This is a genomic window from Flagellimonas sp. (assembly GCF_965215805.1).
Taxonomy (GTDB): Bacteria; Bacteroidota; Bacteroidia; order Flavobacteriales; family Flavobacteriaceae; genus Flagellimonas.
This window is the reverse complement of the sequence record NZ_OZ244124.1, coordinates 412,501-643,186: the sequence shown is the minus strand read 5'-3', so window position 1 is coordinate 643,186 and position 230,686 is coordinate 412,501. Positions and strand designations below refer to the sequence as shown.

Here is a 230,686-nt window from a genome sequence, read left to right as displayed (position 1 = left end):
TTAATGAATAGGCCATTTGAATTGAAGGATTTTTATTCGAACGTTGTAATTCATGCAAAAAAGACCATTTAACCAAGTGAAGATTCTTTACGAAACTGATAGATTAAAACTTGAAATTGAATTTGAAACCATCTTTCTGAAAGACAAATTAACAGGTGAGATTTTAATGGAAGACGATTTCTATGGCGACCCAAGTTGTGGACTAATTGATAAGAACAACGAATGGGCGATTGTAGCTGGAGAGCATTTGACGATATGGACACCAAAAAAATGGAAAAGAATAGATGACGAGAACCTAAAATGGATACACTCTATTCGCACAAAGAATTTGAAAATGGTTGAAGTTTTAACTGATCCTTGGAGCGGAAACTCCGCAATTTGGGAAATCAACGTTCAGACTTTCGCATTTAAGAAGATTAGAGACTACAACGACAATAGGGGCCAAGAATATTCAGATAATATGACCTGGTAAAATGAAAAATAATAAAGCCCCCGCTCCCGAGCCCTCTACTCCCGCAAGATCACCCAGTCAAGCTGGGTGGAAGTACATGTTGTGGTATTCCAAGCTTAATTTGTTTAATTTGGTTGGGTGAGACTACAAGTTGAAAACTGGAGGTAACGGTGCTAAACTAAAGAAAATTATTATCCAATTCTCCAAGGATGAAACAAACGATTCACTCTAACTACTCCGTTCCTTATATGAGAATATTTGTTTACACTTTATTATTGATTGCAACACTTCTTAGTTGTGTCGCAAAGCATAAACCAGTTGATAAAATCACATACAATTTTCAGTTTTATAATTACGAAAATCACCAAGTTGATAACAAAGGTGTCACCGATATTGAGAATATAATTAGAGAATTTAGGAATTTTCCATGGGAAGATCAGGTCGAAAAAATGAACCTTCCAGATGTCAAATCAAACCCAACAATTGGTATAAAGGATCATATAAACGACTACGACTTTGGTATAACCGCATATCCTGATAACCAAGGATTTGGTTACATGATTTATTATTCGTTTAAAGTTAAAGGAGTATGGAATGATAGCTTTAGAGAGGGTTATACTGTTGAGAGTGTTGAGGAAGCACTAAAGTTGTTTTTTGAAAGAAGACATGATGAACTGCTAAAATTTTTATTAGAGAATTCTAAAAAGGAAGTTGGAATTCCAATATTTTAATGAATTTCTAAACCCGAGCCCTCTCGCTCCCGCAAGATCACCCAGTCAAGCAGGGTGTAAGTACATCTTGTGGCATTCTTGGTTTACTTTGTTTAATTTGGTGGGATGGAACCACCAGTTTTAAGTTGGCGGTAACATTGAGTTTGGGACACTCGAACTGACGTATATGGGCACCTCAGAACATTAGAGCTGTTGGGTTCTGATCCATCCAGCTTCGGGCAGTTCAAATTCATCTACTTTCATGATCACCCGCTCCCCCTGCTGGTATTTATATTTCAGCAAGGTGCAATTGGCATTTTGTTCCAAATAGAACATCCTTACCCGTTTGGGCAAGGGAAGTCTTTTTTGTTCGCACTCTCTGTTCAGGCGGTTTTGGCCTATTTCCAATAGGAGCCTTTTTATGGCGTACTTGTCCATATGTTTGAAGGTTGTATTTCTCATATTGGATAAAATCCATAAAATTGGAAATAATCCAAGCAAATATATTTAATTTTTAGCACAGGATATGTTAAATTGAAAGGAAAAATGGGGCATGTGTTACGGTACTCGAGTGGTTAGGAAAGCGCAAGAACTGGAGGTCTTTTACAACGTTACCAAATTACTGGGAGAAGAGCAGTTGGAGCTGGATCTGCAATACTTCCATGCCAATGGCTGGAGCCACCCCCTCATGTGGGTCATCCCACAGGAAAAACCCAACAGGATCACCCCTGCCATGTGGGGCATAATGCCCTCCAAGAACAAAGGGGCCGATTTTAAGGAGTACTTTAAAAACTACAAGACCTTTGGGGGCCTCAATGCCAAATCTGAAAAACTCTTTGATCATTTCATCTACCGATATTCTTGGGAGCAAAAACGGTGCATTATTCCCGTAGACGGTTTTTTTGAACCCCATACCACTCCGGTAAAAGTCAAGGGCAAACCCTTTAAGGTGCCGTTCTATTTTAAGCGCAAAAACGATGACCCCATTAGCCTGGCAGGCATCTACACCACCACTTCGGATGGATGGAACACCTTTACTGTCCTGACCAAGGACGCAACCCCAATGTTTGAACAGATCCACAACGAAAAAAAGAGGAGGCCTGTGATCATAGATGACGAAAACTTGGATTCTTGGCTTATGGACGATATGGATCTGGACGATGTGCAGCAGATGATCGAGGATGATCTTTGGGAAGGCGAGCTGGAAGCTTATCCGATTACCAAGGATCTGTACTCCAGAACCATCGACTCCAATAGGGATGAGATCATTGAGAGGGTGGACTATGAAGAGATTGAAATATCGTATTGACAGCTCAATATCCACACTATTTGGTGTTACGGCATTCTTAGTTTGCTTTGATTAACTTGGTAGGAGTATTTAGGTTGAGTTAATGCATTATAAAACAGAACATTATGAAAAGAAGGTTTTTTTTGGAAAAGTGTATGTGGAGCGCTGGGGTTTTGTCTGCTTCACCTTTTGTAACCTATGGTTACAATTTCCTGGATGATGGAAGCGCATCAAATACAAGTGATCTAAAATTATCATTGGCGCAGTGGTCTTTGCATCGGCAATTTCAAAATGGGAACCTCAATGCTATGGACTTTGCCAGTATTTCCAATGACACCTATGGGATAAACGCCGTGGAGTATGTAAACGGTTTTTACAAGGATTCGGGGGAAGATGAGCGCTTTTGGGCAAACATGAAAGAACGAGCGGACAAGGCAGGCGTGAGCAGTTTGCTGATCATGGTAGATGAAGAGGGTGACCTTGGCGCGGCGAAAGAAAAGGAAAGGATAAAAGCGGTAGAGAACCATTATAAATGGGTCAATGCGGCTAAAATTTTGGGATGCCATTCCATCAGGGTCAATGCCTTTGGTGCTAGCGATAGAGATGCCTTTAAATCATCTATGACAGATGGCCTTGGACGCTTGGCCGACTATGCCGCCAAGGAGAACATCAACATTGTAATAGAAAATCATGGCCTGTACAGCTCGGATGCCCAATTAATAACAGAAATTTTAAAACAGGTCGGCACGCCAAATGTGGGAACCCTACCGGACTTTGGAAATTGGTGTCTTACCGCCAAATGGGGAAGTACCAAAGGGGATTGTGATAAAGCCTACGACATCTATCAAGGTGTAACCGAATTCTTGCCGTTTGCCAAAGGGGTCAGTGCCAAGTCCTATAATTTTGATAATCAGGGAGAACATCCTTCCATAGATTACTACAAGATGCTCAAAATTGTAAAAGACTTTGGATGGGACGGGCACATTGGCATTGAATACGAAGGCGATGCTCCTGAACATGAGGGTATACTACTTACCAAGGCATTGATAGAAAAAGCTTGGAAAAGCTTGGATTAGGGAATGCCGCCACCCCATAATGACTATGTCATCTGGCTTTCTAAGATGGCTTTCTGTGATAGGTATAGTTGCAAATGCATCAATAATACGCTATATTGCACCAATAGTATTACATTAAACGATATGGCTACAGTTAGAAAATCCATCACCTTTACGCATCAACAAGATTTGTGGATCAAACAGCAGATTGAGAAAGGAGACTATACCAACGATAGTGAATACCTACGGGATCTGGTTCGCAGAGATCAAGCCAATCAGCAAAAGTTGGAGGAGTTACGGGCAGCAATTCAAACGGGTTTGGATAGTGGTGTGAGTGATAAAACGGTTGAGGAAATTTGGAAGGAAGCAGAGGAGCGTCATGCCAAAAAGAATTCCTGAATTTCGATTGACCAAAGCCGCGGAATTGGATATTGCTTCAATAGCAGAATACACCATTTATAAATTCGGGATGGGTCAGGCGCGTAAATATCGAGATGGACTCATTGAAACCTTTATATTGCTGGCATCCAATCCCAAATTAGGTTTGACCTTTTTTCTAGGGAATCAAGTTGGGTTAAAAAGATTTCGCTTTGAGTCGCATATGATTTTCTACAAGGAAACTGCAACGGGAATTTTAATTGTAAGAGTACTTGGAGGTGTGATGGATTTTAAAAGACATTTTTAGGGTTCAGCTACATATAGTTCTATGGCCTTAACATAATTGATGGCTCCGTCCATGGTCATGTCATGGATAAACCCATCCAGTTTAGGGTGATTTTTCTGGATCCAACTGACCAAGGAATCCCGCTCTTTTTGCCAAATTCCCCAATCGGCTCCTGCGCATTCCCCAGATTCAATTTTTGAGATTTTTCCGGAATCAAAAGAGATATTGAACTGACAGGTCAGGGGATTGTTCTTTAAAAACTTATAACGCACGGATTCCGAAGCAACGTTGACTATGACTTTATTGTCCACTTCATCCAATTGAACTATGTCATAGGAGGTTTTAAATATAGAATCCCATTTAAAAAATTCATAGAAACTTTCATGGGTATAAGGGGTTACATAATCCCCAGATGTTATAGTGAGGGTGTCATTGATCAATGCTTTAATTTTTTGGTAATTGCCTTCCTCAAAAGCCTGGTAATACTGGGTGACCATCTCTTTACGTATCGGTTTCTTCTGGTTGCAGCTTGCTGATAATAGCAAGAGGGATAGGATAACAAGGGTGTTTTTCATTAGGAAGTATTCGGAGGTTAAGATAAGGTTTTTATTGCTCGGCAGCTTCAAGATTTTAGGCTTGCAAATTGGCGTATCTTTATAACAAGCTAGGTATTAATCAATCCCATCATGAAATTGACCTCCATCGCCCTTTGTTTGGTAACTCTCCTCTCGTTCGGGTGTAAAAATCAATCATCTGGAAAAACTGCAATTGTTGAAGAAACTATTGAAAATGGCAACCAACCCATGGTTAGTTTCACTTTTGATGATGGAATTACCGCGGATTTGGCGGGGTATCCGTTTAAGGAATGGAACCAGATGCTGCTGTCCCATCTGGAAAAGGAGGGTCTCAGGGCCACTTTTTTTGTCACGGGACAGAACAAATTGGATGAAAAAGGCCAGTTCCTTCTCAAAAGCTGGGACGATAAGGAACATCAAATTGCCAATCACACCTTTTCCCATCCCAACTTTAATGCGGATGCCAATACGGCCCAAATGTTTACTGATCAATTGCTACGCACAGATTCTGTTATTTCAAAATTTGGGAACAGTTCCAAGTTGTTCCGATTTCCATATCTGAAGGAAGGTCAGAACCCCGATAAGGTGGACAGCATTAGAAATATCCTTGCCCAAAACGGCTATCGAAATGGGTATGTCACCATTGATGCGTCGGATTGGTATGTCAACAGCCGTTTGATCAAAAAAATCAAGAGCAATGGAGTTTCAAATACACAGCTTGACGCTTTTCGCGACTTTTATGTACAGCACATCCTAGAGCGGGCCGAGTATTACGAAAAGCTGTCCTTTGAAATGAATGGAAGGCATATTAAGCATACATTGTTGCTTCACCATAACCTGACATCGGCTCTCTTTCTTGGGGATTTGATTGAGGCCTTTAAGGCCAAAGGTTGGAAGGTTGTGAACTCGTACATGGCATTTGAAGACCCCGTTTATGGGCGAATACCAAGTCCAGATTTTGCTGGTGAAAGTTTGATCTGGTCTTTGGCCAAACAATCGGGCAAATACGAAGACCGATTGAGATATCCCGCAGAGGATAGTCGCTATGAAAAGGAAAAAATGGACCAATTGGATTTGTGATGGTAAAGTTGTCTTTTAAACTTATTGTGCTTGTTGCTACTGGACTGATCTTTGCGTTGTCATGCCCTCAAAAACCTACCAAAACTGTTGAGGTGAGAGGTGTTTATGGGAATCCCAAACCCCTTTGGGACAAAGGATATAAGTTAAATGAGCTTGGGGTCAATGCCATTTTTGTCCATAGTGGCGCCATTGATCAAGCCATGGTGGAAAGAGCCAAATCCGAAGGGGCAAAGGTATATGCGGAGTTTGCCACTTTAAATGGGAAAAATTATGTGGAAAGCCACCCCGACGCTTGGGCCATCAATGAAAAGGGTGAAAAAGTTGAGGCGGCTACCTGGTTTATGGGCGTGTGTCCTACCGAGCCCGGTTTTCGGGAATATCGCTTTAATCAGCTAAGGGATTTGCTATCCAATTTTGACCTTGATGGAATTTGGATGGACTATGTGCATTGGCACGCGCAATTTGAAGACCCCGAACCCATTTTGCCCGAAACCTGTTTTAATGACCACTGCCTCAATGAATTTTCATCATACACTGGCCTGCAAATACCTGAAGGAACAACCTCCGAAAAGGCACAATGGATTTTAACCCAACATGATAAGGAATGGCGCAATTGGAGGTGCAAAGTCATTCACGATTGGGCCGTGGAAATGAAGAAAATCGTTAAGGAAGCCAATCCCAATGCACTCTTGGGGCTTTACCACTGCCCCTGGGATGATGAAGAATATAATGGTGCCAGGCGCCGAAATCTGGGGTTGGATTATGATTTGTTAAGGGAAACTATTGATGTGTTTTCTCCCATGGTTTACCATGGAAGAATGCATCGAGACCCCAATTGGGTGGAAGAAAATATTAGCTGGTTCAGCAACCGATTGAACATTGAGAAGGGAGCTTATCCCAAAGTATGGCCTATTGTTCAAGCGCATGATGACCCAGGTATTATCTCCAAAGAGGAATTTGAAACCGTTCTTTTGGGTGGACTGGCAGGGGAGTCCACAGGAGTGATGATGTTTACTACAAATTCCGTTGCCAAAGATGAAGCCAAAACAGCAGTTATGAGGAAAGTTTATCGGAATCTTTCTGAAGAATGAAATGACGAAGTATTGAAAATATAATCAATCAACTGTGAAACAAGAAATCCTAATTTTACAAAGTTCTCCAAGGGTTGAGGTCGTGTTTACTGAACATGACTTGGAAGTTAGAAAATCTGGCTCAGTTTTAATCAAAAAGACGAGCTACACGGAAATAAAAAAGGTGGAGTTTATCAAAGGCAATGTCCCTTGGATTACTGGAATACTTACAATGGTGATAGACCTTATAACTGGGCATGGTGTTGGTCACTGGAAAAGAGGAAAGGGAACATTGGAATTGTCTACAAATGCCCACTCCTATTCCATCGGACTTGTTAACTACGACAGGGAACAAACCCGAATGGCGGTTGAACGGATAAACAATAAACTTAAAACAAATTGAAGCTACCCATCTTGTGGATTTTTATAATTTACCGGTAGGAACTAGCTTTAAACATTAACTGGATCTGCCCTAACCAAAACATGTCCACAGCCGAGAAAAACATATCCGACCAAATTGATCATCTGTTCAGACATGAGTACGGTAAACTTGTCTCTGTGTTGACCAAAACCTTTGGTACATCCCATATCCAACTTGCAGAGGACGTAGTGCAGGAAGCCATGTTGGAAGCCCTGAATCAATGGAACTACAACGGAGTCCCGGAAAATCCTGTGGGCTGGATTTACAAGGTGGCCAAATACAAAGCGGTAAATGTCCTGAACCGTGAAAAGTATAAGCGGAAATACGCCTCAGATATCTCCCAACGACTGCAATCCGAATGGACGTTAAAGCCGGCTTTGGAACATATTTTTACGGATAAAGAAGTTGCGGATGACCAGTTACGCATGATTTTTACCTGTTGCCACCCATCCATCTCATCGGACTCCCAAGTGGCCCTCACCCTTAAAACCCTGTGCGGATTCAGTATTCCTGAAATAGCCAAGGCGTTCTTGACCCATGAGGAGAACATCAACAAGAGATTGGTTAGGGCGCGAAAAACCATAAAGGAGGCGAACATCCCATTTGAAGTACCAACTGGAAAAGCACTTGAAAAGCGATTGTCCAGCGTTCTTGAGACCATTTATCTCTTGTTCAATGAGGGTTATAATGCCTCTTCGGGGAATAGCCCTATCCGATATGAGCTTTGTGAGGAAGCCGTCCGATTGGCAGAAATTATTGCCTCCAACCCGAATACAAGATCGTCCAACACTTATGCTTTATTGGCTTTGATGAGTTTGAATATGTCCAGGTTCAAATCAAGGGTGGATGAATTTGACAACGTTTTGGATTTGGAGCATCAGGACCGAAGCGATTGGGACAGGGCTCTTATAAAAAAGGGCTTGTATTTTTTGGAAATGGCCACCCAACAAAACGAAGTTTCCATTTACCATATTCTGGCCACCATTTCCGCCCAACATTGCACGGCGGTGGACTACAAATCCACAGACTGGGCAGGTATTTTGGAGTTGTACGATATGCTTGTCCAAATAGATAAATCACCTATTGTGCTACTCAACCGTGCTGTGGTGTTGTCCAAAACCAGTCACCCAAAGGAAGCATTGGAACAGCTCAACCAAATAGGTGATACCCAAACTTTCCATACGTACTTGCCATATTATACAACCAGGGCAGAGCTTCATTTTCAGAATAAGGAGCCGCAAAAAGCCATAGATATCTTAAATGAGGCCCTGAAATTACCGTTGGATGAAAACAGTAAGTCCCTGATAAACATTAAGTTGATAGAGTATTCCAGAAAAAGTTAGTTTTTTTCCGAATACGATGTCCTTTTTGCTTTTCTTCATTTGACTATGGGGTGTACAACCATTTTTTAATGTTTTAAAAAAATAGATCATGCAAGAATTTATGATTTTCATCAAAACCAAAGGAGACCATCTGGAGGGTTTGTCCCCAGAAGAGCAGCAGGCCCATGTTCAAAAGATTGGACAATATATTGGCGGGCTCATGGAGTCCAAAAAGTTGAAAGGCGCCCAGCCTTTGGATATGGATGGTGCCATTATCCATGGGAATAAAGGGACTTTTAAGGATGGTCCTTTTAATGAATCCAAGGAAGTTATAGTAGGGTACTTCCATATTTTGGCCGAAAACCTGGACGAAGCGGTTACCATAGCCAAAGCCAATCCCATGTTTCATGATGCCGAGGGAACCATAGAGGTGAGACCTATCAAACAAATGGAAGGTATAAACTAAAATTGGGATAGGATGCATTCAGATATACAACAAAACACACCAGAGTATAACGGACATTGTGCTTTTGCAGTCAGTACCGGAAAAACAGACGTGAAGGGAGGAAAACACAGCCTGACCATTGAGGGGAAGGAATACCTTTTCTCAAACCCTATAGCCAAATTTTTATTCAAACTGCTTCCCAATCGCATTGAAAAGGCGGACGCTAACTGGAAAAATAAGTAGGACAATAAATACTAACAAGGAGTAATCCGTAGGTTATTAGTCGATAAAGTAAGAGCGATTTGGAGAGTATCTAAATCGCTTTTCGCTTGATACGATATTTTGCGTTTTAATTGAATGGATAGTATAAGTCAAATTAATGTGGTAAGCACCGTTAGCTTGAGGGATTAAAAAGGACAATTCATTATTTGGTCGAAAATCTTGGGTTCCAAAGCTAAAAATTGGCTATTCTTGCCGCCACTAAAGGACTAGTCAGATGAAAACCTTCTTTTTGTATGTGTTCAGTGTTTTACTGTTGATGTTATTAGGTTCGTGCAGTACCGATGCTGTTAATGAAATTCAGGACCCTGATGGGCAGTCCGGAGAGGAAGAACCAGGTAATGGTGATGGGCCGGGAGATACTACGGAACAAGAAGGCTATTTACTTTATTATATGAATTATCCCTTAGGGATAAATCCTCCAGACCTGTTAAAAAAGGTGCAGATAGAGTATGATGCGGAAAACAGAATTGTAGGACGAGTTGGGGGAATTTATGACGCACAAGTGGATCCTGCGGTAGGGTTTAAATATTCCTTTTCTGAAAAAGTGGTGGATGAAATCTCGCATGTTGATAACACGATTATAGTGGAAAGAAAGAGCTTGGATTCGGAAATAATGGTGCCTGCTTTCAAAAGCACCTTTATCTTGGATGAAGAGGATAAGATCATTCAGAAAATAATCGAGGATTCAGAACTAAATACTAAGGACACATTGGATTTTGAATATGATCCATTGGGCAGAATCCAGCGGTTGGTATCCCGCGACATGTTGCTTCAAAAAGAAGTGGTTTTTTATTTCAACGCAGTTTCTAACTTGGATAGCATTGTTACCCGCGAATATGATGTGGAGGAGGATGAATCCACCATAACGAAAGAAGAATTTGGAGATTACGATTTCACTGAAAATCCGTTGGGACATCTAAATCTATTTGAAGAAACCTTCACCAGGTCCCTATCAAGAAACAATTATACCCATTATTTCATTTGTCAGTGGAAACCAAGTTCCGGAAGTTGTTGGGAAAGAAGATGGACCTTAAAGAATGACGATTCTGGAAGGGTGAGATTTGATCAATTCTGATGATTTATTGATATGTTGAAGTTCATTTAATCTTTTTATCTTTACATCGTAAATCGGTAATAAACGATATATGCGTTTCATAACAAGTTTCGAAATCGTAAGACAGGCTCTGAAAGATTTTACCAATGAGATTGATCTACCCAGTAACAAAGTAATCAATCAAATACCATTGGATCAGCTGATTCAAAAATTGGATTTGTCTTCATGTATAAAAAAAGGAGGGCTTGAAGGGCAAGGCTTAAAAGACTTTTTGTCCACATTTCTGAGCTATCAAACCAGGTTGCATCATTCCGGTTATTTGGGTCACCAATGTGCTGCTCCGCATTATGCTGCGGCTTTGGGAGGTTTTGTCAACAACTTCACCAATAATGTGCCCTCTATCTATGAAATGGGCCCAAGTTCGGTGGCCTTGGAGGTTTTTTTGGTCAATTGGATGTTGGAAAAGGTGGGATGGAAACCAACTCCCTTGACCGCACTTAGCCGAATGGCGGAGGAAACTTTTGGTGGAGGGGTATTGGTCAATGGAGGGTCTATTGCCAACCTCACCGCATTGATTATGGCAAGGACCTTGGCGGCACAGGAGGTTTGGCAAGAAGGAAACCCAGATGGACTTTCTATTTTATTACCCTCAGAAAGTCATTATTCGCTGACCAAGGCTGCTGGAATTTTGGGGATAGGCAAGAAGGCCATCCACTTTGTGGATGTTGATGGGCGTGGAGCGGTTATTCCGGATAGTTTACCGAGCATTTTCAAAAAGATTCAGGAAATGGGGCACTTGCCTATTGCGCTGGTGGCCAATGCCTGTAATACTCCAGTAGGCATTTATGACCCCTTGGACGAAATCGCAGATTTTTGCCAAGAGCAAAAGCTTTGGCTACATATAGACGGCGCCCATGGTGCCAGTGCGCTTTTGTCCAAAACACACCAGCATAAATTAAAAGGGGTTGAACGGGCCGATTCCCTAGTGTGGGATGCCCATAAGTTGCTCCAAGTGCCATCGCTTTGCGCCGCTTTGCTGGTCAAGAACCATAAACATTTGGATCAGGCCATGCCGGTGGGAGACAATGCCAGTTATTTGTTTCATGATAAGGAACAACCTGGTTTGGATACCCTCCACCGAACCATTGAAACCACCAAACCTGGCTTAGGCGAACGGTTGTTTTTTGTGTTGGGCTCGATTGGGCAAGACGGAATGGCAGATTTTATAGATCGGCAATACCAACTTGCTTTGGATGCTTATCACTACCTGCAAAGCCTTGCTGATTTTGAGTGCCCCGTAGAACCGGAGAGCAACATCCTTTGTTTTCAATATACGGGAGCGGTGTTTGATTCCCTTTTTCTTCGGAAAAAGCTATTGGACGCTGGAGAATTTTATCTGACCACTACCTTGTTCAAAGGCACACGCTACCTAAGATTGGTTTTTATGAGCCCGAATACCGAGCTAAAGCATATTGAACATCTTGTAAGCTCCATCCGGGAAATAGCCGCTAAGATTTGACTTCTAGAGCGGCTGCCTCGGTTGCCGTAAAATGGGTATCAATGCTTGGATTGGGATGCACATCCGTATGACCCGAAGGCCATTCAATTTTAAGGGAATCAATAGCAGTGGACTGCCCTAATCCAAAATGCAGTTCATAATCATTCTGACTGGCATAACCGGTCACTGGGTACATCCAGCGGTATTGCACTTTTTCATCGGAAAACAGGGATACCTTGGCTCCAATCCCAAATCGGTTGCTTTGTGTTCCCTTCAGCCTCAGGCTTACCCAATGACTACCTTCGGTTGTATTTTTATAAAAACGGTTCACTTGGTCACTGCTGCCCCAATTGGCCACAAAAATGTCGAGGTCGCCATCGCGGTCAAAATCGGCATGGGCTGCCCCTGCAGATGTATCCGCATGTTGCAACAAATGCCCACTAAAATCCTGTTCAAAGTTTCCATCCCCTTTGTTCACATAGAAAAAATTGAACATTTCTGGCCGATATGTTCCATTGGCTACATAAAGGTCCAGATCGCCATCATTGTCATAGTCACCCCAAGTATGCCCCTTGGATGCCCCGCCCATTTGTTGGGAAACCGGCCCCTCCATCACAGGACTTAGATTTCCAGAACCGTCATTGTTGTAGAGAAAATTCTTTTTATCAAAATTGGCCAAAAAGAGGTCCAAGTCCCCATCATCATCATAGTCGGCCCAAGAAACCCCGTAAGAATAGCCTACATCCTGGACCAAATGCCCCTTTTCTACTTTTTGAAATTCCCAATTTCCCAGATTCACATAGTAGTCGTTTGCAGCTTGGGCATTCGCAATATAAAATTCTGGGAGTGCATCCCCATTGGCGTCCCCGCAGGCGCATGCACGCGCGCGACCTGTTCCTTCGGACAGCACATGCTCTTCCATAAACACAAAATTCCCATCTCCTAAATTTTTATACACTCGGTTGGGACCTTTACCGGAGGCCACAATAAAAACATCCAAGTCCCCATCGCTCTCAATATCTGCCCAACAAGCCATGGAGGCTCGGATTCCTTCCTCGGTCAGGGGATGCTTGGTGATTCGGGTAAAGCCTAGATTGTCAATGTTGTTGAAAAGGAAATTGGGCTCATCATCCCGGCCCACCACGTAGAGATCCAAATCCCCATCGTTGTCATAGTCCACCCAATTGGCTCCTTGGGCGCTCCCGCCGTGTCGTACCAATTCCGAAAACACTTTGATGTCAAATCCGCCCTCGGTCATCTTTTTGAAGGTTCCATTCCCATTGTTTCTATAGAGTGCATTCCATTGCCCACTGGAGTTGGAGACATAAAGGTCGGGATCACCGTCGCCATCATAATCGCCCCAAGCTACCCCACGGGAAAGTCCACCATCAGTAGCGATTCTACCTTCGGTAATTTCCTCAAAAATGGAAAGGGATCGTTCTTTTTTTGTTCCTTCAGATGTTTCGGAACAGCCCATGAGAAGTACAGGAATGCTGGCCGCAAGCAGCAGTTTTAGGTTGGATGACATAGTTAAATCGTTTATTGCTTATAAACGAAAATAATGTTAATTGGCATGCAGGTTTTATAAGCTTATGTTAATTTTAAAGCGAATCAAAAAGTTTCATCGGATGAGGTTAAAGCAATTTTTGATGGTATGTTCCTTTTGTGCAGTCTTTGGTGGATTTGCGCAAGACGAAAGTTATCCAACCGAAAAATGGGGTGAGGATGTGGGCTTGATCAAACCCGAAAGCGTGGTCTTTGATGCTGGGAATGAATGCTGGTATGTCTCCAACGGACAACAATTTGCGCCAGGAACGGATGGTTTTATCTCCAAGTTTAACACAGATGGAGAGCTGGAGGAGCTTAAATGGGTGAGCAATTTAAGCCGACCCACAGGAATGGCTATCCATAACAACCAACTTTGGGTAGCCGATGTAAACCAACTTAAAGTCATCGAAATTGCAAGTGGAAAAGTGGTGAAAAGCTACTCGGAACCCATTAAAAATTCAGGATTAAATGACGTGGCCATCAATTCGCGAGGTGAGGTCTATGTCACTGCTTCCTTCATCCATTCCGTGTTCAAGGTAGAAGGAGATTCCCTGAAGCCTTGGGTCCAAGACGAAGAACAATTGCAATGGGCCAATGGCATTTATACCCTAGATCAGGAAGTTTTGGTGGGGGGAACCCACTTGGCTAGCATCGATATAAAAACGAAAGCCATCCGTAAAAAAGAAACAAACCCACCCATTGTTGATATGGATGGATTGTGGCCTGACGGCCAAGGGGGTTATTTCCTAAGCACGGTGGAAGGTACTGCCCTTTGGCATTTGGATGCCCAGGGAAAATCCACGCGCTTGGATCAAGGGGGCGACTATTTTGGCGACCTTCAGTATGTAAAGGAAACCGCCACCCTGTATGTTCCAAGGGGAAACCATGCAGCGCAGCGGTATTATTTGGAGGTGGTTACTTTAGATAAACCCTAGCCTTTATTTCCACTCGGCCTTGGCCTTCTCCAGATCTGCTCTGAACTCTGGATTTTCCCACATGGCCACCAGCATACGGTGCGCCAGCACCCTTGCAGCTTCCTCGTCACTGGGATAATGGATGCCCATGATTTCGCGCGATTCGCCTACTTCGTAGGCCAGCTCCAAAAATTCGACTCTCTTGTTCGGAATCAGTTCGCTCCAGGTGAAGGCTTGAATATATGCCCATAAAGTGTGCCCACTGGCAAAAGATGGGGTACGCATACGGGCCAAAGGTTGTAAATAAGGTTCCAAATGGTAAGGACGGGCGCGACGCAGGTGGTATTTAACGGTAAACTCCATAATGCGCATGTCCTTGGTAACTCCCTGCAACAATTTGGCGGTATGTGGGTAGTTTTCCGGGTTACAACTTTCACCCATTACGGTTCGGCCTTCATAAAAAAGGTCTTCCATATTGCTTTGATACCGTTCATGGTTTTTTAGCACCGCTATGTGCGGCCAATAGCCAATGGGAGCCAGGAAATTAACGGAGCGATCTACCTGCGCTTGACTTCGTTTTTTCTGCCAGTCCAACAGAAAATCCAGCTCGGCTCGGGTCTGATCCGAAGAGTTGGCCGGGTACTGTACGCTTTTTTTAAGGGTTTCCACCTGGGCGGGCGAGAGGTAGGCCGGGGCGGCCATGGTATAGATCAAACTACCGCTGCTATATTCTGATGCTGGAAAGCTGATCTTGTCCAGCTTTGCATGTTCAGGTTGGGTTTGGTGCTCAATTTTTGCAAGGTTTTGTAGTGGGCCTTTGCAGGTTCCAAGGGTGCGATCTGCCCCCAGGTAAGAGTTAAGCCCAACAAGGCCAAAAAGAGTGTCGTTTTTTGAATCATGGAATAGGTTTTTAGTTATAAATCGTTAATAAGCGATAAACGAATTTAACCAAAACACCGAAACAAAAATGGGATTTAACAGCAAATTAATAGTTGGGATTACAGTTTTAGAAAACCACGAAACTCGTCCAGCAGCGGTTTGTTCAAGGTGTAAAAGGTGAACTTTTCATGGCTCTCCGTTAGGAAAAGGCCAGCCTCCTTTAGAATCTTTACGTGTTGGGAAATGGTGCTCTGGGAATAATCGAACATTTGTACCAGATCTTTGTTACAGGTAACATTGTCCACCCCCTCGCCACAGTTTTTGGTGCTGAGATAGCGTACCAGCGCCACACGGAGCGGATGCGCCAAGGCGTTGGCCACCACGGCGGTTTTGCGATCCGTATCGTTAATATATTTGCTGGTAATCTCTGCCCTGATCCTCATCTGTATCGTTTACTGCAAATATACAATATTGTTAGGGCTATTCTTTCGGGATGATGTACGGTTCAAAGAATCGTTCCAGATGGCGGATATGGGTGTACGTCTGGGAAACAAAGACACAGTGTTTGGGATTTCGGGAATGAATGCGAAAAGAAAGGGTAAGCTGGTCTGCATCCATATGTAGGTGGCCTTGATCCAAGGGACTTGGAAGGTGCAACATGCTGCCCAGATAAAATTCCTGCTGCATGGGCGGGGTAAACCCAAAATCAAAATTGAAGATCAGATTGTCTACAACTACCATCTGGGGAATTCCTTTACGGGCTCTTTTATTGATCACAATACGGCTGTTTTGTTTGTACACTTGGTTTAGCGGCCTATGGACAAGGCTGTTCAATATGGTATGGGTGCCAAAGGTAATTTCCAGGGAAGCATGGAGACTTTTATGTAGAAAGTCATGGATGGTGGGCAAGATAGGCTTTTGCATAGTAGATTTTTTAATGCTAAATGATGAATTTTAAGTTCTCAGTTCTCAGTCTTTAGTTAACGGCTAACAGTTGACAGTTGACAGTTTTGGGATTTGGGTTTTGGAATTTCTAGTTATGGGTTCAGAAGTCAGAAATCAGTGTTCAGATTATGGACTTTTAACCTTCGACTTTCAACTGTATAGGGAGGTTGGATTGTTGGATTTTTAGAATTGGGGTGGTAACAAGGTAAGAAAAATTCCAGTAAAAACACTCTAAAGTGCTTTTTTTGATTGTTTGATTCCCCCAAATTGGGATATGGCAAAAAAACTTTCCCAAGACGAAAAGGAATTTCTGAAAACACTAGGGAAACGGATTAGGCAAATCCGAAAAAGTCAAAACTTAACCCAGCAGGATTTAGGTTTTCAAGCTCAGGTTCATGACAATCTTGTGGGAAGAGTAGAAAGAGGGGAAATGGGGACTAATGTTTTGAATCTTTACAAATTAGCTAAAGTCTTAAATGTAGATCTAAATGAGTTTTTGGAGTTTAATGAATGATAATAAATCTTCTTGTTTGCAACTTTGAGATATGTCAAAGCGTGAACGAAAAAAGGAAATTCCGGCTTTTTGTATAGAATTGGGCAAGCACCTTAGAGCTCTGCGAACAGAAAATGATGTGAGTATTGAAGAAATTGCCTTTAAAGCAGGGATTGATGCCCAAAATCTGCGGAAATACGAGTTGGGAAAACAGGAAATGAAAATCTCCATGTTAAAGAGAATCGCGGACGCTTTTGAGATGACTACTTCCGAGTTATTGGCTTTTGACAAATGAGTTGAGTTTTAACAAATCGGTGGGCAACCCTTCCACAATTAGATGTTTTTTGAACACCATCCAAAGCATTTGAATTGAAGTATCTTTATACAAACGTTAGCGGCAATTGTTAGTTCAAAATTAGAATGATCAAAAATTTATCTACTACTCAAAGATTATTAGCAGAATTTATGAGTGAACTTTCGGAGGAAGCATACAGTGCCGGATGGATGATGGGATTGGAATTTGCTCTTTGGAAAGCAGCTAATGGACACTTGAAGCAGTATGGAAGATTAATTTTTGATGATAAAATAATTGAAAGATTGAATCTACTCTCTTCTGAAGCAGAGGGCTGGATATTTTTTGATGACGAACAAGAAGAAACATTTGTCACACTAGATGAATGGAAAGAAATGATTAAAAGCCGCAAAACAAGCTAAATGCCCCTCCGCTATCGCAAGATCACCCAGTAAAGCTGGATGCAAGCACATCTCGTGGTTTCCTAGTCATAAATATAGGCCACCAGTTAAAAACTGGAGGTAGCATTAGAAGTATCTTTATTCAAACGTTTTAAATAATATAAGACAAAAATGCGAATTGATAGAATAATTGGAATTTTGTTGCTGTCGCTTCTTTTAATTTCAACAACCGCGATATCAAAAAAACTGATTAAATGGAATTTCAATGATTACAATAAATTGACTTACCAATACAATCAAACAATAACAACCGATATCGAATTTTTTCCTGATACTCAAAAAGTGCTAATGACAGGAAATTTGATAGTAAGCATTAAGGATAAGGAACACGCAGATGTTATTATTACAGATATTAAGCAAATGACCCTAACTGCTGATTCACTTGGAGTATATGAAGTGACGGATACAATTAAAATGCCTAATCAGGTTTTGTTTCAAGATTTAACGGCGGAAGGAAATATTGATGGAGATATTCAACAATCAGGTGTAATGTTGGCCCGAACATTATTCCCAATCACAAATAAAAAAATGAAAATTGGTGATTCCGTTGATTTAAAAATGTCTATGCCATTCAATATGATGGGCACAAACCTAAATGTAAAAGGATATAATCGAGTAGAGTATACGAATAGTAATAATGGAATTGAAAAACTAAATACGGAAATCGATGTTTCCGACTTCACAATTCCAGAAGAAATAAAGCAAGAGTATGTTTGCTATTTAAAAGGTAACTCAAATTTTAGCTTTGATTCCAAAAAAGGCATATTCAAAAATGGCACTATAAATATGAATATGGGAATGGGAATGAAAGTTGTCGATTCAACATCGGCTGAAAGAACTACCAAAATGATGATGGAAATGATGACTGAAATTAATCTAAGGTTAATTAAAACCGATTAATGTGCTCCGCTACCGCAAGATTACCCAGTCAAGCTGGGTGCAAGCACTTCTTGTGGTGCTACCCTAACAAATACCTTCCCAATCAGAAGGCAAGAGTCATAGCGCTTCCGTTAAAAATGCAATCATGGCTTTTACCCCCTCCCTATAGTTGCCCAATCTTAGGTTTTCATTGGGGCTATGTTGGTTATTGTCGCTATTAACCGTGGTCACAAGCACAGCAGGAATACCCAAGGTGGTTACAAAAGGCGAAATGGGGATAGATCCACCTCCCATCCTAATCCGTATGGGGTCCACCGCATATGCTCTATTATAGGCCCTTTGGAGCCATTGGCCCACTTCTGTATTAAAATCGGTTTGAAAAGAATGGTAAAACACTTTATGGGTAAACGTTGCGATTTTATCATATTTCATTCGTTCCGCATCCGTAGGTTCCTGGCCTATAACATAATAGCCCTGCTCTTCTATGTGTTTTTGTACCAATCTAATAAGTCGCTGCGGGTCTGATCCCTGAACCAGCCTCATATCCAATTCGGCTATGGCATGGCTGGGTACAATGGTCCGGGTCTGCTCCCGTACCCATCCAGATTCCATCCCCAGAATATTGAGTGATGGGTATTGGATGGCCTCTTGATAATAGCGCCCAACTTTGTCAGGCTTAACTATTTTGAGCCTGTTTTTAATCTCGGTCTCATCATCAGGGACGGATTTCAGTATTTTTTCCGTGACCGCATCAATATGGACACCGTCATAAAATCCAGGAATGGTAACCCTCCCGTCATCGTCTTTCATGGAAGCCAGCAACTTTGATAACCGCAGAGCCGGATTGGGTGCATAATTGCCGTAATGGCCACTATGTTGCGGTACTATTGGGCCATAGGTGGTCAATTGCATTTGTGCAATTCCCCTTGCTCCAAACACGAGGGTGGGTTTGTTGGAATTATGGACTGGCCCATCAAGAATGATCAACATATCTGCACGTAGCAAGTCCGAGTTGTCCTTTACCGCTTGCGGAAGGTGCGGAGAACCTAATTCCTCCTCAAAATCCATGATCACCTTCATATTGAAATTGGGTTCAATATTTAGGGATTCAATGGCGTCCAAAGCAGCGAGAAACATGGCAACAGGTCCTTTGGCATCGGAAGCGGCGCGGGCAAATACCCTCCAGTCATCCTCGTAGTTCTCTATGTTCTCCCAAGGGATTTGTTCCCAATCGCCTTTTTCATTTTGTTGCTTCAGTACTGGTACCCAAGGGCTTTCCTGAAACCATTTTGTGCTATCAACGGGCTGGCCGTCCAGCTGCAGGTATATAAGGACGGTTTTTTGCGCTGCTTTTGCTTTTCGTTCTGCCAGCAGAAGCGGCACATAATCCGTTTGGATCCTAGTGGTCGTGAAGTTTCTACTTTGAAAAGCATTTTCGCACCATTGCACATTCAATTCAATGTCTTCCGGATAATTGGCATCTGAAGGGATGGAGAGCAAATCCCTATAAATGGGAAAAGAAGCTTTTGTGAATTTGGAAGCAAGTTCTTCCAGTTCTGCTGTTTCCAATTGTTGCGAAAACAAGCCGTTTACGCTAAAAAATGCCAATACAAATAGCAATTTCCTCATGACGTATCCTTTGAAGCTAAAAGTAAAGATTTTTAGTTCGCTAAAAGGTTTTGGGTAAGATCTAAATGAGCAGATCATGGCGAGGCTGTGTAGGTTCTCGATACATCCCGAATTTTATTCGGGACACTCGAACTGACGTTTTGGTGGTAGCCTTGTGGAACGCTACTACCTCTGTAATTGATAAATAACGTAGGGTGCAACAGCTATCCAAACAAGGACCAAAATCCAAACGCGTCCTTGGAAAATATTGTAATCATGGAGAAGTTTTTCCCAAGGATGTCCTACAATGTAATGACCAAATAAAAACTCAAATAGCACAGTTAGCAATAACCATAGCAATCCAATCCATATGGCTTGAATGGTAGATGTTGGCGGCCACATTTTAAAAATTGCCCAAACGTAGACACCCAGCAAGAGAATCATTGTGGCAGAAGATGCCTGGTGGGCTTGGAGTTCACCTAAACGACTTGCCAAAAATTTCTCCCTGAACAATCCATTGGCAATTGCAATAAGAACCATCGGAAACCAGGCTAAAATATAGGTGCGCATTTACTTGGTATTTGGTAAAAACCTTCTTCAAGCTAATTGATGATAAACTTAATACGTATGAGCATGAGTTTTAATGACTTTTATCACTAACCTGAATAACCGCTAATTCCAATGGAATGGCATTCCCCCGTTGTAAGATTAAGCCGAATTTCAAAAAAGCAATTCCCGCCATCAAACACAAAAATTACCTCCTTTTTCCAATCTGTGCCCATGCTATCGCAGAATCCGTTGATCCAAATCTCTTTTTCCCCTTTCTCGTTGACATAGGGCACATATTGGATTTTGTAGTGGCGCAAGTTCAATATTTTATACTTTTTGAAGTGTTTCCTGTTCTCACCACTTTTTTTTAATCCATCATTGTATGTCCGGATGCAGTCTTTCATCATTGAATTGACCCTTGTCATTTCAGAGGTTGAAATTGTAGTGGGAGCGGCGGATTTTGGCAAGTAAATGAGCAAATCTATTAGATTTTCATGGGCCTCCTTGTCATTTAAAACCACATAATCAGATTGGCCATGGCAGATGCCAAGGTTCAAGAGGAGTAGGAATAACGCCAAGATGTTTTTCACATGAATAATTTATAAATTAAAACAACATTTTCCGCTCTGCAAGATCACTTTGTTTATTTGATAAACGGAAAGCTTCAGTTTTAAACTGGCTATGGTTTGCCCAATGCTCGAACTAAACCTTTTTGACGATTCACTGTCCAAGAATAAACTTGAACCAAAAAATCATGAGGCAATTTTTAATAATTCTGACAGCTATTTGCTGTTTTTCTTGTGAGGTTGCAACACACGAAAATCAAGAGAACAAGGTGGTGAGCGTTGTAAAAAAGATGAACAGTGCGCTGGCAACACATGATCTGGGTAGCCTAGTGGCTTGCTACTCCGAGGATATGGATTGGGAAAACTCCTTTGGATGGACCATAAGGGAAAAGGAAATGCTCAAAACCTATTTTGGGGACTGGCTATTCCTCAGATACCCCGAACTTGATAGTGCCAGGCTTCGGTTAAAATTTGAGGTGGACCATATTGACAATACTACGGCCTGGGTGGATGTGCTCCAAGAAATCTATTCTGAAGATTTGAGCATGGTGGTAAGAAGGTATAGGCAATCACATTTACTGATCAACAAAAATGGCAACTGGCTAATTAAGAAATCAAGACTTTGGTTGCCCATTCCCAATGATGATCCTCCCATAGCTTTTTTGACTTCCAAATCTTACTTCGAGTAGACTGAAGATTTCAAACTTTTGTCTCTTTTCCCGTTACAGACTTATATCCTGTAATGCTGCCAGTTTGAACAACTGGATACCATGCTCTTGGGGAGCCAAATGCACCAAAATTTTACTCCTAGGGTCAGATGTGTTATAATTTAGCAAGAAAACAAGGAATAATACTACAAATTCCGTATATTGATAAATCAACCTTAGAACACATGAACCATCTTAAAAACCAAATATATGGATCTGTAGGAATCCTTGTATTGGCAGCCCTGCTTGTATTGGTGATCTTGTTTAAAGAAGGCTTTTGGGCTTAGCGTACGGTTTCTTTCGCAAAAAGTGCTAACCTTCTTTTTTGATTCTCCAGGGAGGATTTAATCTATTTTCCCCACCATAAAACAGAATCAATTGATTGCCGTCTGGATCTTTTAATCGGGCTTCCCTCCAAAGCCAACGTTGATCGGTGGGCTTTGAGTCAAATGCTATGCCTTTTTGTATCAAACCATTAACATAGGTATCCAAATCTTCGCACTCAAAATATACATAGATTCCATCGCCACTAGGTAACTGTTCTGTCTGGTGAATGGAGAAGGTGGAGTTTCCATCCGGACATTCAAATCGGGCATAGTGGGGCAAGGCTTCTACAATCAATTTTAATCCCAAGGTCTTATAAAAAGGAACGGACTTGGATAAATCCAAGGAAGGAACGGTAATTTGGTTTAAGTTCATAGGTAGGTGGACTTTTTATCTTATTTTCAAAGTCCAAATAAAAATACGACCAATATCGGTTTAACCCTCATCAAAAACCATTTTCAATCTTGTTATGGCCTTAAAACTTAAATGGAATTCGGAGCGAATACTAAGCCTCACGGCCATGGTCATTAGTTTTATAACCCTCATTATTTTCATTTATCAGACCAATTTAATGAGTCGGCAAAATTACTTGTCCATCTTACCTTATCTGTCCCTTTCAATTTCTAACAGCTCGGCAGATGACCACTATAGTCTTTCGTTGAAAAATTACGGTGTTGGTCCGGCCATTTTGGAAAATGTAACCATCAAACATAAAGGAGCGTCTTTTGACTTGGCCGATTTTGATAATGAAGTGCTCTCTTTTTTACAAACCAGAATGCCGGAATTGGATAGTATAAAGGCGGTTTCTTATTCAACTTTGGATAAAGGGATGGCAATCCCCGTGAACGCCTCCTATACTATTGTGGAGGTCAAAAACTCTAGGAAAGATTATCTGCTCTTGCGGAACAGTTTAAACCATTTGTTGGAGGAAGGCTTGTATTTTGAAATCATTTATAGGTCCATACAGAATGAACGCTGGAGGATTACCAATGATACCGAAGGCCCTGAAAAACTAGATTGACCAAAACAGGCAACTTCTACTTATGAGGCTCGCTGCTCATTCACCTGTGAAATGAGGTGCTTCAGCATATTTTCCACAGGCGGCTTTTCATAGACCCCGTCAATTCCCGACTTTTTGGAAAGTGCCTGGACTTCATCGTTAATAAATCCGGTTAGTCCAAAAATGGGGATTTCAATGCCCTTATTCCGAATTTCCTTGGCCAGATCATACCCGCTTATTCCAGGCATGTTGATATCCGTAAAGATCAAATCTGGATTTATGGCCTCTACCTGATCAAGTAAGGCCTCGCCATCTTCAAGCATGGTAATGTTCCCACCAATTTTACTGAATACGACTTCGGAAAGGGTTCGCATCAAGATATCATCATCAACCACCACAATGTTTAGTTGTTCATCTTGTGAAGGTAATTCTTGCTCGTCAAATTGATTGGAAATTGGTTCCAAGGTCCCCAACTCGCGGATGGGGAGTTCAATGGTAAAGCAGGAACCGACCCCCACCTTACTGGTCACGGTTATTTCTGCTTGGTGGGCATCCACAATCTTCTTGACGATCATTAGCCCCAATCCTGTACTTTTTTCACCAGCCGTGGACTTTACCGAGGTTTTGGCAAAGGGATCGAACAAAGTGATAATTTCGTTTTTAGGAATGCCTTGTCCTTCATCCTCGAGGGAAATCACTAGATGGTCATCTTTTTGATGGGCCTTCAAATGGATTGAGGTACCCTCATGTGAAAACTTGATGGCGTTGGTGATCAGATTATTGAAGACTTGGTTCATCTTGTTGCGGTCAAAAGCTGTTTGAAGGCCATTGACTTGAATATCGCCAATGAGACTGATCTTCTTGTTGTTGGCAAATACTTGGTTGAACTGGATGCTGTTTTCCAGAAAATGACCTACATCCACCATTTCCTCTTCAAGATCCATATTTCCCGACTCAATTTTGCTGACATCCAAAAATTCATTGACCAGATTTTGGGCAAATTTGGTGGAAACGAAAATGTTTTCCAGTTCCTGGATTTTGGCAGGGTCTTTAAGGACAGGCTCCAATTCGTTTAGAAGGGATTTGGAATAAAATTCGATAATTGCCAGGGGATTTCTAATATCATGTGCCGCTATGCCCAGGAATTTATTTTTGAGTTGGTTCAGCGTATCCAGCTCCTGATACTGCTGTTCCAAGGTTCTTTTTTGATTGTAGAGGGTGACAAAAATGTCCACTTTGGCCGCAACAATCTCGGGATCTAAGGGTTTGTACAGATAGTCCACCGCACCTTCGGAATACCCTTTGATCACGTACTCTTTCTCTTTGTTGATAGCAGTGGCAAAGATGACCGGCACATTTTGGGTGCTCTTTTTGCTCCTAAATATTTCCACAAACTCAAAGCCGTTCATCTCTGGCATTTGAACATCTGTGATGACCAATGCAAATTCGTGCTTTCGTGCCAATTTCAAAGCCTCATTTCCGCTTGTGGCCGAAATAATCTCTCGGTCCTCCCTTTCAATAATCTGTTCCAGGGAATATAAATTTTCCACTAGATCATCTACAATAAGAATTTTTGCTTTGTCCATTTTTAAAAGTATTTGGCGGCTGTTTTATAAAGTTCTTTGGTGGTTACAATGTGGTCTACCCTGTCCAAGCTATCAATAACCGCACTTGGCATTGTTTTGGCAAAAGCCTCTGTCGGATTTTGCACAATGATTTTTCCCTTTCTACGGGATACGCATTTGGCGCCATCTGCACCATCCGAATTGGCACCACTCACAATTATGGCAATCAATCGATCCTTAAGGTTATATGAAAAGGATTCCAGGGATACATCTGCGGAAGGTCTGGAGAACATTACTTTTTCGCTGAGGTCCAAGCTCAAGGTCATGTTTTTTTCCAGCATACAGTGGTATCCCGCAGGGGCAATGTAAATGACTCCCTTTTCCAAGGGAATCCCATGCTCAATTGCTTTTACCATTACTTTGAGTTTTTGATTTAAATACTTGACCAGCAAATCCTGAGGGCCTGTTTTTCTGTGCAGAATCACTACGATGGCGGCTTTCAGGTTTTTTTGGCTAACATGCATTAAAAACTTTTCCAGCACCTCAATGGCGCCGGTAGAACCACAAAAAAGTACCACCTTGATGGTGTTATGGCTATCTTTTTTTTCTATATATCTTGAGCTTGCCATTTACAATTTCCAGTTCATTTAAAACCGTTGAAAAAACGGCGCTCTCCTTCACTCCCAAAATCAGATAACCACGAGGTACAAGACTATCAATAAACAGGCGTAGCACTTTGTTTTGCTGCGCTGTAGTCAGATAGATAAAAACATTGCGACACATGATCATATGCATTTGATTGAAGGAAGTGCCGTTGATTAGGTTGTGCTTGGTAAATACCATGTTCTTTCCCAATTCCCTGTTCATTTTTGCCTTACCGTAGTTGGCGACATAATAATCCGACAGGGACAAGGCTCCACCCGCCCTGATATAATTGGCGGAATAGTCCTTCATTTCCTTCAGCTCATAAATTCCCTTTTTGGCCTGGGCCAGCACTTCGGAATTAATGTCCGTGCAATACTGGACTGTTCTTCCCAGTAGTTGCTGTTCCTTTAGCAATATGGCTAGACTTAGGGGTTCTTGGCCTGTTGAGCATCCTGCGTGCCAGATGTTGATCCTGGGATAGGTTTCCAGTACACTGAATACTTCGTCCTTAAGGAATTTGAACACTTCAAAATCACGGAACATTTCTGTGGTATTTACCGAGATTTCGTTCAGTAACTCTTCATCACTCAATTGCTGATTGGCCAGATAGTACTTGAAAGCCGTAAAGGAATCGCATGATTTTAGCTGCATGAGGCGCGTTACCCGCCTGCGCAATGACTCCAGAGCGTAGCCCGAAAAATCGATGCCATAAAGCTTGTCGGACAATTGTATAAAATCGTCCAGTTCATTTTCTGATATTTCTAACAACGCTTCCATTAATTATACAGCCAAACCCTCAATAGGGACATTAGTTTTTCCACATCCAAGGGTTTCGACATATAATCACTTACCCCTGCTTCCAGACATTTTTCCCGGTCTCCTTTCATGGCTTTGGCGGTCAGTGCAATTATGGGAAGTTTGGTGTGCCCCATTGCCCTAATCTTCTTGGTTGCCTCGTACCCATCCATAACGGGCATCATGATATCCATGAGTACGGCATCAAATTCGCCGTTCTTTACTTCATCCACAGCTTCCGCGCCGTTGGTGGCTACGGTTACCACTACCTCTGCCTCTTCCAAAACCGTTTCCAGGGCATAGATGTTCCTCATGTCATCATCCACAACCAGGATCCTTTTTCCTTTTATGATGTCTTCTGACCCAAATTCCTTGGGAGGCAAGACTTGATAATCGGTTTGGGTGGCGTTGAGCATATTCATAAAGAGTTCGGTTTCTTCAGAAAGGCGGTCATAGGATTTTGTGGTCTTCAACACAACCGATGTGTCCTTGTGGCGCTCAATCTGCTTCAATTCTTTTTTTGTCAGTTCGCGACCGGTAAATACAATGACCGGAACCTCTTTTTTCTGCATTTTTAGCTCACTCAGGAGTTCAATGCCATCTATATCAGGTAAACCAAGGTCCAATACGACCAAATCGGGATGCTCACTTTTGAACAACTTTCTGGCATCCTTGGCATTTTTCGCGGCAACGGCATCCAGTCGTTTGCTTTTGATCATCTCCTGCAGTGCTTGATTGTTCAATTCATCGTCTTCAATGATCAGTACTTTTTTAACGTCATTGGTTGCAATGGATTCGGAAATACGGGAAAAGGTTTGCTCCAGGGTATCGAGCGCAATGGGCTTCACCAAATATTCCACAGCTCCCATTTCCAGACCAAGTTTGGTCTTGTCAATACCGGAAATGACATGTACAGGGATGTGGGCGTGTGCTGCGCTGGCTTTTAGTTTTTTCAGTACTGTCCAACCATCCATCACAGGCAACTGCATATCTAGGATTATGGCCTTTGGGTTGTATACCTCCACGTGTTGGAGGGCCTTGTCGCCTTGATCGGTGACCACCACTTTGAAACCATTTTCCCTAGCTTGATCTAAAAGTACCTTGGCAAATTGGAGGTCATCTTCCACAACCAGTATGGTATTGTCACCTGCTTGTAACTGTTCGCGATCATCTGCAATAACCGCTTCCAACTTCTTTCCTAGCGCTTTTTTCTTGTTCCCCGATGCGGTTTTTTCATCCGCTTCTTGGATTTCCAAAACCTTGGGGTTTTCCTGTTCGGTTGATTGTGCTTCGGGTTCCTTGTTCTCAGGAGTTACTTGTTGAACTACTTCCGAACAGTCGAAGGGAAGGAACAGTGTGAAAACGGAACCTTTTCCAACTTCACTTTCCACAAAAATTTCTCCACCTAAGAGCTTTACTAATTCTTTGGAAATGCTTAAACCTAGACCGGTTCCTCCGTATTTTCTTTGTGTGGTGCCGTCCTCTTGTACAAATGCTTCAAAAACCGATCCCAATTTTTCTTTCGCTATTCCAATCCCGGTATCTGTCACAGAAATTTGCAACACCTGTTCTTGTTTCAAAAGGGAGGGACTTGTGAATTTTGGAAGTGTTTTGCTCTTTTTAAAGTCTAGGGTTACAGTTCCTTCTTCTTCGGTGAATTTAAAGGCATTGCTCAGTAAATTTTTGACCACCTGGTTCAACCTTTGTTTATCCGTTGTAAAGGTCTCTGGAAGTGATTTGTCTATGTTTAAAACAAAATCAACCCCTTTGTCCTGTGCTATGGCAACAAAGGTTTTTTTACTTTCCTCGGCATATGCTCTAAGGTCTTCGGATTCAATTTCCAACTCAATTTTACCGGATTCCACTTTGGCCAGATCCAATACCTCATTGATCAAGCTAAGCAGGTCTTCTCCAGATTTATTGATAATTTGGGCAAACTCAATTTGTTTTTCAGTAAGATTCTCTGTTTTGTTGTCTTGCAACAATTTGGAGAGAATGATGACACTATTGAGTGGCGTTCTAAGCTCATGGGACATATTGGCCAAAAACTCCGATTTGTACCTACCACTTTTTTCAAGTTCTTCAGATTTGAGGACCAAGGCTGCTTGAGCCTGTTCCAGAGCCGCATTTTTTTCAACCGTGTACAGATGTTGTTCTTCCAGTTGTTGTGCCTTCTCCTCCAATAGCACATTGGCTTTTTCCAATTCTTCCTGCTGTTGCCGCAGTTCTTCTTCCGATGCCTGCAACTGGTTGGCCTGTTTGGTGAGTTCTTCATTGGAAACCCGCAATTCTTCTTCTTGGGCTTCCACAATCTCCTTTTGTTTTTGTACTTCGAACTGAATCTCTTTTTGTTCCGTGATATCAACAGCTATTTTAAGGACTTTATAGGGTTGGCCCTCCACATCTAGAATGGGATTGTAAGAACCTTGAATCCAGATGGTCTTGTTGTCCTTTCCTCGGCGTTCAAACTCTCCTTGTTTAAACTCCCCTTGCTTCAGTTCCTTCCAGAAACCTTTGTATTCACTGGATTTGGAATAGGTGTTGCCCACAAACATTTTGTGGTGTTTCCCCTGGATTTCATCCAAAGTGTATCCCATTAGATTAAGGAATAGTTCGTTGGCAGAAAGTACATGTCCGTCCAAATCAAATTCAATGGCCGCATTGGAACGGTTGATAGCGGAAATTTGATTGTTGATCTCTATGGAGAGTTCATCTGTTTTTATTTGTTGCTCTTTTTGTTTGGTGATGTCCACTGCAACTTTTAGCACTTTATAGGGCTCACCCTCAACATCAAAGATTGGATTGTATGACCCTTGTATCCAAACAGAGTGCTTTTCCCTTCCCCAACGTTCAAATTCTCCTTGTTTGAACTCTCCTTTTTTAAGTTCCTCCCAAAACCTTTTATATTCTTTGGATTTGGCATATTCAGGTTCTACGAATATTTCATGGTGTTTGCCTTTTATCTCGTCTAAACTATAGCCCATAAGGTCTAGAAAAAGGGAATTGGCGGTAAGGATGTTTCCGTCAAGATCAAATTCGATGGCCGCATTGGAACGATTGATGGCAGATATTTGATTGTTGATCTCAATGGAAAGCTCCTCGGTTTTGGCTCGTTCAACCACACCTTTGATGATGATTCCAATGGAAGAACAGATTTCCTTCACAAACTCCTGTTGCGCATCACTGAAACTACCTACGGTCCCAAACTCCATTACCCCAATAACTTCCCTGTTGTGTTTTATTGGAATTATAGTGATTTCCTTTGGGGTGGTCTTACCGGAACTCGAATTCACCTCTATATAATCTTCTGGAACATCCTTTATGGTTATTTGCTCTCCCTCAAGGGCACATTGACCAACCAAACCTTCGCCAAACTTTAAAGTTTCGGGAAGCTCCTTGGTATTTTTAAAAGCGTAGCTCCCATATAGTTTTAATTCGTCCAAATCACAGTCAAAAAGACCTTGGTTTAGATAAAAGGTCCCCACGGAGGCTTCCAGTAGTTTGCTGATCACCCCGCTCAAGATGGCTGTAAGTGCATCAATGTCCTGAACCCCCTTGGTTACGTCATATACTTTGGAAATAGCAGTTTTTATCCAATGCTGTTTTTCTATTTCTTGAGTCCTTTTTTCAATTTCTTCCTGTTGCCGGGTCTCTTCGGATAGATCGCGCATAATGCCCGCAAGGGTAACCTCAGTCCCAATCTGGATTTCAGCAATGGAAACATTGATGTTGAACAGGGTACCGTCTTTTTTTCTGGCCAATACCTTTTGATCCTTGCCTATTAGTTTGGCATTTTTGCTGCCCTTACTGCAGTCCGTAGTGTCCTCCGTATTATGGACAAAATCGTCTGAGAGCAACACATCAATGTGCTTTCCTTTAATTTCCTCTTCGGTATATTGGAACAAGGACTCTGCCGCAGGATTGAAGGATTGTATAATCTGATTGGCATCCATAGTGAAGATGCATTCTGCTGCGGTTTTGATTATGGCCCTGTTTTGAGCAAAATGCGTACTATCTCTTGCTGTTTTTTTTAGATTCCTAAAAACCAAAAGACCGGAAACCAACAGCAGGGTGGTTAAGCCAAGGATCAGCAGCCGGTACATGGGCAAGGACTGGATATCATAACTGGATACAAGCCAGGTTATTAAGATTGAAGACCATAACATGGTCGCCAGTAGTACAGCTGTCGATTTAAAAGTATTGGTAAACGTATCCTTTACCGTTTCCCTTATAATAGTTGCATTCATACGAATTATAAATAAAGACTACAATTAATGTAAGTGTTTACCTACAACGTATTTTTTGAACCATTTGTATGTATGGACTGGAAAGTTTTTGGATGGTGAAGTCATCTTTCTGCAGATACAGCGCTAATATCCAGAACTTATGACCTGGGAACCCGTGATTGCAGTGCACGGATTAAATTTGCGAAAAGTGCAAAAAAAGCACCCTTTTTCAAGAGTGCTTTCTGTGTTTAATAGGTTGTGGTACCTCTAGATATTCCTTCAATACGTTCAGGACAGGCTTCGATTCATTTTGTTGCACAAAAAAAAGCACCCTTTTCTAAGAGTGCTTTCTGTATCTACCACTTTGTGGTACCTCCAGGAATCGAACCAGGGACACACGGATTTTCAGTCCGTTGCTCTACCAACTGAGCTAAGGTACCCTCCAAGCCTTTTGCAAAGGCGGGTGCAAATATAATTTCAAAATTAGGATATACAAACAAAAAGGGGAAAAAAGGCAGGTGTTTTTTTTCAATTTTTCATCTTTGCAATATGAACTTGGTCATCGACATTGGTAACACCCTTATAAAGTATGCCGTTTTTGAAAATCGCACACTCTTGTTCGACCAAGCTTCCGAATCAAAACTGTTCCTGTCCAAAGTAAAAGAACTCTTCGAGCAATTTCCCAAGATTAACCAAGCGTTAATATCTTCCGTAGGGGAACTGGAGCATAAAGAATCCGATTTGCTTTCCCTTTTTTGCAAGGTACACGTGCTGTCCCATGATTCTAAAGTACCTTTTAAAAATAGCTATGCCACACCGCATACCCTTGGAATGGATCGTGTGGCCTTGGCCACGGCGGCCTTCTATAAAAATCCCAGGAAGAACACCCTGGTCGTGGATGCGGGAACCTGCATTACCTATGACATGATCAATGACTCTGGAGAGTATGTTGGAGGTGCCATTTCTCCTGGAATACGAATGCGATATAGGGCCATGAACAACCAAACAGCGGCACTTCCGTTGTTGGAACCAAACGAAATTCTGGACTTTATTGGCAACTCAACCGAAACCAGCATGCACAGCGGTGTAATCAATGGGATTTCACAAGAAATTGATGGAGTAATTGACCAGTACCGATCTCGCTTTCAAGATTTAACAGTTATTTTAACAGGAGGCGACTTCCATTTTTTTGCTAAACGGCTAAAAAATACCATATTTGCGAATTCTAAATTTCTCTTGGAGGGGCTAAACTACTTGCTGGAATACAACAAACGCTAGATGGTTAAGAAATTTTTGATTGCATTATTTTGCGTAGCTGCACACGGCATTTTTGCGCAAAACGCCACCATATCACCTTACTCTTATTTTGGTATTGGGGACCTTAGGAACAGTGGTTCTGTGGAAAACCAAATGATGGGGAGAATTAGTTTGTATGCGGATAGTATCCACTTGAACCTTAACAATCCAGCTGCTTATTCCAAGTTAAGGCTTACCACTTATACTGCAGGGATTTCCCGTAGCAGGTTCACCCTAAAGGACAGTCAGGAAAAGCAGAATGCCAACGTCACCAATTTGGATTATTTGGCCATTGGTTTCCCTATTGGAAATAAAGTAGGGGCAGGATTTGGAATTATGCCATTGTCTTCTGTGGGTTATGAGCTTACCGATGAAACTACCAACAATGATGGTCAGGCTGTTACCAATGTATTCACTGGAGACGGCGGACTAAACCGAATATTCTTCTCCATTGGATTTGAACCCATTAAAAACCTGAGTATTGGGGTCACGGGAAATTTCAATTTTGGAACCTTGGAATATCAACGTATCCAAAGTGTGGAAGGGGTTCAGTTTGGGACTTTGGACCGAAGGGAATCTCGGATCAACGGATTGGATTTCAACTATGCGGCCACTTATACCCCTACCATTAAGAACAAGTATACCCTGTACACTTCTGTTTTGGTCAATACCCAGGGCAACCTTGCCTCGGAGAATTCGGCCAGGTTGGGTTCGTTCTCCTTGGTCAATGGTCAGGAAATTGAGGTAATCGATGTGAATTTGCATGAAAACAATCTTAAAAACACGGAATTGAAAATACCTACCAAAACTACCTTGGGTCTAGGTTTTGGAGAGAATAAGAAATGGTTTATTGGAGGGGAATACAGTTTTCAGCAGTTTAGTGATTTCAAGAATGACTTTCTTGGGATAGAAAATGTATCGTACTTGGATGCAAGTAGTTTTGCACTGGGTGGATATTGGGTGCCGGATTATAGGGCTCTTGGAGGGTACCATAAAAGAATAACCTATAGGGCAGGTGTTCGTTATGAAGTCAGCGGCTTGGAAGTTAATGGGCAAGAGATCAATGATTTTGGCATAAATTTTGGATTTGGGTTACCGTTGGGCAATAGTTTCTCCAATGTCAACTTAGGATTTGAGCTTGGAAAACGGGGCACAACAGATGCGAACCTGATTGAAGAGGGCTACTTTAAAGTCAACGTTGGTCTGTCCTTAAATGACAAATGGTTCCTTAAAAGAAAAATAAATTGATGGGGATTTTATTTTGATATCTGCAAAATACCTATGATATCTGCTCCTTTAAGATATTTTTTTCATGAAAATTTGTACATTAACCACTTTAAAATTAGTAAGATGACGAAGAAACACTACTTAACGATGATAGCGGTACTTATGTCGATGGGATTAAGTATGGCTCAAGCACAGAATCCAGAGTGCATGACCAATCTTTCCATTTACGCAGAGCACGCTAAGGTTAAAAATTATGATGCCGCATACGAACCATGGAAAATGGTGTATGAAAGTTGCCCTGACATCAACAAGGCCAATTTCTCCTACGGCGAAAAAATACTTTCCCATAAAATCAAGAATTCTTCTGGGGCAGACAAGGATGGGTATATCCAAGATTTGATGTCCCTATATGACAATAGCCTTAAATATTTCCCAACCAAGTTTAGCAAAGCTGGTGTGGCTATTGATAAAGCCCTGTTGTCTTACGACAATAAAATGGCCTCCGATACGCAGTTGTACGACATGTTGGACAAAGCGTTTAAAGAAGACCGAAAAAACTTCAAAAACCCAAAAGCCCTTTATCTATACTTCTCTACTTTGGTTGACTTGCACAAAGCAGGTTCCAAAGAACTTCAAGAGGTGTTTGACAATTACGATGATGTAACTGAAAAGGTTGAGGCCGAAAACAAAAAATTGACGGATGCTTTGAGCAAATTGTTGGAAAAAGAAGATGCAGGTACGGCATTGACTTCCAAAGAAAAGCGCCGTAAAAAAGTATATGAGACCAATTCCAAGTCATACGGTCAAATTGCTTCCAGTATCGATACCAAATTAGGGGATTTGGCAAATTGCGAAAATTTGATTCCCCTTTACGAAAAGAATTATGACGCCAAGAAGGGCGATGTAAACTGGGTAAAACGTGCCGTTGGTAGAATGTTCTCCAAAGAATGTACGGACGATCCCATGTTCAGAAAATTATTTGAGGCCCAATTGGCATTGGATCCTTCTGCAGATGCCTATATGTATGGTGGTGTGTTGAAGCAAAAAGCTGGGGATAACAAAGGAGCTATTGATGACTTTAACAAGGCTGTGGAATTGGAGACGGACCCATATCGAAAATCCAATATCCTTTATAAGATTGCCACTACGGTTAGAAGAAGTAGCAAATCCCAGGCAAGGAACTACGCCCAGAAAGCAATCAATGCCAACCCAGCTAATGGGAAGGCGTATTTGTTGATTGCCAATTTGTATGCAACCAGTGCAAATGCTTGTGGTAGTACTCCTTTTGAGAAAAGAGCAATCTATTGGAGAGCTGCAGAAATGGCTAGAAAAGCTGGACGTGTGGATCCATCTTTGAGCAGACGTGCTGGTAAATCGGCTGCTAGTTATACGGAACGGGCTCCCACCAAAGAGATGATATTTAGCTCTGGAATGGCTGGTAAAACAGTTAGTTTCAGTTGCTGGGTTGGAGGTAGCGTAAGAGTGCCTAATCTATAGTGTGATTCGAAAATCAAGAAATATTTTAAAGTGTTTTGCCACGGTTTTTACCGTGGCAATCCTTTTTATGTCCTGTGGGGACAACTATGAAAGGGTTGGGGAAGAAGCCGTAAAACCAATTTATCCGCAAGGAATCGCGCAAAATCTGACCCTCACCTATACAGAGACTCCCAAAGAAATGGGAACCCAAGATCAAGATAGCTCGCGGGTCATTGCTATTCTGACAAGTCCTGTTTATGAGGACTTCGATAACCAAGTTTTTAAATTTCGTACCTTTCCTAATGGGCTTCAAGTTGACTTTTTTGACGATAACAATCAGAAGAGTGTTATTACCGCCGATTATGGAATTGTGTATACCCAAACCAACCTGATTGACTTACAGGGCAATGTGGTTCTGGAAAGTCATGATGGGAAGAAATTGGAGGCCCCACAAATGTTTTTTGACCGATCCAACAATTGGATATTTACAGAGGAGGAGTTCACTTTCACTAATCCTGAGGACGGTTCCATAATGAACGGGGAAGGAATGGATTTCAATAGAAACCGAAGTTATTTTAAGGCCCATAAGACCTTTGGTCTAATGACTATAAAAGAAAAAGAACTGGATGATTAAGATTTTAAGATATACCGAATACCTGTATTTGGCCGTTGCCATTGTTTCCATTTACAAGGTGGCCACCTTGTGGAGCGTGGAGCCCAAAGAGACCTATATATTTATTTTTTTCGCGGTGGTTTCCATTGCCATGTTTCTTTTTAGGAGAAAGTACCGCAAACGCTTTGAGCAACGAAAACAAGATAACCAACAGTAATATTGTTTGGACCCTTCGCTGATCATAATAGTATTGTCTTTACTGTTTTCGGCTTTTTTTTCCGGAATGGAAATCGCGTTTGTTTCCGCCAACCGGATCCATATTGAAATTGAGAAAAAACAGGAAGGTTTTTTTGCCAAGGTACTTACCTGGCTAACCGATAAGCCATCCAAATTTATTGCCACCATGCTCATTGGTAACAATATTGCCTTGGTGGTCTACGGGCTTTTTATGGGCGATAGGCTTATGGAATGGTTTCAAACCCTGTTGCCCACAACAAGTGGGTTTCTGAATGCTTTGTTGACGGACTTTAGCCTGCTTTCCCAAACCATTATTTCCACTTTCATCATATTGATCACCGCAGAGTTTCTACCCAAGGTGCTCTTTCAGATCTATTCCAACACTTTATTGAAGTTCTTTGCCATTCCCGCATATTTCTTTTATGTACTGTTCTCTTTTATTTCCTGGTTTGTGATCAAAGTGTCGGATTTCATATTACGGGTCTTTTTCAAAACCGATGGGGACGAGGTACAACTGACTTTTACCAAATTGGAACTTGGGGATTACATTACCGAACAAATGGAAACGGTGGAGGAAGAAGATGAAGTGGATTCAGAAATCCAGATTTTTCAGAAAGCACTGGAATTTTCCAATGTAAAGGCAAGGGAGGCCATGGTTCCCAGAACCGAAATTATGGCGGTGGAGTTGGATGAGACTCCAAAGAATCTGGCCAAACTGTTTTCGGAAACGGGATATTCCAAAATTCTGGTCTATAAAGAAAGCATAGATGAGATTATAGGGTATATACATTCCTATGAACTCTTCAAAAAGCCCAAAACCATCAAAAGTATCTTGCTTCCCGTGGAATTTGTCCCGGAAACCATGTTGATTCAGGATATCCTCAATGTACTCACCAAAAAAAGGAAGAGTATGGCCGTCGTTTTGGACGAATATGGGGGCACATCAGGGATTATGACGGTGGAGGACATTATTGAGGAACTGTTTGGCGAGATTGAGGATGAGCATGATAGTACAGACTTGCATGAAGAACAGCTTAGCGAGAACGTTTACAAGTTCTCTGCCCGGCTGGAGGTGGACTACATCAACGAAAACTATAAACTGGAACTTCCCGTAAGTGAGGAGTACGAAACATTGGGTGGACTCATCATGAATGGAACGGGAGAGATTCCGGAACAAGATTCGGAGGTGAAAATCGATAATTTCTCATTCAAGATATTGGAAGTGTCCAATACCAAGATCGATTTGGTCAACCTACAGGTTTTCCCTGAAGATTAACAATTTCCAAGCTTTTTTAAGCTTTCCTATTTGAAAAGAAAATGGTATTTTCGCCCACTGAAAATACTGAATTCACCTAAACTTTTTGGATTGAAGTGAAAATTAGGGGTTTTGGTACCAGATGAAGTTTTTTTAGCATTGCATAGCGGCGCTACGGAAGAAGAAAAAGACAAAATATGGTGCCCAAACAGCAATTTTTTAACCAATTGGAAAAAGCTTAGGGGAGTTCGCAGAAAACAAGCAGTAAAATGGCAATATTAGAGAATATTAGGAAACGAACAACTGTGCTGATTTTGATTATCGGTATGGCCCTGTTCGCCTTTGTAATATCAGGAGTCTTTACCAGCAATGATTTTGCAGGGGGTGCCAAAGTAGGCTCCGCGGTGGCTGAGATTAATGGGGAGAGTATTTCCATTGACGACTTTAGAAAAGAAGTAGAGTCTGCTTCAAGACGTTTTGGCCCTACTTTTTCCAATACACAATTGGTGAACCAGGTGTACGAGCAGCAAGTAAGAAGCACCATTTTGGATCAGCAGTTCAAGGATCTTGGAATTGATGTGGAGAGCGATCAGATCATTGAGTTCGTTAGGACATCCGGTTATGCCCAAATCCCAGAATTCCAGGATGAGAATGGGATTTTCAATGCCGAAGTATTCCGAAGTGCCGTTGCCAACTGGAGTGTAAATGATCCCTTGCGTTACGATGCTTGGTTGCAGGATGAGGCACGTATCATTCAATCCGCCAAAGAACGTTTATATTTTAACTTGATCAAAGGAGGTGTGGGAGCCACACTTGCCGAGGGGGAGTTTGATTACAAAATGGCCAACGAGAAGGTGGACATCCAGTACGTACGTGTACCTTATACTGCTATTGCCGATAGTACCATCCAAGTCACAAAGGATGATATCCAAACGTACATCAACAACCATCAGGATCAATTCAAACAAGAAAAAGCCAGGGATATCCGCTTTGTTTATTTTGAGGAAAAGCCTTCCTTGGGAGATGAGAATCAGGTGAAAGAGGATATCACCAATTTAATTGAGGACAAGGTGACCAACGCTGCAGATACCACCTATGTAGAAAAGCAATTTTCCAATACAGATGACATTGCAGCTTTCTTGGATAGAAATTCCGATACCAAATACGATAGCATTTTCAAAACCAAAAGTGAATTGCCATCCATTGCAGCCGACACTTTAATGGGATTGTCCATTGGCGAGGTGTACGGGCCATATCGTGATGGTGATTTCTTTAGGGTGACCAAAGTGTTGGACAAGAAGGCCGAAGGAGCCGTAAAGTCCAGCCACATTCTTTACGCCTATGAAGGTGCTGAAAGAGCTGGGGCAGATATCACAAGAACTAAGGAGGAAGCAGAGGAAGAAGCCAAGAAAATGTTGGTGGAAGCCCAAAAGGCGGATGCTAATTTTGCAGCGCTTGCCAGGGAACATTCAGATGACCCAACAGCGGTTCAGCGTTCAGGTGATATTGGGTACTTCAGACAAACTGATCTTGGGTTGGCCGAAAATTATAGAAACTTTCTTTTTGAGCACGACTTGGATGAAATTGGAATGGTGGAAACACCATTTGGATTCCACATCATTAAGATTGATGACAAGCAAGATTTGCTCCAGGTTGCGACCCTTTCCCGTGAGGTAGCTCCGTCTGAGGAAACCATAAACACCTTGTTCACCGATGCCACCAAATTTGAAATGGCGGCCATTGATGCCGAGCCCGAAGCCTTTAGCGATATTGCTACAGAAAGCAGCTATGTAGTTAGACCGGTTAACAAAATCAAGGAATTGGATGAAAACCTACCTGGACTTTCCGCCCAACGGGGAATTGTTCAGTGGGCTTTTAACGATGATACCAAGGTGGGAGACATTAGACGTTTCAACATCAACAACGGTTATGCCGTAGTCCAGGTAACCAAGAAATACAAGGAAGGATTAATGACTCCAGAGGATGCTTCTGCCACAGCTTTACCGCTTATCAGAAAAGAGCGTAAGGCGGAGCAAATCATCTCCGCACATTCCAATATGGATTTGGATGCCTTTGCTTCGGCGAGCAACATAGCCAAGTCCAATGCCTCAGCATTGACCATGAAGTCGCCGACCCTACCTGGAGCCGGAAGGGAGCCATTGGTGGTGGGTACTGCCTTTGCCTTGGACCAAGGTGCAACCTCAGGTCTTATTAAAGGAGAAACAGGAGTATTTATGATCCAAGTGACGAAGAAAGAAGAAGCTCCCAACGTGGATAACTTTAGCACTTATGCCAAAACATTACGCACCAATGCAGCCAATAGGGTAAACGGAGCGGTGTACAACGCACTTAAAGATGGTGCCGATATTGAGGACAAACGCGCTACTTTTTATTAGTAGGTAAGCAAATAATACAGCATAAAAAAGCCTCCCTTTATGGGAGGCTTTTTGTTTCGTTTTATTCATGGGTTCGCCATTAAACATAATTTAACTGTGTTCAACCTACATCCACAGCTTGTTGATCGGGAATTCCAATAAAAATAACTGATGTCACTTCGAGCGCAGTCGAGAAGTCGATATGACTCGAATTTTAAGTAGGTCTCGACTGCGCTCGACCTGACATAAAATTTTAAGCGGTTGAATGTTAGCGGATAACTAGTATCTTATTTCAACTCAAGTTGTTTTGATAGATACTCTGGACGGCACAAAAAAAGAGGTTGTCCATTTGAACAACCTCTTCTGGGAAAGCCCTCATCAAAAATGGCTTCCTCGCTACACTTTAATGTTCATCTTCTGCCAAACCGGTTCGCTTATAACCGGCGAATTGGTAAATTGTACCCGGGTCATCTGAAAATTCGGCTTCAAAGTATATGCTGTCTACGACATTTCCGCCTGTTGACTCCACAGCATCTTTCAGGATAGTGCCTTTGGTAATATTGACATTAACCTCATAATCGTCAACATTACTCTCTAAATCTGACCCTGAAAATGTCATAGCTTCCATGTCAACCGAGCTTTTTACCTTAAATGACCAAGTGTGCGAATGATCGTCAATCCAAAGGGAGGACTCATCTGCGCTGTTGGCTGTGGTAATCAGTTGATATCCCAAACCGTAGATATCCTCATCATCTACTAAAAACTTTATGTACCAATCTCCTGTCATTTCGGATAGATTTGATTTGCCGGGTACATAATCCTCATGTTTGTCGCAGGACAAAGCCAAAACCCCTACTGAAAATATAAACAAGGCCTTTAGAATTTTACTTTTATATATGTTTTTCATTTTTTTAAAATCAAAATTGAACTTGAGTTAGCTGTACATGGAATACACCATTGCCGAAATTTCCTGTTCCTGTGAATGTTATTTCCTTATTTTCTGAGTCAACTTGAAAATCTGTAATGTCAACGGTGTTTCCCCAAATTGGAAAGACAGCTTGACCAACTGTGAAATCGTTAGATGGTATGTCATTTGCTGTTATCACAGCACCTCGCGCAGCATAACCTGGGCCATAACCACGACCAAAATCATAATAACCCCCGAGGGCATGTGAAATTTCATAGGTATCTGTTCCATCATCTGTTTGCCAAATCAGGACATAGTTCATATCCGTATATTGGGGAAGGAAGTCAAAATCTGGTGCTCTTTGTACGTTAGCCAAATAGAGTCCTTCTATACTGTTGACCAAATCCCCGGTATTTGCAACCCAAACATTTCGAATGGCAGTTCCATCAAAACCATCATCGTTTTGAGCTGAATAGGTTACTAAATAGTTGTCGGGAACTGAAGTATCTACACCATCCGCTCCCTGATAAGTCCCACTGGCGGAAGTTACGACTTCAACGGAGCTTCCACCGGCGTCGGCTGTGGCTCCTGGATCTTCAAAGGTTGAATCAAAAGGGACAAGTAACTCCGCGTCCCCATTCATGGTAATTATTGGGAAAAAAGTAAGTCTGGAGACATTACCAGTTTCCATATCCGATGAGCAAGAAAATAACAGTCCTGCTATTGCCATAATAATTGATAATCTATTTTTCATCTTCTTTTCTTTTTTAATTAGCATACCATACTTCTTCCGTCAAAGGAATTTGGGCAGGAGTATTTGGGTTACGTTGGGCTTCATCCAATGGAAAAAGGAATCGCTTTGGGAAAAGCCCTCCTGTAGTTCCTTCTACGGAGTAGGTGAATTCTCCGGGGACGTAATTATTGTCATCACCAGCTACAGGACTTATTTGGGGATATCCGGTCCGATTATGTTCAATAAAGGCCTCAAATCCGCTACCTGGATAGAGAGAAATCCATTTTTGGGTAATAATGGCTTTGATATTTACCTCTTCATCGTTGCTGTTGGGGTAGGCATAATTTGTGGCCAGCATATCGTTACCGTCCAAACCAAACTGAGCAAATGCGGCCAAGACACCTTCTTCATAAAAGTCCTGTGCTTCAGTTCCTTCGGAATATCTTTCGTAGGCCTCAGCTTGGAGGAACTTGCTTTCAGCCTCAGAAATGAAGTAGAAGGGGTCAGTAGCATGGAGTACAACCACAGAGGCATCTCCAGAACCATCATCAAAATCGCCTTGCAATTGGAATGTATTACCGTCATAGAATTCCGCCAATCTTGGATCCGTGGCGGTCTCTAAAAAAGACCCCATGGTGTTACTTGCTCTTAAATTGGTACCCACATTAAGCTGTCTTTTTTCATTTTCATATAGGGGATTGCTTCTGCTGGCCTCATCCACAAATTGGGTAATTGCTGCGGATTCTTCCAAGAAACTGGCTCCAGAATTGATCAATTCCGTAACTCCGGAAGACGCAACTGTTGGGCGTGCATTGGTTTGTCTTAAATACAGACGCAGCAATAAAGTGTTGGCAAATTGAGTCCATTTTTCCATATCTCCTTCAAAAAGAAGATCTGTTTCTCCTGGGACATTGTCCAAAGGAGAATCGGCCAAATTTTTAGAAAGTGCCTGTTTTAAGTCGGCGACCATTAGGTCATAAACTTCTTCTGCAGACTGGAAAGTTGGCGCTAGAATTGCCGTGTTATTGGCATCAGTATAGGGCACCGAACCGTAGAAGTCAATCAGCAACTGAAATGCATAGGCTTCTAAGGTAGAGGCGATCAAATAGTAATTCCAATTGGCTTCTGTATCTGCATTTGCTTTAATGTTTCTGATATCGGTTAGTGCATCATAGATTTGAGACCAACCATCATTAAACAAGGTACTCGAATTGGTAACTGAGTAGTTATCATAAATACGGTATTGATTGGCTACCGCACTCTGGGTCCAAAATTGGCTCCAAAAGCCCCCAGGAATGGCAAAATATGTTCCTGCTGCCGCAGCAATTCCTGTTTGCGCAGTGGGCAGCTCAGCTGCCATGGGTATTTGTTCAGGGGTTAATAGGTCAGGGTCAACGTTTACATCCAGATCATGGTCACAGGAAATTAAACTTACAATTCCGGTGAACAGTAAAAGAGTATAAATGAAATATGTTTTTTTCATGGATTTGTTTTTAAAATGAGAATTTAACGCGGGCCCCGTAGGCACGTTGGGCTGGGTTGGTGGCGAACTCCCCAAATTCACTTCGAATACCCCTACCGTAAGAAGTAGTTTCGGGATCAACGTAGGTATTATCACTTGGAGTCCACAAAAAGAGGTTTTTACCATAGAGCGATAGGGACATTCCAGTTAGCCCAACAGATTGAACAAACTTGGAAGGGAAACTATAGGTTAGTGCAGCTGAGCGCAATCTGATGAAAGTTTTATCAATGATATGCTCGCTTTGTATAGCCTGATTTTGACTTGCATTATAAAAGGCGGTCACATCTTCATAATCCACATAGGTGGTGTTTTCTTCATAACCTGTTACATTGCCTTGTTCATCGGTAACGGCTACTACGGAATTGGGAAGAATGAACGGATTTCGATCATTATAGGTGGTTTCCTGTCCGTTCCCAACAAAATAACTCAACCTTTTGGTGTAGGAGTACATCTTGCCACCCTGTTTCCAATCCCAATTTGCGGATAACCTAAACCCTTTGTATTCAAATGAATTCTGAAGTCCCATGATAAAATCACGCTGTGAGGTTCCAAGGAAATGCTCGTCTCCATCATAGGTATAGTATCCTGTGTTTGGATCGGCAATAAGTTCACCATCATCTGTGGTTTCAGGAGCAGGGCCATAGAATACACCTAAGGGTTGTCCTTCTTGAGCATAAAAGTTGATGTCATACGCGGAATATATTGAAATCTTCTTTTTAACCTCATCACCATTCTCATCAAATTCCTGCTCTCCGTGAACTTTTGTGACTTCACTTTCATTTTTAGCGAAAGTATAGGTTAAGCTCCATTCAAAATCTTTGGTACGGATGGGCTTGGCGTTAAATGCCAGTTCTACACCCTTGTTCTGAAGATCCACAAAATTTCCGGTAATCTGACTGTAACCCGTGGAACGAGGAACATCCAAATTAACAATAAGATCTTTGGTGTCACGCTGATACACGGAGACGTCCAAGCCCAGTCGATTATTAAAGAATTGGGTTTCTAGTCCAAACTCCAGTTCATCGGTAATTTCAGGCTTAAGATTTTGGTTTTCTATTCTACCAAAAACCTCGTAACTGTTCAATCCTGCGAAAGGATATTCTATGGAACCAAAATACCCTGCGTTTACAGCTTGCCCTGCGGTGGAATATACTTGATAGAGCCCGGTATCGTTGCCAATTCGCGCATATCCACCTCTGAGTTTAACAAAACTTGAATTCGTATCAACGACTACTGCAGCCAAGGAGGCTGAGGGGTAAAAATAGGAGTTGTTTTCTATGGGTAGCGTGGACGAATTGTCGTTCCGTGCTGTGAGAGTTAAAAAATAGCGATTCATGAAACCTAATTCTGCACTACCATATAGCCCAAATACCCTTCGGAGATAATTGTTTTGTCCAAGGGATGGGGTTGATGCTGAATTGCTCAACTCATAAAAATTAGGCAAGTCCAAATCGGTTACCACAACTGAAAGGGCATCTCCGCTCCGTTGATTATAGTTAAAACCTGCAAGAACGTTCAAGTTCAAATCTTCAGTAAGATCCTTGTTGAAATTTAAGTTCAGATAGGTATCCAGCTCCTTATTTGAATATTTATATTCACCTACTGCACCTACAACTTCATTAGAACCTGCCAGATTTTGAGGAGCACCTTCGATATAGGAAATTATTGCTCCTGTTCGCTTTATGTATTCATTGTCTACATCCCCGCCTATTTGGAAAATTAGGTTGAAGTTATCATGGAGTTCATAGTTAAGATTTACATTTCCAAAGAAGCGATTCTTTAAAGACCGCACTTTGTTACTTTCTAAAGAAACATAGGGATTGGCAGCATATGGAGTATAGAAATAACTAGGCGTGTTGAAAATGTTGGATTGATCTTCCATATCAACAATGCTAATGTCGTTGGGCATTTGAATTATTTCCTGCATTAATGACTTACCAAATGCGGCGTCATCACCTTGACCGGAAGGTATGGCCCATTGATCCTTGTTGGTGAAGTTGGCACTGGCCTTAATAGCCAACTTATCTACTTTTAAACCGGTGTTCAGTCCAAAGTTGCCCTTTTTAAAAGAGTCTGAATCTGTTGGGAATATCCCATCTGAATCCACCCGAGAGTAAGTGAAGGCCAGATTGGCATTTTCGTCACCGCCACTTATGGTTATGGAGTTGGTGTAGGTGTGTCCTATGTCAAAGAACTCCCTTACATTATCTTCCAATGGAACGTAAGGTTTGATTAACTGGGTATTGTCCACAATACGACTCCAAGCTCTTATTTCCCCATCAAATGGAGCCCCCCACGAGCCATTTTCATTACTCGCGGCAAAGGGACCTTCCCCGGAGACATTGGAATATGAATGTCCAGACCAACCCGTGCCAAATTGTTGTTGTTTATCCACCAATTTGCCAACTTCATTAAAGTCGATCGAGGAACTTACATCAACTTTAATCCTGCCTTTACCTGTTTTGGTTGTAATAATGATAGCACCATTGGCAGCACGCGATCCATAAAGAGCGGTAGCGGCGGCACCTTTGAGAAAGTTGATGCTTTCAATATTGTTGGGGTCCAAATCCACAACTCCGGAACCTACATCAAAGGAACTTGTGGTTATAATAGAACCGTTGGCCCTATCAAGAACAGGAGAACCGTTTATTACATAGAGAGGGGTGTTACTTCCTGTAATAGACCCAAAACCACGGGAGATTACCTTAGCAGATGCACCTGGTTGAGCTGGCGCTGAAATATCAACACCTGGAACTGATCCTGAAAGTGATTCCAGCGGATTTGTGTTTACAACTTCCGTTAAATCCTCGGCGCTAACTTTTGTAGCCGCGTAACCTAAGGAACGTGCTTGTTTTTTAATACCAAAGGCGCCCACTACCACAACTTCCTGAAGAGCTTCGGCATCCTCTTCCATTTGGACAATGATGGTGTTGCTTGCTCCCACAGCAACGCTCACATCTTTTTGACCCAAATAGGAGAATACCAAGGTTTGACCTTCGCTGGCAGTGATAGCGTAATTACCATCAAAATCGGATTGGGTACCTGTGCCCGTTCCAGTAACGACAATGTTGACACCTGGGAGAGGTAATCCAAGTTGGTCCGTAACTGTTCCTGTCACGGTTTTTTCCTGTGCCAGTGTGGTCGTGATCATACCGACCAAAAACACCAGCAACATCCATAGAGTTTTAGATTTCATAAAAAATAATTAAGAGTTAGTTCAATGCAACCGGTCAAACAGGAGTTCAACTTTGTATTTGTCAGCTAATTCAAATAATCCTCATGGAAATAAATGGGGAAGAAAAGTTTTGGCTCCTGTTTTTCGAAGATTGCCGAGCAAAAAAACGAATTGAAAACACGGACTTTGTTAACCCTTAAAAACCTTTACACAATTGCCGAACGAGATTTACAGGCTGATCCCTGAATCAAAAATTCAGCTAAATGAGGATACATCGGGATAGGTTAAAGAGGTAGATGGAGCGGGTTGGATTTACAGCGTATGGATTGATTTGCTTGATCTTCCTAAAGATGGTATGGTAATTCGGGAGATGGTAGTTGATGACTTGCTAAGCCACCTTGCCCATAAATTCTGAAGGCGTGGAATGGGTAATTTTTCTGAAAGCTTTGTAAAAGGAAACCCGGTTGTTAAATCCGCATTGATATGCCACCTCAGAAATAGAGGGAGCAGTATGTTCCGTTTGGGCCATTAGCTTCCTTTTGGCTTCTTCAATTCTAAACCTATTGACATATTCATAAAAATTTAGACCAAAATTCTCATTGATTACTTGTGAGGCATGATGACGGGAAATATCCAATAATTTGGCAATATCATCCAACCTTAATTCCTGATTTAAATAGGGTTTTTGGGTCAACATCAGATGTTCCAGTTTGTTCTTTAGTTCATGGGAAAAGGCCTTGGAAAGCCCTGTTTTTTCATATTTGTGATTTCCCCCCAAAGACCATAGGTGCTGTGGCGTCCTTTGATTTATGGATCCAACCCGCCAGGGCCTTATATAAAAAGTAATGGTGAGCAAAAGCAAGGGAACAAACTGCACGTAGCTCATCACAATATAAAACTCCTCTTTGGAACTGCCCCAACCGTAGTAGGTCAGAAAGGCATTATAGGACAGCAGCACCACAAAAAGCAATGCCATTTTCTGCTCTTTTCGATTTTTCTTCCTTTTCCATAGCGATATAATTATGATCAGTAGTACTTGAAATAGGAAGAATAAAAAAGTAAAATCCCAAGAAGGTACCATAGAATCTGAATTTTTACCATTTAAGTTTCAATGGAAAATTCTGAAAATCCATGATGTTTATACTGCCCAAATTGACGAATGCCCTATTTCAGTTTACGGATGAGGTTTTTTGAAAGGTATTTGCCTTTTTTAAACGGTTCGGAGGTACGTTGGAATTGGACTCCCAATTGGAAAGGTGAACTACTTAGAGCACCATCTCTGAATACGGAAGCACTGTACGGAAATCTTTGTTCTTAAAGTACAGTTGATCTTCCTGGCCACCTGTAACCAAAACAAAATCACCGCCCCAGGCACCCAGACTTTTGATGGATTTAGAATAATCGGGGAACAATCTGTTTTTGACTGTGGGTACTTTTAGTACTTCCGACAAGGTTTGTTCATGCAAATCCATCAGCGCCTCAAACTCCGCAAGGGTACCGCAAGTCACCATGTTTTTGGTAATATGGGTCAAATCATGCGCCAATTGAGCCTTGTCAAATTCAAGCGAACGATAGTTGGCAATGGCATCCCTACTGTTTTGTTTTTCATTGAGATAGACGAAAAAAAGATTTTCTTTAAAGGGAGGATCAAACCGAACTTCTTGAACGCTGGGGTGGTTGTCTTTAAGATGGTATAACAAAGGGGAGTTGTGCTGTGCACATGCAATATCGTAGCCACTGCCTCCAAAAGTGCTATGCAATAAGTCGTGGGCATCCACCATGGCCCATTGGGCTATATTGTTGATTAAGGTGGAGGAGGTGCCGAGCCCCCAATCTCTTGGAAAGCTCAAGAAGGTTTCCAAACTCCAGCCTTGGCCATCAGCCAAAAAATTTGGATTTAAGGATTTTGCAACGGTAAGGATTTCCGACAATCGATTGGCCATTTTTTCATCTGAAGTTGTCCTTAGCTTAAGATTTGGAACCTCAAATTCGGCTTCAAACCAAAGCTGTTTATCGATATCGAAACTCTTCCATTCTAAAGAAGGACTGTTGGATGGAACAATCGTAAGCGATTGTCCAAACTTAGTGGGCACGGCAAGTCCAACAGCTCCGTCTAGAATAGCATACTCCCCGGAGAGCAACAGTTTTCCATTGCTATAAAATTCTTGTTGCATTATTGCGACTGGATCTTTTCCAAGGCTTCCTTAACGGCTGCATTGGTAACTGTATGGTCCTTAAAATACTGAACAAGCTGTTGTTTTTCACTTTCTGTGGCGCCCATTTGGTTAAGCATGTTCATCAAGTGCATTTTCATATGCCCTTTTTGTATCCCCGTGGTGACCAAGGATCGCAACGCGGCAAAATTTTGGGCCAGTCCAGCTACCGCGACCACCTGCATCAGTTCCTGGGCAGAAGGTTCGCCAAGAATTTCCAAGGCTAGTTTAACCATGGGATGAAGCGAAGTAAGCCCGCCCACGGTGCCCAAAGCCAAAGGCAATTCAATCCAGAATGAAAAGATACCATCTTCAATTTTGGCATGCGTCAAACTGGAATAATGTCCGTCTTTGGCTGCATAGGCATGTACTCCAGCTTCTATGGCCCTAAAGTCGTTTCCAGTGGCCAGAACCACTGCGTCCACTCCGTTCATGATGCCCTTGTTGTGCGTAACTGCCCTGTGCGGTTCCACCTTGGCAATCTCCACGGCACGAACTATTTTTTGGGCAAATTCTTGCCCAGAAATCCCAGCTTGATCCAAGTCGGATACGGGACAGCTTACCTCTGCTTTTACCAAACATTGGGGAACATAATTGGAAAGGATGCTCATGACCACTTCCACTTCTGCTTCCTCGGGGGTAAATGCAGCATACGTTTTGGCTTCGGATTTTAAGGTCTTGGCAAACTGCTCCAAGCAGGAGTTGATGAAATTGGCACCCATGGCATCCAGGGTCTCAAAAGTGCAGTGCAGTTGATGGTATCCCTTAAGCTTGTCGTCCAGACTTCGGAGTTCAATATCGTTTATCCCACCGCCGCGCTTTTCCATGTTTTTGGTGATTGCGGAAACACCGCTGATCAGCTTGGGTTTAAGCTGTGCAAAAAATGATGGTAGTTTCTCCGTGTCGCCATGAAACATAAAATGGACCTGACCCACTTTTTCAGTACCGATAATTTCGGATGTAAAACCACCACGGCTCAACCAAAACTTAGCGGCATTGCTCGCTGCTGCGACCACCGAACTTTCCTCAATGACCATGGGAATGGCGTAGAAGTTTCCATTGAGCAAAAAATTGGGAGCCACGGCAAATGGAAGGTAATAGTTGGATAAGGTATTTTCGATAAATTCATCATGCACCTTTTGAACCTTGGGGTCTTCGTTCCAGTATTGTTCCAACAGTGCTTTTGCAGCGATGGGGTCATTAGTGTACTGTTCCGCGATCCAGTCGATTTTTTCGCTTTTGGAAAGTTTGGAAAATCCTTCAACAGGAGTATTCATGGTGCTTGGTTAAAGGATTCAAATATAAGGATAATCCGATTTTAGGCTAGGAATTGGATCAAATCGGAAAGATTTCCGGTGTTAAGTGTAAACACATAGTTTATTAATTGATAAAATATTAGTAAACTTGACGGTTTGTAATCAATTATCAGTATTCATGGGAAACAAATTCCTAATTTACATTTTTACCCTCGGATTTTTAACATTTTCGCAAGCCCAAAAAAAGAAAATAACCCTTGAAGATATCTGGCAAGGATCCTTTAGAACAGAATATATGGATGCGCTCCGCTCCATGAAAAATGGAACGGACTATACGGTTCTTAACTTCAACAGATCCCCAAGATCCAGTAGTTTGGATAAATACAATTATGAAACCTCAGAAAAGGTGGAAACCATTGTAGCCTCCTCTGGTGATGTTCCCTTTTTCAGTTCCTATACCTTTAGTAAGGATGAGTCCAAAGTTTTATTGGCCACGGAAATAGAGCCCATTTTTAGACATTCACGTCTGGGCATCTATTATGTATATGACGTAGGAGCAAAAAGCATCACCAAGATTTCCGATCAAAAAATTCAGGAGCCTTTGCTATCTCCAGATGGGTCAGCTGTGGCCTATGTCTACAACAATAATATTTATGTGTTTGACCTAACTTCCAAATCCACCAAGCAAATTACTTCGGATGGGAGTAAGGGAACCATTATCAATGGCGTTACCGATTGGGTTTATGAGGAAGAGTTTGCCTTTGTAAGGGCTTTTGCATGGAATAGTAATGGGAGCCAGATTGCCTTCCTTCGATTTGATGAGACCAATGTTCCACATTTTTCAATGGATGTTTTTGGACAGAATCTGTATCCGTTTCAATATGAATTCAAATATCCTAAAGCAGGAGAGGAAAATGCCACGGTAAGTCTTCACATGTATGATGCTGCCTCAGGAAATACCTCCAATGTGGATTTGGGCGACGCCTATTACATTCCAAGGATCAAATGGAAAAACAATCCCGATGAGTTGAGTGTCCAGACCCTCAATAGACATCAGAACGATTTGAAGATGTATACGGTAAACGCGACGAATAACTCGGTTGGTCTTTTGTTGGAAGAAAAAGATGCAGCTTATGTGGATATCACGGATGATCTTACCTTTTTACCGGATGACAGTTTTATCTGGACGAGCGAGAAAGATGGTTATAACCATATCTATTTATACGGAAAAGACGGGAAGTTAAAAAACCAAGTGACCCAGGGCCCTTGGGAGGTAACGGCCTATTACGGGTATGATGAAAAACGAAAGCGAATTTACTACCAATCCTCGGAAAATGGTTCTATAAATCGAGGGGTGTACAGTATTGGGTCGAACGGAAAGAAAAAGAAGGCGTTGAGTGCCAAAGAAGGCACCAATGGAGCGGCCTTTAGTACTAACTTCACCTATTATATCAATACGTATTCCAGTGCCACCACTCCATATCAATTTACATTGCACCAAGCATCGGATGGGAAACTGCTTAAAACGATCAAGGACAATAACGCTCTTGACCAAAAGTTGGAAGGTTATGAACTGAGTCCAAAGGAGTTTTCGACTATTGGTATCAACGGAAATGATCTGAACATGTGGATGATCAAACCCGCCGATTTTGATCCCAATAAAAAGTACCCACTCTTGATGTTCCAATATAGTGGTCCCGGATCCCAGCAAGTTGCCAATAGATGGTTGGGAAGTAACGACTACTGGCACGAAATGTTGGCATCCGAAGGCTATATTGTGGCTTGTGTGGATGGCAGGGGAACCGGATTAAAAGGGCGCGACTTTAAAAAAGTCACCTATATGAATCTGGTAAAATATGAGACCGAGGATCAGATAGCGGTGGCCAAGAAACTGAGTGAACGCCCATACATTGATGAAAACCGTACCGGTATCTGGGGTTGGAGCTATGGAGGTCACATGAGTACCAACTGCTTGCTGAAAGGGAATGATGTTTTTGAAATGGCCATTGCAGTTGCACCGGTTACTTCATGGCGATTCTACGACACCATTTACACCGAGCGCTTTATGCGTACCCCAGCCGAAAATCCTGGGGGATATGACGACAACTCACCTTTTAACTACCCTGAATTGTTAAAGGGAAAATACCTCTTGGTCCATGGCTCAGGCGATGACAATGTGCATGTGCAAAACTCCATGCGTATGATCGAGGCCTTGGTGCAGGCGAACAAGGATTTTGAATGGGCCATTTACCCGGATAAAAATCATGGAATCTACGGGGGTAATACCCGACTCCATCTCTTTAGTAAGATGACCAAGTTCGTCAAAGAAAATTTGTAACCAAACTATCTAATATATGTCAGATGTTGTAAAACCGGCTAGCGAAAAGCAGCTCTTTGGGCACCCACAAGGCCTATTCTACCTGTTTTTTGCTGAGCTGTGGGAACGCTTTAGTTTCTATGGAATGCGTGCATTGCTCACGCTCTATATGGTTAATGTAATATTCGAGGCCCTGTCCACCAGGGATTATGCCGCTGCTGCAGTTTATGCTTCTTATGGCTCCTTGGTTTACGCTTCCACAGTTATTGGGGGTAAGATTTCAGATTCCATTCTAGGAATGCGGGCATCCATTTTTTTAGGTGGAATTTTGATGGCCTTAGGGCACTTTGTGTTGGCCATTGAACATAATATAGCCTTCTTCCTGGCCCTCGCTTTGATTATTGTTGGAAATGGCTTTTTTAAACCCAACATATCCACCTTTGTAGGAACGTTGTATAAGGATGGGGATCCCCGAAAGGATTCTGGGTTCACCATATTTTATATGGGAATAAATATTGGGGGATTTGTTTCCCCTTTGCTCTGTGGCTGGCTTGGAGAAACTTATGGATGGCACTACGGATTCGGTCTTGCCGGAATAGGCATGTTAACAGGGCTGCTCTTCTTCTGGAGCGGTATTAAAAAGAATGTATTTGGTGATGGAGGGAGACCACCCAGTGTTGAGGTTTATGAAAAGAAAGTGATGGGAATACCCCAAAAACACTTGATTCCCATTTTGGCCTTTTTGTCCGCACCTTTGATTGCATTTTTACTGCACTCCTACAAGTCATTGGGAGCCGAAGGAACAGCTTTTGCCGATACCAATATTGTAAACCTCTTGTTTTATCTGGTGGGGATTGTCGTACTGATATATATGGCAACCATCATGGTCAAATCAACAGTGGATGAGCGCAAAAAGCTCTTTATGGCCTTGCTGATTACTTTCTTTATGACCATTTTTTGGGGCTTTCATGAACTGCACGGCAGTGTGATTACCTTGTTTGCAGCTCGAAATGTGGACTTGACCTTGATCAATGCGAGTCAAACGAATGCCCTTAACTCCATGTTTATTGTGATTTTGTCCATCCCTATTTCCATCATGTGGACTTATATGGCCAAAAAGAAAATCAATCCAAGAACCCCGTACAAATTTGGAATGGGACTGGTGTTGGCAGGTTTGGCCTTTTATGTGGTGTCCTTAAGTGGGGGTAGTGCAGATGAAAATGGGATGGTTCCATTTTCCTATTTGCTCTGGCTATATTTTATTATTTCTGTAGGGGAACTTTTCATGTCCCCTGTGGGATTATCAAAAATCACCGATTTATCGCCTAAACGAATTGTGGCCTTTATGATGGGTGTTTGGTTTCTTTCATCAGCTTACGCCTTCCAGATTGTTGGGTTCATCTCCAAACAATTGGCTATAGAAAGTACGGATAGCAATGTGGGAGGTCTCGAAACCTTGGATGTCTATTTGGATGGATTCCGATTGATAGCCATTTATGCATTAGTGGCTGGTGCAGTGGTATTGCTGTTTGGCCCTTTGATGAAACGCTTGATGGGCAACGTCCATTAATCTTTATCAAAATTGAAAACATAAAATCCCTTTTCACTGGTACTGTGAAAGGGGATTTCTTTTTGTGCACAGGTCGTTTTCCATTGCTCCACATAACTCCTGTAGTTGCTACCATCTGCCAAGACCACTTTGGGTTGGACAGAATCCAAGAGTCGACCCAAATGTACTTTAGGGGATTGGGTGAGCACGATATAGTCAACGCCACTTTTTGCAGGATAGCTGCCAAAGCTGTCCATCACAAAAATTCTATTTTGGTTGAGGCGATAACTGTTTTTTAATGCATGAACTTTGGAGGATGCAATGCGCTCTGCAATTTTGAAATTGTCAATCCACATAGGTTGGAGAAGTGTATCACTCGTATGGATTTTTAAGCTGTCTCTCTGTTGATGGAGTAGTAAACTCTGTTTGGTTTGATGAGCCAAGATCAAGCTTTGGGCGGAATTGGATTGCCATTGGCTCCAAATAACACATAGCTGCATTGATAATATGCTGATGCCCAGAAACCAAATGTTTTTGACTCTGGGTTTGGATAGCGTTTGTACCAACGCAATGATAAGAACATACCCCAAGACCATCTGAATTTGGTCAAATGGAATATCCCTGATAACAAATCCTTCTTGTTTTCCCACCCATTCCACTATGGCATTCATGGTTCCAATTAAAAAATTATAAGCCTCGACCACTTGATGGGACAGGGTGTGGGTCAAGGACAGAACGATGACAAGAATTCCCATACCCAGCAACAGCCCTAGAAAGGGCACCACCAACAGATTGGAAACAAAGAATAAGGCAGGAAATTGATGAAAATAATAGAGGCTTATTGGCAGAACACCCAATTGGGCCGCAATACTGACGGACATAAGTTGCCAGGACTTTTGTAAGATAACGTTTTCTGGAGACCAAAACCGTTGCAATTTGGGATACAGCCAAACAATGGCAAATACGGCAGCATAGCTCATTTGAAATCCTACCTGGAATAGAAACAAAGGCTTGATCAACAAGATAAAGAACATGGAAAGGGCCAAGATGTTAAAGGCATTGGTTGGACGGTTTAGGTGCATGGCATAGGCCACAAAGGAAAACATAGTAACCGCTCGAACAATAGAGGGTGATAATCCTGCAATAAAGGCATACATCCAGAGAAAAAGAACCACCGCGATTAACTTAAGGGTTTTCCCTTTCGGGAGTCTTTCCAAGGGCGACAGTAAAAATTGAAACAAAAAGAGCAGGATGCCCACATGTAGTCCAGAAACAGCCAAAATATGTACCGCTCCAGCATCCCTGTAACTTTTGTAGGTGTCCTCAGATATGTCGTCGCGCTGACCAAGTACCAAGGCCTGGATCACGCTTAATTCTTCCTTTCCAAATTGCTCTTGTTTTAAGTTGGAAATAATTCTATTCCTAAAGCGGGAGGCTATTCCGTATAGCGTAGAGGAGGGATTTTCCTGAATCCTAAATTGATTGGGCTCTGCTCGAATTTGATATCGGATTCCTTGTTTGGCCAAATAATCTTGGTAATCAAAGCTGTTGGGGTTTAAAGGGGGACGGATGGTTTCCGCCTTTCCCCAAAGCGCAAGCTTGTCATCAACCCTTAGCTGCTTGGCAGTGGAATCCAAAGGCAGTGTAAGCAGCAGTTTCCCTCTTGACTTGCTCCCATCCAACGAATGCACCTTGGTTATATATCGCTGGGAATAGGAGTTCGGCTTTAGGACTTCCTGAATCTTTAATTCCCATAAGCTTGCGACATCTTCCTTGGGATTTTCAGACTTTTCTTCCCATGTGCTGGACGTTGAAATAGTTACCGTAAAAATTCCGAGAACTATTGTGGTTATTGCAGTAAGGCATTCAAAAAAGGGGAAAGCACGACGTTTCTGCTTTTTGGAACTAAAATAGAGGAAGGGGAGTAGTGAGAGAAGAAGAATCAGAGCCCAATTAGGTCTAATATTCCAATAAAATCCCATCACAATGCCCACGATTAGGCAGAGTGTCAACTTAATGGACACAAAATTAAATTGCTGCATTTACAATATCCTCATGGCCTTGACAAAGGCGTGGTTCCAATACCCTTCCCTAAGGGAAGAAACTATGACTCCACGTGAGGTTGTAGCGTGAATAAATTTGATTTCGTTTCGGTTGACATCGACCACCAATCCCACATGATTGATACGTTTGCCGCTTTTGCCGGTCTTAAAATAAAGAAGATCTCCTTTTTGCACCTGGCCTACCTTAATTCGTTTTCCATGTTCCGCCATCTGGTACGATACCCTAGGAAACTCGATATCGTTTTCCTTGAGTGAAACAAACACCAACCCTGAGCAATCCATGCCTTTTTGAGTGGTTCCCCCAAATTTGTAACGGGTGCCCGAAAAGGTCATCGCCGTAGCAATGATACTTTGCGCTTTGGTATTTTTTCGTTCTTCTTTTCTGGAGATTTTGGGTGGTGCAGCTTCCTCGATTGAACCTTCGACCGTAATGGTAGGAGTTCTATTTTTACTATAAGTTCGCTTCTTTTTTGCCCCACAACCAAGCAGGAACAAAAGGGTAAGAATGCAAAGGACGTTTCGTAACATGTTAAGTAGGTTTGTGACTTGTGGCCATAAATTAAGCATTTTCAATGATTAATTGGGCCGCCAATTGACTGGCACCTTTTCCACCTAGTTTTTTCCGAAGCATCTGATAGTCATCCAAAATAGCTTCACGTTTCTGTCCTTCAACAATCTTGCCAAGCTCCTGTTTAAGGTTGGCTGTTGTTAAATCATTTTGTATCAGTTCTTTGACAACTTCTTTGTCCATGATCAGGTTGACCAGGGAAATATAATCCAACGTAATGATTCGCTTGGCAATTTGGTACGAAATCCAATTCCCTTTATAACAAACCACCTGGGGAACGCCAAAAAGTGCCGTTTCCAAAGTGGCGGTTCCACTGGTAACCAAAGCTGCATGGGAGTATTTTAACAGGGCATAGGTCTGGTTGGAAACATACCCCACTTTGTTTTCATTTCGATAAGAGGCATAGAAATCCTGTGGTAAACTGGGGGCGCCTGCGATCACAAATTGATACTCTGGGAAATCCTTGGTCACCGAAAGCATGATTGCCAACATTTTTTGGATTTCTTGCTTTCTACTCCCAGGAAGCAGGGCTATGATGGGTTTATCAAAATCCAGAGAATTTTGCGAGCGAAATTCCTGTTCTTCAGGAATATCTGTGCTTTCAATGGCATCAATTAGGGGATGCCCTACAAAGTGAACAGGATAGCCGTGTTTTTTTTCGTAAAAATCCTTTTCAAAAGGGAGAATTACGTGCATTTGATCAATATCCCGTTTAATTTTCTTGATTCTGCCTTCCCTCGAGGCCCAGATTTGGGGGGAGATATAGTAATTGGTTCTAAAACCGTTAGCCTTGGCCCATTTTGCAATGCGAAGGTTAAATCCCGAAAAATCAATGAAAACCACGACATCGGGATTAAATTTTCCGATATCCTCCTTGCAAAAAGAGATGTTCTTGAAGATGGTGGGAATGTTCTTGATAACCTCTAAAAACCCCATAAAAGCCATGTCTTTGTAGTGCTTGGCCAATGTGCCGCCCGCTTGTTCCATCAAATCACCGCCCCAGCATCTGATCTGGGCACTGGCATCCTTTTGCCTAATGGCCTTGATCAAATTTGAACCATGTAGGTCTCCAGATGCTTCCCCTGCAATGATGTAGTACTTCATCCTAAAAATTCATTTTCAAGGGTCAAGATCATTTGAAAAATTTAAAGTACATGATGAGCAGGGCTGTAAGTAGGGTTGCCACCATAACACCCCTGGCCCTATGATCCCTCTTAAGTCGCAAAAACCCAAAAAAGGCCACCAAATTCAAAATAGCGCCCAATGCAAGCAAACTGCCCATATGTCCTTGGGAAATAGCGGCTTCAAAGGTTTCAGCAATTCCAAGGTCGGAAAAAATCAAAATGTATCCCAGGGTTCCAAAGGTATTGGCAATAATACCCACAACAAACCCGATCAAAACTTCTTTTCTGCTATTCATTTAAACTCCAATTGTTTACTTGTGGAATGGCATGGTGGGCGGTAAGGTCAAACTGTGTAGGAACCACGGAAACGTAGCCCTGCGAAAGTGCCCACTCATCAGTGTCTTGTCCCTTGTCCAAAAGCTCAAATTCCCCGGAAAGCCAATAATAATCCTTGCCAGTGGGGCTTGTACGTTTGTCAAACTGTTCTTTCCAATTGGCCCTGGCCTGTCTGCACACCTTGATGCCATTGGGTTCTTTATCGGTTTTAGGAAAATTCACATTAAGTACGGTACCCTTGGGAATTCCATGAAGCAATGCCTCGGTCACAATTTTTTTGACGGACTTGCTGGTGTATTCAAAATTCGCTTCCCAGGAATAATCGCAGAGTGAAAAACCAATGGCTGGAATCCCTTCAATGCCTGCCTCAATGGCAGCACTCATGGTTCCCGAATAAATAACATTGATGGACGCATTGGAACCGTGATTGATACCGCTAACACAAATATCTGGTTTTCTGTCCAGCAATTCTTGGAGGGCCAATTTCACGCAATCTGCAGGGGTTCCACTACAACTGTACTCCAAGGGAGCGCCTTCTTTTTGGTCAATGATGACCTGTTTGGAATATAAGGTGCTATCAATGGTAATGGCATGTCCCATGCCGGATTGGGGGCTATCTGGGGCAACCACCACAACCTCTCCTATTTCCTTCATAACACTGATCAATGATCGAAGCCCGGGGGCAGTAATTCCATCATCATTTGTGACCAGGATGAGCGGTTTATCCATTTTATATAATTAATAAGGTAAAAATACGTTTTTCATTAGGATATGAAGCTCTAGGTGTTTAACAAAAAATTAAACGGACTTGACCAGACTGGCACGGTTTTTTCAGTATCTTAGGGAATTCATACAAGTAGAAACGGAGGATGAAGTGATGATTTTATGGTTGGTTAGCCAACTAGTTTCGTTCCCAATTAAACAACCTTTTTATGAAAAAGAATTTCACCTTAGCTCTTTTGGTAATTCTTGTGGCAGTAGCCTCCTGTAGTTTTACAAGCAAATCTTTTGAAAACGACGACAAGGACAAATTGTTGTTGGATTTAATTACCTACGTCTTGGAAAGGGGCCATTATGAGCCCAAAAACCTAAATGATAGTTTTTCGTCCAATGTTTTTGATGACTTTGTAGATATTCTAGATCCAACAAAGCGCTACTTTTTGGCAAGCGATATTCGGGAGTTCGAAAAGTATAGATTTCAAATTGATGACGAAATTAAAAATACCGACATCACTTTCTTCAACATTGTATACCAACGTTTGATGAAGCGTATGGGGGAAGCAAAGGATATTTACAAGGAGGTATTGTCCCAGCCCTTTGATTATTCCATTGAGGAAACCATCAATATTGATTACAAAGATCAGGATTACGCTGCCAACAGAAAGCAGTTGAAGGAACGCTGGAGAAAGCAATTGAAGTACAACACCTTGGCAGTTTTTGACGGAAAGGTCGAAAACGGAATCACCGATGCCGGGGAGCAGGTAAACAATGCCAATCTATTGACCTATAGCAGCATTACTTCTGCAGTAAATAGGGATGAATTGGAGGCTGATGCCAGGGAAAACACAAAAAATACCTTGGACGAGTTTTTTGATTTTATCGATGACTTGGAACGTAAAGACTGGTTTGTACAGTACATCAACACCATTGTAGATGAATTTGACCCGCACACTTTCTATTTTGCTCCTGATGACAAAGAGAAGTTTGATATTGGAATGTCTGGAAAGTTTGAAGGAATAGGTGCCCGGTTGCAAAAGAAGCCCGAAGGTGCCAGAATCATGGAAATCATTTCAGGTGGACCCGTTTGGAGAGATCAAAGCCTCGAAGTTGGAGATGAAATCCTTAAAGTGGGCCAAGATGGCGAAGAACCCATTGATATTGTGGGAATGCGTTTGGACGATGCCATCAAATTGATCAAAGGGCCTAAAGGCACTGTTGTTGACCTGACCGTTAGACGTGTGGATGGAACTATTGAAGTAGTTTCAGTAACAAGGGATGTGGTGCTCTTGGAAGAATCATATGCTAAATCTGCTACCGTTAAAAGAGAAGATCACAAATATGGATTGATCAATCTGCCCAAGTTCTATGTGGATTTTGAGGACTATACCGAAAGAAACGCCGCAACGGATGTTGCCAAAGAGGTAGATAGACTTCGGGAAGCTGGGGTTGAAGGTATTGTGCTTGACCTTAGGGATAATGGTGGAGGTTCCCTTAAGACCGTTGTGGAAATGGCGGGACTTTTTATCAAGGATGGTCCTATTGTGCAAGTAAGGTCTTCAGGACAAAGAAAAGAAGTACATGAAGATAAGGATGAGCGCATTCAATGGGATGGCCCATTGGTTATCTTGGTGAATGAGTTGTCCGCATCCGCATCAGAGATTTTGGCAGCGGCCATGCAGGATTATAAGCGTGCGGTTGTAATTGGAAGCAAGCAGACGTTTGGTAAGGGAACCGTGCAAAATGTGATTCCTTTGGATAATATTGTTCGTAGCAATGAGCACGGAGATTTAGGTGCCATAAAACTTACTACACAGAAATTCTACAGAATCAATGGAGGTTCTACCCAATTGGAAGGGGTGAAAAGTGATATTGTGGTTCCAGACCGTTACAGCTATATCGATCTAGGAGAGAGAGATCAGGAAAATCCATTAGGCTGGGATAAGATATCTCCTGCCGATTATGAAATCTGGGATGGTTATATCGATTTTGAAACTGCAGTGGCCAATAGTAAAAAACGAATGGCTGAAAATCCACAGATCAAGTTGATCGAGGAAAATGCCAAATGGCTGAAAGAGCAACAGGACGAAATCATCGTTTCCTTGAATTATGATGTTTACAAGGTTAAGGAAGGTGAAGCCAAGAAGCGTTCGGACCATTTCAAGAGCCTTAGGGAATATGATTCCAAACTCACATTTGAATCTTTGAAATACGAAACGGAATTGTTTACCCAAGACTCCGTATTGCGTGAAAAAAGAAATCGTTGGCACAAGGACTTGGCTAGGGATATTTATGTAGAGGAGGCCATTAATGTACTTCGGGACCTACAGTTGAACAATATCAAAAGTAGTGAGCGAAAATTGGCCAGTGTAAAAGGATAGAAAACAATTCTAACGATATGAAAACCGACTTCTTGAAGTCGGTTTTTTTATTTCTGTGGGTTACTTGGCAAAGCTACAGCTGAAGGCCATAGATTCTGGATTCCTCCTCCCAAGGATGATACCCTTGACCCACATAATGAAATCCATGTTTTTCATAATATCCAATATGTTCCGTGCAGAGATAAATGTGCTGGAAGCCCCCTTTGCGTGCATCTTCTTTTGCTTTTTCAATCAGCATTGTGGGGTAGCCCTTTCCCCTATGTTTCTCCTCAATGAACAATGCACATATCCAAGGGTATAAGTCCATTCTACTGATAAAATCATTGCTGATTAGTCCAGCGCAACCTATGGTTTCTCCATTATTTTCCAACAAATACCATTGTGGTAATGGATTGGGGGAATCAATACAACTGCTAATGGAATCTTGATATACCTCTGGTGGAACACTTTTCCAAGTCTGTTGGAAATAGGAGATAACATGTTCCAAGTTTTCTGGATTTTCACGAACTGAAATTAATTTCATGCTTGTTTGAATTTTGATGGTTTCGCATTGGGATATAAATACGATAAATTACCCTTGCTCCTTTCAAATTTATACCAATCTTTGACTAATTGATTAATTGGGAATGGCAATGAAAAACAAAACCATCTATACGCTTCTCTTTATAACCTGTGTGGTGGGGTTTTGGGTGTTTGAGAATTTTTATACCCCAGACACCTATTCCAATCCTGAAAGTGACAGTGATGGTCCGCTAATAGATAAGCTCTTTTTGCCTCAGTCCACTACGGATGAGGTGGTGCAACATGATTATTTTATGCTTTCCTATAGCGAGCCACATGAACAGGCGGAGTGGGTGGCCTATCCTTTGCAAAGAAGTCATCTTACGCATGATGACCGCCAAAGACCTTATTTTATTGAAGACCCCAAAGTGAAAACCAAATCGGCGGATTGGAGAAATTATAAAGGTTCCGGTTACGACCGCGGACATCTTTGTCCGGCTGGAGATAGACGGTTTTCCGAATATGCTTACAATGAAACCTTTTATACTAGCAACATTAGTCCCCAAAATCGGGATTTTAATGCAGGGGTATGGAACCGTTTGGAACAACAAGTAAGACAATGGTGTAAAAAACGAGGAGATTTAGTGGTTATAACGGGAGGAGTTTTGGAAAAAGGCCTGGAAGAAATTGGGGAGGAGGATGTGGACGTTCCTGAGGCCTTCTTCAAAGTGGTCATAAAGAAAAGTAAGGCTGGGGACGAATTCCTCGCCTTTCTCATACCGCATAGGGAAAGCCAAAAACCCTTGAATCAATTTCTGATTTCCATAGATGAGCTTGAAAAACGTTCGGGGATAAATTTCTTCGTTAATCAACCCAAGGAATGGCAAGACAAACTGGAAACAGATATCAATGCTTCAGGCTGGGATTTTTAGATACCGTCCTTTAATCGGTTGGAATCCAATTTCAGGAAAATAAACAACAGCATCGTAAAGAAGATAAGCCCTGAACCTCCATAACTGAAAAAGGGTAGTGGAACTCCTATGGTTGGCAAAAGTCCAATGACCATCCCAATGTTGATAAAATAATGAATCAGCAGAATGGAAATGACCCCATACCCGTACATGCGACTAAAATCATTTTTTTGCCGCTCCGCAATATAAATTAACCGTAAAAAGAAAATGGAAAATATGAGAATTACCGAAGCGGTTCCCAAAAACCCCCATTCTTCCCCAACAGAGCTAAAAATATAGTCCGTATGCTGCTCGGGAACAAAGTCTCCCTTGGTACGGGTGCCTTCCAAAAACCCCTTTCCAAAGAACCCACCGGATTCAATGGCTTTTTCGGATTGGTACGTATTGTAGCCAATAGTCTTTCGGATTTCTTCCAATTTTTGCTCATCCTTTTCCAAACGCAGCCAAAGGGCAAAACGGTCTCGGTGCCGCTGTTCAAAAACGTTGTCAAAGACAAACCGAACAGAAAAGGAAAACAGAACCGCGGCTGCCATGATGCCAATAAATGGGAGTATCGGAATTTTGGTAGATTTTTTCTTGAACCCAAAAATGAGGATGGTGAGCATAACCAAACCAATGGAAACCCAAACGGTTCCGTACATTAAGGTGGTGGCAAATAAAATGACCATGACCAGAAGAATTCCCAAATAGTAAAGCGGAAAACCTTCCCTGAAAAGCACAAAAAAGAGCGAAAAGTAAATTAGGGAACTCCCGGGATCTGGCTGGGGTAAAATCAGTAGTGCTGGTAAAAGGATAATCACCAAGGCATACAGTTGATGCCTTCTATTTTTGATGTCGGTCTGAATATCACTCAAGTATTTAGCCAAGGCCAAGGCCGTTGTCATTTTGGCCAATTCCGAAGGTTGCAGGTTAAAAAAGCCCAAATCGTACCAAGAAGTTGCGCCGGCAATGGTTTTACCAAAGACAAAAAGCCCTAACAAGAGTACAATGGAGGCAATATAGAAGATGGAGGCGAATCGTTCAAAAAAGTTGGTTTCTATAAACAGTACGAAGACAATGCCCACACCCGCCAGACCCATAAAAAATAGCTGCTTGCCATACAAGGTTGAAAAATCGAAAATGGAAAGATCGGGATCACTTAATGTAGTGGAGTAAATGTTGACCCAACCCATGAAAACCAAAAGTGCATAGAGAAAAACGGTAAGCCAATCCAATCTGCCAAACAGCCCCCTTCTACCAAACATACTCGTTTATCTTGAACGGTTCCCCACTTAAAGGTTTGGCATACTCGTGCTCCAAGGTCTTTTCGAGCATACGTTTTTCCAAATCCTTGCGGGTAATTTCCCCTTTGAGATATTTTTCAATCAATAACGAAGCAATATGTCCGGCATACCTAGCTCCATAATACCCATTTTCAATATATACGGCCAGGGCAATTTTGGGGTTTTCCACGGGGGCAAAGGCCACAAACACCGAATTATCCGTAAGCTGCACTTTTTCGCCGTTAATTCGGGTAAAGTTTTCCACAGTCCCGGTCTTACCTGCAATATTGACGCCTGGTACCTGAATCCATTTGGCAGTCCCGTATTTGTAAACGTTGGACATACCTTCGATAACGGGATCAAAATGTTTTCGGTCTATGGTGGTATAATGCGGTTCGGTGTATTTGGGATCAATCGCTCCTGAAGAACCAACACTTTTCAGAATGTGGGGCGTGTAATAATACCCTCGATTGGAAATGGCTGCGGTCATGTTGGCCAATTGAAGAGGAGTGGCTGCAACTTCCCCTTGCCCTATACTGTTGGATATGATAGTGGATGAAGCCCATCCGCCGTCACCGTACCATCTATCATAAAAGGCCTTTCCTGGAATCCTACCAGGTCTACCCGTTGGCAGATCCGTGCCCAAATAATTCCCCAGACCAAAACTTTCAATGTGCTTTTCCCAAACATCCATCCCCTCGTCCGTAGTTGGGAACTTGTCATAGATTTTTCGGAACGTTCCCGCAAAATAGGCATTGCAAGATTCCTGAATCCCCAATATCATATTGCGCACCCCGCCTCCACAATGGCATCCCTTTTTCTGGTTTCCAACATAAAACCCATTATAACATCGGAACTTGGTACTGGGTTCTATTACACCTTCTTGAAGTGCTACCAACGCATTTAATGTTTTGAATGGAGATCCAGGTTCCTTTTCAAACGAAATGGAACGATCAAATAGCGGTTTGGAAATGGAATCGTAATGGAGCTTACTGTAATTTTTGGAGCGTTGCCTGCCCACTAATAAGGATGGGTCATAAGTGGGTCCGGAAATCATGGCCAGAATCTCCCCGGTTTTAGGTTCTATGGCTACAATTCCACCGCGTTTGCCATGCATCAACCGCTCTCCGTATTCTTGCAATTTTTTGTCAAGGGTGATTCTAATTTCCTTCCCTTGTTCGGGCAAGGTGTCCAGTTTTCCGCCTTTATAGGGGCCGATATCTCGATTAAATCGGTCTTTTTGGATGTGTTTTACCCCTTTTCTTCCCCGCAATAATTCTTCGTATTGTTTTTCAACCCCGGTTTGGCCCTTTAGTTCACCCGCTACGTAGTACGGATTTCGATCCAAATCCCATTCATTTACCTCACTGATATAACCCAAAACATTGGCAGCTCCAGAAGTTGTATAGTAGCGAAGGGAACGTTTTTGGATATAGAAGCCTTCAAAGTGCCTCATTTTTTCTTGTAGGCGGGCATAATCTTCTTTGGACAATTGCGGAACGAGCACCGAAGGAAGTCGGGGGGAATAAGTTCTGGCCTTCTTCATTTTTTTGACAAATTCGGCTTTGTCTATAGCCAGGAGATTGCAGAACTCCAAGGTGTCCAAAGGTTTTACCTCTCTGGGGATGACCATGACATCATAGGCAGCCTGGTTTCCTACCATGAGTTCCCCATTGCGGTCGTAGATATATCCCCGTTCGGGATAATCGTATATTTTTTTAATGGCAGGGTCGTCCAAAATTTGGTCTGGGGAAAAGCGAAACAGTTGTAAATAGGAGAGTCTACCAATGAAGGTAAATCCAATGATTACAATGATGGAAGATAAGAGTAGCTTTTTCATTTAAAACCCGATTTGCCCTTGCATCTTTTATTTCAACGGAACAACCACAATTTTATTCGCTTTGTGGGCTAAAAAGTGAACTAAAGAGGGCACATATTATCAAAGTTACAATACCTGTGGCAAAAACCTTTTTCAAAATGAGAAGGAAATGGGACAGACTCATGATTTCAAATGAGAAAAAGACCACTTGATGGATCAACACCAATAGCCCCAAGAATGTCAATCGCTGAATTTTGGTGGTATTCCTGAAACTGAAATTCTGAAACTCGTAGTTGACACCAAAGCAGAATCGCATGATCACAGGCCTAACATAGGCTACGGTAACCGATGCAATGGAATGCAAGGCCAGGGTATCAGAGAAGAAATCAATCATAAAGCCGAGCAAAAAGGCGGTCAGCATAAATATGGCCCTGTTGCTTTTAATGGGATACCAATAAAAGAAAATGACATAGACCAAGGGATTGATGAACCCAAGAAAATTCAGGGTGTTGAAAATCAGCACTTGCGTTAGCACAAGTAAAACAAAACGAAGTCCGTTAATAAACAAGGTACTATTCATTCTGTGTTCTAGCTTCTAGTTCCTGTATTTCCTCCTTGTTTTTGTTGATGATCAGATACACATTTTTGATGTTGGACATGTCGTTGAACAGTTCCACATCAATATGATAAAAACTCCTGGAATTGTCCAGATCGTACTTTTTGATGACACCAATAGGAATGTTTTCGGGGAAAATACTGGACATGGCCCCTGTAACAATGGTATCGCCCACCACTAAGGGAACCAATCTTGGAATGTCTACCAATTGTACCACATTATAATCGCCTACATCCCAAGTAAGGGAACCAAAATAATTGGTGTTCTTGATTTTTGCGTTGATGTTGGACTTGGTGTTGAGCACACTTTGAACCGTGGAGAATTTATTGGATGTATTTTCAACAATGCCCAAAATGCCCTTGGTTGTTATTACGCCCATATCCGTGGCAGTCCCATGATTTTTTCCTTTGTCTATAGTGAGATAGTTACGTGGGGACGAAAAACTATTCTTGATTACGTTGGCACTGATTACTTCATAGCTTGTGGAAATGGAATCAGGAAAAATGGGATTGGTCAGGGTAGCATTGTTGAAGAGTAACCGTCGCAATTCCTCATTTTCTTCCACCAAACGCTGATTTTCCTCCCGCAACCCAAAATAGGCCGAAATATTGGCAGCCGTTCCATAGATATTACCACTTACCCATTTGGAGGAGTTAAAAAATCTGGATTGGTGATAGGAATGTGAACGTATGGTCAAGACCAGTGAAATGACCATGAGGAAGCCATAAAGAAACGCATTTCTGTAACTTAAAATAAAATTGATGATGCGCTGCATGCAACTGTCTCGTTACGAAAGTCCACAAACTTTCAAAATGGGTTGCCGTTTGGGACTCCGGCTACTTGATCAATATACTTTTATAGCGTTCTAGGTTTTTAAGCGCAATACCTGTACCTCGAACCACTGCCCTTAAAGGATCTTCTGCAATATAAACAGGTAAGTCGGTTTTTTGGGATAATCTTCTGTCCAGACCCCTTAGCATAGATCCACCTCCAGCTAGGTAAATCCCTGTATTGTAGATATCAGCTGCCAGTTCTGGTGGTGTTTGCGACAAGGTTTCCATAACAGCATCTTCCACGCGCAGGATACTCTTGTCCAAAGCCTTGGCAATTTCCCTGTAGGAAACTTGAACCTGTTTTGGTTTTCCGGTCAACAGGTCTCTTCCTTGAATGGATTTGTCATCCGGAGGGGACTTTAAGTCTTCAGTTGCCGAACCGATTTCAATTTTGATGGCCTCGGCTGTGCTTTCCCCTACATACAGGTTGTGTTGGGTGCGCATGTAATAGATGATATCATTGGTGAATACATCCCCTGCAATCTTCACCGATTTATCGCATACAATTCCGCCCAAGGCAATTACGGCAATTTCGGTGGTACCACCGCCTATATCCACAATCATGTTTCCTTTGGGCTGCATAATATCCAAACCAATACCAATGGCAGCGGCCATGGGTTCATGAATCAAATACACTTCTTTGCCATTTACACGTTCTGCCGATTCGCGAACCGCCCGCATTTCCACTTCGGTAATACCGGATGGAATGCAGATGACCATTCGCAAAGCTGGGGGGAACCACTTTTTCTTTAGTGCCGGAATGTTTTTGATGAACATATTGATCATCTTTTCCGAAGCATCAAAATCGGCGATTACTCCATCTTTAAGAGGCCTAATGGTCTTGATATTCTCATGGGTTTTACCCTGCATCATGTTGGCTTCCCTTCCTACGGCAATAATCTTGCCCGAAACCCGATCACGGGCCACAATAGAGGGGCTGTCCACGACTACTTTATCCAAATGTATGATGAGGGTGTTTGCAGTACCGAGGTCAATGGCGATTTCCTCGGTCATGAAATCAAAAAATCCCATAGAAAACGTTGGTTTTTCGGATTAACGGTAAATTTTATCGGCTAATGTACTAAAATTAATGTTTAAAATGCCGAGTGCCTGTCATTACCATGGCCAGTCCATTTTCATTGCAATAATCTATGCTCAATTGATCCTTAATGGAGCCTCCAGGTTGGATTACACTTTTGATGCCTGCTTTATGGGCAATCTCCACACAATCCGGGAAAGGAAAGAAGGCATCACTGGCCATTACCGCCCCTTCCAAATCAAAATTGAACGACTTGGCCTTGTGGATGGCTTGGTTCAGGGCATCAACCCTTGAGGTCTGGCCGGTTCCACTAGCACAAAGTTGCTTGTTTTTGGCCAAGACTATAGTGTTGCTTTTGGTGTGCTTACAGAGCTTGGAAGCGAATATAAGGTCTTCAATTTCTTGTGCTGATGGCTGTAGGGTGGTAACGGGATTCAATCCGTCCGCCGTATCGGTCTTAAAATCCTTATCCTGTACCAAAACGCCATTAAGGCAGGTTCGTACCAACTTTTCTGGAAGTGCAACCTCATTTTGAATCAAGATAATTCTATTTTTCTTCCCTTTCAGGATTTCCAAGGCCTCATCCGAATAGCTTGGTGCTATGACCACTTCACAGAACAGCTTGTGTATTTCCTCTGCAGTAGCTGAATCAATCTCTACGTTGGAAATCAAAATCCCCCCAAAGGCCGAAACGGGATCTCCCGCAAGCGCGTCCACATAAGCTTGTTTAATGGTGCTTCGGGTGGCAAGGCCACAGGCATTGTTGTGTTTAAGAATGGCAAAAGTAGGGTCATCATTTTGGAACTCTCCCATCAAATTCACCGCTGCATCCACATCCAGCAAATTGTTATACGAAAGCTCCTTACCATGAAGTTTGGAGAACATGGCCTCGAAATCTCCAAAGAAGACCCCTTGCTGATGCGGGTTCTCCCCGTAGCGTAGCACTTTTCCATTTTGCTCACTGATTTTTAAAGCGGTTTCATTGCCATTTGCATTGAAATAATTGAAAATGGCCGAATCGTAATGGGAAGACACATTAAAGGCCTTTGTTGCAAACCGCTTTCTGTCTTCCAGCGATGTGTTACCATTCCCTTCTGAAATCACGTTTAAGAAATCTTCATAGTCCTCCATGGAAGACACACAGAGCACATCTTTGTAATTTTTCGCTGCTGCACGGATGAGGGAAATACCTCCAATGTCAATTTTTTCAATTATATCTTGTTCCAAAGCTCCACTGGCCACTGTTTTTTCAAACGGATATAAGTCAACAATAACAATGTCCAGCTGGGGAATATCATATTCAGTCATTTGTGCCACATCCCCGTCGTTGTCCTGGCGATTCAGGATTCCCCCAAATACCTTGGGGTGTAAGGTTTTTACCCGTCCACCCAAAATGGAAGGATAGTCCGTGACTTCTTCTATCGGCACCACATTTATCCCTAAATCCTTGATAAATTTCTCGGTTCCCCCTGTGGAGTAGAGCGCAACTCCCAGTTCGTCAAGTTTTCTAACAATGGGTTCCAATCCGTCTTTGTGAAACACGGAAATAAGGGCGGCTGAAGCTTTTTTGGTGGTAGTCATTTTGTGTCTTAAAAATCAATTTCTTAAGCACACAAAAGTAATTTTTTTGTCAGTAAAATGTGAGCTGTGTTATCAACAAAATGGCACTAGTTTTAAAGAATTTGTGATACTTTTTCGTTCACAAATTCCAAAAACCGTTCATCTTCCTCCGAAAAGGGGTCCGGGGTGTTGGAATCAATATCGATTTGGCCAATATTCTCCCCGTTTAAGAACAGCGGAACAACAATTTCAGCCTTTACCGTAATACTGCAGGCAATGTAATTGTCTTGTGCGGCCACATCGGGCACAACAAAGTTCTGGTTGCTTACGGCCACTTGCCCACAAATACCTTTGCCAAAAGGGATTATGGTATGATCTGTAGGTTCTCCCGCATAGGGGCCCAATTTAAGCTCCTCTTTGTCGCCATTTCTAAAGTAAAATCCAACCCAGTCGTAATAGGAGATGGAATCCCTTAGTAAATCACAAACTGAGGCAAGACGCTCATCCACGGTTTTCTCAGAGTGGTCCAATATGGAAACTACTTTAGGTTTTAAATCGGCAAGCATATTTTAGTTTTTGCAAATGTATTTTAAACTGAACTTTTAGGTCGATTTTCAACATGAAAATTACACTTGGACCTCGCTAAAATTTAGTTAAGGATCGGCCAGAAATCCATGAACAACTAAAATATTTGGTAATTTTGTTCTCGTGAAAGTGCTTTTTCAACAAATAGCATCGGTTTGCATGGCAATGTTGGTATTGCTTTCCACGGTCTCATGGACTGTGGATAAGCATCTTTGCATGGGTAGGGTAATGGACATTTCCCTATTTACGGAGGCCGATGATTGCGACATGGAAAAGGCAATGGTTGCCATGGGAAATGAAACCAAGGGCCATGACTGTTGTGATGATGAATCTTTCACCATTTCCGGTCAGGATGATCTAAAACTTACTTTGACGGACTTGGAGTTGGAACAGCAAGTTTTTCTGCTTGCTTTTACCTACACTTTTCTTAATCCCGCGGCTTCGCTTGAGGAACGTTGTGTACCGCACAAAGGTTATCCGCCTCCTTTAATAACCCGGGATATCCATCTTTTGGACCAAGTCTTCTTGATTTGATGTTTTAAACAATTTGCAGTTACCCGTCTCAGAAATATGAGTCGGGAAGGTTGATTTATTTCAATAACAAATGTTTAAAATATCAAATGAAACACATATTAAAATTAATGCTTTGGCTACCACTGGCCATGACCGCTCAAGATAAGATTGAGGGGATGGTCATGGAAGCCAATGCGGAAAACAGACATATTGGGCTAGCTGGTGCCAATGTGTACTGGATGGATTCCCCCCTAGGAACCATTACCAAGGAAGATGGAACTTTTAGCATTCCCTATTCCCCCGATTATAACAAATTGATCATAAGTTTTGTTGGTTTTCAATCGGATACGCTGACCATTAACGAACCCAAAATGGTGCATCATTGGTTGCGGCCTTCCAACCAATTGGATGAGGTGGTTGTGGAGAAAGAACGGGATGCTGTTCAGAAAGCCTATTTTGCGCCTCAGAACGTGGTCACGGTAAACAGTGCAGAACTGCTCAAGGCTGCATGTTGCAACCTGTCTGAAAGTTTTGAGACCAATCCGGCCATCGATGTCAATTTCAACGATGCGTTGACGGGGACAAAGCAAATACAGATGTTGGGATTGACTAGTCCCTATCTGTTGATTACCCAGGAGAACATCCCTATGGTTCGTGGAGCTTCGCAAGCTTTTGGGCTTACCTTCACCCCAGGGACCTGGGTGGAGAGTATCCAGATTACCAAGGGTGCGGGAAGTGTGGTTAATGGCTATGAAAGTATTTCGGGCCAGATCAATACAGAATTGCAAAAACCCCTTACCGATACCCCCATATTTGCCAATGGCTATGCCAATCTAAATGGGAGATTGGAGCTGAACACCCATTTGAATACCAAATTGTCTGACAAATGGAGTACCGGACTGTATATTCACGGCAATAGACGGGATATAGAGGTGGATAACAATGATGATGGGTTTTTGGACAATCCGTTGGCCAATCAGATCAACATCATGAACCGATGGCAATATCAAAACCCGGAAACGGGATGGATTAGCTTTTTGAACGTACGATATCTTAATGATGAAAAACAAATTGGCCAAGAGGATTTTAATCCAGATACTGACCGATTTACGACCAACGCCTGGGGCAGTGAAATTGACACCAAACGGTTTGATGGATCGTTGAAATTGGGATATGTTTTCCCCGATTTGCCCTATCAGAGCTTTGGATTTCAAGCTTCATATAGTAATCATCAGCAGGATTCCTACTACGGGTTTAATGTGTACAATATTGATCATACGAGTATTTATTCGAATTTGCTGTTCAATTCCATTATTGATAATACCAAGAACAAGTTCACCGCTGGTTTGACATTCGCCTACGATGGCTATGATGAACTGGTAAACACTCAAAATTTTGAGCGCGTGGACCGTTCCGCAGGTGCATTTTTGGAATATGCCTACACCAATTTGGAGAAGTTGAGTTTTACAGCTGGACTTCGGGTGGATACCCACAATAGATTGGGCAATTTTGTAACTCCCCGTCTTCATGTAAGGTACACGCCTTGGGAGAAAGGGAGTCTAAGGGGTTCTTTTGGTATTGGAAGAAGGGCAGCCAACATTTTTGCTGAAAATCAGCGTATGTTCGCTTCCTCCCGAGCAATCCTGTTACAGGGCAATGGTGGTCCAGTTTATGGATTTGACCCTGAAAAGGCCGTTAATTATGGTGTTAGTTTTCTACAGGGATTTACCCTGTTTGAAAGACCAGGTAATTTCTCTGTGGATTTTTATAGGACGGATTTTGACAACCAAATTGTAGTGGATTGGGAAAATCCTAGGGAAGTAACCTTTTCCAATTTGGACGGAAAAAGTTTTGCCAACAGTCTTCAGGTGGAGTTGAACCATGAACTGTTGCCTAGATTTGAAGTGCGTACAGCTTACAAGTTCTATGATGTAAAAACAGATTACCAAACTGGAAGATTGCAAAAACCCTTGCAGGCGCGACATCGTTTTTTTACCAATTTAGGCTATACAACCGAACCAACGGAGAATGGCTCCCAATGGCGCTTTGATTATACCTTGCATACCTTGGGAGAGCAAAGACTGCCCAATACATCCGCAAATCCTATGGAATTTCAGTTGGGGGATTTCGCTGAGGGGTATAGTCTTATGAATGCCCAGGTGACCAAGGTGTTTTCCAAGAAATTTGAAGTGTATGTTGGCGGCGAGAATTTGGCAAACATCAGACAGGACAATCCGGTTTTGGGTTCGCAAGATCCATTTGGAACGAACTTTGACACGACCATTGTATACGCCCCTATTTTTGGTCGAATGGTATATGCGGGCTTTAGATTTAAATCATAATAACTAAATTGAAATAAGATGAAAAATAGAATTTTGATAATTGTTTGCTTGTTGATCTCCACCTTAGGGATGGCTCAGGACAAAAACAAAAAAGTGGTTCTGGACGTCAATGGTAAATGCGAAATGTGTAAAATGCGCATTGAAAAGGCAGCTCTGGAAGTACCTGGAGTAAAATTTGCGAGCTGGGACATACCCACCCACCAACTTTCTTTGGTAATGGACGAGAGAAAGACCGATGCCATGAAGATTAAAACGGCTTTGGTGGAAGCAGGCCATGACACCAAGGAATTGAAGGCAACCCAAGAAGCCTATGATAAAATTCACCCATGTTGCAAGTATAGGGAAGACAATACGGATGATAGCAAGAAACACAATGAAGGTTAGATGGATCAAAAACTTGGGATAGCCGGTATGACCTGTGAAGGTTGCGTGGCTTCCGTTACGGAGAAATTATCAAAAGTGAAAGGTGTAGAGGCCGTTGAGGTGGATTTGACATCGGCTTCAGCCCATTTATCCACTCTGCATCATATTGATATATCCGAATTTAGGGCGGTACTTCCAGACAAGTATAAAATCACGGAGGGAGTAATTCATTCTGATTCAGTTGAAGTTCAAGAAGAAAAGTCAAAATGGGCCCAGTTACAACCCTTATTCTTGATTTTTGCCTACCTCTTTGGAGCAGCAATTTTGCTCCATGCAAGGGATTGGAACACCAATGAAGCCATGTTGGACTTTATGGGCTTGTTCTACATTGTCTTTAGCTTTTTCAAGTTTTTGGATTTGAAGGGTTTTCCAGAAAGTTTTGCCATGTACGACCCCTTGGCAAGGGCGGTGCCATTTTATGGATGGCTTTACCCATTTATTGAACTTGGTTTGGGGCTGCTATTTTTGATGCGATTGGAATTACAATTTGCTCTGATTGCCACGATTGTGATACTTGGGATAACAACTTTTGGGGTCACCAAAACCTTGTTGGACAAAAAGAGCATCCGATGTGCGTGCTTGGGTACCGCATTAAAACTTCCCATGACCGAGGCCACCTTTATTGAAAATGCCATCATGTTGATCATGGCGTTTTGGATGCTGTTGGCTTAAAAGTAAGTAAAGGCCTCTTTTGGGTATAGCAATGCTATCCGTTCAAGAGGCCTTTTTTCAACCTATTTGAGTTTAATGACAAATGCTTTGGTGTCTAAAAGTTTTGGCTTCAGACTTTCAGGAATCGAAATCACCAAGCGATCTTCCACTTTTTTGGTTTTTAATGAAGTGTTTGTTTCAAGCAATTTTGCCCTTAGTCTTTTTTGAACCTTACCTAGAGGAAAACTGATTTCCGAGGTTAAATCGGTTTCCCCTTTCTGAACCAAATAAATCAAATATATGGTGCCATCTGGTTTAGAGGTTACACAGATTTGACCAAACTTGTATGGATCTAAGGCACGGGTTCCATAAATGGCTTCGCTATTTACTTCCATCCAATCTCCCATTTCTTTGAGCATGGTATAGGCACCTTCATCCCAAGTGCCTGCTGGGCTTGGGGCAATGTTCAAGAGTAGATTGCCACCTTTGGCCACTATATCCACCAGTAGATGAACAGCTTCCCTGCCAGACATGTATTTGGCGTTGAAGCTATAGGACCAACTTCCACCGGCAATGATACAGGATTCCCAAGGATAGGGCAGCGGTTTGTGCGGAACTCTATTTTCAGGGGTCAAATAATTCTGATTTTTTCCATGTACGGCTCGGTCAACCACAATCAATCCAGGTTGTTTTTCCCTGGCTTTGACCACTAATTCGTCCATTTTTATGTCTTGGTTCACAATGCGGTGTTTCAGATAACCATTGTCGTTATTGGTGAGCTGTTGGTCATACCAAGTGGTTATGGCCGATTTTGGGGTTTTGGCTACCCAACCGCCATCCAGCCAAAGGATATCTACCTTGCCATAATCGGTTAATAGCTCCAAAATCTGATTGTGTGTGAAATCAACATACTCTTGCCATTTTTTTGGGTTGGCTTCAGGTTCGTAGTTCACATTCCGATCTCTTGGTGGATAATAGGGGTCCCAGTACGAAGGAACGTGCCAGTCCGGCTTTGAAAAATAGGCTCCTGTCCACAATCCTTCGTTTCTAAAGGAATCAAAGATTTCTTTAGTGATGTTTGCCTTCGGGTTTTTGGAAAATGGAACATCGGGTGCCGTTATCTTATAATTGGTGTATTTGGAATCGAACATGGAAAAACCGTCGTGGTGTTTCGTAGTGAAAACCACATATTTCATTCCAGCTTGCTTGGCTGCTTTCGCCCATTTATTGGGGTCAAAATCCACTGGATTGAAGGTCTTTCTTAAGTCTTCGTATTCTTGTTTATAGGTAAAATAATCTTGTGGGTTTGATCCTTTTGTTCGTTTACACCAACCATATTCTTCGGGACAAAGTGACCAAGATTCCACAATCCCCCACTGGCTATAAGTGCCCCAGTGCATGAGCAAACCAAATTTTAAATCTTGCCAAGCTTCCAATTTATCCAAGACCAAGGGGTCTGTTTCGGGAACGTACCGCTCATCCTCATAAACAGCCTGGGCTTGTAGTTGGGTTCCAATGGAAATACATGCCATCAACAGCAACAGTGGCATGGTAATAGTTTTTCTTGTCATGGTATGGTCTTAGTCAATAATAATCTCATCGGCAAATACCCAAGAGGGTAATCCAGCGGCATGATGCCAGTACGGAGTAGGGGTATTTGGGGCAATTACTTTAATGTATCTCAGGTTTGTAGAGTCAAAATCAAGATCAAAGTATTGGATGTCGTTAACCTTACTTTTTTTGTTTAGCGGCTTTGGATTTGCCAGTGTTCCAAGAGAAACGAAGTTTTCGTTATCCATAGATCCCAAATAGCGTACTTCGGATGGAAAAAACACCACGTGATTGGTCACTTGCAGAAAAGCCATGGAAATGCTGCTAACGGATTGGATTTTTCCCAAGTCCACCACCACTTCCATGTTATTACCTTCGTAGCCCAGCCAATTGGCATAAAAACTACTACCGCCCAATGCGCCATCAGTGAGCACCATGGGGTCTTCTCCGGCGTATTTCTTGGGTTGGGTAAGGGTAACCACCTGTTTTCCTTTGGCCTTGTTGGGTTTCTTGGCCATTTCCAAGGCGGACAGGTAATTGGCTCCATACTCATTTACCGTGAAACCCATTTCGTTCATCAGAGTGATGTCGTTTGCTTTGGCGGTCTTGCTAAAGTTGTCCAATAATAACGCAACTGCTGGATTTATGGATTCCACCCCGTTGGCATCAGCAACCGTAAGGCTCAGATCCGTGGTCAGGTTTTTTCTGCTGGCTTCCAGAACCGCATAATCAATCCCCATGCGGGCCAGCTTAACCCGATTTATAACTTCTGGTTTTTGGGATACCGCTTCCTCAGCAGCATCAAAAAGGGCCACGTATTCTTTTAAGAGTTCAGGATTCAGATAAGAACCAAATGCTTCAGAGGGATCACCGTATAGAAAGAGGAAAAAATCCGGAACCTCTTGCAATTGGTCATGAATCTTATTGACATATTCTCGTACGAATGGCGCTGCTTCTTCATAATATCCATCTGTAAACTCCTCGAGCAAGGCCTGAAAATCAAGATTTGGATCCCAAAGTAGTTTTGCAGTCATATACGAGCGAAGCTCGAACAACTCACTGGGGTTATTGCTGTGTTGCTCAAATACCCACTGGGCATTGTTGTCCCGAAACAATTGAATGTTGGGTTGTAAGGTTCGAATGTTCGGGAAGGGTGCCAAAAAGTTGGTGAATTGGGTGGTATAATCCCAAATACGGATGTTGTCGGTCAATTTTCCCCAACCGATAAGGTCATTGGCAAAATCCTCACATTTGTCCGCAATGGGGCCACTACGATCGCACTCAATGGAGCACAAAGTGATCAACACATTTTCCTCTGGTTTTGATTTTGGGGGTTTACGGGTATGTTGATAGGCCAGGGTGGATATGGTCTTTTCCGGAAAGGCCTTGGCCACCTCGTTTACAAACCGAATCATGGTACCGGCAGGGCTTCCCTCAGCTTCGTCCACTTTACTGCAAATGGGACATTGGCAATACTGCTGATTGTCATCCTGACTCACCGATAAAACAGCAGCATTGGGGTGTCTTTCAAAAAGAGCCGCCACCGAATCTTTTACAATCTCCAAAACGGTCTCATTGGTCAGACAAAGCTGGGTAGGTAATCTTTTATCCCCTCTTAGGGCATAATATTCCGGGTGCTCCTCGTAAAAAACCTCCTCGGGCATAAACTTATGAAACGTATGTACCCGTGCAGAAGGCACATAGGTCGGAAACGCCTCATAGGTCACCTTTTGCTGGTCAGCGAATTCATGGTTTTGGTAAAACAACCTTGAATGGACGGTTCGAGTGGTAATTTCCGGAGTATAGGAATAATCAATGGGATCTAATGAAATGGTCTTCATTTCCGGAATTTTTGCAACTCCGGGTGCGTACCATTTACAGTCCAAGAATTTTTCCAAAAACTCATAAACGGCATTTTGGGTAGCAGCGTCAGAACCGCCACTGATGTATAAATTCCCGTTTTCAGTCTGGATTTTGATTTGATGGTATTCCAAGGATTCTTCCTTGATATTGCCCACATAGATTTTCTTCTTTGTCGTTTGGGAATTTTCATCCACAAGATTTATTTGGGCTCCGCTAATTAGTAGTAGATATTCCTGAAGTTTTTCCGCAGACTTATGCTGGCTCCCTGTGGAGTCGCCCGTGTAGACTATCTCGTACTCAGAACTGCCGTTCTTGGACAGGGTAATTTTATCAGTATTACAGGCCGAGAACAGAATAGTTAGACCTAGGATGATGAAATGGAATTTTGTTGGCATTGGCTTTATTGTGAGGTTATTTTATGGATGCTTCGTACATGGCTTTCAGAAGGCTGTTGGAATCTTTGGTGTCGTTGCCCAATTGCCAAAACATAATGCCTCCCAATTGTTTTTGCAATGCATATTCCGTCTTTAAGCGAACGGAAACAGTATCGTCATAGCTAATAAAAATGCTATCCGTGGCATTGTAGAGATAAGGTGCCTTGGCTATGGGATCCCAATATCTTTTGTACTGGGTATCTGGCTCAAATTCGCTTCTGATCTGCCTATAGGCACTCCATCCAATATGGGCTCCTGTGTTGGACTGGTATAAACCATTGTTTGTTGGCGGAACACCTTTCCAAGCGCGGCCATAAAACGCAGAACCGATGACCATCTGTTCTGCTTTAACGCCTTGCTGTAAACAATAATCAACAATGCGCTCCGCAGACCTGGGGTCAAGACTGGTAATGCCTCTTTCCCTTAATTGTTCTCTACGCTCATTCATATACTCCCAAGCAAAGGTTTCTTTAACATCCGCTTCAGTAATGAGGCCCAACGGGGTATGATGTCCGGTAAAGGGGGAACTTCCTCCGACTTGATCATAGGTCATGATATTCATATAATCCACATGCTTCATTACCTCCAGTAATTCCACATTGTTGTAGTATCGTTGCCAACCCGCAGAGGCAAACGTTAAGGTTTGTTTGCGGTCTAGGGTGTTCAATCCTTCCCGAAGCTCTTTCATCAACAAGGTGAAATTTTGCTTGTCTTCGGGTCGCGCTCCTGTTCCCGCGGCAGGAATGGCGGGATATTCCCAATCCATATCCAGTCCGTCCAATGCATAGGCTTTGTTAAAGGCAACTGCACTTTCCACAAACTTTTTGCGGTTTTCCGGGGTATGAGCCATGTCTGAAAAACCATCGGCGCCCCATCCGCCACAGGCGATCATTACTTTAATGTGGGGGTGTTTTTCACGTTGGGCTACCAAGGCTTTGAGTTTTTCGCCAGATTCAGCGTTTCTAAACTTCATTTCTCCATCGATCACATTGGTAAATGAGAATATGATGTGGGTGAGTTGATCCAACGGAAGCTGGTCAGGTTGGTAGTCCGCTTCTGGGACATAGTAGCCCATGACCACGATTGAATCGGTTTCTTCCAGTGGTTCGGAACAACCCACTAAACCAACCGCTAATATGACGGCTAGAATGGAGTTTAATAATTGGGAGAATTTCATTTTTAAGTATAGGTTTAGAAACTAAAAATTAGTCATTTATCGGTAGCTAACAGAAAGAATTAGACCGAGAGCGTTGGTACATATATCAACAACAGATTTGAGGCTATTGTGAAGCTCGGATCAATGGTGAAAGTTGGGCATCGCAGCTACATGCAGTTGACGACAAAACATAAATTTTAACAGGCTGAATTGTAAGGATTTGCATTTTTATGACACTTCTCAAAAGGTGCTATGAAAATTTTTGGTTCCCTTCTTTTGTTCATGGCTATCTGTACCATGAACATGTCTTATGCCCAGACCTGTTGTTCGGGAGGTGTTCCGCTGTCCAATAATCTGGGTTTGCCCAATGAAGGCAAAGGGGCATTTACCTTGGGTATTAGCTATGACTACAATAATCTTAACACCTTAAATGCTGGCTCCGATAGGTTGGATGATGATTCCCGGCTACGTATTACCAATTCTGTCTTGGTCAGTGCAGGATATGCTTTTACGGATAGATTATCCGTTGAATCGCTTTTGACATGGGTAAATCAGTTGCGGACGATTTCCCAATTTGGAAACGAAACGGACACCGAAACCAGGGGTATTGGCGATGGGGTTTTTTTGGTAAAATATGCGTTTCCTGATTTGGTGGGGGAGAAGTCAAACATTAGTATTGGAGGAGGGATTAAGATTCCCTTTGGACGATCCGATTTTACTACCCCAGAAGGTATCCAGCTTACAGCGGACTTACAGCTGGGAAGTGGCGCATGGGACTTTGTGGGCCTGGTATCTTTTTCAAAGAATCCAGCTTTTAGGGAATCGGCTACCCTATCTGCCAATTTTACTATGAGATTTACTGGGGTAAACAAGGATTATTTGAATGGCACTTCCACCTACGAATTCGGAAATGAGATTCAGGGCAATGCGGGTTATTCAGACCAATTTTTATGGCTCAACACCATTTTTGAACCTTCATTGGTTGTCAAATACCGGAAGGCCTTTGTGGATAAAATCAATGCCTCCGACTTACCCAATACGGGTGGGGAATGGATTTTTATCCGACCAGAAATTTCCGCTGCGCTTTCACCTTCCTTGGCCTTGGTGTCCAAAGTTGAAATACCGGTCCACAGTTTTGTGGAGGGAACACAACTGACGCCTACCTTGAGAGTTACTGCGGGGATTTTTGTCACATTAAAACGAAAGAACAACACGATACTCAACAACTAAAAAATACTTGCTATGAAACGAATATTGATTTTTTTGGTGTTGTTTGCGATGTATGGCTGCAGCTCGGCCGAGCAGACAAACTCGGGTGGTACGGATGACACTCCTACAAATAATTCCTCTCCGTGGAGTATTCCTGTACAGGAAGTTTTGGATGGAGGCCCGGGAAAGGACGGAATTCCAGCCCTGGAGAATCCTAATCTGATCACAGCGGATCAAACCGAGATACTACAAAACAATGATTTGGTGTTGGCCTTTAAAAATGGGGATGAGGTAAGGGCATATCCGCATATTATATTGGATTGGCACGAGATTATAAACGATAATATCGGGGATGTTTCCATGGCAGTGACCTTTTGCCCCTTGACCGGCACAGGAATAGGCTGGGGAAGAATGTTGGAAGGTACTGAAACTACTTTTGGGGTTTCAGGACTGTTATACAACACCAACCTTATTCCTTACGACCGCTTGTCCGACAGCAATTGGTCCCAAATATTGAACGAATCCGTAAATGGAACCTTAATTGGCAGTAAACCAGAATTGTATCAACTGTTGGAAACCGATTGGGGAACTTTAAAACAGATGTTTCCGGAAGTTAGGGTTGTGAGCACCAATACTGGTTTTTCCAGAACCTATGGGGTGTCACCCTATGGGAACTACAACACGGATCACGACTTTTTCCTGTTTCCCGTGGATAGAGATCCTCGATTACCATCCAAAGAAAAAGTCTTAGCCATTTTGAATGGAAATCGGGCCAAGGCGTATCAGTTTTCTGATTTCCAGTCCGAAAATGTTATAAGGGACTTGTATGGTGGCAATGAACTGTTATTGGTGGGCAATCAAAGTTTTATAACGGTATTTGCTTTGGATGAGGATACGGTCAACCTGGAATTTGAGTATGCGTTTGCTGTTGGAAATGGCGCTATTGTACTTACGGACAATGAGGGGAATGAATGGAATGTTTTTGGCGAAGCCGTTTCAGGACCAAGGCAGGGTGAGCGTTTAGGACAGGTTGATGCCATGATGGCACAGTGGTTTTCCATCCCTGCATTTTATCAGACCCAGTTATATAGTGAATAAAAAAAGCCCCAAAATTTTGGGGCTTTTCCTATTTATGGTTTCGGAATTTTTACATCATTCCTGGCATTCCGCCGCCACCTCCCATTGGAGGCATGGCTGGGGCATCTTCCTTGATGTCGGTCAATGAACATTCCGTGGTCAATATCATTCCTGAAACAGATGCCGCATTTTCCAATGCAATACGGGTTACTTTTTTAGGATCGATGATACCTGCTTTCATCATCTCCACATATTGGTCAGACTTGGCATCGTAACCGAAGTCACCTTTACCGTCCATTACTTTGGCAACAACAACTGAACCTTCGCCACCTGCGTTTTCAACAATCGTACGCAATGGGGATTCAATGGCACGTGCTACAATTTGCAATCCAGTTTCCTCATCGGCATTTACAGAATCAACTTTGGCAAGTACAGACTTGGCTCTAACCAAGGCAACACCTCCACCAGCAACGATTCCTTCTTCCACAGCAGCTCTTGTGGCGTGCAAAGCATCATCCACACGATCTTTTTTCTCCTTCATTTCAACCTCAGAAGCGGCACCTACATAAAGTACGGCAACCCCACCAGCCAATTTGGCCAAACGTTCTTGAAGTTTTTCCTTGTCGTAATCCGAAGTAGTGGTTTCAATTTGTGATTTGATCTGATTCACACGGGTTTTGATATTGTCTGTGTCTCCAGAACCGTTCACTATAGTAGTGTTGTCTTTGTCAATAGTGATTCGCTCACAAGAACCTAGCATCTCCAAAGAGGCATTTTCCAAAGAGAATCCTCTTTCCTCAGAAATAACGGTACCATTGGTTAGGATGGCGATGTCTTCCAACATGGCCTTTCTTCGGTCACCGAAACCAGGTGCTTTAACAGCTGCGATTTTCAAGGAACCTCTCAATTTGTTCACCACTAAAGTAGCCAATGCTTCTCCATCAACGTCCTCAGCTATGATCAATAGGGGCTTTCCAGATTGGGCAACAGGCTCCAATACAGGAAGCAAATCCTTCATGGAAGAGATTTTCTTGTCGAACAACAAAATGTATGGGTTCTCCAAATCGGCAATCATCTTTTCAGAGTCGGTAACGAAGTAAGGAGAAAGGTATCCGCGATCAAACTGCATTCCTTCCACAACATCAACGTAGGTATCAGTACCCTTGGCTTCCTCCACGGTGATAACACCTTCTTTACCCACTTTTTCAAACGCTTGGGCGATAAGGTCACCGATGGCTCCGTCATTGTTGGCAGAGATGGCGGCAACTTGCTTAATTTTTTCAGAGGAGTCCCCTACTTTTTTGGACTGCTTGGCAAGGTCTGCAACAATGGCTTCCACAGCCTTGTCAATTCCTCTTTTCAAATCCATTGGATTGGCACCGGCAGCTACGTTTTTAAGGCCTTCCTTTACGATAGCTTGTGCAAGAACGGTTGCAGTGGTTGTTCCATCACCGGCAAGATCGTTGGTTTTGGAAGCAACTTCCTTTACCATTTGGGCACCCATGTTCTCCAGGGCATTTTCCAATTCAATTTCCTTGGCTACGGTTACCCCATCTTTAGTGACTTGGGGAGCGCCGAAGGATTTGTTGATGATTACGTTTCTACCTTTGGGTCCCAAGGTAACTTTTACAGCATTGGCCAAGGCATCCACACCTTTTTTTAGGCCGTCGCGTGCGTCTATATCGAACTTAATATCTTTTGCCATTTTATAATTTTTATGTTGAAAAATTAAAGTTCCAAAATCCAAATCCCAAATGATGTATTCAGGAAGGTCGCATTTTGGAGTTTGTTATTTTGATTTTGGAATTTTTAGCTGTTATACGATTGCTAAAATGTCACTTTCGCGCATGATCAAGTAGTCAGAACCGTCCAATTTCAGTTCGGTGCCTGCATATTTTCCGTAAAGAACAGTATCGCCAACCTTAACGGTCATGGATTCGTCCTTAGTTCCAGGACCAACGGCAACTACGTTTCCTTTTTGAGGTTTTTCTTTGGCGGTATCGGGGATGATGATTCCCGAAGCTGTCTTGGTCTCAGCCTCTACGGGTTCTATAAGTACCCTGTCCGCTAATGGTTGGATGTTAACTTTAGCCATATTATTAATCTTTAGGTATTTGTTTTAAAAATTCTCGAATGTTTGGACAGAAATTATGCCATTATGATGAAAACTGACATTATATAAAACAAAAATGCCAGCTTGTCATTTCAAGCTGGCATTATGTATTTGTTCTGTCACCTAATTTTAGTTGATGGTGTCCGCTGGATTAGTGTTATCCGTAGCTGGAACTTGCTCAGGAACTGTTTCTGGAACCGTCTCAGGTACCGTATTTTCAATATCGTCCCCTTGTAACAATTTAGAGTCGGCCTGACTGAAATTTCCTTTTAAGGAAACATTGGAAATTAGAATCAAAACGATCAACAACCCTGCTAAGGTCCAAGTGCTTTTATCCAAAAAGTCCCCAGTTTTTTTGACTCCCCCAACTATTTGGCTGCCACCACCTCCAAAAGAGGAAGACAATCCACCTCCTTTAGGGTTCTGTACCATGATCACCAATACCAACAAAAGGCATACAACAATGATCAAAATCAAAAATATAGTAAACGTACTCATGGTTTTATCTTAATCTTTTTCTTTCTGCAGCTTCTTCACCGCCCGAATTTGGTCTGCAAAGAAACCACTTTTTTCTGGATATTTCAAACTCAATATTTTGTAGGCCTGAATGGCTTTTTTGTACTTTTTTTGCTCCAAATACACCTTGGCCAACGTTTGGGTCATCAGCTCATTTTTGTCCATCTTCGTGGACTCTTTTATGTTCACCTTAGCACCGGAATCTTCACTGGGGACAATCTTGGGTTTATTCTCAATAAACTTGTCCAACAAATCAAACTTTTGTCTTTTGTCCAGTCTTTTTGAATCGGATTCCTGATTGGCCTCATCCATGGGATTGGAGGTAAGTTGCAACCATTCGGTAAAGGAGTGGCGCTCCTTTTTGGTGAAGGGCAGAGGTTTTCCCAATTCCAAATCAGCCTTACCTTCGGTAACTTCATCTGTGCTAGGTTCCGATTCAGTGCTTTCCGGTTTGGATTTAAACAGGGCTGGACTCAAAATTTGTTCCGCGTCCTGAATATTTTGAGGGAGCGCTTCCTTGGATTCGCCCAATAGATTTTCCGCTTCGGGATTCGGTTCAATCTCCTCGGATACTGCTTTTTTGTCTTCCAATTTGGGCGCTCTACCGGCAATGGTATCTGCTATATTGTTTTGAACAAACTCCTGGGATGTGATAAAATCAAAAAGAACATCCCGATCCGCCGTATGGGCAGCAGTGACTTTTAGGGCATTGTTGTATTTATAACTGTCCAGATTTTTTAGTCCTTTTAGATGTAAGGCCCTGGCAGCTTGAAAGTACGGATACTCTTCAATGATACCTTCCAGTTCCCGCGTTTGTTTGGGAGACAGGATGGTGTCCGATTTTTGAAGAACTTCTATAAAATCCGATACGTTCATTTGTTTACCAATTACCTAAAGAGGCATTAAAAATATCCTGGGTGATTCGTTCAAAAATTTCCTCATGGGCCGCAGATTGCACTGATGGCAAGGAAGCCGCAGCGTCAAAATCAAAAAAGAAGGAAAAGCGACGTTCAAAATCCGCGTCGTCCTTGGTCTTATTAAAAAACCGCACATTAACGCTCATGGTCAATCGGTTCTGGGCGGTCAATTGATCGGCAGTGGCGGTCATTGGGGTTACCCTGTATTCCACGATTTCCCCTTCGTAGAGCAAATCCCCATTACTGCCAGTCAATGAAAGACTCGTAAGGTTGTTGATCATTTCCTGGAGGGCATTGGTAAACTCCCTATCCAATCCAGGTTCAATTGTTGAGCCAGGATTTTGATCCGCATAATTCTGAAAAAAGTTCACCTGGAAGCTCTCCGCGGTTCCTATATCCGCTCCTGAAAAATTATAAATTCCACAGCCTTGTAGACCGAAAAACAGGACAAATAGTCCCAACTTAATTCCTTTTTTTACCATTGATTTATTTGTCCAATAATCCAACACTCCAATAATCGATTTTATCAAAAATTACAGATCGTATTGCTTTATTTTTCTATACAAGGTCCGTTCTGAAATACCTAGCTCCGAAGCGGCTGCCTTTCGCTTGCCTCGGTTTCGCTCCAAGGATTTTTTGATCAGCTCAATTTCCTTTTCCTGTAAAGATAGGGTTTCTTCCTCTTCAATTTCCTCGGCAAAATGATAGCGATCCTCCTGCGGTTGTGATACGGTGGTTGTGGTTTCAACAACAGGTTCAGGTAGATGCAAAACTTCTGTTACATTGGTTTCTTCCTGTGGGATTTCCTCTTCCTTGTTTCCATAAATCTTGCGGATCAAGGTTTCATTTTCCTCCTGTACTTTTTCAGAGTCGTTGTTTTTTAACAATTCCAAAGTGAGTTTTTTGAGGTCGTTGAGGTCGCCCTTCATATCAAATAGCACTTTGTACAAGATCTCCCTTTCATTACTGAAATCACTTTCCTTCTTTTGTTGTTCAATTACTGCAGGAAGGTTGGTGTTACTTGAGTTGGGTAAGTAGGTGTGCAGGGTGGCCGCTGAAATGGTTCTATTTTCCTCCAATACGGAAACTTGCTCCGCAATATTTCTCAATTGCCTAATATTCCCTGGCCAGCGATATTTCAACAATAATTGTATGGCAGGGTCCTCCAATCTGATGGTGGGCATTTTATATTTCTGGCCAAAGTCGGAGGCGAATTTTCGGAACAACAAATGAATATCGTCACGACGTTCGCGAAGCGGAGGGATATTGATTTCCACGGTGCTCAAACGATAGTAGAGATCTTCCCGAAATTTTTCTTTTTTAATGGCCTCAAACATATTGATATTGGTTGCAGCCACAATACGTACATCCGTTTTCTGGACTTGGGAGGACCCCACTTTCAGGAATTCCCCATTTTCCAATACCCGAAGCAATCTAACCTGGGTGGTTAAAGGTAATTCCCCAACTTCATCGAGGAAAATGGTTCCTCCATTGGCCACTTCAAAATATCCACTACGGGTTTGGGTGGCTCCTGTAAAGGCGCCTTTTTCGTGACCAAAAAGTTCACTATCAATGGTTCCTTCGGGAATGGCTCCGCAGTTTACCGCAATATACTTGGCGTGCTTGCGATGTGATAGGGAATGAATGATTTTTGGAATGGCCTCCTTACCTACACCGCTTTCCCCGGTCACCAAGACAGAGATATCGGTAGGGGCAACTTGGATGGCTTTTTCCAAGGCCCTATTCAGCTTTACATCATTACCAATGAGTTCAAAGCGTTGTTTTATGGATTGAATTGATTCCATATTTTTTTAGAGTCTGGATTCAAGAAGCAAGAAACAAGATGTGTCTTGATTCCTGGCTCTTAAATCTTGAAGTCTTAATTATTTTTACTTAAACCTTGTGCTTCCCCTATTAAGGTCGCTGAGGTGCATTCGTTGATTTTGACATTGACGAAATCGCCCACTTGGTAATTTTCCTTCGGAAAAACAACCACGGTATTTTGGGAGTTTCTCCCCTTCCAATGCGTATCCGATTTTTTTGAAGGCCCTTCTATCAAAACCTCCTCTACCTTGCCCACATGTTGTTGGGTTCTGTAAAGGCCGTGTTTTTGTTGAAGATCAATAATCTCCCGAAGTCTTCTTTTCTTGGTATCCTCTGGAATATCGTCCTCCAATTTACGGGCTGCCAAGGTGCCAGGTCGCTCGGAATAGGCAAACATAAAACCGAAGTCGTACTTCACATATTCCATGAGACTCAAAGTGTCTTGATGGTCTTCCTCGGTCTCCGTGGGGAAACCAGCTATCGTATCCTGGCTAATGGCGCAATCAGGAATGATTTTTCTGATGTTATCTATCAGCTCAAAATATTCTTCACGGGTATGCAAGCGGTTCATGGCCTTCAAAACCCTATTGCTTCCACTTTGCACCGGAAGGTGGATGTACTTGCAAATATTCTCATGTTTGGACATGGCCTCAATGACATCCAATGTCATATCCTGAGGATTTGAGGTAGAGAAACGAATCCGCATTTTAGGCTGTGCAATGGCGACCATCTCCAACAGCTTTGCAAAGTTCACCGAAGTGGCCTTTTGCATTTCCGAGGCCTTTTCGAAGTCCTTTTTTAAACCACCGCCATACCAGAGGTAGCTGTCCACATTTTGGCCCAACAGGGTAATTTCCTTAAAGCCTCTTTCCCATAGATCATTCACTTCTTCCAAAATGGATTGTGGATCTCTACTGCGCTCGCGTCCACGTGTGAATGGAACCACGCAAAAGGTGCACATATTATCACATCCGCGGGTTATGGATACAAAGGCCGTTACGCCATTGGAGTTCAGTCGAACAGGAGCAACATCACCATAGGTCTCATCTTTGGAAAGAATAACGTTCACCGCATTTCTTCCCTCGTCAATCTCTTGGATTAGGTTGGGCAGGTCTTTGTAGGCATCAGGGCCTACCACCATGTCCACAATCTTTTCCTCTTCCAGGAATTTGCTTTTCAAACGTTCTGCCATGCAGCCCAAAACCCCAACTTTCATTCCTGGATTGGTTTTTTTGACCGCATTGAATTTTTCCAATCGTTTGCGGACGGTCTGCTCGGCTTTTTCCCTGATGGAACAGGTGTTGACCAAGACCAAATCGGCCTCCGCCAAATCCTGGGTGGTGTTGAATCCCTCCTTGGCCAAAATGGATGCTACGATCTCACTGTCCGAGAAATTCATTTGGCAACCGTAGCTTTCAATGTAAAGCTTGCGGTCGTTCTTTTCATCACGTTCCAAAGCAAGGGGACTTCCTTGTTGACTTTCGTCTATAACCTTCTCTAATTCTTCGTTCCTGATCATTTCGCTATAATGGGATGCAAAGATAATGCATAATCCAAATTGGTGACAATTTGGCAGTTGAATTATGAAGGGATTAACCAAATTTTAGAGAAAATCGTCCGAAGCCTTATAAGCATCTATGACTGCCTGCTCCCCTTTGGAGCCTTCAATGGAGTTACCGTGCTCCATGCCCAAAATGTCCTTATAGCCTTTGTCGTAAATAAACTTGAAAACGTTTTTATAGTTGATTTCTCCTGTAGTGGGCTCCTTTCGGCCTGGGTTGTCCCCAATTTGAAAGTATCCAATTTCATCCCAACAAGCTTCTATGTTGGGGATTAAATTGCCCTCCTGAATCTGTTGGTGGTAAATATCGAACAAAATTTTGCACGAAGGAGAATCAACCGCTTTACAAATTTCATAGGCTTGAGGACTTTCAGACAAAAAGAGACCTGGATGGTTTCTGAAGTTCAAAGGCTCCAAAACCATAACAAGTCCATGCGGCTCCAAAATATCAGATGCCCTTTTTAAGGATTCCACCACATGGGCGGTTTGGTATCCCATGTTTTGTCTTAGGTCTACATGGCCGGGAACAACGGTCATCCATTTAGCATTAACACGTTTGGCCACTTCAACGGACTCTTTGATATGGGATAGAAATTCTTCCCGAAGGTCTTTATCCCCACTGGCCAAGTTGGGCTCTTTCCAGTAAATCTCATGGGCCACAAAAACGCCCATGTCCATGCCTCTATTGGCCATAGTACTGGCCATTTTCTCCTGTAGGGCAACCGTTCTCTTTTTCATGCCATTGTCCTCATAGGCTTTAAAGCCTTGATCTGCCATGAAGTTGAGTTGGTCAATGGGGTCATCGCCAGCTTTGTTTTTAAACATGCCCAAATGAGGGGCATATTTTAAATTGAACGTATGCGCCATGGGCTTGGCTTCTCCTCCAAATAAATTGGGGGAAACCCCTAGGGCAGCACCAGCCATTGCCGTGCTGTTTATAAAAGTTCTTCTTTTCATAATTGATGCTGTTTGGGATTAAACAAATTTGGTTACCCCGGGCATGGGAATTGGATATCTTCCTTCAGCATCTGGTACCGTAGGTGGATTGGAATCCCAAGTTGGATTCTCAGGAACCAAACTCAAATCCGAATTCAGGGCCTGTTCCCAAGTAATGGTCTGACCAGAGTAGGTGGCCATTCTGCCCATGATGGCGGTCAATGTGGATTTGGCACCGTTTTCCGCATCCGCAATTACTTCCTTGTTGCGGATAGAAGCAAAGAGCTTGTCATGTTCTACTTGATAGGGATTCGGGTCGCCCTCTTTTTTGGTATTCAATATGGTATTTCCTCCCAAGTCCGAAATCACTCCACTGCCAGTCACGATTCCTCCTTTGGAACCTTGGAATACCTCATCCACTCTTGAAAAACATCCTTTTTGATGTCTGCACTGACTAGAGATTACAGCTCCGCTCGGATAAGTGAATTCCACGAAGTGGTGATCATAAATTTCCCCATGGTCTTTGCCATTTCTGGTTTGCCTACCTCCCATACCTTGGGCTGAGGCTGGATATTCCCCAATAAACCAGTTGGCCACATCAATGTTATGGATATGTTGCTCCAAAATATGGTCACCACATAGCCAATTAAAGTAATACCAATTACGCATCTGGTATTCCATCTCGGTCTGCTCAGGGGTTCTTGGTCTTACCCAAACCCCACGACTGTTCCAGTACACTTGGCCCGATACAATTTGTCCAATGGCGCCATTTTGGACTTGCTCATAAAGCCTATGGTATTTTTTCTCATAATGGCGTTGCAGTCCAACAACCACGTTCAGTTTTTTCTCCTTGGCAATTTTGGCGCTTTTCAATACGCGTCTAACCCCGGCTGGATCTGTTGCCACGGGTTTTTCCATAAATACATGTTTGTCTTGCGCAATGGCGTATTCAAAATGCAGGGGGCGAAATCCTGGAGGGGTAGTCAAAATGACCACATCTGCCATATCTATGGCTTTGGAATAGGCATCAAAGCCCACAAAACGATTCTTCTCTTTTACATTGATCTTGCGCTCCCCATCAAAATGTTCCATGATGGCGGTCAGGCTGTTTTCAAGACGGTCTTGAAAAGCATCGGCCATCGCTACCAATTCTACATCTGGGTCGGCTGTTAGGGCCTGAACCGCGGCACCGGTGCCACGTCCCCCACATCCAACCAGGGCGAGTTTCAATTTTTGATTTCCTGCTACATAACCCATGGCATTCATGGGAATAGTGCTGGTCATTAACGCACCGGTTGCGAGTCCGGTGGTCTTGACGAACAATCGTCTGTTCAATTTTTCTGCTACGTTGTTTTTGCGATTTTGCGACATGGTTTTAGTTTGTATGTTTTTCCTTCCAATATACTTTTTGTTCTTCGGCACTAGGAGTTTTATAGGGCCTAACAATTCTAAATCCGATAAAGGGGGCATCGGTATGCCACCATTTACTTTTTGGGATTTGAGGGTCTCTTATTTTCCATTTCTTTTGGGAAACTTTTCGGGAAGCGCTCCTTAATCGGTCCGCAGCATCTGCCCAGGAGCCTCCCTTCAATGTTCTCGGGTAGGTTTTGTCCGGTTTTACAAATGGATTCACGTTGGTCTTTTTTTTCCGCTTGGAATAGGTTTCCTCATCATATTTGTCCAAGGTCCATTCTGCTACGTTTCCGTGCATATCGTAAAGTCCCCAAGCATTGGGTTTTTTTTGACCTACTTGGTGTGTTTTTCCATTGCTGTTTTCTTTGAACCAGGCATAGTCCTCCAGATCGGAAGTACTGTTTCCGAAAGCGTAGGCATCTTGTGAGCCTGCCCTGCAGGCATATTCCCATTCGGCTTCCGTAGGAAGTCTGTAAAAGTTACCGGTCATGGCGGTAAGCCATTCACAAAATCTGGAGGCGGCCAGTTGGGTCATGCTCACCGCGGGATGCCCTTCGACCCCCATACCAAAATCCATGACAATATAGGGAACTGTGGCTCCAGAAACGGCATCAACGTCAATGGAAGCTTCATTGGCCAGTTTTTTGGAATCCCTTTGGTTGTCAATGGACCTGTGCACGTAGAGATTGTACAAATCCCAAGTGATTTCAAATTCCGCCATCCAGAAGGGTGCAACTTCAACCGAATGGGTTGGTCCTTCATCACTGGATCTACCCTTTTCGTTGGACGGACTACCCATGGTAAATGTGCCGCCCTGAATAGGAATCATTTTAACTTGGACGTCGGTTCCTGAAATGTTTTGATTGTAGGCCTTAAACGGTTTTTGCGCCGTGCTGCTTATTCCAATAAGGAACAAGGTTAATAAAAAAAGTGTTCTCAACAGGTTAATAAAAAAAGTGTTCTTAGTTTGCAGTATTCTCAATAAAAGTATGGTTTTATACGCGATATATTTAAACTTTTTTGTGAAAATCCACGCAACGTTATTCCAGACTTCTTATCTAACAAATGCTATACAATCCAATAAACTTATACAAAAAATGAAAAAGAAAATTCTACTGGTTTTGAGCTTGGTTGCCATAAGCTTTGTATCCTGCGAATCCAATGATGATAGCGATTATGCAGAATACTTGGTTGCCAGACCCCTTGTGATCAGCAAGGCAGAACTAACTACTATTGACATTATTGCTCCGACCCCTATTAATGAATCTGGGAAAGTTTATACCTATCAGGATTACATTTTTATAAATGACAAATACCAAGGGGTGCATGTAATTGACAATTCCAATGCGCTCCAGCCCAGAAAAATTGCCTTTATCAAAATTCCTGGAAATGTGGATGTCTCTGTTAAGGACGATTTCCTATATGCCGACAGTTTGACCGATCTTGTTGTTTTGGATATCTCTGACATCAATAATATATCGCAGGTTAACCGATTGGAGAATGTGCTATATAATAATGTCTTTTGGCCTTTTGAAGCCGATATTGTGGAGAATGAGGATTTTGATTGGGAAACCGAAGTATTGATAGGTTGGGAAACTACCACGGAAAGAAGACTGATTGCCGAAGTGGAGGAACAAAGAAATACAGATGTGATATTTTTTGGCGATATAGCCTTGGCAGAAGCTTCTGATGCAGGAGGTGCTGGACAAGGAGGGTCGCTGGCTAGGTTTAAAATCGTGGAAGATTATCTCTATGCTGTGGATAGTCATAATATTAATGTATTCAACATTTCCGATTTGGATAACCCGGTAGACTTGGAAGATGTATATGCCGGATTCGATATTGAAACTATTTTCAATAGGGGCAACCATTTGTTCTTGGGAAGTATGAGAGGGATGTACATTTATGATATCACCTCCCCTGCAACCCCAACCTTTGTTTCGGAGTTTCAACATGGTACTGCTTGTGACCCTGTTGTGGTGGATGGGGATTATGCCTATGTGACCTTGAGAGGTGGAAACAACTGCGGGGCTTTGGAGAGTGGACTCTTTATTGTGGATATATCTGACATTGAAAATCCTGAGTTGACCGTCGATTATACCATGGATGAACCCTATGGTTTGGGGATACGGGATGAAAAGTTGTTTGTGTGCGATGGAAGTTCAGGGCTTAAGGTCTATGACAAGACCGATGTGATGGAGTTGGAACAGTTAAATCACTTTAAAGATATTGTTACGTTTGATGTAATTCCGTTGGAAAGCCATTTGATCATGGTTGGCGATGAGGTGCTGTATCAATATGAATATCTGGATGACGACATCAGGCTGATGAGCCAAATTGACTTGAAGTAATCCAATACAATAAGCTTCTGTAATATCCCGTTTTAAGCGGGATATTTTTTTGCGCTTTATTTTGTCAAAAAGTCAAAATCGAAAAATTCATATACTTTTGTTACCTCTAAACCCCGTTGCATGCCTAAGAATTTAGTTATAGTTGAGTCACCTGCGAAGGCTAAGACCATTGAGCGTTTTCTAGGAAAGGACTTTCAGGTAGAATCCAGTTTTGGTCATATTGTAGACCTACCTTCCAAGGAACTTGGTGTTGATGTAGACAATGGATTTAAACCCAAATACACGGTTGACAAGGAAAAGAAAACCTTGGTGAAAAAACTGAAGGATTTGGCTCAAAAAGCAGATACCATTTGGTTGGCCAGTGATGAGGATCGGGAAGGGGAAGCCATTTCGTGGCATTTGGCCGAGGCTCTAAAATTGGATAAAAGCCGAACCAAACGAATTGTTTTCAACTCCATTACCAAATCGGCCATCCAGAAGGCCATAGAAAACCCAAGGGAAATCAATTATAATTTGGTGAATGCCCAACAAGCCCGAAGGGTCTTGGACAGACTGGTGGGGTACGAACTCTCTCCAGTGCTTTGGAAAAAGATAAAACCGGGATTGTCCGCAGGTCGGGTGCAGTCTGTTGCTGTACGACTGATCGTGGAACGGGAACGGGAAATTGAAGGTTTCACGCCAGAGGCTTCGTATAGAATCCGTGCTGAATTTAAAACTTCCAACGGAAATAATTTTGCCGCCAAATTGGGAAAAACCTTTCCCACCAAGGAAGCAGCAGAAAGTTTTTTGCAACAAAACATGGGTGCGGATTTTTCCGTGGCCAGTTTGGACAAAAAACCGGCCAAAAAGTCCCCGGCACCTCCATTTACAACTTCAACCTTGCAACAGGAAGCCTCCCGTAAGCTTTACTTTTCAGTAAGCCGTACCATGCAAGTGGCGCAACGCTTATATGAAGCGGGGTTGATTACATACATGAGAACGGACAGTGTCAACCTTTCCAATGAAGCACTGAATGCTGCCAAGGACGCCATTGTTCAAAATTATGGGGAGTCCTATAGCAAGGTGAGGAACTATACAGGTAAATCCAAAGGTGCGCAAGAGGCTCACGAAGCCATTCGCCCTACAGATATGTCCAGGCAAAATCCATCCTTGGAAAGAGACCAAGCCAAATTATACGAATTGATTTGGAAACGGACCTTGGCCTCACAGATGAGCGATGCCCAATTGGAACGTACCAACGTAAAAATTAAGGCCAATACTCATGGCGAGGAATTCTCGGCCAACGGGGAAGTGGTCAAGTTTGATGGATTCCTTAAAGTATATCTGGAAGGGATTGATGAGGAGGATAAGGTTGAGGAACAAGAAGGAATGCTACCTGCCATGAGTGTGGGAGAAGCACTCCAAAATAATTTTATCACAGCCACCCAACGTTTCACGCGACCACCTTATAGATATACCGAAGCATCTTTGGTTAAAAAGTTGGAGGAGCTTGGCATAGGAAGACCATCCACTTATGCCCCAACTATTTCCACCATTCAAAACAGAGGGTATGTAGAGAAGGGAACTGTGGAAGGCACGGAAAGAAAATATACCCAGTTGCTGTTGGAAGCTGGAAACATAGCTGAGAAATCACTTTCCGAGATGATAGGTTCCGATAAGGGTAAATTGGTGCCCACGGATATTGGAATGATTGTGAACGATTTCTTGGTGAGTCATTTTACCACCATACTGGATTACAATTTTACAGCAAAGGTTGAGGAGAACTTTGATGAAATTGCCGATGGGGAAGAAGATTGGCAAAAAATGATGCAGGAGTTCTATAAGGACTTTCATCCCAAAGTGCTTCATGTTGAGGAAAACGCGGAACGAGCCAGCGGGGAACGGGTTTTGGGTACCGATCCAAAATCGGGAAGACAAGTCGCCGCAAGATTGGGACGTTTTGGCCCCATGGTTCAAATAGGTACCGTGGAAGAGGAAGAAAAACCCTTGTTTGCCAGTTTGTTACCGGAACAGTCCATTTCCACTATCACTTTTGAAGAGGCCATGGAGCTTTTTCAACTCCCAAGAAAATTGGGTCAGTATGAAGGTGAAGAAGTGGAAGCCAATGTGGGTAGATTTGGCCCCTATGTCCGTTTTGGTAAGAAGTTCATTTCCTTGGACAAGGGTGAGAGTGCTTTTGATGTGGATATGGATCGCGCCATTGAGTTGATCAAGGCCAAGCAAAAGGCAGATGCTCCCATCGCCCATTATGAAGATTTGGAAGTTACCAAAGGTGTTGGACGTTTTGGTCCTTTCATCAAATGGAACGGAATGTTCATCAACGTCAACAAAAAATACGATTTTGATAATTTGACCCAAACGGATATAGGAGAGCTTATTGAGGCCAAAAAAGTTAAAGAGGCCGAGAAATTGGTCCAGGAATGGCCAGCAGAGAAAATCCGTATTGAAAAGGCTAGATGGGGAAGACATAATATTATTAAGGGTAGAATCAAGGTGGAGTTGTCCAAGGATGTGGATGCTACCAAGATTTCCTTGGAAGAGGCACAGGCCCTTTTGGAAAAGAAAACACCTAAAAAGAAAACAAAGGCGAAAGCAAAAAAGTAAATGGCATTCGATTTTTTGGTTCCGGTCAGTGATAAGGTACTGGCCTATTCAGAATTACTTCCGCCCCAGGCCCTGGGAAAAAACATCCATAAGCACACAGAGAAGAAAGGGCTACCTGTATTTGCCAATGCAACGGTGGCCATCTTTGCGGTAAATGAGTCCCGAAATGCTTTCGAGAAAAAACCGGAACGTTTGGATGTGGACGAAATCCGAATCCAGTTGTATCGTCTTATGACAGGGAACTGGAATTCCACCATTTTGGACATTGGCGATATAGAGGAAGGGGACACCGTAGAGGATACCTACTTTGTGGTAAAAGAGGTAGTGGCCGGTCTTTTGGAGGAAAATATTATACCTATTATAATAGGAGCCACCCAGGATATCACATTTCCAACCTATAGGGCATTTGATAAAATCAGGGACATGGTCAACCTGGTGTCCATTGACAGCCGGTTTGATTTTGGAGAGGAAGAAGAGTTGATATCTTCCCACTCCTACATGACCCGAATCATAACAGACAAACCCAACAATCTTTTCAATTTTTCCAACATTGGCTACCAAAGTTATTTCAATGCCCAGGAAGAAATTGATTTGATGGAACGACTTTTCTTTGATGCCTATCGTTTGGGAGATATTGCGGCCAACATTTCATTGGCGGAACCCATTTTGAGGAGTTCCCATATTGTTAGTTTGGATTTAAGGGCCATTCGCGCCAGCGAAATGGGCTTGTACAAAAACTTTTCCCCCAACGGATTTACTGGAAGGGAGATTTGTGCCATAGCACGATATGCTGGCATAAGCGATAAGGTCTCCCTGTTTGGAATTTATGAGGGCGAGAACTCGCTTCAGGCTTTCCAAATGATTGCGCAAATTATCTGGTACTTTATTGAAGGCATCAGTTTTAGGATAACGGAGTTTCCAAGTTCCAAGAGTGAGGACTTTACCAAGTTCACTGTACCAACGGATACCGAGGAACTGATCTTCTATAAAAGCCATATTACTGAGCGTTGGTGGGTTGAGGTCCCATCAATTTTACCCGAACATACTAAAACAAATTCGGCGGCGTTATTACCATGCACCGAGGAAGACTATTTGGATGCTTGCAACCAGAAGATTCCCGAAAGGTGGTTCAAAGCTTACAGAAAGGGCTTTAACTGAACAAATTAAATTTTGAGCATTAACTGTTTTTACACAATAATTTATTCAAAAATCAGTTTTGAGAATAAGAAATTTGTGTAGCACAGTTTAAAAAACTAAATCGAAAATTTAACCTAAAGTATGAGAAAGCTATTCTTTTCATCTATAGCACTTGCTTTTTTACTCGCTAGTTGCGGTTCAAATTCAAAGTCAAAAGGTGAACTCGTTGGAGCCCAAGGAAAAAAATGGTATCCAGAGAAACCCTATGGGATGGAACTAATTCCCCGTGGCTCCTACGTAATGGGTAAGGCTGAGGAAGATCAGGCTAAAGTATTGAATGCTCCTACTAGAACGGTGACCGTTCGTTCCTTTTATATGGACGATACGGAAATTACCAATAGTGAGTATCGACAGTTTGTGGAGTGGGTGAAGGATTCCATTACCAGAACCAAATTGGCCATCTTGGCCGATGAGTTGGGAATTGGCCCAGAAGATGAAGGGATAGGGGAATATGCCTTCAAGGACACTGACACTTCCAGAATTTCAGTTTACGAAAAATATATGCTCGACAATTATGCCGGTCTTGGAGAGACCGGTTATGAAGGTAGGGCCTTGAACAAGGATGTGGACTTGGTTTGGGATACTTCGGAATACCCAGATGAGTACTACGCCGAAGTAATGGACTCCATTTACTTACCTGAAGAGGAAAGTTATAATGGTTTGCGTTCCATAGATGTTACCCAATTGAAGTACAAATACAGTTGGATGGACATCGAGGCCGCCGCCCGAGCTAAAAAAGGAAGAAGAAAAGACTTTATTAAGCACGAGGAACTCGAAATCTATCCGGATACTACGGTATGGATCAAGGATTTTGAGTATTCCTATAACGAACCCATGCACAATGATTACTTTTGGCACGATGCATACAGCGATTACCCTGTTGTTGGGGTAAACTGGATGCAGGCCAAGGCGTTCTGTAACTGGAGAACCAAGTTCAAGAACGATGATCAAAAGGCAAGGGGCAAACAATTTGTAAACCAGTTTAGGTTGCCTACAGAAGCCGAATGGGAGTACGCTGCCCGTGGAGGAATTGAAGGAGGAACCTATCCTTGGGGTGGTCCATATGTGATCAGCGACACAGGTTGTTTTATGGCCAACTTTAAACCACAACGTGGGGATTACGCAGCCGATGCTGCCCTATACACCGTGGAGGCAAAGTCTTATGAGCCAAATGATTACAATCTTTACAACATGGCTGGTAACGTAGCGGAGTGGACAAGCTCCAGCTTTGACCAAGGAGCTTATGAATACCTGTCCACCATGAATCCAAATATTGGATCGGGACAGAACCAAAGAAAAGTGATTCGTGGAGGGTCTTGGAAAGACGTTGCTTATTTCTTGCAAGTAAGTACACGTGATTACGAATACCAGGATTCCGCACGTAGCTATATCGGATTCAGAACCGTTCAGGATTATATGGGCGAGGAAGATTCCACCAACGGTAGAAGAAACGGGTTACCTTCTGCTAGATAAATTAAGAAAGAGAGCATTATATAAACCAGTAACCAAATACTTATTTATATAACTTAATTAAAACTAGAATTATGGCACAGTCAAAATCAACAAAAAAGCTGTTTAACATGGCCTACGGCCTTGGGGCATCGGTAGTAATTATTGGTGCACTATTTAAAATCCTTCACTGGGAGTTCGGACCACTGACCGGTGGATTGCTTCTTGCAGTAGGTTTGATCACTGAAGCATTGATCTTCGCTATCTCTGCATTTGAACCAGTAGACGATGAATACGATTGGTCTTTGGTGTATCCAGAATTGGCCAATGGTCAGTCCAAAGGAAACAAGAATGACGCTAAGCAAGCTAAAGAAGCTGAGGGTCTACTTTCCAGAAAATTGGATGATCTATTGAAAGAAGCCAATATCGATTCTGAGTTGTTCAACAGCTTGGGTGAAAGTATCAAGAATTTTGAGGGAGCTGCCAAAAACATCGCTCCTACAACAGATGCTATCCAACACACAAAGAAGTACTCTGAAGAGTTGTCACATGCTGCCGCTCAAATGGAGTCTTTGAACAGCTTGTACAAAGTACAATTGGAAAGCGCTAGCCGTCAAGCTTCCATCAATGAGGAAGTAGTACAGAATGCCGGAGCTCTTAAAGAGCAAATGGAATCTTTGGCTACCAACCTTTCTTCCTTGAATGGAGTTTATGGAGGTATGCTTTCTGCCATGAGCAAAAACTAATTAGGGTTTAATTGATATACCAAACCCCAGATCAAATTAATTAATAATTCTAATTAGATAAAAAACATGGCATCAGGAAAACAGACACCACGTCAGAAGATGATCAACCTTATGTACTTGATCTTCATCGCGATGTTGGCACTAAATATGAGCAAGGAGGTCCTCGCTGCATTCGGTTTGATGAATGCAAAACTGGAGACTTCCAACGAAAAAGCCGAAGCTAACAACTTGGCCTACTTTGAAGGTCTTGGGACCAAAGCATCTGAAGATGCGATCAAGTACGGCCCGTTGTATGAAAAGGCTCAGACCGTTCAACAACTTTCCAACGAGTACTACGAGTACTTGGAGGATTTGAAAAAACGTATGTTGGCCGATCAGGAAGACCCGAACAACTATGTTGTGATGGACAAGTCCGATTTTTTGGACAACCTTTTCTTCAAAGGCGACAATCTTAAGCCAGAAGGGCAAGAGTTTTTGAACAAATTGACCAATTATCGTGAAAAGATATTGGCTGCACTTCCAGAAAACATGTCCGAAATCAAAGGAGCTGTTCAGGCACGCTTCGAGACAGGTGACAAAGATGGAAAAGTAACCAGACTTCGTGATAAAGTAAAAGTAGATTGGATCAACTATCACTTTGAAGGATACCCATTGGTGGCTTCCTTGACCAAGGTGACCCAGTTGCAGGCAGATATCATGTCTACAGAGCAAGAAGTATTGAAAGGACTTTTGGAAGGTAACTTGACAGAAGCCGTTTCCCTGAAGAATTTCGCTACATCCTTGTCCGCTTCCAAAACTGCTTTTTACACAGGTGAGAAGTACGATGGTAAAATTATCATCAGTAAGACTGACAACTCTTCCAAGCCAGTTAGGGCTGAGTTGAAGTTGGATGGTAGAAACCTTACTGCTGAAAAGGATTATGTGTTGGAAGAAGGTGGTATCAAGTTATTGATCAGTGCCGGTGCTGCTGGTGACCATACTGTTTCTGGAACTATGTTCTTTATGCAGGATGGTGAAGAGATTCCAGTTGAGGTGAACAACACCTTTGCTACGATCACTAAGCCTAATGCTGCAGTTATCTCTGCCGATAAAATGAATGTTGTTTACCGTGGTGTGGCCAATCCTATGACCATCTCCATTCCTGGTATTCCAGATAACAAAGTACGTGCAACTGCTCCTGGTCTTACCAGAAGAAGTGGTAGTAACTATGTGATGAATCCGGGTACGGGTAGAAAGGTTACCATTACTGCTTCAGGTACGTTACCTGATGGTAAAGGGATCTCTACTAGGTCTGAGTTTAGGATCAAGGATATCCCAAGACCAGGTGGTACCGTACGTGGTGAGGCCGGTAGCGTTAAAATGCCAAGAAGAAACCTTGAGATTTCTACAGTTGGCGCCATGTTGGAAGACTTTGATTTTGACTTGAACCTAGCCGTTAGCGGATTTAAGTTCAAGGTGCCAGGTCAGCCAACCATTAACGTAAATGGTAACAAATTGGATGGAAGAGCCAAGTCCGCTCTTAAGAGAGCAAAGCGTGGTGATGCCGTTCAGATATTCGATATCAAAGCTTATATCACAAACAACAGAACATACAAGTTGAAGAAAGTATCTCCTGTTGTAGTTGAGCTTACAAATTAATTAAGTATAGAAGTATAATCATGAATTGGAAAAATGCATTAATTATTGGAGCGTTGGCTTTTGCTCCCGTATCCATGCTGGGTCAGGCAAACATCTTGAATGCCAAGTTACCACAGGATATAGGTGTAAAGACCGAGGCCCAAAAAGAACAGGACAATGACGCCCCCCTAGCCTACGGATATGTAGATGATAGGGACATCCTTTGGTCCAAGACCGTATGGGAGACCATTGACCTGGACGAGCGTGTTAACTTTCCATTGTACTACCCAACCGATACCATTGGTATTGGAGCGGACAGAAGGTCTTTGTACCATGTTTTGATGAAGAACATCAGAAATGGAAAACTGACCGAGGTGTACACCGATTCGTATTTCACTGAAAAACGAACTTTAGGAGACTTGAGCGCTACATTAAGCAAGGTGGATACGACAGACCTTGGATACGAGCAATTAAATGCTGGAGAGCAGATTTCTGCGGAGTTTATCAACCAAAGGGATTTGAGCGCAGCTGATATTGAAGAGTATCGCATAAAAGGGATGTGGTATTTTGACAAGCGTCAAGGTGAGTTGAAGTACAGACTATTGGGAATTGCCCCCGTAGCACCGGACGTAAACTTTATTGACGACGAGTCTGTAGATCCAGGCGAAAACAAAGTAGAACTTTTCTGGGTATGGTATCCTGCCGCCCGTCAAGTACTGCATGACGCCAAGGTCTATAACCAGCGTAACTCTGCACGACCCATTTCCTTTGATATGCTGTTGAACGCACGCCGATTCAACGGGGTTATCTATAAGGAGGACAATGTCCACGGAGATCGTGAAATAGATGATTACGTATTTGACAATGCACTGTTCCAATTGTTGGAGGCCAAACGAATCAAGGAGGTCATCCGCGATAGGGAACAGGATATGTGGGCGTATTAAATGAGTCTCAACCTTTAAGCTAAAAGCGAAAAAGGTTGCTAGACGAATTAATCCCGAATTTATTCGGGATACCCCCAAAATAAATTTCCAATTCTATACAGCAAAACGCCGCACGAAAGTGCGGCGTTTTTTTGTTTGCCCGTCTCGCTGTAATAAGGACAGCTGTCTTCAAAATATCCAAACATCCAACAATCCAACAATCCAATAATCCAACATTGAACCTTTAACCCATATTCTCGTCCAGTATTTATAAATTCGCCCCATGTTGGATTACCTAGTAGTTGGCCTCGGCTTGGCCGGAATCTCTTTTTGTGAAACCCTTGAAAAAGCAGGGAAGACATACCATGTCGTTTCAGATAACTCCCAACAATCCTCCTTGGTGGCAGGGGGTATGTACAACCCTGTTATTCTAAAGCGTTTTACACTGGCCTGGAAGGCCAAGGAACAATTGGATTTGGCCATGCCATTTTATGCGGATATGGAACAGAAATTGGGCGTAGAGCTAGATCATAAATTGCGGGTACTTCGCAAGTTCGCTTCCATTGAAGAACAGAATCTCTGGTTTGAGGCGGCTGACAAACCTGGACTGGAAAACTTTATGTCCACCACGATTCAAGAAAACCAAAACCCTTCTTTGGATGCTCCATACGGCTTTGGCGAAGTGCTTCACACAGGACGTATTGATACTGCTGTGCTTCTGGCGTCCTACACCCAATATTTACAAGATAAAGGCAATTTGACCCTTCACTCCTTCACCTTTAACCATTTTAAGGCGTTTCCTGATTATATTTCATACAAAACCATCAAGGCCAAGCAAATTGTCTTTTGCGAGGGCTATGGGCTTAAAAACAACCCATTTTTCCGTTATTTGCCGCTAAATGGGACCAAAGGAGAGCTTTTGACCATCAAAGCACCGACTTACCAAGAGGAAAATGTGATCAAATCAGGGGTGTTTACCATTCCAATGGGGAATGATTTGTATCGGGTTGGAGCTACTTACAAATGGAAGGACAAGACCAATACTCCTACGGAAGAGGCCAAATCGGAACTCTTGGAAAAATTGAAAACTTTCCTCAAATGTGATTTTGAAATTGTGGATCATGTTGCTGGAATTAGACCCACGGTAGTGGATAGGCGACCTCTAGTAGGGCAACATCCCGAACATAAAAATCTTTATGTATTAAATGGGTTTGGTTCCCGAGGGGTAATAATCGCTCCCTATGCTTCCGGACAACTTTTCAACCATATTGAAAAAGGAGCCAATCTGGATTCAGAAATCAATATTCACAGATTCGCCAAAATGTATTACCAAAATAAGAAAGTAGAGTAAAAACATGAAATTATTCCTTCTTGCTCACAAGTTGTCAGAGATAGGGATCCGTCACATTCGTGACAATTTATGAAATTCGTGTCAACCTATTGGCAGAACGCAAAATGGCTAATTAATAAGGGTAAGGTAGAATCAACCTGTTACTGACGAACGTGACCCTTGACCTCAGGTTCGTACTTAAAAAAGAAATTGATCCAGATATTTCGGGACAATCTTATGATCACGGGTAAAAACACGATCAGGGTCAAAACTATCGCAATAAAAGTGTTGACCAGGGAAGCTCCCAAAATCAAAAACGCAATGACAAACGCAGCGGTGCCAAAGGCTATGCCTACCGCATAACTCACATACATGGAGCCATAGAAAAATGAGGGCTCAATTTTATATTTGGTGCCACAGTGCGAACAACGTTCATGCATCTTGAACAGTTGGGAAATGGCATAGGGATTCGTGCTTTCATACATACTCTCTTCGTGGCATTTGGGGCAACTTCCTGTTAAAATGCTGTAGAGTTTGTTTCCTTTTTTTAACATTTGCAGCGATTTTGATGCAAAAGTACGGATTAACCCTCTTTTGTTATGTAATTCAGGTCACATAAAATGCTTAATATTCACAATCTTTCGGTCGCCTTTGGGGGCGAATATCTTTTTGAGGAAATCGCCTTTCGGTTGAACGGAGGAGACCGTGTGGGACTTATCGGGAAAAATGGGGCAGGCAAATCTACTTTGCTCAAGTTACTTTCCAAGGAAATGGCTCCTGATACAGGAACAATTGCCACTGAAAAGGACATTAAGATTGGTTTTTTAAAGCAGGACATTGATTTTGAACAGGGACGAACGGTTTTGGAAGAATCCTATCAAGCTTTTACCGAAATCAAAGCGCTGGAACTCCAGTTGGAAAAGATCAACCAAGAACTGGCGGAGCGTACCGATTACGAAAGCGAAGGCTACAACCAATTGATGGTAGATTTGATCGACGTGACCCATCGTTATGAAATCCTTGGCGGCTACAACTATCAAGGAGATACCGAAAAGGTGCTGATTGGATTGGGCTTCAAGCGGGAGGATTTCGACAAGATTACCGATACCTTTTCCGGTGGATGGCGCATGCGGATTGAGCTGGCCAAACTCCTGCTTCAAAACAATGATGTGCTGCTTTTGGATGAGCCTACCAACCATTTGGATATCGAATCCATTATCTGGTTGGAGCAGTTTTTAAAAAATTATAGCGGTGCTGTGGTCATCGTTTCCCACGACAAGATGTTCTTGGACAATGTGACCAATAGAACCATTGAGATTTCACTGGGACGAATCTACGATTACAACAAACCGTACACCAAGTTTCTGGAGCTTAGAAAGGAGATGAAAGAACAGCAATTAAATGCCCAGAAAAATCAGGAAAAGCAAATCCAACAGACCGAAAAACTCATTGAAAAGTTTCGTGCGAAGGCTACCAAGGCCTCCATGGCGCAATCCCTGATTAAAAAGTTGGACAAGCTGGAACGTATTGAAGTCGATGAGGAAGACAATAGCGTCATGAACGTGAGATTTCCAGTTTCCGTCACCCCAGGAAAAGTGGTGGCAGAATTGGAAGATCTCTCCAAAAGCTATGGTGACAATCACGTATTGACCGGAATTGATCTTTTGGTGGAGCGCGGCAGCAAAACAGCCTTCGTAGGTCAGAATGGGCAAGGAAAGACCACCTTGGCCAAGATCATGGTGGGCGAACTGGACCACGGAGGAAGCATCAGGATAGGACATAACGTCCAAATCGGATATTTTGCCCAAAACCAAGCGGAATATCTGGATGGTAACAAGACCATTTTGGATACCATGATTGATGAAGCCAATGAGAGCAACCGAAGTAAAGTAAGGGATATTTTGGGCTCCTTTCTCTTTAGAGGGGATGAGGTGGAAAAGTATGTAAAGGTGCTTTCCGGAGGGGAAAGAAATCGGTTGGCATTGGCCAAAATGCTGCTTCAGCCTTTCAATGTATTGGTTATGGATGAACCTACCAACCACTTGGATATTAAATCCAAGAATGTACTGAAACAAGCCCTGCAAAACTTTGAGGGCACTTTGGTACTGGTTTCCCACGACAGGGATTTTCTTCAGGGATTGACCGATAGGGTGTATGAATTCAAGGAAGGCCGAATCAAGGAATATTTGGGGGATATTGACTTTTATTTGGAGCAACGAAAGGCCGAGGATTTTCGAAAAATTGAAAAGGGCGAGCAAAAGACCCAGGTCAAAATTGAAAAATCTAAAGAAAACGACTATCAAGCCCAAAAGAAGCTAAAATCACTTAAAAACAAATTGAGTGGGGTGGAAAAGAAGATTTCGCAGTTGGAAAAGGAAATTGCCGAAATTGATCACGACCTGCTCATGGATTACGATGCAACCATTGCCAAGCCTAATTTTTTTGATGGTTATCAAGGCAAAAAGAAAGAATTGGAGACCCTAATGCAGGACTGGGAAAGTCTTTCCCATGAGCTGGAATCCTTGGAATAAGCCCTAAAGACCATTCTACACCACATTTTTCACCCTGTTTACAACATTTTTCCCTGCTTACACCTATTTAATTTGTAGAGTTGCTGTCTCAATGCGTAATTTGTAGGTAAATTCTTATAAACTGAATTGTAACTCATGATAAGACTAACCGTTTTTTGCTTTTTGGTAATGGCTTCCACAATTGGATGGGCCAATGGAGAGATCTCTGCCAAAGAAAAAGCTGTTTTGTTGGATCTTTACCACAGCACCAAGGGATCGGACTGGAAGGTTACCTGGAATCTTAACGAACCGGTGGCCCAATGGAAAGGTGTTAAGGTAAAGGATAATCATGTGGTGGGGATTAATCTTTTCATGAACAATTTGGATGGAATTCTACCTGAGAGTATCGGTAAGCTTAAGCATCTAACCCACCTCAATTTGGCATTCAACAGCATTACAGGGGTTTTGCCTAAGGACATTGTAAAGTTGAAAAGTTTAAGGGTATTGCGACTGGAAATGAACAGGATAAAAGGAGGATTGCCCATTGGAATTGGCCAACTTCAGGAGTTGGAGGTATTTTCCATGTTCAACAATTTTCTGAGTGGCTCCATTCCGCCAACCTTTGGGGAACTCAAAAATCTACGGGAGCTCAACCTGTCCAGTAACAATTTGAAGGGCATAATCCCAAGCTCTATTGGAAATCTTACGAAACTGGAAGCCTTGGGCCTTTTCGAAAATAGTTTGGAGGGAACCATTCCCGAGGAAATGGGAAATCTTGGGCAATTAAAGGAATTGGTACTGGCCAACAATCAATTGGGAGGAGAAATACCTTCAGAATTTGGACAGTTGGCGAGCTTAAAAATATTACAGTTGCAGAACAATAGGTTTAATTCCTACAAGGGGCTGCAAGAGATGGATACAAGACAGTTTTTGGTATTTGATACCGATGAAAAAAGCTTGAATCCCAAGTTTAACGAAATACAGCTGCAACGCACGCGAATGGCTGATACAAAATTTGAAGATGTTGACGATAATGAGTAGTTAGTTATACTTTAGTTTGTTTGGTTTGGGGATACAGGCGTGTATCCCCTTTTTTTGTGTCATATAAACACAATATGCTTAACATTTATGAAATATTTAACCAAGCAAACATCCATTAGCCAATAGTTTTGCAAAGACTAATTGGTACCAACACATGCGCAAGCTCATTTTCTCGGTCATAGCAGGTGGCCTCATTATTTTTCTGTCCATTTTCTTCGCTAGAATGATTGCAGGAAGCAAGAAGGATAAACGCCCACAACCACAAAGGGTGGTAAAAACTGTTTTTGTGGATACGGTCAAAAATGCCACAGTTCCCATTGTGGTTCCAGCCAATGGAAACTTAAGGGCCAAAAGACGTGTAGAACTTTTTTCGGAGGTTCAGGGAGTTTTTAGGTCAGGGAGCAAATTGTTCCGTACTGGGCAGGAGTACGGCGCAGGACAGACTTTGATTCGAATAGATGCCAACGAATATTACGCATCAGTGCAGTCGGCCAAAAGCAACTTATACAATCTGCTTACTTCCATTATGCCGGATTTAAGGTTGGACTACCCTACCATATATCCCAAATGGCAGGCCTATCTCAATGGCTTTGATTTGGACAAAACCACGCCCAAATTACCCGAAATGACTGGTGAAAAGGAGAAATTCTTCATCTCTGGCCGCGGAGTAATATCCAACTACTACAACGTAAAGAACTTGGAACAACGCTTGTCCAAGTATGCCATATCAGCACCCTTTAAGGGTGTGTTAACGGACGCTTTGGTCACCGAAGGAACTTTGATCAGGGTGGGACAAAAGTTGGGCGAATTTATCAATACTGGTGTGTATGAGTTGGAAGTTTCCGTAAGCAAAACCTATGGTGATTATTTGACCGTGGGCAAGGAAGTGAAACTTTTCAATCTAGAGAAGACTGAAAAATTTAATGGGGAAGTGACTCGGGTGAACGGCCGTGTAGATCAAAACTCCCAAACCATTACAGTCTATATTGAGGTCAGTGGTGATAAGCTTAAGGAAGGGCAATATTTGGAAGCCAACCTGGAAGCCAAGGAGGAACCCAACGCCATTGAAGTGGATCGTTCCTTGCTGTTGGAAAACAACCAGATCTTTGTGGTTCGTGATTCCATCTTGGATGTCATCGATGTAAATCCCGTTTACTTCACGGATAAAAAGGTGGTGCTCAAAGATGTCCCCAATGATGAAGTTATTGTTTCCAAGGCAGTTTCCGGAGCTTATGCCGGCATGGTAGTGAAAGTATACGACGCCGCTAACACCAAAAGAGCCAAGTCGTGAGAAAGGTCATATCCTATTTTATCAAGTATCACGTAGCAGTCAATGTGATTATCATTACCTTTTTCATTTTTGGGTTAGTAGGGGCATTTTCACTAAAGTCTTCCTTTTTCCCTCTGGTGGAATCCCAGAATGTATTGATCAATATCACCTATCCTGGGGCTTCCCCATTGGAAGTGGAAGAAGGTATTGTATTAAAGATTGAGGACAACCTTAAGGGACTTCAAGGGGTGGAACGGGTAACCTCCACCTCAAGGGAAAACAGCGGAAGTATCAACGTGGAGATTGAAAAGGGGCGAGATATTGATTTTATGCTTCTCGAAGTAAAAAATGCTGTGGATAGGGTTCCCACTTTCCCTACTGGGATGGAACCTTTGGTGGTTTCCAAGCTTGAGGCGGTAAGACCTACCATTAGTTTCGCGGTAAGCGGAAATGACATTCCTCTCGCCACCTTAAAACAAATTGGAAGACAGATAGAAAATGATCTTCGGGCAGTCGATGGGATTTCCCAGATTGAAATTTCAGGATATCCTCAAGAAGAAATTGAAATCGCAGTCAATGAAAATAGTCTACTGGCCTATAATTTGTCCTTTAGCGAAGTGGCGCAGGCAGTTTCGAGTGCCAATATTCTGGTGACTGGGGGGAATATCAAAACTGATGCGGAGGAATATCTGATCAGGGCCAACAACCGCTCTTATTATGGCGATGAACTTTCCAATGTGGTGGTTAGGGCAGATGCGTCCGGAAGAGCCATTCGCTTAAAAGATGTGGCCATCATTAGAGATCGCTTCTCTGAGACTCCAAATGCGTCCTTCCTCAATGATGAACTGTCGGTTAACGTTACCGTGACCAGTACCAATACCGAAGATTTGATTGATTCTGCAGAAAGTGTGAAAGAATACATTGCGGATTTCAATAAAAAATATTCCAACGCCCAATTGGAGGTAATCAGCGATCAATCCAAAACCTTGACCCAACGAACAGACCTTCTCACCACGAACGCAATCATTGGGATGATTTTGGTCCTTATCTTTTTATCCCTCTTTCTGAATATACGATTGGCCTTTTGGGTGGCTTTTGGCCTTCCCGTAGCATTCCTGGGGATGTTTGTTTTTGCCCCAATGCTCAATGTGACTATCAACGTACTTTCCTTATTCGGGATGATCATTGTAATTGGGATTTTGGTGGATGACGGAATTGTGATTGCTGAAAACATTTATCAGCATTACGAAAAAGGAAAAAGCCCCATAAAGGCAGCCATTGATGGAACCATGGAGGTGATTCCTCCCATTTTATCGGCCATCATAACCACTATCCTGGCCTTTTCCATTTTCCTGTTTTTGGACGGAAGAATTGGAGATTTCTTTAGCGAAGTATCCGTGATCGTGATTCTTACCTTGGTAGTGTCTTTGGTGGAAGCCCTGATTATTCTGCCCGCTCACTTGGCCCATTCCAAAGCATTACGGCCCAAGAGTCAGGATCCAAAGTCCAGCATAGGTCGAATTTTTGCCAAGTTAAGGGTCATCAACAAACTGGGTGATCAGACCATGGCCTGGATGCGTGATAAATGGTATAGTCCAGCGCTTCGCTTTGCCTTGCGGTATAAGTTTTTAACCTTTTCCATTTTCTTTATGGCATTGGCCTTGACATTTGGTTCTATTGGTGGCGGGATTATTAGAACTGCTTTCTTTCCCCAAATTGCCAGTGACAGGGTTGCCGTGGAGCTGCAAATGCCCAACGGAACCAATGAAAAGGTAACGGATTCCATCATTAGCATGATTCAGGAAAAGGCAGAGGTCGTCAACCAACAGCTTACGGAGGAATATTTGCAGGGAACGGATAAGGTGCTATTTGAGAACATGCTGAAGACTCTTGGACCAGGTTCTTCCACGGCTACTTTGATTATCAATCTATTGCCAGGGGAAGAACGCCCGGATGAGATCGTTTCTCCGATGGTAGCGGGAAGATTAAGGGAACTGGTAGGCCCTGTGATTGGGGTTGAAAGTTTGATTTATGGTTCTGGTGGCAATTTTGGAGGGGATCCAGTTTCCGTTTCGCTTTTGGGTAACAATATTGCCGAACTCAAGGCGGCCAAACAAGAGTTAAAGACTGCCATGGTAAACAATGCCCTCTTAAAGGATGTGGCGGATAATGATCCGGCAGGAATCAAGGAAATTCGAATTCAACTCAAGGAAAATGCCTATTTGTTGGGATTGGACTTGCGTAGTGTCATGAATCAGGTAAGGGCCGGATTTTTTGGCTCCCAGGCGCAACGTTTTCAGCGTGGACAGGATGAGATTCGGGTTTGGGTTCGCTACGATCGCAGCAACCGCTCCTCCATTACGGATTTGGATGACATGCGCATTGTGGCTCCTAACGGTGAGCGCATTCCGCTTAAGGAGATAGCGTCTTATTCCATAGAGCGGGGCGATGTGGCCATCAACCATTTGGATGGACAACGGGAAATCCAAATTTCATCAGACTTGACCAATGATAAAGTCTATACAGGACCAGATGCCATGGCTTGGATTCGAAACGAGATAATGCCGGATATTCTATCAAGATATCCCTCCATCACACCTTCTTATGAGGGTCAGAATAGGGAAGCACTAAAGTTTAGAAACTCTTTGCGATTTGTTGGTCTTACCGTACTTATTCTCATATTTGTGACCATAGCCTTTACCTTTAGGAGTTTTAGTCAACCTTTATTGTTGATATTGATGGTTCCATTTAGCTTAACGGCCGTTGCGTGGGGCCATTGGATTCATAACTTTTCAATAAACATTTTATCTCTTTTAGGAATCATTGCGTTGATTGGGATTATGGTTAATGATGGATTGGTGCTCATTGGAAAGTTCAACAATAATTTACGGGACGGTTTAAAGTTTGATGAGGCCATTTATGAGGCTGGTCGATCTAGGTTCCGGGCTATCTTCTTGACTTCTGTTACCACCATAGCAGGTTTGGCACCCCTTCTTTTGGAAAAGAGCCGTCAGGCGCAATTCTTAAAACCCATGGCACTTTCCATTGCCTATGGTATTGGATTTGCCACTGTTCTTACCCTTTTGATGCTACCCATTTTTCTTTCTTTTGGCAACTACGTCAAGGTATTTGTGAAACAGATGTGGACGGGTGAAAAGGCAACTAAGGAAGAAGTGGAACGATCCATTAGGGAACGTAACGAAGAAGAACATATGATGCACGAGGGACTATACAGTCAGAATGGAAGTTCTACCCACATAGAGAAGGAAGAAGCTCCTAAAGTTTTAGAAGGCACTACAGAATGAAACGTATATTTTATACCCTACCCTTATTTATTTTCACATTCGCAAATTGGACCCAGGCTCAAGAACCCTTGTTGTCCAAAGAGGAAGCAATTGACTTGGCACTGCAAAACAATTTGGGAATTCAGGTGGCAAGAAATACCCAAAGAATTGATGATAACAATGCCAACATTTTAAATTCTGGATATTTGCCCTCAGTGACTGCCAATGGAGGAGGGACCATTGATAGACAAAACACAGAGGGGACCTTGGGCAATGGGGAAACACGAACAGCTGATGGTGTGGAAACCAGGAGATATAATGCCTCGGTAAACGTAAATTACACGCTTTTTGATGGCTTGGGCCGTCATTATAACTATAAGAGTTTCAAGGAGCGCTCCCAACAATCCGAACTGGAAGTACAGCAGACCATAGAAACTACCATTTTGCAGTTGTTTACGGTCTATTATGAAGTAGCTCGATTGACCGAGAACACGCAAAACCTTGAAAGCGCCTTGGGAATTTCAAAGGATAGACTAACCAGGGCAGAATACCAATTCGAATATGGTCAGAATACGGGCTTGGATGTGTTGAATGCCGAAGTGGATATCAATACCGATAGCATCAACCTATTGAATTCCAGACAACAGCTGCGCAACACCATGCGCGACCTGAATCTGATTCTAAATAGGGAACTAGCCACCACCTTTGCGGCGGACACCACGGTGAATTTTGTTTCTGGTCTGGAAATGGAAAACATGCACAACGAGGCTAAAGACAATAATATTCGACTACAGATTGCAGAAAAGCAGCTGAACATCAACAATTACAACTTTAAATCTGCCAAAAGCGCATATTTGCCCACCATAGGCCTTACAGGGACTTATGGGTGGAACGAATCCAACAACAACAGTCCTTTGGCCTTTGTTGTGCAAAACACGGCTACAGGGGTTACTGGAGGTATAAACCTTACTTGGAATTTGTTTGACGGGGGGAGAAGTATCACCAACATTAAGAATACCAAAATCAACTACGAGACCCAAGAGCTGTTGCAAAAGCAAATTGCTTTGGAGGTGGAACGCGATATTCGCAATGCTTGGGACAGCTACACCAACGCGCTTTATGTTCTGGAGGTCCAGGAAAAGAACCTACAGACCAATCAAGACAATTTTAACCGAACGGATGAACGTTATAAGTTGGGGCAGGTAACCTCTATCGAATTCAGACAGGCACAATTGAACCTTTTAAATGCAGAATTGGCCCAAAGTCAGGCCAAATACAGTGCAAAATTGGCAGAACTGCAGATGTTGCAGATCAGCGGGCAGTTGCTCAACGTCGATTTCTGATTAATAAACTACAACCGCATCTTAACTTCCGATTAGGGAGAGTTCTACAAGGGTTAGAGATTTAACCATTGCTTAAATTCTGCGGCCTTGTTCTTGCTAATTAGAATACCGGCCTCAGATTTGGGAACCACCAAAATCTTTAATTGATTTTTCCCATATTTCACAATTTTGTCAATGCTGGAAATGGCAATGATAAATTGTCTGTTGGCCCTAAAAAAATGAGCACTGTCCAGTTGTGAAAACAGCTCATCCAGACTGGAATTGGTAGTGGACCGTTTCCCATCAAAACAAACCACATAGGTAATGGAGTTTTCGGTATAGATATGGGCAATCTCCTCAGTAGCCACAGGCAACAGTTCATTACGAATGTAGGTAAGGATTCTTCGTTTAATGGTAGTGTCTTCCTTATCTCCCTTACTTTTTACGGATACACGTTGTTGATAATCCCCAACGGCCCTATTTAATTTGGAAAGGTTGATTACTTCATCTTCCAGCTGCTTGTTTTTGGCCTCCAACTGTTTTTCATAGTTGCTCCCAATAAGGCGAACCACTACCACATAGGAAAGAACCACAAAGAGTCCCATGAGAAGAAAAATGGTATAAAACCGATTTCTCATTTCCTGCAATCTTTGGGAAATATTGTCAATGCCGATGTGTGCTGCCACAATCCAGTCAGAGCCACTTACGGGATATAAATGGATTACCTCGGATTCTTTCACCAACGCTGGATTTGCTGAATCGCGGTTCTCTTTTAAGCGTTGGTTGAGTTGACCATAAAAACTTTCCACCGTCAATTCATCAGCGACGGAAGAAACAAAGGATTTAGATCCACCGGCTTGTTGCCCAACAATTTTGATGTCAGGATGGCAAATGATCTTTCCAGACCAATCCAGAATGCTCAAATACCCAATATCTGTATCGGTTTCCTCAAGACTTTGCTGCACGCTCTGGACAATAGAGTCCTTGGCAATCCCCATTTGTGTCTTTTGACCTACCAAAGTGGAAAAGGATTTGGCCTCATTTTTACTGAATTCCAGATAAGTTTCCAGCAGGGTAAGGGTCCCGGATTTGGTCAAATAGTGCAGGGCAATGCTCGCAATTATGGCATAGATGACCGTGATGGAAATAAACGTTAAAAAGTATAACCTATCCTTTCTCATAGGGTTTCCAACAAATTTTTTATCCAATATAATGATTTTATACCCCCTTTGTAAAAGCATTCAAGCTTTACTTTTTCGGCAACATGGTCAGGAATTCCTTTTAAGGCCAAAAATTCCCTGTCAAGGCCCAGTTTTCCCTTTCACAAAGGTTTACCCTTCATAATTGCCTGAGGTACTGTTGTTTTGGTAGTGTAAATCAAATGACATTATTAAACTCAAAAACAATCACAATCATGAAAAAGAAACTAATGTATCTATGCTCACTGGCAGTTTTGGTCGTCTTCGCAAGCTGTTCAAGCGATAGTGAAGAAGATCTAACCCCGCCCAATGAAGATTTGGTCACTTATGATGGTAACATAAGCGCCTTGATTGGCGGAAGCTGTTTGGGATGCCATTCCTCACCTACTCAAAATGGAGCACCCTTTTCCTTGACCAACTTTACCGAAGTCCAGAGCAGGGCAGGAGGTATTTTAACTGCTATAAGCAGACAAACCTCTGAAGCTAGATCAATGCCACCTGCAGGGAGACTACCTCAATCGACAATAGATTTGTTTGAGCAGTGGATTGAGGACGGAACCTTGGAAAACTAAGAGAAAATGGTCCAGCGCATGGCTAAGATCTCATTTCTCCTCCTACTATGCCTTTGGAATTTTCAGGGCATTGCCCAGGACAAATTTATCGATAGAAATGGGGTCGTAATATTTGAAGCTTCCGAGGAGCTTTTTGAGGAGGTTAAAGCTATCAATAGTGCGGCCACTGCGGTTTTTGATGCCAAAACCAACGAATTGGCATCTCTGGCATTGGTTAGGGCATTTGAGTTCAAAAATTCCCTAATGCAGGAACATTTCAATGAAAGCTATGCCGAATCGGACCAATTTCCAAAGGCCATTTTCAGGGGAGCCTTGAAAAATTTTGATTTGGCCGACCTGCCATCCTCAGGAGGGGAGGTGCAGCTTGAGGGTACCCTTGACTTTCATGGAAAAGTAAAGGAAATCCGAACGGCTGTCAATGCACAATTGGTCAATGATGTGTTATCCCTCTTGGGCAACTTCACCGTTTCCCCTGCTGATTTTGATATTGAAATTCCTCGGATTGTCAGAAACCAAATTGCCAAGGAGGTCCAAGTCAAATTCGATTTTAAACTGAAAAGAAAGTAATGGCTAGGAAATACCTTTTGATGTTTATCGCCATAGCGATAGTAGCTCTGGCAATTGTTGGGTACAAGACCCTTTATCCAGAGTCCAGGAACATTTTGAAGGAGGAAGCCGCCCATCAACTAACGGCACTGAGCTTATTTGAACATTTTTCCGAGGAAAGCGGAGCCCAATTCATTGATCAGGCCATTATAACCACAGGAAGGGTGACGGAAATTGACCAACAATCCATATATCTGGACCACAAGGTGCAGATCAATTTGTTGGACACCCCACATTCCGCAATCCAAGTAGAAGATTATTTAACCATAAAGGGAAGGTGTATTGGGTATGATGATCTTTTGGAAATAGTGAAAATAGACCAAGCAACAATTACCAATTAGAGATACTAAATCATGAAAAGACTAATAGTGTTTTTGGCCCTTGCGCCCTCAATTATGTTTAGCCAACAGGATTTGTTGGAGGATGTTGAAATTGATGATTCGGCAGCCTATGAATCAGCAGCTTTTAAGGGCTTGAAAATTGTAAATTTTGAATCTACAAAAATGGTCTCCCAAAAAGAGCTCTATTTCGTGGTTTCGCACCGTTTTGGAACCATAAAGACTGGAATTGATGATTTTTTTGGGTTGGATCAGGCCGTTACCCGATTGAACCTTATTTATGGGATTACGGATGGGATCAACCTGGGCATCTCAAGAAGTTCCTTCCAAAAAACCTACGAAGGCTCTCTTAAGTTGCGATTGTTGCGTCAAAAGGAAGGGGCATCTCCCGTAACAGTGGTTTTGTTCAATTCAGCTTTGATAAACACCGCTTTGGATGAGGTTGGTTTACCAGGTCTTGAGTTCAAACATCGAGTGGGCTATGCAGTGTCTGCCTTGATTTCAAGAAAGTTGAACAATAATGTTTCCTTGCAATTGACACCCACATTTTTCCATGACAACCTGGTCAGCTTGGAGGAGCAGGACAACGCGCAATTTGCCTTGGGTATTGGGGGAAGATATAAGCTGACCAAAAGATGGAGTCTAAATATGGATTATGGTTGGCATTTGAACCGAGCGGATAATTCCCCATTTAAGAATGCGTTGTCCATAGGTTTTGACCTAGAAACGGGAGGACATGTTTTTCAGTTGCATTTTACCAATGCCCAGCCTATGAACACCAATTATTTTTTAGGTCAGGCAACAGGAGATTGGGGTGATGGAGACATCTTCTTTGGGTTCAATTTATCAAGGGTATTTTAAGACAAACAGCATGAAAAAAAGTTTGGCAAAAATTCCGGTGGCACATGCTTTTTGCGATGAATGTGCAGGTGTTATTAAGGAACGGCTTATAGGAATAGAGGGGATACACAATGTGTACGCCAATCCAATGGATTCCGTGATTTGGTTTCATTTTGGCAGTGCCAATGAGCTGGCTTTGGTGCTTAACAAATTAATGGAAATAGGACACCCACCTTTAGGTGATAAAATAAAGAAAGAAAATTATGTGCCGCCTTTGTGCCAGTGTGCCAAAGTTGGATCCAGTGCGGCATAACTACTTTGAAAAGGGAAATTAGTTTTAGTAGTTTTGGACCCAGGGTTTTAAATAAGACCCTGGGTTTCTATTGAAGGCAAGATGGGAAGTTTGACTAGGAAAAACCGTTTGACCCTCTGGATGGCAGTAGGTCTTTTGTTTTTGGGCATATACATGGTTTGGTACATAGTGTCAGCAAAATCCTTGGATATGGCCAATGCAGAACCTGAGCTGTACATCAGTGCCAACGATCTGTTGGATTTGCTGGAAAAAAAGGATACGGCTGGCCTATTGTCCGCTGAGAAGGTTATTGAAATAACAGGGGCAATCAAGGAAATCAACGAAAAAAATAACCGACTTACTGTTATCTTGCATGTTGAGGGGAAGGAGCATCCATCCATTATTTGTGATATGATGGAAGGTCAGGAACATCTTATCAGCAAATTTGAACCAACAGACACTTTGGTCATAAAAGGTGTTTTCAAAGGCATTTTAAAAGATGCCATATTTTTGAATTGTGTAGTAAGTCATGAATAGTATGGGTAAACTTCTACCTCTTTTTGCATTGATCGCCTTTAATGGATTTGGACAAGGGGCTACCAAATCCATGGCAAGGCAGGGTCATGTCTCTTTTTTCTCCTACACTTCTGTGGAGCATATAAAAGCGGAGAATAATCAAGTGCTGAGTATAGTTGACTTAACCACCGGTGAAATAGCCGTGAGCATGCTTATGAATGCCTTTGTTTTTGAAAAGGCCTTGATGCGGGAACATTTCAACGAAAGTTATGTGGAATCTGATATTTATCCCAAGGCCACTTTTGTGGGTACTATTACGGATTTTGACCCCACTCTTGAAGGTGAGCAAACAAGAATGGTGGAAGGTAGGTTCAATATGCATGGGGTTACCAAAGAACTTCAGATAAAGACCAAAATAACACGCAACAACGAGACCTTTGTCCTTTCAGGGACCTTTGAAACCCTGGTCAGGGATTATGAAATAAAGATTCCGCCACTTTTGGCTGGGAATATTGCAAAGACCATTTCAGTGGATTTTAATTTTGAATGTTTGCCCTATGAAAACTAGAGTTTTTTGGACGCTATTGGTTTTTGGCCTCTTTGTGAATCAAATTATGGCACAAAATGAGCTGCTGGATATTTTGGAAAAGGAGCATACTGATACGGTGCCCCAATTTGTCCCAGCTACATTTAAATCCACCCGGATTACTTACGGACATTCTGTTGAAACCCGCAAAAAAGGAATTTTGGAGGTTTTTGCGGCTACCCGATTTTGGAATACTCCCGCACCACGATCCCAGAGTTTTGGGGCGGACAAATTGAATGCACGTATTGCCTTGGAATATGGGATTAGTGATAGACTTACCACAGGCGTGGGAGGATCAACATGGGATGGTCTTTTTGATGCGTTCTTGAAATATAGATTGGTAAGACAGCAGGCAAGTGGCCAGGGATCGCCTATAGGGCTCACTGTTTTTCAAAATGCAAGCTATAACAGCCATGCCATAAGCAATCCCAATGTGGAGGATGATTTTTCCAATAGATTGTCGTTTACCACCCAGCTACTCATTGCAAAAAAGATCAGTTCTGATTTCTCCTTGCAAATTGCCCCAACCTATATCCACAGAAGCGCTGTTTATACGCAGGATGAAAGGCAAAATCATTTGGCCCTAGGCTTTGGGGGTAGGTATAAATTGGGGCCGCATGTTTCGTTGGTAAGTGAATACTATAGAGTTTTCAATCCAGTGGAAAGCATAGATACTTATGGTCCGTTTGGTATTGGAGTAAATTGGGAATTGGGCGATGTGATGCTTCAGTTTATGCTGACCAATGCCCCCAGTATGGTAGAAAGCTCCTTTATTGCCGAAACCCGAAACAATTTCAATTTTAAGAACCCCAACCTTAATTTTGGGTTTAATTTCACCTACATCATTCATTTTAAACGGCAGCTCAAAGGACTGAAACAAGGGAATTAAACTAGAGAGCATATTGAATATGCCATGACAGGCTGCAAAGACTAAAAACAACATGACCATGTTGGAACATTTCTTTCAATGTCCTTATTGTTGGGAAGAAATTTCATTTCTTTTGGATACCTCGGTCCGTCAACAAACCTATGTGGAAGATTGCGAAGTATGCTGTAATCCCATAGAAAGCCAAGTAGGGTTTGAAAATGGGGAGTTGACGCAATTTCAGGTCAGATTGTTGGGACAGTAAGAACTATTGTATTTTAATTAGTTGCAAATAATCATTGTTTTTGGCCACCAAAATCCCCTTTTTATTGTTGGCAAGTCTTAATATGGATGCACGGCTCACATCCCCTGGAACATACAATCCGTTGCTGTATGGCATTTGAGGTTCAAAACTTCCACTACCGTTTCCTTCCATCAAAAGGCCGTATCCAGCGTCCTGTCGAGGAGTCTCCACTTCAAATCCGTACAAATTTCCAAAAAGAAGCAAGTCTTCCAGTCCATCCCCCGTAAGGTCGTCAGCAATGATTTCCCTTATAGCCGTTTGTTGAGCCAAATTGGGTAAAGGTTTTGGTGAAAAACTGCCATCTCCCTGATTTTCAAAATAGGTTGAGGCAAAAGTTTTGGATTGGAATTGCACTGCAGTGGCCAGATTTTCTTTACCATAGACATCTTCCAGACTGGCAGATGCAAAATCATGATAGGTTGGGAATTTTTTCTTGATGAATGGCATTTGGTTGGAACTACACTCACGCCCTCGTAATGGAAACTGCTTTCCTTCTTGATGATACCCCAAAACAATGTCCATTGATCCTGTTTGATCAAAATCCTTGGCATAAATTTCGAATGGTTCCTCGGACGAAGCTTGATATTTGCTGTTCAATCCAAGATTGCCTGCTACAAAATCCATGTCCCCGTCGGCATCAAAATCCCCGACTTCCAAGCTAAACCACCAACCTGTCAGATCTTCCAAGCCTATATGGTCGGATATGTCCGAAAATGAGCCTTGATGATCTTTGAAGATTTTGATGGACATCCATTCCCCAACAACAATCAAATCCGAATAGCCATCCCCATCCACATCAGCCCAGGCTGCATCCGTGACCATTCCTAAATCGCTTGGGAGTTCTTCGTGCATTGACGTGAATTTGATACGCCCGTTTTCAGTATCATTTCTCCATAAAGTACTGGTTCCGGATAAGGGATATTTTCCTGGTTCTTGTCTGCCTCCAACGAACAAATCCAAATCCCCATCCCTATCATAATCATAGGGTCTAACCGCCGAACTACTTGAGGAAATGAGCTGGTCAAAAGGGTTTAAAATCTTGCCAAAAAGTCCATTTTCATTGACATAAATTCTGTCCAAATAATAGTTGGAACCTTCTTTTTCTTCGTTACCACCACTGGCCACGTAAAGATCAAGATCACCATCCATGTCCACATCAAAAAAGACGGCATCTACATCTTCACGGATTTTATCTTCAGAAAAAACAGCTTGATTTTGTACCTGGAATTTGCCATCCTTTTCTTGAACATAAAGTGCTCCAGGATGGTTTTTGGCACCTCCAATATAAAAGTCATCCAGACCATCTTGGTTGATATCTCCCACAGCCAGAGCTGGCCCTTCTTGGGACATTTTGTGGGGCAATAAGCTTTCCAGAACAAAATCGTCATATAGGTTTTCCGTATGTCGATGTGCTATTTCGGCTATCTGGGTAATATCTTGAAAAAGTAGATCTGTAAAGCTGGTTTTTTCTTGTTGCCCATCAATGGCATTACCATAATCCAGGAGCATCCTTTGATTTGACCCTAAATTTTTGAAGGTTTGGGTTTTGCCATCCGGCCAAATAACAACTACTTTTTTTACTTGGGTTGTCTGTGACAGACCAAAGTGCACCAAGGGTTGTACTGCCGATTGATATCCGCGGGTAGGATAATTCGTGGCAAATTGTTTTCCGTCTTTTGTTTCTATGGTTACGATTGCACCAACCCCAAATGGGTTTTGCGAAGGCCCTTTAAATTCAAACTGAATATAGTTCTGGCTGCTATTGTTTTGTAGCAGGGTGGCCGTCTCGTCTATATTGTTGATGACCAAGTCCAAATCCCCATCATTATCCAAATCCCCATAGGCTGCACCATTGGAAAAGGTTGGAGTTTGTATGCCCCAATCCATTGTTTTGTTGGTGAAGGTCAAATCTCCATTATTCTTAAAAAGATAGTTGGTGGTTTTGCGCTGAGGTGTTTTTTGAACCAACTCCTCAATGACCTTCGGCATATTTTCATTGTTGTTTTGGGCTTGCTCCAGACGCTTCAACTTATACTTTTTAAAATCGTTATTCCTGAAATCGCGTTTGAGCCCGTTGGTAACGAACAGATCTTTTAGCCCATCATTATCAAAATCGGCAAGTAGGGGAGCCCAGCTCCAATCGGTATTGGAAACTTTGGCCATTTGCGCAATCTCACTAAAGTGCCCATCCCCATTGTTCAAGTGCAGGGCATTGTACATGTATTGGTAGTGAAACCCCTTTTCAACTGCATAGTTGAAGGCTTTGGGGTCCATCCCACTCATACTGGTCTTAATTCCGTAGTTATCCTCTGCCACCATGTCCAGGGAAATAACCTCTGGTAACCCATCATTGTTGATATCGGCAATATCTGTTCCCATGGAAAAGTTGGAGGTATGCCCCATGGAGGTTTTGATACCTTCGGTAAAAGTGCCATCCCCATTGTTATAATAGAGGTAATCCTGTTCTATATAGTCGTTGCCCACATATATATCTGGCCAGCCGTCGTTGTTCAGATCTCCTATGGAAACTCCAAGACCAAACCCTAATGAATTACCAATAATTCCAGCTTGCTTGGAAACATTGATGAACTTTCCGTTGTCATTTCTATATAATCGATCGCCGACCATGTCATTATCCTCATTTTTGAAAACTTCTGGCGTATTGGTATTGATGGGCGTTACATTATGATTTAGTAGAAACAAATCCAGGTCTCCATCCCTATCATAATCAAAGAATGAAGCTTGGGTGCTATAACCTGGGAAATCCAGTCCGTATGCAGCGGCCTTTTCCCTGAATGTGCCATTTTTATTGTTGATGTAGAGCAGATTTGCCCTGTTCTCTGCTTTTCCTTTCCCTGATTTGCAGACATAGATGTCCAACCAACGATCCGCATTGATATCGACCATGGTAACCCCGGTAGTCCAACCAAAACTTCCCTTTACCTTGGCCTTGGCTGTAATATCTTCGAACTTAAAATTGCCCTTGTTTTTGTATAATTTGTTGTCCTTGAGGTTGGAGGTAAAATAAACATCAGGTAATCCATCATTGTCGATATCCCCGATGGCAACGCCCCCTCCATTGTAGAAGTATTCATAGACCATACTGTTCATGGCGCTGTTTTCTGGAATTTCATTAACGAAACCTATCCCAGATTGGGATGATGGTATCTCCGTAAACAGGATTTGAGCCTCTTCGCTGGGCTTTTCATTGGATTTGGAGCAGGAAGATAAACCTATTATGGTTAATAGGATTATTGCGTAGGATATGATGCATTTATTGTTGATCAAAATACTCCTGCTTTGTGGTGAGCGACTTTAAATTCTATTTTCACTCGGTTTTACCTGATGGTTTTTTATAAAAAACCACCTAAGGACCGCTCACTGTCCCTAGGTGGCAAGTTACGCTACTCAAACACGAAACTAACTCAAACTAAACTCAATCGGTTCACCATCCAGGATTTTGATCAAGGTTTTCATTAATGTTGATCTCCTGAAGTGGTATGGGATATAAAATATGTTTGTCTTGAAAATTCTCGGCAAATGGTTTTCCATGACTCTCTAGAGTTGCCTGAATGGACTCCGTAGCCGTGCTACCACGTTGCCAACGGTATAGATCAAACCAGCGAATACCAAATTCCATGGACAATTCTACTGGCCTTTCGTGGTGACGAATCTGCGTTCGTAATTCACTCTGCGATAGTCCTGCAAGTGGAATTGCACCACCTCTTTCCCTTACTTTGTTGACTTCAACGATGGCTTCAGCTGTTTTTCCATTTTCGTTAAGGGCTTCAGCATACATCAGCAGTACGTCCGCAAAACGAATAATGGTAATGTTGGTTCCATTGTAGAAATTGGTGTCTTCGTTGAAAGAATACTTCTTGAAGTATTTTGGGTGGTTCAGTTCCCCAGCTACATCCCCATAAGCCACCTCTGTGTCGGAATCGCGACTATACATTTGTGAGCCTGGGTCATCAAAGAAGATACTGGCATAAACACGATTACTGGGATCTCCAATAGCGTCAACATCCGTTCTCATTTCATCCACCAACCATTGTGATGGATAAAAAAGTTCCCAGCCTCCAAAGGCGTATGGGGAAACTTCGAAATTGAACACTTGACGCTCATCGTTACCATTGGCCCTATCACCGGTGAACTGAATCTCAAAAACGCTTTCACTGCCATTCTCGGCACTTCCGTTAAAATTGTCGGCGTAATTCTCCAACAGGGCATAATCCATAGCCACTACCTCGGCAAGTTTGGCCTCGGCTTGCGACCATTTTTCTTGGAACAGAAAGGCTTTTCCCAACAGGGCCTTTGCGGCTCCTTGGGTTGCTCTTCCCAACCACTCCCCAGAGTGTTCCACCAACATGGCGGACTCGGCTTCGGCAAGATCGGTTTCTATTTGAGCCCATACCTCGGCTGGTGTTGCTTGTCCGGGGAAAAGGTTGTCCGGATCCACTTCATAGGTGGTTACCAAGGGAACATTTTCAAAACCGGTCACCAACCAAAAATAGTAGTAAGCCCTTAAGAATTTGGCTTCTCCCATGATAACATCCTTGCTCTCTTGGGAAAGGGCTTCCATGTTGGGAACCTGCTGTAAAATTTGGTTGGCCCGTCCAATTCCAGCGTAAGCACTTCGCCAAATATTAAAAGGTCCACTTTCTTCCGTAGTATTGGTGAAACTGGCCAAGGACCTACTGTAGGTCTCAGCGGTATTGTTCACCATGTCATCAGCTTTATAGGCCATGGCCGTGTATATTTCCTCAAAAAAGGCCCATTTACTGCCGCTGGAGCTATGCAAAGCAGCATAGGTGGCGGTTAGGGCTTGAAGCGCATGGTCTTCTGTTTGCCAAAAACTGGATTCGGTAAGAACCTCCCTGTTTTCAACTTCTATAAAATCGTCGCTGCAGGAATACATCCCCATCAGGGCCAATACTGCAACTAGAATTAACTTGCTCTCTTTCATGATCTTGATCATTATGTTTTCAATTTTTTTATTAAAGTGTAAGATTCAAACCTAGGATAAGTGACTTGGACAAAGGGTAGAAACCTCTATCAACACCTCTATTAAAGGTCCCTCCATTACCTAGGGCAGGATCAAAACCGGAATAATCTGTAATGGTAAACAAATTGGTCGCGGTAACATACAATCGAAGATTGTCAATAGGAAGGTTCCCCATGGCCTTTTCCGGGAAGGTATATCCCACTTGCAGGTTTCTTAACCTGAAGTACGACCCATCCTCCAAGAAATAGCTAGAGGGTCTAATGTTGTTGTTTGGATCCCCAAAGATATTTCTTGGAATGTTGCTTCCTGTATTGGAGGGAGACCAAGCATTCAACAGGTCAGCAGACATATTTTGTCTGTCCGTTCTGTACAACCACATTCTAACCCCATTGTAAATGTTGTTCCCATGGGTGCCTTGGAAGAATAGACTGATGTCGAAATTCTTGTAATTGGCACTAAAATTGATACCGTACTCGAAATCTGGAAGGCCACTGCCCATGAATTGCTTATCATCATCGTCAAGTACCCCATCTCCGTTGCTATCCACAAAGCGAAGATCACCAGGAGCAGCATTGGGCTGTACCCCGTGGGCATCAACTTCTGCTTGGGTCTGGAAAATTCCATCGGCTTCAAACAGGTAGAACCTTCCAATTTCTCCGCCTACCTCGGTACGGGTGGTTGGGAAATTGTTGAACTCGATAAATCCATCAGTAAAGGCTTCATCCGCAATACCCAATTTGGTTACTTCGTTGGAAGAACCACTGATATTGGCACTTATATTATAACTGAAATCGCTATCCGATCCGTTGTTATAGGAAGCCGAAAATTCCCAACCCTTGTTTTCCAAATTACCCCCATTCGTCAATGGAAAAGAGGTAATCCCTGAAGTTGCAGGAATAGGAACGTTCACCAACATGTCTGTGGTTTCAGAGGTAAAGTAATCAAATGAGAATTTAATTCGATTTTGCAAAAGACCTAAATCTACACCAATGTTGGTGGTAGCTGTCTCTTCCCATTGGATATCTGGTGTGGGAAACGAAGTTGCAATAGCTCCCACAACCACAGGTTGGCTTTGCCCAGCACCAAAAGGGTAATTCAATTGTTGTCCTCCTGAACCAATTCGAGCTAGAAACAAATGATCTCCAATAAGCTGGTTTCCTAGGGTTCCGTAGCTAAAACGTGGTTTTAGTTGGCTGATCAGCTCGGAATCAAAGAATTCCTCATTATGAACTGCCCATCCCAGGGAAACGGAATAGAAAGTACCGTACTTGTTGGTTGAGGCAAAGCGCGAAGAACCATCCCTTCTAACACTACCTTGGACATAATATTTGTCGTCAAAGTCATAGCTTAAACGGCCAAAATAAGATTGCAAGGTACTAGTAGAGTTAAACCCAAAAGAAGATTCATCACCTATACCGGCACTTAGTCCCCTTAACTGATCGGAAGCCAGTTCGTTGTTGGATCCACCAGCTGATCTAAATTCACTTTTTTCCCTTGAGATACCAAGTAACACTTCAACATCGTGCTTATCAAATGATTTGCGATAGTTCAGGGTGTTGTTCAGTGTCCATTCATTGGTTCTTGTCCGGTTTTCGGATAGAAAAGGATTGTCATTTACGGCTTGAGGCCCAAAATTATAGGTGGGCAAAAAGTTGGCAAAATGGGTATTTTCAATGTTGGCACCGTACTGGAAGCGGTATTCCAATCCGTCAAATAGTTTGAGAGTCGCGGCAACATTGAATTGTAGGTAGTCATCTTCATCATTTCTATCATTCAATTCTGTTTCCCCAACTGGGTTTCCTGACCCCAACTCAGATGGAGGGGTAGCGAAACCGTTCAAAGAATTGGCATCAAATATGGACTTGTGGGGCAAAGTTTGATATATCTGCAAGAAAGGCGAGAAACTGGCATTTCCTTCAGAGGTCGGCTCAAAAATTCCACCCGTATTCTCTCGGGTATAACTTACCCCAGGTGCAATTTTAAGTCTACCTTCCAACAAAGTGAAATCCAAGTTCAATCGAGTGCTCAAACGGTTAAAATCCGTATTCACAACAGTCCCGGTGTTCTCAAAATATCCTGCTGAAAAACTGTATTTCATGTTTTCCGTTCCACCTGTAATACCGATATCGTGTTTTTGCTCAAAAGCATTGTCGATATAGGCGCCAACCCAATCCGAATCGGCATACTGGGCTCCACTGGTCAAGTAAGGCGCAGGTGTTTCTCCGGCATTATTGAAGGCTTCAAGCTTTATTTGATCATGTTGTGCCCTATTGGCGACATCGACCCCATTGCTAAACCATTGGGTGCTGGCATAGGAACTTATAGTGACCTGGGGATCTCCAGTTCTTCCTCTTTTGGTGGTTACAATGACCACACCATTGGATGCCCTGGAACCATAGATGGTAGCAGCTGAGGCATCCCTGAGTATACTGATGTCCTCAATATCCGATGGGTTGATGTACGAAAGGTCTCCTGGAATACCGTCGATCACCACCAATGGATTGTTGTTACCAATGGTTCCCAATCCCCTAATTCGGATGATGGGTTCACTTCCTGGCGCACCGGTAGCAATAGCCACGTTCAGACCAGCCACTTGACCTTGTAAGGAGGTAGCGACATCCGCGGTTGGGATTTTTTGGATTTCCTCAATGTCAACAGAAGAAATGGCAGCGGTGACTTCTGCTTTTCTTTGCGTACCGAAACCTACCAAAATAACTTCTTCCAGGCCTTGTGCATCCTCTTCCAAAGTAACATTTATGGTCGTTTGATTGCCCACCACCACTTCTTGGGTCACAAAGCCCAAGTATCTAAATACCAAAGTGGACTCAAATCCTGGTACCATGATCGAGTAATTACCATCAAAATCGGTTTGGGTACCAACGGTGGTATTTTCCTTAATAAGTACGGAGGCTCCAGGTAAGGGAGTTCCATTTTTATCCGTTACCGTCCCGGTTATTTCCTGTTGGTATTTTTTCTTTTTCCGAGTCGCTGGTTTTTCTGATTTAATGAGAAGAATAGATCCTTCGGGAGACAGTTCATACTCAAAATCTGCAAAGGACAAGGTTTTTTTAAGGAGGTCGTTAATGCGGGTTTCCCCTTTTTTGACCATAACCTTGGGTGCATTTGCAAATAAATCCGATCGATAAATAAAAGAGTAGTCTGTTTGCTGTCTAATGAGATCAAAAACCTGCTCTACAGTGAGCTCTTGGCTTGTGTTGACAACTATCTTTTTATTTTGTGAGAAGCCTATTTTGGTTGTAAAACCAAAAGTTGCCATACAAAATAGAAAAATAAAGGTCCTCATAATTACGAGTAAAAGGGTCTTCCTATACAAAATAGGTAGACCAACAAATTTTGTTTTCATAAATTTGAATTCGTTAGTTAGTTAATATTTAATTAATTGATCGACACACAGGGATGGACGTTTAAATTGTCCAAGTCTAAGCTCCATCCCTTTTTTTATTCTACCATAATAGTTTTTCCTTTAGTTGTAAATTTTGCTTCGTTCGTATTTTCTATAATTGAAAGAATGTTTTCCAAATCTTGATTTCGGTTAAAAACACCATTAAAAGTGACGTCTTCAACCCTCTGGTTAATTATGTCCACATCTACATCATACCATCTAGATAACACGGTCATGATATCTTTTAAGGCCATGTTCTTAAAGCTAAAAAGTCCATTTTTCCATGAGATGGTATTGTAGATATCTGCCTGTGATATGCTAATTTGATTGGTGCCCTTCTCCAGTCGCGATTGGTACCCTGGGCTTAGGTTGCTGATATTTTCACCATTCCTTACGGCCACTTTCCCATGAACCAGGGTGGTTTCTATAAAAGAGTCCTCCTTGAAAGCCTTAATATTAAATTCTGTACCCAAAACATCCACTTCTTGTTCCTGACTGGCTACCAGAAAATGGGTTCCATTGTGGTGTGTGCTTGGAGAAACCTCGAAATATGCCTCGCCGTACACCAACTCAACCTTTCTTGGCTGATCTGGGGAAAAACTGACAGGATACCGCAACTCAGAATCGGAATTGAGCCAAACTTTAGTATTGTCGGATAACGTAATAAAGAACTGACCACCTCTTGGAATGGTCAAGGTGTTATATACGATAGTTTTGGATGAAGTCTCAGCTTTATTCGTGTAAACGAGTTCCTGACCATTACTGGTAAGGGCCTGGGTACTGAAAGCTTTGCCTTTTTCAAGGGGTACTTTGGTGCCATCTTCCAGGGTAAGTGTGGCCTTGTCCGTACCGATTTCAATCATCTCATTGACGATATTGGTCGTAGGTTCGGCTATGGGGTCTTGGTTTGTGAGCAAAAAAGGGAGGCTTAGCAATGCCAATAAAACAGCTGCCGCTGTGTATTTCCAAACTATGGAGAGACCTTTGCGAGGGCGGATTTTCGAACTAATCTGTTCCCACCCTTTCTGTATATCAACAATATTCGGTGATTTTGAATAGCTTTCACGAACTTTTTCGAAGTAAGATCTATGGGTGTTGGATTCGGAAATCCAATCGTTAAAAACCTGTTCTTCCTCTTGGTTAAGCGTGTTATTTAGTTTCTTTAGAATTAACTTAAATTCCATCTTTATTTTGACTTTCTATTAGATAGACAATCAAAATCGCAAAATGGGTGACAAAAAAATGACAAAAATTTAAAAACTGCGGTTCATTATAGTTAATACCGCAATTTTAATGGCCTCAATGGATGGTCAATAGTGCAAGGACTAGAGCCATTTGCTGGGTAATTTTCAACTTGGCTCTTTTGAGCTGGGTTTTTACGGTATTTACAGAAATGCCCAATTCTTCGGCAATATCCACGTACTTGTAATTTTCAATAAAACGCATTTTCACAATTTGCTGCATTTTGGTGGGCAAACCCTCTACAACTTTTAGAAGTTGGTGATGGATGACCTTTAAATCCTCGCTCGAAAAAACATCTAGATTGTATTCGGCACTCAGCATGGATTGCATGTCCAAAACATTGGCATCGTCTGTAATTTTTATAGTTTTCAAAAAGTTGAGACAACGATTCCTCACCATGGCATACAGATACCCTTTTAAAGAACTTTTAATTTCGAGGGAATTGGATTTCTCCCATAAATGGATAAAAACCTCTTGTACAATATCTTCACTCCAACCTTGGTCAAAAAGATAACTATTGGCGTAGTGGACCAACTCAGCATAGGTGTCTTCAAAGAACTTTTTGTAGACAAATTGGTTTTGGTTCCGTATTTCCTGTATAATTGAATTAGAGTCCAAGTTGGTTGTGCTAAAAGACCTAATGAAACTAATTTCTATACCAGTTTGGCATAAATTGTCCAGCTATTCGAAATCGCTCTGGGGTATTATCTTACAATGAATGCCAAAGACGAAACAAGCTGGTATTAAAATTATGAATTAACGAAAATTTTACCTCCCAACAGATGTTAAAATGGTTTTTTTTGTACATTGCATCCGTCCAAAATAGCAACATTCTTTTCCTTTTGTTGTGATTTTCAATGTCGTTCGTATAGCTTGAAAGAGGTATAAATCCTTTAATTAAAGACCATAGGAAAGCAAACTTATGGCACTGAGCTTATGGACAAATTCATCATTTCATCATTTGTATTGATTACCCTGTTTTGTGGCTGCAAACAAGAGGAACCTATCAACAGTTCCACAAACCAGATACCTCATATTTCCAATTTTGTAAACACCTTGGATTATACCGGGGCGCCCAAACACCCAAGGGATAGGGACATGCTTGTATTTTCAGATCAAGGAGCATGGTTTGGATATGGTATGCCCAAGAATGGGAAAGGCGGAAGTTTTAGCGGCCCTTTTTTAATGACTCAGGAAAATGGGGTTTGGTTAAGCCCCAATCTCGTTCAACTAAAACTTATTTGGGATGATAATGACCAGGTTGCAATGGATTGGAAATCGACCCTGACTTCCCAACACAGCTTTTCCAGCCATTTGGAGCAAGTTTTTGAAAATTCAAGCTTGGGAGTGAAACAGGAACTTGTTTTTATGTCTGGACATACGGCCTTGCAACGCACCTCCATTACCAATAGGACGACTAAGGCCGTTACCCTTAATTTAGAATACTCTGGGGTGGTCTTTAAATTGGAGATGCAACTGTCCAGTAGGAACAATACAATTCAGTTTAATTCAAAAAAGAGTGATGCAGTAGGATATCTGCAATTTTTGGATGGGGTGGATGGCATTCTTTTGGAAGATAGTCTCTCGTACAAGGCTAGAAAATCTGCCGTAACCATTCCTCCCAATTCATCAAGAGAATTTTTGGTGTCTCAATCCTTTATTTTTCCCGAGTATGCTTGGGATACTGAAAAAAATGCGATTCATAAAATGGACTTTGATTCCCTGCTAGATGCCCACCAAATGGAAAAAGATCAGGAGTTGGCCGCCGTTCAAACAAAAGCTGCTATCAAATTTCGGGATAGTGCATATGTCGAGCTGCTTGCAAAAGCCCAATTGACCTTACAGAACAATTGGAGAATTGCGGCAGGTGAATTAAAGCACCAAGGATTGTTTCCAAGTTATCACTATGAATGGTTTCACGGGTTTTGGTCTTGGGATTCATGGAAACATGCGGCCGGACTGTCCTTGTATGCCCCAGAATTGGCCAAAGACCAAATGAGGGCCATGTTCGACTTTCAATTGGAGAATGGCTTCATTGTGGATTGCGTTTACCGTGACACCTCCATAGAACCCCACAACTTTCGGGATACCAAACCTCCCTTGGCGGCATGGGCCGTGGCCAAGATCACACCAATGGACTCAGACACCAGTTTTGTGAAGGAAATGTATCCGAAACTAAAAAAATACCACGAGTGGTGGTATGTGGACCGTGATCATGATCAAGATGGTCTGTGTGAGTACGGTTCCACTGATGGGACACTCATTGCGGCCAAATGGGAAAGTGGAATGGACAATGCCATTCGCTTTGATAATTCCAAGATTTTAAAAAATTCAGAAGGGGCATATTCCTTAGATCAAGAAAGTGTTGACCTCAACGCTTATTTATATGCCGAAAAATTATATTTGGGAAGCTTGGCGCAGGTATTAAATTTGAAGGATGAAGCCCAACAATGGAAGATGGAAGCGGAGAATTTGAAACAACGCATTCAAACGCAATTTTATGATGAGGATGATGGGTGGTTCTACGATACCAATTTAAGTGGGGAAGAATTTGTAAAGGGAGCAGGAAGCGAGGGATGGATTCCACTCTGGGCAAAAGTGGCCACGAACCAGCAGGCAGAAGCAGTAAAGAACCAGATGTTGGACCCAAAAAAGTTTTATGTGAAAGTTCCATTTCAGACCATGGCCGCAGACCATCCCTTGTTCAATCCCCTAAATGGATATTGGCGAGGTCCAAATTGGTTGGATCAAGCTTACTTTGGAATTAAAGGGTTAAGGAATTACGGGTTTACCAAGGAAGCTGATGAGGTTACCGAAAAACTTTTACACGGGGCTGAAGGACTTATGGAAAAGGGTGAACCCATTTACGAGAATTATCATCCCTTAACGGGGAAGGGACTTTACGCCAAAAATTTTAGTTGGAGTGCGGCCCACATAATTTTGCTACTGACAAACCACGAATAATACATGGAATACGAGAAGTTGAAGATATCAACCGAAGAGGCAGGGAAGTTGGCCCAAAACCTGTTCAATGTTCAAGGAGAGATTTTTCCTTTACCTGGGGAAATTGATTTCAACTTTAGGGTCAAGGTACCGGATGGTGATGGTTATATCCTTAAGGTTTCAAGAGTTGGCGAGGACGTTGGGTACTTGGAGTACCAGCAAAAATTACTGCAATATGTTGCAGCGCAAAAAGGTAATCTTGTTTCGCCCTTGGTCGTCAAAGATGTGCATGGAAATGAAATTTCTGAGTACAAGGATTCTTCAGGTAACCTTAGAAAAGTGAGGTTGCTGACATGGATTCCTGGTCGTTTGTGGAGTGGTGTAAATCCACAACTCGATAGCCTACGGTTTAGCTTGGGAGAGCAATGCGGCAGGTTGACCGATTCTTTGCAGGGTTTTGACCATCCTATAGCACATAGGGAATTTGAATGGGACGTGGCCCAAGCGCTTTGGACAAAGGCCCATTTGAACCTGTTTGAAGATGACGAAAAAGAGATTCTTTCGCACTTTATTGATGCCTTCCAAAATAACCAAGATTCCTATTCCAAACTTCGGAAGTCCGTTGTGCACAACGACGCCAACGACAATAACATTGTTGTAACCGAGGAGTTGGTGGAACCTCAGGTAAGGGCGTTTATAGATTATGGTGATGCAATTTCTACCCAAACCATTAATGATTTGGCCGTAGCAAGTGCCTATGCCATCATGCATCATAATGACCCGCTTGAGGCTGCATTACCCATAGCCGCAGGTTACCATAAATCTTTTCCTCTTTTAGAGGAGGAATTGGAACATTTGTACCACGCTATTGCCATGCGATTGGTTATTTCCGTTACCAAATCTGCGCTAAACAAAATCAAGGAGCCGGATAATACGTATTTACTGGTCAGTGAAAAACCTGCATGGGAAGTGCTTAAAAAGTGGTACCAGATTCATCCAGATTTCGCTTACTTCTCATTTAGAAAAGCATGTGGATTCACTTCCCATCCCAAAGAAAAGGAGTTTGGACAGTGGACCAAGGGGCTTCAGTTTTCTTTAAGGGGGTTGTTTCCCACCATTGATGCCGATGATGTGCTTCCCATCGACTTGAGTGTTTCCAGTGAATGGGTAGGACATCAAGAAGAATTCAATGACCTGGATTTTCTTCAGTATAGATTGGAGCAACTCCAGAAAGAGCACCCCAATAAGATAATTGCTGGAGGCTATTTGGAGCCTCGGGCGTTATACGGAACGTCCTCCTATGATAAAATGGGAAATAATGGTCGTGAAAGCAGAACCGTGCATCTAGGAGTGGATTTTTGGTTGCCTGCCAACACTCCTGTCCATGCCCTATTTGATGGGCAGGTGGTTACAGCGGTAAATGACGCTGGAGACAAGGAGTATGGCGGATTGGTTATTTTAAAACATCAAGTAAACAACCTAGAGTTCTATACGCTATACGGGCATATGACCGTGGCCAGCGCCACAAAGAATAAGGTTGGAGACATCTTAAAAAAAGGAGACTGTATCGGTCTTTTGGGCAATTACCCGGAAAATGGGAATTGGGCTCCACATCTCCATTTTCAGTTAATGCTATCCTTACTGGGCTATGAAAATGACTTCCCAGGGGTAGCATACTTCAATCAGTTGGATGTTTGGAAAGGGCTTTGCCCAGACCCTAATCTGCTCTTCAAGAATACAAAACTGGAACCTTCCCAAACCAAGGCCAATAATACGTTAGTGGACTATCGGAAAAAACACTTGGGGAAAAGTTTAAGTCTACAATATAAGGTGCCCATAAAAATGGTTCGTGGGGCGGGACAGTATTTAATGGATCAACATGGAAGAAAGTATTTGGATACTGTAAACAATGTGGCCCATGTGGGGCATGAGAACTATGACGTGGTAAAGGCTGGGCAGAAACAAATGGCTTTGCTCAATACCAATTCCCGCTATTTACATGAAAATATCAACACTTTGGCAGAGGAGCTACTAGAGACCTTGCCCCCGGAACTTTCGGTATTGCATTTTGTGAATTCGGGAAGCGAGGCCAACGAATTGGCTATTCGAATGGTAAAGGCGGCTACGGGCCAAAGGGATATTATAGCTTCAGAAGTTGGATATCATGGTAATTCCAATATGTGTGTGGACATCAGCTCTTATAAATTTGATGGAAAAGGAGGTTCGGGAGCACCAGAACATACCCATATCTTTCCGTTGCCTGACGCATTTCGCGGAAAATATCGAGGTGAGGATTCAGGTGAAAAATATGCGGATGAGATACTTCCCCTCATTGAACGGATAGCCTCCAAAGGAAGAGGGGTTGGCGCATTGATTTTGGAGTCGATTATCAGCTGCGGAGGTCAAATAGAACTACCAGCGGGATTTTTGGCGAGGGCTTATGAACATGTTCGGAAAGCTGGAGGCTTGTGTATTGCTGACGAGGTCCAGGTAGGCTGTGGACGTGTTGGAAAAGCTTTTTGGGGCTTTCAACTGCACAATGTGGTACCGGACATTGTAACTATTGGAAAACCTTTGGGCAATGGTCATCCCTTGGCGGCGGTTGTCTGTACACAAGAGGTGGCTGAAAAATTTGCCAATGGGATGGAATACTTCAACACCTTTGGTGGTAATCCAGTTTCCTGCGCCATTGGAACCGAGGTGTTACGAACGGTAAAGCGCGAAAAGCTTCAGGAAAGTGCCTTGGAGGTGGGGGAATTCCTTAAACAAAAATTGCAAGAATTGGCCCAGGACTATCCTGTTATTGGAGATGTAAGGGGGCAAGGTCTTTTTCTTGGAATTGAACTTGTTGACGAAGCCTTGAATCCCTTGGGTGATAAAGCGGATTATTTGGCCAACAGAATGAAAGACCATGGTATTCTCATGAGTACGGATGGCCCGGACAACAACGTCCTAAAAATTAAACCTCCAATGGTTTTTTCCTTGGAAAATGCTGAAGAATTGGTGCTGCACTTGGGCAAAATTCTAGCTGAGGATTTTATGCAACTTAATTGACAAACAAGATGAAACGAGTTTCTATAGGATGTATAGCCTTGGTTTGCCTACTTGGGTGCACAAGGCCACAACTTCCAGAAGTGCCCGAGCAATCGTATCACTTCAACCATCACATTTTTGAAGAAAACAAATTGTCGCCGAGAGCTACGTTCTTTGCCATGGAATCTTTTGACGTCGATAAAAAGGAGAATTCCAAAAGGTTCCTAAACCTGAATGGCGAATGGAAGTTCCATTTTGTAAAAGACCCAAAAGAGCGCCCTACAACATTTCAAAACAGGGAGTACGATGACGGTGATTGGGGTACCATACCTGTTCCCGCCAATTGGGAGGTGGAAGGGCATGATTTTCCCATTTATTTGGATGAGCGATATCCATTTGATACGCATTGGCCCAATATCCCAAGCGATTACAATCCTGTGGGAACCTACCGCAAAGAAATTGAGTTGACGGAAGATTTCTTAAAGGAAGAGGTAATCCTTCATTTTGAGGGGGCAAAATCCGCCATGTATGTGTATATCAATGGAAATTACGTTGGATATTCGGAAGGAAGCAAAACTCCAGCGGAATTTAATATTTCCCAATACCTGACAGCGGGAAAAAACCTGATAGCGTTGCAAATGTTTCGATGGAGCGATGCCAGCTATTTGGAGAGCCAGGATATGCTACGGATGAGTGGCATTGAACGTGGGGTTTACCTCTATACTCGCCCCAAGGTGTATATCTCTGATCATTATTCGTATACCAACTTGGATGATCAGTATTCGGACGGAATTTATGAAGAGACCGTTTATGTGGATAACGAATCAGAAGAGACGGTACTGGGAAAGGTTACCGTGGAACTTTTGGACGATGAAAATTTAGTCTTCTCAAAAACCTCTAAAATAAGCCTAGCTCCCAAAGATGTTGAATGGATCCAGCTCAATGACCTAATTGAGAATGTTAAGCAATGGTCAGCTGAAACGCCTAACCTCTACAGCTTGCAAATTGCACTGGAAGATTCCATCAACCCAGAAAACAACCAATACATAAAGAGCCATGTTGGTTTTAAGCGGGTAGAGATTAAAAACAGTCAAGTTTTGATCAATGGCAAGCCCATTTATATCAAAGGGGTGGATCGCCATGAAACAGACCCGTTTACGGGGCATGTGGTTTCAATGGAGTCAATGGAGTTGGACATAAAGCTTATGAAACAGAACAACATCAATGCGGTTAGAAGTTCGCATTATCCCAATGACCCCTATTGGCTTGATCTCTGTGACCAATACGGCCTTTATGTGGTGGACGAAGCCAATATTGAGAGCCATCCTTTGGCCATTGACGAAAAAACACAGATTGGGAACGAAATGGAATGGCTTCCAGCGCATATGTCCCGAACCCAACGCATGTACTATCGGGATAGAAATCATCCCAGCATATATTCATGGTCATTAGGGAACGAAGCTGGAGAGGGAGAAATTTTTAGAACAACTTACCAATGGTTCAAGGAGGAGGATGACAATAGAATTGTACAATATGAACCTGCCGGAAAGGAAGATTACACCGATTTATATTGTCCCATGTACCCCAAACCTGAATATCTGATAGAGCATGGTGAATCCAATTCGGACAAACCTTCCATCATGATTGAATATGCCCATGCCATGGGAAATTCGGTTGGAAACCTACAGGATTATTGGGACATCATTGAAAAATATCCCAACCTTCAGGGAGGGTATATCTGGGATTGGGTAGACCAAAGTCTGGAGTACAAGGATGAGGAAGGAAATCCATATTTGGCGTATGGGCACGATTACCATGCCGACTTACCCACAGATGGCAACTTTCTGAATAACGGATTGGTTGACCCCTATAGGAATCCCCACCCGCATCTTACAGAAGTTAAAAAGGTATACCAACCCGCAGCTTTTCACTATTTGGGAAATGGGATGGTTGAGGTGGAAAACAAAAATTTCTTCATGGATTTTTCCCAGATGGAATTAGAGGCCAAGCTATTGGTCGATGGTGTGGTGGCGAAGGTACAAGAGGAGATTCCTTTGGATGTAAAGCCGCAGCAGTCTGAAAAAATAAGAGTTGGGGTAATTCCCCAAAACTTTGAAGCCGGCAAGGAGTATATTTTGGAAATGGGAATGTTTCAAAAAGAGGCAACAGCAACCATTCCGCAAGGCCATGAAATCGCTTGGGGTCAATTTATCTTGCAAAAGGGAAGTTTCGAAATAGAAAAACAACCCATGGGATATGCGTTTAGCATTGATTTGAAAGATGGGGTTTTCAGCGTGGAAAATAACATTGCACAGCTCAATATTGATGCAAAATCAGGGGAATTGCTGTCTTGGAAGTATAGAGATCAAGCCATCACCCAACAGCCGATTAAACCCAACTTTTGGCGCCCACCTACAGATAATGATTTAGGCAATGGGATGGATAAGTGGGCCAGAATATGGCAAGACGCCACCTACAACAGCAGCCCAAAACTGATGAGTCAACCAAAGGTTGAAAAAAGTGGGGAAGTCGGGTTCAAAGTAGGTTATACGCTACCTAATGAAGAGGCCAAGGTGCAAATGGAATACACGCTGCATCAGGATGGGGTTTTGAAAATCAATTATAGCTTTGAGCCAAAGAAAGGGGAACTTCCCAATATTCCGAGACTTGGGATATATCTTACCATTCCCCAAGACTTTGATGAAGTTTCCTGGTACGGAAATGGCCCTGAGGAGAGTTATTGGGATAGAAAGACCGGAGTTAAAACGGGAATTTATTCTGGAAAGATTGAAGATCAGTTTCATCGCTACCCGCGGCCGCAGGAAACCGGAAATAAAACGGATGTTCGCTGGATGACGGTTTCCTCTGACAAGCTTTCGGTAAAGGTGCAGGGAGACACCTTGCTTAATGCCAGTACGTGGCCCTTTGGCATGCGTGAATTGGATTTTAACGCTGATGAAGACGGGGCTGAATCGGCATCGGGCTTGGTGCCGGTCACCAAAAAACATGGGGCCGAGATCAAATTGGGCAACACCGTTCAATGGAACATCGATTTGCTTCAGATGGGTGTAGGAGGTGAAAATTCGTGGGGTAGAATGGTTCAGGATCCTTATTTGATCAAACCTTTGACTAGATCCTATTCCATAACACTAACACCAAACCAAAGGGAGTAGTTTCCATTACGTTTTTTTGTCGAGTTGGATTTAGCTTCAATTTAATTTAAAAAAAGGCCTCCTTTCTAGGGAAGCCTTTTTGTTACTCCTAAATGAATTCAAATCTTATTTGCCATTGTATTTTTTGTGGTATTTTTTGATAATAGCAATATGTCTGTCATCCAAAGAACCTGCCGTGAAAAATGAAATGCCCTTTGCGCCGTTATCATGGGCTTTGATTATGGCATTTTCAAAGTCATTGTAGTTATCTCCATAATGACCTGTTAGAATTCCAGTGATCAAATCTTGCCCTTCCTCCAAATCACGAACACCCTCTTGAGTGGCAAATCCAACCCAACCCACGTTTCCTTGATGGTCTTTTTTATAGGCCATTGGGAAAAAGGTATCCAAGTTCCAATGTCCCCAATCTTGACGTACGTATTCCCTTGCCAACTGCGGGAAAGGGAAAACCGCAGCCGAAGTCGCTACTCCCTTTTCATGGCACAGTTCTACACATTCGTTGACCAATGAGGTTATGGAATTCATACGGAACTGTTGCCAAGCTGGGTTCTCTTTTCGATCCTCAAGTTCCATTGGGTCTATGCCAAAAATCTCCTTGTACTTTTTACGGGCGTTGGGATGATACCCAAAATCATATTCATCAAGAATGCGGTCTTGCACCAAGGGACCACCGTTATGCTTGTATTTTTTTTGAAGATCTGCACCCAGAATCACATCCACATAGCGAATGTAGTCGAAATGCACGGAGGCTATTCCAGGTATCTCAGCTTTTTCTTTTACCCTACTTTTAATGAATTCCCGAGCGCCTTCAGAAAAGGGGCTTAAGAAGTTATAGTAGCTTACATAGGGGTCATAGTCCGTGCAATTCTGTCCCAACGCATTTACCGAATACCATTCGGGGTGCTTTTGGGCCTCTTTCAGGCCGCCAATATTCATCATCCATAACCAAGCATGTACTCGAATACCATATTCCTTGGCCAAAGGAATCAGTTCTTTTAATCGTTCTGTACTGGCATTGGGAAGCAAATCCGTTATACCGGCATCTGCCAATCTTTTTAGCCTTGTTCTTTGTTCCTGCTCGCTGGCTTTGCTATTGTTAGCACCTTTGTTGACATCGCCCCATGCAGTAAAGTAAAATGTTTGGTCTGAGAAACCGTTGTCCACATTTTGGGCCTCAACCATTAGGCAAGAGATGAACAAAACGGTAAAAATTAAGCTGGAAATAATCTTCATTGAAATTGGTTTTTGATAATGGGGCGGAAAGTAGTTCTTTTCGATTTTAGCTCCCATTTTTTTATATGAATGCCATTGGAAGAACTGCCAACACCTTGTTTTTGGCAACAAAAAAGCCGAGCATTTACTTGGCTATTTTTAATAGTAGAAACAGGAATTCCTTCTACTTTGCTCAGGATAAACTTCTAGTCCTATTCATTATGGTCCATAAAAAAAGTCACAACCTTCAACAGATCATGACTTTCCTAGTAGCGGGAACAGGACTCGAACCTGTGACCTTCGGGTTATGAGCCCGACGAGCTACCTACTGCTCTATCCCGCGATGTGGACGGCAAATATACAACCGTTTTTCCTTTATTTCCAAATTTAGTGAGACCTTGATTTGAAAAACATAGTGAATTCAAATCAAATGGTCGAACTAATGCCGAGCTTGGCTCGGTATCTTTTAGTGGTTTTCACGTGTTTTTAAACCTTGATTTGAAAAACATAGTGAATTCAAATCAAATGGTCGAACTAATGCCGAGCTTGGCTCGGTATCTTTTAGTGGTTTTCACGTGTTTTTAAACCTTGATTTGAAAAACATAGTGAATTCAAATCAAATGGTCGAACTAATGCCGAGCTTGGCTCGGTATCTTTTAGTGGTTTTCACGTGTTTTTAAACCTTGATTTGAAAAACATAGTGAATTCAAATCAAATGGTCGAACTAATGCCGAGCTTGGCTCGGTATCTTTTAGTGGTTTTCACGTGTTTTTAAACCTTGATTTGAAAAACATAGTGAATTCAAATCAAATGGTCGAACTAATGCCGAGCTTGGCTCGGTATCTTTTAGTGGTTTTCACGTGTTTTTAAACCTTGATTTGAAAAACATAGTGAATTCAAATCAAATGGTCGAACTAATGCCGAGCTTGGCTCGGTATCTTTTTTGTAATTGACCGGATTTTTATCCGAAATAGCTACCTTCGAAACCATGGAAAAAATAAACAGCTTTTTGGTAGATGCCAATTCATGGGCAAACTGGCCCATGTTCATCTTATTGATAGGAGGTGGCCTCTTCTTGATTTTTTATTCCAAATTGACCCCATATCGTTTTTTTGGTCATGCCATTGCCATTACCAGAGGAAAGTACGATGATAAAAATGCCAAAGGGGATGTGAGTTCATTGCAGGCCTTATCTGCTGCTGTGGCGGCTACCGTGGGTTTGGGAAACATTTCTGGGGTTGCCATTGCTATTCATGATGGAGGACCTGGGGTTGTCTTTTGGATATGGATGACCGCCTTAATCGGGATGTGCATTAAATTTTATTCCTGTAGTTTGTCCATCATGTTCAGGGGGGAGGATTCTGAAGGAAAGCTACAAGGAGGCCCCATGTTTTATATCACCAAAGGATTGGGGAAAAAGTACAAACCCCTGGCTATCTTCTTTTGCCTCTCGGGAATTTTTGGATTCCTTGGTGTTTTCACAGCCAATCAGTTTACCGAGACCTTTATGAGCGTGGTTGAACCTGCTGACTCGCTTTTTGCCATGAGCGATTTCAATTGGAAATTGAGCGTAGGAATTGTTCTTGCCATCATTACCTCCTTCGTAATCTTTGGAGGTCTGACCAAGATTGCCAAGGTGGCCACGGCCATTGTTCCAGTTATGGTCATGGTATATTTAGTGGCTGTAATCGTTGTTATGGTGTTGAATGCTTCCCAAGTGGTTCCTGCTTTAAAACTTATCATAACTGAAGCCTGGAACTTTAAGACTATAGTAACCGGTGGATTCTGGGGCTTGGTCATCATTGGTGTCAAACGCGCCATGTTTTCCAATGAAGCAGGTTTGGGTAGTGCTCCCATGTATCATGGGCAGTCCAAAAATGATGAGCCCATTCGTGAAGGCTTGGTGGCCATGTTGGGTCCATTTATTGACACTATTTTGGTTTGTACCTTTACCGCAGTGGTTATTATTTTGAGCGGTGCTTATTTGGATGATTCCAGCGGAATAGTGATGACATTGCAGGCGTTTAGGACCACCTTGTTTGGTTTTGGGGATGATTTGTTAATGATTATTGTTACCGCTTTTGCCTTGTCTACCTTGTTTACCTATTCCTATTATGGGGTAAAATGTCTGTCCTTTCTAACCAACGCAAAGATTGGGAGGTATTATAACCATTATTTTGTGATCATGATTGTCTTTGCCGCAGTAGCTTCTTTGGAATTGGTAAAAAATCTTATTGATTTGTCCTATGCCTTGATGGTAATCCCCAATATGATAGCTATATTGATTTTGGCTCCCAAGGTAAATGCAGCGGCCAAAAAATACTTTCAAAAGTTAAAACATGAACAAGCATAGATCGGGCTTTGTAAATATTATAGGCAACCCCAATGTGGGGAAGTCTACCTTGATGAACGCTTTTGTTGGTGAAAAACTCTCTATTATTACCTCCAAAGCGCAAACCACTAGGCATCGTATTCTAGGTATTGTAAATGGGGATGATTTTCAGGTGATTCTTTCCGATACCCCTGGAATCATTAAACCAGCTTACGAGTTGCAAAGTTCAATGATGGATTTTGTAAAATCGGCCTTTGAAGATGCAGATGTACTGCTCTATATGGTGGAAATTGGAGAGAAAGCCCTAAAGGATGAAGCTTTCTTCAAAAAGATTGAAAACAGCAAAATACCAGTGCTGTTGCTTCTCAACAAAATCGACACCTCAGACCAAGAAATCCTTGAAGAACAGATTCAGCATTGGCAAAAACTACTTCCCAAGGCAGAGATTCATCCCATATCTGCCCTTGAAAACTTCAATGTGAAGGAAGTTTTTGACCGAATCCTGGAGTTACTTCCAGAAGCACCTCCCTATTATCCCAAGGATCAATTGACTGATAAACCGGAACGCTTTTTTGTGAATGAGACCCTACGGGAGAAAATACTCTTGCATTACAAAAAGGAAATTCCCTATGCTGTTGAGGTAGAAACCGAAGAATTTATTGAAGACGAGGACATTATCAGAATCCGTTCGGTAATTATGGTTGAACGTGATACCCAAAAGGGAATCATTATTGGTCACAAGGGGAGTGCATTGAAAAGAGTGGGGGTGGAGGCCCGAAAGGATTTGGAGAAATTTTTTGATAAACAAGTTCATATAGAACTGTACGTCAAGGTCAATAAAAACTGGAGAAACAATACATCCCAGCTACGCCGTTTCGGATATAATAGCTAAACCCGATTTTCTTCATCGCTTGAGGCCAGCAATTAGTTGCCTGATATAGGTTTTAAGTTGGTCTGTTTGTGGTTGACCCTTGGCCCGTCCCATTCTTCCAAAAGCATACAGGGCAAACCAGATAACCACCAAAAAGAACATTCCCGCCAACCAAAGAGTAACATCATACCCCAATGAATAATTGGAATAGGCAAAAACACCCAAAATCACAAATAAGGTACCTACACCAAAATGTAGGAACATAAAAAAGGTCCAAAGGGTAGGATTTGGCCCAAAAACCCCATGAATCTTACTAATCCCTTCTTCAAAGGAAGTGAGCTCCAAATGTACCTGGGGAGTCCAAAAATTGGTTTCCGACTTTTTGAATCTGATGTAAATATGCTCATCCAAACGCTTGATTAAAAAAGGATCTGGGGCTTTTTTGTCAAAAACGGACTTTAGTTGTTCCAAATCTTCGTGAAAAGAAATCTCAAAACGAGGTCGTAATACAATTTCATTGGTAAAATCACTCATAAGTGGTTGACATTGATAAAAAAAGGTATCATTTTTTCTTCATAAATAATGGTATTTTTGCCAAAATTTAATGCGGATGGGAGCTATCGTAGCCATTGTGGGAAGACCCAATGTAGGCAAATCCACTTTTTTTAACCGATTGATCCAACGAAGGGAAGCCATCGTGGATGCTGTTAGTGGGGTTACACGTGATCGCCATTATGGTAAAAGCGATTGGAACGGCAAGGAATTTTCTTTGATCGATACCGGTGGATATGTAGTGGGGAGTGATGACATTTTCGAGCAGGAAATTGATAAACAGGTTGAGTTGGCCATTGATGAGGCAGATGCCATAATTTTTATGGTGGATGTGGAATCTGGGGTTACTGGGATGGATGAAGATGTTTCCAGATTACTACGTAAAGTGGACAAACCCGTGTTTCTGGCAGTCAATAAGGTAGATAATGCCCAGCGTGAATCGGATGCTGTGGAATTTTATGCCTTGGGATTGGGCGATTACTACACTTTGTCCAGTATCAATGGTAGTGGAACGGGAGAATTATTGGATGCCTTGGTCGAGGTGCTTCCAGAGATAGAGGAGGAAGAAAGTGAACTGCCCCGCTTTGCAGTTGTGGGAAGGCCCAATGCTGGAAAATCCTCCTTCATAAATGCCTTGATCGGGGAAGAAAGATATATCGTAACTGATATTGCAGGGACAACCCGTGATAGTATAGATACCAAATACAATAGGTTTGGGTTTGAATTTAATTTGGTGGATACGGCAGGTATTCGAAGAAAAGCCAAAGTAAAGGAAGACTTGGAATTTTACTCCGTAATGCGATCCGTAAGGGCCATTGAACATTGCGATGTTTGTATTCTATTGTTGGATGCCACCCGTGGGTTTGACGGTCAGGTACAGAACATTTTTTGGTTGGCACAGCGGAATAATAAGGGAGTTGTAATTCTTGTCAACAAATGGGATTTGGTCGAAAAGGAGACCAATTCGGTCAAGGAGTATACACAGAAAATAAAAAAGGCCATAGAGCCTTTTGACGATGTCCCGATTTTGTTCATTTCCGTGCTTACCAAGCAGCGGATATTCAAGGCCATTGAGACCGCCGTTGATGTGTACAAAAATCGCTCAAAAAAGATTGTTACACGGAAGCTAAACGATATTATGCTGCCCATTATTGAGCATACACCACCTCCGGCTTATAAAGGAAAGTATGTGAAAATAAAATTCTGTACGCAACTACCTACCCCGTATCCGCAGTTTGCATTTTTCTGCAACTTGCCCCAATATGTCCGAGACCCGTACAAGCGATTTTTGGAGAACAAGCTGCGGGAGCATTTTGATTTTAGCGGTGTGCCTATCACCATTTTTATGCGGAAAAAGTAGGTCTTATTGGCTGGATGCCAACTCCACTTGTATAGGTTGTTGAATTCGGTTACCACCATCATCCACAGCTGTGAGGGTATATGATCCTGGCTTCACTGGCAAGATCAGCTCATGAAAGCTGGTGGTCGTGTTCACATAGGTCTCATCCAAATACCAGTGCACAGTACTATCCTCTTGTTGATGGGCGAGCTTAAAAACCACATCTTTTTGACTTGTTCCAAGATCTTTAGGAATAAGAATTTCCTCATTCAATCTGGGATGAATGAACTCCATCAGTTGCTGTTCTTCAGAACCACATCCAGAAAGATAGGGGGGTAAACTTTTATAATTGGGATTGGTATCAGCATAGTAGTATTCCACAGCGGGCGGTAGGCTAAACCAACTTTTTTGTACCATATCCTCCATTGGATAACAAGAAGAAGTAACTCGATAAGATTCTTGGGCATCCAAAAAAACTTGATGATGATAGGGGCAGGTAGCACTTTTAAATCCGTTGGCCGGCAGTTGCAGTTCTTGGGTATCTTCACAGAAAACCGAAGCCCGTTGTCCACTTTTGGAACAGGTTTCCAAAGCAACAAGGTCGTCATAGGGCTCTGGGAACCAACCACTGTGGGGTAAAGAGGCCAAAACATCAAATAAAATGGGAGCCGCTGCCGAAATGCCTACCAATCCCGGTCTGCCCTCGCCATCCGCATTACCCGCCCAAACGCCTATGGCATATTTTGGGGTTGCCCCTACCGCCCAAGCATCTTTAAAGCCAAAACTTGTTCCAGTTTTCCAGGCTATGGGCTGGGCAGCATCAAAAAACTGCCAATTTTCATCCCCTTCTGGGCGATTGACTTCCCTTAAGGATTTAAACGTGTGATAAATGGCTCCTGCACCAAATATTGGAGCTTCGAATTGCTCCTTCCCAAAATCGGTTTTTTGCTCCTTTAGATAGGAAGGTTCAGAGAATTCATGGGAACGATAGGTGCTGGAATGGGATACAAAGTAATTAAGGGTTGAGGCGGCGGAAGCATAGCTTTTGGTGACGTCCCACAAGGAGCTTTCAGCACCTCCCAAAATCAGGGACAACCCATAATACTCAGCGGGTTTGTCCAGGGATTTCATTTGCATTTTTTGGAGTTTGTTATAAAACTTTTGAAGCCCAAATTGCCTTAATAAGCGCACAGCCGGCACATTCAATGAACGGGAAAGTGCCCAGCTGGCTGGAACTACCCCTGTATGTTTTTTGTTGAAGTTTTTTGGATTATACCCATTGATTACGGTTGGAATATCGTTGACCAAGCTGTTTGGGAGCAATTGTCCTTCATGCAACAAGGATGTAAAAAGAAAGGGTTTTAGGGTGCTTCCCGTACTTCGGTTTTTTGTGATGATATCTACATAATTGCCATGTTCCCCAGATGCTGGGGAGTTTCCCACATAGGCCAAGACCTTTCTAGTTTCCACATCGAGAACCAAAATGGCCAAATTATGGATTTCGTTGCTTTTTAGGCGTTGATAATGTTGTTCAGCAAGACTGTTGGTTTGAATTTGCAGCGGCCTGTCCAGAGAAGTAGTAATCGATTTTCCTGGATGCTCTTTTTTGATTCGTTCCGTTAAATGGGGCGCAATATTGGGTAGGGGCAGTGGTTTTTGAGGCAATGGCTCAGCTATGGCAAGTTCATAGGTGGTTTGATCAATGACATCCTTGACCCATAATTTTTTCAATAGTCGATTCCGTTTGTTTCTGAGGGTTTGCTCGTTTCTTCCAGGAAAAATAAGCGATGGGGCATTGGGTAACACCGCCAAAGTTGCCGATTGCCCCCAACTTAGCTCATGGGCTGGAATGCCAAAGTAGCGCCAAGCAGCAGTTTCCAATCCTACCACATTCCCACCGTAAGGGGTATGGCTGGCATAAAGGCGTAAGATATCTTCTTTGGAATATCGTAGTTCCAGTCGGGTGGCCAGAAAAAGTTCAATGCCTTTTTCCCAATAGGTTCTGGATTTGTTTTTTCTGCTCAGCCTTATGAGTTGTTGGGTAATTGTGCTTCCACCCCTTCGGGAGTCCTTGGTAAGGTTGTGCTGTATCGCTTTAAAGATGGAAACCGGGTTAAAACCAGGGTGTTGGTAAAAATACTCGTCCTCAAAGAATAGAACAGACTGCTCAAATCGGTAAGGAACCGAATCAAGCTCGGGAAAACGCCACTGGCCGTCCTCTGCAATTCGGGCTCCGACCAATACCTGGTCTGAGCTTAAAACCACGGTAGAGATAGGGTCATCAAAGAGCAATTTAGGTAGACAAAACAGCCATATAATGAATAGCATCAGAAAAGATCCCAGCCCAATCTTGTGTTTCAATGTTAGTTTGTTGTATATGGATGTGAGGTTTGTCATCCTGTACTTGATATTATTGTACCACTTTGATCCATTGTCCCTTGTTTCGGGCACTATAGTTGTTATCGTACATGGCCTCTACTTGTGCTCCTGGCAGATAGTAATCTCCTAGGTAAGAGGCGTTTAATTTTACGGTAAAAGTTTTACTCTTTTTAGCCCCTAAATCGAAATAGAAATGGGTTCGATCATCCCTTGTGTCCCTATAAGATGCATTCCCCGAATTATCATTCCCAAAGCCTGTATAAGACGTGTCCACAATTTCCCATCCGCTTGGAACAATCTGGGTCAGTGCCACATCATTGATGAAATCGTTGGAAGTATTGAACACATTAATTTTTGCTTGAAGTTCGGTTCCTTGTCGCAACTGGCGCACATCCACTGCATTTCCCAGAGGATCCTGATAAGTTACCGAAATCCTTAGGTTTTGTTGTTGGGCAAGTTCTTGCCCCACTGGAAGTCGACCACTAAGTGAAAGGGTGGCATAAATGATGTTCCCTTGATGATTTTCTATCTGCACCTTATCCGTGGCAGATGTGATAGTAAGGGGTCGTTGGGCAATGGCTCTATCTGTTTTTACATTCACTTTTTTGCCATTCTGGGTAAAGCTCAGATCCAAGGATTTACCTCCATTTTTACTTACCATTTTTGCCATGGAAAGCAGGGCATAGGCGGTTTCTTGGGTACTATACCACCTTTGGGATGACAAATTTTTTGCTAAGGATTCTGCAAGTTCCCGCAGTTGGCTATGACCCAGAATCACCATGGTTTCCAACGCCATGGCCCTATTCCGGAAAACAGAACCATAGGTTCTGTAATTGTAGCTATTTGACTGAAAATTGATATTGGCGGTTTGCGTAATCTGCTGGGCCACCTCTTTTTTGCCGGCCAGGGCATAGGCCGCCGCCAATCGCCATTTGGCTTCATTGCTCAACTTGTTGGACTCCCGTAATCTATTCATGGCCGCCAATTCCGGTTGTTGGGCCAGGGCCAGAGTATACAAACGATACGCCTGGGCCATATCATCATTGTAACTAGTGCGTTGATTGCTCCATTGCTTGGCCGTATTTTTCTGATAGCGCAGCCAATTGCTCAAAAAAGTGAGGGGTAGTTGATATCCTTTTTGCTTGGCTTCCAGCATAAAATGGCCTGCATAAGAGGTTCCCCAATCGTTGGCGCCTCCGTAATTGGGCCAATAACTGAGTCCTCCATTGGGCATCTGAAAATCATTCAAGCGTTTAATGGCAGCCTTCACATTTTTCTGTACCTCTTTTTCCTTGTCAAAAGTGATATCAAGGACATCGGCCAAAAAGAGTTGTGGAAAAGCGGCGGATGTGGTTTGCTCAACGCAGCCATGCGGATATCGAATCAAATATTCCATGCGTTTGGAGAAGTCCATAGGCGGTAGTGTGGAAAACTCGATGAATGCTGTGTTTGTCCCAGAAGTTCCGAAGGGTTCCAATGTGACCAATTGGGATTGGTTGCCTTCAATGGTATGTAAGCTGTTTTGGGAAGTGATTGGGTTTGGGTTCTCCACATCAATCTCTATGGCACTGCTAGCACTTTCTCCTGCTCCCGAGGCCATAACTTTTATATTCTGAAAGGAGGTTGTTGGATGTACCTCAAAGTCAAAATTGACGATTTGCTCCCCAACGGAATCAAATGTGATATCCTTGGTCGTTGGACCAATGGGCTTCAACGCCTTGTCCGATTCTATGGTAACCCTAACGTTTTTCACCTTTTTCTCCATGGCAAAAACGGTTACGGGGATGGTTACTTTTTCCCCAGGAGATAATTTCCTTGGAATGGATGTCAATACCATCAACGGTTTCCGGACAGGAGTAGTTTTATCTACATTGCCATAGGCCCCTTTTTGATTACCAGCTACCACCATGGTTCGCACAGAGCCAACGTAATTGGGCATTTTTATGGTGTGGTCTGCTTTTTCCCCAGCATTTAAACTGAAGGGACCCAGGTAGGTGACCACAGGTTTAAAACGCTGCGCTTTGCGATTTTTGGCGCCTTCTCCAATTCCGCCACCTCCAATGGCGTAGATATTGTCTACACTAACGGAATAGGCTCCCATCACATCATCAAAAATGTCAAAGGTTTTGACCCCAAGCGCCTGTCTGGCATAGAACGAGCTATGAATATCAGGGGTTTTGAATCGGGTTAGATCCAAGAGACCGTCATCCACTACTGCCAAGGAATAGGTCATGGGTTTGTTATCGGCTTCGGATACGGTTACCTTGAAAGATTGTTCCGGTTGCAGCACTTCCGGCATTTTTAGTTCGGGTTTTAGAAAAGTGTCTGGGTTCTCCACCAATAGGGGTACTACGCCGTACAATCGTATGGGGAGGTCATTTTTTACTTGCCCATGTGGTTGTAAAAGGGAAATATTGACATAAACATTGGGAGCCATCTCTGCCGTTATCGGAATTTTGGCTTGGGTTTCCTTGGTAGAGGTTTCTATCCATTGCTGGGACAAGACTTCGGAGCCATTTTCTATGCTGAGCAGGGCCCGCCCTCCTTTGTCTGAAGGGAAGGTTACCACTGCGTTTTCGCCTAGCGTATATTTCTCCTTATCTGCCGAAAAAATGAGAATCTTGGAACTTTCCGAATCGCCTGAAGCTGGTCTTCGCCACCAATTTCGGTAAAAGTAAGCGGTGCGACCAGTAGCATGTCCAGATGCCTCGTCAATGACCCTAATCAAGAAACGACCTCCATCATCATCAGGAATGTTGAGGTTAAAACTACCCTTTCCATCCGCTTTGGTGGTAACCGACATTTCCTTGAAAGGACGGTGAACCGTTGCGTTTTCATAACGGGAAAGATTGTCATATCCCCGGTTCCACCACCAACGCCATTCAATTTTAAATATTTGCACCTTGAGTTTTCGGTTGCCCTCGGTTTTACCCAATGCATTCACGCTGACCACATCAAAGTTGTTGTTCTCATCGGTCAGGAAAGAACCATATTGCTTGGCTTTTGGGGAGCGCAGGCCCACAAAATGCGTAAAGGGTGCCAACTTTTTGCTAAAAACATCTATGGAAAAATCACCACCACCTTCAAATACCTTTGTGGTAAAAACAGCTTGAAGCATCCCTGGGGCCTTTGCATTGACATCCAATTTCTTATTGATGTCCAAAATCCCATTTTCATTAAGTTTGGCATCGACCCATTGGGTTTCAATTTCATTGAATGTGCGCACGGGATCTTGAAAAACATAACCATTAAAGCCGGAAAAGGCGGATGCAGCATTTTTCAATTTGGCTTTGATGTCCACTTTGAGGTTTCGAGCTGGGGCACCATGGAGCCATTGCACCTTGGCCTGCCCTTTGTTGTTTTGATTTGCTTTTAATATCTCGTTTTCAAAGGCAAAATCCACCTTTAAACGGTTGGGTTTTATGGTGGCAACCTTGAGACTTTTATGGAATTGGGTGCCACCAACCACAATTTTGGCGTTCCAAGTACCAGTGGGAGCAGTGGGTTTGGTGGGTATTGGGAAATAGTAGAACTGCCCTTCCTTTATGGCATATAGTCCATCTGCAACCTGGCTGCTTTCCTTTTTCAACAGGGTACGCTGCACTAACTTTCCACGAGCATCGTTGACTTCCAAGGTAATTGGGTGCCCTTCGGGCAATGGATTGTTTCTGTCATCCAGCACAAAGGTTAAATGGATGGTGTCACCTGGTCGGTGAACCCCTCTTTCGGTATATATAAATCCCTGCAATCCGCTTTGCAATTCTTCCCCGGACACGTCAAATTTGCTCAAGGAAAGTGCATTGCCATCCGCTAACTTGGTGTAGGCGAAATTGTTGTTTTTTTCTGCCACGGCAAATGCCAAACTTTTCTCACCATCATATATACCAAAACCGGAGGCGTCCGTAGTCACTTCGCCCAATAATTGCTGCTGAAAATTGTAAAACTTGATTTTGGTGTTAGCCTCTGGCATGGCTGTCAGTAAATTGGTGGCGGCAAAATGGTAGGAGCGGTTGTTCCCCTTTTTTACGATCAATCCCAAATCGCTGCCCAACAAATGTGTGGAAGTTATTCTGTCCTCATTGTAATAAGCTTGATGACAAGGATTGTCCCGTTCCTCCCAATTGTAAGAGTAATTTCTCCAATAGTAAATTTCATTGTCCCAATAGCGCTCCTCCAGACGCTCTTCCTCAGTATTTAGTGAAGAGTTCACCGTTTCTTGCGCCGCAAGCATCTCACTTTCCCCTCCTTCAGTACAGCTATAGGTTGTATGCTCCTTTTTAAAACTTAACTCTACACGGTACAACGAACCTGGGTTTATGCTGATCAATTCGGATAAATCAAGGGCATGTGCTTTCCAATAGCTTGAGTTTTCGTCTCCTTCTGTGGCCAAGGGAATGACCTTGTAGGCCACTCTTCGTCCAACGGGTCTTAAATCTGACCGGTATTGTGGCGTGAGGTTATTGTTTTGCAGGTATTGCAGCATATTATTTTCAAAAACCTGAATGACCCTGACCTCCACAGCGGCAAGATTAACTGTTTCAAAATATATAGGGGTGGAAGCGGCATTGGGCAGGATAGTGCCTTTGGAGATGAGCCGAACATTGGGTTTGAGCTGTTCGAAGGAAATCCACTTGGAAAAACTATTTTTAAGACTGAATCCGTAAGCACTTTTGATACCCTCAAAGGCATTCACTTTAACTTCTCCCAATATCCTGTTTGAGGGATAAACGCGGAGAACATTTCCATCCACTTCATAACGCAGGCTTTCAGCACCTTCAATGGTGACCAGTCCGTTCAGATTTTGGTTTTCATTTAAGGGCTCCGAAAAGTTCAGGGTTAGGGCGGCATTGGGAGCTGTTGAGGTTTTGGCATCGACCACCACAAACTTGTTCAGCCCTGGAATGGTATAGGTCTCTGAGCCTTTGTTGTCAATATTGAGTTCGGAGCCGTTCCAACTGAGTTGTAATTCACTGTCATCTATTTTTCGGGAAATACTGTCTATGGTAAAGCTGAAGTATTTGGCGTCTTCCGTGGTGTTTTGCCAGTTGATGGCAACTTTTTTATTTTCTTGGGTTGCGGACAAAATAGCCGAGATTTTTTCGGCGGACAATACATCAGAAGCTTCCAGGGTGCCCGTCAAATACTGCCAATTTTTGCTGTAGGATTGAAGATTGCCAAGGCTAATCTTAAAATTAGGAGCAAGGGTTTTAAATCCAAAGGTGTATTTTTTGAAATCACTATCAATGTCTTCAAACAACTTGTGAAGTTGCAAGCTTACCGTGTATTCCGTGTCCGGGTTTAAATATTCCGAGGGTTGGAAAGTGAGTTCCCTACCGTTTTCAATGACCAGTTTTCCGTCCACCTTTGGTGATATTTTTAAATATTCCGAAGGAAGTTCTTGGGTAAGTTCAAACTGATCCAGTTGTTGGGCCAGCACTATTTGAATGGGTGTGGCAATACTTTCATTGCCATGCGTATGGTAACTGATATAATCCTTAAACTTAAATAGGTTGTCCAGATTTTCTGGATCTATCTTTTTTTTACAGGATACGGTACATATAAAAAGGGAAACGAATAGAAAACGGAGTGTGCGAACCATCTTGAAAACGGAATTTAATGAACAATGAATTTGCCAAAGACAAGATAGCTTAATTATGGAGAGAAGCGGGGGACGATCTTACGAAGAACGTGTTATGATTTACGGTTGATCCTTTTGAATGGACGGAACCTTATGAAAAATTTATGATTTGACCATTTCAAATGGCTTTCAAAAACAATATCTTGAAATTCATACAACAACCTAAAAACGAACATCATGCGAAATCTTTTTCTTTGCCTATTTTCCCTGGGAATCATGGGAATGGTAAATGCCCAATCTGACTACGAATTGATAGAACAAACCTTGGGCTACTATATGGAAGGTGGTTCCAATAGGGACTTCAATACCTTAAAAAAGGCCTTTCATGAAACGGCCACCATGAAGTACATCACGGAAGAAGGCTACAAAGAAGTTAATGCACTGGAGTTTTTTAGCGGAATGAAAACAGGGGATAGGGTAAACCGCAAGAACCGAATTGCAGAAATCACGGTCTCAGGACATGCTGCCAACGCCCGATTGGAACTGGAATATCCAGATTTCACTTTTGTGGATTTCATGAACCTGCTCAAAATTGATGGGGAGTGGAAAATTGTTAACAAGATTTTCTATAAACGCGTAGACTAAGTCATAATCCCAATAACTTTTTTTAAAATGATAAGAACTGCTTTGATCATGGCGGCAATGCTTGTATTTGCCGCTTGCAAACAAACTGCCGAGCCGGTTGCTGAACTGGAAACCGTAGATAAAATAACCGAAGAGGAAGCTTTGGACCTGCTTCACACCTGGACTAACGCCTATTTAAAAGGGGATGCCGGCCCCCTTATAGAAGTACTGGATGATACTTGGGAATATTCTGGCTCCAGCGATGGAAAAACCACAAATAAAATTGCCACCATTGACGAGTTTAGTCAGGCGGATTATTCATTTGACGAGATTGAGTACCACGACCTAAAGGTTAAGCTTTACAATGATATAGCAGTGGTCAGGGGATGGGAAAGAATGGTGATTTTAGGGGCCGACAAACAGGATACCACAATTCTAAAGTTGCGATTTACCGATGTTTACCTGAAAAAAGAGGGCAAGGTGAAGGCTATAGCCACGCATAGCTCGCCTATGGATTAGTCATCTAAACCTTTCTACAGATTAACCGTGGCTACTCCATCTGTCAGGGGAACCTCTTGGTTGATATCATTTATCCTAATTGCTGTTAGGACGGGAATAGGACTGCAACATTCGGTCGCTTGCGAAAACTCGAAGGTAGCATTTACGGTAAACGAGTGTTCATCACTTAACCTAATGAAATAATTAAAGGAACCCTCACTCCAATCAGGATCTTGAACCAACAGGATGGGACTTGAGATGGATTCCAATGAAAATTGGGTGTTTTCATCATCCACGGTCACATCGTTGATGCTATAGGTGCCGTTATCAAACACATTGTTACCGTCCAGAAGAACATCAAAAGCCAATACGCCCAACCGTGGGCATAAGTCGGAACAGTTCTCATCGTCAGAATTCAAACAGGACAAAAAAAGGAGGGCGGGTAAAGTCAGGAGAAACAGTCTACGTATCATGGCGAATTTTTTTTTGATAAAATTTAACCAAAAAAGTTGCTTTTCACAAGGGTTTGGGGACTAATTACCAGACTATTGGGAAATAGTTACCATCCTCCAGAAGCGCCACCGCCTCCAAATCCGCCACCTCCGAAGCCTCCGCCAAAGCCACCGGAGCCGAAACCCCCACCTCCAAATCCCCCAGAGGAACCGGAGCTTCTGCCCATATTGCTCAAGATGATCATGTCCCAAATATCTGGGCCTCGTCTTCGGCCTCCGCCACGACCGCCGCGGTTGTTTTTGCCCTTTCTGATCAGGATGATCAAAACAATAAGAAATATGATTAAGGGAAGTAATCTTTCAAAAGGAAATCCAGAATCGTTTCCAAAACTCCGATCTTCAGTGAATTCCCCATTCAAAACCTGAAAAATGGCATGGGTTCCTTTGTCGAGACCCCCGTAATAATCCCCTTTTTTAAATTCGGGAATGATAACGGATTCGATAATGCGCTTGGACATAAAATCCGTGAGGGCACCTTCCACGCCATAACCCGTATTAATAGCAATTTTTCGGTCATCCCTAGCTAAAAGTATCAATACACCATTGTCCTTATCTGCTTGGCCTATCCCCCATTTATGCCCCCATTGAGCCCCAAGGTAGGTAATGTCCTCCCCTTTGGTGGTGCCAATAATGGCAACCACAATCTGGGTAGAGGTACTATCCGAATATCGAAGAAGTTTTTGCTCCAAAGCCCTGTTTTGATGAGCAGGCAATAGGTTTACATAGTCGTAGACACTGGTTTGTTTTTTGGGTTTTTCTGGTATGGTAAACTGCCCCCAGGAGATGGAGGTGAAAAAGAAAGCAAGGAGCAGGTTAACCTTTGGATATGGCATCGCTCAATTCGTTGGTGTCTGTCTGGTCCCAAGGGAAATGAACCTGCAATTCCTTCCCGGCGCGCTGCACGCCTTCAACAATACCTTGTTTAAAATCGCCAGTTTTAAAATGATTGGAAATAACCTCCTTGGTGGATTCCCAAAAACCTTTGGGTACCGCCCTGTAAATTCCCGTATCACCGTAGATTACAAATTTCTTGTCCTCCACCGCAACGTACAGTAGCACACCATTACTTTCTTTGGTGTTGTCCATTTTTAGGAAATGGAACACCTGCTGGGCGCGGCTAAAGTGATCCATTTTGGCCGTGGACTCTATATGTACCCGAATTTCACCGGAGGTGTTTTTCTCTGCTTCAAGAATAGCTGTCACTATATCTTGTTCTTCCTCATAGCTAAGGAAATCCTCTACTTTGGACATGTTTAATTGAAATCGAAATTAACATCAGGCGCATTCTCGGCTCCAGGATTGGAACTGAACAAGGCCAATGGGTCAAAATTGGCGATACTTGCAATAATGTTGGTGGGTATCTTTTGAATTTTGATGTTGTACTCTCCAGCAATATCGTTAAAACGATTCCGCTCTACATTGATTCTATTCTCGGTGCCTTCCAATTGGGACTGAAGTTCCAAAAAGTTCTGACTCGCCTTTAGATCTGGATATCGTTCTATAGTGGCCAACAATCTTGAAAGTGCGGATGTCAAACCTGTTTGAGCTTGTTGGAATTGATTTAACTGAGCTTGTGTTATATTGGTGGGGTCGATGTTATTTGAGGTAGCTTTTGCTCTTGCTTCTGTGACTTCTTTTAGTACAAGCTGTTCGAAGTCACCTGCACCTTGTACCGTTTTTACCAAATTGCCAATTAAATCACTTCTTCGCTGGTAGGAGCTTTCCACATTGGCCCATTGTTTGGTGGCTTGGCCTTTCATGTCCACAAGCGTATTGTTGGTTCTAACGTACCAACTGCCAAAAACAACGGCGAGCACGATTAATACAATGACTGCAAGAATGCCTTTTTTCATCTTCTTGGTTTTAGTGTTTATATAGTTATAGTTGTTCCTTGATCTTGAGCAGTTCGGCCTTCACTTTTTGTAGTTTCTGAATGACCTCAAAATTGGAGAGGGTTTTTTGTTTTTCCTCTTTCAGATGGATTTTGGCACCCTCTAGGGTGAAGCCCCTTTCCTTGACCAAATGATAGATCAGCTGGAGATTTTTGATGTCTTGGGGAGTAAACTTACGGTTGCCCTTGGCGTTCTTTTTGGGCTGGAGCACATCAAATTCCTTTTCCCAAAAACGAATCAGGGAGGTATTTACCCCAAAAGCTTTGGCCACTTCGCCAATGCCATAATATCGTTTTTCGGGAAGATCTATGTGCATTAATCCAAGGATTGATTCTCTTGATTGGCGAACTTGAGCATGTTTTCAAACTCTTCCGCCGTCAAACTTCCATAGTAGAAGTTGATCGGATTGATCCGTTCCTCGTCCTTAAAGACTTCGTAATGTAAGTGTGGCGCCTCTGAGCGACCCGTATTGCCCACAAAGCCAATGAGGTCTCCTCGCTTGACTTTTTGCCCTTTGGTTACATTGTATTTACTCAAATGGGCGTAAAGCGACATATAGCCGTAACCATGATCTATACGTATATGCTTTCCGTATCCCGAAGATCTATTATCCGCTCGTTTGACTACCCCGTCTCCTGTGGCGTAGATAGGAACCCCCCTTGGAGCGGTAAAATCCATGCCCCAGTGCATTTTTCTTGCTTTGGTAAAGGGGTCGGAACGCCATCCAAATCCAGAGGCCATTCGAGTTAAATCCTCATTACGCACGGGCTGAATGGCAGGAATCGCAGCCAACAGTTTTTCTTTTTCCTCAGCCAGCTTGGCAATTTCATCCAAGGATTTGGATTGAATCACCATTTGCTTTTGAATAATGTCTAACTGCTGCGTAGCATTGATAATGATTTCTGAATTATTGAAACCTTCCAAGGATTTATATCGATTGATTCCCCCAAAACCTGCCCTGCGTTGTTCTTCAGGAATGGGATTGGCCTCAAAATATAAACGGTAAATATTGTTATCCCTATCCTCAATATTGGCCAAAACCTGCTCCATTTGCTCCATCTTTTTGGTCAAAATCTCAAATTGAAGCTCATAATTGCGCACCTCCCGATCTAGGGAAAGTTCCTTGGGGGTATTTAACCAACTGGTGTTAAGAAGGACAATAAGTCCGAGAATCCCAAATAAAGCAGAACCCAACAGGAAAAAGAGAAAATTTCGGTACTTTTTAGATTTTTTGGGTTCAATCTTTCGGTATGAAAGTGTATCCGGATCGTAATAGTACTTAACTTTAGACATGTAGGGATTTTATCCTATTTTTGCGCATTCTTTTTAAGGAGAACAAACAAATATAAAAATTGTTTTGCTTAAAGTGTTAAATTTAATAAAACCCTAGCATTTCCGATGACATCCCAAGAAGTCAGAAACCACTTTTTAAACTTTTTCAAGGACAAAAAACACAAGATTGTTCCTTCGGCTCCCATGGTCATGAAGGATGATCCCACTTTGATGTTCACCAATGCGGGAATGAACCAGTTCAAAGAGTTTTTCTTGGGAAACTCCGTGCCCAAATCCAAGCGGGTAACTGATACCCAAAAATGCCTTAGGGTCAGTGGTAAACACAATGATTTGGAAGAGGTGGGGAAAGATACCTACCACCACACCATGTTTGAGATGTTGGGGAACTGGAGTTTTGGGGATTACTTTAAAAAAGAAGCCATTCAGTGGGCTTGGGAATTGCTTACCTCAGTTTATAAAATTGACAAGGATAGCCTTTATGTCTCTGTTTTCGAGGGGAGTGATGATGCTGATAATTTGGAGATGGACAAGGAGGCCTTTGAGCTTTGGAAGGCCATTGTTCCTGAGGACCGAATCATAATGGGGAACAAAAAAGACAACTTTTGGGAAATGGGAGACCAAGGTCCCTGCGGGCCTTGTTCCGAAATCCATGTGGATATACGATCTAAAGAGGAGAAAGCCAAGGTACCAGGTGCCTCCTTGGTTAACCAAGACCATCCACAGGTAGTGGAAATATGGAACCTGGTGTTTATGCAATACAACCGTAAGGCCAACGGACAATTGGAAAACCTTCCGGAAAAACATGTGGACACGGGAATGGGCTTTGAGCGACTCTGCATGGTGTTGCAGGGGGTTCAATCCAACTACGATACGGATGTATTTACCCCTTTGATTCGGGAAATAGAGACCATAACGGGCAAGAAATACGGAAAAAACGAGGAAACCGATATTGCCATCAGGGTGGTGGCAGACCACATAAGGGCTGTGGCCTTTTCCATTGCTGACGGACAACTTCCGAGCAACAATGGGGCGGGGTACGTTATCCGAAGGATTTTAAGACGGGCTATCCGTTATGGATTCACTTTTTTAGGAACCAACAAACCTTTTATCTATCGCTTGGTAAAGGTGTTGGGGGAGACCATGGGGAAAGCTTTTCCAGAACTTCGGGAGCAATATCAGCTTATTGAAAATGTGGTCAAGGAAGAGGAAAGCTCCTTTCTGAGCACTTTGGAACAAGGTCTGGTCCTGTTGGATTCCGTGATTAAATCTTCAAAGGATAAAACTATTGATGGGCAAAAAGCCTTTGAATTATATGACACTTTTGGGTTTCCTATTGACTTGACTTCCTTGATTTTGGAAGAAAAGGGATATCAATTGGATACTGAAGGTTTTGAAAAAGCCCTAAAAGCCCAAAAAGACCGATCTCGGGCAGCCTCTGAAGTATCCAAAGAAGATTGGACGGTACTTTTGGAGGACTCGGAGCAAGAATTTATTGGTTATGATTCTCTGGAGGCCGAGGTGAAGGTGGTCAAGTATCGAAAGGTAACCAGCAAGAAAGGTGGAGATCAGTATCAATTGGTCTTCAATCTAACCCCATTTTATGCCGAGGGCGGAGGACAGGTTGGGGATAAGGGCTACTTGGAAACATCCAATGGCGATGTCATCTATATCATCGATACCAAAAGGGAAAACAATGAGATTGTCCATTTTACAGAAAATCTACCTAAGAACATCTCTGGTACCTTTAAAGCAACCGTAGATCAAAAACAACGCTGGCGTACGGCCAGTAACCATACCGCGACCCACTTATTGCACCAAGCTTTGAGAGAGGTATTGGGAACCCATGTGGAGCAAAAAGGTTCTGCGGTGCATTCCAAATATTTGCGTTTTGATTTCTCCCATTTTTCCAAATTGAGCACCAAAGAACTCCGGGATGTGGAGAATTTCGTCAATGCACGAATAGAAGGGCAATTGCCTTTGGAAGAAAATAGGAACATTCCGTTGCAAGAGGCAATGGACCAAGGCGCTATGGCCCTGTTTGGGGAAAAGTACGGCGATACTGTACGGACTGTGCGTTTTGGCCAATCCATTGAACTTTGCGGAGGTACCCATGTAAATAATACGGCAGATATCTGGCATTTTAAGATTGTTTCCGAAGGTGCAGTGGCAGCAGGTATCCGAAGGATAGAGGCCATTACCTCGGATGCGGTAAAGGAATTCTACTTTTCCAATAACCGAATGCTTTTCGAGATCAAGGACTTGTTGAACAAAGCCCAGGATCCAGTTAAGGCGGTGACAGCACTTCAGGAAGAAAACAATGCCCTAAAAAAGCAAGTGGAGCAATTATTGAAGGACAAGGCCAAAGGCCTTAAAAATGAACTGATTTCAGAATTGAAGGAGGTAAATGGAATCCAATTTCTGGCCAAACAGGTAGAATTGGATGCAGCTGGAATCAAGGATTTGGCCTTTGAAATGGGTGGGCAAATCAATGATCTCTTTCTTCTTCTTGGAGCTGAAAAAGATGGAAAAGCACTTTTATCCTGTTACATTTCCAAAGAATTGGCGTCCAACAAGGGATTGAACGCTGGAGCCATTGTTCGCGAATTGGGGAAACATATCCAAGGTGGGGGAGGGGGACAACCTTTCTTTGCCACGGCCGGAGGGAAAAACCCGTCCGGGATACCCGCAGCATTGGACAACGCCTTTGAAATAATAAAAGCAACCACATAAAAAGTGCCCTTTAACCTAAAGCATATCAACTGGAAATACATTTTTGGAGAAATCCTTTTGTTGTTTGTTGGTATTAACTTGGCCATTTGGTTCAACGATTGGAATGCTTCAAGGGTCGTCCAGAAGAACAAGGAGATTGCACTGACCAAAATTAAGGTTGAATTGGAAGCTAACTTGGAACAGTTGGCAGAAAATCACACCGAAAACCAAAAAATCCCCAAGTTTTTCCAAGAATTGGACAGCCTAAAAAACGATGAAGATGAACTGCTCTTGACGCCTCAAAGATGGAATGCTTTTGTGGATTCATACCCTGATTTGATAGAAACCGTGGACTCGGTCTCCGCAGGAAACGGAAAGTACAAATACGAAGGGGATACGACCATATTTTTGGAAATCACGGATTTGAGCAACATTGCATGGGAAATCTCAAAATCCACAGGAATCTTTCATGAATTCGGATATGATTGCCTTTATGAACTTCAGGGAATATATCATACCCAGAACTTGGTTAAAAGTGAGCTCAAGAAAGCTACGGAAGCTTTGGGAAACAAGTCCATTGATGATTTGATTCGAGTGTTGAACTTTATGGGTCAATTGGAGGAGCAATTGGAAAATCAGTATCGGGATATGATCGAGAACATTGGAAATTGCGAGTAGCATGAAACTACAGACCCAAATTCCGCTTGAGCCGATTGGCGGCCCCATTGATTACACAAGCAAAGTCTTATTGCTGGGTTCTTGTTTTGTAGAAAACATGGGGGCGAAGCTGGAATATTACCAGTTCCAAACCAAACTAAATCCCTTTGGGATTCTGTTTCACCCACTGGCTATCGAGAATTTGGTCGGCCGCGCTGTAAAGGAAAAAGCCTATCAAGCAGAGGAGGTATTTGAACAGAATGGAAGATGGCTGTGTTTTGACGCGCATTCTGATTTAGCAGCAAATTCTAAGGATTCATTCCTTGAAAATTTGAATTCGACTTTACAGGAGACACAAAAATGGCTTCGTTCAGCTTCGCATATAATAATCACCTTGGGGACAGCTTGGGTGTATCGAAACCATTCAACCCAAAAAATAGTGGTCAATTGCCATAAGGTACCCCAAAAGGAGTTCGGCAAGGAATTGTTGACGATTGAAGAAATTGAATCCAGCCTAGAACGTACCTTGGAATGCATTTCTGAAGTAAACAAAAAGGCTACCGTTGTTTTCACGGTATCGCCTATCCGCCATCTCAAAGACGGCTTTGTGGAAAATCAACGGAGCAAGGCGCACCTAATTGCGGCAGTGCACGGTCTTTTCTCATCTCGAGATGTCACCCTGAGCCAGTCGAAGGGGAAGTTAAGAGGTCATTACTTTCCAAGCTATGAAATCATGATGGATGAGCTACGGGATTATCGGTTTTATGGCAAAGACTTGATCCATCCCAACGAATTGGCGGTTGATTATATCTGGGAACGGTTCAAATCGGTTTGGATATCCGAAGAAATCTACCCAGAAATGGAAGAAGTGGAAGGAATTCAAAAAGGGTTGGAACACCGTCCCTTTAACCCCGAATCAGAAGCGCATCAAAAGTTCAGAACGTCGTTAGAGGCGAAAATCACGTATCTTAAGGAGAGGTATCCCTTTATGCATTTTGAACGATGAAAAAAATACTCATGGGGGCTTTGATCGCCCTTACTTCCATTTTGATTTACAAATTTTGTACGGACTACACCCAGGATAAAGCCGTTTTATCGGAGAGTTCCCTACTTATTCAACAGGAGTTGAAAAATGTTTCCAAGTTGATTGTGACCGAGGGGCATTTTTCGGAAGTATATAATTATGCAGATTCCAAAGAGTTGTTTGGAAGCTTGGTCACCGCGGACAAAAAAGCACTGGTCGTGACCAATGCCCAAGCCATCATTTCGTATGACCTTTCCCAATTGGAAATTGAAGTGATAGAGGCAGAGAAAACCATTCGGATTTTGTCGATACCAGAACCAGAAATCACAATCAATCCAGATTTTGAATATTATGATGTAACGGCAGATTATTTTAATCCTTTTAGGGCAGAGGACTATAATGCCATTAAGGAAAATGTAAACGAGTCCCTCCGAAAAAAAATTGAGGCTTCATCCCTAAAATCAAATGCTGAGAACAGATTATTGAGCGAGCTTTCGCGGATTTACGTGCTGTCAAATTCGATGGGTTGGAGACTCACCTATCAAGACAAACCCATTGCTTCGACCAATGAATTACTTGACCTTGGTAAAACTTTGGTCGATTAGTTGTAATCCGTCGTCAATCAAATGTCCTACTTCTGGACGCAACTTTTTTACATCTTCCAAATGGGATTTAATGGTGATGGCCAACTCGTCTCGCTCCCCTTTCCTGGCCAGTTCGTAGAGTTCAACCGGTAGCAACCAATCTTCAGGGAATTCCTCTTTGACTTCCTCAAAAAGCTTACCTCGGGAAATGAAGGTATTGATACCATCTCGATAATCGCGAACCCGCTTGTAATGTGCTTCAAGTTTTAAACGCTGATTGTCCCTTGTTTTTTTGATGGTGGTTTCAGTAATCTTATGTGTGATAAGGTCAAAACTGAGCAAATCGGCTGGGCCATTATAGGCTGATACCACATGCTGTCCAACGGCCATATGATATAGCCCCCATTCGGGCAAGAACAGCACTTCGTTCTGATAGCTAACTTTGCAATCCTTAAAAGTGATCAGAATAATTTTTCCTTGCAGGTTTCGCGTACCGGTTACAATGGTGCCATCCACTTTTACGCCCCCTTCAAACTCAAGGGTAACCTGTTCCTCTTCAAAGATTTTGTAGGCTTTCAGGTCGCGCGGGCTCATATCTTCTATGGCCAGATTAATTCCCTTCAACTTTCCAATGGGAGAGCCAAATCCATCTGCATGGTCCAAAGTGCTATGGCCTACAAGTTCCTTATCCCTGTATGCCAAGGCTGTTGGGCCGCTGGTTTTGATGTAAATGGGCTTTCCGTTATGCTCCATAACCTCACTAAAAGTGCCTGAAATTTGAAGTCCCGTACTCAATTCCAAAGTTCCTAGGGCTTTGGAGGAAATGAGTTTTCTAACCCCTTCCAGGCCACCCGTTCGCAATGCCATGCTGTTGGCAAAATCTTCCAGCACTTGACTCAAATGCGCAAAGTGTGGGGTAACGAACAGTTGAGGTTGGGGTTTGGTGATATCAAAAGCGGTTTGCGCAGCTTCAAGGGTATACGGTAGTTTTTGTACATCACTTTGCATGCACCATTTGCTCTCGCCGATGGAAGAAAGCAGTCCCGCTCCGTAAATTTTTGGATTTTCAATGGTACCGATCAGGCCATACTCCACGGTCCACCAATGCAAGTTTCTGATGAGGGCCATTTCACTGGGCTCGCCCATATTTTCCTGCTGATGTTCAATATGTTTTTCCGCTTTTTCTATTTCTGATTGTGGAGTACCTGCTGCTTCCTTTATAATGGAAAGATGCCGTACTGCTTCGTACAACTCATAATCCTTGGCGCTGGAGATGGCCTTGCAACCAATTTCCCCAAACCTTCGCAAATATTCTGCATATTCCGGATTGGCAATTATGGGGGCATGGCCAGCACCTTCATGGATAATGTCGGGAGCAGGGGTATATTCGATGTTTTCCAATTGTCGAATATCCGAAGCGATGACCAATACATTATAGGCTTGGAACTCCATGAAAGCGGCTGGAGGGATAAATCCATCCACTGCTACGGCAGCCCATCCGATTTCCTTCAGAATGCGGTTCATTCCATACATATTGGGAATATTGTCGATGGAAATCCCAGTCTTTTCCAATCCTTCCACGTACGATTTGTGGGCTACTTTGCTCAAATAATCCACATTTTTTCGCATCACATAGCGCCAAACGGCCTGATCTATGGGGGTGTACTCCTCGTAGTTCTGCGGTTTGATGAACTGCTTTAAATGTTCTGGAAGCTTATCCAAAATAGGATTGCTTTCGTAGGCGCCTTGTTCCATTGAATGCTATAAATAAGGTATATATACTACATAAAGTTACAATTTATAGTTACAACACTGGTAATTGAACAAATATTAGGAATAAAGTCCTTTTTATTTATAAAATTTAGTAATTATGTCTAATTTTATGATAAAATGAACACCTAGAAAGGAAAATATGCAGGAACGCTTGGACTCCATTGATCGTGAGATTCTAAAAATATTGGAAAAGGATGCCAAAACCATTGCCAAAACCATTGCGGAGCAGCTGGGATTGACCAAGACACCGGTCTATGAGCGTATACGAAGATTGGAGCAGGAGGGCTACATCAAAAACTACGCTGCCATTCTTGACAAGGAGAAGATTGAACAAAGTATCACTGTATTTAGTTTTGTGTCTTTAGAGGCCCAAAAAGGCCATTTAATGGACGATTTTTTAAACCAGGTGAAACAGTTTGCAGAAGTAACCGAATGTTTTGTGGTGGGCGGGGAATTTGACTTTTTACTCAAGGTCATTGTCAAAGACCTGGATGCCTATTACGATTTTGCCAAGACCAAGATTGCCTCTTTGCCCAATATTGGCGCTGTAAAAAGTGCCTTTGTATTAAAGGAAGTTAAAAACGAAACGAGTTTTCCATTATTGTAAAAAAAGAGAACGAAGAATCCAATTCACTTATCAACCGCAATAAACTCCAAACCAGTTACTACAGATTCTTCGTTCTACTTATCTTTTTTTAGTTGGATGCCACCGCTGGCATCGGAGGATATTCTTTTAAAATATGTGAAACGAACTCGCGGATTCGCTCCTCTTTCTTTTCAATGTTCTTGGTATTGTTCAGCGTGCCCACACCACGTCCCTGCCAAACCAGTTCTTTTTTGTTGGCATCAATAACGTCAATGTACAGGGAGCCTTCGGTACGGGTGCTTACATTGTTGCCGAAACCTCCTCCCCAGCCCCAGCCCCAACCAGGACCCCAGACCCAAGGATTGTAGAAGCCGCCCCAAGCGCCACCCCATCCAAAGTTGTTGTTGTACACATCCACACGTTCACGTTCCTTGGTGAAAATGCTGATCAGCACGTCGGGTTTTTGGGATTTGGCAAAGCCACGGGAAGTCATTTCCGTCTCAATAGCCTTTAGAATTCGTTTTTTGTCCAAATCTGATATTTGGGCCTTATCAATGCCGGTTTTGTAGAAGGCATAGGTTTGATATTCGCCAAAATTCGTTTGGGTATCATAATCGGAAACCACGCGTACAGAAGAGCAGGAAACCATAAATGTAGCCGCTAAGGCGACCAAGGTGAGAAGTTTTACATTTTTCATATCAATTTTACTTTTGAGTTCAACAGAAAAGACTATAAATAAGTCACAAATATTATGCCGAACATACTATTAACGCTGGCTATTTGTCTTTTTATCATAGCCATAGGGGCAGTGTCGGCATCCACTTTCACAGCAATATCCCCTTTTAAGGTGGTATTGTTTGGTAAAGACCTTATATCCTTCCTCGGATAAGTAATAATCGCCCTCTTCAAGAGGAATGAGCTCCTTCATTTATAATGAATCCTGTCCAATTACCTATAAAATTAAACTATTCCGATGAAAGGCTATATATAGGCTAAATTGGGTTATTCACCGAAATTGTTAATCTTATTATCGAAGCAATCCTTCCTTGAGTGGCTTCAAAAGTTATATTTGTAGGAAACCTATGATAATTCGGTTTGATTTTAGTCTTTAAACATTTCTTTTATCGCAACTATGTTGGCTTGTCTTTGTGGCCCTTTATCATTTTAAAGGAAGGCGCCCTCAGGAAAGATGATGTATTGATCAACCACGAGCGTATACATTTGAAACAACAACGGGAGCTTCTCATCATACCTTTTTATATTCTATATATTTCCGAGTGGTTATTGCGTACCGTATTATATCTGGATAGTTATAGGGCCTACCAAAATATCAGTTTTGAACGTGAGGCCTACGCCAATGAGGATGATATGGAGTATATTTTCCAGAGAAAACCGTATAGTTTTGTAAACTATTTGATGCGATAACACCAAGGCTTGTTAATTCCCAATCAGAAAATTGATTTCCCTTTTTTTAAGGAAAGTGGCATCGACCTTTATATCAAAAGGGAGGATTTGATTCATCCCCACATTTCAGGCAACAAATACCGAAAACTCAAATACAATCTTATTGAGGCGAAACAGCAGGGGCAGGACACCTTGCTCACCTTTGGCGGGGCATTTTCCAATCATATAGCGGCTACGGCTTATGCTGGAAAGGAAGCTGGACTGAAAACCATAGGTGTCATTCGTGGGGAGGAACTCAAGGAGGGGTGGCAAGCTAATCCAACATTAAAACTGGCTTCCGAACATGGAATGCGTTTTCATTTTGTTTCGCGAAGCGAATATCGGACTAAAGGAACAGATTCGTTCCTGGAAAAACTGAAGATGACTTTTGGCGAATTTTATATACTACCCGAAGGCGGAACCAACGATTTGGCCATCAAAGGTTGTGAAGAAATTTTGACTGTGGAGGATAACAGGTTCGATTTTATTTGTAGTGCCGTGGGTACGGGTGGAACAATAGCAGGAATTATTAATTCGGCTCAACCGCACCAACGGGTATTGGGCTTTCCTGCCCTTAAGGGCGACTTTTTAATGAAGGAGATCCGGAAAGTAAGTGAAAGTGAAAATTGGGACTTGATCCAGGATTACCACTTTGGCGGATATGCAAAGATCACAACTGAACAGGTGGGGTTTATCAACAATTTTAAAAAGAAAACTGGTATTCCCTTAGATCCTATTTATACTGGAAAGATGGTTTTTGGTATTTTTGACCTGATTAAAAAGGGTTTTTTTAAGCCTGGCACCCAAATTTTGGCTATCCACACAGGAGGATTGCAAGGAATTAAAGGCATGAACCAAGTACTGAAACAAAAGAATTTACCGTTATTGGATTTATGATCAGGAGAATTGGATATGTTGTGGTACTCGCTGTGTTACTAACGGGTTGTAAGTCCAAAAAGCGAACGGTTACACGTCAGTCTAAACCTGTTGTGGAGACCAGGACCAGCACCCATCGGAATCCAAATAGGGGATTACCTGCGGATGGACCCAAAGAGTCCGAACTGTATCCAATGCCTGCCAACCCAGGCCGATTTGTAAAATTCCCGATTGCTGATACTCGGGAATATATTGAGACTTTTGCGGAAATAGCCCAGTACGAAATGCGGGCTTTTGGCATTCCTGCCAGCATTACCTTGGCGCAAGGGATTTTGGAAAGTGGTTCGGGCAAAGGGGAGTTGACCAGAAAGACCAACAACCATTTCGGCATCAAATGCCATACGGGTTGGGACGGTGAATTCGATTTTCATGATGATGACGCCAAGGGAGAGTGTTTTCGAAAGTACAATCATCCCATGTATTCTTTTAGGGATCATAGCATTTTCCTTTCGTCACGTTCGAGATATGCTTTTCTCTTTAATTACAGACGAGATGACTATAAAAAATGGGCTTACGGACTGAGGCAGGCAGGTTATGCGACGGATCGCAAATACCCTCAAAAGCTGATAGCCTTGATAGAGCGCTATGATCTGGACCAATATGATGATGAAGTGGTCCGAGGTGGTTTGGACACCGTGCGGGCTCCAAAAAAATATGATGTGTTCACCCATGTGGTGGAAAAAGGGGATACGCTGTATGGCATCTCCAGAAAATATACCATTTCGGTGGACGAGTTGAAACGACTCAACAATCTAAGTAGCAACACCATTTCCATTGGACAGGTGCTCAACATCAGAAAAGAAAAAACGAAGTAAAATGTCACATCGAGCAACCTGTGATGGGGCAAGTCCGAAGTACAGTTGAGGAATAATTATGTATTAATTTGGAAAGATTTGATAACCTGTATTTTGGAATCCTGTTAATTATTCTTGGAGTTCTTTATTTTATTTGGAACTTAAAGAAGGATTATCCTTCTGACAAAAACACCTTTACAAAAGCGGATTATGTGAATTCATGGGGTATAGTTTTTGGCGTTCTTTTATTGGGTATAGTATTAATAATAAGGAATATTTAAAGTTCACTAAAACAATCGCTAGTTTTGCGTTCGATTTGTCATTCCGCACTTGTTGCGGAATCCAAGATGGATTGAGTTATAGATTCCCGCCTTCGCGGGAATGACAAAAAAACCATATGATCTACCAACGAAGCAGCGCCTTGTTCGCAGAGGCCAAAAAATACATCCCCGGTGGGGTAAACTCCCCAGTAAGAGCCTTTAAAGCCGTAGGCGGAGATCCCATTTTTGTGAAAGAGGCCAAAGGTGCTTATCTCTATGATGAAGACGGGAACCAGCTTATCGATTACATTGCCTCATGGGGCCCATTGATTTTGGGTCATGCCCATGAACCCGTAATCAATGCAGTAATCGAAAAAGCCAAAAAAGGAACTTCTTTTGGAATGCCTACCGAAATTGAGACCGAACTGGCCCAACTGGCCGTTTCCATGGTACCAAATATCGATAAGATTCGTTTTGTGAACAGCGGTACTGAAGCTTGTATGAGTGCTGTGCGTTTGGCTCGAGGGTATACCGGCAAAGACAAAATCATCAAATTCGCGGGCTGTTACCATGGCCATTCCGATTCTTTTTTGATTCAGGCGGGGAGCGGAGCGGTGACTTTTGGGAGTCCTAATAGTCCTGGAGTGACCCAGGGAACCGCAAAGGACACCCTGCTGGCCAATTATAACGATTTGGAAGGGGTGAAAGCCCTTGCCGAAGCCAATAAAGGTGAAATTGCAGCCATTATTTTGGAACCTGTGGCAGGGAATATGGGTTGTATTATTCCTACGGATGAATTTATCCATGGCCTTCGAGAACTCTGTACCCAAGAAGGCATATTGTTGCTTTTTGATGAGGTCATGACAGGCTTCCGATTGGGCAAAGGTGGAGCACAAGAAGCCTTGGGCATTGATGCCGATATTGTAATGTTCGGAAAAGTAATTGGGGGAGGATTGCCTGTGGGTGCTTTTGCTGCTCGGGCCGAAATCATGTCGCATTTAGCTCCTGAAGGACCCGTGTATCAGGCTGGAACCTTAAGCGGAAATCCCTTGGCCATGAGCGCTGGATTGGCTATGCTCACTGAGCTCAATAACAAACCCGAAGTATTTTCCAGTCTGGCTGAAAAAACAGAGTATCTACATAAGGGAATTGCAGAAGTTTTGACTGAAAAAGGAGTGACGCACCAAATCAACCGATATGGTAGCATGATCTCCGTGCATTTCTGCGAAGACCCAGTAGTGGATTTTGCTTCCTCGGCCAAAGGCAACAACGAGACCTTCAAGAAATATTTCCATGGCATGCTGAAGCAAGGGGTGTACCTCCCACCATCGGCATTTGAAAGTTACTTCCTAAATGATGCGCTTACCTATTCAGATTTGGATAAGACTATTGAAGCAGTTAGAACTATTTTCTAAATAGTAAGCATAAGTACCGTTTGAACATCTGCTTCGACAGGCGGAACTTTTTGAAAAAAGGGGAGCTGTTTCTGTATAAGTTGAACAAACAGGTTCTCCCGTAGCTCAGAATTTCATCTTACTTGTTCCTTCCCTTGGAAAGGGAAGGTGTCCGAAGGACGGAAGGGTCGAAACTTGAATCTGGTTACGATTAATCAAAATGCTCCCGAATCTCCTCTAACACCGAAGCCAAATTCTCAAACACCATGCTATTTTCAAACCGAAGCACGGTGAGACCAAGACCTTCTAGATGTTGGGTACGGAAATAATCTTTTTCTTGGGCCACAGCATTAAAATGCACCTGCCCGTCCAATTCAATGATTAGTTTCTCGGAAGCGCAATAGAAATCCACAATAAAATTATCAATACTGTGCTGCCTTCTGAACTTTCTTCCATCCAGTTGTTTGCGTTGCAGTTTGGTCCAAAGAAAAGCCTCAGCTGGGGTCAGGTTTTTGCGTAGGTCTTTCCGATACTGTTTAAGTATGCGTTTGTTATGTCGCCTCATTGTGTAGTGTAAGATTGGGTAGGGGTAAGGTAGGTAAAATAATATTTAGTTAAAACCCCTCCGTCCTTCGGACACCTCCCCTCCTACGATGGGAGGAGCCATTTAAGGTAAATAGGAGTAAGCGGATTAGAATAAAAGGAGAATACTAAACCTCCTACATGATCATCTCCTTGCTCACAATCATGCCAGTCAAAGTGCCTTGGTATACCGCATTGGAAACCGTACGCATACGGGTGGCATTATCCCCGCAGGCATAGACGCCATCCACGGTTGTTTTTTGCATCCCATCCACTGTTATGTAGCCGTTCTCGTCAATTTCGGCTCCTAAGGACACGGGAATATCACAATGCTGCTCAAAAGGGATATGGGCATAGAGTGCCGTGACTGCTGCCGTACTTCCATCCGAAAAACGTAACTGTTTCAGATAGCCTTCCTCATGCTCCGCTTTTAGTATTTCCTTGTCCACAACCTTAATGTTGAGGTCTTTTAGTTGCTTGATTTGTTCTGGGGATAAATTGGACTTGCCATTGGTAAATAGGGTAAGGTCTTTGGTCCAATTGGTCAGAAATTTGGCAAATTCAAAAGCTTCCTCCCCCTGCGCCAACACCCCTGTTTTGGCACCTCTAACCTCATAACCATGGCAATACGGACAATGCAAAATTGAAATCCCCCAACAATCCGAAAAGCCTTCAATGGGGGGCATAATGTCCTTGATACCCGTGGCAAAGACCAGCTTGTGAGCCCTGAACCGCTCCTTTTTGGAAGTGGCAATTTCAAACCCATCTGCAATCTTTCTACCTTTGGTAGCCAGGCCATCAAAAAAATGAACGGTGCTGTATTGTTCCACTTGCGACTTACCTAGCTGTGCTATTTCGTGGGGCGGCACCCCGTCCTGGGTCAGAAAATTATGGGAATATGGCGTCTGCTGGTTACAGGGTTTGCCACTGTCTATGATCAAAACTTTTTTCAGGGCCCTGCCCAGGGCCATGGCTGCAGAAAGGCCTGAGTAGCTTCCGCCAACGATAATAACATCAAAATGGTTCTTTTTCATGGGATAATAGGTGCTAAAATTGAGGGGATGGAGCAGCATGCTGGATGCCGTGACCGTCCCACTCTTGTTTATAAATGTCCTTCGGCTCATGGGTCTCATGACATACTCTTTATTGTACAAGTACAAAAGTAGCGGCCACTGGGGTCAAGGGGGTAGGACAAGTGCTGGCTTGAATAGGACTTATGTAAAGTTTTGCCGGTAAGCTTCCGGTGATTGCCCGGTATGTTTTTTAAAGAAGCGGATAAAATAGGAAACGTCCTCGTAGCCCAACTGATGGGCAATTTCCTTCACCTGGTTACTGGTGGCTAGTAATCTCCGTTTGGATTCCAAGATTATTTGGTCGTTGATTACCTCGCGGCAGGTCTTGCCCAATCCGGATTTGGTAATGGCATTGAGTTGGTAGGCGCTCAGGTGCAGCATTTCTGCATAGTCCGAAACCTTTTTATGGGCGGCCAGATGGGTTTCCAACAGTTCCAAAAAGGCCTCCAGTCGTTCGCGGGGATATAGGTTTGGGCCTTTAAGGTTGGGAACATTGGCCTGCTGTTGGCGTAAAAGCTCAATGAGGAAAATATCTAGCTGTGCCTTGATCATTTTTTCATGGCCTGCACGTTCTACGGAAAACTCGTCCAAGATGGCATGTAGGGGAGCGGTCACTTTAGTGTAGGTTGTTGGATTGAAGGAATACAGCGTGGTATTGCTGCAAGAGCGGAGCAGTAATCTGGAATCCATGCTGCAATTGTCAAAAAAGTCTGAGGTAAACTGAAGTACAAAACCAGTGGAACCTGAATCCAGTTGCAAATCATGCACCTGGCCGGGCCGCATAAAGAACACACAATGTTTGCCCACGGGATAGGGGGTAAAATCGATATGATGTTGGCCAGAGGCATGCTCCAAGGCCAGGACAAAGTAAAAATCGTGCCGATGCAGTTCTTGAACCATGGGAATTTTTTCCAGGAGTTGGGCAATATCCCTAATGATAAAGTTCCCCAAAAGATGGGGTTCCTCTTGGAAATGGTGCAGCCGTGCGATGGGGATTTTTTTCATGGTTGCTAGTCCAATTTGGTGGGCTCCAACAGCTCCCTTACGTCCACATTCAAGAGGTGGGCTATGTCCCTGAGTACGGGAATACTGGGCTGGGCCTTGTTGTTGCAGTAGTTGGTGACCACCACATAGCTTTTGTTTATTTGCTCCGACAACCAGGTCTGGGTGCGGCCCTGTTCCTTAAGTACAATTTTGATGCGGTTCATTATCTTGGTTTGGGACATGTATTACAAAGTAATACGTATTTATAAAAATTTTCAATAAACACCTTTTGGGATATAGCAAAATACGATACAAAAAAATGTTGTAAAATATTATAAAATGATATATTTTTATATTGTTAAACCAAATAACCTACTTCCTATGCGCCACAAAACCTTGATCATCCAACTTATCCGCCAAGATCTAAAGCACAGCCAGCTCACGGGTGCCCTTAAGGGTATGGGCCTGGAAGATGGCGGGCTATATGCCCTAGATCTTATGGCCTTGGTAGCCCAGCTTATGAAGGTGCCGGCTTCCCAACTAGAGCAGTTTACCAGCACCTATGGCCAATTTTTGGATCGGGCGCCCCAATTGCCCATTTCGTTTAGTGGCCAAGAGTTGGCCCCAGTGGCAGAGGCCTGTTATAAACAGTTAAAGGGGTGTTTGGGGTAGCACAGGACAAAGGCTAAGCTATACTTCATTTTAGTTCACAGGTTGCTAGCTTAATTGTGAATTCAAATTTGCAATATGTTTATTTAGTTTTTTTTGTCTTTAAATCCTTGTCTATTGTTATGACCATTAGACCTTCAAGCGAATATCTGCGATAGAATTTCATGAATGCCATAAAGGATAAATAACAAACTAGAGAAAGGGAAACCAAGACTAAGGAGTTTGACCAAGTTAGCGAGCAATTAAATATATTTTTAAAGAAGTAATAATAAGAAAGTAAATTAAAAATAAAACATAATGCTCTGAGGAACCCATACAATGCTACGTAGTTGCTCATTTTAGCTTGATGGGTTTTGCTATTTTCATATGCGTAATGCGTTACTATTCGATGAAAATCGTAATTATTCGCGCCTCCTTGATCATATTTTTTGTAATCTTTTACGTTTGTGATTCCGAGAATGTTTATTAGACATGTAATTTTATATGTTATTAACTGCCTTAACAATGGATCAAGCGAAGATGTATAAAAGCGTTTAAATCCAAGCAAATGCCCTATTAGAAAGTCTAAAAAAACACAGGGGAATAAAACGAGAATCATAACAAACCGCCAAGCAACGTCCTTCCAATTTTTGCAGGATTTCCAATAACCCTTATGCCCAAGTTTCAATAGGTACTTAGATGGAAATCCGTATCTCCAAATGGCATACTTTTCTATGCTGATGAAGAGGCAAAGTTTAAAAGATGCCCTATAGAGTAGGATAAAATGACGAAAAAAAAGATTCCTTCAAAATTGGTTTCTGAAAAGTCCTTCAAAAAGCTTAACAGGTCAAATGTTTCTTTACTTTCGGAATCATTTATAATTAGATAGGCATATACTAGAATTGAACCTGGAACAAAATATCCTAAAAAATCATAGACTGAAAATGGATTTTGTTTTATCATTTAGCAAAAGGTTGAAAATTGGTTTATGAGTTTTTAGTTGCAGAGGCTTCTGGCAACGTAAGTTTTGTTGCCGTTTGAATTTATATAGTAACAACCTCCCCTTGGGCCTCTGTAGTACCGCCTTGAATATGTTTTTCTTGGAGTGTATGAACGTGTATAATTCTTTCTTTGCGATGAAGATGTGCTGGGGGGTTCAACTGTTGATAAATGAATGAATTCCTTTTTTTGCCTTACATCCTTTTGTTTGATGTAGCCAATTTTCTCCTTAAAAATGGCATAATAATAAGTTCCGTACTTGTATTTGTTTATAATTATTATTTCTTCATTTCTATCAGGGGTAGCTATAATTTGACTATTGTATTTTGGTGACTTTCTTAATTCAGAGCCCCTTTTCATTGTGCTTTTTATCCCTCTCTCTTTGGCTTTTGAAAAGGATATTTCTTGTTCTATAGAGTCAATTTCTTTCTCAATGCTTTTTAATCTTTGATTTAATTCTAACTTTTCCTTTTCTAAATCTTCTTTAAGTCTTTTTTGCTCAATAGAATTTTGACTCAATGCAAATGGAGATTGAAGCAATATTGCACAGAATAAGATGGTTCTCATTAGGTGAATTAATGAAATTAGTTGCGTGTTCTTAGGGGGGAGTTTAGGGGAATTAAGTTAGTATTTCTTGAATAAAAGGTATTGATGAAATACCTTAAAAAAACTGGGGTTTTTCCACAATTTTGTGCCTTTTTGGTGGGTTTGAGGCTGTTTTGGGGATGGAGTGGGTTGGACGGGGTTCTTCGCAGGTCCTTCGCTTCGCTCAGGATGACGCTCAGGACGACAGTTTGGAATGACATTTCGTTAAAGTGTGTTAAAATATTACCGAACGTTTGGTAAAATTAAAAATCATTGTACATTTGTCCCATGAGAATGGCAAAAGTATCAGATCAGGAAATTTTAAACGGGTTGATGTCCGTGTTTCGCTCTAAAGGCTATGACGGGGCCAGCCTAAACGAATTGGCCGAGGCCACGGGTCTTAAAAAAGCCAGTCTCTACCACCGCTTTCCCGGAGGGAAAAAGGAAATGACGGATGCCGTGCTGGACTTTATGGAGGCTTGGATCAACGAGAAGGTCTATACGGTACTTTCCAATACGGAAACACCACCTCAAAAACGGCTAAAGGATGCCATCCACAATATTGGCGAGGTGTACGGCCATGGCACCAAGGTTTGCCTGTACCGCTCCTTGAGTATGGACACTGGCATGTCGCTCTTTGGCAATAAAATAGAAAAGGGGATTGGGCAATGGTTGGATTCGTTTAGTATTCTGGGTCAAGCTTTTGGAAAAGATGAAGCGACGTCCAAACAGCTGGCTCAGCAGAATTTTGTGGAGATCCAAGGGAGTTTGGTCCTTAGTAAGGCTACAGGTAGTACGGAGCCTTTTGCCAAGACCCTCAAAAATATTGAACAGAGATATACAACATAAAAAAATTTAATTATTTAAATTACCGAACGTTCGGTAATAAAACAAAAACAACAATTAATATTAAAATCATGAAAACAAGTAAATCAATTCTAGTAGTATTTGTAATGGCACTTTTTGCGGCCTCGAACCTTAACGGACAACGAAACAAGTCCAATGTAGACAGTTATCCAACCACTTTTCATACCGCCGAGGTGGCTGGTTTGGATATTTTTTACCGTGAAGCAGGACCCAAAGATGCCCCAACCCTAGTATTGTTGCACGGGTATCCCACTTCTTCCCACATGTTCCGAAATTTGATGGCGGATTTATCACAGGACTATCACTTAATTGCCCCAGACTACCCTGGGTATGGACGTAGCTCCCAACCTCCAATGTCCGAGTTTGAGTATAGCTTTGACAATTTTGCGGAGATCGTGGACGAATTGTTGGTGCAACTCAAAATCAATCGGTACAGCTTGTACTTAATGGATTACGGTGCTCCCGTGGGCTATCGCATTTTTGAGAAACATCCAGAAAGGGTAGAAGCCTTCATCGTGCAGAATGGAAATGCTTATACAGAAGGTTTGGCAGATTTCTGGGATCCCTTGCGCAAGCTTTGGGCTGACAATTCAGAAGAAAACAAGAAGCCCCTGGAAGGATTTCACCAGATAGGTGGTCTTAAATGGCAGTACCTGCATGGGGTGCAAGACAGTACCAAAATAAGCCCTGATAACTGGCACCATGACCTTCAACACTTGACCCGCCCGGAGAACAATGAAATCCAATTGGCCATGTTCTATGACTACCGTACCAATGTGGACCGCTACCCTGGATGGCAAAAACTCTTTAGGGAGTATCAGATACCTACTTTGATCGTATGGGGAAAGAACGACTATATTTTCCCTCCCTCAGGCGCCCATCCGTACAAGCGTGACCTTAAGAACGTGGAGTTCCATTTGTTGAATACTGGACACTTTGCCCTGGAGGAAAAAGGAGATGAGATTGCCCAATACATCAGCAACTTCTTAGCTAAAAACAAGATAAAATAAGTTAACAACCCGTAATTAGGTGCACTGCCCGTGGCTCATTTTTTTTCATGAGGTTGCGGGTAGTGTTTTGGGTTTTCATCCGACTTAGGTTGGCATAAACTACACACTATGGAACAAGAAATAAAGCAGCCGATTCCTCCATTTACCTTGGAGACAGCCAAACAGAAAATACAATTGGCGGAAGACGCCTGGAACAGTCAAGATCCCGTAAAAGTTTCCAAAGCCTATACAGTGGACAGCGAATGGCGAAATCGGTCGAAGTTCATTAATGGACGGGAAGAAATCCAAGCATTTTTAACCGACAAATGGGAAAATGAACGCCATTACAAACTCAAAAAGGAATACTGGGCCCATGGCGATGATCGAATCGCTGTCCGATTTGAGTACGAGTATCAAAACAAGGACGGACAATGGTTCCGTGCCCATGGCAATGAGAATTGGGAGTTTGATGCAAATGGCCTGATGAAGAGGCGGTATGCAAGTATTAATGATGTGGCTATTGCGGAAGGGGATAGGCGGTTGTGATCTACCCACCCCACCGGCTCAATTTACAATTGAGCCACCTCCCCTCTTCGAAGGGAGGAGTACTGCAGTATTCCCAATAAAAGTTTCTCCCCCGAAGAGGGGAGATGTCCAGCGGACAGAGGGGTGGTATATAAAAACGGGGCTAAACAGCCCCGTTTTCCACAAAAATCTAACTAAAACCAACCTAACTAGACGGGTTTAATCCAAAGCAGGTGTTTCCACTTGCTTCTTTCTTTAATGATGAGCAAGATGTTGATAGCAAACAGACCTCCGGTCTCGAGCAGCTCACCTAGCTCATCGGCTTCCAGGAACAGATGGAACAAAAAGATGTGCAAGGTTATGGGCAGCAAGAAAATGGCGCCCACAAAACCGGTGCCCTGCAGCAGTACCAACAGACCAAATAACAATTCACAAATACCCAGTACCTGCCAAAAGTATCCGGTCTGCTTGGCTCCACTGATGTACAATATTTTTTGAAGGGTACCTTCCTTTTCTGGAGCTTTGAACTTCTCGGCTTTCTCCACCACTTCAACGGGGGAAGGAATGGGCTTTTGAAACTTCTGGACACCTCCATAGACCATCATTCCTCCCAAAATAAGACGAAGGATTATGAAAACAATATTTTTGATGTTCATAATGTCCGTTTTAGAGTCTTTCGTAGGTCAATTGGGCGTTACCACGTACCCCTTCGTTACTTACATAAGCCGTGAACATCATCTTATAATAGTTGCCCGCGGCATCTTTTAGCACATAATAGCGGTCATCCTTCAATACCCCGCCAAAGGCATCTCTCCAGCCACTACCAATTACGGTTCTGTCATCGTAAACCAACGCGGATTCGTCTACATCGCTTCTGGCAAAATCAGCATAGGAAGGCACATCAAACTCGGTAACCACACCTTCGGAATCCCTTTCATAGGTGGTTATCTGGTAAAGTCCCACATCTCCCAAAGTGTTGTGCACGGCAAAATCGGAATAGGTCAATCCGGCAACAAGTGGGCCTTGGTAGCCATAATAGGAGAACACCCCACTAAAGTTGATGTCCCATGCATCAGCTGTAGGTTCTACACTTACGCTCTGACCATCGGTCAAGCTAAAGCCGGACACCAAGTAGCTGGAATTCTTGGGAACTGTTACCTCGGAGAAATTTGCTGTCTCGTCCAAGGCTGCATATTGAATGGTATAATTGCTTCCATCGCTCAAGATTCGCACCTTCATAAAACCTCGATGATCCCCAGTGGTGTTGATACTTCCAGGCTCAGCGGCCTCGGTTGGAACCTCGTTTCCAAGACCTACAATGTAAACATTGTTTTCATCTGCCGTTGTGGAAATCTCTGTAAAAGCCGTCCCTTCCAAATCCCCTTGCCAGCTATCGGTAAAGACTACACCTTCGTCAAAATCCCCATACTGGAAATAACCCACAGGCAATCCTTGAAGTAGTTCTCCCACAGTGTTTACGGTTACCGTAGTAGGTTGAAAGGTCATGGGGTCCAAGGTGTTCAATTCCAAGGGAGTGGTTAAAGCTGTGGCCTCGGTAACCGTAAGTATATCGGTAATTCCTTCCAACTCGGCAGCCGAGACCAGTAAAGCGGCATTCAAAAACACCCGATTTTCGGTGCCATTAAACAGACCTAGTTCCCAAGTATCCCGTTTAACCGCGGTCTGAACCCCAGAGCTAAAGTCGAAATACACCTGATTGGGCATGTTGGAACCTCCGTTTTCCAAATCGATGATCCCATTTAAGGCTGCGATAGGTGAAAAACTTACGGTCGCAGAGTTTACGGAACCATTCATCCAGTCTGTATTGTCAAAACCATCCAAAGAGAAGGTAACCGACTTGGTGGTTCCTTCAATAGGGTCCAAGATTTTAGTGAAGCTAATGGTAGTGCTTAAATCTCCCACCGCCACAGGAAGGGAAATACTTCCTGAGGTTGCTGCTGGAACGGTAGAGAAATCGGTACCGTAAACCGCATTTTCACCGGTAAAGGACACAGTGATGGTACCTGCTTCCGTGGCCGCCCTGGAGAAATTCAGGGTGATTTCCTTGGTGGTATCCGTTTCCGAAGTACTAATGGTGGCAGAACTAAAGGTTACCGAGAAATCGATAAGATCTTCGGAATCATCACTACTGCAAGAACTCAAAATCGCCAAAAACAGCGACACATATAAAAACGTAAGTTTTTTCATGGTTTTTAATTAAGGTTTAATTTGTATGATAGTTTTAAAAAATAGGATCTCCCGTTACCGAACAACCTGCTGGCAGTTGAATTGGATGCATGTGCTCCTGAGGGAACATCGGAGGCGTTTACGGTAACAATGTCGAAGATGTTTCGTGCACCAAGGGTAATGTCCAAATCCTTGGTTATACTGGTTCTGACAGAAGCATCCATCCAAGTGAAATCATCCGTCTGCCCTACAACGGGACCACTGTCCCCAGGGACCAAAACCTGCGTTTTTCCGGTATACTTTAGTTGGGTGGAAAGTGTGGTTTTCCAGGAAGGGATGGTATAGCCCAAGGTGGTCTGAAGGTTGAAACTCCAGAGGTAATCGCTATTACTATCTTCAGAGCCGTCAATAGCGGTGGATTCGCCCATGTAGGTTGCTCCCAATCCAGCTTGCCAACGGTCCAATTTGATGCTGTTCTCCCACGAAAAGCCAAGGATTTTGGAATAATCCACGTTGGCAAAGGTGAAGAGGCTTCGGTCATTGTCATCCGCGGTAACCACGCTGGCGATTTTGTCCTGAATATCAAAGTAATACGACTTAATCGCCGATTTTAGGAGGCCACTTTCCCCGATTTTGTACTTGTTTTCCAAATTCAAGAACACGGAAATTCCATCTTCGGGTTGCAGGTTGGGATTGCCTTGAACATTGTGGTTGGCATCGACGAAGTAAAAGAACAGTTCCTCAAAATTTGGTGCCCTAAAGGCTGAGCCAAAGACAGCTTTAAGTTTGAATGTATCTGTAAAATCATAGGTAGAGGAAAGGGACCATATCAATTGGTTGCCGAACTGGGAGTTGTTGGTGAACCTTGCTCCTGGATAAAAGGATAGCTTGTCCGTTAGGTTAAAATCCAGTACTCCAAAAAAGTCATAGTTTTCCAAAGTGTTTTCCACCACGTCATTGGAATATTCCCCGGTGGCAATGGCATCAAACCCGGTTTGTCGGGTAAACTCATACCCCAACTGCGCATTAAAAAACTCCGATTTGGGGACGATGTTGGATACAAAACCCTTGGAATAGTAAATTTTACTGGACTGACTCAGGTCATCCGCGATATAGGACTCAATGCCCTGCTGTAGAATGTTGTAGACATATTGTTGGTAGTAGCGCTTTTGGTCTTGGTATGAAAAGAACAGATTGTAATTGGTCTGTCCTTTTAAAGGACCGGAAACGGTGAGGTTGTTCACCCAGCGATCGGTTTCAAAAATTTCGTCCAAAGCAGTGGGGTCTACCATACCTGTACCGGGATCTAAACGTCCGGTTACATTTCGATCATAAACCGTCACCTCTTCGTCAAAGTACTGTAGCTTAAAAAAGATATTGTGCTTGCCCAAGGTGGCGTTTAGGTTGCCAAATGCGGTCAGTTGTTCCTTAGGATTCCATTCGGTTCCACGGAGACCGTCATTGATTAAGGTGTTATCCTGGATATTGACATAATCCTTACCTCGGAAGTTGTTATAAAAACCGGCATAATCGTTTCTGGATGCTCCAATGGAATAGCCCAATTTGTTATTGACCTGATTGCTGACCTTGAAATTTTGAATGTGTCGGCCTTCATCAAACAGGGCATATTCGTCACCTACGGTTTCCTCTTGCACGGATACTTGCACCTGCCAGGCATAATCACCTTCCAAGGCCCGCTTGGTTACGATATTGATAACCCCCGCTACGGCATTGTCACCATACAAGACTCCCATGGAACCTTCCACGATTTCGATACGGTCTACATCCTCCAAATTGATTTGGGTGATATCGATATTGTTGCCCACTCCGTTGTCGCTGACCACAGGGATGCCATCAATCAAGATTTTCACGTATTGGCCATCCAAGCCAAACATGTTCACAGTTGACCTTCCAGTGGAGGCATCAGGGGTAATTGTGATGTTGAGGTTGTAGTTCAGAATATCGGCAAGATTGTTACCCGCAACTTGGGCAATGTCCTTTTGATCTATCGTCCCAACGGCGAATAATTTCTTGCTGAGTGACATCACTTTACTCTCTCCTGTCACTACAACTTCATTCAATTGCTTGAGTGCCATGGATTCTTGCTCTAGAGAATCGAGTTGTTGCGAATTTGCATAAGCACCTATTAAACAGGATGTTAAGATTATGGATATTTGGTTATTTAGATTCATTCTTGATTAATTGCCGACAAATATATAAGTTATTTTAATTCAGTCTAAATAAAATTAATATTTTTGTCATTCAATTTTTAATTCATCTATAAGAATACCACTATGAAGAAATCAACCATTTTATTGGCACTATTGGTAAGTGCAACTACAATTATGCAAGCGCAGAAAAAAAGGGATTTGGACCGCCAAGCTATTTTGGACATGTGCGGTTGCTACGACATTACTTTTAAGTACACGGAGACCTTTGCCCCTGAAATCGATTACGAGAAGAAAATGGACTATACAGCTGGCGCCTTGGAACTGGCTTTGCCCATTGTTGATGAAAAAAACAAAATTTCCATCCAACATTTATTGGTGATCAATGATTCCATGGTCATCAAACATTGGCGTCAGGATTGGGAATACGAAAACCAAAATGTGTTCTATTATGACAAGGACAATAATTGGAAATTTGGAACACTTCCTAAGAAACAAGTTAAGGGCCAATGGAGCCAAAAAGTTTATCAAGTGGACGATAGCCCACGCTATTCCGGTTCTGCCACATGGGTACATGTAGACGGCAAACACTACTGGGAAAATAAGACAGATTCACCGTTGCCAAGACGCGAATACTCGAAAAGAAGCGACTACAATGTTATGAAACGAGGTAACCGTCAGGAAATCACTTCCTATGGTTGGGTTCACGAGCAGGACAACGATAAGATAATCCGCAAGGATGGGAAGGCTGATGTGCTGTTGGCACAAGAAAAAGGGATGAACATTTATAAAAAAGTGGAGGATTCCAAATGCCAATTGGCTGTGGATTGGTGGAACGAACATAAGGAGTTTTGGGCCAATGTTCGCGATTCTTGGGACCAAGTCTATGACCGTCAAGGGGATTTAACCCTGCTCAAAAAAGTGGATGAAAAACCTATGTTTATGCACTTTTACCCTTTAGAAAAAGCAGAAGCAGGTGCTGGAGAAATTTCCCAATTGATCAACAAGTTTGTTGCGGATTCAGGCCAAACCAATGAAGAAAGCAAGTAAGCATAATTTTCAGAAATGGGCCGTGCTGTGCATGGCCTTTTTCTTTTTGGCTTTTACCTCCGATAAGATTTCGCCCCGATTACAGCAAAAGTTGGAAAGTGCCGTTCAAACCGCTTTTGAAGTTGAAGATTTTGAACTTCAACCTATGAATGTAGAATTAGGCGAAGACAGTTTGTTTAAAATACTGCTTCAAAACGAGATTTTGGGTTATGCCTATTTGGGAAAGGCCCCTAGCATGAAGGATGTTTTTGACTATGTGGTGCTTTTTAATCCAGATCTTAGTGTTAAAAAAGCCAAGGTGCTGATTTATCGGGAGAATCATGGTCGGCAAATTGGGAGTCAGCGGTGGTTGAAACAATTCATTGGCAAAACCTCGGAGAATTCCCTGGAGTATGGGACGGATATTGATGCCATTTCAGGAGCTACAATATCCGCCAAATCCATGACCAAAGCTGTCAATGGGGTTTTGGAAAAAATGAAGTTACTTCAGGTCAATAACAACATTTAAACCATAGTAGTAAACGGGGCTTAATGCCCCGTTTTTTTTCGGTTATTTTGCTTATTGCAAGGCTTCACCAATAATAAAGACAAGATTTTTTAAACTATCATCCCGTTTGGGAAACAGGGCCTGCATCCTTGAATCCTGAACCATTTGCTGCATCCCCTCAGGGCTGTCAAAATAAAATCTATGAATCTCATTGGGCTGCTCCACCAAGTCGTTTGCGGAGGCAAATGGGATTAGAAAGCGCTCAAAATGGGTTCCAAACTCAGGGATGATCTCGCAAGCCGCGTTATGGTATTCCGTGAACTGCTCCTGGTACTTTTTGCCTTCTTTATAATAGATTAAAGCAATACCATAGGTTTTGGTGGCGTCCCCAATTTCTCTGAAAAAATCAAAGTTGGGATCTCTTTTTGTTGCGAATCCAAACATTTTTTCCACAGAGGTGGCAATATAGTCCTGCTTTAGCTTTAGAAATTCAGGATCTTTGTCAAAAGCTTCTTTGGCCGCTACATTGGGATATACTGCAAAATGGATTTCATCGGGCAGATCCAGGTCGCCCATGGCCGACATTTTTGGCTTAATGACCCGCTCTATTTTGGCCCCATATTTTTCCAGGAGCACATTACCTCTGCTTCGCAGTTTTTCAAAATCTTTTTCCTTTCCTTCCTTGAGATAAAAGAACGCGGTATTGATGATTTGTTCATCCTTGTCTGTAATTGTTTCCATGTTTTTGTTTGCTGTTTTTGAAATAATGAATCCGCTAAGAACCACTGTGGCCATTAGCGTTAAACCGAGGGTGATTGTTTTTTTCATGCTGTCATTGATTTAGATTTAACTCATTCAACGATACAAAGTTGCAGATGAAACGGGAGAAGAATTTTAGGCTCAGGTCCAACTATTTACCTAGGAAGTCCAATCTATATTTGGAAGGGGAGCTACCAAAATGCTGCTTGAATTTAAAGGAGAAGTGATGGATGGTTTTAAAGCCTGTTGCAAAGGCAATTTCCTGGATGGAATCATTAGAGACCTGCAATAAATCTTTGGCTTTTGCCAGACGTTGACCAAGGATGTACTGTTGAGGAGGTAGCTGGTAGATTTCCTTGAACTTCCTTTTAAAGGTGGAGAGACTCATATGGGTAAGTTGGGCAAGTTCGTTGACACTTATTTCAGAGAAAATATGGGCAGCTATGGTAGCTTTAAAATCCACCGTTCGCTCTGTAAAAAGGTTTTCCAGTATTTGAAGAATGTGAGGTGCGTTCTGTGTTTGCATCAAAAGCAGGATAATTTCCTTGGTCTTTAGGCATAGGAGCTCCTTGTTGACCAAATGGGGGTTGTCAAAATAGAACAGTACGTCTTCTACATATTTATCCACCGGGATTGAGGCTTCAATCAGTGCCATGTTGTGACGTGGTGTGTTCTTCTTTTTATTGACCAAAAAGTTGGGAAGGTCGTTCCCATATATTCTTCGCAGTACTTCTGGATGGAAATGCACGGCAACCGCCTGGTATTGTCCTGTTTTTTTATCTGAAACCATTTGCCCCACATAGTTGCCACACTTCATTAATACAGACTGCTTGGTGTTTATTTTAAGGAATTCACTTTCTGAAAAGGACTTATAATCCCCTTCCCTGACATGGAGAAAACAGGCCTCGTCATGCATAGGGTTAGGTGCCCTAAAAGGGGGTAAAATGAGGGCTTTTTCAAATAACAATTTCCCAAAAAGATCAATGCGCTTGTATTCTTTAATCATGGTTAGTTATTTAAAGTCAAATAAGGATTTGGCGGGGCATAGCCCCGCCATCAACAAGCAAGTGGCATTCAACCTATTACATATGAATGCGCTTTCCACAACCAAAACCTTGAGGTATGGGATTTTACCTTTTGGTTTCCTTTAGCTCAGTTTTGGGAAACGGTGAGCAAGTGTTCCATTTGCAATTCTTCTTTGATCAGGGCATCTTGAATAGGTTGGGTCTTTGCATTAAATTCCACTGTGCCATAATCAATTCCCGAAACTGTTCGGGTAGGCCTGTTGCCTTTGTCCATTTCAATTAGTTTTAAGGTGTCATCGGCTACCAATTGTGGGTCAATGGCATCTTCGCTATTGAAAAGACCCTCAAAATTTTTGAGCATGGCATGGGGAACTTCCTTAAAGTCGCCATAGGCCTCAAAGGTTATTTGGTCAGCTTCTTTGGGCCCGGTAAACAAGAGATTGGTACCAAACGGTCCTGGTTCCACAATGCATACTTCCACGCCAAAGGGAGCCAATTCGTATCGCAAGGATTGTGAATATGCCTCAACAGCATGTTTGCTGGCGCAATACACGCCAAAATAGGGGAATGCAAGTCTTCCAGCCAGGCTGGTGGTATTAATAATCAAGCCATCCCCCGCTTTTCTCATGTGGGGGGTCACCGCCTTTACCGTTCGTGCAATACCAAAGAAGTTCACATCGAATTGCTTCTGGATTTGTTCCAAGCTGTACGCTTCCGTGATACCGACAAACATAACTCCTGCATTGTTGACTAGCACATCAATTTTACCATCTTCCGCAACAATGGTTTCTACGGCGCGATCTATGGAGTTGGAATCTGTAACATCCAGTTCAAGCACTTTAAGCTGTAAAGCCTTATCAGATGCAATTTGTTCCAGTTCCTTATTCTTTTCCAAGTTCTTACCATCGGCATTGCGCATGGTAGCCCAAACTTTATGGCCTGCCTTTGCGGCCGATAGAGCAGTTAGGTATCCAAATCCGCTGCTACTTCCTGTAATTAAGATGTTTTTTTTCATGATGTTCAATTTAATAGTAGACTAGTCGTCTACAATATGGTTAAAAAAATTTAGGTTAATAATTCTTCTGTAAATTCAATAAAGAGGGAGAGGGGTTTTGCACTTTTGGTGGACTTCATCCGTAGGATGGCCCCTTCCCAGTTGTTGAGCATGTAGGCTGCCAATTTTTTTGCATCTGTCGTATTGCCAATGCTGCCATCCTCTTGTCCTTCCTTGATGCAAGCTTCAAATAGCGCTTCCCACCGATCAAGCTCATGGGCAACCCCATGGGCATAGCTCGATTTTAAATCGCTTAGTTCCAAGCTACAATTCCCCAGCAAACAGCCTTCTGTAAAGTCTTTTTGGATGTACACTAGTCTAATATCCTGGAAAAAGGTCATGAAGCGCTCCTTGGGATTCTTGGTCTTATCCTTAAAGTAAGAGTTGAGCAACTTTAAGGACTCATCCCCATAATTCTTAATGATTTGGAGTCCGAAATCCTCCTTGCTTTTGAAATAATAATAAAAGGAACCCTTAGGAATGTCCACGGCACTTAAGACTTCATTGATGCCCACATTGTTAAATCCCTTTTGGATAATCAAATCACCCCCAATTTTTAAAATGCGCTGTAGCGTAGTTTCCTTTGCTGTTTCCATATTGTATTAGACCAGTCGTCTACAAAAGTAACACATTTTTTTATATTACCGATATTTTGTTGAAAAAGGTCAATCAATATTAAGTCAAAGTGATATCGGAAAAATTGTAACCGACTAGTTGTAAGCTTTTTGTACCAGTCTTTTGGAAATCCACCAATAGTTCCCAGCTGGGTCTTTAACCCCTGCCTGCCGATCTTCATAAGACATATCGGCTGGTTCAAGAACGGATTCGGCTCCATTATCCAAAGCGTGTTGGTACATACGATCCACATCGTTAACAAATAAATAAAAGGAGGTTCGCATTCCTTCAAATTCCCCACGGCCCTGACTGATCATAAAGCAACTATTGCCAATCTTTAAAATACAATTGGCCACATCGCCATTAGGCATGCTTGTTCGATTTAATTCTTCGGCATAGAAGGCATTTTTTAGAAAGCTAATTTCTTGAATGGGGTCAGAAACAAATAAGTAGCTGCTAACCGTTTGGAACCCTTCCGGGATGTACGTATTAAAAATGTCCATTTGAGTATGGTTTAGGTTAATGTGTTGTTTTCAAATTACGTAAATTTAAGTACCTATATACAGGACGAATGATCAGGGAGTTATTGGACATTAACGACTTTATAGTTTTGGTGGAAGAGGCAGATTCCAAGGAAATTACCATTGACTCTTGCACTTTTGACGAGCCGGTAATCGCGGTTGCCTTCTATGGTGCAGGAAATGTGGAACTAAGCGTCCAATTTGAAGGTAAAGAAAAGGCGTATCGTCATAGTAAAGGACTTGCCTTATCCTTTTATGCCGATGACAAGGTGGAATTTGTTCATACAGTCTCCGCAAATAAACCCTTGGAATGCATTCTAATCGCCACCTCACCTCGAAATTTGGAAAAATTACCCCATGGGGAAGGGGAGTTGTTTGCCCAGATGTTGAACCAGTTGGTGCATCCCTCTGACCACTATGTGCAGGGCCCCAAGTTTTATATGACCCCAGAGATGCAGTCCATTGTCCACCAGATATTTCATTCGCCCTACCAAGGAAAGACCAAAATGATGTTTTTCCGTAGTCAGGTTACTACATTACTATCCCATTTTTTTGGACAATTGGCTCAGCGGGATGAGGACGGAATCAAGACATCAGAAAAGGAAAAGTTGGTACAGGCCAAGGAGATCTTGGCACAAAATCTGGATGCGCCTCCTTCCTTATCAGAACTTTCCAAGCAAATAGGATTGAATAGCTTTAAACTGAAAAAGAACTTCAAGGCCTATTTTGGGGTGCCTGTTTTTAAATATCTTCAAAACGAAAGATTGTCCAAGGCGCATGACCTATTGAGAAATCAGGAGGCCTCGGTGCAGGAGGCCGCATGGCATGTGGGATATGACAGCTTGAGTTCCTTTTCCAACGCCTTTGCAAAAAAATACGGTTTTCGTCCCAGTCAAATAAGAGGGTAGCTAGTGCGCATCCGTCCGAACCGAACAAATGGATACGGCCCCTTTTTTCCCTTTGAGCGGCACACTTCCAATATGTTCAAAAATGTAATGGGAGTCATCCAGGCGATTTTTCAAAGTCTCAGATACCAAAAGTTCACTGCCCAAATTGTTGCACTGCCCTTGAATTCTGGCTGCGGTATTGATCGTATCGCCATGATAGGCTATTTCCTTTTTGTATTTCCCCACTTCGGTTACCGTAACAATTCCGGCGTGTACGCCAGCTTTAAAAAAGGGAAGGCAGTCGTAGGTGTTCTCGTAATACTCCCGCTTGCTTTCCAATTGCTGTTTGAACCTGTAAAAGGTCTTGAGTAGATTCTGATTATGAATGCCCTCATCCAAAGGCCAAGTCAACACGGCTTCATCCCCCACATACTGATATATTTCGCCATTATTGGCCGCAGCAATTCCCAAATCGTTGAAACAATCCTGCACTAGTTTGCTATAGGTTACATGACCCAGTCGTTCAGCCAAAGTGGTTGAGGCTTGTAGATCCAAAAACATAAAGATGCGTTCTTCCTCATGAGGCGTGTAGAACCTTCCCATAATCAATTTGACCAAATTCCCTTCCCCAAGCATAAGGTTTACCTGCCGAAGAATGGACAAAAAAATATTCACACAGGTCACGTAAAAATAAATGGCCACACTTCCTGTATCAAATGCAAAAGTGAGCAGGTCAATGGATGTGCCAAAATACAGACTGTATATACCGAAGGCGACCACCACTAGGAGAACCATAAATAGGAGTGTGTAGAGTAGCTGTATAAGTAGAAACTTTCTAAGTGAAATATTCTTATAGATGCGTTCTTCGGAAATAATCTGAGCCAAGCCAGAAACGAATCCCATAATGGGTCCCAACGAAAAGGCAATAAGCAGGCTATCCTGAAATTCAAACTTAAGACTGCCCACTTCTTCCGTACCCACACCACGAACGATACTTAGAAAGACAAAACTCAAGGTCCAACCAATCATATAGAATCTAAGGGTGCGCCATCGGCGTTTGTTGATCCATGTTCCAACCATATTTTCAAAGTTATCCTTTTCGAACAAATCTTCCTCCGTTTTGAACAAATCAAGCCAGAAAACCCAAGGTAGTTTTGTCCTGTAATCAAAAAAACCAAAGAAATGAAAACAATAAAAACATTAGGCATATCTATTGCGATCTGGATTCTAGGGGTATCTGCATTCACATTGATTTACGAGCTACCTATACTGGAAAACAGATATGTACAAGCCAATATTGGGTTGGCCTTGGTAGTCCCAATTTTGGTATGGGCAGGTGCTTGGTTGTACTATCGCAAGGGCAGCTTAACCCACGGTTTAAAGTTGGGATTGATCATGCTTTTGGTAAGCGCAACCATGGATGCTTTGATCACAGTGCCCTTGTTGATTCTTCCATCTGGAGGGACCTATGCAAGCTTCTTTGGATCCCTGGATTTCTGGCTAATCGGTTTGGAATTCATCGGGATAAGTACCCTCTTTTGGTATTTCAAAGTGCATAAACCAAAACAACAATAAAAAGTATAACATCAAAATTAGAAAATCATGAAAAACAACATTTTAGTATTGGGCGGAAAAGGAAAAACAGGCCGCCGAGTGGCAGTACGACTATCAAAATTGGGACATAATGTGCGTATTGGATCCCGAAGCGAAACTCCCGCATTTGATTGGGACAAACCAGAAACTTGGGCAAAGGCCATGGAAGGAATGGATAGCATGTACATTACTTTTCAACCCGATTTGGCCGTACCTGGGGCATTTGAGGCCATTCAGGGATTGATGGAGGAAGCAAAGCGACAAAACATCCAAAAGGTAGTGTTGTTGTCCGGTAAAGGTGAAAATGAGGCGGAGCGCTGTGAGCAAGTCGTCATTGATTCTGGGGTGGCAAATACCATTGTACGTGCCAGTTGGTTCAACCAAAATTTTAGCGAAAGCTTCTTCTTGGAACCCATTCAGCAAGGATTTGTGGCTTTACCCCACGCCGATGTAGAAGTTCCTTATGTGGACGCTGATGACATCGCTGACGTAGTCGTAGAAGCTTTATTGAAGGAGGAACACAATGGAGAAATCTACGAATTGACGGGTCCAAGGTTGTTGACCTTTAGGGAAGTCATTCACGACATCTCCAAGATTACGGGTAGGGAGATTGGATTTATGCCTATTTCCCTGGCTGATTATGTAAAAGCTATGGAAGATCAGGGAGTCCCTGCAGATTACGTTTGGTTGATCAATTATTTGTTCGCCGAAGTACTCACCAATCCTGATAATCAGGTTATCAAAAGGGATATTGAAAAAGTGTTGGGAAGAAAGCCCACAGATTTTTCAGAATATCTGGAAAGAACAGTAACCACTGGCATCTGGAACGAACCAGTTAAGGCGTAACCCCAGTTTATTTGAAAACCAAGGCGGGCATTACTGTCCGCCTTTCTCTGTTAGGGGCATTAAAAAATGCTTAACGGCATAATTACCAATTTCTCGTCCTAGCCGGTGCCCCTCCTCCGAATCATACCGGAAATGGATGCCCAGGTAGATGCGCGATAGTGAAGCTTCCAATCCCGCTTCGGTAAAACTTGTAAATGACCGTGTAGGGGGATGCATCTCTATTTTCTCCGAAAACGGTCCAGCACTGTCCACTTCTTGGGTCACCATTACAAAATCGTAGTCATTTCCTTTACCCAAGGTATGCGCCAAAGTTTCCATGGCTGCAGAACTGGCGGTGCCATGAGCCGAGGGATACGAAGGAAATGCATAGGTGTGTTGGTGTAAATTATTCCAATCCAAGTCTGCCAGGGTGTTGGGGTTTCCGTCATTTTCTGCCCAGCGGATGGCAGTATAGGGTCTCCAATGGTTGTAATGGAACTTGTTGTCGAAAACATTGATATAGGCATCGTATACAGCCATGTTCATTAGTGCGTAAAGCCGTGCGGCTTCCCATAGATTTAGTTCCTCTTTTAGCACCAGTTGCCGGGCCAATCGGTTATGGGAGTTTTCCACAAAATCCTTCCACCACATAGCTAAATGGGCTTGATCTGTTGTCCGTATTTTATTTTGGGTACTGCCAACTTCCTTTACTTCGTTAAAGGCCTTAGTATATGCCTCACTTTGGATATCTGGCGGAGGCGGAGATCGAAAATGATCAGGTGTGGGCAGCATAAATGGCTCTGCCTTTGCCCAGCCCGAACCAAAAATAAAACCTTCTGGAGTTCCACTATGCTCGTTGAACTCTGCATAGACACCTGGAGCCATAGGATGCCAAGTATATTCGGCTTCACCGTCCCAATCATCTTGCTGACGTTTTTGTAGAATAGCTTTTACCGATTTTTCAGCAAGTGCTTTAGCACTAGAATATGGATTTTCAGGATCAGGGAGCCAAAGATGGAGTTCTGCCTCAAATTCATCTCTTCTGTCCGGATATTGCGCAGTTGCTACCAGATATGCAGCGTAAGCGACAGTTGCCAATGGATCACCTTGCCCATCCGGTTCAGAAAAAGAATAGTTGTTGTAGACAGGTGAAATTGAATTAAGGGCATCATGAATGGCGATATGCATCATTGAGATTGTCCGGAGCCCTTTTAGGGTAAGTAGACCATCTTCTTCCACAGCGACCTCCATTATTTTTTGATTCCAAGCGTTGAGTACTTCAGGGCCGTAAGCTGTAATGTCAACCCTCTTTTCTGTACATCCAAGCCATAAAAATGTACAAAGAGCAACAACAACCAACCTGGACAAGGGTGAGATTGATTTTTTCATGTCTTCGCGAATTTAATTACAACCATAAGCTGCTGAATTTTCCAAACAGATTTGCGTGGAAAATGAGCAGTTATGATTCGTTTGCGTTAAAATAAAGGGGGAAGACTTCTGATAACTAATTTACGTTAAAATTCTAATAATCAATAGAATAATATCGATAAATAAGAGGTCTTATATTAGTCAGGAGCAGATTCTCGATAATCAGGAAACAATTGACCATCCATCCAACTCAATTCACGTATCTCTACAGTGGTCTTGGTCCAATGTGTGGACTCGTCGTAGATTTCACCTTGTTCTTTTTTGAACAGGATTTTATCTGGAAGTCCGCCCAGATCATTTGGAAAAATAAATTGTTCTGCGTGGAAGTACACCCCAGCGTCTGAAACTTGCGAAAGAGCAGCTACATCTTTAAGCTCACCATTTTGGACAAAAAGATAGACGCCTCCACCGTCTTCCCCACAAGCTTCCGAAAAATAATCAACATATAACATGCCGTCCAAACCTGGAATACCTTTGTCGTCAAACGTTTTTATGTCAAAATGCGAGTTGGACAGGGAAATTTTCTTTTCATCATACTTCCCGTTTACTACATTTCGTATGTTGAGATAAATTCTGTCCCCTTCCTTGGAATAGGCGAAATAATAGTTTTCACCGTTCAGCGTTTTTCGTTCCAAAGATAACAGTCCACCAAGGACATAACCAGTGACGCCATCATCATATTTTACCTTGTAAAATGGGGAATCAAAACCTTTATAGGGCCAGGAGAAATTGGTCTTTTCCACAATTTCTACCCATTCCCCAATTTTAAGAAGCTCCAGAACCTTGGATTCAGCACTGGGTGAGGTTCTAAGTTTAACGTCATTGCCAAAAACATATACCTGTTGCCCGGCCTGAAAGGAACATTCTTCTTCAGGACAATGATAGCTGTTTTGCGCATGTGTAAAAAGGAGTGTAAATAGGGTGGTTAGGGCCGTGATCAGAAATTTTGCTTTCATATCGTATCAATTTTAAGATGAAGACAGCCCAAAAGGGTGTTATCTTATATACGGAGCAAAATGTTAAAATGGTTTATGGCGAGGCCGTGGAACGGTGGGGAAATGAAGGGGGCAAAAAAAAGAAGCCCCGTCCATGGCAAGGCGGGGCTTCTAAAATCAACAAAAAACACTATCCTCTTCTTCCCTTCTCCTGCATTTTCTTTTTGCCGTTCATGCGTTTTCCAAGTGCTAATTTTTTCCAAGTTTTGTATTGTTCCTCGGTCAATACCTCCTTCATTTTTTGATGATGGGCTATTTGACGATCCAATCGGGCATTTTCCATGGCAAAACGTTCATCTGCCGTAGGTTTTTTAAAAGTGCCGCTTTCCTTTTTTGCTTGGAACTCTTCATGCTTGGCCTTTCTAAACTCAGCCTGTTCCAAGCTAATGGCCATGACCTGTTGTTCTTGACGGCTTGTAAGGTCGAGTGCCAAAATGAGCTTTTTGGTATGGAGCGTAGCCAGCTGCTCGGCCGTCATGTCCGCCTTAATTTTTTTCCCCATCCTGGAATCCTGATGTCGTTGAGCCATGGCCCCAACAGAGGTCAACAACACTACAAGTACTACTAATCGTTTCATATGCTTAAATTTTTAATGATTTGGTTATTGGACATAGCTTATGCCCAATGGTTTAATAACCAAGTATCATTTATGAAGCTTTTAAGAATTGGATTAGCAGGGGACCTACTGGGAAGATTTCAAAGACTCTTCTTGGGTTTCATTATGTTCCAAGGTATCTGCGAACTGTGTTTCAACAACTTCCCCATTTCGGATTTGTTGCTGAAATTCTTCATACTGTTCTACACCATAATAGATGGTGGCTGAAATCAGAAAAGCGCAGAAATAAAGTAGACTTTTGATTTTGTAGGTCATGATTTTAGGATTTGGGATTACTAAAATAGGGAAACCGTTAGCGCGTTCCCACGATATGTTGTGAAAATAGCACTTTTAGATGTGAATCGGATAAAATGTATGGTATAATCGATAAAATGCATGGTTTACCGAAAATCCATCAAGTCTTGTGTTATATTCTTACAAAAGCATCGCTATTTTGGGTCCAAAATCGCGTCAATGCGCTCCAAAGCATCTTGAAGATGATACCTGCTCATGCGATCGGAAATTCTACCCAGCCCATTTCTGATATCCCTTTTTAGGTTACCAAGCTCTGCTCTTGCCACGGAGCGAATGTCAGACTGACTTGTGTTTATTATGGTAGATTTACGATAGCCCCCAAAATCAGGAAGCTTTCCTTGATTTCCAGCAGTCATCAAATACTCCAATCGATCTATATGGGCTTTCTGAAGATTTCTTCTATAGGTATCAATGGCCCTTCCGCTTCGGGTTTCTGACCAAATTCCATTTCGCAGGTCTTGCATCATTTCCAACAACCCGTAGGCATTGGAACCATTTATGGTCTCATTTTCAATAAGACGTGCCATTTTTCCCAAATGCAGGATGGTGTTCAAATAGCGCACTTGGGTGGAACGGATATTCTCCACAGATCCGGAATATTGAATCTTATTAAAAATTTCCTGATCAATTAGCCAATCCGGGGTTTTAAATAATTGCTCCTGGATGAATGCCATGCAGTTTTTCTGATGTTCCTTGGACACATGGGTGTAGACCGCACCATCTTGATCTGCGGTTTTATAATGTTCGTAAACACCCCCAATATTATTGGCCACATGACCCATATATCTTCTGTATTGGGCCACCACTTGTCCGTACAGCGTACCCAAATCATCATAATTTTTACCCTCTTCCGTGGTCCATTGGGCCAGATTTGGAACAATTCGTTTCAGATTTTCAATCCCATAAAGACTGGCTTTAATGGCATCGTCACCAATATCTTCCGTTTGGGAGCTTGGATCATGGATGTCACCAACCTGCTGGTGTCCAAAGCGATACATGGGATCATTTTCATGCTCACGAATCCAGCTGTTCAGAACGGGTTTCTCTTCTGTGGCCGATTTGTCGAGAATAGGTTTATAGCCCCATTTAATGGCATATTTGTCATAGACCCCAATATTGGGCATCAATGCCACATCGCCATCCCCGGGTTGTGCCACATAATTAAAGCGGGCATAATCCATTATGGAAGGAGCGGTACCGTGTTTTTTGGTAAAGGATACAGACCGAAGGGAATCCACTGGATAGGCAGCACTGCTTCCCATATTGTGTGGCAGTCCAAGTGTATGTCCAACCTCGTGGGCGGACACAAACCGAATTAATCTTCCCATTATTTCATTCTTAAAAGCTACGCTTTGGGCTTCAGGGTTTATGGCTGCGGTCTGCACAAAGAACCAGTTCCGCAAGAGGGTCATTACATTATGGTACCAATTAATATCGGATTCCAAAATCTCCCCACTACGCGGATCACTTACGTGCGGGCCATTGGCATTGGGAATAGGGGAGGCCAAATAGCGCACCACAGAATACCTAACATCTTCCGGAGACCATTCTGGATCTTCTTCTGGGGTAGGAGGGTCTTTGGCCAAAATGGCATTTTTAAATCCGGCCGCTTCAAATGCAACTTGCCAGTCCTCAATACCTTGTTTGATGTAGGGAATCCATTTTTTAGGGGTAGCCCGATCCACATAATATATAATGGGCTTCTTGGGTTCAACCAATTCTCCCGCTTTGTACTTTTCAATGTCTTCGGGTTTCACCTCCAAACGCCAGCGATCTAAATAGCGAACTGTTTTACTTTCCTGGGCATCCAAGCCGTAATCTACCTGTCCGCGGGCAAACCAACCCACGCGCTCATCAAAGTATCTACGTTTCATAGGTTCCTTGGGCAACAGGATCATGGAATTGTTGATTTCTATGGAAATGGATCCCAGACTTTGATTGCTTGGGGCTTCCTTGGCAAAATAGGTCTTCACGTGGCGGGCTTCCACATTAAGCGGATAACTTTTGATGGTCTCAATATAACTCCGATCTCCATCCAATCGGCTAACTTTAAATTGTTTGCGACGGCCTTCGGGCAAGCCAAGGGGATTGACGTCTTTGGTAAACAAAGGATCTACCTCAATGACGGTTGCTGGGTTTAAGGAATCTTTTTTATTGAATGCCTTGATGTTGAACGCAAAAAGTACCGGTTCAAAATTGGAATTGACCACGGCTTCATGGATCGGCAATGAATCTGCTGCCACATTCCCATATGAAACTACCCGTAGCAGTACCTTTTTGGGTTTTTTCTCCCACCGCAATACCTGTGTATTGATTTTTCCACCGCCAAAACCTATACCAGTGGCGGTTTTGGAGATTCTGCTTACCATCAACATTTCTCTGTTAAATAGAGAATCGGGAATTTCGTAGAAATGTTTGTCGTCTACCTGATGTACTTTAAATAAACCGTCATCTGTTTTAGCTTCCTTGGTAATTACTTTATCATAAGGCTTGATATCCCCTTTTTTGGGTTTGTCGTTGCTTTTTTGTTCGGTATTCTTCTTTTTCTTTTTGAATAATTGGGCTTCGGTGGTTTGGAAAGAGCCCATGAATAAGAGTACTAAAAGTACTTTGAGAAGTAAATTACGGTTCATTTGAAATCTGTTTGGTGTAATCAACGGCTCCAAAGAACCTAAAAAAGAGCAAAAGAGACTGTTAAATAATTACTAACTCTCAAATTTTCGGAACAATGTGCCAACCTTTGGGAGTCCTGAATTTTACTGATGGTTTGGCTTGAAACCCCACCTATAGCTGGGCTGAAGGGGAATCAGTTTTTCCTTAAAATTTCCCAAAAGCTGTAACAATTTAGAATTTGGGTAGTCTTATAAGCATATATCATCAATCAAAAAATTCAATCAAAAATGAACAAGTTATTAATGATTTACGGTTGCGTCCTCTTAAGTAGTACCGCCGTAGCAAACGACCAGCAAAGTACCCATGCTGTTGTAGAAACAAAAACCGAACAGCTTAGTACGTTTGAGAACAATGTAACGCTACTTCAAATAGGTGGCGATTTAACTGAGGCAACCTCAAAAATCTATAATACGTGGAGCGAAGGTGCCTTTGAACTTAATTTAAATGAAATAGAGTTCTTGGAAGAAGATGTGGAAGTTGATCTTGGCTTTGACACCTCGGATTATCTTCCTTCGGATTTTAATCCCTACGAAACCTATTTTGATTTGAATTCCATTATATACATCGAAGAAGAAACCGAATTGCAATTGGATTTTGACTCCAGCTTGCACTTACCGGAGGGATTTGATCCCTATTCGGAAATCGTGGATGTACATTCCATCAATTATATGGAGGAAGAGGATTTAGATCTTGGTTTTGATACTCGTGATTATCTTCCAGAAGGTTTCACGCCTTATGAAGCGTATATTGATTTAAATGCGATTCCGTATATAGAAACTGAAGTTGAGTTGGAATTGGGCAATGGTTTTGAACATTCCCTTCCTGAAGGATTTGATCCTTACTCTGATGTTTTGGAAGTGACTTCCATTAACTATATGGAAGACGAAAATATAGAATTGGGTTTTGATACTGCAGCGTATCTCCCAGAAAACTTTGACCCCTATTCTAGGGTTGATTAGGTAGGATGTAATTTTCATTTTACAAATTTTTGAGTTAGTTAGTTAAGAGAAGCCCTCGGTTCCGAGGGCTTTTTGATTTTACCATCTTATTCTCTTCAAAATTTGTTGCGCCCCTTTGCAGTTAACAAAAAAATAACACAAAAATCGACCAAGTGTAAATGGCAAAAAAAAACATTTAACACTATCAATCTGACAAAATTTATCTCTTGAAATTACAGGGTTCGTAACTGTTAAAATGAGTTTTTAGCAACTCCATTATTACCCTCATTTAACCCTTTCGTTAACAAAAAACTAATTGTAATAATCTTCACATTTTGTGGTTTTATCTTTGTCGTATAATTAAAAAACAACGGTTATGAAAATCAGAAATATTTTAGTAACACTGTTCGCCATAGCTACCATATATGCTGCTGCGAACGATAATAAGAGCGTAGCTCCAGTAGAGCACTTTGATGTGAATACTGTAGAATTTATTGAGGAAGAAATTGAATTGGGATTGGGCTTCGATACCGCCAAATATCTTCCAGAGAATTTTGACCCCTATAGCGGTGATTTTTCCCTAAAGGCCATCAATTATATTGATGATTGTGATGAAATAGAATTAGGATTTGATACTTCCGAGTATCTACCTGTCGGATTTGATCCGTATATACAGTAAAGTTAGTTTCATACTATTTTTTTGAGTTAGTTAGTTTAGTTTGTCAAAAGCCTCTCCACTTGGAGGGGCTTTTGTAATTTACAGTGATATGTGGACTGTCCATCACTTGTTCCATATGTCAGGTCGAGCGCAGTCGAGACCTACTCAAAAGAAGGGTTTTTAAGACCTCTCGATGCTCCTTCGACTGCGCTCAGGATGACATCTCGAAGTGACAGCAGCTATTATTAAGGCCGAAATCTTGAATTATTACATCTACCGCTTTAAAACAACACGGGAATAACAAACTGGAACACCAAAATCAACAAGCCCACGGCAATCAAATTCAGGATTACCCCAACGCGGGCCATTTGTGGAACTTTTACATACCCACTGGCAAAGACTATGGCATTCGGAGGCGTGGCCATGGGCAGCATAAAGGCACAGCTACTGGCAATGGTCACTGGAATCAATAAATAAAGTATTGGAATGTCGAGACCTATGGCTATTCCTGCAACAACAGGGATTAACACGGCTACCAGGGCCACATTGCTCATCAATTCAGTCATAAAAAGCATGAGAGCAATCAATAAGGAGGCTGTAAGCAGAATGCTTATTTCGCTGTTGGCAATTGCTCCAGCCACCAAATCCACGATACCGCTGGAAGACATCCCTTTCGCCAAGGCCAGTCCTCCTCCAAAAAGAATCAGGATGCCCCAGGCCAGTTTGGAAGTGTCTTTCCATTGAATGATAAAATCCCCTTTTTTCAGATTATAAGGAACCGCAAAAAGAGCAATCGCGGCAAAAATACTGATCATGGTATCAGAGAGTCCCAGTTTCGGGAAAATACTATTGATCAAGGCCCTGAATATCCAAAGAAAGACAGTAATGCCAAAGATGGTCAATACCAGCTTTTCTTTCCCTGAAGTGGGCCCTAGCTTTTCCAATTCAGTCTGAATGACTTCTTTGGAAGCATTGAATTGAAGATCTCTGTTGGGATACATCCATTTAACCAAGACCACATAACAAATCCCGATCATAATTATGGAAAATGGCAGACCTATGGTCATCCATCTTAAAAATGAGATTTCGGTGTTGTATTCGTTTTCCAAAAGCCCGATCAATACGGAATTGGGCGGTGTCCCTATAACGGTAGCAATCCCTCCCGCATTGGCTGAAAAAGCAATGCCCAGCATAACACTCAAGGCAAAATTCCTATCGTTTTTGGTAAATCCATCCTCATCATTGATCAATAAATTGATCACCGACAATGCTATGGGAAGCATCACCACGGTACTGGCCGTATTGCTGATCCACATGCTTAAAGCTCCTGTGGCAATCATAAAGCCCAAAACAACCCTATTGGGTGTGGTCCCTGTCAAACGAATGATGTTCAGCGCAATGCGTTTGTGAAGATTGACCTTCTCCAACGCCAAAGCCATGACAAATCCACCAAAAAACAGGAAAATAATGGGACTACCGTAATTGGCACCCACTTCTGCAATGGGCAAAACCTTTGCCAGAGGAAATAAAAGTAGGGGCAAAAGGGCGGTAACCGAAATGGAAACCGCTTCTGTGATCCACCAAATCAACATCCAAAGAGCGACCGCAATTACGGGATCTCCCTGTTCAGATATAATTTCAATAGGTAGGAAAGTTAAAAGCAGGTAAGCTATTGGGCCAAGCAACAACCCAACGATTTTGGATTTATCCATATGGTCAAAAATTCAATGGCCTAAAGATAATCGGTGGAGGGCATATGAAAAAACCTTCCCGTTAAGGAAGGTTTAATCACAAACTAAACTCGCTTAATTCAAAGCATAAATGAGCGAACTACAAACTAAAACGCAATCTTGCAAAAAGGTATCTTCCGCTGTAGCCAAATTGGGAGGTTCTTCTGGAGTACACAAATTGATCTCCAGAGGTGCCACCTTCCCTGTTTTCATCAGGATATACATCCAAAAGATTATTGGCTCCCACGGTAAGGGATAAATTATCAGTAAAGGTTTTGGTCACGGTAAGGTCTGTTACCAATTTACCGCCATAAACGGCATCATCGCTCACAGGTGTGCCGTCCACACGGGCATCTCCATTAAAATCGTCGGGATCGGTCACTTCTCCAAAAAAGACGTTTCGTAGCATGAAATCCCAAGAGTTCCAGGTCACCAAATTGGTAAGGTTCAGCTTGGTCCTAGGCTGCGCCAAGGTCAAAAAGGCTTCTTCCTGGCCATCAAAGAACGACCCACTCAATCCAGCATTTGCGATAAGCTCTGGCACAAAAATGTCTTCTACCTCTGTTTTATTGAAGGTGGCCGCAAAATCGTTTTTAACAATGGCATCTCCCCAATTGGTTTTGTGCGACAGTACAATATCAACCCCAGAAGATTTCGTGTCAATGGCATTGACAAAGAAACGGGCACTGGTAGCACCTGCAGCTTCAAAAATATTGGTCAGCTCGGGATCTCCACCGTTTCCAAAACTTCCCGAATACACAATTCGGTCGTCAATATTGATTAGGTAACCGTCAATGGTGATGGTAAAATCCCCAAATTTTCCGGTAAGTCCAGCACTAAAACTGTTGGAAGTTTCTTCCTTCAACTTGTCAATTCCAATAAGGGAAGCGGCCCTACTGTCATTGGTAAAAGTGCCCTGTTCAAACGGAACATTATCCACAAAAACCGTACTGGTTCGGCTAAAGAACTGCTGGTGCAGGGAAGGTGCCCTAAACCCAGAACTGGATGCACCTCTTATAGAAAAGTTGTCCGATAGCTTAATTCTCGTGGCCAACTTATAATTGAAAGTACTTCCAAAATCTGAATAGTTCTCATATCTACCCGCCAAGCTTAACAACCAGTTTTCGGTAAAGTCGGCTTCAAAATCGGCGTATAGGGAAATGTTATTCCTGAATTTTTCCGTGGCATTTCCAGGATCATATCCTCTAAATACCTGTGCTCCACCACCCAGGGGTGCGCCCGTAAAGTTGTTGCGAACCAGCATGTCATCTGGAGTAACACTGTTTACTGGATTTCCATTGATGTCATAGCTGGTATAGGAGGATTCCTCACCCGCAATAATCTCATACTTCTCCACTTTGTATTCAGCTCCAAAGGCTGCGTTGAATCCCTCAAAAATATCATCGTAAAAACGGTTGAAATCCAAATTGGTGGTGTTTTGGCTAAAGCCAAGACCACCGGCATCAAAGGTTCTCGGAGTTGCAACACCCAAGGTTCCATTACTGGAGTTACCTACGGTAATGTCAAAGGTGTTTTTTCCATAAGTATTGGAAAAGTCCACATCCCATTCGTTGATTTTCCCTTTAATTCCGATAGCTAAGGACTGGTCCAAAATGTCCGTTCCAATGTTTGGCAGAAATCCATTGGGGAATGCGGGGGTATTGGCACGACCATCGCCTTGTGCTGGTCTTCTGTAAAAACCAGAGGCCAAACCCTGTCGGTAGCTAATGCCTCCAAAACCGTAAATCTCGGTGTTGTCGGACACTGGGATGGAGAGATTGGCAAAAAACTTGCCTTCCCTGAGTCTTGAGGTACCCACTTTAAATCTAAAATCCTTTCGTGTAAGTCCACGGGCGGCCAGTTCATCCTCGTCCGCATCAAAACCGAGCAAATCCCTAAAAGTGGCAATATCCGTTTCATCATTAAGATTAAGTCCTGCAATTTGATCTTTGATGCCCTGATCCAAATAACCAATTCCTTGGGCCGCATTGGCGTAATCCTGCAAGGTCATATCGGCTACGGTACCACCACCAGCAGCAAAAACACGTTCAGCTCCGTGGAATCCACTAAAAATGTCCCCAGCGTAATCCTTATTTCTCAAGGCTGGTTCCCGAGTGGAAAGTGATCCTGTAAAATTGATATAGCCTCTGTCACCTATGGGTAGGCCATAGTTGGCATCCAATTGGAACTTTTCCCCATCACTACCGCCTTCAAATTGGTTGCTGTTTTCACTGAAATTGGCTCCAGTGGTCAGCGAAAGGTCCAATTTTCCTGTCGCTTTTTTCAATACAATATTAATGACCCCGGCAATGGCATCGGAGCCGTATTGGGCAGCGGCTCCATCCCTAAGTACTTCAATGCGCTGAATGGCGGCAGCGGGAATAGCATTCATATCTGTTCCTACACTACCTGCTCCAACCGTACCATTTACATTGATCAGGGCTGTGGTATGTCTTCTTTTTCCATTGATCAACACCAATACCTGATCAGGTCCTAATCCCCTTAAAGATGCTGGATCAATATGATCGGTGCCATCTGAAACGGTTTGGGATTGGGAAGTAAAGGACGGGGCGACATAATTCAAAATCTGGTTAACGCTTACCTGTGGCCCTTGATTGGCAATTGTGCTTACATCAATAACATCAACAGGTACTGTGGTCTCGGTTGCTGTCCTATTCGGATTTCTGGAACCTACCACTACCACATCTTCCAAACGTGCAGCGTCTTCCTCGAGCACTATTGCAACATTGGATTGCCCGTTAACGGCAACTTCTGTTGTTTTAAAACCGAGATAGGAGATGACAAGGGTTGCATTGGCATCGGCCAATTCCAAGGTAAAATTCCCATCAAAATCGGCCTGGGTGCCATTTGTAGTGCCCTTCACCAAAATGTTTGCACCTGCTAATGGGCTGCCCTGGGAATCGGTTACGGAACCTGTAAGTTCATGCTGTTCCAGGGGCATGCCTGTAGCACCAATTTCCATTTTTTTGAGAACGATTTGACTTCCATTGATAGTGTAGGAGAGTCCCTCTTTGGAGGTCAATCGGTTGAGTACGGGAAATACGTTTTCATCCTCTGCTCTAAGGGAGGTTTTTTTGTTGTCGTTGATGTCATTCACATTATAAAAGAACTTGTAACCTGATTGTTCTTTTATTTCCTTGAGAATTTCCTTCAAAGGCGTGTTTTCAAATTGAAAACGCATTTTCTTCTGCGAATACATATCATTCGCAGCGAGCTGACAAATCACGAAGAAACTGAGTAAAACACTTAACTTCATCTTTAGTGTCATTTTGTTGCTGGTCACCAAGAAATTGGGTGACTTGAAAACCATGCTTTTTTTCATAATTTTGAATGTTTGATTGTTAATAATCTGAGTTAGCGATCGAATTTTTGGGAAGGTGCTGCAACACCTTCCTTTTTTATTTGGATATAGTGATTACATTATTTTCAATTGTATAGGTAAATGGAGTACTTGATGCAATGGTGCCCAGAATGCTGTTGATGGACTCATTCTCAAATTCTCCATTGAATATCTCGCCCTCCAAATGCGTAGCATTGTTAATGATGGAAACATTATGGGAGCGTTCCAGTTTGTCCAGTATTTGGGCAAAACTGAGGTTGTCTATGATCAATAGGTTTTCCATCCACCCGGTGTAAATTCTAGTATCTACCTTGTTTTTGGTGATGGAACCATTTTCCTTTACGAATGAAGCTTGGTAACTAGGCGATAGCAAAACCTTGGTATCAGGATTGGAATTTTCATAAACACTTACGGAACCTTCAACCAAGGTTGTAGCTATTTCTCCATCCGATTTATAAGCGGAAACATTGAATTGGGTTCCCAATACTTCAATGTCCAAATTCTCAGCGTTGACAATAAAGGGACGTTCCTTATCCTTGGCCACATCAAAATAGGCTTCCCCGTTGAGGTAAACCACCCTGTTTTGGGTAGAAGTGTTCAAGAATTGTGGAAACCTAAGACTGGTCCCTGCATTGAGCCATACTTTGGTGCCATCAGATAAAGTGAGCTTAAAGGTTTGGCCGTAAGGGACGTATATTTCATTGAATACCAAATTGGAGCTACCGCTTTCAGAGGTGTTGCTGAAATCCAATCCTTTATCCTGTTTTTGGGCGATGGTCCTACCATTTTTATCCAACAGTTGGGCGCTACCGTCTTGGGTAATGACTTGTTGACTTCCATCTGCCAAAGTGATGGTTATTTGCTCTTGTGCATCCGAATCTTGTTGCTCTGTCTGGACAATGGTAGCTTCTGTTGGTTCACCTACAAACTGGGTGAGCAATATACCAACGGTTAAAACCCCAATGACAATAGCAGCATATTTCAACATCCTATTGACGGCTATTTTTTTCGATTTTCTTTCATCAATGGAAGCTAGAAACAATTGGAAGGCTTCGCTTTCATCAAAATGGTGGTACAGATTATTTTCTGACCTTTTTTTGATTTCACTTTTAAAGACCTGTAGGTTGTCATTGTTTGCCAAAACCCATTTTTTGAGTTGCTTTCGCTCACTTTTGGAAATGGTACGGTTCAGAAACTTCTCAATTAATTCTTGCATTTTTGATAATCTTTCAACCTAAAGATGCCGATTTAGCAAAAAACCCCTACGTTTTTTATAAATTTTTTACTTTAGCCCATATTTTTTAAAATGAATGAAAAACTACTCATAGCAAAATTGAAGCAAGGCGATGTGTCTGCCTATGAGTATTTGTTCAAGGAATATTACGATTGGTTGTGCAACTATATCTTTCAACTGAGCGGCAATAGAATCCTTTCCAAGGACTTGGTTCAAGAGGTGATTTTGAAGTTTTGGGAAAAGCGGGATCAAATTGTCATCAAGGGTTCATTAAAAGGCTATTTGTTCCGTTCGTGCCACAACCAGTTCCTAATGCACGTACGCAAGGAAAAAACCCGTCCTGACCTATTGGATAGGGTACGATGGGAGGTTATTTACAATGGCTATACCGAGCAAAAGGAAGAGGAAATGCCCATGCGTCCTGTTATGGAAAAATTGGAAGAGCTCATTGATAAATTGCCCCCAAAATGCAAGGAAATTTTTATCATGAACAAATTGGAGCGTCGTAAATACCGAGAAATTGCAGAGGATATGGGAATTTCAGTCAAAACAGTGGAAAACCAAATGTCCAAAGCCCTGCGAATCATTAGGGAGAATGCCTCCATGCTTATGCTCTAAGACAACTTCTTTTATGCAGGGGTAACCACCCCATCCTTTGATCTTCCCAACTTTATATTGACCAAAATCTCATGCAAGGTTTCTGTGGCCAAACCATGCAAAACCAATCTATAAGCGGCTGTGTATGTGGAGGTGGGAACCATGGGGTGCTTGTTGTTTACCAACCCCAAATGACCAGGGGTACCTAAAATTTGTGTGGTATAAATGGCGATGGTTTCATCCAGTTGCAAGGAATTGGAAGCTCTTACAAAATCGTTGGCGGTTAGAAATAATTGGTAAAATGGAGTAAACAATTCTATGGCCGACCTCAAATCAAGAATGTTGGTCCATCTGTTTGGAAATTGGATATGGTCAAATTGATCTTCAGAAACCATGTCCAAGTTTAGGGTTGACTGCTTTTCTATGGTTTGCTCTTTCTCCCTGAGTTCACTATTCAGTTTGATGACAAAGTTGTACAGGTTTAAATCATGGTTGAGAAATAGATCGTCTCTTACGTCTTTAAAATCATAGGGTTTTAGCGGACTGGTCTTTACTTGGGTTTCTGGAACATTTTTGGCGATAAACTCCAGAATTTCGCTCCCCGCATGAAAATGACGAAAGATCAGCAAATTGGCATCCGGGCTTACAAAATTCTTTAAGCCCCAGGCCAAAATACGGTGCAGCGCCTTGGAAGAATTGAAAAGCTTGGGCACAAAAAACTTAAGGATATGGATAAAAAACATCGAAATTTTGGACCATAGCTTGATAAACGGCAATAGATATCTTGTGGACCGGCTATTGTTGTCCCGCATCAGTGCTTGTTTGGTCTGATTGTTTATGGGGATACTACTGTCCAGGTACATGGCCAACCAAGGATTGGGGTCTCGGGTGTCATGGTTTTTGATGTCAAATTCCTTGTCCATAATGTCGCCTAATAATTTCCTAGCTCCTTAAGCTGCAAATGATACAGCAAGGCTGTTGTTTTGGCCGTTTTTGCTATTTGCCCCACTAGCTCCATGTTCATCAACGGGTGGTTCAAAGCTTCCTCCAATCTATGAAAATGATTCTCGTCCGCTACCCCATGATATGTTAAAAATGAGACTTGGTCATCTTCCAACTGCAGCTGATCCTGGATCAGATTACCCCAATATCCGGCCAATCGTTTGCCTATACCCTCAATAATGAACATGGCTCCCAACAGGTTGATGGGATTGGGTTTGCTGGCCATTTGAAACATATAGGAGGACAAGGCCATACTGCCAACATTTTTTTCACCATTTTGAATACTTTCCAAAGGTTCGCCCAGGGAAACAAAGTTCTTTTCAAGTAGCTGATAGTCTTTGTGCTCCGTTGCGGTATGCCGAATAAAAGCGGAACGCAGTTCAAAAAGTTCAATATCGATGTTGGAAGCTGCCCGCGAGATCCATTGTGAACCATCAATCACTTGCTGCCTCAAATCCATCAATAGGAGTTTATAGTTTTCCAAACTAAGGGTGCCTTGGTGAATCTGCTGTACAATGGGAATCTCTAGAAGCTTGTTTTCAAAATCTATCCAAATTTGGGTCAATTGTCGGACAAGCCATTCCGAGGTAGGGTTGCTATCCACAACCAGTTCCGGGGCTTCCACTTTTCTTATGGGATATTTATGGGGCTTTTCCTGATCGGAACCTACCACCTTGAGTTTCATAAAAGAAGTGATAAACTGCCCACTTTCCGGAACCATGCAAAGGATGGTATCGTTCTCTTTCAACTTTCCAGAATACATCAATTCCTCGAGCATAATAAAGATGGATGCTGCACCCGTGTTCCCTTTTGTGGTAAGATTACTAAACCATTTTTCCTCAGGAATATGTGCCCCGCCCTTTTCCAAAAGCTCCTTGATGGGTTTCTTAAAATACTGGGAAGAGTAATGGCAACACAACCAATCTATATCTTTAGTGCTCATTTTTCCTTCATCGATCAAGCTAAAATAATGGGATACCCCCACTGCAATTACCTTATCCAGTAGACGGGTGTTTTGTTTTAGATTGATGGCACCTTGGGCCGAAGCGGTTTCGTAATCGGGATAATCCAGCCAACCTTTTATAGATCCATTGTTTTTAGCTCCATCGCCTACGTACATGCACAAAGGATGTTCATGGGCATGCGATTTAATATCGATCCATTCAATTTTTAAGGAAAGACCCTTGGGATTGGGCTTGTTGGCCAAGACCATGGCACCAGCTCCGTCAGATAGCATCCACCGGAGAAATTCCGTGTCAAAAGGTAAGGAGGTATTGCCCTGCCCTTCAAAACGGGATGCTTTGAACAGTCTACTGGCAAATTCGCTACCAATACAAAGCGCATTGTTTTTCTCCTTGGCTTTTATTTGGGTAAAGGCGCTTTTAACGGCCATCATACCGCTGGCACATACACTTTGGAAATTGGCCAACTCGCATTCAGGGATTCCCAGCTCCGCATGGACCAAACTCGCAAACCCCGGAACCGGAAGGTCTCCTTGCGTGGTACCCACGGCAATCATTTCCAAATCTTTTGGCATGATACCGCTTTTTTTCAGGGCATTTTTGGATGCCTCCGCCGCTAATTCTGCATTGGAATGGGTGCTTTCTTGCTTTTTGTTAAGGGCATAGTATCTATTTTCAATACCGTTTTGTTCCAAAATCTTGGATTTGACCCTGCTGGATTTTCCGTTGATTCGCCCTAGATAATCTTCCATCTCATTATTGGAAATGGCCTTGTTGGGCAAAAAACAACCCAATGAATTGATATAAACCTCGTTCATACGCCTTTTAAATTATTGCGTTTTGACAAGATAGGGTTATTGACATATATAAAATCCCCAAAAATGTATTAAAGTATTCGTAATGTTTGCCAATGGTACGGAATACGCTCCATTAGGATTATTTTGCCTCTAGAGTAATACGAAACAAAAACTATGTTTGCCAAATACTTGGTTGGGTAGCATTAATATATGATGGAATCCTGAGCAATTTTGGGCAAGGAGTAATCACCAAAGTCTAGAATTGTTGAATTTTGATTTGGGTTCTTTTCGCTAGCTTGACTTGCTTTGGTTTGATATAAAAAGACCTTTTCCAATTTTTTAAAATCATTTAGGGAGGGGATAAAGGAACTTTCAAAATTTGAATGGGTTAGATTCATGGTCTTCAAATGTTCCAGTTGGGACAAACGCGCTATACCATTGCCAGATATGGATGTGTTATCCAATTTTAGGGTAGTCAAATTGGGTAGGGAGGTGAGCTTTTCAAAAATATCATCGGTTATTTGGGTTCCGCCAAGGTCCAAAACTACTATTTGTTGTTTTATGGGATGTAATATCTCAAAATCGTAATTACCAAAAGAAGGTTTATTGATACAGGAAACACTTAAAAAGTTGGAGGTATTGCTGATTTGCTGCACATGAATTCCGAATGCTTTGATGGTGGCGACTGAATCCGTATGGGCGGCCACAACAGTAGTGTCCGGATAAAAGTTGTCTTTTATTTGCGGGAAAAAAGAAAGAAACAGATCTTTTGATAATCCCAATTGTCCGATGGTTGTTTCGGAGGGGTTGCCATGGGATATCCAGGTCTTTACAATGGCTATTTCTTCCTTGCTCAACTGGGTTTTTTCTTTTGGGGGCATATGGTCTTCATCATCCATGGGCAATACAAGTCGACTGTATAAAGGACTTTCCCCTGGGGTATTGGGTACGATGATTTCCCCATTTTCCCCACCCCTTAGCAAGTCTTCCAAGGTATGGAGTTTAAGCCCACCTTTTGATTTCTTTGGACTGTGACAACTCACACATTTGTTGTTAATGATGGGGTGAACCACTTCTTCATAAAAAAGTGAAGTTTCCCAGCTTTCCTCGGTGAGGGCAATAGGTTTTTCTTCGAAGATTTCATAACCAAAAAAAGACTTTACACTGTTTGGAAATGGTTCAATCAGGTAGCCTTTGCCATGGGTAATGTCACCACCCAAGTGTCCTGTAAATGAAATCAACAGCAGCATCAAGACTGAAAAAAGCGCCATTGGAAATTGTTTCAGTAGCTGCAAAACCTGTTTTTCGACAATTCTGAAATACATCAAAAAGCAAAACAATGTTGTAACGATACCCAGCCATAAATGCCATTTTACCGTATCAAAGGCATATCCCTCGCTCCTGTATTGCAGATATCCAGTTACACAAGTCAGTAGCGCACAAATACCTGCCCAGAAAAAGATTAGGGCAAGCATCGATTTGTGGGCTTGTTTCTTGCGATCATACCATTGCAGCAAAAGCCCTAAAATGATAAAGCCAATGGGCAAATGGACCAATAGTGGGTGTAATCGACCTAAAAATTGCTTTAGTATATCCATGCAGGAAGGGGCTTATTCAATTTTCATCCTTTTTTTCAGGGTATTCATGATGAACACATTGGCTTTCCATTGATCTGCTACAGGAATTTGGGTATACGGAAGTGCGGGTAAGTAGGTAGGAGGGCCAAATTCTGAGGTAATGGTTACCACATCCTGTCCTTCTGACCAACATTTCCGTATGATTTGTTCCCAAATATCCAGATGTCTGTCCAAAGCTTTTTGCCACTCCGGTGCCTCCGGGTCGTTTACCTGTGGACCTTCTGCATGTCCCACCCTTGCATGGATGTGGTATGATCGGTCAACGATTTCCTCCAATTCCTTGCTTTGTCCCTCTAAAAGGGATTCATGAACCACCATCCAATGGCTTATGTCCAAAGTCAATTTCAAATCTGGGATGAGCCGGACATATTTTTTGGTGTCTGGAAGGTTGTAGCTGAATCGTCCGCGATGGGTCTCATGATAAATGGGAATGCCACTTTCTTCTGAAATTTTGTTCGCTACTTCTATAAAAGCCTTGTTCTGCTCTGTGGTAAAAAAATCGTTTCCCGTATGGCAATTGATCAAAACAGGTTTCCATTGGACCAGCACCTTGAGCTTTTCTTCAAATTGGGTCAAACTTTGTTTGAAGGGGACACTTTTGTTGGTACCATGCATCAAATTAAGTAGCAAATTGTGCTTTTTTAGTGCCGTTTTTAGCGCATTTTGACTTTCTGGATTTGAAGGCAACCAGACATCAATGCCGTCAAAACCAGATTTTTTGGCTCTATCGCAAAAAGCATCCCATGATAGCGTGTTTCCCCAATTGGTCTGAAAAAACAACAATTTTTGCTCCTGGGCATGCGAATGTCCCAAAAGAAGGATGAATAGTGCAATAAGAATGTTTTTCATAAATCTTTGAAGTTCCCTTATGATTTGGTTGGTTTAAGCTAAAACGTCTTTGATGACAACTCCTTCCACATCGGTCAATCTAAAATTCCTGCCTTGGAATTCGAAGGTGAACTCTTCATGATCAAAACCCAATAAATGTAAAATAGTGGCATGGACATCATGAACGGACACCTGCCCTTCAATTCCTAAAAATCCAATATCGTCGGTTTTACCGAAACATGCTCCTTTTTTTATGCCTCCACCTGCCATCCACATGGTAAAGGCATCCCCATGATGGTCCCTGCCCTTAAAACCCATTTCTTTGTTGCCCCTATTTTCCTGCATAGGTGTACGCCCAAACTCGCCACCCCAGACAACCAAAGTTTCATCAAGCAGTCCCCGTTGCTTTAGATCCAATAGCAAAGCTGTAATGGGGCGGTCTATTTCACGGCATTTATTTCGCAAGCCAAGGTCCACAGCAGTGCTGTGGTCGGTACCATGGCTGTCCCAGCCCCAATCAAACAATTGCACAAAACGAACACCGTCCTCCACCAGTTTTCTAGCTAAAAGGCAATTGTTGGCAAAAGATTCCTTGCCAGGTTCCACTCCGTACATTTCCTTGATATTCTCTGGCTCGTTTTCAATATTCATAACCTCAGGAACTGCAATTTGCATACGATAGGCCATTTCATATTGATTGATGCGTGCCAGAATTTCCGGGTCTGCATATTTGGTGTACTCTTCCTTGTTGATTTTGTTGATGGCATCTATGGTGCTTTTTTTCAAATCTCGGGAAAGTCCTTTGGGATCTTCAATATAGAGAACGGGGTCTCCTTCAGATCGGCACTGCACGCCTTGATATACCGAAGGCAAAAATCCACTTCCCCATACACTCTTGCCAGCATCTGGAGTATTTCCGCCTGAGGTCAAGACCACAAAGCCCGGTAAATTTTGATTTTCAGACCCTAAACCATAAGTGGCCCAGGCTCCAATACTAGGTCTTCCCAACCGGGGGCTTCCGGTATGCATAAACAATTGTGCAGGCCCATGGTTAAATTGATCCGTATGTACCGCTTTTAGAAAAGCCACTTCGTCAATTACCTTTTTAAAATGAGGTAAATAATTGGACAACCAATTTCCTGATTCACCTTCTTGTGAAAATTCGGCCTGTGGCCCCAGCAATCTTGGAGTTCCTTTGATGAACGCAAATTTTTTCCCTTGCAACAGCGATTCTGGACATTCTTGATTGTTCAAGGTATGGAGCACAGGTTTGTAATCGAACATTTCCAATTGGGAGGGGGAACCTGCCATGTGAAGATAAATAACGGACTTCACTTTGGGAGTATATGGAGGGGGTAGGGTAGCCAGCGGATTTAAATCCCGTTCCGAAAAAGTGACCTTTTGCTTTTCCGTCTTTGGCTGTAAAGGATCACAACCTAAAAAGATGGAACCTAGCGCCAACCCTCCAAGTCCGGTTGCGCATTCCTTAATAAAATGCCTTCGGGTTTTGGCTTGGGCATCCCGCATTAATTTCTCTCGAATAAGTCGCTCTATTGGATCCATGTCAGGCCTTGGTTAAAAATTCATCGAGGTTCATAATTGCATTGGCAACCACTGTTAAAGCAGCCAGTTCAGCCGTTGGGCTCTCATCAAAATGTAAAAATTGAAGTAAACCCTCCCTATCGTTTTCAAATTCTAACATTGATGTGTTATAGAGCTCCATCAGTGCTTCCAATTTTTCTGTGCTTATTTTCGATAATGTTGCCTTCTCATATCCAAGAGAAAGCTGTTCCCCAACCTCATCAAAAGTTTGCATGGCCTTTGCCAGATGGTATGAAGCTTCCAAATAAACAGGGTCGTTGAGCGTCACTAATGCCTGCAAGGGAGTATTAGTGACTGTTCTTCGGATGGTGCAAACTTCCCTACTGCCTGCATCAAAAGTGATAAACGAAGGATAGGGACTGGTTCTCTTCAAATAGGTGTATACGGCTCTCCTATAAAGATCGTCTTTCGTACTTTCCACCCACTTCTCCCCGCTATACACCGTTTGCCAAACACCTTCGGGTTGCGGAGGCATCACCCCTGGGCCATACATTTTACGACTCAATAAACCGGAAACGGCCAATGCCTGATCTCTAATTTGCTCGGCACTAAGGCGCTGCCTGGGGCCTCTGGCGTAGAGTTCATTTTCTGGATCTCGCTGATAGGTCGCTGGTGTCAATTCTGATTTTTGCCGATAGGTTCCGGATAAAACAATGTCCTTGACAAGGGACTTTATACTCCATTGGTGTTCGTTCATAAACCGCAAAGCCAACCAGTCCAACAGCTCTGGGTGAGATGGGAAATCGGATTGTGATCCTATGTCCTCGATGGTGGAAACAAGGCCTCGCCCAAAGATTTGGTGCCAAACCCGGTTTACCAAGGTTCTAGCAGTCAACGGATTCTTTTTGTCGACCAACCATTTGGATAAGCCCAATCGATCCTTGGGCCAGTTTTCATTCCACGAATTCAACGTTAAAGGTGTTGCGGGTTTCACCGTGTCTGTCTGAAGCAGCCAATTCCCGCGTTCAAAAACTTGGGTGGTCCGGGCCATATAGTCTGGACTTTCTGCTGTAATGGGCAGGGTTTGGGCTTCGAAGTTGATTGCTCGGTCAAAAGCATTTTGAATTTGGGAAAAGCCGGGTTGATCTCCTCCAGGAAGATCTGGCAAAAATCCAAGCCAATAGATATGCAAGGCGTTGGTAGTTTTGGGAACTTGGGGATTATTTACTTTGATGTGAATGTTGATCGGCTCGTCCACACTTTGGATAGGGATTCGCTGGGTTATGGGTTTCTTGGTCTTATTAAGGACGTATTGCGACAGGATTTCGCCTTCTTCGTTATCTTTTCGAATGGTGACAATGGTACCGTTGTAATTGGAATAATGATTAAGGTACAAAGATGTTGCACCGTGGGTCCACACATTCTCCAATCTGCAAGCGCCCTTGTCCCAGAGTACAGCGGACGCATGGTCGTCATAGGAACCATTCACAAAATCTTGCAATGCATGGGATTTATAGACTGGCTCTCCGTACCTTAAGAAGTTCTTGTAAACCTTGGCCGTATTTTGATCACCGTACTTGGAAACCCAAGCGTTCAATTGATCCACCGACTCCTGTTGCTCAGGGGAATAAAAACGTAAAACTGGGGCTTCGTCTGGAGTGTCCTCATCCCTGGTATTGTTGAAAAATGCCATGAGATGATAATAATCCTTTTGCTTAAAGGGGTCATAGGGGTGCCCGTGGCATTGCACACAACCCATGGTGGTGCTCTGCCAGACATCAAATGTGGTATTTACCCTGTCTATGACTGCAGCAACCCGAAATTCCTCATCATCCGTTCCCCCTTCGTCATTGTTCATGGTGTTTCGATGGAAGGCCGTGGCAATCAGTTGATCCATGGATGGGTTGGGCAACAGATCCCCTGCCAATTGCTCTATGGTAAACTGATCATAGGGCATATCGTTGTTCAATGCCTTGATAACCCAATCCCTGTATTGCCACATGCTTCTTCCCAGATCTTTTTCATACCCCTTTGTATCCGCATAACGGGCCATGTCCAGCCACCAACTGGCCCATTTTTCACCATAGGAAGATTGTGCCAAAAGACTGTCCACCATTGCTTCATAAGACCAACTCCCCGAATCAAATTTTTGCAATTGGGAAGGGTTGGGCGGCAATCCCGTAATGTCCAAGGCCACTCTTCGCGCGAGTATGTGCTTAGCTGCTGGAGGACTTGGGTCAATTTCTTCTTTGTTTAATCGCCGGAGAATGAACTGATCTATACCATTTTTGGTGAAGGATTTATTTTCACTGGAAAATCCAGCTTCCTCGGTAATTTTTGGAACTTCAACTTTTTCAGGAAGGGTATAGGCCCAATGTTCCCCCCACTTGGCACCTTGGTTCACCCATCGGGTCAATAAATCGATTTCTTCGTCGGAGAGTTGGGGTTTTTCGTAGGGCATTCGAAGTTCGGGGTCTTCTTCTTTCAAACGCTTTATGAACTCACTTCCAGCAGCATTTCCTGGAATAATAGCGGGTTTACCCGACTCCGTGTTTGCAAAGGCTTCTTCTTCAAACAAGAGACTGAACCCAGCATTTTTTTTGACACCGCCATGACAGGTAATGCAGTGTTTATTGAGGATGGGCTTTATTTGGGCACTGAAATTGACTTCTTCTGAAGGTTTGACCAAATTCCAAATTAAAACCAATGAAAACAACCCCAATGCTACCACTATGCCGGATGTTACTTTCTTGCCCATTTTTATGTTCGGAATACGTTAAACGCTGTGAATCATAAATATAGGAAATTTGGAAAGTGGTCTAGCTAATCTTCGCCGAACGACTTTTGAACGATGCTGAACATAGATATCGAGATGAAATTCATCAAATTATGCCCAGCTTGACGGATATTTTATTGCCAATGAGGATTATTTTCCGCAGTTGCCCGAATTGAACCTTTTGAAATAGGCCACCAATTTCAATTTGGCATACTCGGGTGGGTCAAATTTCCCCTTTTTGTTCAAGCAACGGGCTTCTTCAGAAAGCTGCCCGTGATAATAATTGTTTTGCTCTACCCGATCTGGCCCCAGATAATCAGGATGGCGCTTCCATAAAAACTTTTTGAACAACAATTGAACAATCTTTCCACGCTGATCCCGAATAAAGAACTTTTCAATATTGTCCAATCTTGTTCTGTACAAGGGTACTTCCCCATCCACCAATAGCTCTAAATACAATCTTTTTTTCTCTAAGGTAAATTCACGGTGACGATCAACCCGCTCCAGCATCAACAGATTGTTATTTCCGTTATCTATCTCTACCTCCTGAATAAGAAGTTCCTTTTTCCCTTTGAGGACGATTTTCTCCACCTCCCACGCAGGGATGTTCTGGAATTTCCCGCGGGCAGCGGTGGAAAACGAAACGACACTAACGGGTTTGGACGCGATTACATTTTTAACGAAGCCTTCCAGTTGTTCTCCATCAGATTTGGTGACAACGGCTTTTACGGCCCCTAATTGCGCATTTGCAGAAAAGGACATAAATAGGGCAAGCAAGACTAGTCTCATAAGGTTTTGGGTTGATTGTTTAACAATGAAGTTGAGGTGGAATTAGGCTTTTAATCTGGCAAATAGTCCATCATCGGTTTTTTGTACCTCAAATAACCCAAGTTTTGCCAAATTTTTGGTGCTTTTATCCCATTTTTTACCGCTGAGTGCGGCTTTTTCCTTGAGATCGGCCAAAGGCAATTCTCCTATGGGCTTCAGGATATCCACTATGATTTTTTCCTCTTCGGTAAGTTCTACCTGCTTCTTCTCCGGACGCATTTGCGGGAAGAACAACACCTCTTGAATGGACGAATTATTGGTCATCAGCATGACCAAACGATCAATGCCGATTCCAATCCCTGAAGTTGGGGGCATACCGTATTCCAGGGCACGTAAAAAATCCTGATCAATGAACATGGCCTCATCATCTCCTTTTTCAGAAAGTTTGAGTTGCTCTTCAAAACGCTCCCGTTGATCAATGGGGTCGTTCAGCTCGGAATAGGCATTGGCCAATTCTTTCCCATTCACCATCAGCTCAAAACGTTCTGTAAGGGCAGGATTGTCACGATGTTCTTTTGTCAACGGACTCATTTCTTTGGGATAATCGGTAATAAAAGTTGGCTGCACATAGTGGTGTTCGCACTTCTCCCCAAAAATTTCATCAATGAGTTTGCCAACGCCCATGGTTTCATCCACTTCAATATCGAGTTTTTGGGCTACTTCCCTAAGTTGGGTCTCGTCCATTCCTGCTACATCATGACCTGTGTGTATTTTAATTGCTTCCAAAATAGGTACACGGGCATAGGGAGCCTTGAACTCAATTTCATTATCTCCTACGGTAACCTTGGTGCTTCCATTGGCATCCAGGGCGATTTTCTCCAACAACTGTTCGGTGGTTTCCATCATCCAATTGTAGTCCTTATAGGCGACATAGAGCTCCATTACAGTAAACTCTGGATTATGGGTTCGATCCATCCCCTCGTTTCTAAAATCCTTGGAGAATTCATATACCCCATCAAAACCGCCTACGATAAGCCTTTTTAGATAAAGCTCATTGGCAATCCTTAGGTACAAGGGAATGTTCAAAGCATTGTGATGAGTCAAAAACGGACGCGCCGCGGCACCTCCAGGAATCGGCTGCAAAATGGGAGTTTCCACTTCCAAATATCCCCTGTCATTGTAGAATTCACGGATGCTATTGGTGATCTTGGTTCGTTTAATAAAAGTTTCCTTTACCGATGGATTGACCACCAAATCCACATATCGTTGGCGATAGCGCTGCTCAGGGTCAGTAAAGGCATCATAAGTCACCCCATCCTTTTCCTTGGGTAATGGTAGTGGTCGAAGGGCTTTGCTGAGCAAAGTGAAATCCTTTACCATCACGGTTTTCTCGCCAACCTTTGTCGTGAACAATTCACCCTCAACCCCTATGAAATCACCAAAATCAATTAGTTTTTTGAATACGTCATTGTATTTGCTCTTATCCTCACCAGGACAAATTTCATCTCTATTGAAATAAACCTGGATACGACCCTCGCTATCTTGTAACTCGGCAAAAGAGGCTTTCCCCTGTATTTTAATTGACATCAGTCTACCGGAAACCACCACCTTTTTTCCTTCCTCAAAATCGTTTTTGATGCTTTTGGAAGTAGCATCAACTGGATAAAGTGCAGCAGGGTAAGGGTTGATTCCCAACTCCCTTAGCTTTGATAATTTTTCCCTTCGAACGATTTCCTGTTCCGATAGTTGCATAGTCTATAAAAAATTAAAGCGCAAAATTACACTTTTGCGCTTTAATTCCTTACTTCGACCCGCTTATTGTGGCATAATTGGGAGTATACGGTTGGCCACTTAGAATTTGGGCCATGTCTTCTTCCAAAGATTCAATAGGACTTTCCACGATTCGGTTGACCTCTTTTCCATTTTTATAGAAGAGCATGGTTGGTACCCTGATGATGTTCAAACCTCTTTCTTCTCCTGTTGGGCTGGTTTTTACCTTCCCCTTTCTACGGTCCAGGGCCACAATATCGATATTTTCCATAGGAAAGCCTGCTGTTTCAAGGATTTTCAGAAAACGGGGCACTTCCCTTTTGCTGTCTCCGCACCAGGTGCCCAAAAACAGTTTAAGGTGACAATCCTGCAGAGAGGTTTTAAAAAGCTCCACTAGGGCACTGTCCACAACATAAGATTCATGCCCGGATTGGAACCAGTCCTTATAGGGTTGGGTTCGTAGCCCTTCCATAGTTATTTTGCCCAATAAAAAGGACTTCCCATTTTCCAATTGGACTTCTTCGTTAAAGGTTTGGGAGCTCAATACTCCAGCACAAAACAATAGAAGTGCTAAGAATGTACATTTCATGATTTTCGGATTTAAAGTTGCTCCGAAAATGGCCTAAATACTGCTTGGGTTTTATGGGAAAGGGTTGGAATTGGGGTCTAGACCCTGGGTGGATTTTTACTTTTTGAATCGGGCAACCACTTCCTGCCTGGAGGATACGTCCAACTTTTTATAGAGATTGTTGATGTGTGTTTTGATTGTGCTCAGGCTAACAAACATTTCGGCTGCAATCTCCTTGTTGCTTCGGTCATTGAGGATGTATTTCACTATTTTTTGTTCTTGGGAAGTGAGTTTTTGTAATAGTTGCCGTTTTTGCTTTTTGGTTTTGGACTGGCTTCGAAACACTAGATATATATTGAGTCCAATGGAAAATGCCAGCAAGCCTGTTAAAACCCATTTCCAACTCCACGCATCACCGTTACGGAAGGAGACCAAATGTTGATCCGAGACAATTTCAGCTTCATACTGCTTGGTAAAGCCCGTATTGGGATAGCGGCTCTTCAATCTGGTTAGCAAATTAGCATAGTAATTATTTTCAGAAACGTCCAACAGGTAATGGTTATAGGTTTCGTTTCTTTTATCCGAAAGGAAATCATAGATATAAAGTTCGGCGAGCGGCTCCTCAGCTGATTGCCCAAAGTCTTGGAGCTTTCCAAACCATTTAGCTGAGTTAAGCTTTTGGTTGGCCTCGCTCCTAAATTCCATGAAATCGAAAACCATCTCCTCCTTCAAAGCTTCTATATCGAGTATTAATACTGATTTGGGATTGGTGGAATTTACGGTGCACAGCGTCTGGTTCCCAAAGGAGGTGGGAAAATGCAAAGTATCCCTGTTGTTGGCGATAAACAGAACACTTTGGCTACTGTTGCAATGTCCTAAAAAATGCTGCGCATTGGCATTTTCAGAACATCCGTCCAAATGAATTCGGTATATCCTGTTGTCATCCAGAAGGTTGTTGCCCTCAAAACTAAATTGGCCCAATGAATCCACAGCTACCTTTCTGATGATCTGCTCCAAATACACCCTTGAGGATTTGCGATAATCCTCAACTAAGGACAAATAGACCCAACTGCCCGAATTTTCCTTGGATAATTCTCCAGAAAAATGGTATTGCCCCACAACAGCAAAGCTGCTCAACAGAAAAACAAAAAATGCAAATGCCCGCATACAAGTCTAATGGAAATTAAAAATAGTGGTTTTGTGTAACAAAATGGGTAAATAAGCTACCTATAAGTATCATCAATCATTAATCAAGATCATGAGTTTCTGGCGTGTTTTATTGGCTATAATTTTTCCCCCTTTGTCAGTCATCGGAAAAGGTTGTGGGTCTTTTGTTATTGTATTACTTTTAACCCTTTGTGGCTGGGTTCCAGGAGTTATTGGGGCACTGGTCATCCTAAATAACACTAACTAAAATCACTTCCATGAAAAAAATCCAGTTTTGGGCCTGTGCCATTGTACTTGCCTTGACCTCCTCTTGCAATTTTACCGAAGAAATTTTTTTGAACGAAGACGGAACGGGCAAGTTGTCCATCAATTTTGATGGCTCGGAACTTATGGAAATGGCTGGGGAGGAAATGAAAAAATCCAATGAAAAACCTGTGGATTCCTTGATTTCCTTTAAGGACCTATTGGAAGAAAAGAAGGACAGTATCTCGCAATTATCACCTGAGGAACAGGCAAAACTGAAGAAATTGGAGCCTTTTAAAATGCACATGGTCATGAACCCGGATGAAAAGGTGATGAAATTTGATCTTTTCAGTGAATTCAAAAAAATAGAGGAAGTCAACGATGCTTTCAATGCCTTCCAAGGGGCTAGTTCCTTTGGTCCAGGAAGTGGACAGGAGCAACCTGGCGGTTTAGGTTCCGAGGAACCTACCACTGAGGTATCTTATTCCTTTGCCAAGAACACGTTTACCCGAAAGGCCAAAATCATAGATCAAGAACTTTTTCAGCAAAGTTTGGACAGTATGCAAGGAGCGGAAATGTTCCTTTCCGGGTCCACATATACTTTGAAATATCATTTCCCGCGGAGAGTAAAATCCGCCAATGTGGAAGGTGCTACTTTTAGTGCCGATGGCAAAACGCTTTTCTACGAGGTTGGATTTATGGATTTGATGAAGGACCCTTCCTCCTTGGATTTGGAAGTAGAGCTGGAGGATTAGACTGCTGTGTAGGGTCTTCGTATCTTTGCAGGATGAACAAGAAAGTTATTCTTCAGGATCTGGGACTCAAAGATTACAAGGAAACTTGGGATTATCAGGAAGAATTGTTCCAAGAAATTGTAGATCAAAAAATCCAAAATAGGAGAAACGGCACCCAAGAGCCCACCCAGAACCATTTTCTATTTGTGGAACATCCCCATGTGTACACTTTGGGCAAAAGTGGGAACATGGACAACCTTTTGGTCAACGAAGCCCAATTAAAGGCCAAAGAGGCTTCATTTTATAAGATCAATAGGGGAGGGGATATTACTTATCATGGGCCTGGACAAATTGTGGGGTATCCCATTTTAGACCTGGACAACTTTTTTACGGATATACATAAGTACCTTCGACTTTTGGAGGAAATGGTGATTTTAACTTTGGCAGAATACGGATTAAAGTGTGAACGCTCCGAAGGAGAAACTGGGGTTTGGCTGGATGTAGGCACTCCCTTTGCCCGAAAGATTTGTGCCATGGGCGTACGAGCCAGTAGATGGGTGACCATGCATGGTTTTGCCTTGAACGTGAATGCCGATCTCGGGTATTTTGACCTCATGATTCCCTGTGGTATCAAGGACAAAGCAGTTACCTCCTTAAATGTGGAGCTAGGTCAAAAAACGGTGGACATGAATGAGGTAAAGGGTAAACTGTTAAAGCACTTTGAACATCTTTTTGAGGCAGAACTAAGCCAAGCCAAAGTGGTTAGTTGAACGGACCATTTTGCGCGGCGTCCCCATCGTCCTCATCACCTTTGTCATTTACCACAATACCATTTCCATTGGTGTCTACCCCATTTCCTGGAGTACTATCAGGATCGGGAGCTCCGCTTTTTGTGACCTCTGCTATGACAATGGCGTTTTCTTTTGTAACATATTTGGCAATTAAACTTAACACCTTGCCTTTGTAGGGTACCGCTTCGCCCACCTTCCAAATACCGGTTATTGGGTCAAAATCGTATTTGTTTGGCGTGAAACTGGATAATTCCAGTCCAGAATTCAGGGTCACCTGAACTTCTACGCCTTGCACTGCCTCCTCTCCCATGTTTTTTACCGTGATATTAAATACGGCAGGATCTCCCAGCAAGGATGTGGGCAGTACATGGACATCAAGCTCCAGGTCCTGGGCAGTTAGCATGCCGAAACTTGAGAATAGAAGAACAAGAATTGTGGAAAATTTAAGCTTTAACATAATCAAGTATTTGTATTCTAAAATGTTATTGTTATCGTACCCGGCTCATTTGAACCATATATAGAACCGTTAAAATATCTGGGGTGCAAGTGGTATAATTGAATTGGAATCTGTTTAATCCTTCAATAACGTTGTCCGTTTGGTCCAAATATTTTCCTCTTCGTGAATAGAAATGGGTATGAATATTACCTGGCCCCAAGGTAACGCCCGAGAGTTTAAAATAATTGAGTGGGCCACCTCTCCCAGTGGGGATTACACAGGCGCTTACCGTTCCTTTGTGCGTATCGAAATCCCCGTTGTCAAAATCAAATCGAAGATCAAAAGTGGCGTTTAAATGACCAATAGGTAGGTTATCAAACTTCAACCGCAATGTACCGGAGACATCATAATCAATAAGATGCGAAATTGTAGACACATCCACTTCCCACGTTCCAATGAGGCAACCGTCCAAGGTTCCCTCAGTTCCGCTGCAACAATCTGCTTTGGCGATGAGTTCATAAGGAATGGTCAGATCTCCTATTCCCTCGGTTTCGAGATGCGAAATCATCACCGTTACGTCCATGGGAGAAAAACAGTTCCCTGATAGCTCAACGGGTGAATCCCAGTTTCGGATTTCACCGCCCATTGGAGGCATCAGCGAGGAATAGAACGTACCTTCGGAGCCAATGGGTGGACGCAGTTTAACATTAAAGCCTGTTGGAACCTCAATGTTGATCACCTCCCGCTGTCCAAAATTTATACCTCTGGGGATGCTAATGTTCTCTTTGTCCGGCTCCAGAACAAAATCCGAATCCGGAATCATACCGGAACCTGGTATAGGGTTACTTGTACCGGAATCTTTGAGGTAACGCATGGTAAAATCAAAGAGGAAGTTGTGGAAAAGTTCATCAAATCCTATGGATTTCAAATAGTTCATACGGGCTTTAATGGTCTTCAACCCAGTAAGGGCATTCATCAATTCCACCACGGACGCTTTTCCATTTTCCTTTGCATAATAATACCACAGAACATAAGCTCTGTATGGCTGTGTGAAAAGACGGTTGAAGTCATATGCCATTGCGTACCTGTGCTCTTGGTCGGCAGTTTTATAAGCTTCCGACGACAAGAACTCTGCTACGCTTTCATCCCACCAAGCATCCAAATCTTCTTCCAAACTGGCTGTTTTGGGCACGTTTTCCTCTACAAAACAATGGCCAATCTCATGGGCAAATATTTGTTTTCTGGATTCTCGGGATTCCTCGCTAAGGGATGGTACCCCGGAACGCATCCAACATTCATCATCTTGGTATAACCAGAATTTCTCTCCTGACGTAGTCCCGTAGTTGACATCGTTAAGGATGTAGTGGAGGGATTTGTCCATGGTTCCATACTCCACATAAGTCCTTCTGGATTGGGTAATGGCAGCCATAGCATCCTCGATCAAGCGCATTCTTGGCCCACCGGTATCGGGATACCAGCTTCTAGGGGTAACCACATAGTCTTTACCGTTTTCATGGTGAAATGCCCAACAATCCAGGCCACCTATATCGGAATCTTCATCCCCTTCAAGATATACGGCCAAAAGATTTTCAGGGCCATCATCTCCATATATGACGGGTTTATTGGGTAAATCAGAGCATTTTGTTACCCGGTATTGGGCCGATGTCTCAAAAACAAAAAAACCACACAGGAATAGAATTGGCAATTTCAGGTGTTTGACAATTTTCTTTACGACTGGTGGTTTCATGATCTCTCTAATTTTTGTTTGTGGCTACATATGGTGTTTGTTGTTTAGGATTTTCCCTTGAAAGGGTTCAAATGGCAGTGCTCTGGTTCTTGAATGGTTTTATCTACTTAAGCTAGTGAGCTGCATACTGCCCATAAGCTTTCCGTTTTGGTTGTAGCTTTCTTGTTTTACAATGCCAACATCTTCAGCCAACCACATTCTTGAAGAAAAGGTTTGGGTTCCAACCATCATTTTGGTTTTGGTATCGCTGTACACCACATAGCAATCAAAAGAGCCTGCAGGAGTGGTTACATTTTCCTTTTTCTCCACCTTCCGGTTCACTTGCTCCACTTTCATGTCTACATTAAAAGCACCACCCAAACTTCCACTTACGTTCACATAGGCATCTGCAAGTTCTTGGCCCACACTTAAATTGTTTGGCAATTCAATATCGTGCCCGGTAATGTCTACTTCGGTGCCACCAAATTGCCCCATCATTTGTTGGTTCATCAAGGTCTCAAAGTCGATGATAACTTTATCGCCGCGACATGTCAAATCATAATTTGAAGTGAATACGCCCCCTTTTTTGGCCTTGAGCTCCATGGATAGGGTTGCTTTGGTTTCGCTGCTGCTTTCCTGTACATCAATAACTTTGTATTCCACGGTACTATCCTCTTTTCCTTTTCTATTGAAAGAGGTATAGGTCATGGATACACCCTCCTCCATGGGATAATACTTGCTACAGTTGGATTGGGCAGATGCCATTGGAGCCATTAATCCGAAGCAAATGGCAGCTAAAAAAAGATTTTTCATTATTGGGATTTTTTATTGTCTTATAAATTCAACTCTTCTGTTTTGCGCTTTCCCATCCGGACTGTTATTGTCGGCTACGGGCTCAGATTCCCCTTTTCCATCCACAGTCAATCTGTTACCATTTACTCCGTAAACGGATACCAGTGCATTTTTTACCGATGCCGCGCGCTTTTTGGACAGAGCCATGTTGTTTGCATCGCTGCCATCGCTATCCGTATGCCCCACAATTTTTAGGTTGATAGATCCATCTTGCTGCATCACTTGGTAGATCTGTCGAATAATACCCATGGATTCAGGTTTGATATTGGCTGATCCAGTGTCGAACAAGATTCCATTGGTGGAAATTTTACCTTCTGCAATTAGTTTTCTGCGAAGGTCAACGCCCCCCTCAGCAACTTTAAGATTGGATATGAAAACCTTTTCCTTTCCATCCTTAAAGCCGTTGGCAAGAAATTTTACGGTGTGAATCACGGCTCCTGGCGCCACCAATCTGGGAACATCAATATATTTTACCTCGTTTACCCATAACCTAAACCGCTGTTTGTTTACGGCGATGGAAACATGGGGATTGTTCAGAACCACATCCCTAAGATCCGCCTTGACCGTGCTTCTTATTTCCCTTTTTCCGTTGATATTGTTCTGCACCGTAACTCCAATGGCGGCATACTGACAGAATGGAATTTCTGCATAGGCATTGTTGCTTCCAGGTTTGAATGCATCATCATTACTTAGGGTTATGGCCACCTTTGCTTGGGAGGAGGTTTGTCTATCCAGACCTACTGCGGCCAAGTCAAACTCAATGGTATACTCTTCCGGTAGTTGCGGAACATTGGGTATGTAATAAATGTTGAAGCCTGATTTAAGTTCCAACCATTTTTGTGGTGAATCTCCCAGAGTTACGATTTCACCGCCTGCATTGGTGTTCCATTTAGAGGGGAAGTCCCCAATAAAATCATTGCCAAAATCATCGAAGAACATTTGTTTGTCACCAGGCACATAATCGAACTTGCTGTAGACCTCTATGGTTTTAGGGCCAGATGAACTAGTTGGCCCTCCAGACTGCCCGCCTTGGGCATTGGGCTCATTTCCGGTTGGACTGGGCGGGGTGTTTGGGCCTTGTTTGTTTCCTCCAGAGCCCGGCTCCAAAATACTATCCAGAACCTGATCTGTTTTTTCTGAGGCTTCTTTATCAACGCGTCGTTCTATGGTACGTTCAGCAGCTCTTTCTGCTCGTTTACCAAGTTTTTTTAATAATTGGGCATTGCCGCTTAGACAAAACCCAAATACGAGGACAAAACCCAATAGGATTTTGCCAGGGGATGAGGTTTTCATTGCTATAGTGTTTTGATAGTGTGTCTTTTAAGTTAAAAGATCCACTAGAAAACTACAAAAGTTATCCCCGCAAATGAGAACAAGATGTGTGATCTGTTCCAACTTATGTATAAGCTGCAATTGAGGGCTTTAATTGATCCTATAGACAATTATGGAATTTTCTTGATCCTTGGCCACGAGCTCCAACCGCTTGTCGTTGTCCATATCCACCATATCAATGAGGGAGTTTCCAAAAACAGGGAAGTTGGGAATGGATTTGGCCTGGCTGTCAAAAAGATAGATTTTTTGACTTTGGATGTCGGTTACACTCACATAAATCTTGTCATAGATGTAGAAAATCTTCGGTTGGGTATATACACCAAGCTCCAGCTCCACCTTTTTTCCTTTGATGGTAAGTACGTTATCATCCATGAACACCAAGGTTTTACTGGTGGTGTACATTCCATGATCCTGACTTAGGTTAAAATTGGTGCTGGTGAGTTTTCCCCTCGCATCTATTTGGTGAAGTACTCCTTTTTTATTGGTGACGGAAAACTTATTCTTATATAAAAAGACACCGTTGTTGGAGAAATCGATTTTTTCGGGCACTTTGATGCGGTCTCCCCCTGATCGGTGAAGGATTTTTAACGTTTTGTCCTCCAACTGAAAAACGAGATAGTCCTTATTCCCCATTCTAAAATGGTTGGGTGCAGATAAAATGGGACTTTGCGCGCGGGTATAGGTGAAGCCATCCACTATGTTGCCCCGATTGTTGTACATAAAAACCTTTTCCCCTTGGGTAACGACAAATCTATAGTCCTTCTGTCCTTCATAGTCAAAAACGGCAAGTGGGTTCAAATTTCCTCCTTCGTATTTCATTTTGAAGGGAGGTACATCTTCCCCATTTCTGTCCACGATCATAAATTCGTTGCTGGTGCAAAAGGCCAACTGCAACCTACCATTTTTGTAGATGTCCACTTGATGGATCTTGCCTTGGATTCTCCCCTCCAACTGCTTTTTCCAAAGTACTTTCCCATCTGTGGAAATAAGGTGCAATACGTTATTTTGATCCTGTACTACAACTTCTTGTTTGTTGGTACGATGGTTTTTAACAAACTGTGGGTTAATGGCCAAATCGGTATCCAGTTCCAAAGTGAACAGCGGTGTGACAGATTTTGAAGTAACGGTTTTGGCAATCTTGCCAATACTAATATTGGCATGGGAAAATCCATTGTCCGATACAAACTGGGCTGCAAAAGTATGATCCTTAAAGTTGGAGGCCTTGAACGCATCACTCACCGCTGGCACCAAATCCTTTTCGGCAAAATAATCCACTCCAGAGGCATTGGAGACAAACAGAATGCTGGATTCGTTAGCTAGGGTTTCGGCGGCTGTCTTAAATGCAGCTGTATTGCCAAAAGTGGCACTGCTTTTATAATTGCTCAATACGGTTTGCAGTGCTTCCTTTTTCTCAGAAAAGACAAAAGTATTCTCGAGAATGGTGCAAAAATTGGATTCAAATCCTGTTAGCAATGGATTAAATCCTTCGGTTAAGAAATCCTTGGACTTTAAGGACAGAATCTCACTCCCTTGATAATTGGAAGTGTCGGTTTTGTCATTGTTTAGAAATTCAGAAATACTTTCTGTGCCGAAAGAATTGAGAAGTACAACCTTGTCATTGTTTACCCTGATAATGCCCAGTTCCTCAATAGTATTGAATAACGAATCGGTGGGCTTCACTCTATTTAGATACTCATTCTGATTTTTGGCAAAGACGGAATAGTCATCAAAAGTGTAGGAAACCAAGGCCTGTGTGTTTTGCGGAGAAAAAAGCTGGGCCTTATTGGCCAATGGACTGGTACCCTTAAATAGATTGATGAAATTTTTAGTGGAATCGGAAGCCAAAGCTACCCCACTAAGGCTAATTTGATCCGAGTTGGCCGAAAAATCCAGAGACAACCAATCCGAAAAGGACTGTGTACGGTTTTGCCCCTCCTTGATTTGGGCTGAGGGCATTGCTGAGGGTTCGTCCAAATGAACAAAAAATGTTGCGGATTTGGATGGAGCCGATGTGCTGTACAATCGTTTAAGTACCCCACTTGCCGTATTGGGATTTGGGGTTCTAGCTATATTTTCTATCAGTATTTGGGAAGAGCTTAGATGCAAAACATCGTCTAGTAGAAGACTGAATATGGCTTGGTCACCCTGTGTATACTTGGTGATGTTTTTGTTTTGATAGGTCAAGGTCTCCACCGTGCGGTCACCAATGCTGTCCGCCGAAAAGCTTGTGGCATTCCGTTTCAAGGTAAAAACAAACTCATGATTGTTCTTTCCCACTTCGTAAAAGGCTGCCAAACATTCAGCATCAGTGCTAAGGTGGTTGAGTCCCTTAAGTTTCTTTTCCAAGTCTTGGTGAATGCCAAAACCCTTGGTTTTTTCCAAAAATGCGCTGTTTTTCAGTTCGCTTTTAAAATTGGAGAGGTTATTGATCTTGATGATCAGACTGGCGTTGGGCAATAAATGACTCAACAAGGAATCGGTTGATTGCACTTCAGGCTTGCAGCAAAGAAGAAATGAAGCAAGCAAATAGAGTAGTGCCTTATGTTTCATTTTTGAAGTTTGGAACAAATTTAGGTTTTTAGAAGTCCAGAGTCAATTGTTCCGGAAGCTGTCTGAAGCTTTTTCTGTGGTATTTGGTGAGGCCAAATTCTCTTATGGCGTCGCGATGTTCCTTGGTAGGGTATCCTTTGTTCTTTTTCCAATTGTACATGGGGTACTCTTCATGGATTTTTGCCATAAACTCATCCCTATAGGTTTTGGCCAACACGGAGGCGGCCGCTATACTCATGAATTTTCCATCACCTTTGATGATGCATTCATGGCCAATTTCCAAATACGGTTTAAACCTGTTTCCATCTACCAAAATAAAGCTTGGTGTGGTTTGTAATCCGTCAAGTGCACGGTGCATGGCCAAAATGGAGGCGTTCAAAATATTGATGCTATCAATTTCCTCTTCAAAAACATGACAAACCGAATAGGAAACGGCCTCACTTTCCAAAATAGGTCTCAGCTGTTCCCTTTTTAGTTCCGTAAGTTGTTTGGAATCGTTCAATATGCCATTTCGAAAATCCTCGGGTAAGATGATAGCTCCTGCCGTCACGGGCCCGGCCAAACAACCTCTACCTGCTTCATCGGTACCGGCTTCATTTATAAATTTATAATGGTTTTTGAGCATGGTTAAAAATGGCACTCGTCATGTTGGACTGTTGAAAACTAAGAAGAAATGCCCTAAAAAAAAACCTTAGTTTTTCTACAACTAAACTTTCACATTTCTTTAGAAACAAAACATATACCTTTGCCTGACCAATAGTACGGAATGAGATTTGTATTTTTTGCCCTACTCTTTGTTGTGAATCTGTCCTTGTTTGCCCAACAGGATTCCGTTCCACCACCAAAAAAGATAGACTCCCTGCCTATAAAGCAGGATTCCATTTCCAAAATTCAAAAATTGGATTCTTTGACTGTTAAGTTGGATTCCATTTCCTTGGCGAAAAAATCGGATTCAATTCCTGCAAAACTGGATTCAATTTCGAAAATGAAGAAGCTGGATTCCATTACCATGGAAAGGGATTCAGTTAAAAAACCCAAGAAGCTGGATTCCCTGGCCAAAAAGAAACCGGCCAAGAAAAAACCAATGCTGAATAGGCCTAGGATACCTGAATTGGTGGAGGACACGGTTCGTATTGAAGATTACAAGATCATTTCCTATGCAAGGGATACGACCATTTTGGATACTACCTTGACCATAAGAAAGGAGTACAAATACAATTATCTGCGAAAGGATGATTTTGAAGTAATGCCCTTTGAGAACATTGGCCGTCCTTATAATGTTTTGGGAAGGACGTTCTCCAAGAATTCGTACTACCCACTTCTCGGGGCAACCGCTCGCCATGCCAATTATATGGAAGTGGAGGACATTAATTATTATCATGTCCCCACACCAATGACGGAGCTCATGTTCAAGACAACCTTGGAGCAGGGGCAGTTGTTGGATGCTTTGTTGGCCTTCAATCTTTCAAAACAGTTTAGTGCTTCCGTAGCCTATAAGGGCTTTAGGTCTTTGGGAAAATATAGGTTTGATCAAACCCAATCGGGCAACTTCAGAACAACCTTTAACTATGTGAACAAGAAGAACAATTATACCATTCGTGGCCATATTACAGCCCAAGATTTGGAATCTGAGGAAAATGGAGGACTATTGCTTAGGGAGCAGTTTGAGAGTACGGAAACCGATGACTTTTCCGATCGGTCCCGAATAGATGTTGTATACACCAATGCGAACAATAGAATATTGGGTAAGCGGTACTATTTTGATCACCAGTGGAAACTGTTCAATGTAAAAAAGGATTCTACAAAAGGATTGCCAACTAGCTTGACTTTGGGCCATGAGTTTACTTATGAAACCAAGTTTTATGACTTTACCCAATCTTCCCAGAACAGTGCTTTTGGAAGTGACCCTTTTGTAACACCAATTGAGGATCGGGCTCGATTAAAGACAATGTTCAATAAAGCATCAGCTCAGTTTTCAAACCGCATTTTGGGAAAGCTTACAGGAATGGTGAGCTTGTATAACTACAACTACTTCTTCAATAGCATTTTGGAAACGGATTCAGGCATTATTCAAAATAAATTGGAAGGAGAGGAGATAAGTGTTGGAGGAACCTATCTCAAGGATTTGGGAAGGTTGAGGTTGAGTGGCGATCTGAATTATAATATATCTGGAGAATTGGCTGGAAATGCCTTTAATGCCAAAGTGGAGTATCAAATTAATGACAACTATAGGATAACAGGGGGGATTCATGCTTCATCCAGAATGCCTGATTTCAATTATTTGTTGTACCAGAGCGATTATAGGAATTACAATTGGCAAAACACCGCTACGTTTGACAAACAACAAATTCAGAACATAAGTTTTGGGATTGACTCAAAGCTTTTGGGCCATTTGGAAGCAGAGTACAGTGCCATTGATAATTATACCTATTTCCAGTCTACTGCAACGCAAGAACAAATTGATAATGGGGAGGAAACCGCTTTTGTGAAACCATTTCAGGAAGCCTCCACTATAAATCATTTGCGTGTAAAATATTTCAAGGAGGTTAAATGGAGAAGGTGGGCGTTGGCCAATACGGTCTTGTATCAAAATGTAACGCAGGACAACAACGTAATTAATTTGCCTCAAGTATTGACAAGGAACACCTTGTATTTCTCTAAGGATGTATTTAAAAAAGCAATGTTCTTGCAAACAGGCGTAACGTTTAAATATTTTACGTCCTATAATATGAATGCGTACAATCCACTGTTAGGGGAGTTTTATATTCAAAACAATGAGGAGTTTGGAGGTTACCCGCTGCTGGACTTCTTTATTAATGCAAAAGTTAGACAAACAAGGATTTATCTGAAGGCGGAACACTTTAATACCTTATTTACTTCGGAACCTAATTATTACTCGGCTCCAAATTACCCATACCGTGATTTTGTAATCCGTTTTGGTTTGGTTTGGAATTTCTTTTCATAAAGTTGGAAGAATTATCGGATAATTCATTGTTGAAAAACAGCAGGTTACAAAATCATTCATTTTTTTGACAAAAAATATAGCCGAAACTATTTGCTGAGTAAAAATAAGCTGTTTATATTTGCACCCGCTTAGCTGATAAGGCTGGGTTGTTTTCAGGGTTTTGGAAAGGGTCTTCGGGCCTGTTTTTTTGCCCTGGTATTTAGAAGTTCATTGGACATATTGTAAAGACAGCGTAATTAAAGAATAACGAGGAACCATTTTGATGTCAGTTACTTGGATTGTTTGGGAGTTTACATTATTTAACTTTTTACAATGAAGAGTTTGATCCTGGCTCAGGATGAACGCTAGCGGCAGGCCTAACACATGCAAGTCGAGGGGTAACAGGAAGAAGCTTGCTTTTTTGCTGACGACCGGCGCACGGGTGCGGAACGCGTATGGAACCTGCCCCTGTCAGGGGAATAGCCCAGAGAAATTTGGATTAATGCCCCATGGTATCGAGGTATCGCATGATACTTTGATTAAAGATTTATCGGACAGGGATGGCCATGCGTACCATTAGCTTGTTGGTGAGGTAACGGCTTACCAAGGCAACGATGGTTAGGGGCCCTGAGAGGGGGATCCCCCACACTGGTACTGAGACACGGACCAGACTCCTACGGGAGGCAGCAGTGAGGAATATTGGACAATGGTCGGAAGACTGATCCAGCCATGCCGCGTGCAGGATGACTGCCCTATGGGTTGTAAACTGCTTTTACATGGGAAGAAACCTATCTACGTGTAGATAGCTGACGGTACCATGAGAATAAGGACCGGCTAACTCCGTGCCAGCAGCCGCGGTAATACGGAGGGTCCGAGCGTTATCCGGAATCATTGGGTTTAAAGGGTCCGTAGGCGGGCCGTTAAGTCAGGGGTGAAAGTCTGCGGCTCAACCGTAGAACTGCCTTTGATACTGGCGGTCTTGAGTCGTTGTGGGGTTGCCGGAACATGTGGTGTAGCGGTGAAATGCATAGATATCACATAGAACACCGATCGCGAAGGCAGGTAACCAACAACGTACTGACGCTGATGGACGAAAGCGTGGGTAGCGAACGGGATTAGATACCCCGGTAGTCCACGCCGTAAACGATGGATACTAGCTGTCGGGTCTTCGGACTCGGCGGCCAAGCGAAAGTGATAAGTATCCCACCTGGGGAGTACGTTCGCAAGAATGAAACTCAAAGGAATTGACGGGGGCCCGCACAAGCGGTGGAGCATGTGGTTTAATTCGATGATACGCGAGGAACCTTACCAGGGCTTAAATGTAACGGGACAGGCTTAGAGATAGGCTTTTCTTCGGACTCGTTACAAGGTGCTGCATGGTTGTCGTCAGCTCGTGCCGTGAGGTGTCAGGTTAAGTCCTATAACGAGCGCAACCCCTACCGTTAGTTGCCAGCGATTCAAGTCGGGGACTCTAACGGGACTGCCGGTGCAAACCGTGAGGAAGGTGGGGACGACGTCAAATCATCACGGCCCTTACGTCCTGGGCCACACACGTGCTACAATGGCCGGTACAGAGGGAAGCCACCCCGTAAGGGGGCGCGGATCTACAAAGCCGGTCACAGTTCGGATCGGGGTCTGCAACTCGACCCCGTGAAGCTGGAATCGCTAGTAATCGGATATCAGCCATGATCCGGTGAATACGTTCCCGGGCCTTGTACACACCGCCCGTCAAGCCATGGAAGCCGGGAGTGCCTGAAGTCCGTCACCGAGAGGAGCGGCCTAGGGCAAAATCGGTAACTAGGGCTAAGTCGTAACAAGGTAGCCGTACCGGAAGGTGCGGCTGGAACACCTCCTTTCTAGAGAAAGACGACCGGAGGTCCAGGTCCGGCATCGGGTGTTTTCCTTGTTTTTCTTTAAGCTGTCTTGCGATATGCCATCATACTGGCGGATTTAGGCCAAACAGTCTCATAGCTCAGCTGGTTAGAGCGCTACACTGATAATGTAGAGGTCGGCAGTTCGAGTCTGCCTGAGACTACAAAGTTGTCGAAGAGGGACGAGGAGCCTGTGCTGAGCGCAGTCGAAGCAAGTCTGCCTGAGACTACTGAAGGTACGAAGGCGTAAGCCGGAAGTACGAAGTTCATTGAGTATTGAATAGGAAATTCTGGAAGTTGGGCGGTAGTTATGGACTAACTACTAACTACTATGTACTAACGACTAGTATATGGGGAATTAGCTCAGCTGGCTAGAGCGCCTGCCTTGCACGCAGGAGGTCACCGGTTCGACTCCGGTATTCTCCACTTGTGCCCGGCTTGACTGGGTACCTCTTTGGTAGGGCACCGACGAACATCGGTCCTTCACTGAAGAGGCCCCGAATCAAGTTTGGGGTGAACGTTCATTGACATATTGGGACGGAGCGCGATGGGAATTTGTCCCGTTGTTGCGAAGTCGAAGAAGAAACACGAAGTAGAATAGAATATATAAGGATTACGAGGGCATTTCCCGGCTTTATGCCGGGAGGTGCGACAAGCAAGAGAAGGGCGTATGGGGGATGCCTAGGCTCCCAGAGGCGACGAAGGACGTGATAAGCTGCGAAAAGCCGCGGGGATCTGCACACGAGAATTGATCCGCGGATGTCCGAATGGGGCAACCCGGCTGGTTGAAGGCCAGTCATCCCGATTTATCGGGAAGCTAACCCGCTGAACTGAAACATCTAAGTAGGCGGAGGAAGAGAAAACAAGAGTGATTCCGTTAGTAGTGGCGAGCGAAAGCGGAGAAGCCCAAACCAATGTTGTTTCGGCAATGTTGGGGTTGTAGGACCACGATGTTCTTTGTGCGATCAACCGGAAGCAGTTGGAAAGCTGCACGAGAGGGGTGACAGTCCCGTACGGGCAAGTCGCATTAAAGATAGTGGTATCCTGAGTAGCGCGGGGCACGTGAAACCCTGTGTGAATCCGGCGGGACCATCCGCCAAGGCTAAATACTCCTGGGAGACCGATAGTGGACCAGTACCGTGAGGGAAAGGTGAAAAGAACCGTGAATAACGGAGTGAAAGAGACCCTGAAACCATACGCCTACAAGCGGTCGGAGCATGTTTACATGTGACGGCGTGCCTTTTGCATAATGAGCCTACGAGTTACTTTTGTTAGCGAGGTTAAGCACTTCTGGTGCGCAGCCG

Annotated in this window: 199 protein-coding genes, 4 tRNA genes and 2 rRNA genes (1 of these 205 cut by a window edge); 97 read left to right on the top strand and 108 right to left on the bottom strand. The window is 42.7% G+C overall.

Features of this window, described 5'->3' with window-relative positions; genetic code table 11:
* Window positions 1–52: 52 nt before the first annotated feature.
* On the top strand, window positions 53–472 hold the full coding sequence (locus tag ACOOE0_RS02860; protein WP_420400970.1) for a hypothetical protein: 420 nt from the start codon (window positions 53–55) through the stop codon (window positions 470–472).
* A 188-nt stretch (window positions 473–660) separates the two neighbouring features.
* Window positions 661–1,182: a hypothetical protein gene (locus tag ACOOE0_RS02855; RefSeq protein WP_420400969.1), complete on the top strand. Its 522-nt coding sequence runs from the start codon at window positions 661–663 to the stop codon at window positions 1,180–1,182.
* Between the two features lie 183 nt (window positions 1,183–1,365).
* On the opposite strand, the gene ACOOE0_RS02850 is transcribed toward ACOOE0_RS02855, so the two are convergent.
* Entirely contained in the window at window positions 1,366–1,599 is a 234-nt protein-coding gene (locus ACOOE0_RS02850) for a hypothetical protein (RefSeq protein ID WP_420400968.1), read from the bottom strand.
* 115 nt (window positions 1,600–1,714) lie between these two features.
* Between ACOOE0_RS02850 and ACOOE0_RS02845 the strand changes: the two genes are divergently transcribed.
* The 4 genes from ACOOE0_RS02845 to ACOOE0_RS02830 all read left to right on the top strand — a co-directional run bounded on the left by ACOOE0_RS02845 (window position 1,715) and on the right by ACOOE0_RS02830 (window position 4,189).
* On the top strand, window positions 1,715–2,470 hold the full coding sequence (locus ACOOE0_RS02845) for an SOS response-associated peptidase (protein WP_420400967.1): 756 nt from the start codon (window positions 1,715–1,717) through the stop codon (window positions 2,468–2,470).
* Window positions 2,471–2,574: 104 nt separating this feature from the next.
* Window positions 2,575–3,525 (top strand): sugar phosphate isomerase/epimerase family protein, encoded by a 951-nt coding sequence (locus tag ACOOE0_RS02840; protein WP_420400966.1) that lies wholly within the window; start codon window positions 2,575–2,577, stop codon window positions 3,523–3,525.
* Window positions 3,526–3,648: 123 nt separating this feature from the next.
* Window positions 3,649–3,903 (top strand): type II toxin-antitoxin system ParD family antitoxin, encoded by a 255-nt coding sequence (locus tag ACOOE0_RS02835; RefSeq protein WP_420400965.1) that lies wholly within the window; start codon window positions 3,649–3,651, stop codon window positions 3,901–3,903.
* Window positions 3,884–4,189: a type II toxin-antitoxin system RelE/ParE family toxin gene (locus ACOOE0_RS02830; protein ID WP_420400964.1), complete on the top strand. Its 306-nt coding sequence runs from the start codon at window positions 3,884–3,886 to the stop codon at window positions 4,187–4,189. The genes ACOOE0_RS02835 and ACOOE0_RS02830 overlap by 20 nt, the downstream gene beginning before the upstream one ends.
* Here ACOOE0_RS02830 and ACOOE0_RS02825 read toward each other — a convergent pair.
* On the bottom strand, window positions 4,186–4,743 hold the full coding sequence (locus ACOOE0_RS02825) for a hypothetical protein (RefSeq protein ID WP_420400963.1): 558 nt from the start codon (window positions 4,741–4,743) through the stop codon (window positions 4,186–4,188). The two genes, ACOOE0_RS02830 and ACOOE0_RS02825, sit on opposite strands and share 4 nt — an antisense overlap.
* 111 nt (window positions 4,744–4,854) lie before the next feature.
* Between ACOOE0_RS02825 and ACOOE0_RS02820 the strand changes: the two genes are divergently transcribed.
* From ACOOE0_RS02820 to ACOOE0_RS02785, 8 genes are all read left to right on the top strand, one after another.
* Window positions 4,855–5,823, top strand: coding sequence for a polysaccharide deacetylase family protein (locus ACOOE0_RS02820; protein ID WP_420400962.1), 969 nt, complete (start codon window positions 4,855–4,857; stop codon window positions 5,821–5,823).
* Complete coding sequence (locus ACOOE0_RS02815) at window positions 5,823–6,914, top strand: hypothetical protein (RefSeq protein WP_420400961.1); 1,092 nt, start codon at window positions 5,823–5,825, stop codon at window positions 6,912–6,914. The genes ACOOE0_RS02820 and ACOOE0_RS02815 overlap by 1 nt, the downstream gene beginning before the upstream one ends.
* Window positions 6,915–6,948: 34 nt before the next feature.
* Complete coding sequence (locus tag ACOOE0_RS02810) at window positions 6,949–7,296, top strand: hypothetical protein (RefSeq protein WP_420400960.1); 348 nt, start codon at window positions 6,949–6,951, stop codon at window positions 7,294–7,296.
* A gap of 80 nt (window positions 7,297–7,376) precedes the next feature.
* On the top strand, window positions 7,377–8,657 hold the full coding sequence (locus ACOOE0_RS02805) for an RNA polymerase sigma factor (RefSeq protein WP_420400959.1): 1,281 nt from the start codon (window positions 7,377–7,379) through the stop codon (window positions 8,655–8,657).
* 88 nt (window positions 8,658–8,745) lie between these two features.
* The gene (locus ACOOE0_RS02800) at window positions 8,746–9,102 is read left to right on the top strand and encodes a YciI family protein (protein ID WP_420400958.1); all 357 of its coding nucleotides are present in this window, start codon (window positions 8,746–8,748) and stop codon (window positions 9,100–9,102) included.
* 12 nt (window positions 9,103–9,114) lie between these two features.
* Complete coding sequence (locus ACOOE0_RS02795) at window positions 9,115–9,324, top strand: hypothetical protein (protein ID WP_420400957.1); 210 nt, start codon at window positions 9,115–9,117, stop codon at window positions 9,322–9,324.
* A gap of 253 nt (window positions 9,325–9,577) precedes the next feature.
* Window positions 9,578–10,438 (top strand): hypothetical protein, encoded by an 861-nt coding sequence (locus ACOOE0_RS02790; protein ID WP_420400956.1) that lies wholly within the window; start codon window positions 9,578–9,580, stop codon window positions 10,436–10,438.
* A 70-nt stretch (window positions 10,439–10,508) separates the two neighbouring features.
* Window positions 10,509–11,936 (top strand): pyridoxal phosphate-dependent decarboxylase family protein, encoded by a 1,428-nt coding sequence (locus ACOOE0_RS02785; RefSeq protein WP_420400955.1) that lies wholly within the window; start codon window positions 10,509–10,511, stop codon window positions 11,934–11,936.
* On the opposite strand, the gene ACOOE0_RS02780 is transcribed toward ACOOE0_RS02785, so the two are convergent.
* Window positions 11,926–13,443, bottom strand: coding sequence for a CRTAC1 family protein (locus ACOOE0_RS02780; protein ID WP_420400954.1), 1,518 nt, complete (start codon window positions 13,441–13,443; stop codon window positions 11,926–11,928). The genes ACOOE0_RS02785 and ACOOE0_RS02780 overlap by 11 nt on opposite strands.
* A gap of 100 nt (window positions 13,444–13,543) precedes the next feature.
* On the opposite strand from ACOOE0_RS02780, the gene ACOOE0_RS02775 reads away from it, so the two are divergent.
* On the top strand, window positions 13,544–14,398 hold the full coding sequence (locus ACOOE0_RS02775; RefSeq protein ID WP_420400953.1) for a hypothetical protein: 855 nt from the start codon (window positions 13,544–13,546) through the stop codon (window positions 14,396–14,398).
* A 3-nt stretch (window positions 14,399–14,401) separates the two neighbouring features.
* On the opposite strand, the gene ACOOE0_RS02770 is transcribed toward ACOOE0_RS02775, so the two are convergent.
* The 4 genes from ACOOE0_RS02770 to ACOOE0_RS02755 form a co-directional block, all read right to left on the bottom strand.
* The gene (locus ACOOE0_RS02770) at window positions 14,402–15,079 is read right to left on the bottom strand and encodes a phosphatase PAP2 family protein (RefSeq protein WP_420400952.1); all 678 of its coding nucleotides are present in this window, start codon (window positions 15,077–15,079) and stop codon (window positions 14,402–14,404) included.
* A gap of 8 nt (window positions 15,080–15,087) precedes the next feature.
* Window positions 15,088–15,276, bottom strand: coding sequence for a hypothetical protein (locus ACOOE0_RS02765; RefSeq protein ID WP_420400951.1), 189 nt, complete (start codon window positions 15,274–15,276; stop codon window positions 15,088–15,090).
* Between the two features lie 99 nt (window positions 15,277–15,375).
* Window positions 15,376–15,699, bottom strand: coding sequence for an ArsR/SmtB family transcription factor (locus tag ACOOE0_RS02760; RefSeq protein ID WP_420400950.1), 324 nt, complete (start codon window positions 15,697–15,699; stop codon window positions 15,376–15,378).
* A 37-nt stretch (window positions 15,700–15,736) separates the two neighbouring features.
* Window positions 15,737–16,180 (bottom strand): hypothetical protein, encoded by a 444-nt coding sequence (locus ACOOE0_RS02755; protein WP_420400949.1) that lies wholly within the window; start codon window positions 16,178–16,180, stop codon window positions 15,737–15,739.
* Window positions 16,181–16,475: 295 nt separating this feature from the next.
* On the opposite strand from ACOOE0_RS02755, the gene ACOOE0_RS02750 reads away from it, so the two are divergent.
* From ACOOE0_RS02750 to ACOOE0_RS02735, 4 genes are all read left to right on the top strand, one after another.
* Window positions 16,476–16,715 carry a helix-turn-helix domain-containing protein gene (locus ACOOE0_RS02750; protein ID WP_420400948.1) on the top strand — a complete coding sequence of 80 codons (240 nt, stop codon included), beginning with the start codon at window positions 16,476–16,478 and terminating at the stop codon, window positions 16,713–16,715.
* Window positions 16,716–16,746: 31 nt separating this feature from the next.
* Window positions 16,747–16,989: a helix-turn-helix domain-containing protein gene (locus ACOOE0_RS02745; protein ID WP_420400947.1), complete on the top strand. Its 243-nt coding sequence runs from the start codon at window positions 16,747–16,749 to the stop codon at window positions 16,987–16,989.
* 125 nt (window positions 16,990–17,114) lie between these two features.
* Complete coding sequence (locus ACOOE0_RS02740; protein WP_420400946.1) at window positions 17,115–17,408, top strand: hypothetical protein; 294 nt, start codon at window positions 17,115–17,117, stop codon at window positions 17,406–17,408.
* Window positions 17,409–17,558: 150 nt separating this feature from the next.
* Window positions 17,559–18,347 carry a hypothetical protein gene (locus tag ACOOE0_RS02735; protein ID WP_420400945.1) on the top strand — a complete coding sequence of 263 codons (789 nt, stop codon included), beginning with the start codon at window positions 17,559–17,561 and terminating at the stop codon, window positions 18,345–18,347.
* A gap of 96 nt (window positions 18,348–18,443) precedes the next feature.
* Here ACOOE0_RS02735 and ACOOE0_RS02730 read toward each other — a convergent pair whose 3' ends face one another.
* The 3 genes from ACOOE0_RS02730 to ACOOE0_RS02720 all read right to left on the bottom strand — a co-directional run bounded on the left by ACOOE0_RS02730 (window position 18,444) and on the right by ACOOE0_RS02720 (window position 21,073).
* Window positions 18,444–19,955 carry a M20/M25/M40 family metallo-hydrolase gene (locus tag ACOOE0_RS02730; protein ID WP_420400944.1) on the bottom strand — a complete coding sequence of 504 codons (1,512 nt, stop codon included), beginning with the start codon at window positions 19,953–19,955 and terminating at the stop codon, window positions 18,444–18,446.
* A 165-nt stretch (window positions 19,956–20,120) separates the two neighbouring features.
* Window positions 20,121–20,504, bottom strand: a complete 384-nt coding sequence (locus ACOOE0_RS02725) for a hypothetical protein (protein WP_420400943.1) — start codon at window positions 20,502–20,504, stop codon at window positions 20,121–20,123.
* An 86-nt stretch (window positions 20,505–20,590) separates the two neighbouring features.
* A complete protein-coding gene (locus tag ACOOE0_RS02720) occupies window positions 20,591–21,073 on the bottom strand; it encodes a hypothetical protein (protein WP_420400942.1) in 483 nt (160 codons plus the stop codon).
* A 164-nt stretch (window positions 21,074–21,237) separates the two neighbouring features.
* On the opposite strand from ACOOE0_RS02720, the gene ACOOE0_RS02715 reads away from it, so the two are divergent.
* The gene (locus tag ACOOE0_RS02715; protein ID WP_420400941.1) at window positions 21,238–21,738 is read left to right on the top strand and encodes a nuclear transport factor 2 family protein; all 501 of its coding nucleotides are present in this window, start codon (window positions 21,238–21,240) and stop codon (window positions 21,736–21,738) included.
* A 330-nt stretch (window positions 21,739–22,068) separates the two neighbouring features.
* Here the strand turns inward: ACOOE0_RS02715 and ACOOE0_RS02710 are convergent, their stop codons facing one another.
* Window positions 22,069–22,455, bottom strand: a complete 387-nt coding sequence (locus ACOOE0_RS02710) for a VOC family protein (protein WP_420400940.1) — start codon at window positions 22,453–22,455, stop codon at window positions 22,069–22,071.
* 94 nt (window positions 22,456–22,549) lie between these two features.
* Between ACOOE0_RS02710 and ACOOE0_RS02705 the strand changes: the two genes are divergently transcribed.
* The gene (locus tag ACOOE0_RS02705) at window positions 22,550–23,101 is read left to right on the top strand and encodes a hypothetical protein (protein WP_420400939.1); all 552 of its coding nucleotides are present in this window, start codon (window positions 22,550–22,552) and stop codon (window positions 23,099–23,101) included.
* Window positions 23,102–23,121: 20 nt separating this feature from the next.
* Here the strand turns inward: ACOOE0_RS02705 and ACOOE0_RS02700 are convergent, their stop codons facing one another.
* The 5 genes from ACOOE0_RS02700 to ACOOE0_RS02680 all read right to left on the bottom strand — a co-directional run bounded on the left by ACOOE0_RS02700 (window position 23,122) and on the right by ACOOE0_RS02680 (window position 30,751).
* Window positions 23,122–24,666 (bottom strand): response regulator, encoded by a 1,545-nt coding sequence (locus ACOOE0_RS02700; RefSeq protein WP_420400938.1) that lies wholly within the window; start codon window positions 24,664–24,666, stop codon window positions 23,122–23,124.
* Between the two features lie 2 nt (window positions 24,667–24,668).
* Complete coding sequence (locus tag ACOOE0_RS02695; RefSeq protein ID WP_420400937.1) at window positions 24,669–25,274, bottom strand: chemotaxis protein CheB; 606 nt, start codon at window positions 25,272–25,274, stop codon at window positions 24,669–24,671.
* The gene (locus ACOOE0_RS02690) at window positions 25,240–26,067 is read right to left on the bottom strand and encodes a CheR family methyltransferase (RefSeq protein ID WP_420400936.1); all 828 of its coding nucleotides are present in this window, start codon (window positions 26,065–26,067) and stop codon (window positions 25,240–25,242) included. Before ACOOE0_RS02690 ends, ACOOE0_RS02695 begins: the two co-directional genes overlap by 35 nt.
* Window positions 26,067–30,332, bottom strand: coding sequence for a response regulator (locus tag ACOOE0_RS02685; RefSeq protein ID WP_420400935.1), 4,266 nt, complete (start codon window positions 30,330–30,332; stop codon window positions 26,067–26,069). Before ACOOE0_RS02685 ends, ACOOE0_RS02690 begins: the two co-directional genes overlap by 1 nt.
* A gap of 346 nt (window positions 30,333–30,678) precedes the next feature.
* Window positions 30,679–30,751, bottom strand: a tRNA-Phe gene (locus tag ACOOE0_RS02680).
* Between the two features lie 109 nt (window positions 30,752–30,860).
* Between ACOOE0_RS02680 and ACOOE0_RS02675 the strand changes: the two genes are divergently transcribed.
* From ACOOE0_RS02675 to ACOOE0_RS02645, 7 genes are all read left to right on the top strand, one after another.
* The gene (locus ACOOE0_RS02675; RefSeq protein ID WP_420400934.1) at window positions 30,861–31,589 is read left to right on the top strand and encodes a type III pantothenate kinase; all 729 of its coding nucleotides are present in this window, start codon (window positions 30,861–30,863) and stop codon (window positions 31,587–31,589) included.
* Window positions 31,590–32,855 (top strand): hypothetical protein, encoded by a 1,266-nt coding sequence (locus tag ACOOE0_RS02670; RefSeq protein ID WP_420400933.1) that lies wholly within the window; start codon window positions 31,590–31,592, stop codon window positions 32,853–32,855.
* A gap of 102 nt (window positions 32,856–32,957) precedes the next feature.
* Complete coding sequence (locus tag ACOOE0_RS02665) at window positions 32,958–34,331, top strand: hypothetical protein (RefSeq protein ID WP_420400932.1); 1,374 nt, start codon at window positions 32,958–32,960, stop codon at window positions 34,329–34,331.
* Between the two features lies 1 nt (window position 34,332).
* Complete coding sequence (gene lptC, locus ACOOE0_RS02660; RefSeq protein ID WP_420400931.1) at window positions 34,333–34,944, top strand: LPS export ABC transporter periplasmic protein LptC; 612 nt, start codon at window positions 34,333–34,335, stop codon at window positions 34,942–34,944.
* Window positions 34,937–35,140, top strand: coding sequence for a hypothetical protein (locus ACOOE0_RS02655; protein ID WP_138837866.1), 204 nt, complete (start codon window positions 34,937–34,939; stop codon window positions 35,138–35,140). Before lptC ends, ACOOE0_RS02655 begins: the two co-directional genes overlap by 8 nt.
* Window positions 35,141–35,206: 66 nt before the next feature.
* Window positions 35,207–36,436 carry a hemolysin family protein gene (locus ACOOE0_RS02650; RefSeq protein WP_420400930.1) on the top strand — a complete coding sequence of 410 codons (1,230 nt, stop codon included), beginning with the start codon at window positions 35,207–35,209 and terminating at the stop codon, window positions 36,434–36,436.
* Between the two features lie 248 nt (window positions 36,437–36,684).
* On the top strand, window positions 36,685–38,811 hold the full coding sequence (locus ACOOE0_RS02645) for a peptidylprolyl isomerase (RefSeq protein WP_420400929.1): 2,127 nt from the start codon (window positions 36,685–36,687) through the stop codon (window positions 38,809–38,811).
* A gap of 382 nt (window positions 38,812–39,193) precedes the next feature.
* On the opposite strand, the gene ACOOE0_RS02640 is transcribed toward ACOOE0_RS02645, so the two are convergent.
* The 7 genes from ACOOE0_RS02640 to ACOOE0_RS02610 all read right to left on the bottom strand — a co-directional run bounded on the left by ACOOE0_RS02640 (window position 39,194) and on the right by ACOOE0_RS02610 (window position 48,617).
* A complete protein-coding gene (locus tag ACOOE0_RS02640; protein WP_420400928.1) occupies window positions 39,194–39,697 on the bottom strand; it encodes a lipid-binding protein in 504 nt (167 codons plus the stop codon).
* Window positions 39,698–39,707: 10 nt separating this feature from the next.
* Window positions 39,708–40,451: a BT_2262 family domain-containing protein gene (locus ACOOE0_RS02635; RefSeq protein ID WP_420400927.1), complete on the bottom strand. Its 744-nt coding sequence runs from the start codon at window positions 40,449–40,451 to the stop codon at window positions 39,708–39,710.
* A gap of 13 nt (window positions 40,452–40,464) precedes the next feature.
* On the bottom strand, window positions 40,465–41,913 hold the full coding sequence (locus tag ACOOE0_RS02630) for a SusD/RagB family nutrient-binding outer membrane lipoprotein (protein ID WP_420400926.1): 1,449 nt from the start codon (window positions 41,911–41,913) through the stop codon (window positions 40,465–40,467).
* Window positions 41,914–41,923: 10 nt separating this feature from the next.
* Window positions 41,924–45,148 (bottom strand): SusC/RagA family TonB-linked outer membrane protein, encoded by a 3,225-nt coding sequence (locus ACOOE0_RS02625; RefSeq protein WP_420400925.1) that lies wholly within the window; start codon window positions 45,146–45,148, stop codon window positions 41,924–41,926.
* A gap of 367 nt (window positions 45,149–45,515) precedes the next feature.
* Window positions 45,516–46,103 carry a helix-turn-helix domain-containing protein gene (locus tag ACOOE0_RS02620; RefSeq protein WP_420400924.1) on the bottom strand — a complete coding sequence of 196 codons (588 nt, stop codon included), beginning with the start codon at window positions 46,101–46,103 and terminating at the stop codon, window positions 45,516–45,518.
* Window positions 46,104–46,392: 289 nt separating this feature from the next.
* Window positions 46,393–47,301: a GYDIA family GHMP kinase gene (locus ACOOE0_RS02615; RefSeq protein WP_420400923.1), complete on the bottom strand. Its 909-nt coding sequence runs from the start codon at window positions 47,299–47,301 to the stop codon at window positions 46,393–46,395.
* The gene (locus tag ACOOE0_RS02610; protein WP_420400922.1) at window positions 47,301–48,617 is read right to left on the bottom strand and encodes a hydroxymethylglutaryl-CoA reductase, degradative; all 1,317 of its coding nucleotides are present in this window, start codon (window positions 48,615–48,617) and stop codon (window positions 47,301–47,303) included. The genes ACOOE0_RS02615 and ACOOE0_RS02610 overlap by 1 nt, the downstream gene beginning before the upstream one ends.
* A 157-nt stretch (window positions 48,618–48,774) precedes the next feature.
* Here ACOOE0_RS02610 and ACOOE0_RS02605 point away from each other — a divergent pair, with 157 nt between their 5' ends.
* Window positions 48,775–50,934 (top strand): S9 family peptidase, encoded by a 2,160-nt coding sequence (locus tag ACOOE0_RS02605; protein ID WP_420400921.1) that lies wholly within the window; start codon window positions 48,775–48,777, stop codon window positions 50,932–50,934.
* A gap of 16 nt (window positions 50,935–50,950) precedes the next feature.
* Entirely contained in the window at window positions 50,951–52,483 is a 1,533-nt protein-coding gene (locus ACOOE0_RS02600) for a peptide MFS transporter (RefSeq protein WP_420400920.1), read from the top strand.
* Here the strand turns inward: ACOOE0_RS02600 and ACOOE0_RS02595 are convergent.
* From ACOOE0_RS02595 to surE, 5 genes are read right to left on the bottom strand one after another with little or no spacing between them, the layout of a single operon-like run.
* Entirely contained in the window at window positions 52,480–54,504 is a 2,025-nt protein-coding gene (locus tag ACOOE0_RS02595) for a ComEC/Rec2 family competence protein (protein ID WP_420400919.1), read from the bottom strand. The two genes, ACOOE0_RS02600 and ACOOE0_RS02595, sit on opposite strands and share 4 nt — an antisense overlap.
* Entirely contained in the window at window positions 54,505–55,053 is a 549-nt protein-coding gene (locus ACOOE0_RS02590; RefSeq protein WP_420400918.1) for a C40 family peptidase, read from the bottom strand.
* Window positions 55,054–55,084: 31 nt separating this feature from the next.
* The gene (gene lpxB / locus ACOOE0_RS02585) at window positions 55,085–56,197 is read right to left on the bottom strand and encodes a lipid-A-disaccharide synthase (RefSeq protein WP_420400917.1); all 1,113 of its coding nucleotides are present in this window, start codon (window positions 56,195–56,197) and stop codon (window positions 55,085–55,087) included.
* A 28-nt stretch (window positions 56,198–56,225) separates the two neighbouring features.
* Entirely contained in the window at window positions 56,226–56,513 is a 288-nt protein-coding gene (locus ACOOE0_RS02580; RefSeq protein ID WP_420400916.1) for a hypothetical protein, read from the bottom strand.
* Entirely contained in the window at window positions 56,506–57,282 is a 777-nt protein-coding gene (gene surE / locus ACOOE0_RS02575) for a 5'/3'-nucleotidase SurE (protein ID WP_420400915.1), read from the bottom strand. Before surE ends, ACOOE0_RS02580 begins: the two co-directional genes overlap by 8 nt.
* Window positions 57,283–57,485: 203 nt before the next feature.
* Between surE and ACOOE0_RS02570 the strand changes: the two genes are divergently transcribed.
* The gene (locus ACOOE0_RS02570; protein ID WP_420400914.1) at window positions 57,486–59,651 is read left to right on the top strand and encodes a carboxy terminal-processing peptidase; all 2,166 of its coding nucleotides are present in this window, start codon (window positions 57,486–57,488) and stop codon (window positions 59,649–59,651) included.
* Window positions 59,652–59,724: 73 nt separating this feature from the next.
* Here the strand turns inward: ACOOE0_RS02570 and ACOOE0_RS02565 are convergent, their stop codons facing one another.
* A complete protein-coding gene (locus ACOOE0_RS02565) occupies window positions 59,725–60,174 on the bottom strand; it encodes a GNAT family N-acetyltransferase (protein ID WP_420400913.1) in 450 nt (149 codons plus the stop codon).
* A gap of 109 nt (window positions 60,175–60,283) precedes the next feature.
* Between ACOOE0_RS02565 and ACOOE0_RS02560 the strand changes: the two genes are divergently transcribed.
* Window positions 60,284–61,084, top strand: coding sequence for a DNA/RNA non-specific endonuclease (locus tag ACOOE0_RS02560; protein WP_420400912.1), 801 nt, complete (start codon window positions 60,284–60,286; stop codon window positions 61,082–61,084).
* On the opposite strand, the gene rodA is transcribed toward ACOOE0_RS02560, so the two are convergent.
* The 7 genes from rodA to ACOOE0_RS02525 all read right to left on the bottom strand — a co-directional run bounded on the left by rodA (window position 61,081) and on the right by ACOOE0_RS02525 (window position 68,818).
* A complete protein-coding gene (gene rodA, locus ACOOE0_RS02555; protein ID WP_420400911.1) occupies window positions 61,081–62,367 on the bottom strand; it encodes a rod shape-determining protein RodA in 1,287 nt (428 codons plus the stop codon). The two genes, ACOOE0_RS02560 and rodA, sit on opposite strands and share 4 nt — an antisense overlap.
* Window positions 62,357–64,225 (bottom strand): peptidoglycan D,D-transpeptidase FtsI family protein, encoded by a 1,869-nt coding sequence (locus ACOOE0_RS02550; protein ID WP_420400910.1) that lies wholly within the window; start codon window positions 64,223–64,225, stop codon window positions 62,357–62,359. Before ACOOE0_RS02550 ends, rodA begins: the two co-directional genes overlap by 11 nt.
* Window positions 64,226–64,277: 52 nt before the next feature.
* On the bottom strand, window positions 64,278–64,784 hold the full coding sequence (locus tag ACOOE0_RS02545; RefSeq protein ID WP_420400909.1) for a rod shape-determining protein MreD: 507 nt from the start codon (window positions 64,782–64,784) through the stop codon (window positions 64,278–64,280).
* The gene (gene mreC, locus ACOOE0_RS02540) at window positions 64,777–65,595 is read right to left on the bottom strand and encodes a rod shape-determining protein MreC (protein WP_420400908.1); all 819 of its coding nucleotides are present in this window, start codon (window positions 65,593–65,595) and stop codon (window positions 64,777–64,779) included. Before mreC ends, ACOOE0_RS02545 begins: the two co-directional genes overlap by 8 nt.
* Window positions 65,596–65,656: 61 nt before the next feature.
* A complete protein-coding gene (locus ACOOE0_RS02535; RefSeq protein ID WP_036380166.1) occupies window positions 65,657–66,685 on the bottom strand; it encodes a rod shape-determining protein in 1,029 nt (342 codons plus the stop codon).
* Window positions 66,686–66,740: 55 nt separating this feature from the next.
* Window positions 66,741–68,273, bottom strand: a complete 1,533-nt coding sequence (gene purH / locus ACOOE0_RS02530) for a bifunctional phosphoribosylaminoimidazolecarboxamide formyltransferase/IMP cyclohydrolase (protein WP_420400907.1) — start codon at window positions 68,271–68,273, stop codon at window positions 66,741–66,743.
* A gap of 92 nt (window positions 68,274–68,365) precedes the next feature.
* Window positions 68,366–68,818 carry a GAF domain-containing protein gene (locus ACOOE0_RS02525; protein ID WP_420400906.1) on the bottom strand — a complete coding sequence of 151 codons (453 nt, stop codon included), beginning with the start codon at window positions 68,816–68,818 and terminating at the stop codon, window positions 68,366–68,368.
* A 178-nt stretch (window positions 68,819–68,996) separates the two neighbouring features.
* Between ACOOE0_RS02525 and ACOOE0_RS02520 the strand changes: the two genes are divergently transcribed.
* The 4 genes from ACOOE0_RS02520 to ACOOE0_RS02505 all read left to right on the top strand — a co-directional run bounded on the left by ACOOE0_RS02520 (window position 68,997) and on the right by ACOOE0_RS02505 (window position 72,787).
* Complete coding sequence (locus tag ACOOE0_RS02520) at window positions 68,997–69,371, top strand: HYC_CC_PP family protein (RefSeq protein ID WP_420400905.1); 375 nt, start codon at window positions 68,997–68,999, stop codon at window positions 69,369–69,371.
* Between the two features lie 86 nt (window positions 69,372–69,457).
* Window positions 69,458–71,692, top strand: a complete 2,235-nt coding sequence (locus tag ACOOE0_RS02515) for a TonB-dependent receptor (RefSeq protein ID WP_420400904.1) — start codon at window positions 69,458–69,460, stop codon at window positions 71,690–71,692.
* An 18-nt stretch (window positions 71,693–71,710) separates the two neighbouring features.
* Window positions 71,711–72,076 (top strand): heavy-metal-associated domain-containing protein, encoded by a 366-nt coding sequence (locus ACOOE0_RS02510; RefSeq protein WP_420400903.1) that lies wholly within the window; start codon window positions 71,711–71,713, stop codon window positions 72,074–72,076.
* Entirely contained in the window at window positions 72,077–72,787 is a 711-nt protein-coding gene (locus ACOOE0_RS02505; protein WP_420400902.1) for a heavy-metal-associated domain-containing protein, read from the top strand.
* Window positions 72,788–72,849: 62 nt separating this feature from the next.
* On the opposite strand, the gene ACOOE0_RS02500 is transcribed toward ACOOE0_RS02505, so the two are convergent.
* The 3 genes from ACOOE0_RS02500 to ACOOE0_RS02490 are packed head-to-tail and all read right to left on the bottom strand — an operon-like array spanning window position 72,850 to window position 77,791.
* Window positions 72,850–74,337 carry an alpha-L-fucosidase gene (locus tag ACOOE0_RS02500; protein WP_420400901.1) on the bottom strand — a complete coding sequence of 496 codons (1,488 nt, stop codon included), beginning with the start codon at window positions 74,335–74,337 and terminating at the stop codon, window positions 72,850–72,852.
* A 9-nt stretch (window positions 74,338–74,346) separates the two neighbouring features.
* Entirely contained in the window at window positions 74,347–76,575 is a 2,229-nt protein-coding gene (locus tag ACOOE0_RS02495) for a DUF4838 domain-containing protein (protein WP_420400900.1), read from the bottom strand.
* Between the two features lie 16 nt (window positions 76,576–76,591).
* Window positions 76,592–77,791, bottom strand: coding sequence for a glycoside hydrolase family 18 protein (locus ACOOE0_RS02490; protein WP_420400899.1), 1,200 nt, complete (start codon window positions 77,789–77,791; stop codon window positions 76,592–76,594).
* A 231-nt stretch (window positions 77,792–78,022) separates the two neighbouring features.
* On the opposite strand from ACOOE0_RS02490, the gene ACOOE0_RS02485 reads away from it, so the two are divergent.
* Window positions 78,023–79,000, top strand: coding sequence for a transporter (locus ACOOE0_RS02485; RefSeq protein WP_420400898.1), 978 nt, complete (start codon window positions 78,023–78,025; stop codon window positions 78,998–79,000).
* 12 nt (window positions 79,001–79,012) lie between these two features.
* Window positions 79,013–80,077 (top strand): DUF3179 domain-containing protein, encoded by a 1,065-nt coding sequence (locus tag ACOOE0_RS02480; RefSeq protein ID WP_420400897.1) that lies wholly within the window; start codon window positions 79,013–79,015, stop codon window positions 80,075–80,077.
* 49 nt (window positions 80,078–80,126) lie between these two features.
* Here ACOOE0_RS02480 and groL read toward each other — a convergent pair whose 3' ends face one another.
* From groL to ACOOE0_RS02430, 10 genes are all read right to left on the bottom strand, one after another.
* Window positions 80,127–81,761 carry a chaperonin GroEL gene (gene groL / locus ACOOE0_RS02475; protein WP_420400896.1) on the bottom strand — a complete coding sequence of 545 codons (1,635 nt, stop codon included), beginning with the start codon at window positions 81,759–81,761 and terminating at the stop codon, window positions 80,127–80,129.
* A 111-nt stretch (window positions 81,762–81,872) separates the two neighbouring features.
* The gene (locus ACOOE0_RS02470) at window positions 81,873–82,151 is read right to left on the bottom strand and encodes a co-chaperone GroES (RefSeq protein ID WP_138837935.1); all 279 of its coding nucleotides are present in this window, start codon (window positions 82,149–82,151) and stop codon (window positions 81,873–81,875) included.
* A 147-nt stretch (window positions 82,152–82,298) separates the two neighbouring features.
* Window positions 82,299–82,667, bottom strand: a complete 369-nt coding sequence (gene secG / locus ACOOE0_RS02465) for a preprotein translocase subunit SecG (RefSeq protein ID WP_420400895.1) — start codon at window positions 82,665–82,667, stop codon at window positions 82,299–82,301.
* A gap of 9 nt (window positions 82,668–82,676) precedes the next feature.
* The gene (locus ACOOE0_RS02460) at window positions 82,677–83,561 is read right to left on the bottom strand and encodes a hypothetical protein (RefSeq protein ID WP_420400894.1); all 885 of its coding nucleotides are present in this window, start codon (window positions 83,559–83,561) and stop codon (window positions 82,677–82,679) included.
* A 4-nt stretch (window positions 83,562–83,565) separates the two neighbouring features.
* Window positions 83,566–84,084, bottom strand: coding sequence for an LptE family protein (locus ACOOE0_RS02455; RefSeq protein ID WP_420400893.1), 519 nt, complete (start codon window positions 84,082–84,084; stop codon window positions 83,566–83,568).
* A 51-nt stretch (window positions 84,085–84,135) separates the two neighbouring features.
* On the bottom strand, window positions 84,136–85,407 hold the full coding sequence (locus tag ACOOE0_RS02450) for a sigma-54 interaction domain-containing protein (RefSeq protein WP_420400892.1): 1,272 nt from the start codon (window positions 85,405–85,407) through the stop codon (window positions 84,136–84,138).
* 74 nt (window positions 85,408–85,481) lie between these two features.
* Complete coding sequence (gene miaB / locus ACOOE0_RS02445; RefSeq protein WP_420400891.1) at window positions 85,482–86,945, bottom strand: tRNA (N6-isopentenyl adenosine(37)-C2)-methylthiotransferase MiaB; 1,464 nt, start codon at window positions 86,943–86,945, stop codon at window positions 85,482–85,484.
* Between the two features lie 84 nt (window positions 86,946–87,029).
* The gene (locus ACOOE0_RS02440; RefSeq protein WP_420400890.1) at window positions 87,030–87,944 is read right to left on the bottom strand and encodes a hydroxypyruvate isomerase family protein; all 915 of its coding nucleotides are present in this window, start codon (window positions 87,942–87,944) and stop codon (window positions 87,030–87,032) included.
* An 18-nt stretch (window positions 87,945–87,962) separates the two neighbouring features.
* The gene (locus tag ACOOE0_RS02435; protein WP_420400889.1) at window positions 87,963–89,294 is read right to left on the bottom strand and encodes a Gfo/Idh/MocA family protein; all 1,332 of its coding nucleotides are present in this window, start codon (window positions 89,292–89,294) and stop codon (window positions 87,963–87,965) included.
* A 4-nt stretch (window positions 89,295–89,298) separates the two neighbouring features.
* Complete coding sequence (locus ACOOE0_RS02430; RefSeq protein ID WP_420400888.1) at window positions 89,299–90,276, bottom strand: formylglycine-generating enzyme family protein; 978 nt, start codon at window positions 90,274–90,276, stop codon at window positions 89,299–89,301.
* A gap of 157 nt (window positions 90,277–90,433) precedes the next feature.
* On the opposite strand from ACOOE0_RS02430, the gene ACOOE0_RS02425 reads away from it, so the two are divergent.
* The 8 genes from ACOOE0_RS02425 to ACOOE0_RS02390 all read left to right on the top strand — a co-directional run bounded on the left by ACOOE0_RS02425 (window position 90,434) and on the right by ACOOE0_RS02390 (window position 101,574).
* Complete coding sequence (locus ACOOE0_RS02425; protein ID WP_420400887.1) at window positions 90,434–91,687, top strand: LVIVD repeat-containing protein; 1,254 nt, start codon at window positions 90,434–90,436, stop codon at window positions 91,685–91,687.
* Window positions 91,688–91,807: 120 nt separating this feature from the next.
* Window positions 91,808–94,291: a type I DNA topoisomerase gene (topA, locus tag ACOOE0_RS02420; protein WP_420400886.1), complete on the top strand. Its 2,484-nt coding sequence runs from the start codon at window positions 91,808–91,810 to the stop codon at window positions 94,289–94,291.
* Entirely contained in the window at window positions 94,292–95,449 is a 1,158-nt protein-coding gene (locus ACOOE0_RS02415; protein ID WP_420400885.1) for a formimidoylglutamase, read from the top strand.
* A gap of 120 nt (window positions 95,450–95,569) precedes the next feature.
* Window positions 95,570–96,961, top strand: coding sequence for a gliding motility lipoprotein GldK (gene gldK, locus ACOOE0_RS02410; RefSeq protein ID WP_420400884.1), 1,392 nt, complete (start codon window positions 95,570–95,572; stop codon window positions 96,959–96,961).
* A gap of 71 nt (window positions 96,962–97,032) precedes the next feature.
* Window positions 97,033–97,683 (top strand): gliding motility protein GldL, encoded by a 651-nt coding sequence (gldL, locus tag ACOOE0_RS02405; RefSeq protein WP_420400883.1) that lies wholly within the window; start codon window positions 97,033–97,035, stop codon window positions 97,681–97,683.
* A gap of 66 nt (window positions 97,684–97,749) precedes the next feature.
* Window positions 97,750–99,321 (top strand): gliding motility protein GldM, encoded by a 1,572-nt coding sequence (gldM, locus tag ACOOE0_RS02400; RefSeq protein ID WP_420400882.1) that lies wholly within the window; start codon window positions 97,750–97,752, stop codon window positions 99,319–99,321.
* A 20-nt stretch (window positions 99,322–99,341) separates the two neighbouring features.
* Window positions 99,342–100,244, top strand: a complete 903-nt coding sequence (gene gldN, locus ACOOE0_RS02395; protein ID WP_420400881.1) for a gliding motility protein GldN — start codon at window positions 99,342–99,344, stop codon at window positions 100,242–100,244.
* 262 nt (window positions 100,245–100,506) lie between these two features.
* Window positions 100,507–101,574, top strand: a complete 1,068-nt coding sequence (locus ACOOE0_RS02390) for an NAD(P)/FAD-dependent oxidoreductase (protein ID WP_420400880.1) — start codon at window positions 100,507–100,509, stop codon at window positions 101,572–101,574.
* Window positions 101,575–101,714: 140 nt separating this feature from the next.
* Here the strand turns inward: ACOOE0_RS02390 and ACOOE0_RS02385 are convergent, their stop codons facing one another.
* Window positions 101,715–102,107 carry a DUF983 domain-containing protein gene (locus ACOOE0_RS02385; protein WP_420400879.1) on the bottom strand — a complete coding sequence of 131 codons (393 nt, stop codon included), beginning with the start codon at window positions 102,105–102,107 and terminating at the stop codon, window positions 101,715–101,717.
* A 66-nt stretch (window positions 102,108–102,173) separates the two neighbouring features.
* On the opposite strand from ACOOE0_RS02385, the gene ACOOE0_RS02380 reads away from it, so the two are divergent.
* From ACOOE0_RS02380 to ACOOE0_RS02360, 5 genes are all read left to right on the top strand, one after another.
* Window positions 102,174–104,084, top strand: coding sequence for an ABC-F family ATP-binding cassette domain-containing protein (locus tag ACOOE0_RS02380; protein WP_420400878.1), 1,911 nt, complete (start codon window positions 102,174–102,176; stop codon window positions 104,082–104,084).
* Window positions 104,085–104,219: 135 nt separating this feature from the next.
* The gene (locus ACOOE0_RS02375; RefSeq protein WP_420400877.1) at window positions 104,220–105,104 is read left to right on the top strand and encodes a leucine-rich repeat domain-containing protein; all 885 of its coding nucleotides are present in this window, start codon (window positions 104,220–104,222) and stop codon (window positions 105,102–105,104) included.
* A 154-nt stretch (window positions 105,105–105,258) separates the two neighbouring features.
* The gene (locus ACOOE0_RS02370) at window positions 105,259–106,395 is read left to right on the top strand and encodes an efflux RND transporter periplasmic adaptor subunit (RefSeq protein ID WP_420400876.1); all 1,137 of its coding nucleotides are present in this window, start codon (window positions 105,259–105,261) and stop codon (window positions 106,393–106,395) included.
* Window positions 106,392–109,679 carry an efflux RND transporter permease subunit gene (locus ACOOE0_RS02365; RefSeq protein ID WP_420400875.1) on the top strand — a complete coding sequence of 1,096 codons (3,288 nt, stop codon included), beginning with the start codon at window positions 106,392–106,394 and terminating at the stop codon, window positions 109,677–109,679. Before ACOOE0_RS02370 ends, ACOOE0_RS02365 begins: the two co-directional genes overlap by 4 nt.
* Window positions 109,676–111,001 (top strand): TolC family protein, encoded by a 1,326-nt coding sequence (locus ACOOE0_RS02360; protein ID WP_420400874.1) that lies wholly within the window; start codon window positions 109,676–109,678, stop codon window positions 110,999–111,001. Before ACOOE0_RS02365 ends, ACOOE0_RS02360 begins: the two co-directional genes overlap by 4 nt.
* 53 nt (window positions 111,002–111,054) lie before the next feature.
* On the opposite strand, the gene ACOOE0_RS02355 is transcribed toward ACOOE0_RS02360, so the two are convergent.
* Entirely contained in the window at window positions 111,055–112,161 is a 1,107-nt protein-coding gene (locus tag ACOOE0_RS02355) for a LytR/AlgR family response regulator transcription factor (RefSeq protein WP_420400873.1), read from the bottom strand.
* Window positions 112,162–112,394: 233 nt separating this feature from the next.
* On the opposite strand from ACOOE0_RS02355, the gene ACOOE0_RS02350 reads away from it, so the two are divergent.
* The 9 genes from ACOOE0_RS02350 to ACOOE0_RS02310 all read left to right on the top strand — a co-directional run bounded on the left by ACOOE0_RS02350 (window position 112,395) and on the right by ACOOE0_RS02310 (window position 117,059).
* Window positions 112,395–112,751, top strand: coding sequence for a hypothetical protein (locus ACOOE0_RS02350; protein WP_420400872.1), 357 nt, complete (start codon window positions 112,395–112,397; stop codon window positions 112,749–112,751).
* Window positions 112,752–112,769: 18 nt separating this feature from the next.
* Window positions 112,770–113,318 (top strand): YceI family protein, encoded by a 549-nt coding sequence (locus tag ACOOE0_RS02345; RefSeq protein WP_420400871.1) that lies wholly within the window; start codon window positions 112,770–112,772, stop codon window positions 113,316–113,318.
* Window positions 113,318–113,698: a hypothetical protein gene (locus ACOOE0_RS02340; protein ID WP_420400870.1), complete on the top strand. Its 381-nt coding sequence runs from the start codon at window positions 113,318–113,320 to the stop codon at window positions 113,696–113,698. Before ACOOE0_RS02345 ends, ACOOE0_RS02340 begins: the two co-directional genes overlap by 1 nt.
* 12 nt (window positions 113,699–113,710) lie before the next feature.
* Window positions 113,711–114,556 carry a DUF5777 family beta-barrel protein gene (locus ACOOE0_RS02335; protein WP_420400869.1) on the top strand — a complete coding sequence of 282 codons (846 nt, stop codon included), beginning with the start codon at window positions 113,711–113,713 and terminating at the stop codon, window positions 114,554–114,556.
* Between the two features lie 10 nt (window positions 114,557–114,566).
* The gene (locus ACOOE0_RS02330; RefSeq protein WP_420400868.1) at window positions 114,567–114,848 is read left to right on the top strand and encodes a hypothetical protein; all 282 of its coding nucleotides are present in this window, start codon (window positions 114,567–114,569) and stop codon (window positions 114,846–114,848) included.
* 81 nt (window positions 114,849–114,929) lie between these two features.
* Window positions 114,930–115,364: an OB-fold protein gene (locus ACOOE0_RS02325; RefSeq protein ID WP_420400867.1), complete on the top strand. Its 435-nt coding sequence runs from the start codon at window positions 114,930–114,932 to the stop codon at window positions 115,362–115,364.
* A gap of 1 nt (window position 115,365) precedes the next feature.
* The gene (locus tag ACOOE0_RS02320) at window positions 115,366–115,911 is read left to right on the top strand and encodes a YceI family protein (RefSeq protein WP_420400866.1); all 546 of its coding nucleotides are present in this window, start codon (window positions 115,366–115,368) and stop codon (window positions 115,909–115,911) included.
* The gene (locus tag ACOOE0_RS02315) at window positions 115,901–116,818 is read left to right on the top strand and encodes a DUF5777 family beta-barrel protein (RefSeq protein WP_420400865.1); all 918 of its coding nucleotides are present in this window, start codon (window positions 115,901–115,903) and stop codon (window positions 116,816–116,818) included. The genes ACOOE0_RS02320 and ACOOE0_RS02315 overlap by 11 nt, the downstream gene beginning before the upstream one ends.
* Window positions 116,819–116,876: 58 nt before the next feature.
* Window positions 116,877–117,059, top strand: coding sequence for a CPXCG motif-containing cysteine-rich protein (locus tag ACOOE0_RS02310; protein ID WP_420400864.1), 183 nt, complete (start codon window positions 116,877–116,879; stop codon window positions 117,057–117,059).
* A 3-nt stretch (window positions 117,060–117,062) separates the two neighbouring features.
* On the opposite strand, the gene ACOOE0_RS02305 is transcribed toward ACOOE0_RS02310, so the two are convergent.
* The 5 genes from ACOOE0_RS02305 to ACOOE0_RS02285 form a co-directional block, all read right to left on the bottom strand.
* Complete coding sequence (locus ACOOE0_RS02305; protein ID WP_420400863.1) at window positions 117,063–120,386, bottom strand: VCBS repeat-containing protein; 3,324 nt, start codon at window positions 120,384–120,386, stop codon at window positions 117,063–117,065.
* Window positions 120,387–120,543: 157 nt separating this feature from the next.
* Window positions 120,544–122,076, bottom strand: a complete 1,533-nt coding sequence (locus ACOOE0_RS02300; RefSeq protein ID WP_420400862.1) for a RagB/SusD family nutrient uptake outer membrane protein — start codon at window positions 122,074–122,076, stop codon at window positions 120,544–120,546.
* 19 nt (window positions 122,077–122,095) lie between these two features.
* A complete protein-coding gene (locus ACOOE0_RS02295) occupies window positions 122,096–125,407 on the bottom strand; it encodes a SusC/RagA family TonB-linked outer membrane protein (RefSeq protein ID WP_420400861.1) in 3,312 nt (1,103 codons plus the stop codon).
* A gap of 155 nt (window positions 125,408–125,562) precedes the next feature.
* Window positions 125,563–126,690, bottom strand: a complete 1,128-nt coding sequence (locus ACOOE0_RS02290; RefSeq protein ID WP_420400860.1) for a FecR family protein — start codon at window positions 126,688–126,690, stop codon at window positions 125,563–125,565.
* A gap of 115 nt (window positions 126,691–126,805) precedes the next feature.
* Window positions 126,806–127,366: an RNA polymerase sigma-70 factor gene (locus ACOOE0_RS02285; RefSeq protein ID WP_420400859.1), complete on the bottom strand. Its 561-nt coding sequence runs from the start codon at window positions 127,364–127,366 to the stop codon at window positions 126,806–126,808.
* Window positions 127,367–127,684: 318 nt separating this feature from the next.
* Here ACOOE0_RS02285 and ACOOE0_RS02280 point away from each other — a divergent pair, with 318 nt between their 5' ends.
* The 3 genes from ACOOE0_RS02280 to ACOOE0_RS02270 are packed head-to-tail and all read left to right on the top strand — an operon-like array spanning window position 127,685 to window position 135,897.
* Complete coding sequence (locus tag ACOOE0_RS02280) at window positions 127,685–129,712, top strand: MGH1-like glycoside hydrolase domain-containing protein (RefSeq protein WP_420400858.1); 2,028 nt, start codon at window positions 127,685–127,687, stop codon at window positions 129,710–129,712.
* A gap of 3 nt (window positions 129,713–129,715) precedes the next feature.
* Window positions 129,716–132,745 carry an aminotransferase class III-fold pyridoxal phosphate-dependent enzyme gene (locus tag ACOOE0_RS02275; RefSeq protein WP_420400857.1) on the top strand — a complete coding sequence of 1,010 codons (3,030 nt, stop codon included), beginning with the start codon at window positions 129,716–129,718 and terminating at the stop codon, window positions 132,743–132,745.
* 8 nt (window positions 132,746–132,753) lie between these two features.
* Entirely contained in the window at window positions 132,754–135,897 is a 3,144-nt protein-coding gene (locus tag ACOOE0_RS02270; protein WP_420400856.1) for a glycoside hydrolase family 2 TIM barrel-domain containing protein, read from the top strand.
* Between the two features lie 105 nt (window positions 135,898–136,002).
* On the opposite strand, the gene ACOOE0_RS02265 is transcribed toward ACOOE0_RS02270, so the two are convergent.
* Entirely contained in the window at window positions 136,003–137,130 is a 1,128-nt protein-coding gene (locus ACOOE0_RS02265) for a family 10 glycosylhydrolase (protein WP_420400855.1), read from the bottom strand.
* Window positions 137,131–137,379: 249 nt separating this feature from the next.
* Window positions 137,380–137,452 (bottom strand) — tRNA-Met (locus tag ACOOE0_RS02260).
* A 645-nt stretch (window positions 137,453–138,097) separates the two neighbouring features.
* Here ACOOE0_RS02260 and ACOOE0_RS02255 point away from each other — a divergent pair.
* Window positions 138,098–139,462: an alanine/glycine:cation symporter family protein gene (locus ACOOE0_RS02255; RefSeq protein WP_420400854.1), complete on the top strand. Its 1,365-nt coding sequence runs from the start codon at window positions 138,098–138,100 to the stop codon at window positions 139,460–139,462.
* A complete protein-coding gene (gene era / locus ACOOE0_RS02250) occupies window positions 139,449–140,333 on the top strand; it encodes a GTPase Era (protein ID WP_420400853.1) in 885 nt (294 codons plus the stop codon). The genes ACOOE0_RS02255 and era overlap by 14 nt, the downstream gene beginning before the upstream one ends.
* A 12-nt stretch (window positions 140,334–140,345) precedes the next feature.
* Here era and ACOOE0_RS02245 read toward each other — a convergent pair whose 3' ends face one another.
* Entirely contained in the window at window positions 140,346–140,846 is a 501-nt protein-coding gene (locus tag ACOOE0_RS02245) for a GTP-binding protein (RefSeq protein ID WP_420400852.1), read from the bottom strand.
* 76 nt (window positions 140,847–140,922) lie between these two features.
* Here ACOOE0_RS02245 and der point away from each other — a divergent pair, with 76 nt between their 5' ends.
* Window positions 140,923–142,224, top strand: coding sequence for a ribosome biogenesis GTPase Der (gene der, locus ACOOE0_RS02240; RefSeq protein WP_420400851.1), 1,302 nt, complete (start codon window positions 140,923–140,925; stop codon window positions 142,222–142,224).
* Window positions 142,225–142,227: 3 nt separating this feature from the next.
* Here der and pbpC read toward each other — a convergent pair whose 3' ends face one another.
* Window positions 142,228–144,600, bottom strand: coding sequence for a penicillin-binding protein 1C (pbpC, locus tag ACOOE0_RS02235; protein ID WP_420400850.1), 2,373 nt, complete (start codon window positions 144,598–144,600; stop codon window positions 142,228–142,230).
* A 13-nt stretch (window positions 144,601–144,613) separates the two neighbouring features.
* The gene (locus tag ACOOE0_RS02230) at window positions 144,614–150,181 is read right to left on the bottom strand and encodes an alpha-2-macroglobulin family protein (RefSeq protein WP_420400849.1); all 5,568 of its coding nucleotides are present in this window, start codon (window positions 150,179–150,181) and stop codon (window positions 144,614–144,616) included.
* 216 nt (window positions 150,182–150,397) lie between these two features.
* Here ACOOE0_RS02230 and ACOOE0_RS02225 point away from each other — a divergent pair, with 216 nt between their 5' ends.
* Window positions 150,398–150,805 carry a nuclear transport factor 2 family protein gene (locus ACOOE0_RS02225; protein ID WP_420400848.1) on the top strand — a complete coding sequence of 136 codons (408 nt, stop codon included), beginning with the start codon at window positions 150,398–150,400 and terminating at the stop codon, window positions 150,803–150,805.
* A gap of 27 nt (window positions 150,806–150,832) precedes the next feature.
* On the top strand, window positions 150,833–151,303 hold the full coding sequence (locus ACOOE0_RS02220) for a nuclear transport factor 2 family protein (RefSeq protein ID WP_420400847.1): 471 nt from the start codon (window positions 150,833–150,835) through the stop codon (window positions 151,301–151,303).
* Between the two features lie 14 nt (window positions 151,304–151,317).
* On the opposite strand, the gene ACOOE0_RS02215 is transcribed toward ACOOE0_RS02220, so the two are convergent.
* The 6 genes from ACOOE0_RS02215 to ACOOE0_RS02190 all read right to left on the bottom strand — a co-directional run bounded on the left by ACOOE0_RS02215 (window position 151,318) and on the right by ACOOE0_RS02190 (window position 154,979).
* A complete protein-coding gene (locus tag ACOOE0_RS02215; protein WP_420400846.1) occupies window positions 151,318–151,755 on the bottom strand; it encodes a hypothetical protein in 438 nt (145 codons plus the stop codon).
* Between the two features lie 86 nt (window positions 151,756–151,841).
* Entirely contained in the window at window positions 151,842–152,627 is a 786-nt protein-coding gene (locus tag ACOOE0_RS02210; protein WP_420400845.1) for a TPM domain-containing protein, read from the bottom strand.
* A complete protein-coding gene (locus ACOOE0_RS02205) occupies window positions 152,608–153,045 on the bottom strand; it encodes a TPM domain-containing protein (RefSeq protein ID WP_420400844.1) in 438 nt (145 codons plus the stop codon). The genes ACOOE0_RS02210 and ACOOE0_RS02205 overlap by 20 nt, the downstream gene beginning before the upstream one ends.
* Before the next feature lie 2 nt (window positions 153,046–153,047).
* Window positions 153,048–153,647, bottom strand: a complete 600-nt coding sequence (locus ACOOE0_RS02200; protein ID WP_420400843.1) for a LemA family protein — start codon at window positions 153,645–153,647, stop codon at window positions 153,048–153,050.
* Window positions 153,648–153,672: 25 nt separating this feature from the next.
* The gene (locus tag ACOOE0_RS02195) at window positions 153,673–154,002 is read right to left on the bottom strand and encodes a MerR family transcriptional regulator (protein ID WP_138838093.1); all 330 of its coding nucleotides are present in this window, start codon (window positions 154,000–154,002) and stop codon (window positions 153,673–153,675) included.
* Window positions 154,002–154,979 carry a M23 family metallopeptidase gene (locus ACOOE0_RS02190; RefSeq protein ID WP_420400842.1) on the bottom strand — a complete coding sequence of 326 codons (978 nt, stop codon included), beginning with the start codon at window positions 154,977–154,979 and terminating at the stop codon, window positions 154,002–154,004. Before ACOOE0_RS02190 ends, ACOOE0_RS02195 begins: the two co-directional genes overlap by 1 nt.
* A gap of 105 nt (window positions 154,980–155,084) precedes the next feature.
* Here ACOOE0_RS02190 and alaS point away from each other — a divergent pair, with 105 nt between their 5' ends.
* The 4 genes from alaS to ACOOE0_RS02170 are packed head-to-tail and all read left to right on the top strand — an operon-like array spanning window position 155,085 to window position 159,974.
* A complete protein-coding gene (gene alaS / locus ACOOE0_RS02185) occupies window positions 155,085–157,709 on the top strand; it encodes an alanine--tRNA ligase (RefSeq protein WP_420400841.1) in 2,625 nt (874 codons plus the stop codon).
* Window positions 157,710–157,712: 3 nt separating this feature from the next.
* A complete protein-coding gene (locus ACOOE0_RS02180; protein WP_420400840.1) occupies window positions 157,713–158,366 on the top strand; it encodes a hypothetical protein in 654 nt (217 codons plus the stop codon).
* A gap of 1 nt (window position 158,367) precedes the next feature.
* Window positions 158,368–159,351 carry a GSCFA domain-containing protein gene (locus ACOOE0_RS02175; protein ID WP_420400839.1) on the top strand — a complete coding sequence of 328 codons (984 nt, stop codon included), beginning with the start codon at window positions 158,368–158,370 and terminating at the stop codon, window positions 159,349–159,351.
* Window positions 159,348–159,974: a DUF4230 domain-containing protein gene (locus tag ACOOE0_RS02170; RefSeq protein ID WP_420400838.1), complete on the top strand. Its 627-nt coding sequence runs from the start codon at window positions 159,348–159,350 to the stop codon at window positions 159,972–159,974. Before ACOOE0_RS02175 ends, ACOOE0_RS02170 begins: the two co-directional genes overlap by 4 nt.
* Here ACOOE0_RS02170 and ACOOE0_RS02165 read toward each other — a convergent pair.
* Entirely contained in the window at window positions 159,942–161,708 is a 1,767-nt protein-coding gene (locus ACOOE0_RS02165) for an aromatic amino acid hydroxylase (protein WP_420400837.1), read from the bottom strand. The genes ACOOE0_RS02170 and ACOOE0_RS02165 overlap by 33 nt on opposite strands.
* Before the next feature lie 157 nt (window positions 161,709–161,865).
* On the opposite strand from ACOOE0_RS02165, the gene ACOOE0_RS02160 reads away from it, so the two are divergent.
* Window positions 161,866–162,333, top strand: a complete 468-nt coding sequence (locus ACOOE0_RS02160) for an Lrp/AsnC family transcriptional regulator (protein WP_420400836.1) — start codon at window positions 161,866–161,868, stop codon at window positions 162,331–162,333.
* Window positions 162,334–162,421: 88 nt separating this feature from the next.
* On the opposite strand, the gene ACOOE0_RS02155 is transcribed toward ACOOE0_RS02160, so the two are convergent.
* Together ACOOE0_RS02155 and ACOOE0_RS02150 are read right to left on the bottom strand one after the other, a co-directional pair.
* The gene (locus ACOOE0_RS02155) at window positions 162,422–163,009 is read right to left on the bottom strand and encodes a DUF4136 domain-containing protein (protein ID WP_420400835.1); all 588 of its coding nucleotides are present in this window, start codon (window positions 163,007–163,009) and stop codon (window positions 162,422–162,424) included.
* 69 nt (window positions 163,010–163,078) lie between these two features.
* The gene (locus tag ACOOE0_RS02150; RefSeq protein WP_420400834.1) at window positions 163,079–163,240 is read right to left on the bottom strand and encodes a DUF5522 domain-containing protein; all 162 of its coding nucleotides are present in this window, start codon (window positions 163,238–163,240) and stop codon (window positions 163,079–163,081) included.
* A gap of 167 nt (window positions 163,241–163,407) precedes the next feature.
* On the opposite strand from ACOOE0_RS02150, the gene ACOOE0_RS02145 reads away from it, so the two are divergent.
* The 4 genes from ACOOE0_RS02145 (at window position 163,408) to hemL (ending at window position 167,160) form a co-directional block, all read left to right on the top strand.
* Entirely contained in the window at window positions 163,408–163,737 is a 330-nt protein-coding gene (locus ACOOE0_RS02145) for a hypothetical protein (RefSeq protein WP_420400833.1), read from the top strand.
* Between the two features lie 9 nt (window positions 163,738–163,746).
* Window positions 163,747–164,652, top strand: coding sequence for a 1-aminocyclopropane-1-carboxylate deaminase/D-cysteine desulfhydrase (locus ACOOE0_RS02140; RefSeq protein WP_420400832.1), 906 nt, complete (start codon window positions 163,747–163,749; stop codon window positions 164,650–164,652).
* Complete coding sequence (locus tag ACOOE0_RS02135; RefSeq protein ID WP_420400831.1) at window positions 164,649–165,506, top strand: glucosaminidase domain-containing protein; 858 nt, start codon at window positions 164,649–164,651, stop codon at window positions 165,504–165,506. The genes ACOOE0_RS02140 and ACOOE0_RS02135 overlap by 4 nt, the downstream gene beginning before the upstream one ends.
* A 376-nt stretch (window positions 165,507–165,882) precedes the next feature.
* Window positions 165,883–167,160: a glutamate-1-semialdehyde 2,1-aminomutase gene (gene hemL / locus ACOOE0_RS02130; RefSeq protein WP_420400830.1), complete on the top strand. Its 1,278-nt coding sequence runs from the start codon at window positions 165,883–165,885 to the stop codon at window positions 167,158–167,160.
* Window positions 167,161–167,350: 190 nt separating this feature from the next.
* On the opposite strand, the gene ACOOE0_RS02125 is transcribed toward hemL, so the two are convergent.
* The 4 genes from ACOOE0_RS02125 to ACOOE0_RS02110 form a co-directional block, all read right to left on the bottom strand.
* Entirely contained in the window at window positions 167,351–167,704 is a 354-nt protein-coding gene (locus ACOOE0_RS02125) for an endonuclease domain-containing protein (protein ID WP_420400829.1), read from the bottom strand.
* 154 nt (window positions 167,705–167,858) lie between these two features.
* On the bottom strand, window positions 167,859–168,854 hold the full coding sequence (locus ACOOE0_RS02120; RefSeq protein ID WP_420400828.1) for an NAD(P)/FAD-dependent oxidoreductase: 996 nt from the start codon (window positions 168,852–168,854) through the stop codon (window positions 167,859–167,861).
* An 81-nt stretch (window positions 168,855–168,935) separates the two neighbouring features.
* Window positions 168,936–169,799 carry a helix-turn-helix domain-containing protein gene (locus ACOOE0_RS02115; RefSeq protein WP_420400827.1) on the bottom strand — a complete coding sequence of 288 codons (864 nt, stop codon included), beginning with the start codon at window positions 169,797–169,799 and terminating at the stop codon, window positions 168,936–168,938.
* Window positions 169,800–169,804: 5 nt separating this feature from the next.
* Window positions 169,805–170,002, bottom strand: a complete 198-nt coding sequence (locus ACOOE0_RS02110) for a helix-turn-helix transcriptional regulator (protein ID WP_420400826.1) — start codon at window positions 170,000–170,002, stop codon at window positions 169,805–169,807.
* 157 nt (window positions 170,003–170,159) lie between these two features.
* On the opposite strand from ACOOE0_RS02110, the gene ACOOE0_RS02105 reads away from it, so the two are divergent.
* Window positions 170,160–170,450 carry a hypothetical protein gene (locus tag ACOOE0_RS02105; protein WP_420400825.1) on the top strand — a complete coding sequence of 97 codons (291 nt, stop codon included), beginning with the start codon at window positions 170,160–170,162 and terminating at the stop codon, window positions 170,448–170,450.
* Between the two features lie 972 nt (window positions 170,451–171,422).
* Here the strand turns inward: ACOOE0_RS02105 and ACOOE0_RS02100 are convergent.
* The gene (locus ACOOE0_RS02100) at window positions 171,423–171,992 is read right to left on the bottom strand and encodes a hypothetical protein (protein WP_420400824.1); all 570 of its coding nucleotides are present in this window, start codon (window positions 171,990–171,992) and stop codon (window positions 171,423–171,425) included.
* Window positions 171,993–172,304: 312 nt separating this feature from the next.
* Between ACOOE0_RS02100 and ACOOE0_RS02095 the strand changes: the two genes are divergently transcribed.
* From ACOOE0_RS02095 to ACOOE0_RS02085, 3 genes are all read left to right on the top strand, one after another.
* Window positions 172,305–172,859 (top strand): TetR/AcrR family transcriptional regulator, encoded by a 555-nt coding sequence (locus ACOOE0_RS02095; protein WP_420400823.1) that lies wholly within the window; start codon window positions 172,305–172,307, stop codon window positions 172,857–172,859.
* A gap of 68 nt (window positions 172,860–172,927) precedes the next feature.
* Complete coding sequence (locus ACOOE0_RS02090) at window positions 172,928–173,887, top strand: alpha/beta fold hydrolase (RefSeq protein WP_420400822.1); 960 nt, start codon at window positions 172,928–172,930, stop codon at window positions 173,885–173,887.
* Window positions 173,888–173,995: 108 nt separating this feature from the next.
* On the top strand, window positions 173,996–174,412 hold the full coding sequence (locus tag ACOOE0_RS02085) for a DUF1348 family protein (RefSeq protein WP_420400821.1): 417 nt from the start codon (window positions 173,996–173,998) through the stop codon (window positions 174,410–174,412).
* Between the two features lie 188 nt (window positions 174,413–174,600).
* Here ACOOE0_RS02085 and ACOOE0_RS02080 read toward each other — a convergent pair whose 3' ends face one another.
* The 3 genes from ACOOE0_RS02080 to ACOOE0_RS02070 are packed head-to-tail and all read right to left on the bottom strand — an operon-like array spanning window position 174,601 to window position 178,770.
* Window positions 174,601–175,047, bottom strand: a complete 447-nt coding sequence (locus ACOOE0_RS02080) for a DoxX family membrane protein (protein ID WP_420400820.1) — start codon at window positions 175,045–175,047, stop codon at window positions 174,601–174,603.
* A 10-nt stretch (window positions 175,048–175,057) separates the two neighbouring features.
* Window positions 175,058–176,599: an HmuY family protein gene (locus ACOOE0_RS02075; protein WP_420400819.1), complete on the bottom strand. Its 1,542-nt coding sequence runs from the start codon at window positions 176,597–176,599 to the stop codon at window positions 175,058–175,060.
* Window positions 176,600–176,604: 5 nt separating this feature from the next.
* Complete coding sequence (locus ACOOE0_RS02070; protein ID WP_420400818.1) at window positions 176,605–178,770, bottom strand: TonB-dependent receptor plug domain-containing protein; 2,166 nt, start codon at window positions 178,768–178,770, stop codon at window positions 176,605–176,607.
* 102 nt (window positions 178,771–178,872) lie between these two features.
* On the opposite strand from ACOOE0_RS02070, the gene ACOOE0_RS02065 reads away from it, so the two are divergent.
* Both ACOOE0_RS02065 and ACOOE0_RS02060 read left to right on the top strand, forming a co-directional pair.
* Window positions 178,873–179,796, top strand: coding sequence for a DUF6607 family protein (locus ACOOE0_RS02065; RefSeq protein ID WP_420400817.1), 924 nt, complete (start codon window positions 178,873–178,875; stop codon window positions 179,794–179,796).
* Complete coding sequence (locus tag ACOOE0_RS02060) at window positions 179,780–180,304, top strand: FMN-binding protein (RefSeq protein WP_420400816.1); 525 nt, start codon at window positions 179,780–179,782, stop codon at window positions 180,302–180,304. Before ACOOE0_RS02065 ends, ACOOE0_RS02060 begins: the two co-directional genes overlap by 17 nt.
* Window positions 180,305–180,355: 51 nt before the next feature.
* Here the strand turns inward: ACOOE0_RS02060 and ACOOE0_RS02055 are convergent, their stop codons facing one another.
* The 5 genes from ACOOE0_RS02055 to ACOOE0_RS02035 form a co-directional block, all read right to left on the bottom strand.
* Window positions 180,356–181,111 carry a hypothetical protein gene (locus ACOOE0_RS02055; RefSeq protein ID WP_420400815.1) on the bottom strand — a complete coding sequence of 252 codons (756 nt, stop codon included), beginning with the start codon at window positions 181,109–181,111 and terminating at the stop codon, window positions 180,356–180,358.
* A gap of 82 nt (window positions 181,112–181,193) precedes the next feature.
* Window positions 181,194–182,048 carry a helix-turn-helix transcriptional regulator gene (locus ACOOE0_RS02050; protein WP_420400814.1) on the bottom strand — a complete coding sequence of 285 codons (855 nt, stop codon included), beginning with the start codon at window positions 182,046–182,048 and terminating at the stop codon, window positions 181,194–181,196.
* Window positions 182,049–182,194: 146 nt separating this feature from the next.
* On the bottom strand, window positions 182,195–183,082 hold the full coding sequence (locus ACOOE0_RS02045) for an SDR family oxidoreductase (protein WP_420400813.1): 888 nt from the start codon (window positions 183,080–183,082) through the stop codon (window positions 182,195–182,197).
* A 50-nt stretch (window positions 183,083–183,132) separates the two neighbouring features.
* Complete coding sequence (locus tag ACOOE0_RS02040; protein ID WP_420400812.1) at window positions 183,133–183,717, bottom strand: TetR family transcriptional regulator C-terminal domain-containing protein; 585 nt, start codon at window positions 183,715–183,717, stop codon at window positions 183,133–183,135.
* Between the two features lie 114 nt (window positions 183,718–183,831).
* Entirely contained in the window at window positions 183,832–184,239 is a 408-nt protein-coding gene (locus ACOOE0_RS02035; protein WP_420400811.1) for a VOC family protein, read from the bottom strand.
* Window positions 184,240–184,307: 68 nt separating this feature from the next.
* Between ACOOE0_RS02035 and ACOOE0_RS02030 the strand changes: the two genes are divergently transcribed.
* Window positions 184,308–185,165 carry a helix-turn-helix transcriptional regulator gene (locus ACOOE0_RS02030; RefSeq protein WP_420400810.1) on the top strand — a complete coding sequence of 286 codons (858 nt, stop codon included), beginning with the start codon at window positions 184,308–184,310 and terminating at the stop codon, window positions 185,163–185,165.
* Here ACOOE0_RS02030 and ACOOE0_RS02025 read toward each other — a convergent pair whose 3' ends face one another.
* Window positions 185,166–186,251, bottom strand: a complete 1,086-nt coding sequence (locus ACOOE0_RS02025) for an adenylate/guanylate cyclase domain-containing protein (protein WP_420400809.1) — start codon at window positions 186,249–186,251, stop codon at window positions 185,166–185,168.
* Window positions 186,252–186,326: 75 nt separating this feature from the next.
* On the opposite strand from ACOOE0_RS02025, the gene ACOOE0_RS02020 reads away from it, so the two are divergent.
* Window positions 186,327–186,719 (top strand): DUF5367 family protein, encoded by a 393-nt coding sequence (locus tag ACOOE0_RS02020; protein WP_420400808.1) that lies wholly within the window; start codon window positions 186,327–186,329, stop codon window positions 186,717–186,719.
* A 27-nt stretch (window positions 186,720–186,746) separates the two neighbouring features.
* Complete coding sequence (locus ACOOE0_RS02015) at window positions 186,747–187,583, top strand: NmrA family NAD(P)-binding protein (RefSeq protein ID WP_420400807.1); 837 nt, start codon at window positions 186,747–186,749, stop codon at window positions 187,581–187,583.
* 30 nt (window positions 187,584–187,613) lie between these two features.
* On the opposite strand, the gene ACOOE0_RS02010 is transcribed toward ACOOE0_RS02015, so the two are convergent.
* From ACOOE0_RS02010 to ACOOE0_RS01990, 5 genes are all read right to left on the bottom strand, one after another.
* Complete coding sequence (locus ACOOE0_RS02010; RefSeq protein ID WP_420400806.1) at window positions 187,614–188,951, bottom strand: vanadium-dependent haloperoxidase; 1,338 nt, start codon at window positions 188,949–188,951, stop codon at window positions 187,614–187,616.
* Between the two features lie 176 nt (window positions 188,952–189,127).
* The gene (locus ACOOE0_RS02005) at window positions 189,128–189,946 is read right to left on the bottom strand and encodes an SH3 domain-containing protein (protein ID WP_420400805.1); all 819 of its coding nucleotides are present in this window, start codon (window positions 189,944–189,946) and stop codon (window positions 189,128–189,130) included.
* 169 nt (window positions 189,947–190,115) lie between these two features.
* Window positions 190,116–190,562, bottom strand: a complete 447-nt coding sequence (locus ACOOE0_RS02000; RefSeq protein ID WP_420400804.1) for a hypothetical protein — start codon at window positions 190,560–190,562, stop codon at window positions 190,116–190,118.
* Window positions 190,563–190,667: 105 nt separating this feature from the next.
* Window positions 190,668–190,856 carry a hypothetical protein gene (locus ACOOE0_RS01995; protein ID WP_420400803.1) on the bottom strand — a complete coding sequence of 63 codons (189 nt, stop codon included), beginning with the start codon at window positions 190,854–190,856 and terminating at the stop codon, window positions 190,668–190,670.
* 173 nt (window positions 190,857–191,029) lie between these two features.
* Window positions 191,030–193,528 (bottom strand): zinc-dependent metalloprotease, encoded by a 2,499-nt coding sequence (locus ACOOE0_RS01990; RefSeq protein WP_420400802.1) that lies wholly within the window; start codon window positions 193,526–193,528, stop codon window positions 191,030–191,032.
* Between the two features lie 267 nt (window positions 193,529–193,795).
* Here ACOOE0_RS01990 and ACOOE0_RS01985 point away from each other — a divergent pair, with 267 nt between their 5' ends.
* Window positions 193,796–194,527 (top strand): hypothetical protein, encoded by a 732-nt coding sequence (locus ACOOE0_RS01985; protein WP_420400801.1) that lies wholly within the window; start codon window positions 193,796–193,798, stop codon window positions 194,525–194,527.
* 355 nt (window positions 194,528–194,882) lie between these two features.
* On the top strand, window positions 194,883–195,185 hold the full coding sequence (locus ACOOE0_RS01980) for a hypothetical protein (RefSeq protein WP_420400800.1): 303 nt from the start codon (window positions 194,883–194,885) through the stop codon (window positions 195,183–195,185).
* A 260-nt stretch (window positions 195,186–195,445) separates the two neighbouring features.
* Here the strand turns inward: ACOOE0_RS01980 and ACOOE0_RS01975 are convergent, their stop codons facing one another.
* The 3 genes from ACOOE0_RS01975 to ACOOE0_RS01965 form a co-directional block, all read right to left on the bottom strand.
* Window positions 195,446–196,876 (bottom strand): SLC13 family permease, encoded by a 1,431-nt coding sequence (locus tag ACOOE0_RS01975; RefSeq protein ID WP_420400799.1) that lies wholly within the window; start codon window positions 196,874–196,876, stop codon window positions 195,446–195,448.
* A gap of 118 nt (window positions 196,877–196,994) precedes the next feature.
* Window positions 196,995–200,237, bottom strand: a complete 3,243-nt coding sequence (locus ACOOE0_RS01970; RefSeq protein WP_420400798.1) for a TonB-dependent receptor domain-containing protein — start codon at window positions 200,235–200,237, stop codon at window positions 196,995–196,997.
* Window positions 200,238–200,313: 76 nt separating this feature from the next.
* Window positions 200,314–201,471 carry a FecR family protein gene (locus ACOOE0_RS01965; protein WP_420400797.1) on the bottom strand — a complete coding sequence of 386 codons (1,158 nt, stop codon included), beginning with the start codon at window positions 201,469–201,471 and terminating at the stop codon, window positions 200,314–200,316.
* 90 nt (window positions 201,472–201,561) lie between these two features.
* Here ACOOE0_RS01965 and ACOOE0_RS01960 point away from each other — a divergent pair, with 90 nt between their 5' ends.
* A complete protein-coding gene (locus ACOOE0_RS01960) occupies window positions 201,562–202,107 on the top strand; it encodes an RNA polymerase sigma factor (RefSeq protein ID WP_420400796.1) in 546 nt (181 codons plus the stop codon).
* A gap of 11 nt (window positions 202,108–202,118) precedes the next feature.
* On the opposite strand, the gene ACOOE0_RS01955 is transcribed toward ACOOE0_RS01960, so the two are convergent.
* The 10 genes from ACOOE0_RS01955 to ACOOE0_RS01910 all read right to left on the bottom strand — a co-directional run bounded on the left by ACOOE0_RS01955 (window position 202,119) and on the right by ACOOE0_RS01910 (window position 215,903).
* Window positions 202,119–203,009: a DUF6999 family protein gene (locus tag ACOOE0_RS01955; RefSeq protein WP_420400795.1), complete on the bottom strand. Its 891-nt coding sequence runs from the start codon at window positions 203,007–203,009 to the stop codon at window positions 202,119–202,121.
* 8 nt (window positions 203,010–203,017) lie between these two features.
* Window positions 203,018–204,868, bottom strand: coding sequence for a 3-oxoacyl-[acyl-carrier-protein] synthase III C-terminal domain-containing protein (locus tag ACOOE0_RS01950; RefSeq protein WP_420400794.1), 1,851 nt, complete (start codon window positions 204,866–204,868; stop codon window positions 203,018–203,020).
* 182 nt (window positions 204,869–205,050) lie between these two features.
* Complete coding sequence (locus ACOOE0_RS01945; protein WP_420400793.1) at window positions 205,051–206,445, bottom strand: c-type cytochrome domain-containing protein; 1,395 nt, start codon at window positions 206,443–206,445, stop codon at window positions 205,051–205,053.
* 12 nt (window positions 206,446–206,457) lie between these two features.
* Window positions 206,458–207,333: a sugar phosphate isomerase/epimerase family protein gene (locus ACOOE0_RS01940; protein WP_420400792.1), complete on the bottom strand. Its 876-nt coding sequence runs from the start codon at window positions 207,331–207,333 to the stop codon at window positions 206,458–206,460.
* 33 nt (window positions 207,334–207,366) lie between these two features.
* The gene (locus ACOOE0_RS01935; protein WP_420400791.1) at window positions 207,367–208,875 is read right to left on the bottom strand and encodes a DUF1501 domain-containing protein; all 1,509 of its coding nucleotides are present in this window, start codon (window positions 208,873–208,875) and stop codon (window positions 207,367–207,369) included.
* 1 nt (window position 208,876) lies between these two features.
* Complete coding sequence (locus ACOOE0_RS01930) at window positions 208,877–211,612, bottom strand: PSD1 and planctomycete cytochrome C domain-containing protein (RefSeq protein ID WP_420400790.1); 2,736 nt, start codon at window positions 211,610–211,612, stop codon at window positions 208,877–208,879.
* 168 nt (window positions 211,613–211,780) lie between these two features.
* Complete coding sequence (locus ACOOE0_RS01925; RefSeq protein WP_420400789.1) at window positions 211,781–212,419, bottom strand: hypothetical protein; 639 nt, start codon at window positions 212,417–212,419, stop codon at window positions 211,781–211,783.
* Between the two features lie 42 nt (window positions 212,420–212,461).
* Window positions 212,462–214,150: a lysine--tRNA ligase gene (gene lysS / locus ACOOE0_RS01920; RefSeq protein WP_420400788.1), complete on the bottom strand. Its 1,689-nt coding sequence runs from the start codon at window positions 214,148–214,150 to the stop codon at window positions 212,462–212,464.
* A gap of 49 nt (window positions 214,151–214,199) precedes the next feature.
* Window positions 214,200–214,757, bottom strand: coding sequence for a thioredoxin family protein (locus ACOOE0_RS01915; protein WP_420400787.1), 558 nt, complete (start codon window positions 214,755–214,757; stop codon window positions 214,200–214,202).
* 96 nt (window positions 214,758–214,853) lie between these two features.
* Window positions 214,854–215,903 (bottom strand): response regulator transcription factor, encoded by a 1,050-nt coding sequence (locus tag ACOOE0_RS01910; RefSeq protein ID WP_420400786.1) that lies wholly within the window; start codon window positions 215,901–215,903, stop codon window positions 214,854–214,856.
* A gap of 91 nt (window positions 215,904–215,994) precedes the next feature.
* On the opposite strand from ACOOE0_RS01910, the gene ACOOE0_RS01905 reads away from it, so the two are divergent.
* The 3 genes from ACOOE0_RS01905 to lipB are packed head-to-tail and all read left to right on the top strand — an operon-like array spanning window position 215,995 to window position 217,650.
* On the top strand, window positions 215,995–216,150 hold the full coding sequence (locus ACOOE0_RS01905) for a YqaE/Pmp3 family membrane protein (RefSeq protein ID WP_116183855.1): 156 nt from the start codon (window positions 215,995–215,997) through the stop codon (window positions 216,148–216,150).
* A gap of 10 nt (window positions 216,151–216,160) precedes the next feature.
* Window positions 216,161–216,901, top strand: a complete 741-nt coding sequence (locus ACOOE0_RS01900; protein WP_420400785.1) for a hypothetical protein — start codon at window positions 216,161–216,163, stop codon at window positions 216,899–216,901.
* Between the two features lie 32 nt (window positions 216,902–216,933).
* On the top strand, window positions 216,934–217,650 hold the full coding sequence (lipB, locus tag ACOOE0_RS01895; RefSeq protein ID WP_420400784.1) for a lipoyl(octanoyl) transferase LipB: 717 nt from the start codon (window positions 216,934–216,936) through the stop codon (window positions 217,648–217,650).
* Here the strand turns inward: lipB and ACOOE0_RS01890 are convergent.
* The 6 genes from ACOOE0_RS01890 to ACOOE0_RS01865 form a co-directional block, all read right to left on the bottom strand.
* Window positions 217,643–218,074, bottom strand: a complete 432-nt coding sequence (locus ACOOE0_RS01890; protein ID WP_420400783.1) for a DUF11 domain-containing protein — start codon at window positions 218,072–218,074, stop codon at window positions 217,643–217,645. The genes lipB and ACOOE0_RS01890 overlap by 8 nt on opposite strands.
* An 85-nt stretch (window positions 218,075–218,159) precedes the next feature.
* A complete protein-coding gene (locus ACOOE0_RS01885) occupies window positions 218,160–219,854 on the bottom strand; it encodes a hypothetical protein (RefSeq protein WP_420400782.1) in 1,695 nt (564 codons plus the stop codon).
* Between the two features lie 99 nt (window positions 219,855–219,953).
* Window positions 219,954–220,646 (bottom strand): hypothetical protein, encoded by a 693-nt coding sequence (locus ACOOE0_RS01880; RefSeq protein WP_420400781.1) that lies wholly within the window; start codon window positions 220,644–220,646, stop codon window positions 219,954–219,956.
* 12 nt (window positions 220,647–220,658) lie between these two features.
* Window positions 220,659–221,978 (bottom strand): OmpA family protein, encoded by a 1,320-nt coding sequence (locus ACOOE0_RS01875; protein ID WP_420400780.1) that lies wholly within the window; start codon window positions 221,976–221,978, stop codon window positions 220,659–220,661.
* Between the two features lie 129 nt (window positions 221,979–222,107).
* On the bottom strand, window positions 222,108–224,567 hold the full coding sequence (locus tag ACOOE0_RS01870) for a ribonuclease HII (RefSeq protein ID WP_420400779.1): 2,460 nt from the start codon (window positions 224,565–224,567) through the stop codon (window positions 222,108–222,110).
* A 28-nt stretch (window positions 224,568–224,595) separates the two neighbouring features.
* The gene (locus ACOOE0_RS01865; protein ID WP_420400778.1) at window positions 224,596–225,192 is read right to left on the bottom strand and encodes a ribonuclease HII; all 597 of its coding nucleotides are present in this window, start codon (window positions 225,190–225,192) and stop codon (window positions 224,596–224,598) included.
* 141 nt (window positions 225,193–225,333) lie between these two features.
* On the opposite strand from ACOOE0_RS01865, the gene ACOOE0_RS01860 reads away from it, so the two are divergent.
* From ACOOE0_RS01860 to ACOOE0_RS01840, 5 genes are all read left to right on the top strand, one after another.
* On the top strand, window positions 225,334–227,532 hold the full coding sequence (locus ACOOE0_RS01860; RefSeq protein ID WP_420400777.1) for a putative porin: 2,199 nt from the start codon (window positions 225,334–225,336) through the stop codon (window positions 227,530–227,532).
* A 309-nt stretch (window positions 227,533–227,841) separates the two neighbouring features.
* A 16S ribosomal RNA gene (locus tag ACOOE0_RS01855) occupies window positions 227,842–229,367 on the top strand.
* Window positions 229,368–229,472: 105 nt separating this feature from the next.
* Window positions 229,473–229,546: transfer RNA gene (locus ACOOE0_RS01850), tRNA-Ile, on the top strand.
* A gap of 188 nt (window positions 229,547–229,734) precedes the next feature.
* Window positions 229,735–229,808: transfer RNA gene (locus ACOOE0_RS01845), tRNA-Ala, on the top strand.
* Window positions 229,809–230,030: 222 nt separating this feature from the next.
* Window positions 230,031–230,686, top strand: a 23S ribosomal RNA gene (locus ACOOE0_RS01840) (it continues 2,175 nt past the right edge of the window).
* Together the 16S and 23S rRNA genes with 2 tRNA genes alongside form the textbook arrangement of a ribosomal RNA operon.

Excerpts from the sequence above, each read along its gene's own strand:
- ACOOE0_RS02860 (WP_420400970.1), top strand. The coding sequence starts at position 53 with ATGCAAAAAAGACCATTTAACCAAGTGAAGATTCTTTACGAAACTGAT.
- ACOOE0_RS02855 (WP_420400969.1), top strand. The coding sequence starts at position 661 with ATGAAACAAACGATTCACTCTAACTACTCCGTTCCTTATATGAGAATA.
- ACOOE0_RS02850 (WP_420400968.1), bottom strand. The coding sequence starts at position 1,599 with ATGGACAAGTACGCCATAAAAAGGCTCCTATTGGAAATAGGCCAAAAC.
- ACOOE0_RS02845 (WP_420400967.1), top strand. The coding sequence starts at position 1,715 with ATGTGTTACGGTACTCGAGTGGTTAGGAAAGCGCAAGAACTGGAGGTC.
- ACOOE0_RS02840 (WP_420400966.1), top strand. The coding sequence starts at position 2,575 with ATGAAAAGAAGGTTTTTTTTGGAAAAGTGTATGTGGAGCGCTGGGGTT.
- ACOOE0_RS02835 (WP_420400965.1), top strand. The coding sequence starts at position 3,649 with ATGGCTACAGTTAGAAAATCCATCACCTTTACGCATCAACAAGATTTG.
- ACOOE0_RS02830 (WP_420400964.1), top strand. The coding sequence starts at position 3,884 with ATGCCAAAAAGAATTCCTGAATTTCGATTGACCAAAGCCGCGGAATTG.
- ACOOE0_RS02825 (WP_420400963.1), bottom strand. The coding sequence starts at position 4,743 with ATGAAAAACACCCTTGTTATCCTATCCCTCTTGCTATTATCAGCAAGC.
- ACOOE0_RS02820 (WP_420400962.1), top strand. The coding sequence starts at position 4,855 with ATGAAATTGACCTCCATCGCCCTTTGTTTGGTAACTCTCCTCTCGTTC.
- ACOOE0_RS02815 (WP_420400961.1), top strand. The coding sequence starts at position 5,823 with ATGGTAAAGTTGTCTTTTAAACTTATTGTGCTTGTTGCTACTGGACTG.
- ACOOE0_RS02805 (WP_420400959.1), top strand. The coding sequence starts at position 7,377 with ATGTCCACAGCCGAGAAAAACATATCCGACCAAATTGATCATCTGTTC.
- ACOOE0_RS02800 (WP_420400958.1), top strand. The coding sequence starts at position 8,746 with ATGCAAGAATTTATGATTTTCATCAAAACCAAAGGAGACCATCTGGAG.
- ACOOE0_RS02795 (WP_420400957.1), top strand. The coding sequence starts at position 9,115 with ATGCATTCAGATATACAACAAAACACACCAGAGTATAACGGACATTGT.
- ACOOE0_RS02790 (WP_420400956.1), top strand. The coding sequence starts at position 9,578 with ATGAAAACCTTCTTTTTGTATGTGTTCAGTGTTTTACTGTTGATGTTA.
- ACOOE0_RS02785 (WP_420400955.1), top strand. The coding sequence starts at position 10,509 with ATGCGTTTCATAACAAGTTTCGAAATCGTAAGACAGGCTCTGAAAGAT.
- ACOOE0_RS02780 (WP_420400954.1), bottom strand. The coding sequence starts at position 13,443 with ATGTCATCCAACCTAAAACTGCTGCTTGCGGCCAGCATTCCTGTACTT.
- ACOOE0_RS02775 (WP_420400953.1), top strand. The coding sequence starts at position 13,544 with ATGAGGTTAAAGCAATTTTTGATGGTATGTTCCTTTTGTGCAGTCTTT.
- ACOOE0_RS02770 (WP_420400952.1), bottom strand. The coding sequence starts at position 15,079 with ATGGCCGCCCCGGCCTACCTCTCGCCCGCCCAGGTGGAAACCCTTAAA.
- ACOOE0_RS02765 (WP_420400951.1), bottom strand. The coding sequence starts at position 15,276 with ATGATTCAAAAAACGACACTCTTTTTGGCCTTGTTGGGCTTAACTCTT.
- ACOOE0_RS02760 (WP_420400950.1), bottom strand. The coding sequence starts at position 15,699 with ATGAGGATCAGGGCAGAGATTACCAGCAAATATATTAACGATACGGAT.
- ACOOE0_RS02755 (WP_420400949.1), bottom strand. The coding sequence starts at position 16,180 with ATGCAAAAGCCTATCTTGCCCACCATCCATGACTTTCTACATAAAAGT.
- ACOOE0_RS02750 (WP_420400948.1), top strand. The coding sequence starts at position 16,476 with ATGGCAAAAAAACTTTCCCAAGACGAAAAGGAATTTCTGAAAACACTA.
- ACOOE0_RS02745 (WP_420400947.1), top strand. The coding sequence starts at position 16,747 with ATGTCAAAGCGTGAACGAAAAAAGGAAATTCCGGCTTTTTGTATAGAA.
- ACOOE0_RS02740 (WP_420400946.1), top strand. The coding sequence starts at position 17,115 with ATGATCAAAAATTTATCTACTACTCAAAGATTATTAGCAGAATTTATG.
- ACOOE0_RS02735 (WP_420400945.1), top strand. The coding sequence starts at position 17,559 with ATGCGAATTGATAGAATAATTGGAATTTTGTTGCTGTCGCTTCTTTTA.
- ACOOE0_RS02730 (WP_420400944.1), bottom strand. The coding sequence starts at position 19,955 with ATGAGGAAATTGCTATTTGTATTGGCATTTTTTAGCGTAAACGGCTTG.
- ACOOE0_RS02725 (WP_420400943.1), bottom strand. The coding sequence starts at position 20,504 with ATGCGCACCTATATTTTAGCCTGGTTTCCGATGGTTCTTATTGCAATT.
- ACOOE0_RS02715 (WP_420400941.1), top strand. The coding sequence starts at position 21,238 with ATGAGGCAATTTTTAATAATTCTGACAGCTATTTGCTGTTTTTCTTGT.
- ACOOE0_RS02710 (WP_420400940.1), bottom strand. The coding sequence starts at position 22,455 with ATGAACTTAAACCAAATTACCGTTCCTTCCTTGGATTTATCCAAGTCC.
- ACOOE0_RS02705 (WP_420400939.1), top strand. The coding sequence starts at position 22,550 with ATGGCCTTAAAACTTAAATGGAATTCGGAGCGAATACTAAGCCTCACG.
- ACOOE0_RS02700 (WP_420400938.1), bottom strand. The coding sequence starts at position 24,666 with ATGGACAAAGCAAAAATTCTTATTGTAGATGATCTAGTGGAAAATTTA.
- ACOOE0_RS02695 (WP_420400937.1), bottom strand. The coding sequence starts at position 25,274 with ATGGCAAGCTCAAGATATATAGAAAAAAAAGATAGCCATAACACCATC.
- ACOOE0_RS02690 (WP_420400936.1), bottom strand. The coding sequence starts at position 26,067 with ATGGAAGCGTTGTTAGAAATATCAGAAAATGAACTGGACGATTTTATA.
- ACOOE0_RS02685 (WP_420400935.1), bottom strand. The coding sequence starts at position 30,332 with ATGAATGCAACTATTATAAGGGAAACGGTAAAGGATACGTTTACCAAT.
- ACOOE0_RS02675 (WP_420400934.1), top strand. The coding sequence starts at position 30,861 with ATGAACTTGGTCATCGACATTGGTAACACCCTTATAAAGTATGCCGTT.
- ACOOE0_RS02670 (WP_420400933.1), top strand. The coding sequence starts at position 31,590 with ATGGTTAAGAAATTTTTGATTGCATTATTTTGCGTAGCTGCACACGGC.
- ACOOE0_RS02665 (WP_420400932.1), top strand. The coding sequence starts at position 32,958 with ATGACGAAGAAACACTACTTAACGATGATAGCGGTACTTATGTCGATG.
- ACOOE0_RS02655 (WP_138837866.1), top strand. The coding sequence starts at position 34,937 with ATGATTAAGATTTTAAGATATACCGAATACCTGTATTTGGCCGTTGCC.
- ACOOE0_RS02650 (WP_420400930.1), top strand. The coding sequence starts at position 35,207 with ATGGAAATCGCGTTTGTTTCCGCCAACCGGATCCATATTGAAATTGAG.
- ACOOE0_RS02645 (WP_420400929.1), top strand. The coding sequence starts at position 36,685 with ATGGCAATATTAGAGAATATTAGGAAACGAACAACTGTGCTGATTTTG.
- ACOOE0_RS02640 (WP_420400928.1), bottom strand. The coding sequence starts at position 39,697 with ATGAAAAACATATATAAAAGTAAAATTCTAAAGGCCTTGTTTATATTT.
- ACOOE0_RS02635 (WP_420400927.1), bottom strand. The coding sequence starts at position 40,451 with ATGAAAAATAGATTATCAATTATTATGGCAATAGCAGGACTGTTATTT.
- ACOOE0_RS02630 (WP_420400926.1), bottom strand. The coding sequence starts at position 41,913 with ATGAAAAAAACATATTTCATTTATACTCTTTTACTGTTCACCGGAATT.
- ACOOE0_RS02625 (WP_420400925.1), bottom strand. The coding sequence starts at position 45,148 with ATGAAATCTAAAACTCTATGGATGTTGCTGGTGTTTTTGGTCGGTATG.
- ACOOE0_RS02620 (WP_420400924.1), bottom strand. The coding sequence starts at position 46,103 with ATGGCATTGCTTTTTGTGGTGCTGCTGTCCTATAATGCCTTTCTGACC.
- ACOOE0_RS02615 (WP_420400923.1), bottom strand. The coding sequence starts at position 47,301 with ATGCAACAAGAATTTTATAGCAATGGAAAACTGTTGCTCTCCGGGGAG.
- ACOOE0_RS02610 (WP_420400922.1), bottom strand. The coding sequence starts at position 48,617 with ATGAATACTCCTGTTGAAGGATTTTCCAAACTTTCCAAAAGCGAAAAA.
- ACOOE0_RS02605 (WP_420400921.1), top strand. The coding sequence starts at position 48,775 with ATGGGAAACAAATTCCTAATTTACATTTTTACCCTCGGATTTTTAACA.
- ACOOE0_RS02600 (WP_420400920.1), top strand. The coding sequence starts at position 50,951 with ATGTCAGATGTTGTAAAACCGGCTAGCGAAAAGCAGCTCTTTGGGCAC.
- ACOOE0_RS02595 (WP_420400919.1), bottom strand. The coding sequence starts at position 54,504 with ATGCAGCAATTTAATTTTGTGTCCATTAAGTTGACACTCTGCCTAATC.
- ACOOE0_RS02590 (WP_420400918.1), bottom strand. The coding sequence starts at position 55,053 with ATGTTACGAAACGTCCTTTGCATTCTTACCCTTTTGTTCCTGCTTGGT.
- lpxB (WP_420400917.1), bottom strand. The coding sequence starts at position 56,197 with ATGAAGTACTACATCATTGCAGGGGAAGCATCTGGAGACCTACATGGT.
- ACOOE0_RS02580 (WP_420400916.1), bottom strand. The coding sequence starts at position 56,513 with ATGAATAGCAGAAAAGAAGTTTTGATCGGGTTTGTTGTGGGTATTATT.
- surE (WP_420400915.1), bottom strand. The coding sequence starts at position 57,282 with ATGGATAAACCGCTCATCCTGGTCACAAATGATGATGGAATTACTGCC.
- ACOOE0_RS02570 (WP_420400914.1), top strand. The coding sequence starts at position 57,486 with ATGAAAAAGAATTTCACCTTAGCTCTTTTGGTAATTCTTGTGGCAGTA.
- ACOOE0_RS02565 (WP_420400913.1), bottom strand. The coding sequence starts at position 60,174 with ATGAAATTAATTTCAGTTCGTGAAAATCCAGAAAACTTGGAACATGTT.
- ACOOE0_RS02560 (WP_420400912.1), top strand. The coding sequence starts at position 60,284 with ATGAAAAACAAAACCATCTATACGCTTCTCTTTATAACCTGTGTGGTG.
- rodA (WP_420400911.1), bottom strand. The coding sequence starts at position 62,367 with ATGTTTGGTAGAAGGGGGCTGTTTGGCAGATTGGATTGGCTTACCGTT.
- ACOOE0_RS02550 (WP_420400910.1), bottom strand. The coding sequence starts at position 64,225 with ATGAAAAAGCTACTCTTATCTTCCATCATTGTAATCATTGGATTTACC.
- ACOOE0_RS02545 (WP_420400909.1), bottom strand. The coding sequence starts at position 64,784 with ATGAATAGTACCTTGTTTATTAACGGACTTCGTTTTGTTTTACTTGTG.
- mreC (WP_420400908.1), bottom strand. The coding sequence starts at position 65,595 with ATGCAGCGCATCATCAATTTTATTTTAAGTTACAGAAATGCGTTTCTT.
- ACOOE0_RS02535 (WP_036380166.1), bottom strand. The coding sequence starts at position 66,685 with ATGGGATTTTTTGATTTCATGACCGAGGAAATCGCCATTGACCTCGGT.
- purH (WP_420400907.1), bottom strand. The coding sequence starts at position 68,273 with ATGACTACCACCAAAAAAGCTTCAGCCGCCCTTATTTCCGTGTTTCAC.
- ACOOE0_RS02525 (WP_420400906.1), bottom strand. The coding sequence starts at position 68,818 with ATGCTTGCCGATTTAAAACCTAAAGTAGTTTCCATATTGGACCACTCT.
- ACOOE0_RS02520 (WP_420400905.1), top strand. The coding sequence starts at position 68,997 with ATGGCAATGTTGGTATTGCTTTCCACGGTCTCATGGACTGTGGATAAG.
- ACOOE0_RS02515 (WP_420400904.1), top strand. The coding sequence starts at position 69,458 with ATGAAACACATATTAAAATTAATGCTTTGGCTACCACTGGCCATGACC.
- ACOOE0_RS02510 (WP_420400903.1), top strand. The coding sequence starts at position 71,711 with ATGAAAAATAGAATTTTGATAATTGTTTGCTTGTTGATCTCCACCTTA.
- ACOOE0_RS02505 (WP_420400902.1), top strand. The coding sequence starts at position 72,077 with ATGGATCAAAAACTTGGGATAGCCGGTATGACCTGTGAAGGTTGCGTG.
- ACOOE0_RS02500 (WP_420400901.1), bottom strand. The coding sequence starts at position 74,337 with ATGACAAGAAAAACTATTACCATGCCACTGTTGCTGTTGATGGCATGT.
- ACOOE0_RS02495 (WP_420400900.1), bottom strand. The coding sequence starts at position 76,575 with ATGCCAACAAAATTCCATTTCATCATCCTAGGTCTAACTATTCTGTTC.
- ACOOE0_RS02490 (WP_420400899.1), bottom strand. The coding sequence starts at position 77,791 with ATGAAATTCTCCCAATTATTAAACTCCATTCTAGCCGTCATATTAGCG.
- ACOOE0_RS02485 (WP_420400898.1), top strand. The coding sequence starts at position 78,023 with ATGAAAATTTTTGGTTCCCTTCTTTTGTTCATGGCTATCTGTACCATG.
- ACOOE0_RS02480 (WP_420400897.1), top strand. The coding sequence starts at position 79,013 with ATGAAACGAATATTGATTTTTTTGGTGTTGTTTGCGATGTATGGCTGC.
- groL (WP_420400896.1), bottom strand. The coding sequence starts at position 81,761 with ATGGCAAAAGATATTAAGTTCGATATAGACGCACGCGACGGCCTAAAA.
- ACOOE0_RS02470 (WP_138837935.1), bottom strand. The coding sequence starts at position 82,151 with ATGGCTAAAGTTAACATCCAACCATTAGCGGACAGGGTACTTATAGAA.
- secG (WP_420400895.1), bottom strand. The coding sequence starts at position 82,667 with ATGAGTACGTTTACTATATTTTTGATTTTGATCATTGTTGTATGCCTT.
- ACOOE0_RS02460 (WP_420400894.1), bottom strand. The coding sequence starts at position 83,561 with ATGAACGTATCGGATTTTATAGAAGTTCTTCAAAAATCGGACACCATC.
- ACOOE0_RS02455 (WP_420400893.1), bottom strand. The coding sequence starts at position 84,084 with ATGGTAAAAAAAGGAATTAAGTTGGGACTATTTGTCCTGTTTTTCGGT.
- ACOOE0_RS02450 (WP_420400892.1), bottom strand. The coding sequence starts at position 85,407 with ATGGAATCAATTCAATCCATAAAACAACGCTTTGAACTCATTGGTAAT.
- miaB (WP_420400891.1), bottom strand. The coding sequence starts at position 86,945 with ATGATCAGGAACGAAGAATTAGAGAAGGTTATAGACGAAAGTCAACAA.
- ACOOE0_RS02440 (WP_420400890.1), bottom strand. The coding sequence starts at position 87,944 with ATGAAAAGAAGAACTTTTATAAACAGCACGGCAATGGCTGGTGCTGCC.
- ACOOE0_RS02435 (WP_420400889.1), bottom strand. The coding sequence starts at position 89,294 with ATGTCGCAAAATCGCAAAAACAACGTAGCAGAAAAATTGAACAGACGA.
- ACOOE0_RS02425 (WP_420400887.1), top strand. The coding sequence starts at position 90,434 with ATGAAAAAGAAAATTCTACTGGTTTTGAGCTTGGTTGCCATAAGCTTT.
- topA (WP_420400886.1), top strand. The coding sequence starts at position 91,808 with ATGCCTAAGAATTTAGTTATAGTTGAGTCACCTGCGAAGGCTAAGACC.
- ACOOE0_RS02415 (WP_420400885.1), top strand. The coding sequence starts at position 94,292 with ATGGCATTCGATTTTTTGGTTCCGGTCAGTGATAAGGTACTGGCCTAT.
- gldK (WP_420400884.1), top strand. The coding sequence starts at position 95,570 with ATGAGAAAGCTATTCTTTTCATCTATAGCACTTGCTTTTTTACTCGCT.
- gldL (WP_420400883.1), top strand. The coding sequence starts at position 97,033 with ATGGCACAGTCAAAATCAACAAAAAAGCTGTTTAACATGGCCTACGGC.
- gldM (WP_420400882.1), top strand. The coding sequence starts at position 97,750 with ATGGCATCAGGAAAACAGACACCACGTCAGAAGATGATCAACCTTATG.
- gldN (WP_420400881.1), top strand. The coding sequence starts at position 99,342 with ATGAATTGGAAAAATGCATTAATTATTGGAGCGTTGGCTTTTGCTCCC.
- ACOOE0_RS02390 (WP_420400880.1), top strand. The coding sequence starts at position 100,507 with ATGTTGGATTACCTAGTAGTTGGCCTCGGCTTGGCCGGAATCTCTTTT.
- ACOOE0_RS02385 (WP_420400879.1), bottom strand. The coding sequence starts at position 102,107 with ATGTTAAAAAAAGGAAACAAACTCTACAGCATTTTAACAGGAAGTTGC.
- ACOOE0_RS02380 (WP_420400878.1), top strand. The coding sequence starts at position 102,174 with ATGCTTAATATTCACAATCTTTCGGTCGCCTTTGGGGGCGAATATCTT.
- ACOOE0_RS02375 (WP_420400877.1), top strand. The coding sequence starts at position 104,220 with ATGATAAGACTAACCGTTTTTTGCTTTTTGGTAATGGCTTCCACAATT.
- ACOOE0_RS02370 (WP_420400876.1), top strand. The coding sequence starts at position 105,259 with ATGCGCAAGCTCATTTTCTCGGTCATAGCAGGTGGCCTCATTATTTTT.
- ACOOE0_RS02360 (WP_420400874.1), top strand. The coding sequence starts at position 109,676 with ATGAAACGTATATTTTATACCCTACCCTTATTTATTTTCACATTCGCA.
- ACOOE0_RS02355 (WP_420400873.1), bottom strand. The coding sequence starts at position 112,161 with ATGAGAAAGGATAGGTTATACTTTTTAACGTTTATTTCCATCACGGTC.
- ACOOE0_RS02350 (WP_420400872.1), top strand. The coding sequence starts at position 112,395 with ATGAAAAAGAAACTAATGTATCTATGCTCACTGGCAGTTTTGGTCGTC.
- ACOOE0_RS02345 (WP_420400871.1), top strand. The coding sequence starts at position 112,770 with ATGGCTAAGATCTCATTTCTCCTCCTACTATGCCTTTGGAATTTTCAG.
- ACOOE0_RS02340 (WP_420400870.1), top strand. The coding sequence starts at position 113,318 with ATGGCTAGGAAATACCTTTTGATGTTTATCGCCATAGCGATAGTAGCT.
- ACOOE0_RS02335 (WP_420400869.1), top strand. The coding sequence starts at position 113,711 with ATGAAAAGACTAATAGTGTTTTTGGCCCTTGCGCCCTCAATTATGTTT.
- ACOOE0_RS02330 (WP_420400868.1), top strand. The coding sequence starts at position 114,567 with ATGAAAAAAAGTTTGGCAAAAATTCCGGTGGCACATGCTTTTTGCGAT.
- ACOOE0_RS02325 (WP_420400867.1), top strand. The coding sequence starts at position 114,930 with ATGGGAAGTTTGACTAGGAAAAACCGTTTGACCCTCTGGATGGCAGTA.
- ACOOE0_RS02320 (WP_420400866.1), top strand. The coding sequence starts at position 115,366 with ATGGGTAAACTTCTACCTCTTTTTGCATTGATCGCCTTTAATGGATTT.
- ACOOE0_RS02315 (WP_420400865.1), top strand. The coding sequence starts at position 115,901 with ATGAAAACTAGAGTTTTTTGGACGCTATTGGTTTTTGGCCTCTTTGTG.
- ACOOE0_RS02310 (WP_420400864.1), top strand. The coding sequence starts at position 116,877 with ATGTTGGAACATTTCTTTCAATGTCCTTATTGTTGGGAAGAAATTTCA.
- ACOOE0_RS02300 (WP_420400862.1), bottom strand. The coding sequence starts at position 122,076 with ATGATCAAGATCATGAAAGAGAGCAAGTTAATTCTAGTTGCAGTATTG.
- ACOOE0_RS02295 (WP_420400861.1), bottom strand. The coding sequence starts at position 125,407 with ATGAGGACCTTTATTTTTCTATTTTGTATGGCAACTTTTGGTTTTACA.
- ACOOE0_RS02290 (WP_420400860.1), bottom strand. The coding sequence starts at position 126,690 with ATGGAATTTAAGTTAATTCTAAAGAAACTAAATAACACGCTTAACCAA.
- ACOOE0_RS02280 (WP_420400858.1), top strand. The coding sequence starts at position 127,685 with ATGGACAAATTCATCATTTCATCATTTGTATTGATTACCCTGTTTTGT.
- ACOOE0_RS02275 (WP_420400857.1), top strand. The coding sequence starts at position 129,716 with ATGGAATACGAGAAGTTGAAGATATCAACCGAAGAGGCAGGGAAGTTG.
- ACOOE0_RS02270 (WP_420400856.1), top strand. The coding sequence starts at position 132,754 with ATGAAACGAGTTTCTATAGGATGTATAGCCTTGGTTTGCCTACTTGGG.
- ACOOE0_RS02265 (WP_420400855.1), bottom strand. The coding sequence starts at position 137,130 with ATGAAGATTATTTCCAGCTTAATTTTTACCGTTTTGTTCATCTCTTGC.
- ACOOE0_RS02255 (WP_420400854.1), top strand. The coding sequence starts at position 138,098 with ATGGAAAAAATAAACAGCTTTTTGGTAGATGCCAATTCATGGGCAAAC.
- era (WP_420400853.1), top strand. The coding sequence starts at position 139,449 with ATGAACAAGCATAGATCGGGCTTTGTAAATATTATAGGCAACCCCAAT.
- ACOOE0_RS02245 (WP_420400852.1), bottom strand. The coding sequence starts at position 140,846 with ATGAGTGATTTTACCAATGAAATTGTATTACGACCTCGTTTTGAGATT.
- der (WP_420400851.1), top strand. The coding sequence starts at position 140,923 with ATGGGAGCTATCGTAGCCATTGTGGGAAGACCCAATGTAGGCAAATCC.
- pbpC (WP_420400850.1), bottom strand. The coding sequence starts at position 144,600 with ATGACAAACCTCACATCCATATACAACAAACTAACATTGAAACACAAG.
- ACOOE0_RS02230 (WP_420400849.1), bottom strand. The coding sequence starts at position 150,181 with ATGGTTCGCACACTCCGTTTTCTATTCGTTTCCCTTTTTATATGTACC.
- ACOOE0_RS02225 (WP_420400848.1), top strand. The coding sequence starts at position 150,398 with ATGCGAAATCTTTTTCTTTGCCTATTTTCCCTGGGAATCATGGGAATG.
- ACOOE0_RS02220 (WP_420400847.1), top strand. The coding sequence starts at position 150,833 with ATGATAAGAACTGCTTTGATCATGGCGGCAATGCTTGTATTTGCCGCT.
- ACOOE0_RS02215 (WP_420400846.1), bottom strand. The coding sequence starts at position 151,755 with ATGATACGTAGACTGTTTCTCCTGACTTTACCCGCCCTCCTTTTTTTG.
- ACOOE0_RS02210 (WP_420400845.1), bottom strand. The coding sequence starts at position 152,627 with ATGCCATATCCAAAGGTTAACCTGCTCCTTGCTTTCTTTTTCACCTCC.
- ACOOE0_RS02205 (WP_420400844.1), bottom strand. The coding sequence starts at position 153,045 with ATGTCCAAAGTAGAGGATTTCCTTAGCTATGAGGAAGAACAAGATATA.
- ACOOE0_RS02200 (WP_420400843.1), bottom strand. The coding sequence starts at position 153,647 with ATGAAAAAAGGCATTCTTGCAGTCATTGTATTAATCGTGCTCGCCGTT.
- ACOOE0_RS02195 (WP_138838093.1), bottom strand. The coding sequence starts at position 154,002 with ATGCACATAGATCTTCCCGAAAAACGATATTATGGCATTGGCGAAGTG.
- ACOOE0_RS02190 (WP_420400842.1), bottom strand. The coding sequence starts at position 154,979 with ATGTCTAAAGTTAAGTACTATTACGATCCGGATACACTTTCATACCGA.
- alaS (WP_420400841.1), top strand. The coding sequence starts at position 155,085 with ATGACATCCCAAGAAGTCAGAAACCACTTTTTAAACTTTTTCAAGGAC.
- ACOOE0_RS02175 (WP_420400839.1), top strand. The coding sequence starts at position 158,368 with ATGAAACTACAGACCCAAATTCCGCTTGAGCCGATTGGCGGCCCCATT.
- ACOOE0_RS02170 (WP_420400838.1), top strand. The coding sequence starts at position 159,348 with ATGAAAAAAATACTCATGGGGGCTTTGATCGCCCTTACTTCCATTTTG.
- ACOOE0_RS02165 (WP_420400837.1), bottom strand. The coding sequence starts at position 161,708 with ATGGAACAAGGCGCCTACGAAAGCAATCCTATTTTGGATAAGCTTCCA.
- ACOOE0_RS02160 (WP_420400836.1), top strand. The coding sequence starts at position 161,866 with ATGCAGGAACGCTTGGACTCCATTGATCGTGAGATTCTAAAAATATTG.
- ACOOE0_RS02155 (WP_420400835.1), bottom strand. The coding sequence starts at position 163,009 with ATGAAAAATGTAAAACTTCTCACCTTGGTCGCCTTAGCGGCTACATTT.
- ACOOE0_RS02150 (WP_420400834.1), bottom strand. The coding sequence starts at position 163,240 with ATGAAGGAGCTCATTCCTCTTGAAGAGGGCGATTATTACTTATCCGAG.
- ACOOE0_RS02135 (WP_420400831.1), top strand. The coding sequence starts at position 164,649 with ATGATCAGGAGAATTGGATATGTTGTGGTACTCGCTGTGTTACTAACG.
- hemL (WP_420400830.1), top strand. The coding sequence starts at position 165,883 with ATGATCTACCAACGAAGCAGCGCCTTGTTCGCAGAGGCCAAAAAATAC.
- ACOOE0_RS02125 (WP_420400829.1), bottom strand. The coding sequence starts at position 167,704 with ATGAGGCGACATAACAAACGCATACTTAAACAGTATCGGAAAGACCTA.
- ACOOE0_RS02120 (WP_420400828.1), bottom strand. The coding sequence starts at position 168,854 with ATGAGACCCATGAGCCGAAGGACATTTATAAACAAGAGTGGGACGGTC.
- ACOOE0_RS02115 (WP_420400827.1), bottom strand. The coding sequence starts at position 169,799 with ATGAAAAAAATCCCCATCGCACGGCTGCACCATTTCCAAGAGGAACCC.
- ACOOE0_RS02110 (WP_420400826.1), bottom strand. The coding sequence starts at position 170,002 with ATGAACCGCATCAAAATTGTACTTAAGGAACAGGGCCGCACCCAGACC.
- ACOOE0_RS02105 (WP_420400825.1), top strand. The coding sequence starts at position 170,160 with ATGCGCCACAAAACCTTGATCATCCAACTTATCCGCCAAGATCTAAAG.
- ACOOE0_RS02100 (WP_420400824.1), bottom strand. The coding sequence starts at position 171,992 with ATGAGAACCATCTTATTCTGTGCAATATTGCTTCAATCTCCATTTGCA.
- ACOOE0_RS02095 (WP_420400823.1), top strand. The coding sequence starts at position 172,305 with ATGGCAAAAGTATCAGATCAGGAAATTTTAAACGGGTTGATGTCCGTG.
- ACOOE0_RS02090 (WP_420400822.1), top strand. The coding sequence starts at position 172,928 with ATGAAAACAAGTAAATCAATTCTAGTAGTATTTGTAATGGCACTTTTT.
- ACOOE0_RS02085 (WP_420400821.1), top strand. The coding sequence starts at position 173,996 with ATGGAACAAGAAATAAAGCAGCCGATTCCTCCATTTACCTTGGAGACA.
- ACOOE0_RS02080 (WP_420400820.1), bottom strand. The coding sequence starts at position 175,047 with ATGAACATCAAAAATATTGTTTTCATAATCCTTCGTCTTATTTTGGGA.
- ACOOE0_RS02075 (WP_420400819.1), bottom strand. The coding sequence starts at position 176,599 with ATGAAAAAACTTACGTTTTTATATGTGTCGCTGTTTTTGGCGATTTTG.
- ACOOE0_RS02070 (WP_420400818.1), bottom strand. The coding sequence starts at position 178,770 with ATGAATCTAAATAACCAAATATCCATAATCTTAACATCCTGTTTAATA.
- ACOOE0_RS02065 (WP_420400817.1), top strand. The coding sequence starts at position 178,873 with ATGAAGAAATCAACCATTTTATTGGCACTATTGGTAAGTGCAACTACA.
- ACOOE0_RS02060 (WP_420400816.1), top strand. The coding sequence starts at position 179,780 with ATGAAGAAAGCAAGTAAGCATAATTTTCAGAAATGGGCCGTGCTGTGC.
- ACOOE0_RS02055 (WP_420400815.1), bottom strand. The coding sequence starts at position 181,111 with ATGAAAAAAACAATCACCCTCGGTTTAACGCTAATGGCCACAGTGGTT.
- ACOOE0_RS02050 (WP_420400814.1), bottom strand. The coding sequence starts at position 182,048 with ATGATTAAAGAATACAAGCGCATTGATCTTTTTGGGAAATTGTTATTT.
- ACOOE0_RS02045 (WP_420400813.1), bottom strand. The coding sequence starts at position 183,082 with ATGAAAAAAAACATCTTAATTACAGGAAGTAGCAGCGGATTTGGATAC.
- ACOOE0_RS02040 (WP_420400812.1), bottom strand. The coding sequence starts at position 183,717 with ATGGAAACAGCAAAGGAAACTACGCTACAGCGCATTTTAAAAATTGGG.
- ACOOE0_RS02035 (WP_420400811.1), bottom strand. The coding sequence starts at position 184,239 with ATGGACATTTTTAATACGTACATCCCGGAAGGGTTCCAAACGGTTAGC.
- ACOOE0_RS02030 (WP_420400810.1), top strand. The coding sequence starts at position 184,308 with ATGATCAGGGAGTTATTGGACATTAACGACTTTATAGTTTTGGTGGAA.
- ACOOE0_RS02020 (WP_420400808.1), top strand. The coding sequence starts at position 186,327 with ATGAAAACAATAAAAACATTAGGCATATCTATTGCGATCTGGATTCTA.
- ACOOE0_RS02015 (WP_420400807.1), top strand. The coding sequence starts at position 186,747 with ATGAAAAACAACATTTTAGTATTGGGCGGAAAAGGAAAAACAGGCCGC.
- ACOOE0_RS02010 (WP_420400806.1), bottom strand. The coding sequence starts at position 188,951 with ATGAAAAAATCAATCTCACCCTTGTCCAGGTTGGTTGTTGTTGCTCTT.
- ACOOE0_RS02005 (WP_420400805.1), bottom strand. The coding sequence starts at position 189,946 with ATGAAAGCAAAATTTCTGATCACGGCCCTAACCACCCTATTTACACTC.
- ACOOE0_RS02000 (WP_420400804.1), bottom strand. The coding sequence starts at position 190,562 with ATGAAACGATTAGTAGTACTTGTAGTGTTGTTGACCTCTGTTGGGGCC.
- ACOOE0_RS01995 (WP_420400803.1), bottom strand. The coding sequence starts at position 190,856 with ATGACCTACAAAATCAAAAGTCTACTTTATTTCTGCGCTTTTCTGATT.
- ACOOE0_RS01990 (WP_420400802.1), bottom strand. The coding sequence starts at position 193,528 with ATGAACCGTAATTTACTTCTCAAAGTACTTTTAGTACTCTTATTCATG.
- ACOOE0_RS01985 (WP_420400801.1), top strand. The coding sequence starts at position 193,796 with ATGAACAAGTTATTAATGATTTACGGTTGCGTCCTCTTAAGTAGTACC.
- ACOOE0_RS01980 (WP_420400800.1), top strand. The coding sequence starts at position 194,883 with ATGAAAATCAGAAATATTTTAGTAACACTGTTCGCCATAGCTACCATA.
- ACOOE0_RS01975 (WP_420400799.1), bottom strand. The coding sequence starts at position 196,876 with ATGGATAAATCCAAAATCGTTGGGTTGTTGCTTGGCCCAATAGCTTAC.
- ACOOE0_RS01970 (WP_420400798.1), bottom strand. The coding sequence starts at position 200,237 with ATGAAAAAAAGCATGGTTTTCAAGTCACCCAATTTCTTGGTGACCAGC.
- ACOOE0_RS01965 (WP_420400797.1), bottom strand. The coding sequence starts at position 201,471 with ATGCAAGAATTAATTGAGAAGTTTCTGAACCGTACCATTTCCAAAAGT.
- ACOOE0_RS01960 (WP_420400796.1), top strand. The coding sequence starts at position 201,562 with ATGAATGAAAAACTACTCATAGCAAAATTGAAGCAAGGCGATGTGTCT.
- ACOOE0_RS01955 (WP_420400795.1), bottom strand. The coding sequence starts at position 203,009 with ATGGACAAGGAATTTGACATCAAAAACCATGACACCCGAGACCCCAAT.
- ACOOE0_RS01950 (WP_420400794.1), bottom strand. The coding sequence starts at position 204,868 with ATGAACGAGGTTTATATCAATTCATTGGGTTGTTTTTTGCCCAACAAG.
- ACOOE0_RS01945 (WP_420400793.1), bottom strand. The coding sequence starts at position 206,445 with ATGGATATACTAAAGCAATTTTTAGGTCGATTACACCCACTATTGGTC.
- ACOOE0_RS01940 (WP_420400792.1), bottom strand. The coding sequence starts at position 207,333 with ATGAAAAACATTCTTATTGCACTATTCATCCTTCTTTTGGGACATTCG.
- ACOOE0_RS01935 (WP_420400791.1), bottom strand. The coding sequence starts at position 208,875 with ATGGATCCAATAGAGCGACTTATTCGAGAGAAATTAATGCGGGATGCC.
- ACOOE0_RS01930 (WP_420400790.1), bottom strand. The coding sequence starts at position 211,612 with ATGGGCAAGAAAGTAACATCCGGCATAGTGGTAGCATTGGGGTTGTTT.
- ACOOE0_RS01925 (WP_420400789.1), bottom strand. The coding sequence starts at position 212,419 with ATGAGACTAGTCTTGCTTGCCCTATTTATGTCCTTTTCTGCAAATGCG.
- lysS (WP_420400788.1), bottom strand. The coding sequence starts at position 214,150 with ATGCAACTATCGGAACAGGAAATCGTTCGAAGGGAAAAATTATCAAAG.
- ACOOE0_RS01915 (WP_420400787.1), bottom strand. The coding sequence starts at position 214,757 with ATGAAATGTACATTCTTAGCACTTCTATTGTTTTGTGCTGGAGTATTG.
- ACOOE0_RS01910 (WP_420400786.1), bottom strand. The coding sequence starts at position 215,903 with ATGCGGGCATTTGCATTTTTTGTTTTTCTGTTGAGCAGCTTTGCTGTT.
- ACOOE0_RS01905 (WP_116183855.1), top strand. The coding sequence starts at position 215,995 with ATGAGTTTCTGGCGTGTTTTATTGGCTATAATTTTTCCCCCTTTGTCA.
- ACOOE0_RS01900 (WP_420400785.1), top strand. The coding sequence starts at position 216,161 with ATGAAAAAAATCCAGTTTTGGGCCTGTGCCATTGTACTTGCCTTGACC.
- lipB (WP_420400784.1), top strand. The coding sequence starts at position 216,934 with ATGAACAAGAAAGTTATTCTTCAGGATCTGGGACTCAAAGATTACAAG.
- ACOOE0_RS01890 (WP_420400783.1), bottom strand. The coding sequence starts at position 218,074 with ATGCTAACTGCCCAGGACCTGGAGCTTGATGTCCATGTACTGCCCACA.
- ACOOE0_RS01885 (WP_420400782.1), bottom strand. The coding sequence starts at position 219,854 with ATGAAACCACCAGTCGTAAAGAAAATTGTCAAACACCTGAAATTGCCA.
- ACOOE0_RS01880 (WP_420400781.1), bottom strand. The coding sequence starts at position 220,646 with ATGAAAAATCTTTTTTTAGCTGCCATTTGCTTCGGATTAATGGCTCCA.
- ACOOE0_RS01875 (WP_420400780.1), bottom strand. The coding sequence starts at position 221,978 with ATGAAAACCTCATCCCCTGGCAAAATCCTATTGGGTTTTGTCCTCGTA.
- ACOOE0_RS01870 (WP_420400779.1), bottom strand. The coding sequence starts at position 224,567 with ATGAAACATAAGGCACTACTCTATTTGCTTGCTTCATTTCTTCTTTGC.
- ACOOE0_RS01865 (WP_420400778.1), bottom strand. The coding sequence starts at position 225,192 with ATGCTCAAAAACCATTATAAATTTATAAATGAAGCCGGTACCGATGAA.
- ACOOE0_RS01860 (WP_420400777.1), top strand. The coding sequence starts at position 225,334 with ATGAGATTTGTATTTTTTGCCCTACTCTTTGTTGTGAATCTGTCCTTG.